The 230,686-nt window shown below is 47.2% G+C and carries 228 protein-coding genes, 3 tRNA genes, 2 other RNA genes and 1 other annotated feature (2 of these 234 only partly in view); of the genes, 52 read left to right on the top strand and 181 right to left on the bottom strand.

Annotated elements, in window-relative coordinates:
• The 5 genes from ACRYI5_RS04080 to ACRYI5_RS04100 form a co-directional block, all read left to right on the top strand.
• Positions 1 to 236 carry the end of a fructose permease gene (locus ACRYI5_RS04080; RefSeq protein WP_448224375.1) on the top strand. Its footprint begins 541 nt before the window's first position, so the window shows 236 of its 777 coding nt (coding positions 542–777); the start codon falls outside the window, past its left edge; the stop codon is at positions 234 to 236.
• A 30-nt stretch (positions 237 to 266) separates the two neighbouring features.
• Positions 267 to 659, top strand: coding sequence for a VOC family protein (locus ACRYI5_RS04085; protein ID WP_448224376.1), 393 nt, complete (start codon positions 267 to 269; stop codon positions 657 to 659).
• Positions 660 to 762: 103 nt separating this feature from the next.
• Positions 763 to 1,209, top strand: a complete 447-nt coding sequence (locus ACRYI5_RS04090) for a universal stress protein (RefSeq protein WP_407880607.1) — start codon at positions 763 to 765, stop codon at positions 1,207 to 1,209.
• Positions 1,210 to 1,382: 173 nt separating this feature from the next.
• A tRNA-Glu gene (locus ACRYI5_RS04095) sits at positions 1,383 to 1,455 on the top strand.
• Between the two features lie 53 nt (positions 1,456 to 1,508).
• Positions 1,509 to 1,581, top strand: a tRNA-Gln gene (locus ACRYI5_RS04100).
• Positions 1,582 to 2,222: 641 nt separating this feature from the next.
• On the opposite strand, the gene ACRYI5_RS04105 is transcribed toward ACRYI5_RS04100, so the two are convergent.
• The 7 genes from ACRYI5_RS04105 to ACRYI5_RS04135 form a co-directional block, all read right to left on the bottom strand.
• Positions 2,223 to 2,435: a DUF3781 domain-containing protein gene (locus tag ACRYI5_RS04105; RefSeq protein ID WP_448224377.1), complete on the bottom strand. Its 213-nt coding sequence runs from the start codon at positions 2,433 to 2,435 to the stop codon at positions 2,223 to 2,225.
• A 107-nt stretch (positions 2,436 to 2,542) separates the two neighbouring features.
• A complete protein-coding gene (locus tag ACRYI5_RS04110; protein WP_448224378.1) occupies positions 2,543 to 2,998 on the bottom strand; it encodes a hypothetical protein in 456 nt (151 codons plus the stop codon).
• Positions 2,999 to 3,593: 595 nt separating this feature from the next.
• A complete protein-coding gene (locus ACRYI5_RS04115; protein ID WP_448224379.1) occupies positions 3,594 to 3,869 on the bottom strand; it encodes a glycosyltransferase in 276 nt (91 codons plus the stop codon).
• Positions 3,820 to 4,230 (bottom strand): VOC family protein, encoded by a 411-nt coding sequence (locus ACRYI5_RS04120; protein WP_448224380.1) that lies wholly within the window; start codon positions 4,228 to 4,230, stop codon positions 3,820 to 3,822. The genes ACRYI5_RS04115 and ACRYI5_RS04120 overlap by 50 nt, the downstream gene beginning before the upstream one ends.
• Before the next feature lie 92 nt (positions 4,231 to 4,322).
• Positions 4,323 to 5,357 (bottom strand): hypothetical protein, encoded by a 1,035-nt coding sequence (locus ACRYI5_RS04125; RefSeq protein WP_448224381.1) that lies wholly within the window; start codon positions 5,355 to 5,357, stop codon positions 4,323 to 4,325.
• 131 nt (positions 5,358 to 5,488) lie between these two features.
• The gene (locus ACRYI5_RS04130) at positions 5,489 to 6,175 is read right to left on the bottom strand and encodes a type 1 glutamine amidotransferase domain-containing protein (protein ID WP_448224382.1); all 687 of its coding nucleotides are present in this window, start codon (positions 6,173 to 6,175) and stop codon (positions 5,489 to 5,491) included.
• On the bottom strand, positions 6,172 to 6,510 hold the full coding sequence (locus tag ACRYI5_RS04135; RefSeq protein WP_448224383.1) for an ArsR/SmtB family transcription factor: 339 nt from the start codon (positions 6,508 to 6,510) through the stop codon (positions 6,172 to 6,174). Before ACRYI5_RS04135 ends, ACRYI5_RS04130 begins: the two co-directional genes overlap by 4 nt.
• Positions 6,511 to 6,814: 304 nt before the next feature.
• Between ACRYI5_RS04135 and ACRYI5_RS04140 the strand changes: the two genes are divergently transcribed.
• Positions 6,815 to 7,384 (top strand): TMEM175 family protein, encoded by a 570-nt coding sequence (locus ACRYI5_RS04140; RefSeq protein ID WP_407880619.1) that lies wholly within the window; start codon positions 6,815 to 6,817, stop codon positions 7,382 to 7,384.
• Between the two features lie 50 nt (positions 7,385 to 7,434).
• Here the strand turns inward: ACRYI5_RS04140 and ACRYI5_RS04145 are convergent, their stop codons facing one another.
• The 4 genes from ACRYI5_RS04145 to ACRYI5_RS04160 form a co-directional block, all read right to left on the bottom strand.
• Positions 7,435 to 7,773: a hypothetical protein gene (locus tag ACRYI5_RS04145; protein WP_448224384.1), complete on the bottom strand. Its 339-nt coding sequence runs from the start codon at positions 7,771 to 7,773 to the stop codon at positions 7,435 to 7,437.
• Positions 7,774 to 7,891: 118 nt separating this feature from the next.
• Positions 7,892 to 8,551: a hypothetical protein gene (locus ACRYI5_RS04150; protein ID WP_448224385.1), complete on the bottom strand. Its 660-nt coding sequence runs from the start codon at positions 8,549 to 8,551 to the stop codon at positions 7,892 to 7,894.
• Positions 8,552 to 8,795: 244 nt separating this feature from the next.
• Entirely contained in the window at positions 8,796 to 10,133 is a 1,338-nt protein-coding gene (locus tag ACRYI5_RS04155) for a dihydrolipoyl dehydrogenase family protein (RefSeq protein WP_448224386.1), read from the bottom strand.
• 173 nt (positions 10,134 to 10,306) lie between these two features.
• Positions 10,307 to 11,893 (bottom strand): hypothetical protein, encoded by a 1,587-nt coding sequence (locus ACRYI5_RS04160; protein ID WP_448224387.1) that lies wholly within the window; start codon positions 11,891 to 11,893, stop codon positions 10,307 to 10,309.
• 232 nt (positions 11,894 to 12,125) lie between these two features.
• Here ACRYI5_RS04160 and ACRYI5_RS04165 point away from each other — a divergent pair, with 232 nt between their 5' ends.
• Both ACRYI5_RS04165 and ACRYI5_RS04170 read left to right on the top strand, forming a co-directional pair.
• Positions 12,126 to 13,481: a hypothetical protein gene (locus ACRYI5_RS04165; RefSeq protein ID WP_448224388.1), complete on the top strand. Its 1,356-nt coding sequence runs from the start codon at positions 12,126 to 12,128 to the stop codon at positions 13,479 to 13,481.
• Positions 13,482 to 13,502: 21 nt separating this feature from the next.
• A complete protein-coding gene (locus tag ACRYI5_RS04170) occupies positions 13,503 to 15,503 on the top strand; it encodes a cation:proton antiporter (RefSeq protein ID WP_448224389.1) in 2,001 nt (666 codons plus the stop codon).
• A 72-nt stretch (positions 15,504 to 15,575) separates the two neighbouring features.
• On the opposite strand, the gene ACRYI5_RS04175 is transcribed toward ACRYI5_RS04170, so the two are convergent.
• The 3 genes from ACRYI5_RS04175 to ACRYI5_RS04185 all read right to left on the bottom strand — a co-directional run bounded on the left by ACRYI5_RS04175 (position 15,576) and on the right by ACRYI5_RS04185 (position 16,712).
• Positions 15,576 to 15,806 (bottom strand): hypothetical protein, encoded by a 231-nt coding sequence (locus tag ACRYI5_RS04175; RefSeq protein ID WP_407880629.1) that lies wholly within the window; start codon positions 15,804 to 15,806, stop codon positions 15,576 to 15,578.
• Between the two features lie 143 nt (positions 15,807 to 15,949).
• A complete protein-coding gene (locus ACRYI5_RS04180; protein ID WP_407880630.1) occupies positions 15,950 to 16,168 on the bottom strand; it encodes a CsbD family protein in 219 nt (72 codons plus the stop codon).
• Between the two features lie 163 nt (positions 16,169 to 16,331).
• Positions 16,332 to 16,712: a winged helix-turn-helix transcriptional regulator gene (locus tag ACRYI5_RS04185; protein ID WP_407880632.1), complete on the bottom strand. Its 381-nt coding sequence runs from the start codon at positions 16,710 to 16,712 to the stop codon at positions 16,332 to 16,334.
• A gap of 203 nt (positions 16,713 to 16,915) precedes the next feature.
• Here ACRYI5_RS04185 and ACRYI5_RS04190 point away from each other — a divergent pair, with 203 nt between their 5' ends.
• The 3 genes from ACRYI5_RS04190 to ACRYI5_RS04200 are packed head-to-tail and all read left to right on the top strand — an operon-like array spanning position 16,916 to position 18,290.
• Positions 16,916 to 17,665 (top strand): SDR family oxidoreductase, encoded by a 750-nt coding sequence (locus tag ACRYI5_RS04190; RefSeq protein WP_448224390.1) that lies wholly within the window; start codon positions 16,916 to 16,918, stop codon positions 17,663 to 17,665.
• Between the two features lie 11 nt (positions 17,666 to 17,676).
• Positions 17,677 to 17,973 (top strand): putative quinol monooxygenase, encoded by a 297-nt coding sequence (locus ACRYI5_RS04195; RefSeq protein WP_448224391.1) that lies wholly within the window; start codon positions 17,677 to 17,679, stop codon positions 17,971 to 17,973.
• Positions 17,974 to 17,993: 20 nt separating this feature from the next.
• Positions 17,994 to 18,290, top strand: a complete 297-nt coding sequence (locus ACRYI5_RS04200; protein WP_448224392.1) for a putative quinol monooxygenase — start codon at positions 17,994 to 17,996, stop codon at positions 18,288 to 18,290.
• 269 nt (positions 18,291 to 18,559) lie between these two features.
• Here ACRYI5_RS04200 and ACRYI5_RS04205 read toward each other — a convergent pair whose 3' ends face one another.
• The 12 genes from ACRYI5_RS04205 to ACRYI5_RS04260 all read right to left on the bottom strand — a co-directional run bounded on the left by ACRYI5_RS04205 (position 18,560) and on the right by ACRYI5_RS04260 (position 32,980).
• Complete coding sequence (locus ACRYI5_RS04205) at positions 18,560 to 19,912, bottom strand: glucose-6-phosphate isomerase (protein WP_448224393.1); 1,353 nt, start codon at positions 19,910 to 19,912, stop codon at positions 18,560 to 18,562.
• A gap of 230 nt (positions 19,913 to 20,142) precedes the next feature.
• Entirely contained in the window at positions 20,143 to 21,033 is an 891-nt protein-coding gene (locus tag ACRYI5_RS04210; RefSeq protein ID WP_448224394.1) for a GRP family sugar transporter, read from the bottom strand.
• 57 nt (positions 21,034 to 21,090) lie between these two features.
• A complete protein-coding gene (locus ACRYI5_RS04215; RefSeq protein ID WP_407879644.1) occupies positions 21,091 to 22,116 on the bottom strand; it encodes an ROK family glucokinase in 1,026 nt (341 codons plus the stop codon).
• Positions 22,117 to 22,404: 288 nt separating this feature from the next.
• The gene (locus ACRYI5_RS04220; protein ID WP_407879642.1) at positions 22,405 to 22,728 is read right to left on the bottom strand and encodes a nuclear transport factor 2 family protein; all 324 of its coding nucleotides are present in this window, start codon (positions 22,726 to 22,728) and stop codon (positions 22,405 to 22,407) included.
• Positions 22,729 to 22,877: 149 nt separating this feature from the next.
• Positions 22,878 to 23,990 carry a CHAP and LysM peptidoglycan-binding domain-containing protein gene (locus ACRYI5_RS04225; protein ID WP_448224395.1) on the bottom strand — a complete coding sequence of 371 codons (1,113 nt, stop codon included), beginning with the start codon at positions 23,988 to 23,990 and terminating at the stop codon, positions 22,878 to 22,880.
• A gap of 378 nt (positions 23,991 to 24,368) precedes the next feature.
• Positions 24,369 to 24,986, bottom strand: coding sequence for a TMEM175 family protein (locus ACRYI5_RS04230; protein ID WP_448224396.1), 618 nt, complete (start codon positions 24,984 to 24,986; stop codon positions 24,369 to 24,371).
• A 105-nt stretch (positions 24,987 to 25,091) separates the two neighbouring features.
• Positions 25,092 to 25,458: a transfer-messenger RNA gene (gene ssrA, locus ACRYI5_RS04235) on the bottom strand.
• Between the two features lie 127 nt (positions 25,459 to 25,585).
• The gene (locus ACRYI5_RS04240) at positions 25,586 to 26,965 is read right to left on the bottom strand and encodes an Nramp family divalent metal transporter (RefSeq protein ID WP_448224397.1); all 1,380 of its coding nucleotides are present in this window, start codon (positions 26,963 to 26,965) and stop codon (positions 25,586 to 25,588) included.
• Positions 26,966 to 27,498: 533 nt separating this feature from the next.
• Entirely contained in the window at positions 27,499 to 28,008 is a 510-nt protein-coding gene (locus ACRYI5_RS04245; RefSeq protein ID WP_407879634.1) for a MarR family winged helix-turn-helix transcriptional regulator, read from the bottom strand.
• Positions 28,009 to 28,273: 265 nt separating this feature from the next.
• Entirely contained in the window at positions 28,274 to 28,447 is a 174-nt protein-coding gene (locus ACRYI5_RS04250; protein ID WP_407879632.1) for a hypothetical protein, read from the bottom strand.
• A 139-nt stretch (positions 28,448 to 28,586) separates the two neighbouring features.
• Positions 28,587 to 32,021: a mucin-binding protein gene (locus tag ACRYI5_RS04255; protein ID WP_448224398.1), complete on the bottom strand. Its 3,435-nt coding sequence runs from the start codon at positions 32,019 to 32,021 to the stop codon at positions 28,587 to 28,589.
• Positions 32,022 to 32,272: 251 nt separating this feature from the next.
• On the bottom strand, positions 32,273 to 32,980 hold the full coding sequence (locus tag ACRYI5_RS04260; RefSeq protein WP_448224399.1) for a nuclear transport factor 2 family protein: 708 nt from the start codon (positions 32,978 to 32,980) through the stop codon (positions 32,273 to 32,275).
• Positions 32,981 to 33,432: 452 nt separating this feature from the next.
• On the opposite strand from ACRYI5_RS04260, the gene ACRYI5_RS04265 reads away from it, so the two are divergent.
• A complete protein-coding gene (locus ACRYI5_RS04265) occupies positions 33,433 to 33,768 on the top strand; it encodes a hypothetical protein (RefSeq protein ID WP_407879626.1) in 336 nt (111 codons plus the stop codon).
• 40 nt (positions 33,769 to 33,808) lie between these two features.
• Here the strand turns inward: ACRYI5_RS04265 and ACRYI5_RS04270 are convergent, their stop codons facing one another.
• The 7 genes from ACRYI5_RS04270 to murB all read right to left on the bottom strand — a co-directional run bounded on the left by ACRYI5_RS04270 (position 33,809) and on the right by murB (position 43,327).
• Positions 33,809 to 34,516 (bottom strand): glucosamine-6-phosphate deaminase, encoded by a 708-nt coding sequence (locus ACRYI5_RS04270; RefSeq protein WP_448224400.1) that lies wholly within the window; start codon positions 34,514 to 34,516, stop codon positions 33,809 to 33,811.
• Positions 34,517 to 34,732: 216 nt separating this feature from the next.
• Complete coding sequence (gene glmS, locus ACRYI5_RS04275) at positions 34,733 to 36,550, bottom strand: glutamine--fructose-6-phosphate transaminase (isomerizing) (protein ID WP_448224401.1); 1,818 nt, start codon at positions 36,548 to 36,550, stop codon at positions 34,733 to 34,735.
• Between the two features lie 217 nt (positions 36,551 to 36,767).
• Positions 36,768 to 38,120, bottom strand: a complete 1,353-nt coding sequence (gene glmM / locus ACRYI5_RS04280) for a phosphoglucosamine mutase (protein ID WP_448224402.1) — start codon at positions 38,118 to 38,120, stop codon at positions 36,768 to 36,770.
• A gap of 27 nt (positions 38,121 to 38,147) precedes the next feature.
• Complete coding sequence (locus ACRYI5_RS04285; protein ID WP_448224403.1) at positions 38,148 to 39,269, bottom strand: CdaR family protein; 1,122 nt, start codon at positions 39,267 to 39,269, stop codon at positions 38,148 to 38,150.
• A gap of 1 nt (position 39,270) precedes the next feature.
• Positions 39,271 to 40,104 carry a diadenylate cyclase CdaA gene (gene cdaA / locus ACRYI5_RS04290; RefSeq protein WP_407879616.1) on the bottom strand — a complete coding sequence of 278 codons (834 nt, stop codon included), beginning with the start codon at positions 40,102 to 40,104 and terminating at the stop codon, positions 39,271 to 39,273.
• A gap of 53 nt (positions 40,105 to 40,157) precedes the next feature.
• Positions 40,158 to 42,320, bottom strand: a complete 2,163-nt coding sequence (locus ACRYI5_RS04295) for a cation:proton antiporter (protein ID WP_448224404.1) — start codon at positions 42,318 to 42,320, stop codon at positions 40,158 to 40,160.
• 98 nt (positions 42,321 to 42,418) lie between these two features.
• Positions 42,419 to 43,327 carry a UDP-N-acetylmuramate dehydrogenase gene (gene murB / locus ACRYI5_RS04300; protein ID WP_448224555.1) on the bottom strand — a complete coding sequence of 303 codons (909 nt, stop codon included), beginning with the start codon at positions 43,325 to 43,327 and terminating at the stop codon, positions 42,419 to 42,421.
• 163 nt (positions 43,328 to 43,490) lie between these two features.
• On the opposite strand from murB, the gene ACRYI5_RS04305 reads away from it, so the two are divergent.
• On the top strand, positions 43,491 to 44,252 hold the full coding sequence (locus ACRYI5_RS04305) for an exodeoxyribonuclease III (RefSeq protein WP_448224405.1): 762 nt from the start codon (positions 43,491 to 43,493) through the stop codon (positions 44,250 to 44,252).
• A gap of 77 nt (positions 44,253 to 44,329) precedes the next feature.
• On the top strand, positions 44,330 to 44,863 hold the full coding sequence (locus ACRYI5_RS04310; protein ID WP_407879608.1) for a 3'-5' exonuclease: 534 nt from the start codon (positions 44,330 to 44,332) through the stop codon (positions 44,861 to 44,863).
• Positions 44,864 to 44,976: 113 nt separating this feature from the next.
• Here ACRYI5_RS04310 and ACRYI5_RS04315 read toward each other — a convergent pair whose 3' ends face one another.
• The 4 genes from ACRYI5_RS04315 to ACRYI5_RS04330 form a co-directional block, all read right to left on the bottom strand.
• Positions 44,977 to 45,498 carry an N-acetyltransferase family protein gene (locus tag ACRYI5_RS04315; RefSeq protein ID WP_448224406.1) on the bottom strand — a complete coding sequence of 174 codons (522 nt, stop codon included), beginning with the start codon at positions 45,496 to 45,498 and terminating at the stop codon, positions 44,977 to 44,979.
• Positions 45,491 to 45,964, bottom strand: coding sequence for a tRNA (adenosine(37)-N6)-threonylcarbamoyltransferase complex ATPase subunit type 1 TsaE (gene tsaE, locus ACRYI5_RS04320; RefSeq protein WP_448224407.1), 474 nt, complete (start codon positions 45,962 to 45,964; stop codon positions 45,491 to 45,493). Before tsaE ends, ACRYI5_RS04315 begins: the two co-directional genes overlap by 8 nt.
• Positions 45,965 to 46,071: 107 nt before the next feature.
• Positions 46,072 to 47,055: a phosphate acetyltransferase gene (gene pta, locus ACRYI5_RS04325; RefSeq protein ID WP_448224408.1), complete on the bottom strand. Its 984-nt coding sequence runs from the start codon at positions 47,053 to 47,055 to the stop codon at positions 46,072 to 46,074.
• A gap of 34 nt (positions 47,056 to 47,089) precedes the next feature.
• Positions 47,090 to 47,794 carry a uracil-DNA glycosylase gene (locus ACRYI5_RS04330; RefSeq protein WP_448224409.1) on the bottom strand — a complete coding sequence of 235 codons (705 nt, stop codon included), beginning with the start codon at positions 47,792 to 47,794 and terminating at the stop codon, positions 47,090 to 47,092.
• 164 nt (positions 47,795 to 47,958) lie between these two features.
• Here ACRYI5_RS04330 and ACRYI5_RS04335 point away from each other — a divergent pair, with 164 nt between their 5' ends.
• Both ACRYI5_RS04335 and apf (ACRYI5_RS04340) read left to right on the top strand, forming a co-directional pair.
• Positions 47,959 to 48,507, top strand: a complete 549-nt coding sequence (locus ACRYI5_RS04335; protein WP_407879598.1) for an LURP-one-related/scramblase family protein — start codon at positions 47,959 to 47,961, stop codon at positions 48,505 to 48,507.
• Positions 48,508 to 48,875: 368 nt separating this feature from the next.
• On the top strand, positions 48,876 to 49,580 hold the full coding sequence (gene apf, locus ACRYI5_RS04340) for an aggregation-promoting factor (RefSeq protein ID WP_448224410.1): 705 nt from the start codon (positions 48,876 to 48,878) through the stop codon (positions 49,578 to 49,580).
• A gap of 141 nt (positions 49,581 to 49,721) precedes the next feature.
• Here apf (ACRYI5_RS04340) and smpB read toward each other — a convergent pair whose 3' ends face one another.
• The 17 genes from smpB to ACRYI5_RS04425 form a co-directional block, all read right to left on the bottom strand.
• Complete coding sequence (gene smpB / locus ACRYI5_RS04345; protein WP_448224411.1) at positions 49,722 to 50,189, bottom strand: SsrA-binding protein SmpB; 468 nt, start codon at positions 50,187 to 50,189, stop codon at positions 49,722 to 49,724.
• A 33-nt stretch (positions 50,190 to 50,222) separates the two neighbouring features.
• Positions 50,223 to 52,613: a ribonuclease R gene (gene rnr / locus ACRYI5_RS04350; RefSeq protein ID WP_448224412.1), complete on the bottom strand. Its 2,391-nt coding sequence runs from the start codon at positions 52,611 to 52,613 to the stop codon at positions 50,223 to 50,225.
• A 22-nt stretch (positions 52,614 to 52,635) separates the two neighbouring features.
• Positions 52,636 to 53,403 (bottom strand): alpha/beta hydrolase, encoded by a 768-nt coding sequence (locus ACRYI5_RS04355; RefSeq protein WP_448224413.1) that lies wholly within the window; start codon positions 53,401 to 53,403, stop codon positions 52,636 to 52,638.
• Positions 53,404 to 53,540: 137 nt separating this feature from the next.
• Complete coding sequence (secG, locus tag ACRYI5_RS04360; protein ID WP_407879588.1) at positions 53,541 to 53,783, bottom strand: preprotein translocase subunit SecG; 243 nt, start codon at positions 53,781 to 53,783, stop codon at positions 53,541 to 53,543.
• Positions 53,784 to 53,863: 80 nt separating this feature from the next.
• Complete coding sequence (locus ACRYI5_RS04365) at positions 53,864 to 55,420, bottom strand: ClC family H(+)/Cl(-) exchange transporter (protein ID WP_407879586.1); 1,557 nt, start codon at positions 55,418 to 55,420, stop codon at positions 53,864 to 53,866.
• A gap of 12 nt (positions 55,421 to 55,432) precedes the next feature.
• Positions 55,433 to 56,095: a TetR/AcrR family transcriptional regulator gene (locus ACRYI5_RS04370; RefSeq protein ID WP_448224414.1), complete on the bottom strand. Its 663-nt coding sequence runs from the start codon at positions 56,093 to 56,095 to the stop codon at positions 55,433 to 55,435.
• 163 nt (positions 56,096 to 56,258) lie between these two features.
• Positions 56,259 to 57,578: a phosphopyruvate hydratase gene (gene eno / locus ACRYI5_RS04375; protein ID WP_407879582.1), complete on the bottom strand. Its 1,320-nt coding sequence runs from the start codon at positions 57,576 to 57,578 to the stop codon at positions 56,259 to 56,261.
• An 89-nt stretch (positions 57,579 to 57,667) separates the two neighbouring features.
• Entirely contained in the window at positions 57,668 to 58,429 is a 762-nt protein-coding gene (gene tpiA / locus ACRYI5_RS04380; protein ID WP_407879580.1) for a triose-phosphate isomerase, read from the bottom strand.
• A 135-nt stretch (positions 58,430 to 58,564) separates the two neighbouring features.
• Positions 58,565 to 59,764: a phosphoglycerate kinase gene (locus tag ACRYI5_RS04385; RefSeq protein ID WP_407879579.1), complete on the bottom strand. Its 1,200-nt coding sequence runs from the start codon at positions 59,762 to 59,764 to the stop codon at positions 58,565 to 58,567.
• A 188-nt stretch (positions 59,765 to 59,952) separates the two neighbouring features.
• Positions 59,953 to 60,969, bottom strand: coding sequence for a type I glyceraldehyde-3-phosphate dehydrogenase (gap, locus tag ACRYI5_RS04390; protein WP_407879577.1), 1,017 nt, complete (start codon positions 60,967 to 60,969; stop codon positions 59,953 to 59,955).
• A gap of 193 nt (positions 60,970 to 61,162) precedes the next feature.
• Entirely contained in the window at positions 61,163 to 61,663 is a 501-nt protein-coding gene (locus ACRYI5_RS04395; protein ID WP_448224415.1) for a phosphatidylglycerophosphatase A family protein, read from the bottom strand.
• Between the two features lie 173 nt (positions 61,664 to 61,836).
• Positions 61,837 to 62,826, bottom strand: a complete 990-nt coding sequence (locus tag ACRYI5_RS04400; protein ID WP_448224416.1) for a LacI family DNA-binding transcriptional regulator — start codon at positions 62,824 to 62,826, stop codon at positions 61,837 to 61,839.
• A gap of 8 nt (positions 62,827 to 62,834) precedes the next feature.
• Positions 62,835 to 64,298, bottom strand: coding sequence for a UDP-glucose--hexose-1-phosphate uridylyltransferase (locus ACRYI5_RS04405; RefSeq protein ID WP_448224417.1), 1,464 nt, complete (start codon positions 64,296 to 64,298; stop codon positions 62,835 to 62,837).
• A 26-nt stretch (positions 64,299 to 64,324) separates the two neighbouring features.
• Positions 64,325 to 65,494 (bottom strand): galactokinase, encoded by a 1,170-nt coding sequence (locus ACRYI5_RS04410; protein ID WP_448224418.1) that lies wholly within the window; start codon positions 65,492 to 65,494, stop codon positions 64,325 to 64,327.
• Positions 65,495 to 65,514: 20 nt separating this feature from the next.
• Complete coding sequence (locus ACRYI5_RS04415; protein WP_448224419.1) at positions 65,515 to 66,948, bottom strand: glycoside-pentoside-hexuronide (GPH):cation symporter; 1,434 nt, start codon at positions 66,946 to 66,948, stop codon at positions 65,515 to 65,517.
• Between the two features lie 45 nt (positions 66,949 to 66,993).
• On the bottom strand, positions 66,994 to 67,239 hold the full coding sequence (locus ACRYI5_RS04420) for a hypothetical protein (RefSeq protein ID WP_407879566.1): 246 nt from the start codon (positions 67,237 to 67,239) through the stop codon (positions 66,994 to 66,996).
• Positions 67,240 to 67,470: 231 nt separating this feature from the next.
• Positions 67,471 to 68,502: an aldose epimerase family protein gene (locus ACRYI5_RS04425; RefSeq protein ID WP_448224420.1), complete on the bottom strand. Its 1,032-nt coding sequence runs from the start codon at positions 68,500 to 68,502 to the stop codon at positions 67,471 to 67,473.
• 202 nt (positions 68,503 to 68,704) lie between these two features.
• On the opposite strand from ACRYI5_RS04425, the gene ACRYI5_RS04430 reads away from it, so the two are divergent.
• The 3 genes from ACRYI5_RS04430 to ACRYI5_RS04440 all read left to right on the top strand — a co-directional run bounded on the left by ACRYI5_RS04430 (position 68,705) and on the right by ACRYI5_RS04440 (position 70,742).
• On the top strand, positions 68,705 to 69,046 hold the full coding sequence (locus ACRYI5_RS04430) for an ArsR/SmtB family transcription factor (protein WP_448224421.1): 342 nt from the start codon (positions 68,705 to 68,707) through the stop codon (positions 69,044 to 69,046).
• The gene (locus ACRYI5_RS04435) at positions 69,039 to 70,055 is read left to right on the top strand and encodes an NADP-dependent oxidoreductase (protein WP_448224422.1); all 1,017 of its coding nucleotides are present in this window, start codon (positions 69,039 to 69,041) and stop codon (positions 70,053 to 70,055) included. The genes ACRYI5_RS04430 and ACRYI5_RS04435 overlap by 8 nt, the downstream gene beginning before the upstream one ends.
• Before the next feature lie 96 nt (positions 70,056 to 70,151).
• Complete coding sequence (locus ACRYI5_RS04440; protein WP_448224423.1) at positions 70,152 to 70,742, top strand: pentapeptide repeat-containing protein; 591 nt, start codon at positions 70,152 to 70,154, stop codon at positions 70,740 to 70,742.
• A gap of 250 nt (positions 70,743 to 70,992) precedes the next feature.
• Here the strand turns inward: ACRYI5_RS04440 and ACRYI5_RS04445 are convergent, their stop codons facing one another.
• The 4 genes from ACRYI5_RS04445 to ACRYI5_RS04460 form a co-directional block, all read right to left on the bottom strand.
• Positions 70,993 to 71,688 (bottom strand): hypothetical protein, encoded by a 696-nt coding sequence (locus ACRYI5_RS04445; protein ID WP_448224424.1) that lies wholly within the window; start codon positions 71,686 to 71,688, stop codon positions 70,993 to 70,995.
• A gap of 337 nt (positions 71,689 to 72,025) precedes the next feature.
• Positions 72,026 to 72,322 (bottom strand): PTS sugar transporter subunit IIB, encoded by a 297-nt coding sequence (locus ACRYI5_RS04450; protein WP_407879554.1) that lies wholly within the window; start codon positions 72,320 to 72,322, stop codon positions 72,026 to 72,028.
• A gap of 23 nt (positions 72,323 to 72,345) precedes the next feature.
• Positions 72,346 to 73,677, bottom strand: a complete 1,332-nt coding sequence (locus tag ACRYI5_RS04455; protein ID WP_407879552.1) for a PTS galactitol transporter subunit IIC — start codon at positions 73,675 to 73,677, stop codon at positions 72,346 to 72,348.
• Between the two features lie 20 nt (positions 73,678 to 73,697).
• Complete coding sequence (locus ACRYI5_RS04460; RefSeq protein WP_448224425.1) at positions 73,698 to 74,153, bottom strand: PTS sugar transporter subunit IIA; 456 nt, start codon at positions 74,151 to 74,153, stop codon at positions 73,698 to 73,700.
• A 156-nt stretch (positions 74,154 to 74,309) separates the two neighbouring features.
• Here ACRYI5_RS04460 and ACRYI5_RS04465 point away from each other — a divergent pair, with 156 nt between their 5' ends.
• From ACRYI5_RS04465 to ACRYI5_RS04475, 3 genes are all read left to right on the top strand, one after another.
• On the top strand, positions 74,310 to 75,365 hold the full coding sequence (locus tag ACRYI5_RS04465; RefSeq protein WP_448224426.1) for a PucR family transcriptional regulator: 1,056 nt from the start codon (positions 74,310 to 74,312) through the stop codon (positions 75,363 to 75,365).
• Positions 75,366 to 75,428: 63 nt separating this feature from the next.
• A complete protein-coding gene (locus ACRYI5_RS04470; protein WP_407879546.1) occupies positions 75,429 to 75,887 on the top strand; it encodes a MarR family winged helix-turn-helix transcriptional regulator in 459 nt (152 codons plus the stop codon).
• 13 nt (positions 75,888 to 75,900) lie between these two features.
• On the top strand, positions 75,901 to 76,428 hold the full coding sequence (locus ACRYI5_RS04475) for a GNAT family N-acetyltransferase (protein WP_407879544.1): 528 nt from the start codon (positions 75,901 to 75,903) through the stop codon (positions 76,426 to 76,428).
• Positions 76,429 to 76,716: 288 nt separating this feature from the next.
• Here the strand turns inward: ACRYI5_RS04475 and ACRYI5_RS04480 are convergent, their stop codons facing one another.
• The 5 genes from ACRYI5_RS04480 to ACRYI5_RS04500 form a co-directional block, all read right to left on the bottom strand.
• Complete coding sequence (locus ACRYI5_RS04480) at positions 76,717 to 76,863, bottom strand: hypothetical protein (RefSeq protein WP_448224427.1); 147 nt, start codon at positions 76,861 to 76,863, stop codon at positions 76,717 to 76,719.
• A 404-nt stretch (positions 76,864 to 77,267) separates the two neighbouring features.
• Positions 77,268 to 77,924, bottom strand: coding sequence for an ABC transporter permease (locus ACRYI5_RS04485; protein WP_448224428.1), 657 nt, complete (start codon positions 77,922 to 77,924; stop codon positions 77,268 to 77,270).
• A 1-nt stretch (position 77,925) separates the two neighbouring features.
• On the bottom strand, positions 77,926 to 78,864 hold the full coding sequence (locus ACRYI5_RS04490) for an osmoprotectant ABC transporter substrate-binding protein (RefSeq protein WP_407879538.1): 939 nt from the start codon (positions 78,862 to 78,864) through the stop codon (positions 77,926 to 77,928).
• A complete protein-coding gene (locus ACRYI5_RS04495; protein WP_448224429.1) occupies positions 78,861 to 79,508 on the bottom strand; it encodes an ABC transporter permease in 648 nt (215 codons plus the stop codon). The genes ACRYI5_RS04490 and ACRYI5_RS04495 overlap by 4 nt, the downstream gene beginning before the upstream one ends.
• A 2-nt stretch (positions 79,509 to 79,510) precedes the next feature.
• Positions 79,511 to 80,692 (bottom strand): betaine/proline/choline family ABC transporter ATP-binding protein, encoded by a 1,182-nt coding sequence (locus tag ACRYI5_RS04500; protein ID WP_407879534.1) that lies wholly within the window; start codon positions 80,690 to 80,692, stop codon positions 79,511 to 79,513.
• A 452-nt stretch (positions 80,693 to 81,144) separates the two neighbouring features.
• Here ACRYI5_RS04500 and ACRYI5_RS04505 point away from each other — a divergent pair, with 452 nt between their 5' ends.
• From ACRYI5_RS04505 to ACRYI5_RS04530, 6 genes are all read left to right on the top strand, one after another.
• Positions 81,145 to 81,603 carry a hypothetical protein gene (locus ACRYI5_RS04505; RefSeq protein WP_448224430.1) on the top strand — a complete coding sequence of 153 codons (459 nt, stop codon included), beginning with the start codon at positions 81,145 to 81,147 and terminating at the stop codon, positions 81,601 to 81,603.
• A complete protein-coding gene (locus tag ACRYI5_RS04510) occupies positions 81,600 to 83,027 on the top strand; it encodes a MucBP domain-containing protein (RefSeq protein WP_448224431.1) in 1,428 nt (475 codons plus the stop codon). The genes ACRYI5_RS04505 and ACRYI5_RS04510 overlap by 4 nt, the downstream gene beginning before the upstream one ends.
• Before the next feature lie 288 nt (positions 83,028 to 83,315).
• Positions 83,316 to 84,137: an HAD family hydrolase gene (locus ACRYI5_RS04515; RefSeq protein ID WP_448224432.1), complete on the top strand. Its 822-nt coding sequence runs from the start codon at positions 83,316 to 83,318 to the stop codon at positions 84,135 to 84,137.
• 29 nt (positions 84,138 to 84,166) lie between these two features.
• A complete protein-coding gene (locus tag ACRYI5_RS04520; protein ID WP_448224433.1) occupies positions 84,167 to 85,114 on the top strand; it encodes a LacI family DNA-binding transcriptional regulator in 948 nt (315 codons plus the stop codon).
• A 107-nt stretch (positions 85,115 to 85,221) separates the two neighbouring features.
• Positions 85,222 to 86,499 carry an MFS transporter gene (locus ACRYI5_RS04525; protein WP_448224434.1) on the top strand — a complete coding sequence of 426 codons (1,278 nt, stop codon included), beginning with the start codon at positions 85,222 to 85,224 and terminating at the stop codon, positions 86,497 to 86,499.
• Between the two features lie 727 nt (positions 86,500 to 87,226).
• Positions 87,227 to 87,304, top strand: coding sequence for an IS3 family transposase (locus ACRYI5_RS04530; protein WP_407879687.1), 78 nt, complete (start codon positions 87,227 to 87,229; stop codon positions 87,302 to 87,304).
• A 139-nt stretch (positions 87,305 to 87,443) separates the two neighbouring features.
• On the opposite strand, the gene ACRYI5_RS04535 is transcribed toward ACRYI5_RS04530, so the two are convergent.
• The 3 genes from ACRYI5_RS04535 to ACRYI5_RS04545 all read right to left on the bottom strand — a co-directional run bounded on the left by ACRYI5_RS04535 (position 87,444) and on the right by ACRYI5_RS04545 (position 91,198).
• Positions 87,444 to 87,662, bottom strand: coding sequence for a hypothetical protein (locus ACRYI5_RS04535; protein WP_407879525.1), 219 nt, complete (start codon positions 87,660 to 87,662; stop codon positions 87,444 to 87,446).
• A 331-nt stretch (positions 87,663 to 87,993) separates the two neighbouring features.
• Positions 87,994 to 90,801, bottom strand: a complete 2,808-nt coding sequence (locus ACRYI5_RS04540; protein WP_448224435.1) for a BspA family leucine-rich repeat surface protein — start codon at positions 90,799 to 90,801, stop codon at positions 87,994 to 87,996.
• Between the two features lie 325 nt (positions 90,802 to 91,126).
• Positions 91,127 to 91,198 (bottom strand) — tRNA-Arg (locus tag ACRYI5_RS04545).
• A gap of 178 nt (positions 91,199 to 91,376) precedes the next feature.
• Here ACRYI5_RS04545 and ACRYI5_RS04550 point away from each other — a divergent pair.
• Together ACRYI5_RS04550 and pnuC are read left to right on the top strand one after the other, a co-directional pair.
• The gene (locus ACRYI5_RS04550; protein WP_407879521.1) at positions 91,377 to 91,598 is read left to right on the top strand and encodes a hypothetical protein; all 222 of its coding nucleotides are present in this window, start codon (positions 91,377 to 91,379) and stop codon (positions 91,596 to 91,598) included.
• Positions 91,599 to 91,956: 358 nt separating this feature from the next.
• Positions 91,957 to 92,724: a nicotinamide riboside transporter PnuC gene (pnuC, locus tag ACRYI5_RS04555; protein WP_448224436.1), complete on the top strand. Its 768-nt coding sequence runs from the start codon at positions 91,957 to 91,959 to the stop codon at positions 92,722 to 92,724.
• 93 nt (positions 92,725 to 92,817) lie between these two features.
• Here the strand turns inward: pnuC and ACRYI5_RS04560 are convergent, their stop codons facing one another.
• Complete coding sequence (locus ACRYI5_RS04560) at positions 92,818 to 93,390, bottom strand: TetR/AcrR family transcriptional regulator (protein ID WP_448224437.1); 573 nt, start codon at positions 93,388 to 93,390, stop codon at positions 92,818 to 92,820.
• A gap of 114 nt (positions 93,391 to 93,504) precedes the next feature.
• On the opposite strand from ACRYI5_RS04560, the gene ACRYI5_RS04565 reads away from it, so the two are divergent.
• Positions 93,505 to 94,551: an SDR family oxidoreductase gene (locus tag ACRYI5_RS04565; protein ID WP_448224438.1), complete on the top strand. Its 1,047-nt coding sequence runs from the start codon at positions 93,505 to 93,507 to the stop codon at positions 94,549 to 94,551.
• Positions 94,552 to 94,597: 46 nt separating this feature from the next.
• On the opposite strand, the gene ACRYI5_RS04570 is transcribed toward ACRYI5_RS04565, so the two are convergent.
• Entirely contained in the window at positions 94,598 to 96,919 is a 2,322-nt protein-coding gene (locus ACRYI5_RS04570) for a glycoside hydrolase family 65 protein (protein WP_448224439.1), read from the bottom strand.
• A gap of 175 nt (positions 96,920 to 97,094) precedes the next feature.
• Between ACRYI5_RS04570 and ACRYI5_RS04575 the strand changes: the two genes are divergently transcribed.
• Positions 97,095 to 97,544, top strand: a complete 450-nt coding sequence (locus ACRYI5_RS04575; RefSeq protein ID WP_407879511.1) for a Fur family transcriptional regulator — start codon at positions 97,095 to 97,097, stop codon at positions 97,542 to 97,544.
• Between the two features lie 78 nt (positions 97,545 to 97,622).
• Here the strand turns inward: ACRYI5_RS04575 and ACRYI5_RS04580 are convergent, their stop codons facing one another.
• The 5 genes from ACRYI5_RS04580 to ACRYI5_RS04600 form a co-directional block, all read right to left on the bottom strand.
• Positions 97,623 to 99,023 (bottom strand): MFS transporter, encoded by a 1,401-nt coding sequence (locus tag ACRYI5_RS04580; RefSeq protein ID WP_448224556.1) that lies wholly within the window; start codon positions 99,021 to 99,023, stop codon positions 97,623 to 97,625.
• A gap of 64 nt (positions 99,024 to 99,087) precedes the next feature.
• Positions 99,088 to 100,554, bottom strand: a complete 1,467-nt coding sequence (locus tag ACRYI5_RS04585) for a multicopper oxidase family protein (RefSeq protein WP_448224440.1) — start codon at positions 100,552 to 100,554, stop codon at positions 99,088 to 99,090.
• A gap of 29 nt (positions 100,555 to 100,583) precedes the next feature.
• The gene (locus ACRYI5_RS04590) at positions 100,584 to 100,766 is read right to left on the bottom strand and encodes a hypothetical protein (protein WP_407879508.1); all 183 of its coding nucleotides are present in this window, start codon (positions 100,764 to 100,766) and stop codon (positions 100,584 to 100,586) included.
• A 134-nt stretch (positions 100,767 to 100,900) separates the two neighbouring features.
• Positions 100,901 to 101,557, bottom strand: coding sequence for a nitroreductase family protein (locus ACRYI5_RS04595; RefSeq protein WP_448224441.1), 657 nt, complete (start codon positions 101,555 to 101,557; stop codon positions 100,901 to 100,903).
• 202 nt (positions 101,558 to 101,759) lie between these two features.
• Complete coding sequence (locus ACRYI5_RS04600) at positions 101,760 to 101,912, bottom strand: hypothetical protein (protein ID WP_407879506.1); 153 nt, start codon at positions 101,910 to 101,912, stop codon at positions 101,760 to 101,762.
• 127 nt (positions 101,913 to 102,039) lie between these two features.
• Between ACRYI5_RS04600 and ACRYI5_RS04605 the strand changes: the two genes are divergently transcribed.
• Positions 102,040 to 102,993 carry an aldo/keto reductase gene (locus ACRYI5_RS04605; RefSeq protein ID WP_448224442.1) on the top strand — a complete coding sequence of 318 codons (954 nt, stop codon included), beginning with the start codon at positions 102,040 to 102,042 and terminating at the stop codon, positions 102,991 to 102,993.
• Between the two features lie 93 nt (positions 102,994 to 103,086).
• Here the strand turns inward: ACRYI5_RS04605 and nhaC are convergent, their stop codons facing one another.
• Positions 103,087 to 104,481 (bottom strand): Na+/H+ antiporter NhaC, encoded by a 1,395-nt coding sequence (gene nhaC, locus ACRYI5_RS04610; RefSeq protein WP_448224443.1) that lies wholly within the window; start codon positions 104,479 to 104,481, stop codon positions 103,087 to 103,089.
• 401 nt (positions 104,482 to 104,882) lie between these two features.
• Positions 104,883 to 105,800 carry a prenyltransferase gene (locus ACRYI5_RS04615; protein ID WP_407879501.1) on the bottom strand — a complete coding sequence of 306 codons (918 nt, stop codon included), beginning with the start codon at positions 105,798 to 105,800 and terminating at the stop codon, positions 104,883 to 104,885.
• Between the two features lie 182 nt (positions 105,801 to 105,982).
• Here ACRYI5_RS04615 and clpP point away from each other — a divergent pair, with 182 nt between their 5' ends.
• Positions 105,983 to 106,576 carry an ATP-dependent Clp endopeptidase proteolytic subunit ClpP gene (clpP, locus tag ACRYI5_RS04620; protein WP_407879499.1) on the top strand — a complete coding sequence of 198 codons (594 nt, stop codon included), beginning with the start codon at positions 105,983 to 105,985 and terminating at the stop codon, positions 106,574 to 106,576.
• A 186-nt stretch (positions 106,577 to 106,762) separates the two neighbouring features.
• Here the strand turns inward: clpP and ACRYI5_RS04625 are convergent, their stop codons facing one another.
• Positions 106,763 to 107,344 carry a TetR/AcrR family transcriptional regulator gene (locus ACRYI5_RS04625; RefSeq protein ID WP_448224444.1) on the bottom strand — a complete coding sequence of 194 codons (582 nt, stop codon included), beginning with the start codon at positions 107,342 to 107,344 and terminating at the stop codon, positions 106,763 to 106,765.
• 136 nt (positions 107,345 to 107,480) lie between these two features.
• Here ACRYI5_RS04625 and ACRYI5_RS04630 point away from each other — a divergent pair, with 136 nt between their 5' ends.
• Positions 107,481 to 108,395: an SDR family oxidoreductase gene (locus ACRYI5_RS04630; protein WP_448224445.1), complete on the top strand. Its 915-nt coding sequence runs from the start codon at positions 107,481 to 107,483 to the stop codon at positions 108,393 to 108,395.
• 50 nt (positions 108,396 to 108,445) lie between these two features.
• Here ACRYI5_RS04630 and whiA read toward each other — a convergent pair whose 3' ends face one another.
• The 31 genes from whiA to ACRYI5_RS04785 all read right to left on the bottom strand — a co-directional run bounded on the left by whiA (position 108,446) and on the right by ACRYI5_RS04785 (position 143,005).
• Positions 108,446 to 109,396, bottom strand: a complete 951-nt coding sequence (gene whiA, locus ACRYI5_RS04635) for a DNA-binding protein WhiA (RefSeq protein WP_407878716.1) — start codon at positions 109,394 to 109,396, stop codon at positions 108,446 to 108,448.
• 13 nt (positions 109,397 to 109,409) lie between these two features.
• Entirely contained in the window at positions 109,410 to 110,411 is a 1,002-nt protein-coding gene (locus ACRYI5_RS04640; RefSeq protein ID WP_448224446.1) for a gluconeogenesis factor YvcK family protein, read from the bottom strand.
• A complete protein-coding gene (gene rapZ, locus ACRYI5_RS04645) occupies positions 110,408 to 111,298 on the bottom strand; it encodes an RNase adapter RapZ (RefSeq protein WP_407878712.1) in 891 nt (296 codons plus the stop codon). Before rapZ ends, ACRYI5_RS04640 begins: the two co-directional genes overlap by 4 nt.
• Positions 111,299 to 111,367: 69 nt before the next feature.
• A complete protein-coding gene (locus tag ACRYI5_RS04650; protein ID WP_407878711.1) occupies positions 111,368 to 112,147 on the bottom strand; it encodes a YibE/F family protein in 780 nt (259 codons plus the stop codon).
• Positions 112,134 to 113,252, bottom strand: coding sequence for a YibE/F family protein (locus ACRYI5_RS04655; protein WP_448224447.1), 1,119 nt, complete (start codon positions 113,250 to 113,252; stop codon positions 112,134 to 112,136). Before ACRYI5_RS04655 ends, ACRYI5_RS04650 begins: the two co-directional genes overlap by 14 nt.
• A gap of 164 nt (positions 113,253 to 113,416) precedes the next feature.
• Positions 113,417 to 114,751, bottom strand: coding sequence for an APC family permease (locus ACRYI5_RS04660; protein ID WP_448224448.1), 1,335 nt, complete (start codon positions 114,749 to 114,751; stop codon positions 113,417 to 113,419).
• A gap of 287 nt (positions 114,752 to 115,038) precedes the next feature.
• Positions 115,039 to 117,906, bottom strand: a complete 2,868-nt coding sequence (gene uvrA, locus ACRYI5_RS04665) for an excinuclease ABC subunit UvrA (protein WP_448224449.1) — start codon at positions 117,904 to 117,906, stop codon at positions 115,039 to 115,041.
• A gap of 21 nt (positions 117,907 to 117,927) precedes the next feature.
• Entirely contained in the window at positions 117,928 to 119,928 is a 2,001-nt protein-coding gene (uvrB, locus tag ACRYI5_RS04670) for an excinuclease ABC subunit UvrB (RefSeq protein ID WP_448224450.1), read from the bottom strand.
• A 307-nt stretch (positions 119,929 to 120,235) separates the two neighbouring features.
• On the bottom strand, positions 120,236 to 120,691 hold the full coding sequence (locus ACRYI5_RS04675; protein ID WP_448224451.1) for a DUF3021 domain-containing protein: 456 nt from the start codon (positions 120,689 to 120,691) through the stop codon (positions 120,236 to 120,238).
• The gene (locus ACRYI5_RS04680) at positions 120,688 to 121,134 is read right to left on the bottom strand and encodes a LytTR family DNA-binding domain-containing protein (RefSeq protein ID WP_448224452.1); all 447 of its coding nucleotides are present in this window, start codon (positions 121,132 to 121,134) and stop codon (positions 120,688 to 120,690) included. The genes ACRYI5_RS04675 and ACRYI5_RS04680 overlap by 4 nt, the downstream gene beginning before the upstream one ends.
• A gap of 31 nt (positions 121,135 to 121,165) precedes the next feature.
• Entirely contained in the window at positions 121,166 to 122,893 is a 1,728-nt protein-coding gene (locus tag ACRYI5_RS04685) for a phospho-sugar mutase (protein WP_448224453.1), read from the bottom strand.
• Positions 122,894 to 123,065: 172 nt separating this feature from the next.
• Positions 123,066 to 124,013: a thioredoxin-disulfide reductase gene (gene trxB / locus ACRYI5_RS04690; RefSeq protein WP_448224454.1), complete on the bottom strand. Its 948-nt coding sequence runs from the start codon at positions 124,011 to 124,013 to the stop codon at positions 123,066 to 123,068.
• 151 nt (positions 124,014 to 124,164) lie between these two features.
• Positions 124,165 to 125,052 carry a UTP--glucose-1-phosphate uridylyltransferase GalU gene (galU, locus tag ACRYI5_RS04695; protein WP_407878699.1) on the bottom strand — a complete coding sequence of 296 codons (888 nt, stop codon included), beginning with the start codon at positions 125,050 to 125,052 and terminating at the stop codon, positions 124,165 to 124,167.
• A 65-nt stretch (positions 125,053 to 125,117) separates the two neighbouring features.
• Entirely contained in the window at positions 125,118 to 126,134 is a 1,017-nt protein-coding gene (locus tag ACRYI5_RS04700; protein ID WP_448224455.1) for an NAD(P)H-dependent glycerol-3-phosphate dehydrogenase, read from the bottom strand.
• Positions 126,131 to 126,991: a prolipoprotein diacylglyceryl transferase gene (gene lgt / locus ACRYI5_RS04705; RefSeq protein WP_407878697.1), complete on the bottom strand. Its 861-nt coding sequence runs from the start codon at positions 126,989 to 126,991 to the stop codon at positions 126,131 to 126,133. Before lgt ends, ACRYI5_RS04700 begins: the two co-directional genes overlap by 4 nt.
• Before the next feature lie 5 nt (positions 126,992 to 126,996).
• Positions 126,997 to 127,971 (bottom strand): HPr(Ser) kinase/phosphatase, encoded by a 975-nt coding sequence (gene hprK / locus ACRYI5_RS04710; protein WP_407878696.1) that lies wholly within the window; start codon positions 127,969 to 127,971, stop codon positions 126,997 to 126,999.
• An 11-nt stretch (positions 127,972 to 127,982) separates the two neighbouring features.
• Positions 127,983 to 128,333: a phage holin family protein gene (locus ACRYI5_RS04715; protein WP_407878694.1), complete on the bottom strand. Its 351-nt coding sequence runs from the start codon at positions 128,331 to 128,333 to the stop codon at positions 127,983 to 127,985.
• A gap of 18 nt (positions 128,334 to 128,351) precedes the next feature.
• Complete coding sequence (locus tag ACRYI5_RS04720) at positions 128,352 to 128,687, bottom strand: PspC domain-containing protein (RefSeq protein WP_407878693.1); 336 nt, start codon at positions 128,685 to 128,687, stop codon at positions 128,352 to 128,354.
• A gap of 228 nt (positions 128,688 to 128,915) precedes the next feature.
• Positions 128,916 to 129,626: a phosphate signaling complex protein PhoU gene (gene phoU / locus ACRYI5_RS04725; protein WP_407878691.1), complete on the bottom strand. Its 711-nt coding sequence runs from the start codon at positions 129,624 to 129,626 to the stop codon at positions 128,916 to 128,918.
• Between the two features lie 32 nt (positions 129,627 to 129,658).
• Positions 129,659 to 130,414 (bottom strand): phosphate ABC transporter ATP-binding protein PstB, encoded by a 756-nt coding sequence (gene pstB, locus ACRYI5_RS04730; RefSeq protein ID WP_407878689.1) that lies wholly within the window; start codon positions 130,412 to 130,414, stop codon positions 129,659 to 129,661.
• 20 nt (positions 130,415 to 130,434) lie between these two features.
• A complete protein-coding gene (gene pstB / locus ACRYI5_RS04735; protein WP_448224456.1) occupies positions 130,435 to 131,256 on the bottom strand; it encodes a phosphate ABC transporter ATP-binding protein PstB in 822 nt (273 codons plus the stop codon).
• A gap of 20 nt (positions 131,257 to 131,276) precedes the next feature.
• Positions 131,277 to 132,164: a phosphate ABC transporter permease PstA gene (gene pstA, locus ACRYI5_RS04740; protein ID WP_407878687.1), complete on the bottom strand. Its 888-nt coding sequence runs from the start codon at positions 132,162 to 132,164 to the stop codon at positions 131,277 to 131,279.
• Positions 132,164 to 133,099 (bottom strand): phosphate ABC transporter permease subunit PstC, encoded by a 936-nt coding sequence (gene pstC / locus ACRYI5_RS04745; RefSeq protein WP_448224457.1) that lies wholly within the window; start codon positions 133,097 to 133,099, stop codon positions 132,164 to 132,166. The genes pstA and pstC overlap by 1 nt, the downstream gene beginning before the upstream one ends.
• 13 nt (positions 133,100 to 133,112) lie before the next feature.
• Complete coding sequence (locus tag ACRYI5_RS04750) at positions 133,113 to 133,991, bottom strand: phosphate ABC transporter substrate-binding protein PstS family protein (RefSeq protein ID WP_448224458.1); 879 nt, start codon at positions 133,989 to 133,991, stop codon at positions 133,113 to 133,115.
• A 165-nt stretch (positions 133,992 to 134,156) separates the two neighbouring features.
• Complete coding sequence (locus tag ACRYI5_RS04755) at positions 134,157 to 135,518, bottom strand: sensor histidine kinase (RefSeq protein WP_407878682.1); 1,362 nt, start codon at positions 135,516 to 135,518, stop codon at positions 134,157 to 134,159.
• Between the two features lie 6 nt (positions 135,519 to 135,524).
• Entirely contained in the window at positions 135,525 to 136,217 is a 693-nt protein-coding gene (locus tag ACRYI5_RS04760) for a response regulator transcription factor (RefSeq protein WP_448224459.1), read from the bottom strand.
• 112 nt (positions 136,218 to 136,329) lie between these two features.
• Positions 136,330 to 137,446, bottom strand: a protein-coding gene (gene prfB / locus ACRYI5_RS04765; protein ID WP_448224460.1) for a peptide chain release factor 2 whose coding sequence is annotated in 2 segments (ribosomal slippage) — positions 136,330 to 137,373 and positions 137,375 to 137,446 — 1,116 coding nt in all. Because the reading frame shifts where the segments join, the coding sequence is not laid out codon by codon here.
• Between the two features lie 140 nt (positions 137,447 to 137,586).
• Positions 137,587 to 139,950: a preprotein translocase subunit SecA gene (gene secA / locus ACRYI5_RS04770; protein ID WP_448224461.1), complete on the bottom strand. Its 2,364-nt coding sequence runs from the start codon at positions 139,948 to 139,950 to the stop codon at positions 137,587 to 137,589.
• Positions 139,951 to 140,240: 290 nt separating this feature from the next.
• The gene (hpf, locus tag ACRYI5_RS04775) at positions 140,241 to 140,801 is read right to left on the bottom strand and encodes a ribosome hibernation-promoting factor, HPF/YfiA family (RefSeq protein WP_407878675.1); all 561 of its coding nucleotides are present in this window, start codon (positions 140,799 to 140,801) and stop codon (positions 140,241 to 140,243) included.
• 189 nt (positions 140,802 to 140,990) lie between these two features.
• Positions 140,991 to 141,473: a ComF family protein gene (locus tag ACRYI5_RS04780; RefSeq protein WP_448224462.1), complete on the bottom strand. Its 483-nt coding sequence runs from the start codon at positions 141,471 to 141,473 to the stop codon at positions 140,991 to 140,993.
• A 191-nt stretch (positions 141,474 to 141,664) separates the two neighbouring features.
• The gene (locus ACRYI5_RS04785) at positions 141,665 to 143,005 is read right to left on the bottom strand and encodes a DEAD/DEAH box helicase (protein WP_448224463.1); all 1,341 of its coding nucleotides are present in this window, start codon (positions 143,003 to 143,005) and stop codon (positions 141,665 to 141,667) included.
• A 69-nt stretch (positions 143,006 to 143,074) separates the two neighbouring features.
• Here ACRYI5_RS04785 and ACRYI5_RS04790 point away from each other — a divergent pair, with 69 nt between their 5' ends.
• The gene (locus ACRYI5_RS04790; RefSeq protein WP_448224464.1) at positions 143,075 to 143,722 is read left to right on the top strand and encodes an IMPACT family protein; all 648 of its coding nucleotides are present in this window, start codon (positions 143,075 to 143,077) and stop codon (positions 143,720 to 143,722) included.
• 42 nt (positions 143,723 to 143,764) lie between these two features.
• Here the strand turns inward: ACRYI5_RS04790 and ACRYI5_RS04795 are convergent, their stop codons facing one another.
• The 4 genes from ACRYI5_RS04795 to ACRYI5_RS04810 all read right to left on the bottom strand — a co-directional run bounded on the left by ACRYI5_RS04795 (position 143,765) and on the right by ACRYI5_RS04810 (position 148,842).
• Positions 143,765 to 145,600 carry an APC family permease gene (locus ACRYI5_RS04795; protein ID WP_448224465.1) on the bottom strand — a complete coding sequence of 612 codons (1,836 nt, stop codon included), beginning with the start codon at positions 145,598 to 145,600 and terminating at the stop codon, positions 143,765 to 143,767.
• Positions 145,601 to 145,947: 347 nt separating this feature from the next.
• Positions 145,948 to 147,582, bottom strand: a complete 1,635-nt coding sequence (gene groL, locus ACRYI5_RS04800; RefSeq protein ID WP_448224466.1) for a chaperonin GroEL — start codon at positions 147,580 to 147,582, stop codon at positions 145,948 to 145,950.
• 69 nt (positions 147,583 to 147,651) lie between these two features.
• Entirely contained in the window at positions 147,652 to 147,936 is a 285-nt protein-coding gene (gene groES / locus ACRYI5_RS04805) for a co-chaperone GroES (RefSeq protein WP_407878669.1), read from the bottom strand.
• A 246-nt stretch (positions 147,937 to 148,182) separates the two neighbouring features.
• On the bottom strand, positions 148,183 to 148,842 hold the full coding sequence (locus tag ACRYI5_RS04810; protein WP_407878668.1) for a redox-sensing transcriptional repressor Rex: 660 nt from the start codon (positions 148,840 to 148,842) through the stop codon (positions 148,183 to 148,185).
• Between the two features lie 340 nt (positions 148,843 to 149,182).
• Between ACRYI5_RS04810 and ACRYI5_RS04815 the strand changes: the two genes are divergently transcribed.
• On the top strand, positions 149,183 to 151,129 hold the full coding sequence (locus ACRYI5_RS04815) for an ABC-F family ATP-binding cassette domain-containing protein (protein ID WP_448224467.1): 1,947 nt from the start codon (positions 149,183 to 149,185) through the stop codon (positions 151,127 to 151,129).
• A 76-nt stretch (positions 151,130 to 151,205) separates the two neighbouring features.
• On the opposite strand, the gene tsaD is transcribed toward ACRYI5_RS04815, so the two are convergent.
• From tsaD to ACRYI5_RS04920, 21 genes are all read right to left on the bottom strand, one after another.
• Positions 151,206 to 152,246: a tRNA (adenosine(37)-N6)-threonylcarbamoyltransferase complex transferase subunit TsaD gene (gene tsaD / locus ACRYI5_RS04820; RefSeq protein ID WP_448224468.1), complete on the bottom strand. Its 1,041-nt coding sequence runs from the start codon at positions 152,244 to 152,246 to the stop codon at positions 151,206 to 151,208.
• A complete protein-coding gene (gene rimI / locus ACRYI5_RS04825) occupies positions 152,230 to 152,712 on the bottom strand; it encodes a ribosomal protein S18-alanine N-acetyltransferase (RefSeq protein ID WP_448224469.1) in 483 nt (160 codons plus the stop codon). The genes tsaD and rimI (ACRYI5_RS04825) overlap by 17 nt, the downstream gene beginning before the upstream one ends.
• Entirely contained in the window at positions 152,705 to 153,304 is a 600-nt protein-coding gene (rimI, locus tag ACRYI5_RS04830; RefSeq protein ID WP_448224470.1) for a ribosomal protein S18-alanine N-acetyltransferase, read from the bottom strand. Before rimI (ACRYI5_RS04830) ends, rimI (ACRYI5_RS04825) begins: the two co-directional genes overlap by 8 nt.
• Positions 153,288 to 154,013 carry a tRNA (adenosine(37)-N6)-threonylcarbamoyltransferase complex dimerization subunit type 1 TsaB gene (tsaB, locus tag ACRYI5_RS04835; RefSeq protein WP_448224471.1) on the bottom strand — a complete coding sequence of 242 codons (726 nt, stop codon included), beginning with the start codon at positions 154,011 to 154,013 and terminating at the stop codon, positions 153,288 to 153,290. Before tsaB ends, rimI (ACRYI5_RS04830) begins: the two co-directional genes overlap by 17 nt.
• Before the next feature lie 189 nt (positions 154,014 to 154,202).
• The gene (gene galE / locus ACRYI5_RS04840; protein ID WP_448224472.1) at positions 154,203 to 155,195 is read right to left on the bottom strand and encodes a UDP-glucose 4-epimerase GalE; all 993 of its coding nucleotides are present in this window, start codon (positions 155,193 to 155,195) and stop codon (positions 154,203 to 154,205) included.
• 89 nt (positions 155,196 to 155,284) lie between these two features.
• Positions 155,285 to 156,052, bottom strand: a complete 768-nt coding sequence (locus ACRYI5_RS04845) for an acyl-[acyl-carrier-protein] thioesterase (protein WP_407878659.1) — start codon at positions 156,050 to 156,052, stop codon at positions 155,285 to 155,287.
• The gene (rsmI, locus tag ACRYI5_RS04850; protein ID WP_407878719.1) at positions 156,049 to 156,933 is read right to left on the bottom strand and encodes a 16S rRNA (cytidine(1402)-2'-O)-methyltransferase; all 885 of its coding nucleotides are present in this window, start codon (positions 156,931 to 156,933) and stop codon (positions 156,049 to 156,051) included. Before rsmI ends, ACRYI5_RS04845 begins: the two co-directional genes overlap by 4 nt.
• Before the next feature lie 26 nt (positions 156,934 to 156,959).
• On the bottom strand, positions 156,960 to 157,310 hold the full coding sequence (locus tag ACRYI5_RS04855) for a DNA replication initiation control protein YabA (protein ID WP_407878658.1): 351 nt from the start codon (positions 157,308 to 157,310) through the stop codon (positions 156,960 to 156,962).
• 36 nt (positions 157,311 to 157,346) lie between these two features.
• A complete protein-coding gene (holB, locus tag ACRYI5_RS04860) occupies positions 157,347 to 158,375 on the bottom strand; it encodes a DNA polymerase III subunit delta' (protein ID WP_448224473.1) in 1,029 nt (342 codons plus the stop codon).
• Between the two features lie 34 nt (positions 158,376 to 158,409).
• Positions 158,410 to 158,739, bottom strand: coding sequence for a cyclic-di-AMP receptor (locus ACRYI5_RS04865; protein WP_407878655.1), 330 nt, complete (start codon positions 158,737 to 158,739; stop codon positions 158,410 to 158,412).
• A gap of 17 nt (positions 158,740 to 158,756) precedes the next feature.
• The gene (tmk, locus tag ACRYI5_RS04870) at positions 158,757 to 159,413 is read right to left on the bottom strand and encodes a dTMP kinase (RefSeq protein WP_448224474.1); all 657 of its coding nucleotides are present in this window, start codon (positions 159,411 to 159,413) and stop codon (positions 158,757 to 158,759) included.
• A gap of 168 nt (positions 159,414 to 159,581) precedes the next feature.
• Positions 159,582 to 160,358: a tyrosine-protein phosphatase gene (locus tag ACRYI5_RS04875; RefSeq protein ID WP_407878651.1), complete on the bottom strand. Its 777-nt coding sequence runs from the start codon at positions 160,356 to 160,358 to the stop codon at positions 159,582 to 159,584.
• Positions 160,359 to 160,360: 2 nt separating this feature from the next.
• Positions 160,361 to 161,119 (bottom strand): CpsD/CapB family tyrosine-protein kinase, encoded by a 759-nt coding sequence (locus tag ACRYI5_RS04880; RefSeq protein ID WP_407878650.1) that lies wholly within the window; start codon positions 161,117 to 161,119, stop codon positions 160,361 to 160,363.
• Between the two features lie 16 nt (positions 161,120 to 161,135).
• A complete protein-coding gene (locus ACRYI5_RS04885; protein WP_448224475.1) occupies positions 161,136 to 162,029 on the bottom strand; it encodes a YveK family protein in 894 nt (297 codons plus the stop codon).
• A gap of 176 nt (positions 162,030 to 162,205) precedes the next feature.
• Complete coding sequence (locus ACRYI5_RS04890) at positions 162,206 to 162,451, bottom strand: YaaL family protein (protein WP_407878648.1); 246 nt, start codon at positions 162,449 to 162,451, stop codon at positions 162,206 to 162,208.
• Between the two features lie 9 nt (positions 162,452 to 162,460).
• Positions 162,461 to 163,060 carry a recombination mediator RecR gene (gene recR, locus ACRYI5_RS04895; RefSeq protein WP_407878646.1) on the bottom strand — a complete coding sequence of 200 codons (600 nt, stop codon included), beginning with the start codon at positions 163,058 to 163,060 and terminating at the stop codon, positions 162,461 to 162,463.
• A 21-nt stretch (positions 163,061 to 163,081) separates the two neighbouring features.
• Entirely contained in the window at positions 163,082 to 163,387 is a 306-nt protein-coding gene (locus ACRYI5_RS04900; RefSeq protein ID WP_407878644.1) for a YbaB/EbfC family nucleoid-associated protein, read from the bottom strand.
• Between the two features lie 51 nt (positions 163,388 to 163,438).
• Complete coding sequence (dnaX, locus tag ACRYI5_RS04905; protein WP_448224476.1) at positions 163,439 to 165,265, bottom strand: DNA polymerase III subunit gamma/tau; 1,827 nt, start codon at positions 165,263 to 165,265, stop codon at positions 163,439 to 163,441.
• Between the two features lie 111 nt (positions 165,266 to 165,376).
• An RNA gene (gene ffs / locus ACRYI5_RS04910) (signal recognition particle sRNA small type) lies at positions 165,377 to 165,465 on the bottom strand.
• Positions 165,466 to 165,555: 90 nt separating this feature from the next.
• A complete protein-coding gene (locus ACRYI5_RS04915; RefSeq protein WP_448224477.1) occupies positions 165,556 to 166,062 on the bottom strand; it encodes a nucleoside deaminase in 507 nt (168 codons plus the stop codon).
• Complete coding sequence (locus tag ACRYI5_RS04920; RefSeq protein WP_448224478.1) at positions 166,055 to 166,666, bottom strand: class I SAM-dependent methyltransferase; 612 nt, start codon at positions 166,664 to 166,666, stop codon at positions 166,055 to 166,057. The genes ACRYI5_RS04915 and ACRYI5_RS04920 overlap by 8 nt, the downstream gene beginning before the upstream one ends.
• 227 nt (positions 166,667 to 166,893) lie before the next feature.
• Between ACRYI5_RS04920 and nrdH the strand changes: the two genes are divergently transcribed.
• From nrdH to ACRYI5_RS04940, 4 genes are all read left to right on the top strand, one after another.
• Positions 166,894 to 167,118 (top strand): glutaredoxin-like protein NrdH, encoded by a 225-nt coding sequence (gene nrdH / locus ACRYI5_RS04925; protein WP_407878637.1) that lies wholly within the window; start codon positions 166,894 to 166,896, stop codon positions 167,116 to 167,118.
• A 90-nt stretch (positions 167,119 to 167,208) separates the two neighbouring features.
• Positions 167,209 to 169,374, top strand: coding sequence for a class 1b ribonucleoside-diphosphate reductase subunit alpha (nrdE, locus tag ACRYI5_RS04930; protein WP_448224479.1), 2,166 nt, complete (start codon positions 167,209 to 167,211; stop codon positions 169,372 to 169,374).
• Positions 169,375 to 169,391: 17 nt separating this feature from the next.
• Positions 169,392 to 170,369, top strand: coding sequence for a class 1b ribonucleoside-diphosphate reductase subunit beta (gene nrdF, locus ACRYI5_RS04935; protein WP_407878634.1), 978 nt, complete (start codon positions 169,392 to 169,394; stop codon positions 170,367 to 170,369).
• Positions 170,370 to 170,502: 133 nt separating this feature from the next.
• Positions 170,503 to 171,078 carry an LOG family protein gene (locus tag ACRYI5_RS04940; protein ID WP_407878633.1) on the top strand — a complete coding sequence of 192 codons (576 nt, stop codon included), beginning with the start codon at positions 170,503 to 170,505 and terminating at the stop codon, positions 171,076 to 171,078.
• 356 nt (positions 171,079 to 171,434) lie between these two features.
• Here ACRYI5_RS04940 and ACRYI5_RS04945 read toward each other — a convergent pair whose 3' ends face one another.
• The 26 genes from ACRYI5_RS04945 to ACRYI5_RS05070 all read right to left on the bottom strand — a co-directional run bounded on the left by ACRYI5_RS04945 (position 171,435) and on the right by ACRYI5_RS05070 (position 196,495).
• Positions 171,435 to 172,535 carry an EpsG family protein gene (locus ACRYI5_RS04945; RefSeq protein ID WP_448224480.1) on the bottom strand — a complete coding sequence of 367 codons (1,101 nt, stop codon included), beginning with the start codon at positions 172,533 to 172,535 and terminating at the stop codon, positions 171,435 to 171,437.
• Positions 172,536 to 172,573: 38 nt separating this feature from the next.
• Positions 172,574 to 174,115, bottom strand: a complete 1,542-nt coding sequence (locus ACRYI5_RS04950) for a lipopolysaccharide biosynthesis protein (RefSeq protein WP_448224481.1) — start codon at positions 174,113 to 174,115, stop codon at positions 172,574 to 172,576.
• A complete protein-coding gene (locus ACRYI5_RS04955) occupies positions 174,099 to 175,070 on the bottom strand; it encodes a glycosyltransferase family 2 protein (protein ID WP_448224482.1) in 972 nt (323 codons plus the stop codon). The genes ACRYI5_RS04950 and ACRYI5_RS04955 overlap by 17 nt, the downstream gene beginning before the upstream one ends.
• A complete protein-coding gene (locus tag ACRYI5_RS04960; RefSeq protein ID WP_448224483.1) occupies positions 175,070 to 176,068 on the bottom strand; it encodes a glycosyltransferase in 999 nt (332 codons plus the stop codon). The genes ACRYI5_RS04955 and ACRYI5_RS04960 overlap by 1 nt, the downstream gene beginning before the upstream one ends.
• Positions 176,069 to 176,104: 36 nt before the next feature.
• Entirely contained in the window at positions 176,105 to 176,899 is a 795-nt protein-coding gene (locus tag ACRYI5_RS04965; protein ID WP_448224484.1) for a glycosyltransferase family 2 protein, read from the bottom strand.
• Between the two features lie 26 nt (positions 176,900 to 176,925).
• On the bottom strand, positions 176,926 to 177,768 hold the full coding sequence (gene rfbD / locus ACRYI5_RS04970) for a dTDP-4-dehydrorhamnose reductase (protein WP_448224485.1): 843 nt from the start codon (positions 177,766 to 177,768) through the stop codon (positions 176,926 to 176,928).
• Between the two features lie 42 nt (positions 177,769 to 177,810).
• Complete coding sequence (gene rfbB, locus ACRYI5_RS04975; protein WP_448224486.1) at positions 177,811 to 178,836, bottom strand: dTDP-glucose 4,6-dehydratase; 1,026 nt, start codon at positions 178,834 to 178,836, stop codon at positions 177,811 to 177,813.
• Positions 178,837 to 178,849: 13 nt separating this feature from the next.
• Positions 178,850 to 179,416, bottom strand: a complete 567-nt coding sequence (rfbC, locus tag ACRYI5_RS04980; protein WP_448224487.1) for a dTDP-4-dehydrorhamnose 3,5-epimerase — start codon at positions 179,414 to 179,416, stop codon at positions 178,850 to 178,852.
• Positions 179,417 to 179,426: 10 nt separating this feature from the next.
• Complete coding sequence (rfbA, locus tag ACRYI5_RS04985) at positions 179,427 to 180,293, bottom strand: glucose-1-phosphate thymidylyltransferase RfbA (RefSeq protein WP_448224488.1); 867 nt, start codon at positions 180,291 to 180,293, stop codon at positions 179,427 to 179,429.
• A gap of 25 nt (positions 180,294 to 180,318) precedes the next feature.
• A complete protein-coding gene (locus ACRYI5_RS04990) occupies positions 180,319 to 181,008 on the bottom strand; it encodes a sugar transferase (protein WP_448224489.1) in 690 nt (229 codons plus the stop codon).
• A 323-nt stretch (positions 181,009 to 181,331) separates the two neighbouring features.
• Entirely contained in the window at positions 181,332 to 183,929 is a 2,598-nt protein-coding gene (mprF, locus tag ACRYI5_RS04995; protein ID WP_448224490.1) for a bifunctional lysylphosphatidylglycerol flippase/synthetase MprF, read from the bottom strand.
• Between the two features lie 183 nt (positions 183,930 to 184,112).
• Complete coding sequence (gene rplL / locus ACRYI5_RS05000) at positions 184,113 to 184,478, bottom strand: 50S ribosomal protein L7/L12 (protein ID WP_407878617.1); 366 nt, start codon at positions 184,476 to 184,478, stop codon at positions 184,113 to 184,115.
• 71 nt (positions 184,479 to 184,549) lie between these two features.
• Complete coding sequence (rplJ, locus tag ACRYI5_RS05005) at positions 184,550 to 185,059, bottom strand: 50S ribosomal protein L10 (RefSeq protein WP_407878615.1); 510 nt, start codon at positions 185,057 to 185,059, stop codon at positions 184,550 to 184,552.
• 23 nt (positions 185,060 to 185,082) lie between these two features.
• Positions 185,083 to 185,213 (bottom strand) — a sequence feature (ribosomal protein L10 leader region).
• A 37-nt stretch (positions 185,214 to 185,250) separates the two neighbouring features.
• A complete protein-coding gene (gene rplA, locus ACRYI5_RS05010) occupies positions 185,251 to 185,943 on the bottom strand; it encodes a 50S ribosomal protein L1 (protein WP_407878613.1) in 693 nt (230 codons plus the stop codon).
• A 116-nt stretch (positions 185,944 to 186,059) separates the two neighbouring features.
• Positions 186,060 to 186,485 (bottom strand): 50S ribosomal protein L11, encoded by a 426-nt coding sequence (gene rplK, locus ACRYI5_RS05015; protein ID WP_407878612.1) that lies wholly within the window; start codon positions 186,483 to 186,485, stop codon positions 186,060 to 186,062.
• A gap of 112 nt (positions 186,486 to 186,597) precedes the next feature.
• Positions 186,598 to 187,149 carry a transcription termination/antitermination protein NusG gene (gene nusG / locus ACRYI5_RS05020; protein WP_407878610.1) on the bottom strand — a complete coding sequence of 184 codons (552 nt, stop codon included), beginning with the start codon at positions 187,147 to 187,149 and terminating at the stop codon, positions 186,598 to 186,600.
• A gap of 119 nt (positions 187,150 to 187,268) precedes the next feature.
• Positions 187,269 to 187,445, bottom strand: coding sequence for a preprotein translocase subunit SecE (gene secE, locus ACRYI5_RS05025; protein ID WP_407878608.1), 177 nt, complete (start codon positions 187,443 to 187,445; stop codon positions 187,269 to 187,271).
• A gap of 11 nt (positions 187,446 to 187,456) precedes the next feature.
• Entirely contained in the window at positions 187,457 to 187,606 is a 150-nt protein-coding gene (rpmG, locus tag ACRYI5_RS05030) for a 50S ribosomal protein L33 (protein WP_407878606.1), read from the bottom strand.
• 104 nt (positions 187,607 to 187,710) lie between these two features.
• On the bottom strand, positions 187,711 to 188,304 hold the full coding sequence (locus ACRYI5_RS05035; RefSeq protein ID WP_448224491.1) for an RNA polymerase sigma factor: 594 nt from the start codon (positions 188,302 to 188,304) through the stop codon (positions 187,711 to 187,713).
• 298 nt (positions 188,305 to 188,602) lie between these two features.
• Positions 188,603 to 189,484 (bottom strand): 23S rRNA (guanosine(2251)-2'-O)-methyltransferase RlmB, encoded by an 882-nt coding sequence (rlmB, locus tag ACRYI5_RS05040; protein WP_448224492.1) that lies wholly within the window; start codon positions 189,482 to 189,484, stop codon positions 188,603 to 188,605.
• Positions 189,474 to 189,896, bottom strand: coding sequence for a Mini-ribonuclease 3 (locus tag ACRYI5_RS05045; RefSeq protein ID WP_407878601.1), 423 nt, complete (start codon positions 189,894 to 189,896; stop codon positions 189,474 to 189,476). Before ACRYI5_RS05045 ends, rlmB begins: the two co-directional genes overlap by 11 nt.
• Positions 189,889 to 191,304 carry a cysteine--tRNA ligase gene (gene cysS / locus ACRYI5_RS05050; protein ID WP_448224493.1) on the bottom strand — a complete coding sequence of 472 codons (1,416 nt, stop codon included), beginning with the start codon at positions 191,302 to 191,304 and terminating at the stop codon, positions 189,889 to 189,891. Before cysS ends, ACRYI5_RS05045 begins: the two co-directional genes overlap by 8 nt.
• A gap of 135 nt (positions 191,305 to 191,439) precedes the next feature.
• Positions 191,440 to 192,927: a glutamate--tRNA ligase gene (gene gltX / locus ACRYI5_RS05055; RefSeq protein ID WP_448224494.1), complete on the bottom strand. Its 1,488-nt coding sequence runs from the start codon at positions 192,925 to 192,927 to the stop codon at positions 191,440 to 191,442.
• 230 nt (positions 192,928 to 193,157) lie between these two features.
• Complete coding sequence (locus tag ACRYI5_RS05060; RefSeq protein ID WP_448224495.1) at positions 193,158 to 194,393, bottom strand: PIN domain-containing protein; 1,236 nt, start codon at positions 194,391 to 194,393, stop codon at positions 193,158 to 193,160.
• A 48-nt stretch (positions 194,394 to 194,441) separates the two neighbouring features.
• Entirely contained in the window at positions 194,442 to 195,812 is a 1,371-nt protein-coding gene (gene radA / locus ACRYI5_RS05065; protein WP_448224496.1) for a DNA repair protein RadA, read from the bottom strand.
• A gap of 137 nt (positions 195,813 to 195,949) precedes the next feature.
• A complete protein-coding gene (locus ACRYI5_RS05070; RefSeq protein WP_407878593.1) occupies positions 195,950 to 196,495 on the bottom strand; it encodes a dUTP diphosphatase in 546 nt (181 codons plus the stop codon).
• Between the two features lie 153 nt (positions 196,496 to 196,648).
• Here ACRYI5_RS05070 and ACRYI5_RS05075 point away from each other — a divergent pair, with 153 nt between their 5' ends.
• Both ACRYI5_RS05075 and rpiA read left to right on the top strand, forming a co-directional pair.
• Positions 196,649 to 196,918: an N-acetyltransferase gene (locus ACRYI5_RS05075; protein ID WP_407878591.1), complete on the top strand. Its 270-nt coding sequence runs from the start codon at positions 196,649 to 196,651 to the stop codon at positions 196,916 to 196,918.
• Between the two features lie 28 nt (positions 196,919 to 196,946).
• On the top strand, positions 196,947 to 197,627 hold the full coding sequence (gene rpiA, locus ACRYI5_RS05080; protein ID WP_448224557.1) for a ribose-5-phosphate isomerase RpiA: 681 nt from the start codon (positions 196,947 to 196,949) through the stop codon (positions 197,625 to 197,627).
• A gap of 78 nt (positions 197,628 to 197,705) precedes the next feature.
• Here rpiA and ACRYI5_RS05085 read toward each other — a convergent pair whose 3' ends face one another.
• Positions 197,706 to 198,368: a phosphatase PAP2 family protein gene (locus ACRYI5_RS05085; protein ID WP_448224497.1), complete on the bottom strand. Its 663-nt coding sequence runs from the start codon at positions 198,366 to 198,368 to the stop codon at positions 197,706 to 197,708.
• A gap of 252 nt (positions 198,369 to 198,620) precedes the next feature.
• On the opposite strand from ACRYI5_RS05085, the gene ACRYI5_RS05090 reads away from it, so the two are divergent.
• From ACRYI5_RS05090 to ACRYI5_RS05100, 3 genes are read left to right on the top strand one after another with little or no spacing between them, the layout of a single operon-like run.
• The gene (locus tag ACRYI5_RS05090; protein ID WP_448224498.1) at positions 198,621 to 199,463 is read left to right on the top strand and encodes a sulfite exporter TauE/SafE family protein; all 843 of its coding nucleotides are present in this window, start codon (positions 198,621 to 198,623) and stop codon (positions 199,461 to 199,463) included.
• Positions 199,463 to 199,846: a DUF1634 domain-containing protein gene (locus tag ACRYI5_RS05095; RefSeq protein ID WP_448224499.1), complete on the top strand. Its 384-nt coding sequence runs from the start codon at positions 199,463 to 199,465 to the stop codon at positions 199,844 to 199,846. The genes ACRYI5_RS05090 and ACRYI5_RS05095 overlap by 1 nt, the downstream gene beginning before the upstream one ends.
• A gap of 14 nt (positions 199,847 to 199,860) precedes the next feature.
• Positions 199,861 to 201,195, top strand: a complete 1,335-nt coding sequence (locus ACRYI5_RS05100; protein ID WP_407878585.1) for an LCP family glycopolymer transferase — start codon at positions 199,861 to 199,863, stop codon at positions 201,193 to 201,195.
• A 62-nt stretch (positions 201,196 to 201,257) separates the two neighbouring features.
• Here the strand turns inward: ACRYI5_RS05100 and ACRYI5_RS05105 are convergent, their stop codons facing one another.
• The 3 genes from ACRYI5_RS05105 to ACRYI5_RS05115 form a co-directional block, all read right to left on the bottom strand.
• Positions 201,258 to 201,749 (bottom strand): threonine/serine exporter family protein, encoded by a 492-nt coding sequence (locus ACRYI5_RS05105; protein WP_407878583.1) that lies wholly within the window; start codon positions 201,747 to 201,749, stop codon positions 201,258 to 201,260.
• A gap of 10 nt (positions 201,750 to 201,759) precedes the next feature.
• Positions 201,760 to 202,515 (bottom strand): threonine/serine exporter family protein, encoded by a 756-nt coding sequence (locus ACRYI5_RS05110; protein WP_407878581.1) that lies wholly within the window; start codon positions 202,513 to 202,515, stop codon positions 201,760 to 201,762.
• A gap of 126 nt (positions 202,516 to 202,641) precedes the next feature.
• Complete coding sequence (locus ACRYI5_RS05115) at positions 202,642 to 202,845, bottom strand: cold shock domain-containing protein (protein ID WP_407878580.1); 204 nt, start codon at positions 202,843 to 202,845, stop codon at positions 202,642 to 202,644.
• Between the two features lie 277 nt (positions 202,846 to 203,122).
• On the opposite strand from ACRYI5_RS05115, the gene ACRYI5_RS05120 reads away from it, so the two are divergent.
• Positions 203,123 to 203,467 carry a hypothetical protein gene (locus ACRYI5_RS05120; RefSeq protein ID WP_407878579.1) on the top strand — a complete coding sequence of 115 codons (345 nt, stop codon included), beginning with the start codon at positions 203,123 to 203,125 and terminating at the stop codon, positions 203,465 to 203,467.
• 65 nt (positions 203,468 to 203,532) lie between these two features.
• Here the strand turns inward: ACRYI5_RS05120 and ACRYI5_RS05125 are convergent, their stop codons facing one another.
• From ACRYI5_RS05125 to ACRYI5_RS05140, 4 genes are all read right to left on the bottom strand, one after another.
• Positions 203,533 to 204,429, bottom strand: coding sequence for a cation diffusion facilitator family transporter (locus ACRYI5_RS05125; RefSeq protein ID WP_407878578.1), 897 nt, complete (start codon positions 204,427 to 204,429; stop codon positions 203,533 to 203,535).
• A gap of 51 nt (positions 204,430 to 204,480) precedes the next feature.
• Positions 204,481 to 205,443 carry a beta-galactosidase small subunit gene (locus ACRYI5_RS05130; RefSeq protein ID WP_448224500.1) on the bottom strand — a complete coding sequence of 321 codons (963 nt, stop codon included), beginning with the start codon at positions 205,441 to 205,443 and terminating at the stop codon, positions 204,481 to 204,483.
• Positions 205,424 to 207,313, bottom strand: coding sequence for a glycoside hydrolase family 2 TIM barrel-domain containing protein (locus tag ACRYI5_RS05135; RefSeq protein WP_448224501.1), 1,890 nt, complete (start codon positions 207,311 to 207,313; stop codon positions 205,424 to 205,426). The genes ACRYI5_RS05130 and ACRYI5_RS05135 overlap by 20 nt, the downstream gene beginning before the upstream one ends.
• Before the next feature lie 444 nt (positions 207,314 to 207,757).
• The gene (locus ACRYI5_RS05140; protein ID WP_407878575.1) at positions 207,758 to 208,207 is read right to left on the bottom strand and encodes a MerR family transcriptional regulator; all 450 of its coding nucleotides are present in this window, start codon (positions 208,205 to 208,207) and stop codon (positions 207,758 to 207,760) included.
• A gap of 187 nt (positions 208,208 to 208,394) precedes the next feature.
• Here ACRYI5_RS05140 and ACRYI5_RS05145 point away from each other — a divergent pair, with 187 nt between their 5' ends.
• Positions 208,395 to 209,909 (top strand): MDR family MFS transporter, encoded by a 1,515-nt coding sequence (locus tag ACRYI5_RS05145; protein ID WP_448224502.1) that lies wholly within the window; start codon positions 208,395 to 208,397, stop codon positions 209,907 to 209,909.
• A complete protein-coding gene (locus tag ACRYI5_RS05150) occupies positions 209,909 to 210,646 on the top strand; it encodes a DUF4811 domain-containing protein (RefSeq protein ID WP_407878572.1) in 738 nt (245 codons plus the stop codon). The genes ACRYI5_RS05145 and ACRYI5_RS05150 overlap by 1 nt, the downstream gene beginning before the upstream one ends.
• 101 nt (positions 210,647 to 210,747) lie before the next feature.
• On the opposite strand, the gene tkt is transcribed toward ACRYI5_RS05150, so the two are convergent.
• The 5 genes from tkt to helD all read right to left on the bottom strand — a co-directional run bounded on the left by tkt (position 210,748) and on the right by helD (position 219,112).
• A complete protein-coding gene (gene tkt, locus ACRYI5_RS05155) occupies positions 210,748 to 212,787 on the bottom strand; it encodes a transketolase (protein WP_448224503.1) in 2,040 nt (679 codons plus the stop codon).
• A gap of 437 nt (positions 212,788 to 213,224) precedes the next feature.
• Positions 213,225 to 213,830 carry an aggregation-promoting factor gene (gene apf, locus ACRYI5_RS05160; protein ID WP_448224504.1) on the bottom strand — a complete coding sequence of 202 codons (606 nt, stop codon included), beginning with the start codon at positions 213,828 to 213,830 and terminating at the stop codon, positions 213,225 to 213,227.
• Between the two features lie 334 nt (positions 213,831 to 214,164).
• Positions 214,165 to 215,370: an MFS transporter gene (locus ACRYI5_RS05165; protein ID WP_448224505.1), complete on the bottom strand. Its 1,206-nt coding sequence runs from the start codon at positions 215,368 to 215,370 to the stop codon at positions 214,165 to 214,167.
• A 377-nt stretch (positions 215,371 to 215,747) separates the two neighbouring features.
• Positions 215,748 to 216,674 carry a type I pantothenate kinase gene (gene coaA / locus ACRYI5_RS05170; RefSeq protein WP_407878568.1) on the bottom strand — a complete coding sequence of 309 codons (927 nt, stop codon included), beginning with the start codon at positions 216,672 to 216,674 and terminating at the stop codon, positions 215,748 to 215,750.
• 140 nt (positions 216,675 to 216,814) lie between these two features.
• Entirely contained in the window at positions 216,815 to 219,112 is a 2,298-nt protein-coding gene (helD, locus tag ACRYI5_RS05175; protein WP_448224506.1) for an RNA polymerase recycling motor HelD, read from the bottom strand.
• A 246-nt stretch (positions 219,113 to 219,358) separates the two neighbouring features.
• On the opposite strand from helD, the gene ACRYI5_RS05180 reads away from it, so the two are divergent.
• Positions 219,359 to 220,006, top strand: coding sequence for a VTT domain-containing protein (locus tag ACRYI5_RS05180; RefSeq protein ID WP_407878566.1), 648 nt, complete (start codon positions 219,359 to 219,361; stop codon positions 220,004 to 220,006).
• Positions 220,007 to 220,082: 76 nt separating this feature from the next.
• Positions 220,083 to 220,739, top strand: a complete 657-nt coding sequence (locus ACRYI5_RS05185) for a histidine phosphatase family protein (protein WP_448224507.1) — start codon at positions 220,083 to 220,085, stop codon at positions 220,737 to 220,739.
• A gap of 62 nt (positions 220,740 to 220,801) precedes the next feature.
• On the opposite strand, the gene ACRYI5_RS05190 is transcribed toward ACRYI5_RS05185, so the two are convergent.
• The 8 genes from ACRYI5_RS05190 to ACRYI5_RS05225 form a co-directional block, all read right to left on the bottom strand.
• Positions 220,802 to 221,113, bottom strand: a complete 312-nt coding sequence (locus tag ACRYI5_RS05190) for a DUF2316 family protein (RefSeq protein ID WP_448224508.1) — start codon at positions 221,111 to 221,113, stop codon at positions 220,802 to 220,804.
• 2 nt (positions 221,114 to 221,115) lie between these two features.
• Positions 221,116 to 221,562 (bottom strand): MarR family winged helix-turn-helix transcriptional regulator, encoded by a 447-nt coding sequence (locus ACRYI5_RS05195; protein ID WP_448224509.1) that lies wholly within the window; start codon positions 221,560 to 221,562, stop codon positions 221,116 to 221,118.
• 122 nt (positions 221,563 to 221,684) lie between these two features.
• On the bottom strand, positions 221,685 to 221,996 hold the full coding sequence (locus ACRYI5_RS05200; RefSeq protein ID WP_407878558.1) for a hypothetical protein: 312 nt from the start codon (positions 221,994 to 221,996) through the stop codon (positions 221,685 to 221,687).
• 268 nt (positions 221,997 to 222,264) lie between these two features.
• Positions 222,265 to 223,224 carry an ABC transporter ATP-binding protein gene (locus tag ACRYI5_RS05205; RefSeq protein ID WP_407878556.1) on the bottom strand — a complete coding sequence of 320 codons (960 nt, stop codon included), beginning with the start codon at positions 223,222 to 223,224 and terminating at the stop codon, positions 222,265 to 222,267.
• Between the two features lie 16 nt (positions 223,225 to 223,240).
• Entirely contained in the window at positions 223,241 to 224,362 is a 1,122-nt protein-coding gene (locus tag ACRYI5_RS05210) for an ABC transporter ATP-binding protein (protein WP_448224510.1), read from the bottom strand.
• A gap of 12 nt (positions 224,363 to 224,374) precedes the next feature.
• The gene (locus ACRYI5_RS05215; protein WP_407878552.1) at positions 224,375 to 225,397 is read right to left on the bottom strand and encodes an ABC transporter permease; all 1,023 of its coding nucleotides are present in this window, start codon (positions 225,395 to 225,397) and stop codon (positions 224,375 to 224,377) included.
• Positions 225,397 to 226,326, bottom strand: a complete 930-nt coding sequence (gene opp3b, locus ACRYI5_RS05220; protein ID WP_407878550.1) for an oligopeptide ABC transporter permease — start codon at positions 226,324 to 226,326, stop codon at positions 225,397 to 225,399. Before opp3b ends, ACRYI5_RS05215 begins: the two co-directional genes overlap by 1 nt.
• Before the next feature lie 186 nt (positions 226,327 to 226,512).
• Positions 226,513 to 228,153 (bottom strand): peptide ABC transporter substrate-binding protein, encoded by a 1,641-nt coding sequence (locus tag ACRYI5_RS05225; protein ID WP_448224511.1) that lies wholly within the window; start codon positions 228,151 to 228,153, stop codon positions 226,513 to 226,515.
• 429 nt (positions 228,154 to 228,582) lie between these two features.
• On the opposite strand from ACRYI5_RS05225, the gene hflX reads away from it, so the two are divergent.
• Positions 228,583 to 229,860: a GTPase HflX gene (gene hflX, locus ACRYI5_RS05230; RefSeq protein ID WP_448224512.1), complete on the top strand. Its 1,278-nt coding sequence runs from the start codon at positions 228,583 to 228,585 to the stop codon at positions 229,858 to 229,860.
• A 110-nt stretch (positions 229,861 to 229,970) separates the two neighbouring features.
• Here hflX and ACRYI5_RS05235 read toward each other — a convergent pair whose 3' ends face one another.
• Together ACRYI5_RS05235 and ACRYI5_RS05240 are read right to left on the bottom strand one after the other, a co-directional pair.
• Complete coding sequence (locus tag ACRYI5_RS05235) at positions 229,971 to 230,624, bottom strand: amino acid ABC transporter permease (RefSeq protein ID WP_407878544.1); 654 nt, start codon at positions 230,622 to 230,624, stop codon at positions 229,971 to 229,973.
• Between the two features lie 14 nt (positions 230,625 to 230,638).
• Positions 230,639 to 230,686, bottom strand: the 3' end of a protein-coding gene (locus ACRYI5_RS05240; RefSeq protein ID WP_407878542.1) for an amino acid ABC transporter permease. It continues 591 nt past the right edge of the window; 48 of the gene's 639 nt are visible here — the last part of the coding sequence; its start codon lies off the right edge, out of view — the gene reads right to left on this strand; it ends in the stop codon at positions 230,639 to 230,641.

The following is a 230,686-nucleotide window of genomic DNA, read 5'->3' on the forward strand; positions in this document are numbered from 1 at the left end:
CCAACGTTGCGATGTGGGCCTCATACATTCCACCAACCCTAATGGCCATCATCGCCTTTGCCATCACCCGGCAGTTTACAAACTTTGGCCTTGGCACCCTCTTTGCCTTCCTGTTTCAGGGCGGCATTACTGGTTTGGCTGATCGCTATGTTTTCCCTCACCTTAAACATCAAGCCGTTGATGTTGGGACTGAAACAACGACAACGACGCCTGTCACCCCAGCTCACCAAGGCTAACACCACGCCATTAATGAAAGGATCTTTCTCATGAAAATTGCTGATTCGATTACCGATGTTCAACACATTGGGGTTCCCACCACTGACCTCCCCGGCACCATCGCTTTTTGGACCACCCTGGGCTTCACAAAAAGCGGCCAGTTCGCTAACGGTGACGGTCAGGTTGCATTCATGCAACTTAACCACCTTGTCATTGAAACATGGACCATGCCCACAACACCCATGGTGGCTGGCGCCATCAATCACATTTCGATAAACAGTACGGATATCGACGCCTCCTTTGCCGCAGTGAAGGAAGCCGGCTTAACCTTAACTGATCAAACGGTGCAAGCCCTCCCCTTCTGGGACCACGGCATCCGCTATTTCAACATTCAGGGCCCCAACGGCGAAATCGTTGAATTTTGCCAAATCTTGACAGCATAGATACCGTTTCGTTTGAGAAGCAGATAACCATCGCTTTAACATGCATTCGTGGTATAAATGATTTAGAGGTTTAATACATCATTTTGAAACGGAGGCTATTTCCATGTCATTCACACCTAAACGTATTTTAGTGCCAACCGACGAATCAGATAACGCCAAATTGGCACTCGCAGAAGCCGTGTCCATCGCAAAACTTACCGATGCAGAAGTCTACCTGCTTGAAGTCGTTGCGCCCTTGTACTCGGCCCCCCAATACCCCGTGGAAGATCTTGCCGGACAAGTCACAGAGCACGCAAAGGCCTATACCCAACGTTTGGCTGAAAAGACCATTGCCGAGACCGGATTCACTAAGATCAAGTCGCTCGTCAGTTCTGGGATTCCAAAGCCAACCATTGCAAAGACCATTCCGGAAAAGTATGAAATTGATTTAATTGTGATTGGTGCAACCGGAACAAACGCGTTTGAACGGGCCCTTCTTGGCTCAACAACGGGTTATGTAGTTCGAAACGCCACCGTTAACGTCATGGTGGTTAAAGATCCAGAAGCATAATTGCATAAGCGGCGACCTTGTCATTATGGGCAAGGTCGCCGTTTTTTAATGCCTCAGCAATGATTTAGTGCGGCAGTTCTTCCGGTAAAAGAATTATTTTCACTAAATGACGGTTTTATCCTGAAATAGCGTTGACAATTTTTGTCAGTACCGTATACTTAATTAAGTAAATTTGCCCCATGGTCAAATTGGTTAAGACGTCGCCCTCTCAAGGCGGAGTTCCGGGTTCGATCCCCGGTGGGGTGATTTGAAGTCACCCGGGCGTTTGCTTGGCAGATTTACGACTTTAAATGAATTATTGGGTATTAGCCAAATTGGTAAGGCAGCGGACTCTGAATCCGTAATGTACTGGTTCGAATCCAGTATACCCAATTGATAAGTTCTATGAGGTTGTCTCAGTGCTGTTATATCAGCATTGAGACGTTTTTTATTTAAGAATGAGTTGGTCCACAAAATTCGATAATAGACCGTTCCTATTATATTAACGTGCTTATTTAGCCAATTTTTCATCGTGTTTAATCAAAAAAGGATGTCCTCGAGTGACATCCCCAAATATAAGTTATTGCCTAACAGGCAAAACCTGATATAATATCGCCATAGAAAGGTAGCGAGTGTGTACGGCACTTACTACCCGCTGGGATAAGTGTTATTGGGTAAAGCTAATCGCTAAATGCGGTTAGCTTTTTTTATTATGTCGTACGTCTTGGCAAACAAAACCGTTGCCTTGGCGAGGACATAGACGGACACAGCAAGCTGTATCACATCCCCACAAACTCCTTAATCTGAGTGTCATCAGTCCTCACCCCTTTACTAGGAAGTGGATGAAGATGAGGACGAGTAACACTGGACCAGCTAGGACGCCAGCAAGTAATGAGCTGACTGAACGTCTGTAAAATTCATTTTACCCAAGTTGGTGGTTAGACGCTACACATTCATACAAGTTTCTCTCACTCGTGAAAAAGCATTAGCCTCTACAGCAGCCAGTACCACATAGCAAAAGACTAGTATTGCGTTTAGTTATTTTCAATATATTTATTCACTGTAATTACTCGATAGTTATTTGCATTGATCGTGATTTCGATTTTTGCAGATCCGTTATAAACATAATAGTTTTTCCCGTGTCGCTCGATCTTGTCAGAACTCAGTACACTTTTTCTAACAAGCTCCTCAATCTGTTTTCTATCCAATTCAGCATTTAACTTCTTAATTAACCCTTCCGTAAACAAGTTCTGTATAACAAATCTCTTTCACAATCTTATTTGCCAATTGAATATCGGAATCATCTTTCATAAATCTTTGGACCTCCGACTTATATTCCCCAACTAAGCTATCCCTATATACCGTAGTTGCGGGCGACTTTCGTTAGTAAATCTCGTTCGCTTAGTTTTTTAGTTAACTCGTCTAAATCTGGTGCGGCAATCCAATCACTAGTTTCCTTTAGAGCCGTGCCATATTTAACACACTGAATGATCATGTCAGCACTTACATACATATTGTGGGCATAACCTGGTGTCGTCGTGAAATAGTCACCAGCTGAATACCGTTTAAAAATCGGGACGTGATCGACCAACTCAACAAATACGATCCACCCCGTTTGAACAATAAACATCTCATGAACGGCTTGGTGCTTATGGCTATTCTGCCATGCCCCTGTGGCTGTTCCTTCCGTCCGGATATAACTCGTTCCATCCGCAAATTGTAGTCGAAAGCGCAACTCACCATTATCCATCTTTTGATGATGAGAGAAGACCCCGTACGAAGCGGCTTGATTGTCAGTAATGTCTTCCATGTTTTTCCTCCAGCTGATTGATTCAACACTTTAAAGAATCCGTTTAAACGATGGAACAAGTCCATTGCCTAACGCCACGGAAAGGTAGCAAGTGCCTCTGATCGCTTACTACCCGCTGGGATAGGGGTTAAATCGTTTGCTAATCACCTTTGCGGTTAACTTTTTTATTATCTGATCCCCTTGAGCAATGTTCTGGCCATTAGATAAACGGACATCCCATTCCAGCTAGGACGCCAGCAAGCAATGAGCTGTCCGAACGTCTGTAAGTTCATTTTAACGAATCTCGTGGGCACGCGACAGACATTCATAAAAATTTATCTTGATCATTAAAAAGGTTAGCCAAATTTGCTTTTGATTCTAGGCAATGGCCTGTTCTCAGTATTTAACTGAGCGCAGGTCTTTTTGGTTCACTAAAAAACGACCTGATTTCGGTTGAATACCGCATCAGGTCGTTATTTAAAGGTTATTTGGTCCCGTGTTTTACCAGTTGGTAAAACGGTTCAACCGACTATAATTCTAGCAAATCTTTCCACTTATCTAGAATTTTATCTGCACTGAACCGGCTTCACTCAGTATAGCTCGTTTCCGATAAGGTTTATAGTGATTCATCGTCCTCACTGCTTTGATGGCACAAATAGCCATTTTGGCCATCTCTGATCAGTTCCTCTGGGCCATAAGAATATCGATAACTGAGAGCTGGAACACCGTGCCCCATTGCCTCAATTATTGACAGGGGTTCAGTATCGACTTGACTTAAACTGATCAAAATTTGCGATTGATGTTTTTTAATTAGCACCTGGTTTTCAAACCATGGCAATCGCTTAATTGACCATGTCAACATCCATCCACGTTGGCTCCAATTGATTCCCATCAGGATCAACAACTTCTAAGCCAAACATTTGCTCTTCTGGCATCCCCGTATCAACGTGGAAGTAATGGCCACCGTTTGCCTGGGCCGCGTTCGCAAAGGCCCGGACTTCATCGGCACTATCCATGCTCAAGGAGATAAGCGCACCACTTGTCGTCTTACCGTCAATGATGTTCTTTTCACCAATGAATTTCTTGTAAAAGTCCGGTGTTAACAGCTCAAACATAATCGTTTCGTCCCAGACCATCGTGCTTGCAAACTCACTTGAAAACGTTGGATTGCGTTTAAATCCCAACGCTTCATAGAAACTAATGGACCGTGCTAAATCTGTAACTGGCAAATTAACAAAAATCATTTTTGGCATCATGGACACTTCCTTTCATTAATACCGTCAAACTATCATACATCAATCTCGCCATCAATTAATTTGTCCGATTCAAAGACAATTAATCGTCCCTAAACGTCAGCAGCCTCGCTCGTCTTCCGACGCTCACGCCTGAACTGCTTCCAAGCCCGGTAATAGAGCGTTGCCTGGCAACCGATGATCACCATAAAAATCACCGCCATTAGGACAGTAGAACCCATCCAAATCATCCCGATCATTAACACCATCAGCCAGTAGCCCATCATTAGCCCCCAATAAACTAACCGCTTCAACCGCGTTACCCATCCACGTTTGGTCGGCTTCAAAAGGAACCGTCCTAAATACGCTAAGATGATCAAGTTTATTTGAAGGAACAAACATAGACTTAGGGCTACGCCGATTTGGCTTAGCAAATTGAAAATCATCATTCCAATAATCATGCCAACCAGCATCAGCCATAGTCCTATGGTGAATTGTTTTCGCGGTGGTTGTGCACCATAACGCGTCATTGCCGGCTTCAACGTCAGCCGTTTAAAAAATTGATGTAAACGTGGGCCCCACTGATCCATCAGCACGTGGCGATCATTCGCAAGTTTAGAACTCAACAAATAGCCCGCCTGCAAAATAAAATTCACAATCATGCCTGCCAGCGCCAGATTTTTCCACACCAAGTTAACGCTTTTCCTCGCAACACCACCTTCATCAAGGTACACAAAGGGATCTGTTTGCATCGCCAACATAACCACCCAAAGCAAGGTGAAACCAATGATACAGTAATTTAGCCCGGCTTGTCGTTTTAACGTTGACGCCGTTTGAAACGGTAAACTCACCGCGCCTAACGGGACAATAAAAAGCAACAAGTACAGACCAAAGCTTAACAATACATACCAAAAGTAGGCCCCATTAAAAAGATAAAATCGGCCCATCTGATCCATTCCGAACACGCCAGTTGCAAGGAACAAGGCACCCATCCAGAACCGCTGTTTTTTCATCCATGAACCAAAGTCAACTCCGAAACGCGTCAGTTGTTCAGACCGACTTACCACGCCACTAATCACGTCGATGCACAGCCAGGCCACCAGTGCACATAAAAAGGGAAGGAGAATAAGGCTTAAAAATAGAAGCATGATTGACTACCTAATTTCCATTGAATTTACCATAACAATCCTTAACACTCACTAGTCTACCTGATTTTTCTTGGCCTAACAGGATCGAGTTAATAATCTTTTTAAATCTCGGTATAAAGTAATCATTAGCATTAATTTAACTGACCTACTGCATTCAGGAACAATTTGGCCACAGACCGAACAGAAAATGGGTTCTGGCCCGTAATGAGCCGGTCGTCTTGCACAGCATAATCAGCATAAAACCACTTTTGCTTAAAGGTTGCATTACGACTCACGGCCATGTCGCGATTCAAAAATGGCACAACTTTCCGTTTACCAGCAATCAATTCTTCCGTGGCGGTGAAGCCCGTAATCGTCTTACCTGAGATTACATTTTGTCCGTGCTCATCCTTAATGTTAAAAAGGCCTGCGATTCCATGACACACGGACATCACATAACCATTATTTTTATAAATAGCGGCGGCAAGTGCCTGTAACTCGGGATTGTCCGGAAAGTCCCACATCACCCCGTGACCACCGGTATAGTAGATTGCCACGTAGTCATCAGGATCAACGGCTGCCGGTGCTAGCGTATTTTTCAATCCCCGTTCAATAAAATCATCATCCTCATAAATGCCCATAATGCTCGTGTCAACGTACTTCATGCTCCGTGGATCCAACGGGACGAACCCGCCAAGCGGACTCACATAATCAACGGCCACACCGGCCTTTTGCATTTCATCAACGAACTCCGCACTTTCGCCTAGCCACAGACCGGTCGGTTCGTTCACCGCCCCGTACTGCTGCGTGTTTGTTTCCACAACCAAGACTTTTTTCATTTGTCTGCTTCTCCATTTGTTGTCATCGCCTGCACAACGTCATTGAGCAGGTGCTGTAATTTTTCAATTTCTGTCGTTTCATGCACAAAGTAATAGAAGTTTTTCGTTCCCTTAGTCCGATAGTCAATGATTTTAGCGGCCCGGAGGATCCTTAAGTGATACGAAACCGCTGGTCGCGATAATCCGGTAACCTTCGTTAAATCACTTACTTGCAGCCCTTCACACGTTGTTGCTTGCAACAGACTAATAATAATTTTCTGGCGTTTTTCATCCCCAAGTGCGGTTAGAAACGGCCCGGAAGCATCGAAGTCCGTACTTAAATGACCCTCAATCATGTTATTGCTCACCACCATCCGTTTGGATTTTTAAACCATTAAACATCACTTCTCCTTTTGTTTCAAGTGAAACCACCTCACTGAGCCATGATTTGGCGCATTAAATAAGTTATTGTGCCCTCTATCATGAATAGAGGTTATCAGTTTCACACGACCTGCTTATTAGTCTTACGCCATCTTGCCCCCCGTATTCCCCATCCATCACTCAACATTTCAGTGACAGAAACCACTAGCAGGCTTAAGATGACCATGACGTTTATATGACGCGTCGTGGTCTTTTTTATCTTAATAAGGGAGCCAGTTTATGTTTAAAAATTCGTTGGAGCGAACCCGTGCGCTTTCAGACGGGATTTTTGCCGTTGTCTTAACCATTATGGTGCTCAACATTCAGGTGCCACATGCCTTAACCAGCACCGCCTTGCAGGTGCTTGCCCGTCAAATTATTATTTACTTGGTGAGCTTTTCAGTCGTTTGTCAATACTGGCTCTTTCACCAAGAAATTTTCACGCAGCTAACAAAGCTTCCCAACCCACTCCTTGTCACGAACCTCTATTATTTAGCTGCCATCGCTCTCATTCCATTTACCACTGCCTGGTTCAACGGCTACCCGCTGTCACAATTAGTGGTCTTCTTTTTCTCGCTAGTCCTAGTGATCGTTAACTTCTTACAGTATCGGCTGTTCCGCTTGGTCATTCGTCATTATGATCAGCTATCGGCCCATGATCATGAGGAACTTTTATCGGCCAAAATTCAATTATGGGGCAGTGTTGGCTATTGGCTCATCGGTAGTTGCTGGCCGGTGACCCTCCTCCCCCTGATTATTTTAAGCATGGGGACCCGGGTGCTTGTAGCAAAAATCAAACGGTCCGTTTAACGGCAATGAAAAAGCAGTTTCTGAGTTTAAAAAATCTCAGAAACTGCTTTTTACTTTACTGGTGCGTACGTTGTCACGCCATACCGGTGACTCACTGTCAGCTTAACGCGGTCGCCAGCCTTAAACTTTAGTTGTTGATCTGGATTGGTTTTAAACCGAAGCGTGCGCTTTGCCCCGTGATGACTAGCATCTACTGCCCGATATTCATAACCCGTTCCCGTCACGCTCCCTGGTAATGAAACCGGAAAGGAACTTACCGGCTTTCCGACCACCCTTACGGTGTGCACCGTGCCGCCATACCGAAAGCTCATCAGCGCTTGATTAGCCCCGACAATCAGAAGTAGCAACAAAAGGCCAATTGCAAGCGTCCCCCGGTCAATCTGTTTCATCTTCAAATCCCCCCACTTTTTCTCTGAACCAATTATACCCGTTAACCACCGGTTCATTCATAAGTTTCAGTGAGCTTTAGCTTTTATTTAAGTGATGGCTTCCGATCATCCCCACCGTTTACTGATTCGTTTCATTCAACTTAGCCGCGTCCGTTGGGTCCCCAACTTCTTTGACTGCCCGTTTGATTAACGTTTGAACCGTCTTACTTGCCTCTTCGTCACTCATCCCGCCGGCCTTCAACAGTGCAATCTGGTCCGTCCCAAACGTAGTGGACAGCTTTCGATATTCATCCTGATGCGCATCGAGTGCCTGCCGCGTTTCAGTAATGTTATTTGCGTTAAAGTCCTTTAAATTCGTAATCCAGTGGTCTTGATCTGTTCGTAATTGTTGATAATCCGTCGTGTATTTTTCAACCGTTTTTGACGGTAACTTTAGCTCACCGATTACTTTCAAATCCGCCGCATCCGTCTTTTGAGCGGCCGCTTGTGGTTCAATCAGGACTTTTTGTGTATACTCCTGCACCTCGGCAACGGTATCTGCGTTCATCCCCTCCTGAACGTTATAACCAATGTTACCGATGTAATTATCATAAAATGCCAACGACAACTCCAACTGGTACATCCGCTCCTTCAAGTTGGTCATTTGTTTCGTGGACAGCTTCTTTGTTGCCGTGGTTGGGTTATGTTGTGCTGCTGCCTGATGCCCACTCACTTGCGCATGACACCCAGCTAAAAGCACCGTTGAAACAACCCCAATTACAATTAAGCCCCGCTTCATCTAATCATTCTCCCCCGTTAACCGTCAGCCTTCGATGACGATTGTTCTGTAAATTTACCATTTAAATAAATTAATTTATTAAGTATAAATTATTAAATATTTCCCGTCTATGGTTTCACCTAATTTGATCAAACTTTGTTGAATAATTCACTAGTTCAGGTTAACCATCACGATTTCATTTTCCACAAAAAAACTAGTTTTCCCAATCACTAAGGAAAACTAGTCTCAACACTCACTTTAAGCTTTAAATGGCCGCCCACGTATCAGATGCTAACGTTGGGAACAGGTAAACTAACCGTGCCAATTCCTCCGGACCAAAATGAAATTCAATGGCTGGTAATAACGTATTGATGGCTTCCGCCGCATGTGCACTCATTTCAGTAGCCCCAATGATGTGGTGCGTTTCGTCATACACCAACACGTTATCACCCATTGTTTCTGAATCCACCTGCCGGAACCATGACTTTGGTAAGTGGTTTTCGTGAACTTGCATGCCATCGTGATCAGCCGCCGTTTCCGGAGAAACGCCAGCCCGGGCAATTTGTGGTGATGTGAAAACGACAGATGGAATTACCGGATAGGTGATGGCAGCGTCACTGTCACCAGCAAATTGATGCATTAAGTACAGTGATTCGAACACCGCAGTCGGTGTCAGCTTGGGCTGTTGCTTATCAATCACATCCCCAGAAGCGTAGATGCTCGGAATATTTGTTTGCAGGTGATCGTTCACCACAATGCCGTTTGTATTCGTTACAACGCCAACAGCCTCTAGTCCTAAGCCCGCTACGTTTGGAATCCGCCCGGTTGCATCCAGCACCCAGTCAGTCGTGAGCGTATTTTCGTCACCGTAGTGGACAGCAATCTCCGTGCCTGCTTGTGTCAACGCACTGACCTTAGCGTCCGTTACAAAGGTAACCCCACGTTGCTTAAGGTCGGCGACAACCTGCTCAACAAACGGCTGGTGGAATGCGCGCAACGCCTGATGACCGTGAAGCAATACGGTCACATCGCTGCCCGCTGCATTCGCAATGGTCGCAAACTCCATCCCAATGTACCCGCCGCCGAGGATGACGATGTGTTTTGGTAGCTCCGTGAGCTCTAAAAAGTCGTCACTAGTGTGGGCTAGATTTGCCCCGGGAACAGCCACACGATGAGGGGTTAACCCCGTTGCCACAACAATTTTTTCTGCCGTATACGTTTGTTCATCAACGCGAACCTGATGGGCCCCGGTGACCACACCACGACCCGTGATGAGTGTCACACCAGCCTGATTAAGCAACCCGGTGATCATGTCTGGCAACCCGTCAATCACCGCGTGCTTATGGGCCATGTTAGCCGCCCAGTTGATTGTTAAGTCACCGTTCACGATGTCCCCCATTCGCTCACGATACCGGGTTAAGTCGACAGGTGCATCGAGGGTGATTTTTGCGTTACAACCGCGATTGGGACACGTTCCCCCAACTAGTCCGGCTTCGATGACCCCAACCCGTTTACCGCGGCTAGCTAACGGAATTGCGCCGTCAAACGTTCCGTGACCACTACCGACATACAAGACATCAAAATCAAACACTTCTTCTGTCATCATTTTCCCTCCATCGTCATCAACTAACCAGCTTGAAACTAACCTTTATGCTAGGCGCTTTTATGCCGATGAACAATTTATTAGCTTGATAATGGTCGCACAATTTAATAAAAAGTGGTCACCGATGAATATCTCGTTGGTGACCACTGACATCTTTTATCATGCATTTTCCGCTATCGTGCTTTTAATAAAACATACTGCTCATCATGCAGACCAACAATTGAGGCACCGGATACACCATCAAACAAGGGACTTCGTGACGAACCAACTTTTACGATTCGATAATTTTTAAGAATATCCTTGGGAATGAACTGTTTTAATGATTGACGATCGGCAAGATTGAACTGATTTTTATTTCCCCATGTTAAGGTCCACACAACATATTTAGCCCGCTTATGAGCTACCGTGTCCCGCTCACTTTGGCTCTGTGCTGGATACTTCGTGATTGATAAATTTGTATGCTCAAAATAATACTGATCGTGGACCACGTTTGTAAAACGAGAAATCCCCATATCAACGCCGTTATAATACAAAACACGAACTGGTTTTGTCTCATGTTTTGAAATATATGCACCAAAATCTGCCGCTGCAAAGGGTTGATTCGACCAAATATATGGACCACTTAACGCAATTCGATTACCAAATGCTGGCAGCATTAACACGGTGATTCCGACCGCGATTAACCACAATCGTTTATTTTGTAACTGATCACCGATAACCATTAATGCCGGGGCTACCAGTACCATTCCAAGCCCAACTGTAATTAAAAATACATAAGGGTCAGTGCGAAGTGACCAGTAGGAAAGAATTAAATTAACGCCAATAACTGCTACTGTAGTTCCTACTAATGGTCGATGTTCTTTTGAGAAAAACAGTAAAACAACGGCGGCCGCAACAAAAAGTGCAAATCCATACGGGTGCGCCATCACATTCCGATGAATAGCTGTAGCCATTTCCCACAAACGCTCCCGTTTACCACCTGCAGGCGAAGCATACGCCGTCATATTAACGGTAAAGTACACGTGAATTAACGCGTTCAATCCGTGAACAACTGCGAAATAACCTAAGATAATCCCTGAAACTAAGCTCGCGCCAACAGTAAAACTAATTGCAGTCTGCCACCAGATTCGCCATTGCTTACGTGCCCACGCAACTACAGTAAATAAAACAATTAGAGCAATCCACGTTCCAACTAAGGTATATTTTGTCCAAAAAACAACGGCAAAGCTAACCCCTAACATAACACCACTACGAACTTCTAGTTTTCCTAATTTAAAGTAGCGAAGGCCCAGATAAAGGGCCCATAAAATCCAAAAGAGCATTAATTCTTCCGGACTACCACCATCCTCAAAGCTAAAGGAACCAAGAAGAAGCAGCGGCAATGTCAAACTTATCCCACTAGCCGCTTCAGTTGAAACCGTTGGTGCAAACAATCGGAGAATTTTCCTTGACCAATACCAAATGCCATATAAATTGAGACATTCAATAACAAACAAGCCAAAATAACCACGAGATGAAATAACATTGGCAATTAAATAATATAAATATAGAATTGGTCCGCGCTGTTCAAAAATGTCACGCAACGGGACATGGCCCTGTAACCACGCTTGCCCCAGCGTTAACATTGCATTCGTATCAACCCACTGATTTCCTTTATAGAGTGGGCTACTGTGAACATACACTAAACTCGCCAAAATAATAACCAGCAATGGAATGACATAGTTAACCCACTGGCGTTGCCGACTAGTCATTTTACTCATAACATAAATTCTCCGCTTTCTTTTACTAAATGACACTATCCCATTACAAACTTGTTTGTTAGCAATCCTTTAAAGTATAGCATACGATTTTTAGCCAAAATGCCTTTATTAGCCATTCTTTGATCGCTACCGCGTGTGAATTGGTTCAAACTAACGCATATCCACTAATTACTGGTACACTAAGTGTGTTTATTTATTCGCATCGATCATTATCCATTAAAGGAGCACAGCCATGAAGCCCACCCCAAATACCCTTGGTTTCATCCTTTCATATGGTGCCCTAAACAGCATTGCAAACCTTGGCGTGTTATTGCCCTACCTGTTCATTCTCCTCGCCTATAATCAGCTTCATTCAACAGCATTGTTAATTGGTCTGCTCACCATCTACACAACCCGGGCCGTCTCTTTTTTTGGGGGTCTCCACCTTCGCCTAAAGTCGAGCCAGTACCTTCTCCTGAACCTTCTTTGTGGTCTTCTGGGGGCCCTTATTTATATGATTGCACCCAGCACCACGCTCTGGCTCATCATTGGTGGGTTGCCACTTGGTTACAGTGCCGCCACGTTATGGCCCTACTTTTTAACCATCAAGCTACACGCCACCACGTACGGCACGTTTGCACCGAAGCCCTATCACTGGTTCATTTTTCTACTTAGTCTTGGCGGCGTTATTGGCATTGACTTGCTTCATCCCATCCTTCACCTTGCATTTGGGGCGCTTGCAATTCTGTACGCAGCCGCCTTACCTAGTGCCATTCGCCTCGTCTATAACCTTGCTCCTGTGTATCAACAGGCTGACCTTCATGCAGATCAACGGCCGCGCATGTGGCGGTTGGTTCCCCTCCTCTTTTTTGCTGGGATCATTGCAAGTTTAGCGTTGGCCCGCAAACAGTCCGTTGGCGGCTACCTGTATCCATTACTAATTGCGCTCATTTTGATTGCGTTTGTGATGACGCTCCGCGAATTGCTGTTGGACACGAAACTTCTGGCTGACATTGACATTCGCCTTGTCTTCCGGGGCTTTCTCCTAAACTTTGTCCTCTTTTACGCCACCTTTTATGGCGGTTTATTCTGGGGAACCCATGCACCACTCGTCATCTTTAGTACTTATTTGATTGGTTTTCAGATTGGCCCCCGGTTACCAAAGTGGTTCCCCGTCCTGATCGATCATCGGCAATTGTTAGATCGGTGGTGGCCGTTATCAGCAACCCTCCTCATTATCCTGAATCAACCGTGGACGTTTGTTCTGGGGATTCTCTTACTCTCCCTGTACGTCGGCTTTCTCAATCCCTACTTTAATAATGACCTGTACTTCAAAAGTGGCCTCAGTAAGGACGTTGCCCTCTTTTATAAGTACCGGTTGTCCGCATATGGCAGTCAGTTATTTCAACTCTGTTTTTTCGCCCTCCTATTAACGTTTGGTGTTACCCAACACTTCTCAATCATTATGTTCTTCAAATTGACGCCCACGCTCGCCACTGCCCTTCATCACAGCACCATCGGCCCGCTAAACGATCTCATTGACGGGTTGTTACTCATTGGGTGGGGCGTGGCTAACTGGCGTCTTCGCCGCTCATCATCCACCAAGTAATTTTTGAAACGGAGTTCACTCATGACCAGTACCTTTTTTGTACTTTTGATCCTTATCGCCGTCGTCTTTTCGGTCCTCGTGCACCATCATGCTGGCTTCCTGCCACTACCACTGTGTTTTATCGCGGCGGGACTCGTTTTATCACTATTTCCGCTGTACCACAATTACATTTTTGATCCTGCGTTATTCTTATTCTTTATTGTGGCGCCGCTCCTTTATAACGAGGCCCAATCCGCCTCACGTTATTGGATCGGCCGTGGGGCCATCAACATTGTGTCATTATCCATTCTGTTAGTGATCACGACCGTTGTGGTGGTTGGCGCGGCGCTTCACAGCTTATTTGCCTTCCTACCACTCAGTTTAGCCTTTGCCCTTTGTGCCATCGTCACACCGACCGATGCCTCGGCTGTCAGTGCCTTTGCAAAACCCAATCCAGACCTAAGCATTCCGTTTACGATTCTTCAAAACGAGTCACTCTTTAATGATGCTTCCGGATTTGTGGCCTTTGACCTTGCCTTACTAGCCTTCACAACGGGAACCTTCTCGGCAACAAACGCGTTTAGTTCCTTTTTCGTTCAGTTTATTGGTGGCCTTCTCTGTGGTGCGATTATTGGCGCGCTCTTCTATGGCGTGCGGCAGTGCCTGATTATTTGGGGTGATGACAGTCCGTTTATCATGATTGCACTGGAGCTATTGGTGCCATTTTTGGTCTATTTTACGGCCGAACACTTTGACCTCTCCGGTATTCTGGCGGTGGTCGCTGCCGGCATCGTTCAGGGACTAGAAAACGATCATTTACAACTCATTTCCACCCGCATGCAACTGGTTCGGAGTAACATCTGGGACCTGGTCGAGGAAGGTCTAACCGGAATCGTGTTCATTTTTCTGGGGATTTCCCTGCCAGCAATCGTCGCCCAAATCATCCTTAAACGTCCTGGTTTTCTGTGGGTTCTCCTCCTCATCGGACTTTCGTTGTACGGGCTAAAGTTCCTCATTCGGTTACTGTGGGCCCGTTACCTTGTTTGGATGCACGTATCTCGTGACCACCGGTGGCAAGACAGTTTACTCATTGCCGTCAGCGGAGCCAGCGGAACCATCTCCTTATCACTGGCCTTTCTCCTGCCAACAATTAGTGGTGCTCACGTCCTCATTGACCGAAATGCGCTTATCTTTATTGTTGCCGTTGTTATTTTGCTCAGTTTAACCGTTGCCGCAATTACGGTGCCCCGGATGACCGCCCTTCCGCCTGAGGAAGTTGTTAAACCGATGTCGCAATGGACCCGCGAAATGGTGATGGTTGCCATGAATACCGTTCGTAGTGACACTGATCATCCAGCAGAAACGCAAATTGTCCTGGATGCATTGAGTCAACAACTTCACCAAAACGCACGTTTACACCGGCGACAGCGCCACATCCTGTACGAATACGCCGCGGCCGCTGAACACGACGCCATTGAGAAACTCTACAACGACGAAAAGATCAGTCATTCTGAACGCAAGTACTACCACCAGTTCATTGATCTGAACTTACTGTCAGCGGACACCCGCCCCTGGAAAAACATCTGGCTTCGGCTTCGCTTCAGCATTAACATGACCCGTTACCAAAATGTTACTGTCGGTCAAAACGTCTTTTTCACCACCCCGGTCATCACGGAACAGCGCTATTGGCAAAAACAATTTGATGTCCATGGCGAGGATATTCGGCCCATTGAGGAAGCCGGTTTTCAAGCCGTCATGAAGGCTCTTAAACGCTATCGCCGCGCTCATGGTGGCACAACTTCCGTTGAGCTTCACGCCGTTCAACGCTTTTACCGGGAACGCCACCGGCGGATGACCATGCCTGAACCCGATGCACGCATTGTTTATCAGCTGTTCTTGACCGCATTTCACGCTGAGTATGAGTATTTTCAAACTGCCATCACGCGTGACAACCTGAGTTTAGAAACCGCTCAACATTTGCAACAACACATCATCTTCGACGAAATGGCGTACATTCAAAATAACGACACGTTTATTCGGTAATGCACCCAAATCAAAATCGGCGTGCGTCCTTTTCATCGAGGGCGCACGCCGATTTTGATTTAAGCCGATTCATTATGCATGTAAGTAGGTATAACTACCATTTGAGTTTGCCCGGAAAGTGAACTCATGATCCTGTGCATCCACACTCCGCCAACGTGACAATCGGTAATGCAAGGAATGTCGTTCCTTTAGCTGATACGCCACTAACCGCAGTGTTCTGGTAACGTCATCATCCGCACGGGTCGCGGCGCCGCGAAGCACCCGGTGTAAATCAGCTAAAAATTCGTTGGCATTTGTAATCATGGCAATTCCTACTTTCTTGATGAACATCAATTATTTATAGTTCCCATTTAAAAGTAGTTAATCCCCTTTCGCAAAAAATCTGCTTTCACAACAATGGCCCTGCCTGATGGTTTAATCCACCTGGCAGGGCCACTTTAAGTTGGTTAGCGGTCTAACTTTTTCTTTGCTTTGTCCGCCAGTTTCCCAGCTTCCTCGCTAAGCTTTCCCGTTACCTTTTGGGTTTCTTCTTTGGCCTTCCCTAATAGTTCTTGGCCCTTACCCTTTGCTTCTGTTTGTTCATCACCCGTTACATGGCCAGCAGTTTCCTTGGCCTTCCCAACCAGTTGATCCTTTTTAGCATCCACTTTATCGTCTAGTGCCATACGCTTACCTCCTTGAACAATTCGGTGAGTTATCAAAAACTAAAGGCTCGCAGTCCTTCATACTTACAGTGTAAAGGCTGACTACTCATGACGCGAATAAACTGCTTCTGTCGACAAACTAAAATGGCCCCATTATTTGGGCGCCATTACCGCTGGTAACTGATTAATGCTCATACCCGTCGTGATCGGGAAACAATAAGTTTGCGTTCTTCCCCTGAGCCTGCAGGATTTTAATCCGGTCTTCGCCCCACTCGGACATCGCAATCAGCACACTGTTTAACGATTTTCCGTATTCGGTAACTGAATATTCCACGTGTGGGGGAACTTCATTGTAGACCTTCCGGGCGATGATGCCATCATTCTCCAGTTCACGCAGTTGATCCGTTAACACTTTTGGTGAGATTCCGGCAACGGCACGGCGCACGTCCGCCGTCCGCATCGGGCCGTGCCCCAGGTGACACAAAATCAACGGTTTCCATTTATTTCCCATAACTGCGAGTGTGGCTTGAACACCATTTTTATAAATCGTTTGTGGTTCGCTCATCCGTGGTCCTCCTCTGGTGATTATAGGAAAAGGCTACACCATTTGCAGGTAAAAATAAAACAATAAAATGGGCCGCCTAACTCGAGCTGGTGCACAAAACTTACCTTAAAGTGCCTTAGTAAGCTTAAAGTGCGTAATTGTTTCTGAGTCTCGGTGCAGTAAACTAATCAACATCAACACGGAAAGCGAAGGCTCAGTTTAAAATGGAAAACGTAAAAGATAAAGTCGTTATCATTACCGGTGCGTCAAGCGGGATCGGTGCTCAAACGGCAACACTACTCGCAGAGCGCGGCGCAAAGTTAGTTTTAGCAGCGCGTCGTGAAGAAGTGCTGGCAACGTTAGCAAACAAGTTAATCAGCACTTATCAAGCAAACGTTATTTACCAACCAACGGATGTGACTAAATTGGCCGAAGTTGAATCACTGATCACCTTGGCAAAACAGCATTTTGGTCGCATTGACGTCCTTTTCAACAACGCTGGGTTAATGCCCGTTTCAATGCTCCGTGATGGTAAGGTCGACGAATGGGAAGCGATGATCGACATTAACTTAAAGGGTGCCTTGTACGGCATTAAAGCGGCATTACCAATAATGGAAGCTCAGCAGAGCGGCCACATCATCACAACGGATTCTGTGGCCGGTCACTTTGTTGGCTTAGGATCAGCCGTTTACTCCGGCACAAAGTATGCAATGCGGGCTGTGATGGAAGGCTTGCGGTCCGAGGAAGTCGGTAAAGGAATCAAGTCAACGTTGATTTCACCAGGGCATGCCCAAACAGGATTAGCCTCAACCATTTCTGACCCTGAGTTACGCGCTGCCGTCCTGAAAAGCGAAGCGGAAACGGGGTTAACAGCAACGGACGTCGCTACAGCCGTCGTGTATGCCATTGATACGCCGGCTAACGTCGGTATTAACGAAGTGATTTTACGGTCCACAGCACAACGAGATTATTAAGGAGCACCATGATGAAAACAATTAACGCAACGGTTCACGTTCAACCCGGAAAAGAAGCAACCTTTATGAAACTAGCCCAGGCCTTAACGACCAGTTCGCGGGCTGAAGTGGGCAACACCCGCTTTGATCTCTATCATCGTCACGCTTGCAACAGTGACTTTGTCTTTGTTGAAGTTTATGCGGATCAAGCAGCCATCGTTGCCCACCGTGATTCGGCCCATTTCCAAGCATTCTTAACGGCATTAGCACCGATTACAAATGCATCAATGGACGTCATGATTTTTGATGGTCTTGGCGCAACGGAATAATCAATTAGAGGAGAAAAACAATGATTACAATTAATGCGACAGTTTATGTCAAACCAACGGACGTTGATGCTTACTTAATGTTCACAGACGCCCTTATCGCTGGCACCCAAAATGAACCTGGTAACTTACGCTACGACATGTATCAATCCGTTGAACACGCGGGTGAATTCGTGTTTATTGAACAGTATGCTGATCAAGCCGCACTGGATGCACATCACGCAGCCACGCACTTTACGGACTTTCTGGCTCAAGTTACGCCACTCCTGAGTCACGACATGGACGTAAAGGTCTTTCGGGAACTTCCAACAGCCGAATAAGTGACGTGCTGTCACCTATTTTAAACCCACCATCGGTATATTGATGGCGGGTTTTTGGTCGTTTACATTCTCGCTTTGTTTCAAATGCTGACTTGCCGCACTACCTGCAAACGGTGGACTCACGGCAAAGAAAAAAGTCATCCACGAACGGATGACTTTTCGATACAGGCTAATGCAATTTCTCCCGATGGCAACCAATATGGCAACCACAAGGACGAAGAAACTAAGTGAGTGCATACCTGTTTTGACACTTAATTGTGCGCTAGTCCCTAGTCCTGCACGCGGTTCTGGATTTCTTTCGTTTGTTCTTCGAAGCCAGGTTTTCCAAGCAAGGCAAACATGTTTGTCTTGTATGCTTCAACCCCTGGTTGGTTGAATGGGTTGATTCCGTTCAGGTAACCAGAGATCCCAACAGCAATTTCGAAGAAGTAGATCAGGTAACCCAATGAATATTCCGTTTGGTCAGGAATGTGAACGGCCATAACCGGAACATCACCATCAGTGTGAGCCAACGTAACGGCGCGGAAGGCTTGCGTGTTCACGTAATCCATTGTCTTTCCTTCAAGGTAACCAATTTGGTCCAAATCGCTGTCTTCTTCAGGAATATCAATGTCGTAATTTGGCTTGTCAACCTTCACAACCGTTTCCATCAGGTTCCGCCGACCCTCTTGGATGTATTGTCCCAGTGAGTGTAAGTCCGTTGAGAAGTTTGCACTTGATGGGTAAATGCCCTTTTGGTCCTTCCCTTCGGATTCACCCATTAGTTGCTTCCACCATTCGGAGAAGAAGGCCATGGTTGGTTCGTAGTTTTCAAGCAATTCCGTTGTCTTCCCCTTACGGTATAAAATGTTCCGTAAAGCGGCGTAACGGTAGGCGTCGTTTTCTGTTAATTTGTCTGAGGTATAGGCAACAGAAGCATCGGCGGCCCCCTTCATCAGTTGGTCAATGTCAGCGCCAGAAGCGGCAATTGGCAATAAACCAACGGCACTAAGAACTGAGAAACGACCACCAATGCCATCAGGAACAACAAATTCTTCGTAACCTTCGGCGTCTGATTCCGTCTTCAAAGCACCACGAACACGGTCCGTTGTGGCGTAAATCCGGTCTTTAGCACCGGCTGCGCCATACTTTTCAATTAACTTGTCCTTGAAAATCCGGAATGCAATGGATGGTTCCGTTGTTGTCCCAGACTTCGAAATCACGTTAACAGAAAAGTCACGGTCGCCAATAACGTGGATCAAATCATGCACATAGGAAGATGAGATGGAGTTCCCGGCAAAGAGAACTAACGCACCCTTCCGTTCACTGGCTGGTAATGCCGTGTAAAATGCTTCATTTAAAAAGTCAATGGCAGCACGAGCACCCAGGTAAGAACCACCGATTCCGATCACAACCAACACTTCTGAATCGCTTTGAATCTTCTTAGCAGCAGCCTTGATCCGGCTGAATTCTTCCTTATCATATTCAGTGGGAAGATCGATCCAGTCGCGGAAGTCAGCGCCTGCACCTGTACCATTCCGTAGTTCTGAGTCTGCGGCGGTAACCATTGCCTGCATTTCACCCAGTTCATTGTCTTGAACAAACTTCTTCAGATTGGAACTATCAAACGAAATATGTGCCATGCTTTTTCTACCTCTTTCTTTCTATGATTACGATTACAAGTATACACTAAAACGGCGACAGGTGGGCAATGAAAGCCAATCCATAAATTGGTATATACCAAAACCAAATGATGCTTACGGTGTAGAAGCCCACTGTTTAAACACCTAGACCAATTAAAAAAACTTTGGTCTAGGTTTAAAAAAAAGACCGCTGAACAATTTGTTCAGCGGTCTTTGCTTTTAATTCTAGTTTACATGGTTCCTAACATGATCCCACCGGCAATGATCAGTACCGATCCAATCACAATGTTAACCATTTCCCAGTGCGTCTTCCGTTCGCCCAAAAGCCAAATTGAACCAAAGGTGGAAATGATGATTCCCATTTGGGCCATTGAGTACGCAACGGCCAGCCCCACTTTAACGGTCGCTAAGAACATGAACAGGTTCCCAGTTCCCCAGAAGAGCCCGGTAATGATGTTCTTCCATGTTGGCAACTGCCACATCTCACGACGAGCACCAATCATAATCACAAACACCAACGCACCGATAAACATTCCGATTGATTGTGGTAACACAACAGCATGGGTGAACTTCGTTGGGTCACCAACGCCGCCCCACTTTTCAAACGACTTAATGATCCCGGTGTAAATGACGTAACCAACGGTTGAATATGTCAATGCTCGAGCACCGGCTGCCGTGTTGTCACTTTCTTCGGGATGAACATTCCGTTTATCCCGCCGTGACGTTAAGGTTGCACCAATGATCAACGCAATGACAGCAATCGTGCCAAGGGTGTACTGCTTACCAGTCACCCATTCATGGAAGATAAGTACCCCAACCAGCGCGTTCCCGGCCAGTTGCAGTCCTGTTGACAGCGGAATCGTTTTGGATACCCCAATGGCCTTCATTGCAGTAAACTGACCACTTTGACCAACGACCCACAACAATCCGGATAAGATTCCAGCGATCCACACCTTTGCGTCGAGTGCTGGCTGGTAAATGAACCAGGCGATGATTCCAAAAACCACGGCGCCCATCGTCATTCCTAACGTTTGTTGAGCAGCTGAGCCACCCAACCGTCCTGAAACAAGACCAATACTCCCCCAAGCAACAACGGGGATCAGTGCAATAAGAATACCCATGATTCAACGTTCTCCAATTCTAATTCTCTCAATGTCTTTTTATGCAGTACGATTCAATTAGTCGGTTACAATGGCCGCTGTGCTAGCAACCTTGGCGGAATCCGTCAGGTCGCTGTCATCGGCAAACCGTAATGCCAGTGAGGAAGCACCGATCACACCGGCGTCATTTCCAAGTTTAGCCAAGCGTAGTTTTGTTGAGGCGCGAACCGTTGCGAAAGCCTCTTTTTGGAAGTTTTCGTCAACAAGATCCAACAGGAATTGGCCCGCAGCAGAAACACCACCACCAATAACAATGTAGCTTGGGTTTAACACATTCCCAAGGTTGGCAACGGCCAATCCAAGGTATTGGCCGACTTTCTTCGCCACTTCGTTTGCCAAAAAGTCACCCTGCTTGGCTAAATCAAAGACAATCTTAGCGGTAATTTCATCACCGTTATCAACCATCTTCTTTAGCTTAGAATTACCAGCATATTCCTCAGCAAAATCATGTGCTAAATGAACGATCCCGGTTGCAGACGCGTACGTCTCTAAACAACCGTGTTTCCCACAGGTACATAAATAACCACCAGGTTGAACCGTCACGTGGCCAACTTCACCACCGGCACCGTTAACACCATGCTGCAAACGACCGCTGGCGATGATTCCACCACCAACCCCGGTTCCTAATGTAATGAAGTCCACGTCAGCTTCGTTATTACCTGCACCCTTCCAGCGTTCACCAAGTGCAGCAACGTTTGCATCGTTATCCAACGCAAACTTCATGTGTGTGCCAGCTTCGATCTGTTCCTTCGCATTCTGAGTGGTCTTCCAGTTCAGGTTGTAAGCCGCTGTTACTGTTCCGGCTTTAAGGTCAACCGTTCCCGGCGTTCCCATTCCGATCCCAACAAAATCGGCCGCAGCCATCTTGTACAAATCCAGGTGGTGATTAATAGATTGGATGATGTCAGGAATGATGTGTGATCCCTCGTCTAAGATGTTCGTTGGAACGCTCCATTTTTGTTGAACATCGCCATCCAGTGTTAAAATCGCAAATTTGATGGTTGTCCCGCCAAGGTCAACCCCAATCAATTTCTTCTTAGCCATAACTACATTCTCCTTAAGTCGCTCAATCTAATCGATCCTGTAAAAGGTTTACGGTTTATTCTCTTACAATGTAAGCGTTTTTACAAGCCTTTTTTACACATTTGTTCAAAAAATGTAACCGATAACATTATCGAAACACAATCATTTAAAGGATTCACGCCGCTGGCATAGACCACGTCATTTCAAAATCAAAAAGAAAAAAATTTTCATTGTCAACTGACCATTTTTGTGCATAAAAACAAACAACGCCCTGACTTTTTAAGTCAAAACGTTGCGTCATTGTTCACACTAATTTGGTTCAATAACCAGTGAAACAATTTTATCATCTTTTAATGTGAAGCGAAGCGGACCAGTTCCGTTAAAGCCTTCACCAGTTACCGTAATGTTTAAGATCCATTCAGTCGCCGATACCTGTTCACTCCCCACAACTTTGAACCGTGAGTGTTTACTGATATTATCGGACTGAATCCAGCCAGCCACTGCTTTTTGACCGTTATATTCGTTTCCCCAGTCGTTCACAGACCCATTTTCTGCAAACGTTGCCAACATTCCGGCCGCGTCCTCTGCATTATTTGTTTCCACAAACGTCGTTAATACTTCAGGAATTGCCATTTCGTTTCCTCCATGATGCATCATTATTAGGATCATTCACGGGTAGTATACAATATCCTTGTTCAAAACTGAATAATTAGCACCGTTTTAACAAAACAAAAAGGTCACCCATTTAATCATGGGTGACCTTAAGTTTAATAAGTTAATGCTTAGAAGTGGATGTAACCAGCAGCTTCGCTAGTTGAGATCGTCCGTGAATGTGAAGGTAGGCCTTCGAAGTTACCTTCGATGATGTTAACCGTACCGTTCCCGTTAACGCCAGTTACGTAAGCAACGTGCATGTAACCGAAGTAAGCAACTGAACCGGCTGTTGGTGTGTTGTTAACAGCAATTCCGCGAGCGGCAGCTGAAGCACCCCAGGCGTTACCATTACCTAAGTAAGAGTATTCACTGGCTGAAACACCTTCAGAGCCCAAAATTGCGGCAACAAATGAAGTACATTGGCCAGCTGGGTACCCGGCATAGCCATTGTAGAAACCGGCCTCACCGGCAGCCATTGCGCCAGTACCAGCAGCAACAGTTTGTGTTGACGTTGTTGTTGTGTTTGTGTTAGTTGTCGTTGTGACATTTACATTGGTTGGTGCTGCGGCAGCTTGTGAAGCTGGAGCTTGGCTAGCTGCTGGCGCTTGACTAGCAGCAGGTGCTTCACTGGCAGCTTGGCTAGCTGCTGGTGCCTGACTAGCAACACTTGCAACTGACGTAGCAGCTGATGGTTGTGCGTCAGAAGTTGCTGAAGCAGCGTCGCTTGTTGCAGCAGAAGTTGCTGAGGCAGCTGACGTTGCTTGACTAGCAGCTGAAGGTGCTTGGCTAGCAGCACTTGCTTGGCCAGTTGTGTGCAATACTTGACCAATGCTCAAAAGACCATCAGCACTTGATAAACCATTAGCGTTCATCAAGTCAGCAACAGAGACACCGAGCTTTTCACTGATTGTTGATAACGTGTCACCGGATTGAACCGTGTAGTCACCGTTAGCATCAGTCTTAGCGGCTTGTGAAGCAGCTTGGCTAGGAGCAGCTTGTGAAGTCGTTGATGTCTTGCCATCAGGAATGATCAGCGTTTGGTCGATTTGGATCAAAGCTGGGTTGTCCAAGTGGTTTGCCTTGGCAATGGCATCAATTGTTGTGTTGTTCTTTTGAGCGAAAGCCCAAACAGTATCACCCTTGATTGTCTTAACAGTTGATGCATTGGCAACGCCGGCAGTAGCTAATAAACTAACTGCAACCGTTGAAGTAAGTAACGTAGCTTTTAACGCTTTATTCATTCTTAAAATTCACTCCTAAAGTTTTCATTGTGACAATCTTAGTTACGATTTCTCTAAGATTTCTTAATTACCTAACAGGTTATATTTAACTACGAGATCACCTTAATTACCATTACAAGGAAATTACAATCATATGTCGCAAACTTTCAGGAATTAATAGTTAATATTTTATACTTTATCTTTGCTCACTTTGAACGTTATTGTCGAACCTAAACCTTTTCATTTCGATGCCCTCAATTCCCCGCCATGAGTGGCCTAGTTACAGTCAAGTTTGGGAACATAATCAGTCAATTTAATTGTGTTCCCACCTTATTTAATAAAAGCCTAAACGACAAATCATCCCGCACATTTATTTTCAAGTTTGCTTCGTTTGAGCAACTAATTCACGAAAAAGTTAATCAGCGGCAATGCTAAGTACAGGCCCATGGCAAGTCCAGGCAACCACCAAGCCAGTCCGATAAGGGCAACGTTAATGGCAAGTGTGATTGCGACAAGCGTGAGCACTTTTCGGTCTGAATAGTACGTTCCGGTTGTTTGCTTGTCCCATAGCTTCCGATGACTTTGTCGTGTAATCACCAGTTGGAACAAACTTGTGATCAAGTAGACGATACCAAGATTCAACACCGCAACTCTGGACGTATCGTTAATTACCCACTTGGTCATGACTGGCAGTAACGATAGTGACACAAGGTACAAAAAGTTGATCGTCAAATCTGTTTTATTGAAGGCTTTCACGATCGCGTATGCATTATGGAGTTGGTACCAAAAGCCCCCAACCATAAAAAAGCTGATGATAAAAATACCAATGGATTTTAGAAACATTAAGTAGTTTCCCTCCGTTGGTAGCGGAATCTCCAAAACCATAATCGTGATAATGATGGCAATAACGGCGTCGTTAAAGACTTCCGTATGTTCCCGCAGCTTCTGCCCATCATCTTTTCGCAGCATTGCGATTTGTTGGTGCAACTGCTCAATCTCCGTTTGACTCTTCGCCATAAGTTTTAACCCCGTCTTTGTTAATGTCATAAAAAAAGAGCCAGGAGATTAACCCTGGCCCTCATAACTTTGGTGATTGCTATGGATGTGACCACAAACAATCATGAATGGAGGTGGCGGGGATCGAACCCGCGTCCAAGCATATCGCCACCCGAACCTCTACGCTCATAGCTAAACCATTTAAAGTTCACTGACCAAAACGCCGTTTAGCAAGGCAACCGTGATCAGCTAAGTCTGATTAATCTCTTCTGCGCACTTCAGACGGGAGCTTGCAGCGTAACCCATATTTTTGAGACCCGCAACCCGCCACCTGGGCCGTAACGGACGGATCTACGTCAAGCTGCAATTAAGCAGCTAAAGCGTAAGAATTGTTATCTTTTGCAGATAAAAATTAGGTAGCGTTTTTACGTGGCCGCAACCCACGAAGCGCAGTTCAAGCTCGACCTATACCTGTCGAATCCAGAACACCCCCAAAAAGGTGCGTCATTATCATACCACGCACCGTGGTAAACGTCTACGTTAACGATTATCACCACAAAAAAACCGTTGGCGTGAATTTTTCATCACGACAACGGTTTATAACGCCTCATTTGCGTTCATCAGCCGGTAAAGACTCCGACGATCAACCAGAGGTTTAGGATAATTAAGATGGCAGTGACTAACCACGCGGTCCACTTGACCCACGCTTTGTTTTTAAACTCACCCATCAAGTTTTCGTTACTGGTATACATAACTAGTGGCACCATGGCAAACGGCAATGCGACACTCAAGAACACCTGTGAAAATGTCAGCAGGTTTTCAATTTTCGCTTCATCACCCTTGTAGATAACGGCAAAGATCAACACTGGCGTGATGGACATTAACCGGGTTAGTAACCGTTGCGCCCAGAGTGGCACCCGCAGGTGAATGAACCCTTCCATGATGATTTGACCAGCCAGGGTCCCGGTAATGGTTGAACTTTGACCAGAAGCCAGTAAGGCAATGGCAAACAACATACTTAGGATTGGACTCGCAATGGCACCAACGATCTTTGAGTTGCTCAATGCGTTGTAAAGGTCAACGAAGCGCCCAAGATCACTCTTTGTGCCAAAGAACAGTGCGGCCCCCAAGATCAACAGTAAACAGTTAACCACAAAGGCCAACGTCAATTGAATGTTTGAGTCAGCCACCGTAAACCGAATGGCCTTTTTCACGCTATCGCGGTCGTTTCGATCCAACGCGCGCGTTTGTGAAATGGATGAGCCAAGGTACAGGTCATGGGGCATAACCGTTGCCCCCACAATCCCCAAGGCCAAGTACAGCATTGGTTTATGCGTCAACATTTCACCAGGATGTGGGACGAAACCGGCCAAAATTTCTGGAACGTGTGGCTGGGCCAGGATAACTTCGTATAGGAAAACAAACAGAATGACGGCCACAAGGGTTGCAACCACCGCTTCAATTTTCCGGAAGCCCATTTTCATTAAGAATAATAATAGCAAGACGTCAAACGCTGTAATGATCAACCCAACAATTAGTGGGAACCCAAACAGTAATTCTAACGCGATCCCAGACCCAATAATTTCGGCCACATCGGTCGCCATAATGGCTAATTCAGTAATGATCCACAGGAAGATTCCCATCCCCTTGGAGGTTCGTTCGCGGGTAATCTGTGCAAGGTCTTTTCCGGTAACAATTCCCAGTCGAGCAGACATCGCTTGCAGCAACATTGCAATCAAACTCGACATCAGGATCACACTGATTAGTGCATATTTATACTGTGCCCCACCGGCAATTGATGTAATCCAGTTACCTGGATCCATGTAACCAACGGCGATCAAGGCTCCAGGCCCCGTATAAGCCATCAACGTCCGGAAATATCCGGCGTGTTGTGGCACGAGGATCGACCCGTTAACCTCATCTAAACTTTTGGCATGGTCCCCTGTGGTGTTCACAAAGCGATCTTTATCACCATGCTTCTTATCGTGCTTCTTGCTCATGTTCGTGCCCTCTTTTCCGTTTTGATCCCTGATAAATCAGGTCTAATCCTTTAAAGATGGTCGCTAGCGTTGCTTCATCAAAAAACAGATCAATCCACCAGTGGCGGCTTTGATTAGCTTTTTGCTAATTCAACGTAACATCGGACCGTTGGCCCCGTTAAACTTATTTATTTACCGATTCCAAACGTTCACTCCGTCTTTGAGAAATTTGTGACTCTTTCAAGCCCTGTAATACTATGTGCCGAAACCGCCGAAATTACAAGCCCCAACGTTCATTTGAAAGTGGTTACAATTGATTTTTCTAAAAAAAAGTTTCGCCATCGCTAACTTTTCACTTTTTTCAATTTGCCGACCAATAAAATAACACGACCCCTTCCCCATGATTTAGGAAAAGGCGTCGTGTTAATCGCTGCATTCAATTAATGACACGTCTCAATAAACGAACTCATCGTATCAATCCGGTCGAAAATGCCGTTGATCATCAACAAATCGTGACCATCAGCCCCGTTGACAATCGGGCCGACCATGACTGTTTAGCTATCCTGATGGTTCTCGTCGGCAAACCGATCACCAAAGGCCCGGATAAACTTCAGCACTTCCTTTGCCTGATCCTCACCAAACGCGTTGATCCAAGAAGTAAATCGCCGGGTAACACGCTCACTAATAACATGTTCAGCCTGTTCACCCTTCGCTGTTAAGCTGAGATTCATCCGCCGCCGGTCATTTACGTCTGCCACCTGCTTGATGAGTCCCTTCCCGAGTAGCGTCCGGATCTGTCTGGACACGGCACTCCGCGTCACCGCTCTGCGCGCCGCAATCTCCATCAAGGTTAAGTCCGTCTCACGCGAAACATCATGCAAAATCAAATACTGTTCAAATGAGATGTGATACTCCTCAGCGGGACGTGAGACAAATTCATCGAGGTACTTCAAAAAATGAATGTACACGTCAATCGATTCATTGAGTAAATCGTCGTTAATGGCCCCCGTCTTTTGCTGGGAGCCGTTTACACGACGTTCATCCGATCCTTGTTCATCGGCCATTCTTGTTCCTCCACTTCTTAGCGCGGTCGGACGTTAGCGTCTTGACCATCAACCGGTCGTTCTATTCCTATAATTATAGTCAAGATTGAGCAAACGCCCACTAAAAACACTTTTAAATCGCGTTTTCTGCCGTTCCACTGCAACATTAACCGCAAGTCTGCGCAGGAAAAGAGGTCGTGGCGACCGCTCGAAGCAGGATCAGAGTTCTCAATAACCTAAACATGACACCTTTATCAGTATGGCTAACCACACAGCTCGTTTTACCTTACTTTCGCCATTGCTTGGGGCTCCATAAGGTTCCCTCCATGGCGCCACGCAAACTATCAATTTCATCCTGCTGTGTCTTTAACCGCTCAATGGCTGCCTCGATCACCACTTCATTAGCTGGTGTTTTTAACGCCGTCAACTGATCAATGATCCAAGCACTCTGATCCTCCATGAACACACCTCCCAAATAAGCCTCGTTCTGGGCAAGTGTAACACAGTCCTTCACCTTTAGCTGTTCACAAGGCTTAACCAAGAAAACCACCTCACCAAAATTATGGTGAGGTGGTTTTCTAACTGCGATCAACACTTGCTTAGTTAGTGTGTTTCTTCCGTTTACCGGCAAATAATAAGGTTCCCGCGCCTAGTAGCAACAGCCCCCAAAGTGAGGTCGGTGCTACCGTTGCTTGTTCACCTGTCTTTGGTAAGTCAGCCTGGGCCACTGACTTCGTGGCCGCCGTGGTTGGCGTCGTTTTTACGTCCGGTTTAGATTCTGTGCCAGGCGTCAGTGCTTCACCAGGAAGACTTGGCTCGCCTGGTGTTGGTTCACCTGGTACCACGGACGTCCCTGGCTCATCAGGACCAGCTGGTTCAGTTGGTTCTGCCTTATAAACCACCGTTGCTTCATAGTCTGCGCTATCGGCCGTTAGTCCCGTGATTTCTGGAATCATGGCTTGATCTGGCACGTAGCCCACGATCTCTGGCGATTGCTTTTCATCAAACGTCGTGTCATCGTTTTCTGCGACCCACGGACTGTAGCTCAAGACTTCACCCGTGATTTTGTCATACGTTGCGGTCCGCGTAAACGTAACCAGATCGTCCTTATCATCGGCCGCTGTGGTCCCGTCTGCGTAAACGTAATGAATTGTTTCATGAATTTCATGGGTCAGGTCTAAGTTTTCAGGGTTCTCACCTGGCGTATACGTATCCGTCCCGTGCGTCAAGTGGACGACAAACTGTTGTGGTGTGGCGGTTCCCTGATTATAGAAGACCCCGGTCGCTGGATAATTATCGCTCACCAATTCATACCCGTGGTCCTTGTAATCATTAATTTGGGCAGTTGTTCGGTATTCATCCGTAGTGCCATATTTACCCTGAAGTGGCTTCGTCAACAACGTCTTTCCCGTTACATCATCAATATACGTCACGGTGGCGTTTTCAGTGTTTGCTGTGTAAACGACGGTGTGGACTTCATCGTTAGAATCAGCAGTCACGTTCAGCACTTCAGCGATTGCAGCCTGGTCCGGTGTATAGCCTGTAATGGCTGGGGACACCTTTGTTTCAAACGTTGTCTTCCCGTCATCGGCCACCCATGACCCAGGCGTTACTTCACCGGTCACTGTGTTGACGCTCATTGTCCGCGTGAAGTTAACGGTGTCCGTCACGGTTGGCGCCGCCGTCGTACCATCTTCATAAACATAGTGCACGGTTTGGGTCACCTGTTTGGTGTCATTTTCATCAAAAGCGACACCGTGAACAAAGTGCACCTCAAACCGCTGGGTCACACCCGGTTGGTCGTACACCACCCCGGCGGTTGGGTAGTTATCACTCACAAGGACATAGCCTTGGTTTTCGTACCCGGCGATGGTCGGAGCCGTTTTGTAGTCATCCGTTGTCTTATAAGCCCCAGTCAGTGCCTGTGAATGAAGTGTCTCCCCTTCGGTATCGTCGATGTACGTCACCGTTGCGTGCTCGACGTTGGCCTTATAGATTACCGTGTGAACCTGATCCGCAGAATCCGCTGTGATCCCGGTTACTTCAGCGATTGCAGCCTGATCCGGCGTGTAGCCCGGAATGTTTGGTGAGGTCTTTGTTACAAACGTCGTGTCCCCGTTATCGGGAACCCAGTCACCATGCGTAATATCACCCGTTACTGGGTTAGTCGTGGATGTTCGCGTGAAGTTCACCACATCCGTCACCGTCGAGGCAGCGGTTGTGCCGTCTTCATAAACGTAGTGAACGGTTTGGATAACCTGTTTTGTTTCCGGTTCATTAATCACCGTACCATGTTTAAAGTGAACTTCGTAGGCCTGGACCACATTCGGTTGGTTATACACCACCCCACCGGTCGGATAGCCATCACTCACCAATTCATATCCCTGATCTTCATAGTTCTTGATTGACGCCGCGGTGCGGTAATCACTGGTTGTGCCGAACTGACTAGTCAATGGATCAATGTGCAACGTTGTGTTTGTGTCGTCATCAATGTACGTGACGATGGCGTGTTCGTTATTGGCGACATAAACGTACGTGACACTGCTCCCTTGGTCTGGCAAGGTCCCAGTTGACGCAAGGCTGTTAGTGGCCATTTCTTTAAACGTGTAGCCAGGAAATGCTAATTGAGTCGTTGCGTACCGATCACCAACGTAATTTGTGCCGTCAGGATACGTTGGGTTAACCGTTTCTGCGGCCAGTGATGTGCCATTCTCATCAACGTAGTGAACAGTCACCGCACTGGTCTGGCGGCTGAAGTGCACAATGATCTCACCAGGAATCGTCGTAAACGTAACTTGCCCACTGGCACTGTCATACTCGGTGTCTGCATCCGCAATTGTGGTTACGTGTTGATAGCCCTTGCCTAACCCCTGCACCGTTTTGATGCCTTGGTTAATGGTGGACGCAGCATCCGCCGTGTCCGCAACGTCACCATCAAGCTCGTCTTCATCAATAATTTCACGGCCATTATCCGTGTCATCGACGTACTTCACGTGCACCGTTCCCTTAGCCACGTAGTTAAACTCAATTAGTCGGTACTGTTGGAGGTTCTTTGAACCACCCGTGGCCGCGCTGATAAGAAACGCGTACGCCTTGGTTGGATCGCCCCACCGGGTAATGTCCGTTGTCCAGCTTCGCCCGTCGTAGTCAACCGTCATGAGGTGCGTTGCCCCATCGTAGTTGACGTCAATATCACGGAACTGACCATTTGGGTAGTCGACTGCTTTGGCATCATCATTTGTGCTGCGATTATCCTGGTAGGTTTGGGTGACGTTTTTATCATCCGTGTACATAAAGCTCCCGAAAGAATCGTTACTAAACCGCGATGGATCAGTTGACCAGTAACCGGGTTCTGACCCGTACGCATTGTGGTACGTGTCCACCTTGTAACCAAAAGCGTTGCTTAAGCCACCGATCCCCATGGCGTTTCCGGCGGCACCAACGCTATCCGTATCCCCATCATGGAATCCGAACCCGATGCCGTCTGCACCCTTTGGATTAGAACCGGTGTTAATTTGCCCCTCTAAATTAAAGCTTTGGGATAAATCAATTTTATTTTCAAGCGTTGCGTTCCCCGTCCGGTTGTTTTCATCCGGTGTCAACGTCAAAATCCCGGTGTTTTTATCATATGAAGCGGACCCATTCAGGGCAAAGTAATCTTCAAAATTATCCTTTGTGACTTCCACGCTTCCAGGCAGTGTTGAGGCCCGTTGACTCGGCGTTACAGCGGCCGTTGTTGCTGCTTGTGAAGCTGATGACTGTGCGGCTTGCGAGGCAGGCGTGCCCGTTGCAGTTGACGTTGCGGTCGTTGTTGAAACCGCTGATGTTGGTGTTAACGTTGCCTGACTGCTGGTCTGATCCGTCGCGTTTGCCGGTGCACTCGCCGTCGTTTGTGCCGGTGCCACCGTTTCGTCCGCCTGCGCAGTTTGCGTGCCATAAACCATCAAGCTAATGGAAAATAGCGTTATGCCCGCCGTCACCCATTGCTTACCATGCTTATACATCTTAAAGTGTCGCGCCTGTTCAGAAGCCATTTTCATATTAACCCCTCACTCTTTCTAGCTTAATAAATTATATGATGAAATAATAATTCTTATAACAACTCCATTTTGTCGTTTCAGAGCGCGATTTCCTTTCAAAATTGTTCAATGCAAGCAACTTGATGATATGAAAATCCTTGAATAAATCGACCATTTAAATTCAAACCATTCAGTCGGGCATCAATTAATCCCGTCAAAAAAGGCAGTTTACTCGTTTGAGTAAACTGCCCTTTAATGTAGACCAATTAAAACATCGGGTGGTTATTCGCGCTATGATTGGGAAATGGTTGTTTAACGATCCAGTGCTCAACCAACCGTTCATCCCGGACCCGGAAGATGTCCACCTCTGCCACCTTGTCGCCCGCGGGGTCATCCTGCCGCATAACGTGGAGGTACACCAGGTCATCCCGGCTCCCAACACTAACCACGGTTCGTTGCGCGACCCGCAAGCTCCCGTTGGTTCCAAACAACGGCGCGTAGAACCGGAGCATGGCATCGGCCCCATCCGTGATGCTTGGGTTATGCTGAATCAAATCGGGCGCTAGATAACGCGCCACCGCTGTGACATCGTGGCGATTAAAGAAGTCATTCCAAAAGGCCACGACTAACTGGCTGTTTGTAAATGGCTCCAGATCCGGCCGCTCATCGTCATTCAGTAATTGTAAGCTCCCACTAATGGCTGTCGGTTCTTCAACCGTAAACTGAACTCCGGTCACCGTGTGGCGATTAAGGTCAAGGACAAGGCTCATCGGCCCTTGATCACCTGACCAGTTCAAACTGACTTGTCCTTCGTTTAGCACGGTCATTTGTAATGGCTGGTGCGTCTTTGTCAGTTCTGGTTCAACAAGTGACCGCCACGCAATGTGTGCTTCGTCTTCAATTGTAATGATCAACTGGCGGCCATCCATCAATCGTAACAACACCTTACGGCCGTTCAGTGATTTTCCCATCATAACACCCCCTTGCATCAGTTGCGTCGATTATGAATGTAAGTGCCGTCCGTCGTGGAGACCAACGATACCCAGCACAACCATGATCACAATCGTAATTCCGGCAATAATTGCTAATTCAACTTGGAAGCCCATATGCTCATCTCCCCTTTCGTTACCTTTATTTTAACCGATTTGCGCCGTTTTGTAATCGCTTACACCTCGAGCGAGCTAAACTATTTCCAGTTAAAAACAATTTACCTGAATTTATGATTTTATATTGACAGCGCTTACATCAACCGCTAAACTATTTCTTGTAAGGTATTTAGTAATTACCTTCTAATCAATTCTCTTTCTCTCTTATGCCGGCCACCATCGTCAGATGGTGGTTTTTTGTTTCCTCATAAAAAGACTGCCCACACATCAGAAAGCGTGCGATAATGGGTATACAGACTTTTTAAGCGGAGGACATTAAAATGGCAGAAGAACCTGCACAATTAGACCAACCTGGCCATGAATCCCTGGATATGATTGAAGAAATCACCCGTAACGACGGCACCCGGTACATGGAGATCGGCAATACGGTTCATAACGGCCGGGCTGAATATGCTGCGGAACACGGCTTCATCAAGGAAGTTCGGATTTTAAAGTTAAACATCCCTGAATCTGCCAACGTGATCAAGTATGAAGATTACATCAATCACCATTTTTTAATGCAAGGGTGGGACATGACAGAATGGCAGGAATGGCTTAAAACAGATGCCATTCAGGCAACTGTTGACGCCATCCTGGCGGAAAACCAAGTCAGTTAAACACAAAAGGAGCCGACCATGTCGACTCCTTTTTTTGATGCTATTTACTTAATTTTGATGCCGCTGCTTCATCAATGATCACGATTACATCATCATGGTTTTGCAATGCACTGGCTGGCAGGTCAGGCGTTACTGGTCCTTCGATCATGGCCTTAACGGCGTCAGCCTTTTCAGCACCGTAGGCTTCAAGAACAATCTGCTTGTCCTTCATGATGGAGCCAATTCCCATGGAATAAGCGCGCTTTGGCACTTCTTCTTCGTTATCGAAGAACCGGGCATTTGCTTCAATTGTTGATTCCGTCAAGATGACTTCGTGCGTCGTTGAATCCAGTGGCGTGCCGGGTTCGTTGAACCCGATGTGCCCATTACGACCCAATCCCAGAATTCCTAAATCAATTGGGTTATCTTCGATGATCTGGTCGTAGCGCGCTGTTTCAGCAGCTGCGTCACTGTTTAAGCCATCAGGAACGTATGAGTGCGCAAATGGCTTCTTGTTAAAGAAGTGTTCGTGCATGAAGTAGTTGTAACTTTGGGGATGGTCAGGGCCTAAGCCCACGTATTCATCCAAGTTAACGGATGTGCAGTTACTAAAGTCCAAATCTGAGCTCGTAATTTCGTCATACGTTGAAATTGGCGTGCTCCCTGTTGCCAAGCCAAACACCTTGGCCCCATTTTCTAACGCATTCTTGAATACTTGAAATCCTTGCTTCCCGCCCTCTGCAGGATCTTTTACAACAATAACCTTCATGACGTGTCTCCTTTTCGCTTATTGGTATAGTCCAATTATAACAAGCTTTTAAACTTTTTCAAGCCCCAAGTGCATTTTATTTCTAATTCCGATCACGTAACGGCAGTCCCCCCCGACCACGTAAAAAACCAACTGACCGCCCGCCTTGGGGATCAGTTGGTTTTTAGACAGCCCGGTCATAAGACCAGCCGTTAACACGCTAAACGTGGTTTCCCACTATTGAACCGTCACACTCTTCGCTAGGTTCCGTGGCTTATCCACATCCAAGCCCTTCGCCAAACTGGTGTAATAGGAAATCAATTGGGCTGGAATGATCGACAGCAAGGGACTCAGTAATTCATCAACGTCCGGCAAGATGATGTCATCATGACGATCGGCAAGTTCTTTGGTTACGATGGTCATGATGTGACTCCCACGGGCAGCTGTTTCAGCCAGGTTACTTCTGGTCAAGCCAGCAGTCTTCGCCTGCGTGATGATCCCAATAACCGGCGTTTCTGCTTCAATCAGGGCAATTGGCCCGTGTTTAAGCTCACCAGCGGCCACACCCTCTGAATGAATGTACGTAATCTCTTTTAGTTTCAGTGAGGCTTCAAGGGCCACCGCAAAATCAAGGCCCCGGCCAATGTAAAACGCATCGCGTTGGTGCACAAAGTTTGTTTTTGCGACCGCTTCAAACTGTTCCTTTTGATCAACCAATGACTGAATCCCGTTGGCAACCAACCCTAATTGACCGATCACATCAAAGTTAGCAGCCTCTGGGCGGGCTAACGCATCCCCCAGCCCCTTGGCAACCATGGCTTCCACTGCAATTTGTGCCGTGTACGCCTTGGTTGAGGCAACAGCAATTTCAGGTCCAGCCTGAAGCAACATCGTGTACGTTGCTTCCCGTGACAACGTTGAGTTTTGCACGTTCGTCAACGTTAAACTGTGGTACCCCAGTTCATTAATGTGCGTCAAAACTTCCCGTGAGTCCGCCGTTTCACCACTTTGACTAAGAAAAATAAAGAACGGGTGATCTGATAGTAGCGGCGTTTCGTACGCAAATTCAGAGGCCACGTACGCCTCCGTCGGAATCTTTGCCAGTCGTTCAAAAAGCCGTTCACCAACCAACCCGGCATGGTAACTGGTCCCGGCAGCAACGATGTATAACCGATCCGCAGCCTTTAAGTCAGCTAACAACTCAGGTTCTAACACAATGGCGCCATCAGGATCAGCATACGTTTGGACCAGTTTCCGCATCACGGCTGGCTGATCATCAATTTCCTTAAGCATGTAATGTGGATAAGTACCCTTATCGGCTTCACTGGCATCCATGTCAACGTGGAATGACGCCCGATCAATGTGGTGCCCTTCAGCGTCCTCAATGTCCACGTGGTTTGGCGTTAAGATCATGATTTCACCGTCCTGCATTTCGATAAAATCATGCGTGTAGTCCAGCATGGCGATGGCATCAGAACAAACAACGTTGAACCCGTCACCAACACCAACAAGCAACGGACTCTTATTCTTGGCGACAAACAGGGTGTCTGGTTGTTCACGGTCCATCAATAAAAAGCCGTATGCTGAATCGCCAACAAGATACAGGACCTTCCGGAAGGCCTCTAACGTCGTTAAGTGTTCTTCGCGAACAAAGCGGTCAATCAGTTGAACCACGACCTCTGTATCCGTACTACTCTTGAACGTTACGTCACTGAGGTATGTTTCCTTCAGTGTCACGTAGTTTTCGATCACGCCGTTATGAACGAGATAAAACCGTTCATCAGCGGAGACCTGTGGGTGCGCGTTTGCGATGCTTGGTTCACCATGGGTCGCCCACCGCGTATGTGCGATCCCAGTCGATCCGTGAACCGCTGGTGTTAAGGCATCAACAAGGTCTTGCACCCGGCCCTTTTCCTTCACCAAATAGTCCGCACCATTTTGATCATTAACGTAGATTCCAGCTGAATCGTACCCCCGATACTCTAACCGACGGAGTCCCGTCATCAGCATCGTCACAGCTTCTTCATTTCCCGTAACACCAACAATCCCACACATAAAAAAATCCTCGCTTATAAATTGGTATAGACTATTATAAAAGTCCTTTTCGTATGTAAAATATTATAATACTACCGTTTTGCCAAAGCAAATGAATCCACCGATTTAAAATTGGTCTATATTATTGTTTCGAAATCAAAACGCATCACCCACCAGCAAATAAAAAAGATGGCGCACCTTTTTCGGTGCACCATCGTCTTCGGTGATTCATTTAAATTTAGTTAGCACCCACTGTTTTTCGAACAACATCAGCAATTTCATCAACGTAACCGTCAACAATTTCCTGTGTTGGTGCTTCCGCCATCACCCGAAGCAGTGGTTCAGTCCCACTTGGCCGAACGAGAACGCGACCGTCACCGTGCATCTTTTCTTCAACGGTGGCAATGGCTGCTTTGATCTCTTCGTTTTCTAAGGCCGCCTTTTTATCAACGACCTTCACGTTAACCAACTTTTGAGGGTAGGTCGTCACATCGCTGGCCAGTTCGGACAGTTTTTGGCCCGTGACCATCACAATGTACATCAGCTGAAGGGCCGTCAGCATTCCGTCACCAGTCGTGTTGAAGTCAAGGAAGACCACGTGACCAGATTGCTCACCACCAACGTTGTACCCGTTCTTCACCATTTCTTCGACCACATAGCGGTCACCGACTTTGGTTTGAACACTGTGCATGTCATGGCTTTCCAAGGCTTTATACATGCCAAGGTTACTCATGACCGTGGTTACAACGGTGTCCTTTTTCAAGCGGCCGTGTTCGCTCATGTACTTCCCACAAATGTACATGATCTTGTCACCGTCAACGATGTTTCCCTTTTCGTCAACTGCAATACACCGGTCACCGTCGCCGTCAAACGCAACCCCCATGTCAGCACCCTTTTCCAACACAAGTGCTTGCAGTGCTTCAGGATGGGTCGATCCGACACCATCATTAATGTTCAATCCGTTTGGTGATGTGGCCACGGTTTCAAAATCAGTATCAACGTCTGCAAACAACCGGGACACTAACTTGCTCGTTGCACCGTTAGCAGCATCCACCGCAATGTGCAACCCCGTTAGCTTATCTGGAATCGTCTGAGTCAAGAATTGGGTGTACTTGCTGACCCCTTCCTGATAATCTTCAACGGTCCCTAAGCCGGCTGCTGATGGCCGTGGTAATGTATCTTCAGGGGCGTCCAATAGGGCTTCGATTTCTTCTTCCATGGCGTCTGACAGCTTAAATCCGTCGCCACCAAAGAACTTGATCCCGTTATCAGCCACCGGATTATGTGAGGCTGTAATCATCACCCCGGCGTCAGCCTGTTGGACACGAACAAGGTAGGCGACCCCAGGCGTTGTGATGATGCCAAGCTTCAACACTTCGATCCCCACGGACAGTAGTCCGGCAACCAGTGCTTCTTCCAACATTTGTCCGGAAATCCGTGTGTCGTGTGCCACCAACACTTGGGGTTGGTGATCCTTATCGGCGTGTTCAGTTAGCACAAACCCACCGGCCCGGCCAAGCCGAAAGGCAAGTTCAGGGCTTAAATCTTGGTTGGCAATTCCACGGACACCGTCTGTTCCAAAATACTTCATTTTTAATTTCCTCATTTCATGTCGGCTTTAAGAGCCGTTATCGCTACTACTTGATGCAGCACTTGATTCGCTGGCGCTACTTGAAGTTGACGAACTGGTGCCAGCACTATCGCTGCTACTTACTGACGCTGCGCTGCTGGCGCTACTTGCGTTCGTCGACTCGCCGTCCGTCGACTCCGTCACGCGAATGGTCACGTCTGCCGTTGACACTGAGTAGCTCCGAATGCCACTTATGGTTGGTGCAAGCGTCACCTGTTGCTTCGTCGTTCCTAATGGTAACCCCGAAACGTCAACGCTGGCAACCACGCTATTTTTAAGCTTGCTAATGGCTGACTTCGTTCCGTATGCAATAAGGCTGTTTACATCACTCGTAATCGTGTAAGACCGCCCATCCGCCGCATTCTTTGGCTGGAAGTCAATTGACACTTTCTTTGAGCTTTCATCAGAATTGATCGGAATTTTTACCGTTGCCATGGCTGGTGTCATCACAACGTTAACCGTTCGACCCAGTGCATCTTGGGCCTCTAATTGAACGTTTTCATTAACATCCGTCGTACTACTCTTCGTCAGGTTAATTGGCGCCACCACCTGGCTGACCTGGTTCACTTCATCCGTAGCCCCGGTCACCTTGACCTTCGTCACCGATGTCGTTGGTGTCCCCAATTGGTACCCGCTGGCAAGATTACTTGCATCATACTTAACGTGCACCGGCATCGTGATCGTCTTCCGGTGAGCGATGATCACGTTGATCGACTTTGGCTCAATTTGGTAACTCAGTTCCTTATTCAGCCCTGTGGCCGTTAGTTTCACATTATGCTTACCAACGCCTAAGCCACTTAAATCCGCACTGATCGTAAAGTTTTGCGTATTTGTCGTTGCCGTCACCAGCGCTGCTGGTCCGGTCACCTTGACCTTCACGTTTTCAGGATAGCCCGTCACAAAGTACTTGTTTGAGTTAACGTTCACCTGAAGTGGCACAGAAACGGTCTTGGTCTTCGTTGATGTCAACGAGGACACCCGGCTAGTGGCCGAATTTTTTGTGTCATTACCGGTAAAACTGGTAACGTACGCCACCAATAAAATCGCCAACACTAGCGCTGTCAACCGGTAAAACCACCGACTGTTGAGGAAGCGATTGAATTTACTCATTTCATTCGCCCCCCTTGAAAACGTGGTTAATGAGGTCGATCAGCCAGTTGCTTCGATCGGGCTCTGCCACAATCAGTTGTTTACGCATGTACTTTAGGTAATCTTCGCGTGAAAGGTCCCGCATCATCTCATTATGACGTGTAAACATGACCTCCCCCGTTTCCTCAGAGACCACAATGGTTAACGCATCCGTCACCTCGCTGATCCCCACGGCCGCGCGGTGTCTAGTTCCCAGTTCCTTAGGAATCAGGTTACTGTCAGATAGCGGCAGGTACGCCGTTGCTGAGGCAATTCGATTGTTCTTAATGATCACAGCGCCATCATGCAGCGGCGTGTTCGGAATAAAAATATTAATGAGTAATTCACCGGTCACATCTGCATCCAGGTCAATCCCCGTTTCGATGTACTCCTCAAGCCCTGTTTCCATCTGAATGGAAATCAGCGCCCCAATTCGGCGTTTGCTCATGTACTGGATCGCCGTATCCAGTGCATCAATTAACTTTTCTTCATCATCAAAAGCCGTATGACCCCGCTGAATAAACGAACCACGGCCCAAGCGTTCGAGCCCCTGCCGAATTTCTGGTTGGAAAATAATCACGAGGGCAATAACCCCCCAGTTAATGATTTGATCCATCACCCATGAAACGGTATCAAGGCCCAGATACCAACTGGCAATTTTAATGACAATAATAACGATAATACCGCGAAACAGCATCACTGCCCGCGTCCCGCGAAGTAACATGATCAGTTCGTAAATGACGAACCAGATTACCAGCACATCCAATAACCGTGCGACGTTACCCCACGTTAACCAACTACTGGGATCAAATGTCATTGTCCATCCTCCTAAAGATCAATCAGTAGTAAGTATAGCAGATTTAACGGCCCTTAGTGCGGTGCCTCCGTTGGTAAGTCCTCACCCAGCATTAAAACATTTTCTGAGTAATTGACATACTGCCGCAAGTTCGCTGCCATTGCAAGATTGATCCGGTCTGCGTCCACAAGTTCCGTAATCGCCAGCCGTTCAGCGGCCAGTGCCCGGATCCGTAAGACCCGCAGGTTATCATCATAGTGGGCCCGGTGCGCCGGATTCCCCTTCACTGCTGGTTGGCGCCGCTCGATCCGGTACCGATAGTGGACAATGAGGTGATAAACGCTCTGCCGCTGCTGAGCATTTTTCTTACCGTTATGGGCCTTAAAGAACCGGGATAACTTACCAATTGCGGCTTTCGCCAATTCCGTTTGGATCAATACCCGCTGCGCCTCAAAGCCTGCCATATCATTCCCTGTTAATAGAATCCGTAGCCGGCGAAGCGCATGGCGCATCAACCGCCGGGCGGTGTGCCACGATGGCAACGGTTCGAAATGGTGAGCACGGTCAAGCTCCGTCAGTCGTCGCTGAATCTGTCGGCGGTAGTACCGGTAATTCCAGCCGCTCGTTTGGTGTTGTTGATGCAGTTCATGCAACCGGGCGAGTTCACCCTGTAACCCCAGCTGCCGAATCTTAATTTCAAATGCCACCATTTGTTGCACTTCAGTGGAAGGCCGTGTTCGCAACTGCAATTGCCGCACGATGTACTGGTAATCAAGAATCAAATCGTAAGCCGCCCGCTGATTATCCGCCCGCCGCAATGATTCGACGGTCCGCACCGCTGTTTTAGCAAGGTACATTTTGGCTTCATCACTTGTCATTAGTGGCGGTCGGGCCGTCGTGGTTGCCGGATCATCCTGCTCACTGTCAGCTACGTGCTCCTCTAAAACATCCAATTGACTCCCCCGGGTCAGCAGCAACACGTTTCGGCGGCTGATGATTGGTAATGCAATCGCTGCAACCACAAGGCTGACGATGATGACGCCTGCCGCAACAAAGAGGATGAGTGACCGTTCAGGAAACTTTGCGCCCCCGTTAATGGTCACCGGTAACGTCAAAACACCGGCTAATGTGATCGCCCCACGAACACCCGTCAACCCAGACACAATGGCCGTTTTAATGGTGACCGGTTCCGTTTTGGCTGAATGGTGGTGCCAGCGATTGTTTAACTCATCAAGCCGGGCATAAACATAGATCCAGAGTGACCGTAAAAGAAATAAAATTGCCCACACGACGATAACATAGGCCAGTGCCCGCCACGTCCCTGTTTGTGGATCGGCAATGGTCGCCTTCATTGCGGTGGGCAGTTCATCACCCAAAATAATGAACACGATTCCGTTGAGCACGTAAACCACGATGTCCCAGGTCCGCTCAGTCAGTAACTGTTGCTCTGGAACGTCCTCTGCAACCCGGTTCTCAGACACATGGACCAACACACCGGCGGTCACCACAGCGATGACACCAGACGCATGAACGGCCTCCGCACCAAGATAAACAATGAACGGGCTCATAAGGCGAAGCACCGTGTTAAAGACCGGATCTTTGATCCCCGACCGACTCCAAACCTCACGCAACATTTGCAGTAAGGTCATGCCGGCAAATCCAACCACTAGTCCCATCAGACTGGTGTATAAAAAGTCGCCCGCTGCGGACCACACCGAAAAGGCACCGGTAACAACGGCGGCAACGGCATACTTAAATCCGATCAACCCACTCGCGTCGTTGATTAAACTTTCACCACTCACTAAATGAATGATTGAGGAGGGCAATTCCACCTGCTCCGCAATGGACGTCACCGCCACCGGGTCCGTTGGCGATAAAATGGCCGCCAGCGCAAATCCGGCCGCTAATGGCAGGCCTGGAATAATCAGGTGAAAGAGCCAGCCACCCACAAGCGTCGTTAAAAACACGAGAATAACAGCGTTCGCTAAGATGGGGCCGCGTAACGTCCATAACTCCCGTTTGGGAAAACGTCGCCCATCATTAAACAGTAAGGGGGCAATAAATAATAGTAGAAACCAGTCTGTCTCTAACGGAATGGTGATGTGAAAAATAACGGACCATAAAAGCCCCATGGTGACCTGGATCAAACTAACCGGGATTGCCTCCAGGTAATGATCCAGGACGTTAGATAAGAGCACCAACACCACCAGGACAATCACCGCTTCAATAATGTTCATGGCATTCACATTCTTTCTTCATCAATTCTCTTACATCAATGATACAAAAAAACTGGCCGATCACCAATGACAAGGTGTTCCGCCAGCTACTTTTTTAATCACAATGTGTCTTCATCACCAATGATCCGAACTTCGGTCTCCAGGTGAACGCCAAACTTTTCAAAAACGGTCTCCTGCACGTGCGCGATAACGGCTAAGTAATCCGTTGCCGTTGCACCGCCAACGTTCACAATGAAGCCCGCATGCTTCGTGGACACCTGGGCGCCCCCACTCGTGTAGCCCTGTAACTGACTGTCCATGATGAGTTTCCCAGCGAAGTAGCCCGTTGGCCGTTTAAACACAGACCCACACGAAGGATACTCCAACGGTTGTTTAGCAGCCCGCCGACCGTTCAGATCATCCATCTGTGCGCGAATGGCTGCCTTATTACCAGCGGTCAGTTCAAAACTGGCACCCAAAACGATGTCACCAGTCTCCTGAACGTAGCTATGACGGTAGCCAAATGCCATCTCTGCCGCTGGGTACGTCTTAAATTCCCCATCACGGGTCAACACATCCACCGTCACGGCAACATCCTTGATTTCGCCACCATACGCGCCTGCGTTCATGAAAATGGCCCCCCCAACACTCCCAGGGATTCCGGCGGCAAATTCAAACCCCGTCAGGCCATGTTGGTACGCAACTTCGGTCGTTTCGATCAGTGCCGCCCCGGCATCCGCCTGAACGGTGGTTCCAGTCACCTGGATCTGCTTCATTTCCGTCAAAATGAGCACTAACCCCCGAATCCCACCATCACGGACAATGAGGTTGCTTGCATTACCAATCACCGTTAACGGCATGTCATGGTCGCGGGCAAATTCTACGAGTGCAGCCACTTCCGCACGTGTCTTGGGAAAGGCTAACCAGTCAGCTGGTCCGCCCGTCTTCGTGTTGGTGTAATGGCCCAGTGGCTCATTTTGCTTAACATCACTTTGTTCAAACGCCATCTGTAAATCTACTTGTTGCATCATGTCACCTGTTAATTTCTTCCATTATTAAACTTTTAGCATTGCAAATACCTTGTCATTCTACCACGAATTTGCCATTTGCCCCACCATGACTCTCTGATCAGTTTTCCAGCAAAAGTGTGCTAAACTCAACTTATCTTATAATGAAAGCTAGGCGGCACTCATGAACTTCATTTCGTGGAACGTTAATGGTCTTCGCGCCATTCTAAAAAAGGGCTTTGAACAGACGGTTTTAGCGCTGGCCCCCGATACCATTTGTATTCAAGAAACAAAGTTGCAGGCTGATCAGGCAACCGTTGCCCTTCCTGGTTATTACCAGTATTGGCATTATGCAGAACGGCCGGGCTACTCTGGCACCGCCATCTTTACAAAACACGAGCCATTGGCTGTTCATAATGGCCTTACCGCTCCAGAAGATGACACTGAGGGCCGGGTGATCACGCTAACGTACCCAGATTATTACCTTGTCACCTGTTACACACCAAATGCGGGTCAGGGTTTAAAACGCCTTGACTTTCGTGATGACTGGGATCAAAAATTTCGGTTGTACCTTCAAACACTTGCGGCGGAAAAACCGGTCATCATTTGCGGTGATCTAAACGTTGCCCACCATGAAATCGACTTGAAAAATCCCGCCAGAAACCATGAAACGGCTGGCTTCACGGATACTGAACGAAAGAACTTCACGAACCTCCTCACCGCAGGCTTTACGGACAGTTTCCGGCACTTTTATCCAGACGCCACGGGACAGTACTCATGGTGGAGCTACCGGTTCCATGCACGGCAAACAAACGCCGGTTGGCGGATTGACTACTTTTTAGTCTCCACGTCATTTGTGGATCACCTCACTGACGCCACCATTTTAGACACCGTCATGGGTTCGGACCATTGCCCCGTGCAACTCACCACCACACCACTTCATTAGCACAGGCGCCACCACTTTACAGTGCCGCTTGAACCCGTTACACTAGCGACATCATTATTTATTGGAGGATCACCGTCATGAACTTTGTTGCAATGGACTTTGAAACGGCCAGCGCGCAACGCTACAGTGCGTGTTCGTTGGCTTTGACTGTTGTTCGCGACGATCAGGTCGTGGATGAATTTTACACGCTCATCAAACCAGATGTTCCGTTTTCTTGGCGGAACACCCAGATTCACGGCATTCACACCAGCGATGTGGCAAACGCACCAACGTTTCCCGAAATTTGGCCCCACATTAACCAGTTTTATACAAATGACCAACTGGTTGTTGCCCACAACGCACCGTTTGATAACGGTGTTCTGAAAAGCACGCTTAGCCACTATGAATTGGCCCCCGTGCACTACCTCACACTGGACACGGTCAAAACAAGCCGCCAGTTTTTCCCTGATTTTCCGAATCACAAACTAAACACGGTGAGTGACGCCCTCCACATTGACTTGGAACACCACCACAATGCGTTGGATGATAGTCTTGCCTGTGCGAACATTTTGATTTACCAAAATCAGCAATTTGGGGCCGCTGCCTTAAAACCATTTGTTAAACTAGCTTAATCCGTGATTTATTCTGCTCAGCACACCTAAAAACGACGCCGTTTCCCAAACTTTCTTGGACAACAGCGTCGTTTTTTTCGATTATTCTCTTATCACTGTGATATCGCAGTGATTTATTCGTGATCCAGATGGTGTACGATTAACGTCATCTCTTGAGCTGGCACCTCATCGCCAACGGCATTCTTCACCGTCATTGAGTTTGTGACCTTGAAGCCAAGGTTACGGTACAACCGTTTGGCATAGGTATTCTCAAGCTGGACCGTTAATACAATGTGGGTCAACTCACTGGCTGTTTTAGCCCAGTAGAGCATTTCTTCCATCAGCGCAGAGCCAAGACCCTCATTCCAGTAATCCTTTAACACCGCCACCCCAATTTCAGCGACAGCGTTATCCTTAGCAATGATGCTGCCAATCCCAATCAGCTGACCACCATAATCGGCAACCATTAAATGATTGATGGTGGAGTTTGAAATGGCCGTTAACTGGGCTGCTTCTTCTGTCTCCGTCAATTCGGCGAGGCGTTCATCCGCCGTAAACGTTGTCGATTCCTTTTGTAGTGCTGCTAATAATGACAATACGGTGGCGGCGTCTGCCACCGTCACCGGACGAATATCAACCGTTGCTTCATCACTCATGCGCTTCATCCCCCATTTGCTGTAGAACTTGATCGTAGTGAGCACCGTGCGCCTCAAGCTGAAGCGTCCGACGATCGATGTTTTCTTCATCCCTGGTCATGTGGATCATTAGGTAGGTTTCAGGTAGTTCACTGGCCACAAACTGTGACCACTCCACTACGCTAATCCCATCGCCATTAAAATATTCATCAAGGCCAAGCTCATCACCGCCGCCCTGTTCTAACCGGTAGACGTCCATGTGGTACAACGGGAGCCGACCGTCCTGGTATTCACGAATAATGGTAAACGTTGGGCTCTTAACGTGCCGCTTAATGCCTAATCCAGTAGCGAGCCCCTTCGTCAACGTCGTTTTCCCTGCGCCCAGGTCACCGTCCAAAAGAATGACATCGCCAGCGCTCAATAATGGGGCCAACTGGGCACCAACAGCCTGCGTCGCTTCATCCGTCGTTGTTGTAATGGTTAACATCCTGTCACCTCACATTCATTTTGGGTTTAAGACAAGAAATCGCCACCCCAGTCAGGCGTTTGCCCCGGCTATGGAATCGCGATTACGTGTGTCCTTTACATCATTAATTAATCAACCGTGAGCGACTGTGCGGCCGTGATGATGGCAACCTTGTACACATCCTCTTCGTCACACCCACGGGATAAGTCAGAAACTGGTTTATTTAACCCTTGCAAAATGGGGCCAATGGCTTCAAAGCCACCAAACCGTTGCGCAATCTTGTAGCCAATGTTTCCAGACTGTAATTCAGGGAAGACAAAGACCGTTGCATGGCCCGCCACGTTTGACCCCGGCGCTTTTGACGCACCAACACTTGGCACGAAGGCGGCGTCAAATTGTAACTCACCATCAAGGGCTAAATCAGGTGCCTGCTCGTTAGCTAACTTAGTGGCTTCCTGAACCTTTGTCACCATCTCGCCCTTGGCTGATCCCTTTGTGGAGAAGCTCAGCATGGCAACCTTTGGATCAATGTCAAAGACCTTAGCGGTGTGTGCAGATTCAATGGCAACCTCTGCCATGCCGGCTGCATCCAGTTCAATGTTGATGGCACAGTCAGCAAAGATGTAGCGTTCGTCACCCTTTTGCATCACAAACGCACCGGAAATCCGTTTAACACCTGGCTTTGTCTTGATGATCTGAAGGGCTGGGCGAACCGTGTCACCAGTTGGGTGCACGGCGCCTGACACCATGCCGTCAGCTTGATCCATGTACACCAGCATTGTCCCAAAGTAGTTCACGTCTTTAAGCCATTCGGCCAGTTGTTCACGGGTATTCTTCCCGCCCCGACGTTCTTCTAAGGCGTCCAACATGTCCTTTTGCTTATCTGCTGGGTATGTGGCTGGGTCCAATAACAGCAATGAACTGGCATCGAAGTGATTGTCTTCAACCGTCTGTTCAATGGCAGCTGTGTCCCCCAAAACGATTGGGTTCACTAGCCCTTCCTTAGCGAGGCGAATGGCCGCCCCAAGAATCCGTGGGTCTTCCCCTTCAGGAAAGACGATTGTTTTATTCTGACCACCAATTTTATCCTTTAAGCTATCAAACAAATCCATGTGTTGTTCCTCCAATTATCATCAATGTTGTCACTTACACGTTTTGAAGATCAGCCAACGAGGCCGTCGCTGGTAGTTGCCAGTTGATGGGCGTTTCACCCATCGCAATGAGGGCCTCGTTAGTTTTGGAAAATGGTTTAGAACCAAAGAAACCACGATACGCAGACAACGGACTGGGATGTGCTGACTGCAACACAATGTTCTTATGCGTATCAATTAACTTAATCTTATCACGAGCAGCCCGACCCCATAAAATAAAGACCACCGGCTCTTCACGTTCAGATAGTTTTCGAATTGCAGTATCCGTTAACTGCTCCCACCCGTGATGGGCGTGAGAAAACGCCTGCCCGTCGCGAACCGTCAGCACAGAATTCAGTAACAGAACGCCCTGATCAGCCCACGCCTTTAAGAAACCATGATTCACTGGAGCGATTCCCAAATCATCATTCAGTTCCTTATAGATGTTAACGAGTGACGGTGGCACCGGGACACCGGGCATCACGGCAAAACTTAACCCGCACGCCTGGTGAGGCCCGTGGTACGGATCTTGCCCCAAGATAACGACCTTGACGTCTTTAAACGGTGTCCAGTCAAACGCCGCAAAGATATGGTGCATTTCTGGATAGATGGTTTGCGTTTGGTACTCTTGCTTCAAAAAATTGTGTAACTCCTGATAGTACGCCTGTTCAAATTCAGGTTCCAAGACGGACCACCAGTCATTATGAATAAACGGTTTCATTCGCTCCACCTCAACGATTATTGTAGCAGACCTCCCCGATAAAATAAATTCACACTTCATTATATATAGAAAGAATCACTTTGACCGTGACCCATCCGCTCCCCGTGTTACAATGTGGCCAGAGTCATTTTGTTATAACCGTCATTTTGGGGGAGTTAACCATCATGCGACAACTATACATTCGTCAAACACCAGGTTTACTTAACGGCATTCGCCCCGTTCTTTCCGCTGATCATGAAACGCTCTACCTGCTTTCCGGTCAGTTTGGTTGGTCACGTGCGCAAATGTCAGCGTCAACACCAACCGGCGCGGTCCTTGCAGAAGCAAAGCAACTTTCTTTAGGCATCATGCCAAAGTTTGCACTTTACTATAATGGAAAAGAAGTTGGTGCCGTGGTTCGATCAATCGGCTTTTGGCGCGAGGTTGTGTACATTCGCGGCCTGAATTGGGTGGTCATGGGTAACCTGGCATCCGGTAAATATAAGATTTATCACGGCACTCACGTCGTTGCCAGCATGCGCCCGGTAACTGGTGACGACGGCGCCTACGATCAGCTAAGCGTGAACAACCACTCTGCTGAACCGGTTTGTCTGCTGATTGCTGCGATTATGAATCGCTGGGCAAACCAACACGCTCGCCGTCTGACCCATAATCGCAACCTTCGCTTAGCAAGGGAACCCAAAGCCCTTCGACCCGAATATCGAGAAAAATAACCCGCATTGCCACGTCACACATCACTGTGTGGCGTTTTTTTGCCCAAAAATCGGTATGCCAACCGACTTTTTCAGAAAAAACACCTGTTTTATAGGGCATCCTAAAATTCAATTATCGGCAATGATAGCCCTTTCAGAGCAATTATAACGGTTACATATTACAAAATATTTCAAAATCCGCGTTTTATGACAAACTTCCCCGTTTTTGTAATGTCGTCGGTATTTGTATGTTATTTGAACACTGTATAGTAAGCATCGTTGTTTGAGAGAACAACACCCCCAGCCACGAATCCTCGTGAGGGGGATGCCAAGCGCATCGCCACCTTTAGCTGCGATGCCACACAATATATAGGAGTGTAACTTTCTACATGAAAATCAAACAACTTTTATTATCAACTGTTAGTGCCGGTGCTTTACTTGCTGTCGGTACAATCGCTGCCAACGCTGACACAAATGTTACCGTTAAGAGCGGCGACACAGTTTCAGAATTGGCACAAGCAAACAACACAACAATCGATGCCATCGTGAGCGCTAACGCTTTGACTAATGGTGGTAACTTAATCTACGTCGGTCAAACATTAACGTTACCTGACGGAACTTCAACAGCAACTGCTTCACAGGCACCTGTCCAAGCATCTGTTGCTAGCCAAGCCCCTGCTTCACAAGCAACTTCTGTTGTTGCTTCTCAAGCTTCCGTTGCTTCACAGGCACCTGCTGCCTCACAAGCACCCGTTGTTGTTAGCCAGGCCGCTTCTCAAGCCCCTGTTGCTAGCCAAGCCCCTGCCCAAACTGTAACGACACAAGCCGTTACGACAACGAGCTCAGCTTCAACAACCACTGTTAGCTCATCTTCAGATGACGCTGCTAAGGCGTACATCGCTGCTGGTGAATCTGGTGGTTCATACACCGCAACTAACGGTCAGTACATTGGTAAATACCAATTAAGTGCTGACAAGTTAAACGGTGACTACTCTGCCGCTAACCAAGAAGCTGTTGCATCACAATACGCCATCGCCCGTTACGGTTCATGGTCAGCTGCTGCTTCATACTGGGCAGCACATCACGCATGGTAATCTAAACCATTAAATCAAAAAGCCGTCCTTCGAGTGGTGTCGTTGGATGGCTTTTTTTGTGGGTAAATTGATTGCAAGATGAATAAAAGGGCCATTGATGGATAATCCATCAATGGCCCTTTTATGATTTCATCGATTACGTTAACGTCGTGCCAACTCGCGATCAATTTCACGCTGTTGATCACGTTTCTTCAGGGCTTCACGTTTATCATACGCGTGTTTCCCCTGGGCAACACCAATCAAGACTTTAGCAAAGCCATGCTTGATATAAACCTTCAGTGGGACGATTGTCATCCCCTTTTGGGCCGTTGCCGCCAAAAGCTTGCCGATTTCCTTCTTGTGCAGTAATAACCGCCGTGTCCGTAACGGATCATGGTTAAACCGGTTCCCCTGCGTAAATTCGGCAATATTGACATTCATCAGGTACGCTTGACCATTTTTAATTGAAACAAAGCCGTCACCAATCGTGATGCGTGCCGCCCGTACGGACTTAATTTCCGTACCAGTCAGCTCGATTCCAGCTTCGTAGGTTTCAAGAATTGAATAGTCATGACGTGCCTTCCGGTTATTAGCTAACGCATCGTTTGTCGCTGGCTTCTTTTTGACCATCTTCACGCCTCCACGAATAACGTTATTAAACGGTTACTTGTGATTTTGATTTGAATGAACGGTTGGCTTACCACCACGGCCCGCACGGTTCCGGTTGCTTTGGTAGTGGTTCGTCTTCTTGTCGCCGTTTTTATCATCACGACGCGCGTTGTTATGGAAGTTCCGGTTCCCGTGTCCATTCCGGTTACCACCGCCATTACCATTCCGCCGGTTGCCACCGTTACCACGGTTCTCATGTGGGACCCGGATATCTGTCGTAGGTGCTGATTGTGGATCAACAATCGTAAAGTCCACCGCAGCAGCGTTTTTATCGACCTTTTCCAGGTGAACCTTAATTGGTTGCCCAATTTGGAAGATGTGGTGGTGCCGATCCCCAATCAATGCCAGATGACTTTCATCAAAGCTATAGTAGTCATCCTTCATGTTAGAAATATGAACCAGTCCTTCAACCGTGTTTGGCAGTTCCACGAACATCCCAAACTTCAGCACAGAACTGACCACGGCATCAAAGTCCTCACCGACACGATCGGCCATGTATTCAGCCTTCTTCATGTCATCAGTGGCCCGTTCCGTGTCAATTGAGCGCCGTTCACGTTCCGACGTATCCTTTGCAATCTGTGGTAATTCTGCGGCGTACTTCGCCTTCGCGTCATCACCCGTTCCCTGCGCACCGTACCACCGAATCATCCGGTGAACCATGTCATCTGGGTACCGCCGAATTGGTGACGTAAAGTGCGTGTAGTACTCTGCCCCCAACCCAAAGTGTCCCAACGGTTCGTCTGAATACTTCGCCTGTTTCATGGACCGGAGCATCATGGTTTGCACCATTTGTTCTTCCGGTGTCCCAGCGACTTCTTTCAAGACCGTCTGTAACATCTTTGGCTTCAAGTTGTTCGGGTCACCCTTAACGGTAATTCCGAAGACGCTCAAAAGGTCAAAGAACTTCTTAACGCGATCACCATCTGGTGTTTCGTGCACCCGGTAAAGGAATGGCACGTGCAAACGGTCAAAGTGTTCTGCCACAGTTTCGTTAGCAGCCAGCATGAACGATTCAATCATCCGTTCTGCCAGGCCCCGTTCGCGCAGTTCGATGTCCGTTGGGTGACCATTTTCATCCACAATGATCTTTGCTTCTGGTGCGTCAAAATCAATGGCCCCACGTTGGTGCCGCTTCTTGGTCAAGATCCGGTGAAGCGCACCCATGTCTTCAAACATCCCAACAAGGTCATCGTAACGTTCCATTGTCTTCGCATCATGGGCTTCCAAAATCTTGTTAACCGCCTTGTACGTCATCCGTGCGTGACTCCGCATCACACTTGGGTACAGTTCGTGGCTCACAATTTTACCCGTTTCATCAATTTCCATATCACAGGTCATTGATAAACGTTCGACCCCTTCATTCAGGGAACAAATCCCGTTTGAAAGGCGCTTTGGCAACATTGGAATGACCCGATCCGTCAGGTACACGGAGGTGCCCCGCTTGTAAGCCTCTTTATCTAAGGCTGAGCCTTCCTTCACGTAATAACTCACGTCCGCGATGGAAACGCCAAGGCGGTAATGCCCGTTAGGTAGTTTTTCAACGACAACGGCATCATCCAAGTCTTTACTTTCAATGCTATCAATGGTGACCAGTGGTTGGTCCGTAATGTCCACACGACCAGCACGGTCAGCGTCCTGCACCGTATCAGGAATCGCATTGGCTTCATCCATAACTTCCTGAGGAAATTCGGATGGGACATCATGTGCGTACACGATTTGAAGGATGTCGATCCCAGGTTCATCAGCATTCCCAATGACCTTCGTTGCCAGTCCGCTCAATAATTGCGGATTTTGATCCGTTGGGTAGGCCGTCACATCAGCGGTTACGACGTCGCCATCAACCGGCGTGATCCCACCGTCAAGCACATCAAACGTGTAACTCCCGAGCTTCTTATCCTTTAACAGGACTTCCCCAATGACGGTTGGTAACTTTGCGTCACGTTTTGACCGAAATTCACCCACAACTTGGGTATAGTGCCGGTCAACGATCTTCGTGACTTCACCTTCAGGGCCACGGTCTGAGCCCTTTGCTGCTGGCCGTAACACCTTGATTTCCACCGTGTCACCGGTCATGGCGTGCTTGGTGTGGTCTGAGTTGATGTAGGCGTCTGGTTGGTCATCAGCGTAGCCGACAAAACCAAAGCCCTTATCGTTCCCATGGAACATCCCAGAAAGTGGGCCATCCGTAGTCACGGCCGTCCACTTGCCGCCCTCTGTGACGCTGACTTTACCAGTGCGTTCTAGACCAGCGAGTGCCTGCACCGTCAGGGTGAATTCTGCTTCCGTTTGATTCAGGGCGGCGCCAATTTCAGCCGCCGTAAACGCGTCACCATGGTGGGCGTTTAATTGTGTCATGATTTGTTCTTGTAAATTACTATCTGCCATAATTACCTCAATTTAATTGTTATTAATGACTAAAAATATCCTGTAAGTAGGTTAAAACATCCGCTTGTAACGCCTTGTGGGCTGAATTAACGGTCAAAACGTGGCCCGCCTGTGCGTATTCATGGTAGTCAACGGTAACGTTCACCTCATGAAGCGCCTGTGCAAACGTGGGACCACAGGCTGGGTCAATCATTTCATCGCCCGTTCCCTGCGCCACAAACACAGGCTGTGTAATGGTTCCCAAGTTAGGAACGACCTCATTTTTAACAAACGTTTCAAGTGTCCGAAGCTGAGTCGGCTCATGTTCTGCCAACCATGCTAACCGGGTCTGTTGCTCCGATGAACTTAACGTTGTCCGTGCATACACCTGTTTGCTCAGGGTCAAAAAGCTGGCGGGCACGTTTGTCGGCCCAACCTGAACCACCGGTGAGGCAAACGTGCCGCCACCAACAAGGTCTGCGTCTAACTCCAATAACCGTGTGGCAAACAGCCCACCCATGGACAGGCCAAACACCGCGATCTGGTGGTAGCCCCGATCACGGAGATCCGCCACCGCCCGTTGTGCATCGGCTAACCACGCACTCGGAGTGCCTGCTGTAACAACGTCACGGGGATCCAGGGTGCCGTGACCAGTAAAGATGGGCGCGGCCACCGTGTAACCAGCCCGCGCCAACCCGCGACCAATCATGCCCATATCATTGCTGCTTCCTGAATAGGCGTGGAGTAACACTACCGCCTGTGGGCCAGCTTCAATGAACAGTGGTTCTGGCCGACGAAAATGAACCGTCATGTACGCATTCCTCCTTCAAGGCATCAAAAAAGGCTGGGTTAACCGCCCAGCCTACCGTCCATGAATGCACGCCACAAAAAGATCACGCACAAACAGGCCGTCATCACGAAATGGTGTTAGTGGTCACAAAAAGCAACCTACTTGTGTGCGTACAAGTAAACTAACGCCAAAGCAATTCCGAAAAACAGGATTCCCAAAACAACGGTGACCCGTTGCATGAACCCTTCGAAACCACGTGACTTCTGTTGAGCAAATAAGTCGTTTGCACCGCCCCCGGATAAAGCCCCCAGGGCATCATCCGTTTTTGTGGGTTGCATCATGACTGCAATAATAATAATGATTGCGATAACAACCAGTGCAGTTAACAAGAAATTGTACAAAACGGTTCCTCCCATTCAAAACGTGCGGTTTGTCTAAATAAACTTACCATAATTTACTTGAAATTACCAGTTTTTGACGGCTAATCCTCTGCTCGCGGACTAGTCTGTTCCGCTAGTTTTAAGATTGCATCATGGATAAACGCCCGGTTCTCATGTTGTGTTGTGATCACCAGTGTATCACCCGCACGAACAATGGTATCACCATGGGGAATCAACGTGCCTTCACCACGCCGAATCCCAATTAATAACGCGTTTGCCGGCCACGCGATCTCACGAACCTCATGATCAACCAGTGCTGTTCCAGCAAAAACAGGAACTTCCAGCCGGTCAGGTGCCCCGGTTGGTCTTTCAACACTTGGCGCCAATAAATTATGTAACAGTGATTCATAGATGGGCGCCCCACCACAAACATCGACCGTAATGTACGCCACCAAACAGACAACCGCTAATGGCATCAAATGTTTAAGGGAACCCACCATTTCCGTAATGAGCAGGATGGCCGTAAAGGGTGCCTTCCCGATTCCCGCAAAATACCCCGCCATGGCAACGATAATCAGGTTCACAAGGTAACCTTGTGGCAGGATTCCCCAGTTGATCAGGACCTGGCCGTACACCGCCCCAATAATGGCCCCCAACGTTAAAATTGGGAGAAAGATGCCCCCGGGCACACCGGACCCATACGCAACCATTGAAAAAATAAAACGAACGGTAAAGAGGGCCAACAGTAATGCCACACTCTGGCGCGACTGGGCAAGGTTAAGAATGACGGCGTTTCCGCCACCCAGGACACTAGCCCACCACCACCCAATCGGCACTGTTAGTAACAGGGCGATCACCCCGTCAAATGACCGTGGGGCGCGCAACATTGCGTACCATTTTGGCAGCCGCAACAGCACGGCTTGATACACCCGGCCAAGGAGGCCGAGCACAACACCCAAGCCCACCAACACCCAGTAGTCATGTAGTGGTAATGCTTGTGCGTAAGCCATGTGCAAGACCGGCACCTGACCAAAAACAAGCAATGAAACAAAGTTAGCCACAACCGCGCTAGTCAGTGACGTTAACCACACCAGCGGTGAAAAGTTATGATAAATTTCTTCCAAGACAAACAGCGTGCTCGCAATCGGCGCATTAAACGCGGCGGCTAAACCCGCGGCGGCACCGCTTGCCAATGCGACCCGTTGATCGGCTGCACTATTACCACGAAGCGTCGCGTAGCCCTGACCCACAGTAGCGCCAAGCTGAATGGACGGTCCCTCTCGTCCCAACATCATTCCGGAACCAATCGCCAAGAGACCCCCAACAAACTTTTTCCACAACGTCGGCCACCATGGTGCATGATACTCACCCGTTAGTTGCCCCTCAACCTGGGGAATCCCGGAGCCACTGATTTGCGGGCTCGTTTTTACCAGCCACGCAATTGCGCCACCCAAAAGGATCATCCCCACGATCCACGGAACTAATAACCATGGCTGCTGGTGCATCAGTCCGTAGCTTGCTTTGACCAAGCGGAGACTTTGTTCAATTCCAAACCGAAAGGCACTGACCACGACCCCCGTCAGCAACCCGACCATAATTCCCGTAATCACCGTTTTGACCCGTGTGGCATCCAGAACAGGCCCTTTTCGTTCACTCATCGCTATCGCCCCCTATAAAAACGTTCGCTGGTACTCATTAACAAAGTATTCAATGATCAACCGAACCGGCTGGTCATCAATAACTGCTAACTGTTCCGGCTGTAATAATTGTACTTTTTTCATTTCGTAGTACGTCATGAGCGCACCTGTTAACGTGATGTCATGACGCAGAAGAAATTGTTGATCGAGCAATGCACGGATCATCGTTTGGTCTTGCAGTAACAGTACGTCCCAATTGTAGTCACGGAACAGCCCCCGTGTCACCCCCGTTTGGTAATAAAACACGGCCTGTTGTTGCTGCGCTGCCAACACATCCTGTAAATTACGCGTTAATGCTTCATCTGCCTGGTGAAGATCCGCCAAAAACACCGGTGACACCGTCCGTGCAATCGTCAGCGACTGGTCAAATAAAAGCTGAAACTGACGGAAAAAATTGGCGTCATCGCCATCAAGTTTCGGCAAATCAAAGTCATTGATGTACGTTTGGTACACGTCAACGACCGCTTTGATCACCGCTTCCTTGGACGAAAAGTACTTATACGCTGTCCGTCGCGAAACCCCCATAATGGTGATCAGCTGGTTCATGGTCAATTGTTGAAAGCCATCCCTAGCAACAACGGTCATGACCCGTTCTAGCAAGGCTCGTTGTTTAGCCGCTTCTCGTTTTGTTAACATATTTACGCCCCCTCATCACGCTTATTCAGTATAGGTGTACAAAGTAAACGAAAGTAGCGAAAAACGTTTATTTTTATCATTTCTTTGCAAATAACCCGTCTGCCACAAAAAAATGGGTACGGAATAATTTCCGTACCCATTTTAACGTTCATCTCAGCAAGAATTACTTGCTAAGGATGGCGTTACGAGCTTGTTCGCTCAAGTTGTAGAATGAGTGAATGCCCTTGTATTCAGCAGTTGTGTTCAATTGGTCTTCAATCCGCATCAACTGGTTGTACTTAGCGATCCGTTCTGAACGGCTCAATGAACCTGTCTTGATTTGGCCGGCGTTAGTTGCAACAACTAAGTCAGCAATGGTTGTGTCTTCAGTTTCACCTGAACGGTGAGAAACAATGGCCGTGTAACCGGCTTCTTTGGCCATTTCAATGGCTGCAACTGTTTCAGTCAACGTTCCGATTTGGTTCAACTTGATCAAGATTGAGTTAGAAACGCCCATCTTGATCCCCTTAGCAAGGTAGTCAGTGTTTGTAACGAACAAGTCGTCACCAACCAATTGAACCTTCTTGCCAAGACGTTCTGTCAAGGTTGCCCAGTCTTCCCATTCGTTTTCATCCAGAGGATCTTCGATTGAAACAACTGGGTACTTGTCAACGATGCTTTCCAACAAGTCAGTGAATTCTGCGGCAGTGTAGCTCTTGCCGTCACCAACTAAGTCGTACTTCTTTGTTTCTGTGTTGTAGAATTCTGAAGCAGCACAGTCAAAGGCAATGGCGATGTCTTTACCAGGCACGTAACCAGCAGTCTTGATGGCTTCAACAAGAATTTCAAAAGGTTCTTCGTTGTTCTTCAAGTCAGGCGCAAAACCACCTTCGTCACCAACGGCAGTGGAGTAACCACGGTCGTTTAAGATGCTCTTCAAAGCATGGAATGTTTCTGAACCGTAACGAACGGCTTCCTTAATGGTTGGGGCACCAACAGGCATGATCATGAATTCTTGGAAATCAACCTTGTTGTTGGCGTGCTTCCCACCATTGATAACGTTCATCATTGGTGTTGGTAAGACGTGGCCATTGAACCCGCCTAAGTAGTTGTAAAGGGGAACTTCAAGTTCGTCAGCAGCAGCACGGGCTGCAGCCAATGAAACACCCAAAATGGCGTTTGCACCTAATTTACCCTTGTTTGGAGTACCATCTAATTTGATCATTGCTTGGTCGATGGCAATTTGGTCAGTAACGTCGTAACCAACGATTTCCTTAGCAATAAGGTTGTTGACATTGTCAACGGCCTTGGTAACACCCTTACCTTGGTACCGGCTCTTGTCACCGTCACGTAATTCAACGGCTTCATGTTCACCAGTTGAGGCACCTGAAGGAACGATTCCACGGCCCATTGCACCACTTTCCGTGTACAATTCAACTTCAACAGTTGGGTTACCGCGTGAATCTAAAACTTCGCGTGCATAAATATCTGTAATAATAGACATCTTATTCTCTCCTTATTGGGTAAATGTAGTCACAAAGACTTCCCCACTATTATATGTGTTAGACGTTTCACTATCAAGCTGATGCGCAATTATTTTCCTGGGTCGTTACTGATGAGCTCCAAAAATGATTCTGGTTCTAAACTTGCATTCCCGACCAACACACCATCAACGTCCTGCTTTTGCATAATCGCATTAATGTTGGCTGGTTTCACGGAACCACCGTACAAAACGCGAACATCATCCGCCACGTCATCATCATATACGTCGGCCACAGTTTGACGAATCAGGTAACACCCTTCCTCGATTTGGTCGGGTGTTGCCGGTGTCCCAACTCCAATGGCCCAGCTAGGTTCATAAGCAATGATGGCTGTGCGCGCCTGTTCTTCGGAAACACCCTTTAGTGCTTCGATCACCTGTGCCACGACCCAGTGAACCGCATCATTAGCCTCACGTTGGCCCATCGTCTCATCACAACAGATGATTGGGCGCATGTGGTTTCGGTACACCGCTTGCACCTTGAGGTTCACCATCTCATCCGTCTCACGAAATAACTTACGCCGTTCAGAGTGGCCCAAAATGACAAAGTCGACCCCCGCCTGACTTAACGCATACGGGCTGGTCTCACCTGTATAGGGACCGTTGTCCTCAAAGTAGCAGTTCTCTGCGCCAACCTCAATGGGCAAGTCACGTGTCTCACGAACCAGCTGATCCAAAAATAAACTTGGTGCACACACCGCTGTCTCAATTTCTGCGGCCGGGGGTAAATTACCACGAATCCCATCCACAAACGCAGCAACGGAATCGGCCGTCTTGTTCATCTTCCAGTTTCCTACAATCATCGGAATCCGCATCCACATTCCTCCTTTGCACAGTCAGTACATCGTTATTGTAGTGAACTTAGTCGCCAAATACTAGCGAGAACGCTTTCATCATTTGCTTCAAAAAAAGCTGACGCCGAAAATACATTCGACGTCAGCTCATTTAAATTACTTGTCGCTAATGGCAGCAATCCCTGGTAAAGTCTTTCCTTCCAGGTATTCAAGTGAAGCACCACCACCAGTAGAAATGTGGGTCAATTGATCAGCAACACCAAGTTGTTGAACGGCAGCCGTTGAGTCACCACCACCAACGATGGTCGTTGCGTCAAGGTCACCCAAGAACTTACCAATTGCCAACGTTCCCTTAGCAAAGTTAGGCATTTCAAACACACCCATTGGTCCGTTCCAAACAACTGTCTTCGCATCACGTAACGTGTTTTCAAACAGTTCGATTGACTTAGGACCGATGTCCAAGCCCATGTAACCGTCAGGAATGTCACCGTCAACGATTTCAGAAGCTGAATCGTTGTTGAATTCCTTGGCAATAACGGAATCAATTGGCAGAACCAGCTTGTCGCCAGCCTTTGCCATGATGTCCTTCGCCATGTCGATCTTGTCCTTTTCAAGTAAGGAGTTCCCAACCGTTAAGCCTTGTGCGGCAAAGAACGTGTAGGCCATCCCACCACCAACGATAACCTTGTCAGCTTTCGTCAACAAGTTGTCGATGACACCGATCTTATCAGAAACCTTTGCACCACCAAGAATGGCAACAAATGGGTGAACAGGGTTGTCCACAGCGTCACCCAAGAACTTGATTTCTTTTTCCATCAAGAAGCCGGCAGCAACAGGCTTGCCAGCAGCCTTCATGGCCGTTGCGATCCCAACGTTTGACGCGTGTGAACGGTGCGCAGTTCCGAAAGCATCGTTAACAAATTCGTCACCAAGAGAAGCCCAGTATTCGCCCAATTCAGGGTCGTTGCCAGATTCCTTCTTGCCATCTAAGTCTTCAAAACGGGTGTTTTCAAATAACAGGACTTCACCATCGTTCAAGTTACTGATGGCGTCTTCCAATTGTGCACCGCGTGTTGTTGGGACAAACGTTACGGGTTTGCCTAACAAGTTGCTCAACCGTTCAGCAACGGGACGCATGGATAATTCCTTCTTGTCATCTTCAGTCTTAATCCGACCTAAGTGACTGAACAAGATGGCACGGCCACCATGTTCGATAACATAGTTGATTGTTGGCAATGCAGCCACGATCCGGTTGTCGTTACCAATCACCCCATCTTTGATGGGCACATTGAAGTCAACACGCATTAAAACTTTTTTACCAGTTAATTCTAAATCAGAAACAGTTAATTTAGCCAAGGTAACATCCTCCTAACGGTTTGTTTGTACGGATTATAGTTTAACGATTTTTATCGTCAAAAACCACCGCTAACCGCAATTTATTATTAATGTTTGTGAAACGTTCCACGAAATTCGCCATAAAAAAGGCGGGCGGAGTTAACCCCGCCCGCCTTTGCCACGTTATCTCAAAAACGTAATGGTTTAAATTATGCTTCCAAAGTGGCGAACTTCAGCAACGTGCGGATCATGTTGCAAGTGAAGCCCCATTCGTTGTCATACCAAGCAACGGTCTTAACGATTTGGCTGTCACCGGCAGTGGTAACTTCCGTTTGAGTTGGGTCAAATACAGAACCATGAGCATCGTCAATGATGTCGCTTGAAACGATTTCGTCATCGTTGTAACCAAAGGCATCGTTACCTTCAGTGTGCTTCTTGATGGCTGCGTTAACTTCGTCAGCAGTAACCTTCTTGTCCAGAACAGTTACCAATTCAGTTAATGAACCGTCAACAACAGCAACACGTTGTGCATGTCCTTGTAACTTACCGTTCAATTCAGGAATAACTAACCCAAGGGCCTTAGCAGCACCAGTTGAGTGAGGAATCGTGTTTGTTGAAGCAGTCCGATTACTACGAGCCTTTGAACCACGAGGGCCGTCCAGGATTGATTGAGTTGAAGTGAAGGCGTGAACCGTCGTCATCGTCCCAACCTTGATCCCGAATTCTTCGTTCATGAAGTAAGCCAAAGGTGCAAGACAGTTAGTGGTACATGAACCAGCTGACACGATCTTGTCATCGTTGTTCAAAACGTCCAGGTTAACACCAGGAACAACAGTCTTGATCTTACCAGCAGGTGCTGAGATCAGGACACGCTTTGCGCCGGCGTCCAAGTGGGCTTGTGACTTTTCAGCTGAAGTGTAGAAACCAGTACATTCCAGAACGTAGTCAACACCGTCGTTCTTAACCCAAGGAATGTTCGCAGCGTCGCGTTCAGCGTAAACAGGGATTTCCTTACCGTCAACGACGATACCTGTGTCCGTTGAGCTAACTTCACCAGGGAACTTGCCATGAGTGGAGTCGTACTTCAGTAAGTAAGCCAACATTGAAGGTGTGGTCAAGTCGTTAATGGCAACAACTTCGATGTCGCTAGTGTTCAATTCGTGGATCCGCTTCAAAGCTAAACGGCCGATACGGCCAAATCCGTTGATACCAATTTTAACAGTCATTGGTGAACTTCCTCCCTTAAGGAAAAGATATGATTAATACATGAAGAATTATAAGCCAAACAACACAATCCTGCAAACATTCCACTCAATTTTCATAACGGCGCCCGTTCATTTTCATAAAACTATTTTCAAAACGCCATTTTCCCGTTTGCATGATCATTAATCAGATTTATTTTCTGATTTTCAAAAGTGATTACGCATATTTATGAGCGACTTTGGCCGCCACGGCAGCGGCTAATGCACCCACCATGTCATCAATAAACGTGTTGACCTGCCCATCTTTTTGCTCGTCTAACCGTCTAATGACGCCTTCTTTTACCTTATCAACGTACCCGTAGTTTGTGACCCCGATGGTCCCGTACATGTTCGCAATGTTCAGCGCGAGCCCTTCGTCGACCCCAAACACACCCGCATCATTGCGAATAATGCTTTGCAATGGTTCCTGTAAATCACCGGCCGTCGCAAGTCGATCCAGTTCTAACGCCACCATGACATTATTCATCACTTCACGTTTATGAAGCACGTCAATCGTTTCTGCCTCAAACTCACTTAACGGAACATCTGGCAAATATGGCTTTTGTAGATCCTTTGTGATTGCCGCAATGTCTTTATACGTCACGTTTTTTGCCGCTAGTTGGGCGGTCATCAGGTCAAACGCCGCCTGGTCTGGATATTTAAAGGATGCATTATTCATAATAAATGGATGTCCTCCTTAATTTCTCATCGTTTGCAATTGTTTAATCACAAACACATGTTTAGTTTACGCCCTTTGCACCTAAAATTCACGTTTGGCACTGCTACCACCGCACCAAATAAAATGGCCACTTTCCCACATCAGGAAAGCAGCCATTCATGTTTAAATCATTGTTATCGCGTACTTTCCCGGACCACTAGCCGGGTTCCCATAACCACCTGTTTTGCGATCTGGCGGTCATGGTCAAGGGCATCTCGAACTAACTCCACCGCCGCCATCCCCATGTGATTAGTGGCCACGTGAACGGCCGTTAACCCTGGAATTGCGTAACTTGCGATGGATGTATCGTCAAACGTAACCAGCTGAACCTGCGCCGGCACCGCAATCCCCGCCTCAGTAAGGGCCTTTAGCGCACCAACCGCCATCGCGTCATTACTGATCACAAACCCAGTCGGCAAGTTGTGCCCCTGTTCCCGAATCAGTCGCTGCATTTCACGGTAACCAGACTGACGAGAATAGTCACCTTGGGCCATAACCGGTGTCGTGTCAGACGATTGAACGGCGGCCTTAAACGGTTCGATCCGTGGGTCGATCACCGCCAGCCGGCCATCGACCGTCGTTTCTCTACCAGACAATAACCCAACCCGGTTGGCCCCGCCATTCAATAACGTCTTAACCGCCCCGGCTACCGCATGGTTAAAGTCGGTCACAACGGAATCATAGTTGAGGCCCAACGTATCAAAGTCAACAAAAACGAGGTGTCCGCCAAGTGAAGCCAACTGTTCCACTTCTGCTGGCGAATACTTACCCAATGCGATCACCGCATCCACTGGTTCACTCAGTTGACCCAACCGCCCCGCAAAAACGGTGACCACCTGAAATCCGGCGGCTGCCGCAGCTCGTTCAATGCTGACCCGAATCGACATGTAGTACAGGTCTTCCATTTCCTGTGTTTGTGAATACCACTCCACCACAGCAATACGTTTCACGGCCTTATTAACCGCTTGATGACGGTGTTTCGTGTAGTTCAACGCCTCAGCCGCTTCAAAGATCCGCCGTCGGGTCTCGTCACTGACCGCCATTGTGGCGTCATAATTTAGCACCCGTGAAACCGTCGCTAGCGACACCTGAGCCCGTGCTGCAATATCCTTCAAGGTCGCCATAGTGTCACCTACAACGCCGCAAGGAACCGTGCTTGAGCAGCACGCCCTGCGTCGTCCCATTTAAAGACCCCTGCATCAGCTAAGACCCGGGCAAAGACGGTTCCAATCGCGTCATGAACGACTGTTTCAACGTTTTCGGCCGTCACCGTGTTTGCGGACTTCAACATTTCTGCCCAGTCACGGTGGTAATCAACCATGTCGTTTGGTTCATCCAGCAGGAACCGTTCAACTTCTTGCATCTCTGCTTTCAATCGGGCTGGTAAAATGGCGCGGCCCATCACTTCAATGAGGCCAATGTTTTCCTTCTTGATGTGTTGCACATCCTGATGGGGATGGAAAATCCCGTCTGGGTAATCCACTGACGTTTGGTTGTCACGTAAAACCAGATCCAACACGTACTGGTCACCATCACGATAGGCAATCGGCGTAACCGTGTGATGGCGCACATCACCGGTCATGGCCTTAACGGACACGGTTGCATCATCATAGTGGTTCCACACGGTCCGAATGTGTTCCGCTGCACTGCTTAGGGACTGGGTGTCCGTGCCACGTAAACGTAACGTGGTCATTGGCCACTTGACCACCCCACCAGTAACATCGGGGTAATCAGCCAGTGTAAACGGCGTTTCAATCGGGGCCGTCATCATTGGGAAGGTGTGGCGCCCGCCCTGATAGTGTTCATGACTTAACATTGAGCCGCCCACAATCGGCAGATCCGCGTTACTTCCAACAAAGTACTGTGGCAACGTTGTGATGATCTCAAACAGGTTCGTAAACGTTTGCCGATCGATTTTCATGGGCACATGCTGTTCATCTAAGAAGATGGCGTGTTCGCTGAAGTACGCGTATGGCGAGTACTGGAAGCCCCACGGCCGGCCACCGACCATCATCCGAATCACCCGGTGGTTACTGCGGGCTGGATACCCAAGCCGCCCACGGTAACCCTCGTTTTCAAGACATAACTGGCACAATGGGTAGCCACTGGCCGTGGTCGTCGCTGCGGCCGCAATTGCCTTCGGGTCTTTTTCTGGCTTTGAGAGGTTGATGGTAATCTCTAAATCACCAAAATCAGTGCCAGTGTTAAACACAATGTTTTTTGCGATCGCCGCTGTCTTAATGTAGTTGTTGGTTTGACTCAACTGATAAAAATAACTGGTGGCTGCCTCCGTTCCCTGCTGATAGGCCTGCCAAAAACGGGCATTCACCTGACTGGGTGTAGGCGTCATCAGATCCATCAGTTGACCGTCAAGTAGTTCACGCGCCGTTGGTGAATCTTCAATCGTCTGCTGTTTGACCGCCGCATCAACCAGCGCATCGCTCATTGCGGCAACACCCGTTTCTGTCTGGGGCACCGCTTGTTGATCGCCAATCAACGCATAAATCCGGTTGCGTAAGTACACTTGGTCCAGTGGTTCGTATGCGCCCGTTTGTAAGGCTTGTTTAATCAAATTCTCAATCGCATCTTCTGCCATAACGCGTTTTACCATCCTTGAACAAATTATTCTGTTACTTCACGGGCACCATCCGCAATTTCGGCAACGTAAAAGTCTGCTGCGTAGCCAAATGCCTGCTTGTATGTGTCGCCGACAACCTGACGCACGTGGTCCACTTGGTCACGGTCAACAATGGCAATGGCACAGCCACCAAAACCGCCACCAATGATCCGGGCACCCAGAACACCATCTTGTGACCACGCGGTCTTTGCCAACGTGTCGAGTTCTGGCACGCTCACTTCATAATCATACTGTAAAGAAATGTGGGAAGCACTGATCAAGTGACCGAACTGGGTCAGATCATGATCATCTAAGGCCTGCTTAGCATCCAAAGTCCGTTGGTTTTCAAAGACCGCATGGCGAGCCCGCCGAATCAATGTATCGTCGTTGATCAGGTACGTTGCCTGGTCAAAGGCTTCCTTGGATAGATTGCCCAGTGTCTTAACGTCAATGCCCGTCTGAATCCGGGCCAGTGCTTCTTCACACTGTGCACGCCGTTCGTTGTACTTTGAGCTGGCCAGATCGTGTGACTTGTTACTGTTCATGATCAAGACAACGTTATTGCCGAGATCCACTGGGTAGTATTCATAATCCATGCTGTTCGTGTCGAGGAAGATGGCTTGATCCTTCTTCCCCATCCCAACAGCAAACTGATCCATGATCCCAGAATTCAAGCCGATGTAATCATTTTCGACCTGTTGGCCAGCGTACACAAGGTCCAACTGGGTGAAATCTAAGTTGAACAAGGACTTCAGCACGACCCCAACCAGTAATTCAATGGACGCTGAGGAGGATAATCCGGCCCCATCGGGTAAGTTCCCGTGAACGTACAGGTCAAAACCGTGGTCGTATTTGGCGCCCTTTTTATCTAATTCGAACATCATGCCCTTCGGGTAGTTTCCCCACCCAAAGTCTTTATGGAAGTCCAGGTCGTTAATGTCAAACGTCAACGTACCGGCATCCGCTACGTTAGCCGAGTACATCCGCACCGTGTTATCTTCACGTGGACTAACGGCCCCAAACGTTCCTAAGCTAATGGCACACGGAAAGACGTGACCACCGTTGTAGTCCGTGTGTTCACCGATTAAATTGATCCGGCCAGGTGAGAAAAACACTTGTTGTGGTGCTTGCCCAAAGGCATCCGTAAATTCTTGTTTAATCGTTGCTACGTCCATGATTGTTACCGTCCTTTTGATTACTTGATTTCGTTAATTTCTTCTTGGTTCGCGCCAAGTTTTTGTTCCAGTTCCTTAACCACTTCGTCATGCTTCGCTTCCGTCAACTTAACCTTCGTAAAGTAAACGATTCCGGCCAACACGATCATGATCATTGGAATGTAGAAAATGTACATTCTGAAGTTAAACATTTGCCCAGATGTAATGTCACTCGGCTTAGCGTTCCCACTCATTCCGGCAAAGATGGCGGTCAAAACGGCAACCCCGTTGGCAAACGCACCGGCTAATTTATCAATCAGTGGCCGAACGGCTAACGTAACGGATTCGTTCCGTGTGCCCATGTGCAACTGCCCGTATTCAACACAGTCTGTGATGGTCATCAAAGCGGCTAGGAAGATCATTGGGTATGGGAAGAAAATCAGAGAAATGGCAACTAAACTTGCAACAACACTGCTCCCAGCAAACATGAAGACCACGTAACCAACAAGCATGATCACAATTCCGCCCACGTAGATGGCCTTCCGTTTGATTAAGCTTTCCAAAACTGGGAATAAGATAACTGAAACAATTCCCAAAACGGCAGTTACAACGCCGACCAGACTAAACGCACCAGCGTTCCCAATCACGTACTTGAAGTAGTATAGGAACAGTTGACTGGTAATCACGTAACCAAAGGCAAACAAGAAGTATGACAGTGATAACCACATCAATTGGTCGTTTTTGAACAACACCCTGAAAATACCAACAATGCCGACCTTTTCGGTATTTTGACGAATGACGTTGTCTTCTTCCTTGGTTCCAACGGCGGTCGATAAAGCCCCTAAAAATGAAACAACCCCAATTAAAATGGCAAAACCGAGCCACCCTGCTTTGTTTTGTTGACCGTTAGTAGCGCCAAACCAGCCAGAAACCAAAACAACCGTTGGCATGATAATAATAGCAACCCCTTGGGCACCCAACGTTGAGCCAAACCGGGCAATCGTCCCGAACTTCGCCCGCTTTCCAGAATCAACGGTCAGGGCAGGTAACATTGACCAAAACGCAATATCTTTAAATGAATAAAAAATGTCCAAAACAACAAAGGCAATTCCAAACAAGATCAGGTACAACGTTGGCTGACTAACGGACAGACCACCAAACGTGGTAAAAATCAGGATCAGCATCAGTGAACTAATCGCTGCCCCACCAAGCAACCAGGGCTTAAACTTTCCCCAGCGGGTGCGCGTGTTGTCAACTGCCCCACCAATCAGCGGATCAAAGGCAATTTCAACGATCCGAATGATCATGATCATCATCGTCACGATACTGATCATCTTTGTATCATTTGCGTGACTACCAGATTGGAACAGCTGACTGGTCACAAAGAAAACAAAATAAGTGCTTAACGTTGCGTAGAACGCGTCATGCCCAAAGGCCCCAAACGCGTAAGATAAATATTGCTTCATTTGTTTCATGAGTCCGTTCTCCTTGTCTATCGTTCCAGTATTTTCGGTAGGACGTTAGCTGTAACGACGTTCAATGACTTTTTCCAAGATGTCATTTCGTTGCTTTGCCTTTGCGATGTCAAACGAGGTTTCTTCAAGATCGTTAAAATCTTGAACTAACAGCGTTGCTTCTAGATATAACGTTAACTGCCGTTTGATGTACCGCTTATTTTCCTCATCCGGACGTTGGGCGTTACCGCCTAACACTGCCCGAGCAAACTTATCTGGATCGATCGTGAGTTTTTGATTTTGACTTGCCATGTGATTGCCTCCCGTACAATTTTGTTTTTATAAGCGCTTTCGTCATTCACTATAACCAGTTTTAGTAAACTTTACAATAACGATGTTTATCATGCAAAAGTCATGCAACCGGTTGTCATTGCTGATTAGCGGGCTTAACTAACTCGATTAACAATTTTATAAAGTTTTAGTAAAAAAACGTTCTTGCGGATTTTCATCCCCCAAGAACGCTTCCTTTATGACAACCAGCAGTTAGTTCTGCCGGAATTGATAACTGATCTCGTACGTTTGTGGTGCATTCGCTGGTAACACAATGTCACCAAAGCCATCGTGATGGATCGCATCAGGCAACCACTGGGCTTCCATGGCTAACGCTGTAAACGGCGTCGGCTCTGGCTGATCATACGCGTATGGGTCCGCCGTAAAGATGACCAACCCGTTGCGGGCTGAGTATAGATCTAACGCCCGGCCACTCTCAGGGTCACTGACCGTTGCAATCGGTCGATCAGTGCTTCCGTTGACCCGATAGGCATCATCAAACTCCACGCCCCCCGTTGTCGCCGCAAGCTTAGCTAACTGCTCGGTGATGGTGATGGGCTTCGTAAAGTCATACGCCGTGTCCGTTACATCTGCAAACGCCCCGGTTGGCACCTTTTCATCGTTCAATAAGATGCGATGACGGCCATTAATAAACAGTTGTTGGCTGCTTAGCTCATGGTGACCTGTCACGTTAAAGTACGTATGAACGGTTGGGTTAAACAACGTTACGGCGTCACTCGTCCCGGTGATCGTCCATGTTGCCCGGTCGGCATTCGTCAGTGTGTAAGTCACCGCCACCGTCATGTCGCCTGGGAAGTGGTCGACCGTCCCGTCAACGGCTAGCGTTAACGTCACAGCGACTGATTCTGCATCCTGATGCTGATCCGAAACCGTCCACACCACGTCAGAAAAACCGTGTTTTCCACCATGAAGTGTATTCTTATTTTCGTTTTGATCACTGGTGTGTGTCGTGCCATCAATGGCGTACGTGGCACCACCAATGCGGCCCGCCACCCGGCCAACCGTCTTACAAACGTAAAACGGCGTTGCTTCATAATCGTGTAAATTATCATAACTGATCAACAAATTCTTTTGACCACCATGACCATCAGCCACGTCAAACCCTTGCCACGTTGCGCCAAGCGTCAGGACCCGTAATGTCGTGCCGTGGTCATTTGTTAACGTGATCTGGGTAACATCCTGCCCGTCTGTCAACGTTCCGAATGGTTGTTGTTCAATATTCATTTCCCTACCTCCGTGTTTACTAAACTTTACCACATAAGGTTAGCACTTTCTTGAAAGCGTTTTCAATAGAACAACACGATTCTTTATCATTTTTACGCTGTCATTCATTCGTCTCGACTTTCTTTCTCAAAGTTGCGCCTTATGCCAACACGTCGTATCATCAGTTCAAATGTTTAAACCGTTCAACGAAAGGAGTCTTTTTATGGTTACGCAACAACAGCTCGACCAAGCCCGGACAAACTTTTCAGCATGTCAGCCCATGCTTGTTGCACTGGGCGATGAAGCCCGCCAAGCCATCTTATTAACTTTGATTGGCACGACCTGTGCAGAAGGCCTTCGGGTTGGCGACATCACCGCCGCCGTGAATTTGTCCCGTCCAGCCGTTTCACACCACCTCAAACTGCTCAAAGATAGTGGCCTCGTTAACGTCCGCAAGCAAGGAACGATGAACTTTTATTCAGTCGACATCCGCACAAACTTCGCGAAATTAAAGGGCCTTGTCGAGATTATTGAAACCCTAAAGGAGGATCCGATCCATGACTAATACCATGACCGCCCTGGTCGTCGATCGACCAAAACAACCTGCTAAATTGACCACCGTTTCTGTTCCAACGGTTGGCCCACACGATGTTCTTGTTGCCATTCGCGCAGCAAGCGTCAACCCGGTGGACACCCGTTTACAAAACAATCAAATTCAAATTGCGTTACCCCACACACCCACATTTCCAATGATCATGGGCAACGACTTTGCTGGCACCATTATGGCAGTTGGCGACCAAGTTACCGCGTTCAACATTGGCGATGACGTGTACAGTCGGCCCCGCGATGATCGTTCTGGTACGTTTGCCCAGTACATTGCGGCCCGCGACACGGATCTCGCCCTTAAACCATCGTCTTTGACCTACGAAGAAGCTGCGGCGGTCCCCCTTGTCAGTCTCACCGCCTACCAGGCACTTCACGACTTGATGGCCCTAAAGCCCGGCCAAAAGGTCCTCATTCAAGCCGGTGCTGGTGGCGTTGGAACCAGCGCAATTCAGATTGCAAAACAGCTCGGTGCCTACGTGGCCACAACCACCAGTGCGGCGAACCAGCAATTGGTTAAAAATTTGGGCGCAGATGAAGTCATTGACTACCACACCACTAATTTCGATGATGTCATCCACGATTACGACGCGGTCTTTGATACCCTCGGTGGCGACGCCCTCATGGCTGCCTTCAAGGTTGTCAAACCGGGCGGCATCGTCGTGTCGATTGCGGGTATGCCAGACGCTGATTACGCTCGGCGTGAACAGCTCGGGGCCATTAAAACCACGCTGTTTGGCCTGGTCAGTCGGAAGATCACCCGGGCTGCGCGGCGGGCGCAGGTTCGCTACGCCTTTCTGATTATGCACGAAAGCGGTGACCAATTAGCCTTGCTGACAGATCTGATTGATCGCGGTCAGTTTCACCCCGTCATGGACCGTGACTTTCCGCTAGCTGAGGCAACGGAAGCGCTCGCCTACTCTGCAAGCGGTCACGCCACCGGGAAAATCACCATCAGCATGCCGGATTAATCTCGCCCTATGAAAAATTTCGTTTGTCGGCGCCCGTTATTTTCGTTTATAGTGAACGTAACGCTAACCCCCTGAAAACGAAATAAAGGACCCCACATGATAACCCAGCAAACCCTTCCCTTCGACGCCATTGAAGACAGCGAACACTACGACCAGTGCACTTTCTTACCAGCTAATGACCAGATGCGTGCCGCAGATAATGTCTTTACTGCCTGTACCTTTCAACAGACAGACTTTCGCCACAGTGAGTGGCTCGACTGCACGTTTGACCATTGCGACTTTGGCAACACGCACTTTGACGACAGCGTCTTGTACCGTGATGTGTTTACCCACTGCAACCTGCTTGGAACCGACTTTCTAAACAATACCTGGAAGGACAGCCACATTAACGGGTGCCGGGCGGATTACAGCAACTTCAGCGGTAGCAAACTGACCGCGTGTGCGACAGCTGATACATCGTTTAACGGGGCGTCATTTATTGAAGTCACGTTTAAGGATGGCTTTTCGACCACCAGCTGCGCGTTCAACGACTGTAGTTTCATCGGCACGTGGATGAACAAGGTGGATCTGTCCGCCAGTGAATTTAGTAACCTTGAATTCAACCCCGTCGACATCCGCGGCCTCATCATCAACCAATTCCAGGCCAGCTTACTGATCGGCCAGTTTGGCGTTGTATTAAAGGCATAAATTCAGTGAAAATTAAAATGGCTCCCTTCCAACTGATTTGGAAAGGAGCCATTTTTCTATTGTTGCGCGAGCTATCAGTGTTATTCACGAATTAGGGCACTTGAAACGACGACAATGACCAGTCCTGCCAAATAAATCATGATGGTTACCCATAAATTTGCGAGACTAAAAAACTCATGATAAACGCTAGGATAGCCATCCTGCAAACGCTTTGCGTCAGTGTTTATCCCCCATGAAACTTCTTACTTAATTACCCAAAGACATCCCAGTGTTCAACAATTTTCTCATTTTCCAACCGAAATAGGTCAAAAAGAGTCAGCGTTTTGTTTGCGGATTCACTGTGAGTGACCGCTAAAACAAAGTTGCCGGCCCCTAACAACTGGCTAAGGTCCGTATAGGTTGGCAGCGTTCCCCCGCTCTGCTCAATGCGCCGGCGCATTTCAATGACCGCAGCAATCCCGTCACCCAGATTGTGATTGTGTTGGATGTACTGCCCCGCGTTGAAAAACGTTTGAATCAAACCTGGCCGTTCCTGCATCATTTCATCATGGACAAAGTTGCTAACCACCGCTTTATTGGCGGCAGTCAACGGGAAGTCACGAAGCTCGGTCTCCCCGTCAAGTTGCGTGCGACCCGCCGGATTGGCACCAAGGAGTGGGTTCATTACGCCCCAGTGCTCAGTGATCGTTTGATTCGTAACGTGAAATATATCGAGAGCGACAAACGCTTTCTGATCAACCAGCACCTGCGAATGGGCGACCACGAAGTCACCATCAGAAAAGCACCGTACCACTTCGATGTGGCGGTTTTTTGTAGTCGCAGATTTCCCCTGCCAGATGACGTTTGGCCCGTAATCACGGACGCCCGTTCCGGCCAGCAGTTCACTTGGCTGGTGATTGTGATTCATTTGGTCAATGACCGTTTGCACAATTTCAATCGGTGTCATTTATTTGCCTCCGATAATAATTCTGTTGGGAACAGAACAGCTTTTCATAACTTCATTTCAATGACTAAGTTTATCTCATTACGCCGAGCGCCCCAAGAGAAGGCACTTTTCGTTAACTCACCAGGAAATAACAACCGATCTGCGACATTTTTTTCAAATTGACTAACATTTGCTAACGCTTTGTTGATCGACTTGTTTAATAATGGATGCCGCTGCGCACAAAAGGCGAAATCAAGTATTATCTTTGTGTTTACACTTTTAAAGAGAGCTAAAAATGCCCACCGATAAGAATCAGTGGGCATTTTTAACCATCTCGTCATATCCTTCTAGACTTTGTTTAGGCTTGAACTTCCTTCTTAATTTCTTCAAACACAGAATCAACGCCAATTCCGGTTAACAATGGGACTCCGGAAATTACCTTGTCCTTAATGCTGCTTGGCACCATTGTCGTCGAAACCACGATGTCGTAATCCCCATTTTCAATGTTTGCCACTTCATCAGCAATTTTCGATTGGTGGAAGGTCACTTGATCAACCAACCCTTGTTCTTCCAGGTAATCCTTGATTTTCCCCGTTGCAACCGTTGACGTTGCAATCCCGGTGCCACACACAACCATTAAATTTTTCTTTGTCATTATCCTATTGCTCCTTTTTGAAGTTATTCCGCGTCGGTATGTTTATGAAATCTATTCAACCAAATCATTAACGCAAGGGCAACCAATCCTAATCCGATGATCCCAATCCAAAGCAAGTTTCGGCCGATGCCAACAATCATCAGGGTCGTCCAAGCACCACCATCGGATAAGATGGAAATGCTTGAGTTCCCCTTCATGTTGAAGTGGGCAGTCTTTGCAACGGCCGTTAATAACGGGGCAGCCCATGAAGCAATCAGTAGTGAAATGGTCACATCCACAATTCCACCAATAACGATTCGGAACACGTTTCCGTTAAAGACTGCGGCCATAACGGCAATCATAAACGGAATGGTTGCCAGATCACCAAATGGTAACACTGTGTTTCCTGGCAAAATGACGGCAATCAGTAACGTCAATGGCACTAAGATCAAGGAAGCTGATAACACGGCTTCCTGACCAACAGCCAAGGCTGAGTCCATCCCGATGTACAGACTCCGACCTGGGAAACGTTTTTGAACCATTGTGTTAGCGGCCTCAGAGATGGGTGTTAGTCCTTCCATCAACAGCGAAACCATCCGTGGCATTAAGATTAACACAGCCGCGGTTGCCACACCCAAGTTTAAGATTTTGGCCACTGGGTACTTAGCTAAGGCACCAATAACGATCCCAATAATCAGTCCCATCACGGCTGAATCACCAAAAATTCCCAACCGCTTTTGAATCCGTTCTGGCGTCCATTCAATGTTTTTGACCCCAGGAATTCGATCTAACAACCAGTTAATCGGTAAAGCAAGGACGAACCCAGGTGCTGAGGCACCTTGTGGAAATGAAATCCCGGCTAATCCGTAGTGGCGTTGAATGGTTGGTGCTGCCAAGTCAGCCAAGAAGTAAATCCACATTAAGTGAACGACCATGGTGACCAATCCCAAGGCAAAGTTCTGAGTGGCCGCATAGACGAGTGACCCCGTGAACGCAATGTGCCAGTAGTTCCATAAATCGACGTCCAGCGTTTTCGTTAGCCCAACGACCAGTAAAATGACGTTTGCCGCAACCCCAATCGGAATTGCCAAACTTCCAAGAACCGTTCCGTATGAAATGGCTGATGCAGCAGGCCACCCAACATCAATGGTCGATAAGTGAAGCCCGAAGTTTTTAACCATTGCTTGCGCAGCGGGCCCCAGGTTAGAGGTCAACAAGCCAATCACTAAGTTTAAGCCGGTGAACCCAATTCCCACCGTCAATCCTGATTTGAACGCCTTACCAGGTTTTAACCCCAGCAATAACCCAAAAATTAGTAATAAGATTGGGAGCATAACCGTTGGACCGGCGCTCAGTAACCATTTAATAATCCCCATTATGATAAACTCCTCTGTTGTTAAATAATGTTATGTTGCTGTAAAAGTGCTAACACTGACTCTTGATCCTTTGCGTGCAGGAGGCTGTCCATAACGGTTGCCTCCTGAAACATTGTCATCAAATTTTGAAGCATCGTTAATTGTGCATGCGGCTCCGTGAGGGCCAACATGAAAATTAACTGAACGGGCACATCACTGCCATCCCCCATTTGTTTAAACGTCACGGGATGGGTCAACCGGGCAAAGGCAATCTTGGCGGTGTTCACGTGTTCCGCATCCGTGTGCGGAATTGCGACCCCCACCGTGGCCGTTTGAAGCCCTGTGGAAAAGTCCTGTTCACGTTTGATAATTGCATCACGATACGTCTCTTTGACGACACCTTGCTTGTGCAATTGTTCAGCGATCTGTGTTAGTGCATTAACGTCATCAGTTGCATCGACGTCTAAAAGAATCAACTCTTTCTCTAGCAGTACCATGCGGAACCTTCCTATTCACTTGTTTATTAACCGTTAAAATAAGCGCTTTCATTTAACTGTGATTTTATTATCAGGCCTATGATAGAATTATGCTATACACAAATAGACGGACTTTATTGTGCATTTGCACATATTGGCTAAAAATGGAGAATCCACATGCTTAAATTAGAAGGTGACATCCTCACCCGGTTGATTAAAACGATCCAAATTGACCTGCCGTATGAATTACAACTGTTTGATCATCGGGGGCGAAATTTGCAGACCGGAGAAGTCAATTCGGCTGCTCAGGAAACCATGCGGTTAAAGGAAACGACCGTCGATGATTGGGACGCACACCGCACCGGTGTCATTGCGCCAGTCCGGGTCAACATTAACGTTGGTGCCGTTGAGGTTATGGGTGCTCCGACCGTCGTTGCCCCGTTTGTTCGGATCATCGTGGATAGTTTTGAATTTTTGGTGCAGTCTGAGATCGAACATAAGCAGGAGCAGATCGACTCCGAAGAGCGCTCAATTTTCTTCCACCAGTGGTTGCTTTTATCATCGCTGGACGACGCCGATCAACATTTCTTGGAGACCGCCCGCAAACTCAAAATTGATTTATCACGAAAATACCAGATTGCTTTGATTCGCATCCCCAGTGATGAAACGCAGCGAAAACAGCTCGTGACGATCTTAGAAGACTCCCCGTTGGCTTACTTGACCTTCACCCACCTGGAGTACATTATCTTCACTGAAAATGTGCGTGAATTAGACGACATTTTGCAACAGGTTCGGCACCACCGTGATTGGCAAATGGGGGTGGGCAGCGTTCGGGCCTCTCTCCATGACTCATTACATGAAGCCATGCGGACCATTTTGATTAGTAAGTATTTAGAATACACCGACGTTTATTTTTATAATTCGTTAGTTGAAGTGGATGAACTCATGCAAAGTAATGTGGATGTCCGTGACCTCACCGACACCATGATGGGCTTATCGGCCGCCCCAACCGGTGAAGAACTATTACGGACATTCTGGACATATGCGCAGTTAAACGGTGACAATTCGTTAACCGCAAAGACATTAAACATCCACCGCAACACGTTACGTTACCGGCTAGACAAGCTCAGTGACGCGTTAAACGTTGACCCGCGAAATTTATCGGACTACCCCAGAGTGTACATTGCCTACCTGAAATACATTCGTAAACGCTTTATTGGGAATTTAATTTAATTTTAGTTGAACTTACAACCAAAATAAGTTACACTCATTTTATCTTCAGAAAGGGAAGTCGTTATGATTGAAAACACGATTTTACGCAACGTCGGTAGCATTTCACGGGCACTAGATTCGATTAGCAACATAGAATTCAAATCACTCTCGCTGGAAAAAGGCCAATACCTATATCTAAGCCGTGTTGTTGAGCATCCTGGCATCACCCAAATGCAGCTTTCCACCCTCCTCAGTGTGGATAAAACGACAACAAATCGAGCCATTAGCAAATTGATCGAAAAGAACATCATTGTTAAATCTGATGATGAATTCAATCAAAAAAACAAATTGCTATACGCCACCCCTCACGGTGAGAAACTGTATCAGACCTTGAAAGCTGAAAATCAGTACTCCGATGCAGTCGCTTTAACCGCCCTTTCAGATGAAGAAATCGCGCTACTGGATAAATTGTTAGAAAAGGTCAGTCTCAACGTTGTTGCTGATTGGGCAAAAGTAAAAAAAGGGTATCACAGACCCTATTGAGGAGAAACTGTTCATGGCAATCAAGATTAAACGAGTCACGGTTAACGATGTGCATGCATTACAAGAAATCAGTATTAACACCTTTAAGGCGACGTTTGCGGCAGATAACGCTCAGGAAAATCTTCAACACTATCTGGCAACCGCCTACAATCAAACTAAGTTGATCGATGAAATAAATAATGACCAGTCCGAATTTGACTTTATCTTCTATAACGAACGTTTGGCAGGCTACCTTAAGTTAAATTGGCTAGCTGCTCAAACCGAGCCCCAAGGTGAAGACCATCTGGAAGTTGAACGCATCTACATTAAGCAAGAATTTCATCGCTTGGGCCTCGGCAAACACCTCATTAACCATGCCGTTTCAAAGGCTCACTCTTTGGGGATGACCTCGCTTTGGCTAGGTGTTTGGGAGCATAACCAAAATGCCCTCGCCTTTTACAAAACGTTAGGATTCGTGCCATTCAGTGACCACACATTTGATTTCGGTGGTGACTTACAGCGGGATATTTTGATGGAAAAGGCCTTACCAGCTTTATCATAAATGTGCTTCGGTAGCACTTGGTTTTATGAAGAATTCATTTCCGTCTAAACACTTAACTAAAATGACCGCCAGTCTATGATTAAGGCTGACGGTCATTTTTTCAATCGTTGTTATTGATGTTACTGTTCGCCTCTTCGCTTATGAAAGCCTTTTCTTTAAGGCCACACACCTTCTCACCATCTGCCAATTACTAATTGTATTTTCAGCTCAAAACTGCATTATTATGCGCCCTAAATTCATCACCTGAATTGTTTTTTAACTTTAACGGCAAACATCTCTTGCCAAAGTTTACCGGGCTTTTAAAAGAATGTGGAGTAATTGTGAAACAACAATAATGATTGCCACACCAATAAGAGCAAGCCAGAGTGTGTGGGCTCCAAAAATTAACCAAAGCAAAATTGCTAACAGCTCAAGACCAAAAATCACATAATTCATGTTTGTTTTCCTCACTACCAAAAAAATTACGTTAGCCGTTTACATAAATGATTACGATAATTTTACCATCCGAAAAACAAATTGTAGCCCTCAGTGTTTTAGATTACTCAATCTTACGTCAAAAATGCGTATTAAGAACGCATCGCCATCCTCAATGTCATCTTAAGGTTCACCCTTGCTCTTTGACTTTCAGATTCCAGTACGTATCAATCATAATCTCGACAGAAAAGGAGCGGCCATATAGCCGCTCCCTTTCCATCTTTTCACAATTCGAATCATTCTTTCAAGCTGACATAGGCCAACCTTACATTAGGTGACTACGCAACCCCGGTCTAGTCTCTAATCAGCGGTTACCTTAACGCAATGGCACGTCACTCTTTAGTTAAAGACAGCTCATCAAATTGTTACTTCATCTGAGCTGGACTAAACCGTCGCTCTAACCAGCCTAATATGGCATCTGACACAATCGCCATTAAGGCCGTTGGTAAAGCACCGGCTAAGATAATTGCTCCACCATTTGTGGCGTTAGTTCCACGAATAATGATATCGCCTAACCCACCGGCCCCGACAAATGAACCAATTGCTGTGATCCCAATCGCAAGAACCAATGCGTTCCGAATTCCCGCCATAATGACGGATAAGGCCAGTGGTAGCTCCACGTACCGTAACAATTCCAACCGCGTCATTCCAATACCCTTTCCTGCGTCTAAGACATCAGGATTAACATTTAACATTCCGGTATATGTGTTCTTAACGATCGGTAATAATGCGTACAAGAAGACAGTCACAATGACCGTATTAACACCTAGCCCTAAGCCAAGCATCAATACAGATAGCATTGCTAATGACGGAATCGTTTGAATTACATTTGCCACACCGATTACCCAGCCACTCATTTTTTTGTATCGCGCAATCACAATTCCAATGGGAATCCCGACAATTGCAGCAAACAGCACGCCATAAATTGAAATCAAAAAATGCCGATTAAACTGCGCCAGTACATACATGCCATTTTGTTGAAAGTAAGCAACTAGTTGTTGCCAAATATTTAGGTTTGCCACGTTACTTACCCTCCTCAAAGTAATGGTGTGTTCGTAAAAATCGTTGTGCAACCGTCGCCGGTTCCTCTAAATTATTGTCCACTTGGTAATTCAGCTTTTGCATTGTCCGCTCATCAATTTTGCCATTTAACAATGCTAGCGTTGCTTTGAGCTTAGGGAATTCTTTTAAAGCGGCGTCATTAGCAACAACACTGCAACTATACGGCGGGAAGAAATTACGATCATCCTTTAAAACCTTTAGGTTATAACTAGCAATTCGTCCGTCCGTAGAGTAGCCAAGCACTGCGTCCATGCGACCGTTATCCAACGCATCATAAACTAACCCAATTTGCATCGGATAAACGTCATCAAAAGCGTATCCATAAACCCGTTTAAAGTCAGCATAACCGTCACCATGACGGTTTTCCCAGATTGGGTCAATACCAACCTTCATTGTCTTAGCAACTGGCTTTAAATCGCTCACTGAGTTCACATGATTTTGCTTCGCAAACTTCTGAGTGACCATCCAAGCATACGTATCTGCAAAACCATAGCTCGGAAAGTAAGTCATGTGATAGTGTTGCTTAAAATATTTTGTGACATAGGCATCCGTTTGCGCTGGGGTCCGCGAGCGGTCAATTTGTTTGCCCATGATCGACTCTAAATCAGTCCCAGTGTACCGAGTTGCCGTAATATCAGCATCACCGCGCTTTTGTGCATTAAAGGTCACATTACCTGAACCAAGATTTGCAATGATCGTTCCCTTATAAGGGGTGTCGTGCTGGATTAGATCCTTCAACATCTCTGCCATAATCTGTGATTCTGTTGTAGACTGCGCTGCAATTCGCACGGTCCCTGTACTAGAGTTGTTTAACCCAGGAAAGCCACAGCCACTAAGGATTAACACCATGCTCAGGCTAACCAGTAAGATACCAATTAATTTTCGTCCCGTTTTTTTCATGACGTCGCACCTCTACTTTCAGAGTCTGTTTGCGCCGTTAACAGATGTTCGAGTCTCCCCAACAAAAAATCGACCACTAACGCCATCAATATTACAGGGATCGAACCACCTAAAATCAAATCACCGCGATAAAGATTTAGGCCGTTGAAAATGAAGTCTCCTAGTCCACCAGCACCAATGTATGAGGCCAGGGTCGCCCACGCAATGACATACGTTCCAGATAACCGAACTCCCGCCATAATAACCGGTGCGGCGAGTGGTAGTTCCACCATCCGAATTGATTCTAATTGACTCATTCCCATTCCCTTTGCCGCATCCAGCACGCTTGGATCAACGTCTTCAAGGCCTAAATACGTATTACGTAAAATTGGCAACAATGAATAGATAAATAATGCAACAATCGCCGGCTTAGCTCCAATTCCAAAAATTGGAATCATTAAGGCTAACAATGCCATTGCCGGTACTGTTTGTAGCACACTGGCCAACCCAATAATGATTCCGGCTGCTCTTTTAAACCGCGTTAATACAATGCCCAGTGGAATCGCGAACAACACACCTAGGAAAAGGGCAATCCCTGAAATGTACAGATGTTGCCATGTCTTGAATACAAGTTGGCCGCCGTAGTTTTGTAAAAAGGTCACCATGCTTATGCACCCGCCTTTTCATCCGTTTCGCTTGTTGAAACGCTTTCCTGCTCATTATCACCGTCTTCGCCAAACAATGCATCGTAGACGATATCCACTAAAGTTGCTCGGGTGACAATACCAACCAAGTGTTGCTGATCATCCACAACTGGAACGTTTTTATATCCATGTTTCAAGATTCGATCAACAGTATCACGAATCACCGCATTTTCATTCACATAAAAAATTTTTGAATTGACGATGTTGCTAAGCGGATTTTGCGGTGCATAATGATCGTTTAACGTCTCAATATCCACAAATCCCGTTAATTGCTGGTGCTCGTTGGTTACCAATAAGGTATCAACACGTCGATCATGCATCAGCTTTAACGCTCTGGCCATACTTTGATTGGCTTGCATGGCAACGGGGGTCTTTAACATAACCTGCCCAACAGTGGTGATGCTTGGCTTTGCTTGGATCAAACGTTCGCGTCCGATCAATTCTTCAACGAAATCATTAGCTGGATGACGAAGAATTTCTTCCGGTGTAGCGATCTGGACAGTCTTTCCATGTGACATCACCACAATTCGCGTAGCTAGCTTCATTGCCTCATCCATGTCATGAGTCACAAAGATAAACGTCTTCCCAGATTTTTGTTGTAAGCTTTTAACCAAATCCTGTAACAATTCACGTGTTACAGGGTCTAACGCGCTGAAAGCTTCGTCCATCAGGATAATATCCTGATCAGCCGCTAGCGCCCGTGCAACGCCAATCCGTTGCTGTTGCCCACCTGACAGTTCACCTGGATAACGATCCAAAAAATTCTCTGGCAACTCTACCATGTTAATCATTTCTTTAGCACGAGCTTGCCGCTTCTCTTCTGGCCATTTTAACAATTTAGGCACTAGCGTGATGTTTTCGCCAATGGTCATGTGTGGTAACAGGCCAATATTTTGAATAACATAACCAATCCGACGTCGTAATTGCACCGGATTCATGTCTGCAATGTCCTTGCCATCAATTTTAATGGTTCCAGATGTTTGCCGTAACATCCGGTTAATCATCCGCATTGTCGTCGTCTTTCCGGACCCTGAAGTCCCAATAAAACAGATAAACTCACCCCGGTTGACTTCTAAATTAAAGTCATCAACGGCAACCTTATTGCCAGCGTAGATTTTATTTAAATGGTCCATCGATAAAAACATTTGTATTTATAACCTCCAATTTGGTAGATGCTAACGTTCTCCGTACTTAATCACTTGAAGTGATCTGATTTTGATCATAGCGACTAACTCCCTAGCGCGGCTATTAACCACAAATTAACAAAAATCTTGCGCGACCCATCTAACCAGTCTAAAACTTTAACCGATCAATAGTAAAGGATAGCGACCTAATTATTATAAGCGTGGCTTGTTGTTTTGCATTACATTCATGTGCTCTGCCACACCTAATCAAGTAAAGAGTAGCACCGTTATGACCAATGATGGCTAACCCTTATTCCGTTGATTCGGCACTCATGAATAATTCCTGTAAGGATGCAAGACCGTTTCTCCCAATACGGAAACTTGACTAAAAACATAAATTTTGCAAAACTATATAATATAAAATATTTATTTTACTTAAGTAATTAAATTCATTTATTGGAGATGGCGTAATCATGTTAAAGGGACAATTTAGTAAACCACTTAGCGCACTCGTGGTTATTGCGTTAATGTGCGGAAACGCTTTTGGTTCTACAGCTCACGCAGCTGATCAATCAAATTCGTCTAGCTCAAGCGAATTAACCAGCGATGGAACACCACTTAAACCTACGAGCTCGACCAGTACGACAGCAGAAGATTCTTCATCAAAGGCCACGTCTTCCGTGGGAATCCCTGTTTCTATTGATACCAACTTTACTGAGACAAAAACTGCTCTCGATGCATTGTTGATCAACATCAACGTCCATACAGATTCAAAAAACACCCTTCAAAAGGGCGATAAAATCGTTGTTAATTTAGACAGTAATGTCGTTGATTACAGCTCGCTGACTTTAAATTCAAACATTGATAAGTACTTCTCATCTTCTTTGACCCAAATAGCAACACAGTCACTTTTACGAGCAAAGTTGACATGAATACCGAGGGAACGGTTACCATTGCACTTAGTTGTCATGCAAAAGACGCGGACGCTACGACAACAATAGCCGCAAACCTTATTGACACTACCGGTAATTCGCACAATATCAACGTGGCTAACCCCACGTTGACTGTCAAGAAAGATAACCCTGGTCAGGTGGTAATCCCCGGAGCCACGATTTATGGCGGGGTTCCGTCATGGTATACGGTCAATTATCCAAGTAATGGGTACCGAAATAATTCCATCGGCTTATTGTCTAAAGACCTCTGGGGATTTTCGTACAGTGCCCCATATCATTTTTACACGGTAACTTTTGCAACTAGGGAATCAACCGAGTTAGGAAAGTACATCGGGACAGTCACCGCAGATCATGACATTAAGCCAAATTCTCTCTACATTCAAAAAACTGACGCTGATAATCAAGTTACTGATATTACCAATAGTGCCCTCACATCTTTAAGCAATGGAACACTAAAGGTCCACTTTGATGATCTTAAACAATGGCAAATTTATTCCATCACTTTCGCCGTTGCTGCTCCTAATTTCACGGACAAGACAACGGTAGCTTCTTCATTTTCTCAAGGCTCAGCTAACGTTACTGCAAACATCACTGGTCAATATACAGGCACAAGCCAAGCCGGATTTGTGCCCTACATTGATGGCAAGGATATCACCTTTTATCAGAATGGGAAGTTCAACTTATTAGACCAGCTGACGGCCGGTGACGTAGAGGATGGCACGTTAACAAATGCCATTAAAGTGGTGGATGAAGGTGGCTTTGACATTTCAAAACCAGGAACCTATCTTGTTAAATATTCCGTCACCGATAGCGATGGGAATATTGTGACTTACTCGAGAAACGTGAGTGTGATTGCCTCAACTAAGGCCGGTGATGTAACTGCCACGTATGTTGACACAGATGGTCACAAAATCGCTGATGATCGTGTGCTTCATGGCAACATTGGCGACAAGTACACCACTACCCAAAAGCAGGTCAACGGCTACACCTTTAAAGAACTCCACGGTAGCGCAACAGGCGCCTTCACGGATACAGCACAGACTGTAATTTACGTTTACGCTAAAGACCACGCCGATAGTTCAAGTTCTGACAGTTCAAATCCTAGTTCAAGTTCTAATAACTTAAGTTCCGAACACAACAGTTCATCTTCAAGCAACGCTAACAATCAAGATAGTTCAAGTGCCTCAAGTACAAACAGTAATCAGATAACCGCGTCCACCTCTAGCAACCGGCCCAGTGATTCTAGTCAATCGATGCAATCATCATCGAAAGCTGACCAATCTTCGCAGAAGAGTCTCTTACCCAAAACAGCAGCAGAGGCCGCTTCATGGTTGGGGATCGCTGGTGTGTTAATTAGTGGCCTTGCTGGCCTTCTTGTTTTCCTAAAACGCCACGCACGCTAATTAACCCTTCGTAGTCATACCGAACAATTGACTTGAAAACCAGGATTTCTGACCCCATAAATAGATACACCATCTCGTTTTATATAATGAAAAAGCGTCATGTACAAGCCCCTTTCAGGCCGTGCATGGCGCTTTTCGAATGGTGCTGATAAAATTTTTAAGGCTCCTGAAAAAACGCGTTATTACCATCACAATTAATCTCATTCATCAATAAAATGTCCTTGACCTGAAACGCGTTTCAGAGATTATCCTTGGGTTAATTCAAGAACCACAATAGGAGATTTCATTATGATCAAACACATCTTTTCAGACATGGACAATACTTTGCTAGATTCACAGGGACACTTAAGTGAACACAACGCGACTGTTATCAAAAGTACTCACATTCCATTCACTCTGGTATCCGCACGTGCCCCCATGGAAATGATGTTTGCCATTAATCAATTACATCTGGCAACACCCCAAATTGCGTTTAACGGCGGGCTTATTTTTTCAATGGAAAACAGACGTCTTGTTCCCCTTGTTGCCAACAGCATTGAAACAACCGTTGTTCAGCAAATCCTCGGCAAACTTGGGCAACGCTTTCCCACTGTCAGCGTCAGTTGTTATGGTCAAAATTGCTGGTATGCCGAGAAGATCGATCAAGGAATTACGACAGAAAGTCGCCTCACTGGCCAATCACCGACACTAACTTCATTCAGCCAGTTATTAAACCAGCCCCAGCTTCACATATTCAAAATCATGATGATGTTTGATGAGGAACAAACACTGCACCATGTTCAGGATTACTTTTTAAAAATGGATCTCCCCGGAATCATTTTTCAACAATCTGGTCCGGTCTACCTGGAAGTCACGAGTGCGCTTGCCCAAAAGTCAGTTGGAATTCATTTTATTCAAGAACGTGAACATTTACAGACAGAAGAACTGTCTGCATTTGGCGACGGTCATAATGATCTCCCAATGCTCAATTCAGTCGGCCACCCCATCGTGATGGCAAACGCCAACCCTGAAATCAAGCAAATCGCTGAATTTATCACAACTGATAATGATTCAAACGGTGTTGCTTACGGCATTCAGCACCTATTAGCTGCCGAGAAGCGTAAACTGTAAGTAAACATTTGAAAAAGAAGGTTCGACTTGTGACAAACATCCACGACATTGCCAAGAAAAGCGGCTATTCACCCGCGACAATTTCACGCGTCATTAATCACAAAAAATATGTCAGTACGGCTGCTCAGAAAAAAATTGAACAAGTTATGCTGGCACTAGACTACACACCCAACGCTGTCGCCCGTGATTTGAGTCGCGGCAATACGCATAACATTGGCGTCGTTTTGCCACACAGTCATCACCCCTACTTTAGTAAAATCGTTGCCGGCCTTATGGATGCGGCACTTTCAGCAGATTATCAGCTCGTCCTGCTCCCCTCAAAGTATGATCAAGCCATTGAGCTGACCTACTTAGAACAGCTTCATCAACACGCATTCGACGCACTCATTTTCGTTTCCCATGGTTTACCAACCAGCAAGTTGGCGTCTTATCAAAAATATGGGCGAATCGTTTGTTGTTTTAATCCCGAGGGAAACGCCATCCCAGCGTCCTACGTTGATCGCGATGCCGCCTACATTGAAGCTTTCACTTGGATCAAACAGCACCATTTCAATAAGGTCGGCATTCTTCTCAGTCGCAATTCCCGCTTAAGTGCGACCAGTCAATCAATGCACCGGGCTTATCAACAAGTCTTTAACCAGCCGATACCAGCAGCATTGATTTACACCCCGGTTGTGACGGATCAAGATGGCTATAAAGCGGGTGCCTATTACACGACACATCGGTTAGCCCCCAATTTTATTTTTGGCAATGGTGACGACATCATCGCCAGCACGCGCCAATACTATCTCGACCATCACTTACCCATGCCTGGACTAATGGGTCAAGAGCATCAATTATCTAGTCAACTACTCGAAATTCCAACGATCGATCACCACTTCGAGGAAGTTGGACGTGCCGCGTTTGAATTAGCCCTAAGCGGTAAACAAGAACATCATAAAATTGATTCAACGTTCATTGATTACACAAGTATTTGAAGCTTACTTCTATATGTATTTGCCAACAAAAAGGCCAGTACACTGATTGTTAAATCAGTAAAGTCAAACCCCCAGAGTTGGACAAAATCCAATTCTGGGGGTTTAATATGACCAAATATAACGATGCATTTAAAGCAAACATTAGTCCAAGACTGGGCAGAGGTGATTTCGTCTTAAAACAATTAGCAACAGCCTTTAGACCGATAGTTAAACACAAGCAATTAATAACCATGGTCACCATTTTTTACCTTGTAATGGGGATTTCCCAATACTCGCAAATTTTATTTGCTCAACAAACCCATAATCTTTTACATTACTCAATCGCCTATTCTGCCATGGCAATTGCGGGCGCGCTCTCATTTTTGTTAAGCCCATTAGTGGCCCGACTTTCTCCTCGTCAAACCGCGTTAATATTTTTACCACTATATGGTATCGGTATGCTGTTTAGAACCCTTCCTGGTAGCCTCCTTTTTTCCGCACTTTCAGGTTTACTTTCAGGTTTGGGAGCGAGTATCACCCTTCTTCTGATCAGAACTTGGATATACAGTGAAGCCGACCAAGATTCAGATGCAAAAGGGCCTTTAGTAGCAGCTCGTTATTCTGTAATGCAGTTAAGCACTTTGTTTGCTACCATCATTGCTGGGGCAATAGCTTCGTTATTTAAATCTTCAAATATTGTCTATATTGTTCTCTTATTGTCAGCGGCATTGATAATGGCCTCGTTGGGTCTTACAGTTCATATGCCAGCGAACCGAATGCAACAAAAAGAGAATCGCCTTTCTTTAATGGTTCCCAAGCACCGCCTTTTTGGGGTTAGTCTCATGTTAGTAACTGGTCTAATGGGGATAACGACGGCATTAATTGATCCAATTTTACCGGCAATTTTTCGACAAGCCGGTCTTTCCGTTGGTTTAACCACATTTTGGGTAACAACATTTGGCATTATTACCGTATTAGCTTCCTTCATTTTTCAGCGGTCTTCGCAAACGAAATCTCCGGTTCGAATGTTCTTAGTTGGTCAACTATGTGCCGGCATTTGCATGATTATCACGGGCCTGCTACCGGATAAAATGTTTTTTGCTAAAATTTTGGGCTTTGGCATTATGTCATTTTTCATCGCTAGTTTATTTATTTTCAAAGAGCTAATGGAATACGATATGTTCCCCAAAAGCGAAACAGTCATTTTATTAGGTGTCGCTCAATCTGGCTTTTTAGTGGGCGATGCCCTTGGCTCCCCTTTGGGCACGTTCACTTTTCAGCACTTTGGAAACTCGTTACTGATGATTTTATACGGTGCCCTATCGATCACAATTGGCGTTTTGTATTGGCTTCTTTATTTTCGGATGAAGGCAAATGTGAATTTGCCGGAACGGGACGATGATTGAATGGGTTATTTCATGAAGTAAGCCCTATTTAATTGGACAATTAAGCTAGATACTTGAAAGGCAGATTACCGGTATTCAACTGGCAATCTGCCTTTTAATTTGGTTTCGATTCTACTTTGGCTGTAATAGTCCAACCCAACCGTAAACCAAAGCCACTATAGTTGGATAGAGCTTGATTAAGCAGCTCATCTTTCATGATGTAAAAAATGATCCAGTACTTCTCAATCGTTTCATTGATTGCAAAATATAATAACCGCCATTCCTGAACATTAGCGAACATCCACGAACATTTAGATAGCAAAAGAGCCTTAACGATGATGAGTAAGTCAACGTTAAGGCTCTTTTATTAACTTCCGTAAAAATCACTTATGCGCCTGGAGGGATCGCATCATTTCAAACCGTAAACATTGATATACAGGGAAATACATTTAAAAATATCTTTCTGACTACCATTTTAACTACCACCATACGCTTACAGAAACTTTCATCAAAAGCTTTAGTATATTCATCTGATGCTATGCTTGCCTGAGCTCTTTAAAGTTTTTTTGAATGTCAATAAATATTACTTCTTACTTTCATTGCCACTTAAGACAGTCTGCTTACATTATTATTTACACAACCACTGCAGCAATTAAGAACCATATTGAGTGTACGATGATGGTAGTTATTAATCGAGCTTTCCTAGTTGGTGACCATAATGGAAGCAATGCACAATGAATAATTATGGATTCATTATTATAATAAGCGAATCCAGATGAAACTAGGCGATAAATCGCCGATTCAATATCGACAACTTAACGCCTAGAGAATATTGCTATTTAGCTTTTAGGGTGCACCTCAGCAGATCATGACTGCTATGGCCCCTTTTATATTATCGATATGGTGTGATGTTTTCCTCATTATATGATTTATCATATCATGAGTTGTCATTGAACATTCGGTTGTTACTTAATTTGAATACCATTTGCATTTAAGTCATGTAATTCGACAGATTGCGAATCACTAACATCATTAATATTGCTATCGTCTTTAGTAGAAATATCGTCAACATTAAGCTGACCACCTGATAACTTTAAATCTGATAAAACAACTTCATGCAATTCAGAGTTATCTTCGTCTGAACTATTATCATAAGATTTTGTGACCCGATATAAGGCAATCACTTTGTACCCGCCATTATCGCTGGAAGATTTAGCATTAAGGGTCACGTCTGAATCATTTTGATTTGATGTTGAAGAACCCCATGATCCATATCCACTACTTTTATCTGAATTTTGTTTCTTTTGAAATCTTAGTCATCAAAAATACCCCTAAAGTTGGAGTTTTTACTTTAACTTTAGGGGTATAGTTCACGTTGATAATTAAATCAACGTTGCGGTTTTAAAATTAGTTTATAGCAATTTACAAACCAAAAATTTCCTCTTACTATTCACAGATAGACTAATGCGGAAGTATCTATTATGAACACTACGACGTTATTTCTAAGTGGTTTAATCACTGTCTTTTAAATCTTGTAAACAAACTCAGTACAAGCAAATTTGTAAGAACAGAAAGCCAAATAAATGTCATTAAAAATCTATTTCTAGATTGCCCAGTATATGGTAATGCCTCCTGTGCAGTATCATAATGCTCTGATTTTTCTTCTACCCGTTTATCAGACACTGTTGGTGGAGTCGATAGAGGTGTCGTTGGTGGCGTCGTTGGTGGCGTCGTTGGTGGTGTCGTTGGTGGCGCCGTTGGTGGTGTCGTTGGTGGTGTCGTTGGTGGTGTCGTTGGTGGTGTCGTTGGTGGTGTCGTTGGTGGCGTCGTTGGTGGCGTCGTTGGTGGCGTCGTTGGTGGCGTCGTTGGTGGCGTCGTTGGTGGCGTCGGTACTGGAATCCACAAAATCAATGGTAACAAATCACTTAGTAGTGGGTATTCGAGCTCACCTAAAATCGTGTGATTCGTTTCTTCACCTGCACTTGTATTATTAAAAATATTGTTTACAAACATATTCCAATATTTATTAATATTAGCAGTGTGCCAATCTGGAAAAATCTGCTCCATTTCTCGACCAGGAATGGCAACAGGAACTAACGTAAAGTCTCCCGATATGCTCGGCTTTTCAATTGCGCTATTTATATCACCATTGCTATACCATTCTATCAATTGACTATAAAAGCTGTTTGCCATTCCAGAAATTTCTTCCAAGGATAAATCTGGGTATTGTTTAGCAAAAGATTGTTGTAACGCCATTAATATGTTTTCACTACCGCCATCAAAGCCTGCACGAATAATTTGTAATAGAGCTTCATTTACCGCAGTAGAAGCTGGTGTCTGAGCATATTGATCAAGTACTTTCCCAGTTTCTAGCGTAGCCTTTATATAATCTTGAATTTTGTTTTCACTGGATTGACTAATTTGTCCAACATTTTTAACATATTGTCCGATAATATCGTTGGGAAACTCAATAGCTGTCGTTTGTGATTGATTGATCAGATCTGCTAATTCATTTAAGAGTTTTGTTAGGCGATCAATATTTGACATCTTTTGTGACTTATTATTTTGTTCTCCAAGAAAATTATGGAGCTCGTCGATTTTATCTTTAACTGCTTCAGCCTTAATTTCAGCAATTTTATTTTCCAATTCTTCATTAGCATATATCTCTGAAATGTTAGACAACGAATTATAAAAATCATTAGTATGCAGCACATGATTCTCATTACTAATTTCATCGATTATCATGTCATTAAGATTTTGATTCAAAATAGAGGACTGATTTTTAAGAACCTCTTGTGTTGCCTTAACTAAGTTCTGCTCCGCTTTTTTTAAATCATCAAAGTTTACCGGCGCTTCGATTGTCAAATTCACCGATACTACTTGATCGCCACTTCTAAGCTTTACAGAATAAATTCCTGGTTTAGAGAAGTCAACGCCACTAAAATCAATCTCAATCGGCCCTGCTTCCGTTCCCAAACCAAAATCACTAGTTTTAGGAGTGGCATCACCTAGATTCATAACAAAATCTTTACCAGTCAATTTCTGAGGACTAAACGAACGAACAAAGGTCGCCGTGGGGCCTAATCCTGACTGATATAAGTTTAAAAAATTATCTAAGCTATAGGTTGGACCTGCTGGATTAGCAAGCGTTCCTGTACCAACCATTTTCCATGTTAGAAATTCATTACTAGATGGATCATTCCACCCTGCTGGCCATTCATAAAAATAATCGTCGAATGATAAATCAGTATTCACTCTAAAGCCGGAACCAATGGAAATTTGACTCAAATTTGGTGTATAGCCAAACATAGCATACATGTTTGTCTTGGGTTGAATTACCCAACTCGAAATGTTCAAGGTCTTTAAACTAGCCGTTCCATAAAACATATGCTTCATATCAACTACTTTTGAGGTGTTCCACCCGCGAGTGTCAATCTGATTGACCTGTTTATCAAACGCAAACATTCCAGACATATTGGTTACCCTTGATACATCTACATTTTGTAATCCATCGATGCTTTCAAACCAAGGAGCATCAGTATTTCCATCATATGAGCTAAATAAATAACTTGCGTCGTTATTTGCAATAACTCCTGATTCAATAACGACTTTTTTAATTGTCTCGGAACTCAGAAACGAAGCATCCCATGTAGCAATACCATACCCATACGTATTAGCTAAAGTTCCTGCATGCAAAGTTAATGTCCCTTGATCATCAAAATCCCATTTTACGGATCCATTTATCCCCGACTTTATTATGGCCGCTTTAGACAACGCTTGTACCGTATATGGGGCTAGTTTTTCCGTACTTGAAGTGCTTGGAGTACTTACCGTACTGCTACTTGTTGCACTTGCACTGACTGCTGCACTTGTAGCACTCGCTGTACTTGTAGCACCTGCTGTGCTCGCCGTATTTGTGCCACTCGATACGCTTGTAGCACTTGCTGCGCTTGTGATGCCTGTTGCGCTTGTAGTATCATTTCCACTTTCCTGAACAGCGGCAGAGCTATCTGTTAAAACACTGTTTGAAATATCCGTGCTAGTTTTATCTTCAGAAGCTGCTTGCTTGGATACTTGATCATTTGTTCCTTCATCGGATTCAACCAAAGATGTTTTATGCGCATCGCTACCCAAGACTAACTTATTTGGTTGGGAAATTGGCGCTGTTATTTCATTAGCGTCTAATACTGGTAATGTATCAGCATGAACATTTTGATTAGAGTAAACGGAGGCAACGGTAAAAGCAACCATGGTTATTCCACTAACAACCCAAAATTTTCCGGATTTATATAGTTTATATCGCGTTTTTAAATAGGGTTCCATACTTAGACACCATCCCGTAATCTATTACGTTTTGCACAATTACATCCTACGCAACTATAACACTTTTTTATTTTTATTAAAATATATTTAATCAAATGAACTATATAATCATTTAATTTGCCATTTTAAATTAGTGAAGCTCTAAAGACTATATATGCATCCTAAGTCAACACACCAATATAAATAGTCCAATATTTCCACTAATCTCAAATATTAACTACCATTTTCCTGAACATCCACGAATATTTAGACAGCAAAAGAGCCTTAACGATGATGAGTAAATCAACGTTAAGGCTCTTTTATTAACTTCCGTAAAAATCATTTATGCGCCTGGAGGGAATCGAACCCCCATCTCAAGAACCGGAATCTTACGTGCGATCCATTACACTACAGGCGCAACTCGTTTATACCTAACTGGTACCTTACTATATTAGCGAATATTAGCCAGAAACACAACCCGAAAACCAACATTTTTGTCATTTTTCCCAAAAACGCTGAGAGGCAGTTAATTGTCATGTTAATAATTAACCTGCTATGATGATTTACATAAATAAAATTTATGGAGGAGATCAACGATGATTACAATTTTTCATAACGAAATCGGTCACCACAGCATTCACTTCCCCAAAGGTAAATACTTAACGTTTAATCTTGTTCACCCAACCCCCAACTCACCGTACCGCATCGAAATTATCGACACCAATCTAAATGGTGTCAAAAAACTTCAAGTTCGGTTTAGTCACCTGGGCCAAATTATGCGGCTCAATGAACCAGAACTTAGCTTTCAACTAATTTAATCAACCCATCATGGCCATCAATCCTTGCTGATAAAGGATTGACGGCCTTTTTTCTATCCCCAAACGCCCTTTAAAAAGTACTCGTTTTCATTTTGTTTCAAATTTCGAACACACAATATATAGATTTTTCAAAACTTTTTTCACATCATCTTGTGTCCGAGGTAAATTTCCGTCTAAGACCGGTAGACCAGTCGTCAGCCGGTGCTTAACCACGTTAACTGCTATATACAGAAAGCGTTTTGAGGACATTTTGTTTTCGCGGTTGATGATGCTAGTATAGCTATCAGTGCGTTACAGGCCTGAATCTTTAAACTCTACCGGGCCACAAATATAAATCATAGAATGGAGCGTTTATTTCATGCATCACATCACTAATTATTTCAAGTTTCTGGCTCACCAACTTACGGGGTGGCACACGGCCTCATACTGGCTCTTCGGGTTTTCACTCGGGGCCCAGGTCATGACACTTGTCTCCAACCCGTTCGGCTTGGTCAACCTGATCACCTTTATTGGGACGACCCTTGGGGTGCTCTGCATCCTCGCCATTAACCAGGCCAAAAGTGTTAATGGTTTTCTTGGGGTTCTGTCCGCGCTCTGTTTTGTGTATGTCGGTTTTGCCGCTAAGAACTACCTGTCCATCGCTGAACAGCTGGTTTACATGGCCACGTTGGACCTTCCCGTCCTGCTGAGCCCAAGCTGGAACAAAAACATGGTCAGCAAGATTCGCTCCTTTACGTGGCGGAGTACTTCCGTTGCCATTATTGCCACGATCATCACATACGGTTTGTCTGGCTTCCTGATTGGGGCCCTGACAAACGACCCGCGGCCATGGATCGATGCCATTTCATTTAGTATCTCTGCCTGTGCCGGCGTGATCTGTTTCCTTCGTTTCAAACAACAATACATCTGGTGGGTTGCTTCTGGTCTTGCCCAGATGGTCCTCTGGGCCGTCTCATTCCGTCAAGGTGATGCAACGCTTGCCATGTTCGTCAACAGTTCCGTTTACTTGTTGAACGACTTCTTGGCATTCACGATTTCACCTTGGTACAACAAGCAAAACCAGGCTTCCCAAGCAGCAAAAGAAACGGCATACTTTGCCAACCTTGATGCTGCCAACAATAACTAACGTCAGCGGCTTATCCTGCCCAGAGTAACGCACTCAAACATTCATTTAAAAATGAGTCTCCCTTTGGAGGCTCATTTTTCTTTGCGATCGTCGCTACTGATCGCCCGTTCGTTGTTCCAGCAACCCTGCGAGTGTTGCCCGTTGAAACCCACCAATGAGGTCATGGATCGTTGTCAGTGACTCTTGTTGCCCACCTAACAACCATTCACGCCACATTCTGTACACACCGGCGCTCATAAACTGGGGCCAGTACGTTTGCTGGGCAGACGTTAATTGTGACCACACATCAATCTGTTCATAAAACCGCAACATGTTGTCATTAAAAATTTCCTTAATGACGTGTTCAAACCCCCGGTCAACGGCCAGTTGAAGAACATCAATATTCGTCACCAAAAAATCACTGAGCGCCGCCATCTTTTCTGATGGTTGTTTGTACATCACGGCGTCAAACTGAGCATCGATCAACGGCCTAAAGTGTGCCACCAGAATGTCATCTAATGTCGCAAAATTCCGATAAAACGCCATTCGACTGACCCCGGCTCGCTTCACCACTTGGGTCACGGTAATATCCGTCAAATCCGTCGTCACCAACAATTGCAACAACGCGTTTGCGAGGTACGTTTGTGAATCCTGTTTGATTGATTGTGCATGTTGTGTCGCTGCCATTACACTTTCTCCATTCTGTCATAGATGCGCCGTTTTCACTTGAACAACTGAACCCGTGACTGTATGCTACTGTCATTAACGTTACAAGTGTAACGGAAGCGAAAGGATTTCTCAATGACTTCACAACAAAAACAACTGGTCGTCGTAACCGGCGGCAGCGGCTTTATTGCCATCCACATAATTCTTCAATTACTTCAACAAGGTTACGCCGTTCGGACCACCGTTCGTGACTTAAAGAAGACAGCCCTCATTCACGATATGCTCACCACTGGTGGGTGGACCGATTTCAGCGACCTCAGTGTCATGGCTGCTGACCTGACGCACGATGACAATTGGGCCACCATTATGACTGGCGCCGACTACGTCATTCACCCAGCCTCCCCAACCCCCACGCTGAACTTTAAAAATGAGGATGAAATGATTCGGCCTGCCATTGACGGCGTGCTCCGCGTCCTCACTGCGGCCCGTGATGCCCACGTTAAACGGGTCGTTTTGACCTCCGCTTACGGTGCCGTTTTTGCCGGACATAAGAACCGCAAAACACCATACACTGAGGAAGACTGGTCTGACCTCTCATCCGGCAAGGTGCACCCGTACCAAAAATCAAAGACGCTATCCGAGCAGGCCGCTTGGCGCTTTATTCGTGAAGAAGGTAACGGCCTGGAACTTGCGACGGTCAATCCGGTGGCCGTTATGGGCCCCGTTTTAGCTGGTGATTACTCTCACTCCAACATTCAAATTCAGGATCTGTTAACAGGGAAAACGAAGGCTGTCCCACATGTTGATTCTGGTTACGTGGACGTCCGTGATGTCGCCAGTTTACACATTCTGGCAATGACCAAGGCCAACGCGAGCGGCGAACGGTTCCTTGCTACCACTGGCGAGACATTATCCATGCTTGAGGTGGCTGACATTCTTCGAACGGCCTTTCCAGACTACGCGGCCAACATCCCCACCAAGATCATCCCCAACGCAGTGCTAAAGGCCGCCGCCTTAACCAACCCAATGTTGCGCATGGTGGCGGGATTGGTCGGTGTCTACGCAGAAACAAGTAACGCTAAAGCTGTGACGATGCTCGACTGGCACCCTCGTTCTGCCAAAACCGCCATTATCGCCACCGCTCAGTCCATGATCGATCTTGGGATCGTTCACCCCAAATAACAGCAACGGGTCCAGATGACTAATTCATCTGGACCCGGCTTTTTTTCTATTCAGTTAATGATACCGTCACGGTCCGTTTGGCCTTTGAACCGGCTTCCAAAACGACCGGTTGGTCCGCACAGCAAAGGGTCAGTTTACTCCCGCTCAACAGCTCAAACCGGGCCTGATTCCGGGTGATGTGAATGCCGATCTGGGTCCCTTGGTACTTGATTTTAAACGTCAGCGCTGTCCACTGAACCGGCAAGTGTGGTGCAAACACCAACCCCTGCTTGGTCTGGGCCATTCCAGCGACGCCATATACCATTTCCATCCAACTAGCACCCATACTGCCAAGGTGAACCCCATCCTGCGAGTTGCCCTGCCCGTTATTTAAATCTGTGAGTAAGGATTCCGCAATGTAGCGGTATGCCTTATGGTGCGCTTCGATGCGGTTAGCCAAAATGCTGAAGATCGGCCGCGATAACGACGAATCGTGGGTCGTCAGTGGCTCATAGTAATCAAAGTCCCGTTTTAACTGCGCCATGTCCTGATCTTCTGGGAATAAGAAATCACTAAGCAACGTATCTGGCTGCTTGTTCACCTGATGCTTGTACAACCGCAGTGGGTGGTAGTGCAACAGGAGCGGATAATTATCGCGCGGCGTCTGATCAAATGGCCAGATTGGCATGTTAAACGCCCCGTCGTCCTGCATCTTGACCCCGAGTTCATCATCAAACGGCAGGTACATGTTATTGGCCGCATGATCAAAACTCGCAATTTCTTTGTCCGTTACCCCCAGTTCTTCTAAACGCCCCGGGTGCGTTTGCTTGAGTTCTTGTGCATACTGAACAGCCAACGCGAGGTTATGTTTTGCCATCCGGTTTGTATAATAATTATTATTAACCAACGCGGTGTACTCATCGGGCCCAGTGACCTTATTGATAACAAAGCGACCACCCTGAGGCCCATCCACACCAAAGCTCCCCACTCGTTGCCAGAACCGCGCCGTTTCAAGGATCAGCTCGAACCCAGCAGTCAGCAAAAAGTCCTGGTCACCGGTCACCTCGATGTATTTAGCAACCGCATAGGCAATGTCCGCGTTAATGTGCATCTGGGCGAGCCCCGCCGGAAAGTATGGCGAGGCCTCCGTTCCGTTGATCGTTCGCCAAGCAAACATCGCCCCACCGTCAAGCCCAAACTCCCTGGCCTGACGTCGGGCGGCATCCAAGGTATTGTAGCGATACATGAGCACCGATTTTGCCAGTGCTGGTTCCGTGTAAATAAACGCGGGCAACATAAACATTTCGGTGTCCCAGAAGTAATGGCCCTCATACCCGGCACCTGTGAGCCCCTTCGCCGGAATGCTGGTGTTTCCATCGTGCCCGGCAGACTGGTGGAGGTGAAACAGATTGAACCGCAAGCCACGCTGCGTCTCTGGATCACCCTCTAGCTGAATATCTGTGTCCTGCCAAAACGCCCGCATTTGCTGAGCCGATTCTGTAAATAGCGATGAAAACGAATGGTGTTCTAAATGGTGATTAGCGTGTTTCAGGTAGGTATCATGGTTCATAGCCACATCCATCAAACTATGGATCTGGCCAATGGAATAGCCAAAGTCAAACGATTCGGCCAGCCCCTGTTGGAGCTCAAGATCCATCACATACTTCGGCATCCCGTCTGTTTGATCAAACTGAACCAGTGAATCCTCCCCTAGATATCGCCACATTAAGATCAACCCCAGCTGACTTTTTTGTGTGGTGATCTGCATGGCGGGAAAATCAGCGTCAATAAACTGACGGTCAAGGACGTTTTTTCTGGTCACTGCCCGGATGTCGGTGCTCTTATCAAACACTTGATCAATGTACGGGTGTTCTTTATACAGCTTTACCGGACCACTAAAGTTCAGTGGACGCACCGAATAGCTCTCACAAAAAATGGCTGAATCCGCCTGTGACGCAAACGTTGACATCGACAGCTGAAGCAGTTTGCCACTCGGGGCCGTGATTTCAAACAGTTCGTTCAGTAACCCCGTTTCCAGGTCGAGGTTCTTATCGATCACCCGCGTCGTAAACGCGACTTGGTCTGAACGTTGGCCATCCACCTCGATGACCAAGTACCGTGGGTCCGGCAGCTGCGCGATGGTTTGATTGTTTTCTGGATAACCGGCATAGGTTTCCCCATATGTAATTTGACTAAGATCATAAAAACCGTTCACAAAGAGGCCTGGGGTCCCTGACGTTTGGCGGCCGTTACCTTGCAATGGGTTACTGGCCCGCACCCCCAAATGGCCGTTTGCCACCGCATAGATCGTCTCTAAAAAAGCTGGCGTTTGATCCGTCAACTCCTGTAAATGTAATTGAAATGATTGTTTTTGCTCGCTGATTGCCATCGCGCGCCGTCCTCACTTTCATCAATTTAACGCCTTAATCATAGTTCATTGCCGCTTAAAGCACCACGCTAAGGTTCTGTTGCCGGTTCTTGATCGACAATTATGGACAAAATAGTCGCGTCGCCGGCTTAAATGAGCTAAGATGAAGTTAGAATAACTCTAAGGAGGAACTGTTATGGCTCAGGTCATTGATGAAGACGCCATCCGCGTTTTAAAAGAAAACCAGCTGCGGGTCACACCACAACGACAAATTGTGCTACACTACTTGATGACCCACCATAATCATCCTGACGTTGGCACCATGTTTGATGAACTAAAGCCAGATCACCAAGGGCTGAGTTTAGCAACCATTTACAACACGTTGAACACCCTGGTCGAGACGGGCATTGTCATTGAACTCGATAATGGTGACGCCGGAACCCACTACGATTATTATGGACGCCCCCACTTTCATGCCGTTTGTCAAAACTGTGGTAAAATCACGGACATCTTTTATGATGATTTTAGTAACCTGGAAACGGCCGCCGTTGAACAATCTGGCTACATGATTACCGAAGATCACATTGAGCTTTTCGGGTACTGCCCCGACTGTCAAAAAAAGCTTGGCTTAACACCAAATAAATAACTTGTTCGGTTTAACGATTCCAACAAAAGGGACTCGCCACACTGTGTCATGTGGCGGGTCCCTTTTTGGTTGTCGTAACTAATCATTTTGGCTGCGTGTCCGTGGTAACGTTAACGCCAGCAACGCCCCCAAAATTCCCAGTGTCATGAAGACCCCGAACGTCCACCGGTAGCCCAAAATGGTCGCATTATGCACGCCCAGGCTGACTTTGTAACTCGCCGCTACCCGGCTCAACACGATCGTTGCCCCAGCAACACCGGCTGACCCCAATAACTGCCGAACGGTCGTTGTAACAGCCGTCCCGTGGGCAATGAGTTTATCAGGCAGTGCATTGGCACCCAGCGTGACCGCAGGCATCATCACAAAGGCGTTGCCACCTTCCGTAACGATCGAGGCCAGGATCAACGTGGTGACCGTTAAATGCGCTGTGGCACTGGTTAAGCACCCAAAGCCAAGCACAATTAAGCCCATCCCCACTAACACAACGTTCCGTGCACCGATGCGATCCATCAGCCGACCACTTAACGGATTCAACAGACTGAGGCCAACAGCTGCCGGAACCAGTGACAATCCAGAGGCTAACGCCGACAGACCCAGCACGTTTTGATAATACAGTGGCAACACAATCGTCGTCACAATTAAGGCCACGTAGGAAATCCCCGTCAGCAGAACCCCCGTCGTGTACACCCGGCTCTGGAAAACACGGAGAACCAGCAATGGTTGCTCCCGGCGCAACTGCCGCCAGCAGAACCAGCACGACGCAACCAGGCTCACAACCAGCAGGCCAAGGAGACCCATTGAAAATTGACCAATCCCCCAGCGGTTCAACACGTACAGCAAGCCGATGAAGCCGGTTGACGCCAAAACTGACCACCCATCAATCGTTGTTGGCGTCAGCGGCATCACGTCACGAATGGTCCACCATGAGGCAATAAACGCACCTGTGACCAATACCAGAAAGAGGCCAAAGAGCCCCCGCCAGCTCGCCCATTGAAGAACGATCCCGGAAATAATTGGACCAACGGCTAACGCCGCTCCCATAATCAACCCAGCCGTGCCCATTGTTTGCCCACGGTGCTCCTTTGACGTAATCGTCAACAGCACCGTTTGAAACGACGGAAAGATGATCCCGACCCCAACGGCTTCGATCAACCGGCCAATCAAAAGAATGGGGTACGTTGGTGCCACGAGACAAATTAGCGTCCCGACGGCAAAGGTGGCAATCACTGACCGAAATAACGTACCAAATGGCACGTTATTTAGTAACCACGGGCTCACCGGAATCATCACGCACATGATCAACATAAACCCCGTCGTTAACCACTGAACCGCGGGTGTTCCAATGTTAAACGTTCGCATCAGCGTTGGGTAAGCCGTTGACAGTGCTGACTGACTGATTGACATACTAAACGTCCCCGTTAATAACGTCGCAATGAACCATAATCGGCGGTACGGAACCCCCGCCCGATCGACCCCCATTGTTGCTTCACTCACACTTGTTTGACTCAATCTCGTCACTTTCTCTCTTCGCTCTCTGCTGCCGTTAATCCTGGTTTGTGCGGTTTTCAACGTCCGCCATGCTTAGCAAATGATACGTTTTTGGGTGTTCTGGATCGAACGCCTCAATTTGCGCCATCATCCCCGTGTCCTCGTGTTCCAAAATGTGACAGTGGTACATGAAGACGCCAAGAACATCAAACTTAACGCGGATGCGCACCGTCTCACCGGCATTGACCCCGACAACATCCTTGTACCCGTGTTCGTTTGGATACGGTGCGTGCCCATTCCGTGACAAAATGAGGAAATGACAGCCATGCATGTGGAATGGATGAATCATCCCCGTGTCCATTTCATTTGTATTGGTCACGTCCCAATCCACAACGTCACCGATCTGTTGCCGCCGATCAATGCGTTGCATGTCAAACAGTTGCCCGTCCAAGCGAACCTCATCATCCATTCCGGACATGACCGTTGTTTCGACGCCGCGGCCAGGAGTTGGTTGCCAGTCTTCGATCGCCACCAGGTGGTCAGGTAACGTTGTGTCATCTGCCACATAATGACCAACTTCAAACGTCATCAAAACAACGTCATCACTCATCAATTGAACCCGTTGGCCCGGTTTGTAATCACCAAAGTCCACAATGACTTCGGCCCGTTCCGCGGCGGTTAACATTAGTTTCGTCATTGGCACAGGTTCTGGCAGTAACCCACCATCTGAACCGATCTGGGTAAACGCATGGTTGTCACTGAAATGAAGCCGGTATTCACGCCGGTTCGCACCATTCAAAATTCGGAGCCGGAGTCGTTGGGTGGTCACGTTAAACACCCCATTGACCGTCCCATTAACTAGCGGCGTTTCACCGAGGGTTCCATCTTCATCGTAATCAGCCTCATAGTCCAGCTGATTTTCATGATACGTCCGGTCCTGCAAAATAACCGGGATGTCATCAACACCATAGTTGCGTGGCAATGGTAAGGCTGCTTCCACATCATCCGTGATAACAACCGCGGCTGCCAGACCATTCCAGACCTGACGTGCTGTGTTCGGACATGGGTGTGGATGAATCCAGTCCGTTTGTGCAGGTTGGTTCAGGGTAAAGTCAATGTCGCGTGCTTCCCCAGGATAAATTGGTGCGTGGGGTCCACCATCTGTGATTGGCCCAGGAATGTTTAATCCATGCCAGTGAAGGGTCGTGACTTCAGGCAGATGGTTAACGATATGTACATGGTAGTGCACGCCATCCCTTAACACGACGGTTTGCCCAAGCAATGAGGCATTGTAGCCCCAAGTGGTGGTCGTTGGCCCTGGTAAAATTGCCGTTTGGCCAACCTGGGCGGTAATCGTATACCACACGTCGTTCCCATCGACTTTGTCCGGTTGCAAGACGGCCGGCACGTTCAGTGGTCGCTCTGGTGTCGTTGGGGTCATTAGTGGCACGTAACCACCATCATGAAGGTCATAGACTGGTTCATCATAAAAATAATCATTAGCGATTGGTTTGTTATTCATCTTAGAATCTCCCCGTTTGCTTGTCTTAGTTAGTCCTCATTTGTTTTAGTGTGGTGTGTAAACGCGTGCCAGCAATCAATGGCAGCCTGTGCAAACATGCCAAGTGCCATCACTTCCATTGCCAACATGTTTTGGTCCGCAAAGACCAGGTAAAGTAAGCCGGCATACACAAGTACAAAGATAACCGTCACAATTCGTGATGTGCTCCCCATCTTCTCGCCTCCTTTTCTTTATTGTATTCATTCTAAGTTAGAATGTCACTTAGAAGCCTCTCCCGTAAATTCAGTCATCAAAAAACGGTCGCTACAATGATTGCAGTGACCGCACTTTCCAACGTTAATGAAGTTTATAGAAATTCCGTCTGGCTTGTTGCGTCATACCGGTCTGTTTTAATCGGTTCCTCAGCAGCCTTCCCAAGTGAAATCGCCATCACCGGAATAAACCGCTCAGGGTCCATCCCCAAAGCAGGAATGATCTTCTTAAAGTCGTAGCCTGACCACGCGTTGGCTTCGTACCCGTGGGCCCGAGCAATGAGCAGCAATTGCATGGCAACCATCGCCCCATCGATCGTTGCGTCGGCCCGTAAAAAGTCTGGCGTCGCATTTTCATACATCGGTAAAAACGTGCCAAAAATCTGGTCAAGTTTGGCCTTATCGATCTTGCCATCCTCGTAGACCTTTGTCCACACCTTCCGGTACACCTCATGTGAGCGGGTGTCGCCAGCCACAAAAATAACGGCGGATGATGTATCCACCTGTGGATAATTAAAGGCTAACGTGGCTTCCCGAAGCTTTGCCTTTGCCTCTGGTGTATCAATCACCACAAAGTGCCATGATTGTAAATCACACGCTGACGGTGCCGTCGTTGCTTCTTCAATCATCGTTTGCAATTCGGTCCGGTCAATTTTAACGGCTGGATCAAAGACCCGAACAGAATGACGGTTAAACATCACATCTGCAAGATCGTTATTCACTAATGACGCTGGCTTAATGGTTTCTGACATGTTTTCAACCTCTTCACTAAGATTTCAGTCTATTGGTAGCGCTTACCTAAAGTATAACGATTTCTTTGTGATATTCCAAACATAATTCGTTTTCTATAAAAATACAAAAAACCGCACAATCATCATAAAGATGATTGTGCGGGACTAAATGCTTTTTGATGTACTGAATTAGAGACAATCAGAAAAGCGTACTCAACCGAAATTACTTAGCCTTAGGAGCTGCTTCGATCGTATCAGTCTTACCAGCAGCCCAACGTTGGATTGCGGCAATTTCTTTTTCACGGCGAAGACGACGTTGCCGTTTAGCAACCGGACGCTTGCCGGCAAATGAGTTCAATGGTTTCTTTTCTGCCATGATGCTTCTCCTCTCAATACGTTGTCAATAACAAATAACACTATACCAGCTTTTTGCCTTCAACACAACCCGCCGACGACAAACAGTGCTACACTTAGGGCAATTAACGATAAGGAAGTGACTGATTGTGGAGTACATCAACCTTGGTAACAGTGATTTACACGCATCAAACATTGGTTTAGGCATTATGCGCATGAACCTGCTTTCCGTTGCTGAGGCAACCACCGTTTTAGAAACAGCGGTTGACCTTGGCATTAACTTCTTCGATGGCGCCGACATTTACGGTGAAGGTAAATCGGACACCATTTTTGGCCAGGCATTAGCTGCGTCTGGAATCAACCGGTCTGACATTTACGTTCAGGGTAAGGTCGGAATCGTGCTCAACAAGGACCGGTCTCATGATGGCTTGGTCTTTGGGGCCCGTTACGACTTCAGTGAAGATCATCTTGTGACCGCCGCTCATGACGAATTGAACCGCATGGGGCTGGATTACTTTGACAGTTTATTGTTGCACCGGCCCGACCCGTTGATGGAACCTGACCAGGTCGCCAGTGCGCTAACCACCCTTCAAACGGATGGTACCGCCCGTCACTTTGGTGTTTCTAATCAAAACCCTTATCAGATTGAACTGTTACAACATAGTTTGCACCAGCGCTTATTGATTAACCAACTGCAATTTTCAATCATGCACACCGGGATGATCGATGCAGAGATGCACGTCAACATGGCCGATGACCGGAGCATTGATCACGATAACGGGATTCTTGCGTACACCCGCCTTCACAACATGACCATTCAGGCCTGGTCTCCCTACCAGTACGGTATGTTTGAAGGGGTCTTCATTGATAATCCTAAATTTCCTGAGTTGAATCAAGAACTTCAACGTGTCGCAGACCGCTATGCCGTCACAAAGACCACCATTGCAACCGCATGGATTCTTCGTCACCCAGCAAAAATTCAAACCATTGTTGGGAGCATGAATCCAGCCCGACTAAAGGAAATCGCGTTAGCCAACCAGGTGCACCTAACCGCTCAAGAATGGTACGACATTTACCTGTCAGCTGGCAACGATTTACCGTAAACAGACATTATATATAGTAGAACTCACTAAAAGTGGCGGTTCATGGATGCTCATCATCCGGCGAACCGCCACTTTTTGTCTGCCATGAGTAACCTAATTTTGGTCAGTGACACTCTTTTGGTGTTTGATTCCCCAGCCGGTCACTCCGCTAATAATGGAGAAGACTGGTGATAAGAGGCTAAACAGCGTGAACGGTAAAAACGCTAGCGTGCTCACACCCAGTGTGTTCGCCGCAAAGACGCCTGCGACGCCCCAAGGCACCAGGTAGTTGATGACCGTTCCACCATCCTCTAACGCCCGGCCTAATGCGACAGGCGCTAAACCAGCCTCGTCAAACGCCTTCTTGAACGCCCGGCCAGGTAAAATAACGGACAGGAATTGTTCCCCAATAAAGAGGTTCACACCGATCCCCGATAAAATCACGGCCGTAATCCGAGCGCCGTCTGACTTCAAGTGCTTCGCAAACGGCGTCATGATGGCGTCGATCAGGCCGAATTCCATCAACAATCCACCGAGTGATAGCGTCAAAACGATCAACGAAACGGTCCCCATCATGCTGGCAATACCGCCTCGTGATAAAAGAACGTCCACTTCCTTATTGCCGGTATGAGAAACAAAGCCGGTTTCAATGATGCTGGCAATTTTCGTTAACTGGGTTCCCGGATGTTCAATGAGCAACATCACCAACGAAATTCCAATGTTTAAAAACAATGTCGGAATGGCTGGCACCCGCCGCCAAGCGCAGAGGAACATGCAGGCGATGGGCACGATGGCCCATGCCGAGATCGTGAAATGTGCCGATAACACCGCAATCACTTTATTGATACTGGCCAAACTGGTTCCCTTTTCACCACTTCCCAAAACGGCGAAGACAATTAGTGAAACGACAAAGGCGGGAATGGTTGTCCACATGAGGTTCACAATGTGCTTAAACAAATCTGCGTCCACGACAGCCGCCGTTAAGTTTGTCGATTCAGACAGCGGTGATGATTTATCACCAAACACCGCCCCGGAGATGATTGCCCCAGCGACCAGCGCGGGATTCACGTGCATCGTGACCCCCATCCCGAAGAACGCGATCCCCACGGTTGAGATGACGGTAAACGCACTCCCTACGGCACTACCAACCAATGCACAAACCACAAAGACGGACGGGACAAACCACTGAACGCTGATTAAATGAAACCCAAAAACCATCAGGGTCGGAATGATGCCGGCCGCGATCCACGTGCTGATCAGCGCCCCAACGAGAATAAAAATAAAAATTGGCACGATCCCGGTTTCGATTCCGTCCTTAATTCCGGCATTGATCTTTGACCACGGCAACCGGTGGGCCACCGCCCACGCCATGAGAAGGCCCATGACTAACATAACTGGTACTTGAGGTGACAATCCAAACTTAATGACCCCCAGCCCCATAATGACTAACATCCCAATTAAAACAACCAGTGCTTCATTGCGCCCCACTTTAAACGTTTTCTTTTCCATAATTGCTACCTCTTTCATCAATGCTCAGTCAACACCACACACGTTGCGCATCAATATCGGGGCGTGCCCCCACTTGTCTCTGTCATCTGCTTTCCTCCCCTAAACAAAAAAATCGTCCCTGCTATGCCAATGCATAACAGGGACGATTTTCACCGTGGTACCACCCAGCTTAGTGTCCGGCTTAGAAAATTCCCGCACCAAAAACACTCACTCTCACCGGGATAACGGTCCGGTGGTGCCCGTTCATTAACGTCTTCAAGTAGTTCGCAAAAATGGCCCTGATCGGTTCGCAGCACCCACCGACTTCCTGACACCCAGACCATCCGCTACTCGGGATGAAAACACCTGATTAAATATTAATTAGAAAAATACCAGTTTTTGTCATTGATGTCAAACATTTTTTACAACCAGACGCCAAGGGCAAATAATACGGTGTACCCCACAAAGAACAACGCGGTGCTCTTCAGCACTGCCCCGTACGTTTTTTGTTTATCCTGAACAGCAAAGAACGGCTGAATGCCCCGCCACATTACTGGCAGCAACAGGACACTCAGTAACGTGGGCCACGGCGCGATTCCGGCAAAGAAGTTGACCAGTGGCCACAATGACCCAACAACCAGTAGCACTTTCATCAGGGCAACCGCCCGTTTTCGCCCAATAAAGTAGGCCAGTGTGTGCCGATGGTTCTTAATGTCTTCTTCCAGATCCGCTGTATTGTTAGACAGTTGGACCATGAAGAAGATCAGGGTCAACGGTAAGCATAATGTAAACGTGGTTCCAACCATCCCGATGGTAAACGGTTGATGACCATAAATACTAACGTAGACACAGACTAATTGAATCAAATACGAAATGGATAACGCCACAACTGCCTCACAAATTGGCATGGCGTTTAACGGTTTCGGTCCGGCCGTGTAAAAAATTCCGATGGCATAACCAATTAGTCCAAAGACGAGAATCGGCCACCCCGTCCGCATAATTAAGAACAAGCCAGGAACCGCTGACAAGGCGTACAAACTGGCAGCTAACCACCAGACACCTCGTAACGGCAATTGCAACCGCCCAAGTGGGTTGGTGTGCGCCGCATACCCTTCTCGATCGGCCGCATGAACGTAATCATAATAGTTATCCGACACGTTGACAGCTAAGTCAAAAATGAAAACATCCACTAAACACAATAAGACGTTCACCCAATTGACAATACCATACCGCGATTGCGCAATTGCCGCCCCCAAAATAAACCACACAATGTTTAATGGTGCGGTGTAAATTTCCGTTAATTCCACGAATATCGGCCACGTTAGCCACTTTTTCTTCATTCCGTTTTCCCCCTCAACTCTTGTACCTCTAAGGCTACCACATGTTCACGAAAAAATTGCGCACAAAAGCCGGGATTTTGTTTGACCTTTTTTGACCTTTGGGTTAAACTACAATTACGTTGATTAGCAGAGGACCATTATAAGTGCTAATCCACAACGCAAAATACAAGGAGGCCTCTCTCATGGCTTTAATTCCAACTGTTATCGAACAGTCCAGCCGCGGTGAACGCGCCTATGACATTTACTCACGACTGTTAAAAGACCGGATCATTATGGTATCTGGACCAATTGAAGACGACATGGCAAACGCCATCATCGCCCAACTTTTGTTCTTAGACGCCCAGGATTCTGACAAAGATATCTACATGTACATCAACTCCCCAGGTGGTGTGATCACTTCTGGGATGGCAATCTACGACACGATGAACTTTGTGAAGTCCGACGTGCAAACGATCGTCATGGGGATGGCTGCTTCCATGGCTTCCATCCTTGCCACTTCTGGTGCGAAGGGCAAACGTTTTGCCTTACCTCACTCAGAAATCTTGATTCACCAACCTTCTGGTGGTGCTCAAGGGCAACAAACTGAAATCGAAATTGTCGCAGAAGAAATTCTGAAGACACGGAAGATGATCAATGAATTGCTGGCTGAAAAGACTGGCCAAGACATTGAAACCATTAACCGGGACACTGAACGGGATAACTACATGACCGCTCAACAGGCCCTCGATTACGGTTTGATCGACCACATTATGCAAAACTCCAGCGAAATGAAGTAATGCGAAAAACACTGCCCGGTTAAATCCGGGCAGTGTTTTTTTTCGTTCATCAAAATCGCTTTAGATAGGCCTCAACTAGGTCGTTGGTCTGCCCCGCTTGATTGAGGGTCTTTAATTTCATCACCAAAATAAGCGATCCGTTACCGACATCATGCCAGTAACGGATCGCTTATTTTGGTTCGTTCGTTATTTCGCTAACACCGCCGCCATGATCATGTCACACACAGTGCTAAACGGCATGCTTGCCCGCGAATAAACACCCTGATTGAGGTTATCCACATGAAGTTTTACCGTTGAAAAAATGATGTTACGGTGCAAGGACAGATCCACTTGCCGAAGATCGTGGTTAGCGATTCCGGCTGCCAATAATTGTTGAACCCGGCTCGTTGCCACGATTGCCCGAACTTTCGGGGCGTCCACCGTTTCCTGACGCATCGTTTCCTTTAGCTTTTGGATCACGGTTATGCTTCCGGGATGAGCCACCGCATAGTCGAACAACTGTTGCAGATACAGCCGCAGGGTTGCTGCAAACGTTAGGTCGCTTACATCTAACGCCAAGTCGCCCTGATATAAATTGGTTAATTCGCGAATGTATAACGCCGTCAATAACTGTTCCCGGCTCGTAAAATAAACGTACAAACTGGACTGAGAAATCCCCGCTGCACGGGCAATCTTTGTTGTTGAGACGTCGCCAACACTCCCATCAATGATGAGTGTCGCTGCCGCATTTAAAATTGCTTGATATTTTTGTTCATCTTTCTTCTTCATAGGTTCTCATGTTACCGAGACCGGTTTAAAATGTCAATTGTTGACACCGATAGAGTTATCGGTTATGATAGCTAACAGATTTTATAAGCGATAATATTATCGCTAATTACATTTTGAACTCAAAAGAGGCATTCTCATGAAAATTTTTATTACTGGTGGTTCCGGCTTTATTGGCCAAACTGTTGTTAAAGATTTAGTTGAAAAAAATTATGACGTTGTTGGTCTTGCTCGCTCAGACCGTTCGGCGGCCATTCTCACCAGTCTTGGTGCAACCCCGGTCTCCGGGACATTGACCGACCATGACGTGCTTGCGCAACAAGCTTCGGCTAGCGATGGTGTCATTCATCTTGGGTTTACCAACGACTTCAATCATTATGACGAAGCTGTTAAACAGGACCAGGCAGCCATTAAGGCGATTGGGGACGCCCTCATCGGTTCCAATAAACCGTTTGTTAACACTTCTGGGACCCTGATGATCACAGATCTGGGCCGCCCTGCTCTGGAAACGGACTTCACGGCCCACCCAACGGATCGGGCCCTTTCGGAAGCTAACTCATTGGCTTACGCTGATCAAGGCGTCCGCGCCATGGTCGTCCGCCTGTCACCAACCGTTCATAGTGCCGCCCGTCAAGGGTTTGGTTCATTACTCGCCCAAATCGCTGTCGCTCAGCACCGGGCCGCCTTCGTAGATGAGACCACCGTTTGGCCATCCGTTCACAGAGACGACGCTGCTGCCCTGTTTGCTGCTGCGTTAGAACGTGGGACAGCTGGTCACGTCTACCACGCTGTCGCTGAAGAAGGCATCAGCGTAAAGGCCATTGAGGAGACGATCGCAACCAGTCTTCATTTGCCAATCAGCCAGTTAACGCCACAAGACGCCGCCACCTACTTTGGCTGGTTTGTGGGCAGTATCAGTGCAAACAACCCAACCAGTAGCGCCCAAACCCAGGCAGAGCTGGACTGGCACCCAACGCATGAAGGTCTATTAACAGACCTTGCTGATTTCTTGGCCATTCCTGCCAACGTTGAGCAACTCAACCAAGCCCAATAAAAAAAGAAGCATCCACAGATAAGATGGTGGATGCTTCTTTTTTTAATGTATTAAGCGGACACGCTGGCGTCGCCGCCTTCGCGCAACTTATCAGCAAATTCATTAATTTTCCGTAAACGGTGGTTAACCCCGGACTTAGAAATCGGGCCACCGGGCACCAGATCGCCCAGTTCCTTCAAACTAATTTCCCGGTTAGCTAACCGGGTTTCAGCCATGGCCTGAAGTTTTTCAGGTAGTTGACTCAGGCCAACCCGTGACTGAATGTACTCAATGTTCTCAATTTGATGGGAACTGGCGGAGGCCACCTTTTCCATGTTCGCCGTTTCGCAGTTCACCAACCGGTTGACTGAATTTCGCATATCGCGCATGATCCGCACATCTTCAAACTTCAGCATGGCGTTTGTGGCACCAATCAACGTCAAAAAGTCGGCAATTTTTTCGCCTTCTTTGAGGTACGTGATGTATCCGCTCCGTCGGTTGGTCATCCGGGCATTGAGGCCGTAGCGATTCATAAATTCACAAATCTGTTGGTTCTGTTCTTCATACAGTGAATAAACTTCAAGGTGATACCGGCTTGTATCCGGATTATTAACGGAACCACCAGCCAAAAAGGCCCCCCGAATGTACGACCGGACTTCACTGTCATCCGTCAAGATGCCATCAGGAACAACTGCTTCAATCCCAAGGTCGCCCATGATATGAAGATCCTTCAGCACCTGCTGTGTCCCAGTCTTTAACCGAACGACATACATATTATTTTTCTTTAACTTAACGTTTTTACGGACAATTAATTCTGCTTCCAACCGGTAAAATTGCTTGAGCAAGGTGTAGATCCGCCGCGCAATCGCAGGATTTTCCGTTTGAACGTTCAAAATGAACGCGTGGTTAACGATGCTAACCGCGCCGTTCATCCGGATCAAGGCCATCAGTTCGGCCTTTCCGTTTGCCTCGTGGACGCGAAGTCCCGTCAATTCTTTTTTGACGTCACTTGCATATGACATGTGTGCGCCCCCTTTAATCTAATTGTTTATCAGCCAACATTTTCATTAGCTCGGCCACCACTTTGTGACCATCGTGAAACGCACCGGCATCCCGCAATTCCAGCAGGTTAGCCCGAATGGCGTGGGCTTCTAACGCCGTCAAACCGGCTGGGTTTGCCGTTACTTGCGTCGAAACCTCGTTCCAGCGTTTCCAATCCATGTAATCTTCCGGCACCGTTGCAGTGTTAACCAACACGGTATCAACGACGTGCGAGTCCAAATGATCATCGATCACCTGCACGTGATCAGCATCCGTAAACCCGTCCGTTTCACCCTTTTGCGTCATGATGTTACAAATGTACACAACTTCCGCTTTGGTCTGCCGCATCGCCTCACCGACGTTACTGACCATGAGGTTCGGCAGAATGCTAGTGAACAGGCTTCCAGGGCCCAAGACAATCATGTCCGCGCCCATGATGGCGTCAACAACTGCTGGCATGGCCGTCGCCACTGCTTCAGCTGCATCCGGCTGTGGCGTGACCCACACCCGTTTGATCTGTTTATGAGCAGCGGTAATCTCTGCTTCACCAGCCAACGATGTCCCGTCTGTAAACGTTGCGTGTAATACCAGTGGTTCGTTTGCCACCGGATAAACGTGTCCGTCCACCCGCATCATTTTGGACAATTCCTGAACCGCGTCAAACACCCCGTGGTCCATTTCCGTCAATGCCGCGATGATCAAGTTTCCAATCGCGTGACCAGAAAAGAAGTTATCGCTTGCCCCAAACCGGTATTGAAAGACTGCCAGTTCAACGGGTGACAGCTGTGATAACGAAACCATGACATTTCGAATATCTCCAGGCGGCACCACGTTAATGTAATTGCGAATGATACCAGACGAGCCGCCATCATCAGCGACCGTCACCACGGCGGTAACATCGACGTCTTGGTTGTGGAGTGAGTTCAGCACAACGGGTAAGCCAGTTCCACCACCGATCACGACGACCCGGGGCCGTCTTTTTTCAGCAGATTTCATGACCGATTCACCGTTTCCTTTCGCTTATCAATGTCACGATGGCTAATGTTGACCCGGTAATCCGCCGCTAAGTCATGGCTCAAACGTTCAGCAATCGCAACTGACCGGTGTTGACCACCCGTACATCCAATTGCAACCGTCAAGCTACTCTTCCCTTCACGTTCATAACCGGGCATGATCAATTGAAGCAGCTCCAAAAAATGGGTGTAGAAGGATTCTGTTGCCGGTTGTTTCATAACGTAATCAGCAACGGCCTGATCTTTTCCGGTCAGGTTCTTCAAGGTGTCAATGTAATACGGGTTCGGTAAGAACCGCACATCCATCACTACATCAGCGTCAATTGGCAAGCCATATTTATACCCAAAGGACAGCACTTCAATGTGAAACTCTGTGGCCTGATCGTCCTTTTCAGCATACTGAGAAAAGATCTCCTCACGAAGTTGCCGCGGGGTGAGGTCATCCGTGTTAATGACATATTCTGCCCGCGCCTTCATTTCAGAAAGCAACGCGCGTTCTTGGTGGATGCCGTCCAAAACCCGGCCGTCCATTGCTAACGGATGAGCACGCCGCGTTTCTTTATACCGCGCCACCAGTTCGCCATCAGACGCATCAAGAAAGAGCACCGAGGTCTTTACCGAGCCTGTGCTGCTGGAGATCGCCAGCATTTCCTGTAGGTCATCAAAAAATTCACGAGAGCGCAGGTCCACGACCAGTGCGACCTTATGAACCTTTCCGGACTGACGCACAAGTTCCCAAAACTTGGGTAATAATTTGGGGGGCATGTTGTCCATCACAAAATAGCCGAGGTCTTCAAAACTCTGCATTGCCACAGTTTTCCCCGCGCCACTCATTCCAGTAATAATTACCAAGTCCAGTTGTTGTGTCATCGTCCACTTCTCCTTTGTTTCGTCACGAATCAGTATAACATACCGGGTGTGTCATTTTATGACTTTTACTTACTTATTTTCCAGATCTTGCATTTTTACGGCATGCTGGTGCCACCGCCAGCTCGCAACACCGGCCGTTACGGGGACCGTTACCAGGACGCCCATGAATGACAGTAAAACCATAATGAGTTCCGCCGCGAACACCTTATCGTTAAAGACCTGGCCAATTGAATAATGGAGGCCGACAAACCAAATGAACAGCGCCAAAAAGCCCCCGAAGAAACCAAAGAACAGTGTATTCAACGTTGTCCCGATGATTTGTTTACCGACGTTCAGACCGTCACCAAACAGGCGCCGCCCGGTAATGGTGGGTTGTTGTTCCTCAATCTCACTTAAACCTGCGGAAATCGCCATGGCTGCTTCAGCAATTGCGCCCAGCGTGCTGAGCACCACGGTACAGATTTCAACCTTTAGAAACGAAATCCCAATGTAGAGCGACATTCCCTCTAAATCTTCACTATCTTCATCCCCGAAGCCGGCCACCTGAGCCCAGTGTTCGACAGGAATGATCAGTAATAGTAGCACTAGCATCACCACAACGGCCGCGTAAAATGCCGTTGTGGTGCTATTGTCGTCATCGTTTCCAAAAAAGATTGTGACAGCAAGGATCACCGTCCCGGCCACCAACGTAACGGGGAGTGGCGGTAAGTGAAATTGCACCAGAACAATGGTTAAAAAGAGCAAACCAAAATTAATCCCTAGGCTTAAAAAGGCAATCGCCCCCTGCTTACCACCGACAGCCCACATCGCTAAAAAAAGTAAAATTGCTAACACACTAAACGTTGTCATTTGTTGTCTGTTCCTTCTTCATGAGGCGGCTTGCCACAAAGCTAGCGACCGGAATCGCTAACACGATCCCCAGTCCACTAATCAAACTTTGAAAGACCCCCATCGACATGTTCATTCGGTATGTATAGCCCCAGTTATTTCCGTTTTTGAGGTAAAGCAGCGTCAGTGGAAACGTATCGGCCACAAAAATTAAAAACAGAACGTTAATCAGTGGGCCCATGATCGAGCGGCCAACGTTACGGCCGGAGACAAAGAGTTGTTGGCGCGAAAGATCTGGTCGTTCATTATGCAGCTCAAATAAAGTCGCCACAATATCAGTCGACTCGTCCATCACCGCTCCTAGTGAGCCGATTAAGGTCTCCGCTAAAAATAGTGGCCGCGGCAAGGTCGTGACGTATTGCAACCCCTCGTAATGCATTCCCCGTTGATGGGTCACTGCAAACACGATTAAACTAATGATGATGGATAAGGCCGTTCCGCTCAGTGTCGCAATGAGCGTAATCAAAGTCTGTTTTCGCCAGCCCAAAACCAACCACAGCGTGAGCGCGGCAAAGAGAACTGCCACAAAACTAAAGATAACAAAGACATTCCCGTTTTTAAGGGACAGCTGTAAATTAATGGCCGCAAAAAAGAGCACTGCATTAACGCTCACAGAGACAATGGCCATTAGTCCTGAAAATTGCATTCCCAGGAGGAGCAAACTGACAACTAGCCACGCAAGTAATGCGATGACGACATCCCGTTTCATGCCCGAAATGGTCGGTTGTTGTCCACGGTGAGGGGTGGAGATAAACACCTGACTCCCAACGTGGTAGCGTTGATCCTCCGCCCCAGATAGGCTGGTCACGTTTGTCATGGTCACATGCTGACCACGATGGGTGGTGTTAAGCACCACACCACTCAGCTTTTGTGTAACTGTTCGATCATCGTTTTGAAATTCATCGCGTTGGGTGATTGCGCGTTCGTTATTGACCTTCGTAATTCGAACGATCGGTTGATGATAAAGTCGGGCATTATGTGCCACACCGATCACCATCAATCCCCCCAGTAAAACTACCGCGATGGTTAGCCACCAACTTGGCCGCCGAAGCCGTCTTGCCGCCATTTTCTTTACCTCCTGCGTCAATGCTGGTCCCATTTTACCACCGTTCAACAATGGCACTTAAAAACGTTACGAAAACTAAAGTTCCACCCCGTTTCTTCCGGCCACAAAAAAAGGCATGAGTAATAAATAAATTCATTACCCACACCGTCTTAAAATAATTTTGATTAAATGACATCAATTTCATCATTACCATAGTGATGTTTGAGCCAATAATACAGGGGAATCCCCAACGCAATAAAAATAATCGAAATCAACGTTCCGGTGACATCAAAGCACAGTTCACTGATCACCACAAATCCCGTCCCAAGAATGGCGACTACCGGGACAACCGGGTACAGCGGGATCTTAAAGCCTTGTGGCGCACCACCATTACGGTGCCGCAGGATGAACACCCCGGCAAACGCGGCAATGTAAAAACTGTACATCACGAAGATACACAGTTCCGAAAGCCGGTCAGTATCCACCGTTAAAATCATGGCACTTGTTAACACCAAAAGGATGCAGGTCGCCACCACCGGCGTTTGTGTCCGGCGGTTCAGATGCGCAATTTGTTTGGCAAACGGAAGCTGTTTTTTCGCTGCCATGGCGTAATAGATCCGTGGGAACGTCATCATTTTTCCATTCAAGGCACCAATAATTGAAACCATGATCCCGATGTTGACCAGGCGTCCACCAAAGCTGCCAAACGCATTCAGCGCAAAGTAGGCGGTGGCGTTTTGCCCCAACTCGTTAATTTTATTGGCACTAAGCGACCGGAAGATTCCAAACGTCACGCCAAGGTACAGCACGATAATGATCATAATCCCGATGATGATGGCCAGTGGTAGCAACCGTTCAGGCCGTTTGAGCTCGCCACCAAGGTTCGTAATCAAAATCCATCCATCGTACGCAAAAATGGTCCCCAGTACCGCCACACCAAAGTTCCCCACACTCTGATGAATCCCGGCTACCGTCTCACCAATTGCTTGTTCATGACCAAAAAATAATCCAAAAACAATAATGGCAACGATCGGCAGCAACTTACAAATGGTTGTTAGGATGGCAAAGGCTGCACCATAACGATTTTCAAGCATGTTTAACAGTGCGATCACCACGATGGTTCCAATGGCAATTGGCGCTTTCCACGCGGCTCCCAGGCCAAAGAAGTTGACCACAAGAAGACCTAAGTACCCGGCAATTGATCCAACGATGGCCGGTGCATACACGATAATCTGCATCCACCCGGATAAAAAGCCCCAGAACTCACCGTAAATGTGCGCCATGTACTGATATAACCCACCTGTATGCGGAAATTGTGATCCAATTTCCGAAAGCGTTAGCCCGTCGGCAAGTGTAATGACCCCACCAAGAAACCACGCCAGCAAGGCCAAATTTGTTGACCCCGTCATCTGAAGCACTGACGCTTGTTTAAAAAAGATCCCCGAACCAATTACGGTTCCAATCACTAATGCTAACGCCGACCATAGGCCTAATGAGCGTTTTAACTGTGTTTCTGCCATTCACGGTCCCCTTTTCACGCGAATGTTCGTAATCAGCACATCATTCACTGAGCACGCCCCGCGTCTTTCAATATAGCTAAGTGTAGCAGAGGCATCACACCGGCGCAATCATTGATAATTAAAAAACAATGATAACTTTTTTGTATTCACATTACTTATAAAAATCAATATTTTTATCGAGAATCGTTCGGCTTTAAATGTAAAAAGCGCACCTGACGAATCACGATTGATTCATCAGGTGCGCTTTTGGAGCTGGTAAACCACCAGCTGAATTCATTTAAAATGAGTTACTTTGTTGCTTCAGCAGAGGCGACAGTCCGCGCCTTATCGCGTTCCAACACTGGCTTCAAATACCGCCCAGTGTAACTTGTTGGTACCTCAGCAATTTCTTCAGGTGTTCCGGTGGCCAGAATGGTTCCACCGCCGGCACCTCCCTCGGGGCCAAGGTCGATCAAATGATCGGCCGTCTTGATAACATCAAGGTTGTGTTCAATGATCAAGACGGTATTGCCATTGTCCACCAACCGATGAAGCACACCCAATAACCGTTTAATGTCATCCGTGTGCAACCCCGTCGTTGGTTCATCTAAAATGTAGAAGTTTCGCCCATTTGCCTTCTTGTGTAATTCAGAAGCCAACTTCATCCGTTGCGCTTCCCCACCAGACAACGTGGTTGCGGACTGGCCAAGGTGAACATAGCCTAAACCAACATCAACGATGGTTTGCAACTTCCGGGTAATCTTTGGAATTGCGGCAAAGAAGGCCAGTCCTTCAGAAACCGTCATGTTCAAAACGTCAGCGATGTTCTTTCCCTTGTACGTCACTTCCATGGTTTCGGAGTTATACCGTGATCCATGACAAACTTCACAAGGAACATAAACATCCGGCAAGAAGTTCATTTCAATCTTTAAGATCCCGTCACCATGGCACGCTTCACAACGGCCACCCTTAGTGTTAAACGAGAACCGGCCCTTTTGATACCCACGAAGCTTAGCTTCGTTCGTTTGCGCGAACAAGTCACGAATATCATCAAAGACCCCGGTATACGTTGCCGGGTTCGACCGTGGCGTCCGGCCGATTGGTGATTGGTCGATGTCCACGATCTTTTCAATGTTCTTAATGCCGGCCACACTCCTGTACTTTCCTGGCTTAGCCGAGTTATTGTTCAACTTCTGTGCTAAAACTTTTTCCAGGATCGAGTTCACTAACGTCGACTTCCCGGAACCAGACACACCGGTCACGACGGTCATTTCGCCCAGCGGGAAGCGGACATCCACGTCCTTCAAGTTATTTTCTGAAGCACCCTTCAACTCGATTGCCTTCCCGTTACCGGTGCGCCGCGTTAACGGAACCGGAATGAAATCTTTCCCGGACAAATACTTCCCGGTCAATGATTTCGTGCTGCGGGCAACCTGCTTTGGTGTACCGGCGGCCATCACACGGCCCCCGTTTTCACCAGCACCAGGGCCGATATCAATCAAGTAATCAGCGGCCAACATGGTATCTTCATCATGTTCAACAACAATCAGTGTGTTCCCAAGGTCACGCATCCGCTTCAATGAACTGATCAACCGGTCATTATCACGTTGATGAAGTCCGATGGATGGTTCATCCAGGATGTACAGGACCCCGGAAAGGTTCGAGCCGATTTGCGTGGCTAATCGAATCCGTTGGGCTTCCCCACCAGACAAGGTCCGGGCAGACCGACTCAACGTCAGGTAATCCAGGCCAACGTTTTCAAGGAACGTTAACCGATCACGAATTTCCTTAACGATGGGTTCCGCGATCACACGATTTTGTTCACCGAGGGTCAGTTCATTAAAGAACGGCACTTCGTCACTAATGGCCATTTCGGACACTTCACCAATGTGCCGGCCGTTGATCTTAACGGCTAGCGCCTGCCGATTCAACCGGTAACCGTGACACGTTTGACACGTCAATTCAGTCATGTACTGCCGCATTTGGTCACGAGTAAAGTCAGAGTTCGTCTCTTTGTAACGCCGTGAGATGTTGTTCATTACGCCCTCAAACTCAGCGTCAACGTCACGAACCCCGCCAAAATCGTTTTCGTAATGGAAGTGGAAGGTCTTCGTCGTTCCATATAACACCATGTCACGCTGCTTCTTCGGTAATTTGCCAAATGGCGTGTCCATGTCAATCTTGTTTTGTTCCGCAAACTGTTCAAGCATGCTTGGATAGTACATTGAACTAATCGGATTCCATGGTTCCAAGGCCCCATCACGTAAAGTCTTGGTCCGGTCTGGCACCACGAGATCTTCATCCACTTCTAGTTTGACACCGAGTCCTTCACAATCTGGGCAGGCACCAACTGGTGCGTTAAAGGAGAACAACCGTGGTTCTAATTCACCAACGGTAAAGCCACAAATTGGACATGAGTAGTGTTCGGAAAACTGTAATGGATCACCATCGATCACATCAACCGTGGCGTACCCATCACTCAACCGTAACGCTGCTTCAAATGAATCAAACAGCCGGCTACGACTGTCGCTGTCGGGCCGCACTACGATCCGGTCAATCACAATGTTGATGCTGTGGTACTTGTTCTTATCCAATTCAGGTACTTCATCGACGTCCATTGTTTCACCATCGACTTGGACCCGAACGAACCCTTCGCGCTTGATCTTTTCAAACACCTTCGTGTGCTGGCCCTTCTTGCGCCGCACGATTGGGGACAGAATCTGAAGCCGCGTCCGCTCTGGTAAGGCCAGGACCTGATCCACCATTTGTTCAACGGACTGACTGGTAATTTCCGTCCCGTCGTTTGGACAAATGGGGGTGCCGACCCGCGCCCAGAGAAGCCGCAGGTAGTCGTTGATTTCTGTTACGGTTCCCACCGTTGACCGGGGGTTCTTACTGGTTGTCTTCTGGTCAATCGAAATTGCTGGACTAAGCCCGTCGATCGAATCAACGTCTGGCTTGTCCATCTGGCCCAAGAATTGCCGGGCGTACGCTGACAAACTCTCAACGTAACGGCGCTGGCCTTCAGCGTACAACGTATCAAACGCTAACGAACTCTTTCCGGAGCCCGAGAGCCCCGTGATGACCACAAGCTTATCCCGTGGAATCGTTACGTCGATGTTCTTTAAATTATGGGCACGTGCCCCATGGATCACAATTTTATCGTTATTTGCCATGCTTCCCCTACCTTGTTGCCGTTATTGTTTGGCCGTCAATTCCATGATTGTGTCACGGAGGTTCGCCGCTTCTTCGAAGTCTAACTTCTTGGCGGCTTCTTGCATTTGCTTGTTCAAACCAGCCAACATTGCATCCTGATCAGCCTTACTCAAATTATCAAAATCATCCTCGCTAAACGTCGATTCGTGCTGCCCTTCACCCGTTGGTGCGGTGATCGTGATGTTATCACGAATTGGCTTAACGATCGTTGTTGGTGTGATGTGATGTTCCTCGTTATAGGCTTCTTGCAGTGACCGCCGCCGTTTTGTCTCGTCAATGGCTGCTTGCATCGAGCCGGTAATTGAATCTGCATACATAATGACGGAGCCGTTCGCATTTCTGGCCGCCCGCCCGATTGTTTGAATCAATGACCGTTCGTTCCGCAAGAACCCTTCCTTATCTGCATCCAGGATGGCGACCAGTGAAACTTCCGGCACGTCAATTCCTTCCCGCAAAAGGTTGATCCCAACCAGAACGTCAAACTTACCAAGTCGGAGATCCCGAATGATTTGCGTACGCTCCAGCGTTTTGATGTCACTATGAAGATAACGAACCCGAATCCCGAGATCCTTCAAGTAGTCCGTCAAATCTTCCGCCATCTTTTTAGTCATGGTGGTTACAAACGTTCGTTCATGCTTTTCGATCCGTTTGTTGATTTCACCAACCAGGTCATCAATTTGACCCATAATCGGCCGCACCTCAATGGTGGGGTCCAGTAAACCGGTTGGCCGAATAATTTGCTGCACAACCGTATCCGTTTGTTCGTGTTCATAATCTCCTGGTGTGGCGGACATGTACACAACCTGGTTCACGTGTTGCTCAAATTCATCGATCTTCAATGGCCGGTTGTCCAACGCGCTTGGCAACCGGAAACCATAGTCCACCAGCATTTGTTTCCGTGACCGGTCACCCTTGTACATTCCCCGAACCTGTGGCATCGTCACGTGACTTTCATCCACAACGATCAGAAAATCCTTCGGGAAGAAATCAAGGAGCGTAAACGGCGGCTCTCCGGGAGCACGGCCGTCCATATGCCGCGAGTAGTTTTCGATTCCACTCGTATACCCCATTTCCTTCATCATTTCCAGGTCATACGTCGTCCGTTGCTGAAGTCGTTGCGCTTCAAGCAGCTTGCCCTGATCATTTAAAACGGCCAATCGGTCCGTTAATTCGTCGCCAATCGTTGTGATGGCGTGATCCATAATCGCATCGTTTGTCATAAAGTGGGTCGCCGGAAAAATGGTGATGTGGTCACGATCACCGATCACTTCACCAGTAAGGGCGTCAACTTCACGCATCCGGTCGATCTCGTCACCAAAGAATTCAATCCGCAAGGCCCGTTGGTCTTCAGAGGCTGGGAACACTTCCACAATGTCGCCGTGGACCCGGAACCGGCCCCGCTGGAAATCAATGTCGTTACGTTCAAACTGAATGTCGACCAGCTTGCGCATAAAGTCATTCCGTTCGATCGTCTGCCCGATCCGCAATGAAATAACGTGATCCTTATACTGGTGTGGATCCCCTAAACCAAAGATGGAAGAAACGGACGCCACAACGATCGTATCATTACGTTCAAGTAACGAACTGGTCGCTGAGTTCCGCAGCTTATCGATCTCGTCGTTAATTGCCGAATCCTTTTCAATGTAGGTATCAGAAGAAGGCACGTAGGCTTCTGGCTGGTAGTAATCATAGTATGAAACAAAGTATTCCACCGCGTTATTGGGGAAGAACTCCTTGAATTCACCGTACAACTGTCCGGCCAGTGTCTTATTGTGTGAGAGCACCAACGTCGGTTTGTTGACGTTGGCAATGACGTTACTAATCGTGAACGTCTTCCCGGTTCCAGTTGCCCCCATCAAAATCTGGGCCTTTTTGCCACTCTCGATTCCCGTGGTCAACTGATTAATTGCTGCCGGCTGATCACCAGTCGGTTTGTACTTTGAAACAAGGTCAAATTTACGATCAGCTTGACGTTCAATCATCCTAACGTCTCCCCCTTTATGTGCGTTGTCGAGTTCATCATTATTGTCGTCCCATTAGTGTAACAGGTCTGTCAAGCCGGACCAACGAAAACGATCGGCTATGGCAAACACGTCACACGAATGCGTTTAGATAGCGTATTTATGATAGCACAGCGAACATACTTTCGCACGAAATAAGCCCAAAAAGATCCGAATGTTTGGCAGCATCAAATGTGCTGACCGAACCGTTCGGATCATCATGCGTTCACACTAAAATTGACTTGTTTCACCGGTCCTTAGGGCGCCCGCGACATTCCCGTTTAGTCACTCATTGCCGCACATCAGGGAGTGACTTGTTTAACCGCTTGACGATTTGTTTGGCTCTCATCATGCTACTCAACCAAATGGTAATGTAAACGACCACGTAGATCACTGTATAACCGATCAACCACCCCACGTTAAGTGGAAACCAGCCACAGATAATGGCTAACGGTGTGAATAAAACAAACGTCACACTAAAGTGGACGACCGTTTGCATCGTGATGCTCCACCATTCTTGATCAAAGACCATTCCCGCCAAACTAAACATGACACCAATCATGATCCATAGCCCCGTTGATACCAGTGTTGCCGTTGTTAACGACGTGAAGTGCTGCGTGAACCAAGGGGATGAGGGATAAAACGATTTTGTTTGTTCAATAACCGAGAAGAATAAGGCGATCAGGTAACCAACTGTGATGCCAACGATAACGCCAAAACCAATTCTTGCGCCCATTTTTTTCATTTTAGTAACCTCCGTTTAAGCGTTTGTGCATATCGCCGTGAGGTATAAGTCACCTCATCAGAGGTTAACCGCACCAAAAAGATGCCACCACGGCCCAGGTAAAACTGTTTGATGCATGAAATTCGAACAATTTCTGAACTTGAGATCTGAATAAACAAGCGCTTTGATAACCGCTCCGCCAGTTCATAAATGCGCTGACGAATTTGGTAAGTCCCCGTAGCTGTTTCACACACAACGCTTTTCCCAGCGGTATAAAAACGAATCACGTCAGCAATGGCAATGCTAACGGTTCGGTCATCGTGGTGCCCTTCGATCATTAATAACGTTGAAAAATCTTCAATCGTTTGCCCCAATTCAATTAAATCTGGTGTTTTTTGCATCGCCGTAATGGTGACAAACGGTTCGGCAAATAAAAAAACGTTAGCTGAAAAAAAAGATTTCATTCTCTCAACTAACGTTTTATTTTAATGTCATTTAGCCTTCAACAAAGGCGTTAATGGCGTCGGCAAACTGTTGTAACTTTGTGTTGGCTTCTGCCAACGTTGCCCCATTTGTTCCAATGTAGAACTTGATTTTTGGTTCCGTCCCGGATGGCCGCACAGCAATCCACGTGCCATCAGCTAACCAGTACTTCAAGACCTCTGCATGCGGCAGGTCGAGTGCTTCAACACTACCATCAGCAAACGTCTTGGTTCCCTTAGCGATGTCGTCCGTTGCCACAACCTCAACGCCAGCATAGGCGGTTGGGGCGTTGTTTCTGAACTTATCTAAAATGGCCTCGATCTTCTTAGGCCCTTCGATCCCCTCGTACGTTTGTTGCAACGTTTGTTCACGGAAGTAACCGTACTCTTTGTACAGCCCTTCCAGACCATCATACAGGGTTTTTCCTTGCTTCCGGTAGTACGCCGCGATTTCAGCCAACAGGGTCAACGCCTGGATGGCATCCTTATCTCGAACGAATGGCTTGATCAAATACCCGTAACTTTCTTCAAACCCAAACATGAACGTGTGACTACCCGTATCCTGGAAGCTTTGGATCTGTTCCGCAATAAACTTAAACCCAGTCAACACGTTGATCATGCCCACATGGTAGCTTTCAGCAATCTTTGTCGCAAACTCTGTGGAAACGATCGACTTAACGGCAACCGCATTTTCTGGTAGCGTCCCTGCCGTTTTGTTTGCTTCAAGAATATAGTGCAACATTAGGGCGGCAATCTGGTTCCCCGTCAGGAGTTGGTACTCACCGTTAGGCAACCGTACAGCAGTTCCTAACCGGTCAGCGTCGGGGTCCGTGGCAATCAATACGTCCGCGTTCTTTTCCTTTCCCAAGGCAATGGCCATGTCAAACGCCTCTGAAAATTCAGGGTTCGGAAAGGCAACGGTTGGAAAATCACCATCTGGTTCGGCTTGTTCAGGAACCGTAATGAAGTTTTTAAACCCAGCGTTTTTAAGGGCCCGTTCACCAGGCATCCGCCCAGTTCCGTGAAGTGGTGTAAAGACAAACGTCATGTCTTTGCCTTCTTCTGCGGCTAGCGCTTTATCAACCGTGACCGTTGCAATGTTTTCCAAGTAAGCTTGGTCGACGTCTTCACCGATGATGGTTTCTAACCCATTTTCCATGAGCACTGCCTCATCCGCCGTTTCAATGGCAAAGAGGTCCGTTACCCGCCGAATGTAGCTCGTGATCAGGTCAGAATCCTTTGGTGGCATCTGCGCGCCATCTTCACCATAGATCTTGTAACCATTGAACTGCTTGGGGTTATGACTAGCAGTGATCATGATTCCAGCAAACGTCTTTAAGTGACGCACCGTGAAGGATAGTTCTGGTGTTGGCCGTAACCCTTCAAAGACAAAGCTCTTGATGCCGTGTTGACCCAAAACCTTGGCTGCTTCATGCGCGAATTCAGTTGAGTGGTGCCGTGAGTCAAAACTAATTGCGACCCCACGTGCTTTCACTTCATCGCCAAGCTGGTCCATGTACATGGCGAGCCCTTCAGTTGCCTGCCGCACCGTGTAAAGGTTCATCCGGTTGATCCCAGGTCCCATAACACCACGCATCCCGGCAGTTCCGAAACTCATTGGTTGATAAAAGGCATCCTCCAAGGCGTCATCGTCATTTGCCATGGCGGTTAATTCTGACTTAAGTCCTGCTTCTAAACCTGCGTAATCATTCCAGGTTTGGTACATTTCTTTCCAGTCCACAATTGCATCTCCATTCGTATAATCAAAGTCACCAATCTGACGTTAATTATACCCTATTCGGAAACGCCGCGCAGAGTCAGTTCGTCACTAGTAGTCTCGCCACCGTTTTAAATCAAAAAAGGTGCTTACGAACGATTACGCGTCCATAAGCACCTTTTGATTATAAAATTTGTTAGGCTTCGGCCGCAACGGCTGCCTTCAAATCTTCCAAATATTGAAAAACTTGTTGGCCGGCAATGCCGCCATCACCCACAGCCGTAGTAATCTGGCGAAGATCCTTTTCACGAACATCCCCAATGGCGAAGATTCCAGGAACCTTTGTTGCCATGTGGTCATCCGTTGGGATCCATCCATTTTCGTCGGTAACACCAAGACCCATGAATGGTTCGGTCATTGGCAGGTTTCCAACGTAAATGAACACGCCGTCAGCGGCCATTGTGCTGTCTTCACCAGTCTCCCGGTTGTGAAGCTTAACACCAGTCACCTTCATGTCGTCACCAACAATTTCGGTCACTTCGGTGTTCCACACAAAGTCCATCTTGTCATTTGCAAACGCCCGGTCTTGTGACACCTTCTGGGCCCGCAACTGATCACGCCGATGAACGACCGTGACTTTTTCTGCTAATTGTGTCAGGTAAATGCCTTCTTCGATGGCGCTATCGCCACCGCCGACAACAACGACGTGCTTATTCTTAAAGAACGCACCATCACAAACGGCACAGTAGGAAACACCCCGGCCAGAAAATTCTGTCTCGCCTGGGACGCCAAGCTTACGGTATTGGGATCCCGTCCCAATGACCACGGCCTTCGCCACATACTCGTCTGTATCCGTCTTCACGGTCTTCGTGTTGTCGTCATTTTCTGTAATCTTTTCAACGGCACCGTAACCATACTCTGCGCCAAACTGGGTGGCCCCTTCGTACATGGCACTCGCAAGGTCTGGCCCCAGAACGGACTTAAATCCAGGGTAGTTTTCAATGGCAGCCGTGTTGTTCATCTGGCCACCATAAATGCCCCGGTCTAACAAAAGGACAGACAGGTTAGCCCGTGAAGCGTAAAGTGCGGCCGTCATCCCACCAGGGCCGGCACCAATCACAATGACATCATAACTCTTTGTCATATTAAACTTCCTTCCCGCAGTCACGCTGCTTTTAACGATAGCCACATATTACTATCTTTTTGTAAGTAAGGCAACTGTTTTGTTTGATACCCGATACGGTAAAACGCGCTGACCTGATTAATTCAATGCCAGCGCGTTTTCCAAGGGGTGCTTATTTTTTATTGGCCTTGATTTCGTCTGCTAATTGCAAGACGTAATCACGTAGATCATCCTTTACGTCTGGATGGCGTAAACCAAATTCAATGTTTGTCTTGATCAGACCAAGTTTGTAACCCACGTCGTAACGGTCACCATTAAACTCATGTGCGTAAACGTGTTGTTTCTTGTTCAGCAAATCAATGGCGTCTGTCAACTGAAGTTCGTCACCTTTACCCGTTGGGGTTTGTTCCAAGGCTTCAAAGATTTCAGGTGTCAACAGGTACCGTCCGATGATGGCTAAGTCTGATGGTGCATCTTCTGGCTTTGGCTTTTCAACGAAGTTCTTCACTTCATACAAACCTTCAGAAACTTCCTTAACAGGGTTGATCACACCATACTTGTTCGTTTCTTCATGAGGAACGCGCATAACGGCCAACGTTGATTCACCAGTTTCGTTATAACGGTTGATTAATTGCTTTGTCAACGGAACCTTGTCTTCCATCAAGTCATCACCAAGCAACACAACAAATGGTTCGTCACCGATAAAGTCCTTTGCTGTTAACACGGCATCCCCTAAACCACGCATGTGGCTCTGCCGGATAAAGTACAAGTTACTATCGTTGCTTGACTGAATGGCGTGCAACATTGAATCCTTGCCCTTGTTAGCCAAGTCCGTTTCTAGTTCAGGTGCTGAATCGAAGTGGTCTTCAATAGACCGCTTGCCCCGCCCAGTCACAACACAGATTTGTTCGATCCCTGCTTTGTGGGCTTCTTCAACGATGAACTGGATCGTTGGTTTATCAACGATTGGTAACATTTCTTTGGCGATTGCCTTTGTTTCCGGTAAAAAACGAGTTCCGTAACCCGCAGCGGGAATAATGGCTTTTCTAACTTTTTGCATAACAACAAATTCCTTTCGTGTTGCGACCATTTTCTTCATGGCCTGGTTTTGCACTATCTAACACCCTAACCGAGTTCGGCACGACCCTCACGTTGCATTAGGCCTGTAATAACGGCACGGACATCCGCCCCGTTGTATAAGACATCGTAAATTGCATCTGTAATTGGCATCTCAACATGACGGGCCCGGCCAAGCTCATGGGCTGCTTTTGTTGTTGCAACCCCTTCGATAACCATTCCCATTGTATCAATCACCTCTTGTAATGACTTACCCTGTCCTAACTCATTACCAGCCCGCCAGTTTCGCGAGTTAACGCTTGTCGCCGTCACAATCAAATCACCGACACCCGATAACCCGATGAAGGTTAGTGGGTTCGCTCCAAATGACTGTCCCAAACGACTGATCTCAGCCAGCCCCCGTGTCAATAGCGCTGCCTTTGCATTGTCACCGTAGCCGAGGCCGTGAAGGGCACCGGCACCGATGGCAATGATATTTTTCAGTGCGGCCCCAAATTCGGCGCCAATCACATCCGTATTAGTATAAACCCTGAAATACGGGTTCATAAAGAGTTTTTGCACTTTTTTTGCAGCATCCACGTTTTGTGAGGCTGCTGTAATCAATGTAATATCTTTTTTGGCGACATCCTCTGCATGGCTGGGGCCGGATAAAACAACGATTGCGTCGCGATTTGCTGCCGAAATTTCTTCCGTCAACATTTCAGAGACACGTTTATACGTTTGCTGCTCCAAACCTTTAATGGCGTGCACAACGGTCACCGTTTGGTGATTTGCCACAAGAATCTTTGCCGCTGCCGCACTCACTTCGCGAATGGCCTTCGTTGGAACAACGAATAAAACAACCTCGGCATCCGCTAACGCAGTCGCCATATCGGCCGTAACCATTAATGCCGGTTCATAATTGAAATTTGGCATGTACGCGTGGTTTGTATGGTGGTCATTCATTTCTGCGACTTGTGCTTCGTTATGCGACCACAGGCTCACCTGATGGCCATTTTCTGTTAATAAGTTTGCGAGGACACTCCCCCACGAACCCGCACCAAGGACCGCAATTTTTGTTGTCATGAGTTCTCCTTACCGGGTTTATCACCCTGGGTCGTCAATTCACTGTCTGTTACGTACATTGGCACGCCCTGACGGCGACGAATGATCAGCCACGTCAGTGCACCAATAAATAGAATCACAGATAACCACTGGGACACACGTGCTGGACCGAGCATGAGACTGTCAGTCCGCATGCCTTCAACAAAGAACCGTCCGAACGCATACCAGCACACATAGAGAAAGAACACTTCACCACGGCGGTAAAGGCCCTTAATGTGCCGCGTGCTCATCAATAAGACAAACCCAGCAAGATCCCATACAGATTCATAAAGGAACGTCGGGGTTCGGTAGGCCCCGTCAATGTTCATTTGGTTCACAATAAACGCTGGCAGATGAAGCGCCTCTAAATGTGCGTGGGTTGTGATTTTACCGTAGGCCTCTTGGTTCATAAAGTTGCCCCAGCGCCCAATTCCCTGCGCCATAATCACCGTTGGTGCGAGGACGTCAAGAAACAAGAATGTCGGGATCTGCCGCGCCCGCGTAAACCAAACCACAACGATCATGGCCCCAATCAACGCCCCGTAGATGGCAATTCCACCGTCCCAAATGGCGATAATTTGGTCCAGGTGGTGCTGGTAGTAATCCCACTGAAAGACCACATAATACAGCCGGGCCGTTATTAGTGCTACTGGCAATGCCCACAAGAGAAAATCGTACAGGTCATCCGGATCTAACCCCTGGTGCCGTGCTTCTCGTAAAGACAACCATAACGCCAGGAAAACGCCACTTGTAATGATGACGCCGTACCAGTGCACCTGAAGTGGGCCAAGGTGAAGCGCAATGGGGTTTAGCGCCCCGAGCAATGTTTCGTTATTCATGCCGCCTAGTCCTTCTTCGCTTCCGTCGCCGCTTCGTTTGCTTCATCACGTTTAGAATTTTCTTGAATCAAACTGTTCAAGTTTTGATCAAACGTCTTGGTCGCATCGTAACCCATTGAACGGGCCCGGAAGTTCATCGCAGCAGATTCAATAATGATGGCTAAGTTTCGCCCAGTTTTAACCGGAATGGAAATCATTGGCACCTGAACGTCGAAAATCTGGCGTTCATCATCCGCATTCCCCAACCGGTCAAACTGCGTATCTGGTGTCCAGTTTTGGAGGTGAACGATCAACTGAATTTTAGCTTGGCTCCGAACCGCTCCGGCCCCAAACAGGTTCATCACGTCAATGATCCCGATTCCCCGAATTTCCATCAAGTGATTCAAAATCTTCGGTGCTTCACCCACCAGCGTTTGTTCGTCCTGTTGGTAAACGTCCACCCGGTCATCGGCAATCAACCGGTGGCCCCGACGAATCAGTTCCAGCGCTGTTTCAGATTTACCAACCCCGGAATCCCCAGTAATAAGGACCCCAAGTCCGTAAATATCAACCAACACACCATGAATGGATTGACGTTTTGCCAACACGCCACTGAGGTACATCGACATGTTTGACAGAATCCGTGATGAAGTCTGCTTTGAACCCAATACTGGAATGTGCGCTTCACCGGCTGCCTGAAGCAGTTCATCTGGTGGTGTAATCCCTGTTGAGACCACAAAACAAGGCGTTTGGGCGCCCATCATCTTCCGCATGATCATGAGGAGCTCTTCATGACTCATTTTCTTTGAAAACGAGGTCTCCGTGATTCCTAACAACTGAATCCGTTCCGGCGGATAGTAATTAAAGTATCCCGTCATTTCCAAGCCAGGCCGCGAAATGTCTGGGGTTGTTACACGTCGTTCATCTAAATATTCTTCACCGTAGTATACGGAGAGCCGGGCATTCTCCACCAGCTCGCGAATCGTCACACTATCTGCCACAAGTCATCCTCCTATTCAGCGTTGAAATAACCCGAAATAATTGCATTACAAATCGACATAATCAATGCCGCGACCATCGCCATTCCGAAGTTAGAAATCTGAAAGTTCTGTGCTCCCACAAAGAAGCTGGTTAATTCCAACATGGCCGCGTTGATCACGATGGAAAACAACCCTAACGTTAAAAATGTGATCGGTAACGATAAAATCACCAAGAACGGTTTAATGCCGGCGTTTAGAATCGCCAACACTAAGCTCGCAACCAGTGCATACCACACGCTTGAAACGTGGAAACTGTTTCGGAAAAAGCCCGCAATTGCCATGAAGAGCAATGCGTCAATGATAATACGTTGCCAAAATTTCATTTTCTCACCTATTTCTCTCTATTTATCGTGCTTATCATGGACATCACGTTCCTCGGCATGGATTTCTTTGCGGCCCCGACGCTCCGACCGCGACTGACCACTAAATAAGTCACCAAAGACATTGAACGTGGCCGCGTCGTTGTCCCCATCCGCTGACGGAATTGTCCACAGTAACACGCCGTACAGCACAATTGCTAACAACGGCATGATGAAGTGCGGTGGCAAAAAAATGGCCAACAATAAATAGCCAATTCGGAGCACCGTCGCGTTGATGTGTAAATACGCACCAAGGCCCCCGAAAACGCCGCCAATCCACCGATCTGTGCGTGACTTTGTTAATTTAGCTCGCTTCATCCAATCCAGACCTCACAATCCCATGAATTATCACTTTGAATGTCCTAATTTTAGCGCATTCACGCGCCTCTCGCCAACTTTTCACCATGACTTATGATAAACCACAAAAATATTTCCTGCGACCAGTCGGCCTCATGACAATAAAACGCAAAAAAACACCTCAGGCGATTCTAGCCCAGGTGTCATTGTTAACTGTTGCTAGCGTGATGAGCCTACGCTGCAATGTACTTATTCATTATTTGTTGGCTTATTTGTTTCCGCTTCTGCTTGCTGGTGATCATTTCTCGGGTTCAATTCCACGATTTTCCCCGTTTGTAAGTAAACGATCCATTCACAGATATTCGTTACGTAATCACCAATTCGCTTCAAGTATTGCGCAACGGCCAAGTAATCGGTTGTACCGATGACAACCTCTGGGTCCTGCCGCATTTGGTCAATGCTTTCCATGTAAATAAGTTGGTAGTAATCGGCTGCCCGGGCGTCGGTCTTGGCAATTTCTTTTGCCCGAACCCCTTCTTCTTTAACGTAGGCCGCCAAAACATCGGCGACCATTTGTTGAACAATCGTCCCCATTTCTGAGACGTGCTGTTCGATGCTGGCGACCCGCTTGTTGCCCTTCACCCGAATGGTGGAGTGGGCCACACTTCGCGCATAGTCCCCCATGCGCTCAAGGTCAGAAACAGCTTTCAAAATGGTCACAATTTCACGTAAATCAGTCGTCACTGGTTGGTACAACGCAATCATCTCAAAAGATTTCTTTTCAAGCTGAACCTCCCGATCATTAATGAGGTGGTCATGATCAATCACTTCCTGGGCGAGTGCCCGATCATGATTCACAAACGAGGTCACCGCCTTGCCAATCGCTTCTGAAACGAGCATCCCCATTTCCGTGAAACTGGTGTCTAAATCATTTAATTCATCGTCAAACAATCGCCGCATGATGTGTTCTCCCCTTACTTTAAATTGACTGGTTACCCAAATCGACCAGAAATGTAGTCTTGTGTCTGCTGCTTTTCTGGATTCATAAACATTTGCTTCGTGTCACTGGCTTCAACAAGCTCGCCTTGCAAAAAGAAGGCGGTGCGATCCGCAATTCGTGACGCTTGTTGAAGGTTGTGGGTCACGGTAATGATCGTGTAATCATAGCGCAGTTTTAACAGTGTTTCTTCCACAACATGGCTGGACACTGGATCAAGGGCACTAGTCGGCTCATCCAATAATAGCACGGTTGGTGAGACAGCTAGAACCCGGGCGATACAAACCCGTTGCTGTTGACCACCAGACAGTGCCAACGCATTTTTTTGTAAATCATCCTTCACTTCATCCCAAACAGCGGCCTGCTTCAAACTATGTTCCACCGCTTCATCCAAGACCTGTTTATCATGAATCCCGGCCAAGCGAAGTCCGTAAATGACGTTTTCATAGATGGAAAAAGGGAAGGGATTGGGTTGTTGAAAGACCATCCCGACCTCTTTTCTCAGGGCCACAACATCTGTATCTGGTGCATACACATTCTGCCCATTGAACATCACGTTCCCGGTGATCGTCACACCATCAATCAAATCATTCATTCGGTTCAAACACCGCAAAAACGTCGACTTCCCACAACCAGACGGACCAATGAGCGCGGTGATGCCTTTTTCAGGGAACGTTAAATCGATGCCCTTTAGTGCTTCCTTTTTACCATAAAATAGGTGTAAATTGTCAACCGCCATAATTGCTGTCATTGACTGTCCTCCCGCCGATCTTAGCCAAAATTCCCAGAAATATAATCATTTGTAATCGTTACTTTTGGTCGGGTAAAGATTTTTCTCGCCTCGTCATACTCTAACACCTTGCCCATGTGGAAGAAGGCGGTGTAGTCACTGATGCGGGCTGCTTGTTGCATATTATGGGTCACGATCACAATCGTGTAGTGTTCCTTTAGTTGTAACAGTGTATCTTCAATTTGCGATGTTGCCACTGGATCCAACGCACTTGCCGGTTCGTCCATTAACAAAATGTCTGGCTTCATGGCAATCGCCCGGGCAATGCACAACCGCTGCTGTTGCCCACCGGACAACGATAAGGCACTTTGATGCAACTCATCTTTAACCTGGTCCCACATGGCCGCTTGGCGTAAGGAGGTCTCCACAATTTCATCCAACTGTTGCTTATCGCGTAAGCCCCGTTGTTTAAGGGCAAACGTAATGTTGTCGTAGATTGACTTTGCAAAGGGGTTGGGGCGTTGGAACACCATGCCGATGTGCCGCCGCATCTCGTACACGTCAATTTGGTCGCTATTAATGTCCAGGCCGCGGTACATAATCTGGCCGTCCACCCGAGCAATGCCATCATTCATGCGGTTAAGTGACCGCAAAAAGGTCGATTTCCCGGAGCCTGACGCGCCGATTAACGCGGTAATCTTATACCGTTCAAACTGAAGATCCCCTTCACTTAACGCTTCGTTGTCCCCATAGTAGACGTGGAGATTTTTCGTGGTTAACGCAATTTCATGAGTTTCCTCGTCCAATTGCTTAATGAACCGCTCTGGCGGCGTTGATGTCAATGTGTCTGTTAACGTTGTCATCAGATATCACTCCTTTAAAGTTAATTACCCGCCGTTAGCCGCCGATATAACCGCCGGCCTAACCACCGTGCTAAGACATTAAATAAGAGGACGGCCAAAACAAGAACCGCTGAGGCACCAGCTGAAACGGCACTGGCATCAGGCATAATCCCTTCTGAATTGATCTTCCAAATGTGAACTGCCAACGTTTCCGCTGGTCGCATTGGATTTAACGGGCTGGAAATGTTAAACGGATTCCAATCCGCAAAGTTCAGGGCCGGTGCTGATTGCCCCGACGTGTAGATCAGTGCGGCGGCTTCACCAAAGACCCGCCCGGCGCTTAAAATCACCCCGGTTAAAATACTTGGGACCGCCGCTGGCAGAATAACGTGTGTGACCGTTTCCCACCGGGACAGGCCCAATGCGAGTCCTGCTTCACGCTGGAGGTTCGGAATGGCGGCCAGCGCCGTCTCAATGCTCCGGGTCAACAACGGAAGGTTGAAAAACGTTAACGCCAACGCCCCTGACAGGATGGAAAAACCCATCTTGAAGCGAACAACGAACAGGAGAAAACCAAACAACCCCACAACAACCGATGGTAATGAACTTAAAATTTCAATGGCCGTCCGAACCAAACTCGTCAGCCAATTTTTCTTAGCGTATTCATTCAAATAAATCCCAGCACCTAACGCAATTGGGAATGAAATCAACATGGTTAGGATCAACAAGTAAAACGAGTTAAACAATTGAAGCCCAATTCCGCCGCCAGCAGTGAAGGCCTTTGCCGGTGTCACCAAGAAGTGCCACGTCAGCTTTGGCAGCCCAGCCACTAAAATATAGCCGAGTAAGAAAACCAAAATCAGAATGACAATCCCGGCGATGGCGTAGAAGACACCCGTTGCAATTTTATCCGCTGTTTTTGGATTCATTAGCGTAGCGCCCCCTTCCGACCGATCAACCGGATGACCAGGTTAAAGAATAGTGACATTAACAGCAGAACCAACGCAAGTGACCACAAGGCGTTGTTTTGCAAACTCCCCATGACCGTGTTTCCGATCCCCTGCGTCAGCACGGACGTTAACGTTGACGATGGTGACACCAAGTTGTTTGGAAGCAACGTTGCGTTCCCCACCACCATTTGAACGGCCAGCGCCTCACCAAAAGCCCGTGCCATCCCAAAAACGATGGCGGTTAAGATGCCTGGTGTTGCGGCCCGAAGCACCACTTTACGTGTCGTTTGCCACCGTGTTGCACCAAGTGCTAAGGAAGCTTCCCGATAGTAACGGGGAACAGACTTCAATGTATCCGCCGTCATTGAGGTGATCGTTGGTAAAATCATGACGAATAAGACGATTGTTCCTGAGAGAATCCCAAACCCACTCCCACCAAAAATGTGCCGAATAAACGGAACCACCACGGACAGTCCGATAAAGCCATACACAACGGACGGAATTCCAACCAGCAGTTCTGTAACGGGCTGTAAAATCTTGGCCCCGTGTTTTGGCGCAATCTCATTCATAAAGACTGCTGTCCCGATGGCAAATGGCGTTGCTAGAATCGCCGATAATAACGTGATCAAAAAGGACCCGACAATCATTGGCAGTGCACCGAGTTGTGGTTGGCCGTTAGCCCCCTTCACCGAAGGATCCCACGTCTTGCCACTTAAAAATGACCAAACATTGATGTGATTATCAAAGAACGTTGCCAACCCTTTTGCAGCGACAAACCAGAAAATCGCAATGACCACCGCCAAAATTAGCATTAGTGCCAAGAAGCTCACCGTGCGCCCGCGCCGCTCAATTCGTGTCGCCCGGGATATTTTTTGAAGCTGAGCCTTAATTGAATCTGTTGATGTTTCTTTCATCTTTACGCTCCCTTTAACGAATCGTCGTCACAACACCGGTGACGCTCCGGTCAACCTTCATTTGTGCCATGCTGATATAGCCTAATTGTTTCACCAGGGTGGACTGGATTTTATCCGACTGAATGTATGTCAAGAATCCCTTTGTCACACCAGTTGGTTGGCCGTTAGTATACATATGTTCATAGGACCAAACCTTCCACGCATTGGTCTTAACGTTTGCATCCGTTGGCTTCACCCCGTTGAGTGAAACTGGTTGAACCGTCTTATTAACGTAAGAAAAGGCCACGTAACTAATGGCACCCGGTGTCGTGCCGACAATGGAGCGCACCATCCCGGATGAATCTTGCTCCTGGGCCGTTGCCACTTTATGCTTCTTCAACGCCCACCGCTCAAAGGTTGACCGAGTTCCTGACCCTTGGGCGCGGTTAACGATCGTAATTGGAACGTCATGGCCACCAACCTGGCGCCAGTTTGTGTACGTCCCGTCAAATACTTTTTGTAATTGTGCCGTTGTTAAGTTAGTGACACCCGCATCCTTACTGACAATGGGCGTAATTCCCACAACAGCAACCCGGTGATCCACAAGGTGGTTCGCCTTGATCCCCGCCTGTTCACTCGCAAAGACATCCGAGTTCCCAATGGCAACGGCACCCTCTTGAATCTGGCTCAATCCGGTCCCTGAGCCACCACCCTGGACATTAATAAACACGCCAAAGTGTTCGCTACTATATTGTTCACCGGCGGCTTCAACTAAGGGTTGAAGCGCTGTGGACCCTACTGCCGTAATCGAGCCACCCGTGTTTGTCTGTTCACGCTGTCGATATCCTAAACCCAATAACCCACCAATTACGACGATGATGATTACCGTAATTGTTAGTTGTCGTTTGTTCATTTAGACCCCTCCTCGACCATCTCTAACTCACCTCCTAGTGTATAAAATGGATGTAAAGGCCCGTTGGTCAATGTGTAAAGGTTATGTAAAGGTCGCAAAAAAGGTCGTGTCGCACCGCATACACCGTTTAAAAAACGATTCATGCGCCGCTAACACGGCCCGTTATTATTTGGGAAAACTAACCGTCATCGTTGTGCCGACATCCGGTTGACTCTGAACACCCACGGTTCCGCCGAGCAACTCAACGAGTTCCTTAACAATCGCTAAACCAAGACCGGTTCCTGGTACCCGTTGTTTGGTATGCGACAACTCTGCACGATAAAACCGCTCAAAAATTCGTGCTTGTTGTGCCGGCGTCATGCCGTAACCAGTGTCCTTGACCTGCAACTGCCAGTTCCCCGTTGATGTGGTCGTCAGGCCAAACCTAATTGTCCCTTGCTGGTGATTATACTTTATCGCGTTCGACAACAGATTTTTAACAATCTGTGTCAGCATCCCCGCATCGCTCATTACAATGGTTCCCGCCGGAATGTCGTTTATCACCATCAACTCACGACGGTCAATGGACTGCCCCTGAAGCTTCAATTGTGCTGCCACCAACTCTGAAAGATTAACGGCGACCGGCGTTGTGGTTCGCCGTTGCGGATTTTGAAGCCGCGACACGGACAAAACATCTTCAATCAAATCCATCAGTTGGTGCGATTGTTCATCAATGATTTTTAAAAATTCCTGCCGGGTTTCTGGATCATTCTGCGCCCCGTTTAACAGCGTTTCCGTGAAGCCTGCAATGGCTGTCAACGGTGTCTTCAACTCATGTGACGCATTGGAAACAAAATCAAGTTGCATTTGTTCAATTTGCGTCACTTCGGTTAGATCGTACAGGAGCACCAGCACCTGTTCGTGGTGCGGACGGGGCTGATTATACAAGGTTGAGACTTCCAGCGTCCGCGTCGCTGCTGGCAACGTCAGGGTTAACGTTTGCCGCCGATTTGTGTGCTCACGGAGCGTCGTTTCGATCTGTTCGGTTAACGCATACTGCTGAACATCAACCGTGTATGGGTGTGGAATCGGGGTACTCGCAATTTCCAGTAGCTGCGCTGCCATCGGATTAAGCAACTGGGTCTGCCGGCGCCAGTCAATGGCAATTACACCAACAGGCAAATACTCCAGAAGACTATCCAGTTCACTTTCTTGGCGCTGAAAAACGTGGTTTTGGTGCCGTAATTCATCAGCCGCCATGTTGATTGCCTGCGTTAAATCTGCGTAAGCATGGTTTGGCGGTAGCAGTAATCGGTGTGTTTTTGCCGGATCATTAAGGTGCAAGACTTGCCCCGTTATATCACGAAGGACCCGTTCTTGACGCGCCATTAGCCACCACAACCCAATAAATTCACCTATTGCCGTTATTAGCACCGCAATGACGACTGCCACGTGATGTTGTGGGCTTGTCAGCGCCCATAAAGCAATCAAAAGGAACCCATTAAACAGGGTGGTGCCCCAAAGTAAGCGTCGTTTCAGCGTTTGCATTCGTTGTTACTCCCCGAATTGATACCCAAACCCCCGCACCGTTTTTAGCAGTTGCGGATGTTTGGGGTCACCTTCAATTTTTTCACGTAGATGGCTAATGTGCATATCGACCATCCGGCTGTCACCAGCATAATTGTAGCCCCACACGCCGTTAAGAAGCGCCTCGCGACTCAACACCCGTCCCTGACGCTGCACAAGGTAATCCAGTAGTTCAAACTCCTTTGGCGTCAATGCAATCGGCTGGCCCGCCCGCATGACCCGCAAGCGGTCTTCATCAACTGATAACTCGCCCACCGTAATGACGGGGTGGGTTGGTTCAGCGCTGGCACTTGGCGCATTACGCCGCGTAACGGCTTTAATTCGTGCAATAATTTCGCGTGGGGAAAACGGCTTAACGACGTAATCATCCGCACCAATTTCTAGCCCAAAGACCCGGTCAAATTCATCGCCCTTTGCAGTCACGATGATGATGGGCGTTTGAATTCCGGCACGACGCGCTTGCTTTGTGACTTCAAGCCCGTCTAACTCTGGCAACATTAAATCTAGTAGGACACAAAAATAGTCTTCCGTCTGAATCTTAGCCAATGCACTCGGGCCATCCGTTGCGATCTCAACGGCATACCCAGCCTGTTCAAGGTTATAGCGAAGCAATGTTACAATGCTCGGTTCATCATCTACCACTAAAATGCGTTTTGTCATGAGCCCTTCTCCAGCCACCTTTTTCCACAGATCACCATTTGTCACGTGCAGTATAGCATATTTTAGGTACAAAAAGGACCCGCCACACAGTGTGTTAGCGGGTCCTTTCACCTTAATCAGGATTTTTTTGTTTCAGGTTCCACTGCAAGTACGCATCAATAAACGGATCTAAATCACCGTCCAAGACCGCCTGTCCGTTCCCCGTTTCGTACCCCGTTCGGTGATCCTTCACCAATGTGTACGGTTGGAAAACGTAGGAGCGAATCTGTGAGCCCCAGCCAATTTCCATCTGGGTTCCCTCTAACTTCGCCTTTTCTTCGGCCTTCTTTTGTTCTTCACGTTCGTACAACTTCGCCTTTAACATGGCCATTGCCGTGTCTTTATTTTGGAACTGTGACCGTTGGGCCTGTGATGACACAACAATCCCAGTTGGTTCATGAATCAACCGAACCGCGGATGAGGTTTTATTGATGTGCTGACCACCGGCACCACTAGAACGGAAAACTTCCATCCGAATGTCATCCGGATTCAGATCCACCTCAACGGAATCATCCAATTCTGGCATAACATCCACACTCACAAAGGACGTGTGGCGCCGTCCAGCTGAATCAAACGGGGAAATCCGAACAAACCGGTGAACCCCTTTTTCACTTCGCAAATAACCGTAAGCGTTGGTTCCTGAAATGAGGATGGTCGCGCTATTTAACCCCGCAACGTCCCCCGCTTGGTAATCCACAATGTCGACCTTGAACTGGTGTTGTTCTGCCCACCGCGTGTACATCCGCAGAAGGTTTTGACCCCAGTCCTGTGATTCGGTCCCACCAGCACCGGGATGAATTTCCAGAATGGCATTGTTTCCATCGTACGGTTCATCCAACAGTTGGGTTAGGCGGTACGCCTGTAACCGTTTCTCAGTTGCAGCCACATCATCGTCCAATTGTGCCATCATTTCGTCATCTGGTTCATCGTCCAGCAATTCAATGGTGAGGGCCAGATTTTCCACGGCCTCATCCAGCTCCATAAACGTGTCGTGTTTTGCCTTCAACGCATTGTTGGCATCAATTACCGTTTGGGCCGCCACGTTGTCGTTCCAAAAATCTGGTTCGGCCATTCGGGCTTCATTTTCAGCAATGCTCTGATCTAGGGCATCAAGGTCAAAGTGACCCCCTAAAGTTCGTGATCTGTTGCTGCATGTCGGCTAACCGTTGTTTTGCTTCAGCTAGTTCCATAACATTCACTCCTTATTTTGTTAATTTAACGTTCTAAACAACTTGTCCTTCATAAACCAAAACGACTGACTTCCCGCATTGGAAAATCAATCGTTTTGATGTGCATTCACTCCACGGAATTAAATCACGATTGCCGCGAATTAACGTTCCATGTTTTGCCGAATTTCACTCTTCATGAAGAGACGGGTTGCGTCATATTCAATGTCGAAGACCATTTCTTCAAACATCGTAAAGGCGTTACTTTGGTATTCAATCAGTGGGTTCAGCTGACCATAACCACGTAATTGAATGGATTGGCGAAGCTGGTCCAGTGTGTCAATGTGATCAGTCCAGTGAGAATCCACACAACGGAGGATAACCACCTTTTCGAATTCAAGCATTTGGTTAGGATCGTACAGCTGCTTTTGTTTAGCTTGGTAAACGTCTTCGGCCCGGTCCATCAAGTAAGCCTTAATGTCCGCTGCTGATTTGCCAGACAACGTTTCAACGGAAATGGTGTCTTCATCAACCATTGCAGCCGTTGCGAAGTCGGCAATGCTTTCAAGTTCCCAGTTAGCCTGGTCACCATTTGTATGCATATCAACGATGCGGTTAACGGTCCGTTCGATCATCGGCATGATGACCCACTTCAAGTCATCTGGTTCGGTGATCACAGTTTGCCGTTGCTTATAGATAACTTCACGTTGTTCACGCATAACGTCATCGTATTGCAGCACGTTCTTCCGGGAATCATAGTTATTCCCTTCAACCCGCTTTTGAGCAGATTCAACTTGCCGCGTGATTAACCGGCTCTTAATGACCGCGTCATCTTCCTCAACGTTCATCCGTTGAAGCAGTGACTTGACCCGTTCAGAACCAAACCGGAGCATCAGATCATCTTCTAATGACAAGTAGAACTGTGAAAAACCAGGATCCCCTTGCCGTCCAGAACGGCCCCGAAGTTGGTTATCGATCCGCCGTGATTCATGACGTTCCGTCCCAATCACAGCAAGACCACCAAGTTCACGAACCCCAGGTCCAAGCTTGATATCCGTTCCACGACCAGCCATGTTGGTGGCAATGGTTACGGCACCCTTTTGGCCCGCATTCATGATGATTTCAGCTTCGCGGGCGTGGTTCTTCGCGTTCAGCACACTGTGGGGAATGTTCATTTCATCCAACTGGTGTGACAAGTATTCAGACGTTTCCACGGCCACGGTCCCAATTAACATTGGCTGACCCTTTTCGTGAAGTCGGTTAATTTCGTCCACAACCGCGTTAAACTTACTCTTCAAACTTGGGTACAGTAAGTCTGGTTCATCCTGTCTCAAAACCGGTTTGTTCGTTGGAATTGTGATAACTTCCATGTTGTAAATTTCACGGAATTCTTCTTGTTCCGTCTTCGCCGTCCCGGTCATCCCGGAAAGCTTGTCGTACATCCGGAACAAGTTTTGGTACGTGATGTTGGCCATCGTCTTGGTTTCTTCTTGGATGTCCACATGTTCTTTAGCTTCCAACGCTTGGTGCAAGCCGTCAGAGAACCGCCGGCCTTCCATGATCCGTCCGGTAAAGGAGTCAACGATTTGAACTTCCCCTTCTTGAACCACGTAGTCCTTATTGTTGAACATGATGAAGTTGGCCCGCAACGCTTGGTCAATATGGTGTGTTAGCGCCGTATTTTCAGTATCGTACAGGTTTTTTAGATCGAAGTATTTTTCAGCCTTCCGGTTTCCTTCATCCGTCAGTGAAACGGTCTTTGATTCAAGGTCAACCTTGTAATCCGTCTTTTCACGTAACGTCTTTGCAAACAGGTCAACCCGTTCGTACAGGTTTGTATTTCCGGCTGAACCACCTGAAATAATCAACGGTGTCCGTGATTCATCGATCAAAATGGAGTCAACTTCATCAATGATCGCAAAGTTTAGCCCACGTTGAACTTGGTCATCCTTGTAAACGACCATGTTATCACGAAGGTAATCAAACCCAATTTCACCGTTTGTTGAGTAGGTAATGTCAGAATCGTATGCTTCCCGCTTTTCAGCAGCAGACTTTTCAGCTCCGTTAATCCCAACGCTTAATCCTAGCCAGTTGTACAGTTCACCCATTTCCGTCGCGTCACGAGCAGACAGGTATTCGTTAACCGTAACAACGTGAACCCCTTTACCTGATAATGCATTGAGGTACACGGGCATGGTTGCCGTCAGGGTCTTCCCTTCACCAGTCTTCATTTCCGCAATATCACCATGATGGAGGACAATCCCCCCCATGATTTGAACCCGGAATGGAAAGAGGCCTAAAACCCGTTTGGCTGCTTCACGCGCAACACCAAAGGCTTCTGGCAGCAAATTATCCAAGGTTTCGCCATTTTGATAGCGTTCTTGGAATTCAGGCGTTTTTGCCTGTAATTCTTCATCACTTAATTTTGCATATTCATCTTCATAAGCCATGACTTCATCAGCCGTTTGGCCTAACCGACGAACTTTACGGGCATCTGATTCAACCCAATTTTTTAAGAGGTTTGGCATACAGTAACTTTTTCCTTCCCTTAGGCGCGTTAATGTTACAAACCGCGCAGTATATCAACTATATATTTTAGCATTAGATGGCCGTATTTAAAACTGGTTCGCCCGATTTAGCCACAGATTCTTCTTAATCCTAACGTTCCACTAACATTTACACAACGATGACCCACTCGAATTCCCCGCTTCTCAGTCAAAAATCCGGTGTTCATAGCCAACCACTTCAACAGTTGTCTAGTAAGGCAATAAAAAAAGCACCGCAATTGCGGTGCTTACAATGAACTCCATTTGGTTATTTAATCAATACTACCGGCTTGCAATAAACCGTAACGCCCATCATTACGACGGTACACAACATTAACTTCATCAGTCTCTGCATCTTGGTAAATGAAGAAATCATGGCCCAATAAATCCATTTGTAAAATGGCTTCTTCATTATCCATCGGCTTCAGCTGCAGGTTCTTGGTCCGAACCACGTCAAAGCGTGCTTCTGGTTGTTCTTCTTCAACAACCACTTCGTCTGGACGGAAGTCTAAGCCCTTGTAACCCTTTTCCCGAGACTTCCGGTTAACCTTGGTCTTGTATTTACGAACCTGACGTTCCAACCGATCCGACATTGTGTCGATACTCTTGTACAGGTCATCAGATGTTTCTTCTGCCCGTAACGTCAAGTATGGCAACGGAATGGTCACTTCTGCCTTTGCTGTTTTATCTGGATAGACCCGCAAATTAGCATGGGCAACAGCGCTGACATTCGGTTCCAAGTACCGTTCGATCTTGGTTACTTTCTTATCAACATAGTCTCTGAGTGCATCGGTTACTGAGATGTTTTCTCCACGAGTTTGTACATCTAACATAAAACTTCGCTCCCTTCCGAACTAAGTTCCCGCTATGCGGGGGCTTAAGCGCGTTTAGCGCTGTCTTCATGGTGCCACGTTGGGCGTTTACCATGAAGTGGTTTTGATAGGACCACTCTATCGCTACCTGTAACTTTATTATAGCGAACCTGTCGTTAACACTCAATAATAACCCCTCAATAAGGCGCATTAACGCGCTAATGTAAGCCCTGTCAGGGACTTTGGCCCCGCGTCTTGTAAGACTTGCATGGCAAATCGCATTGTTCGCCCGGTTGTGTACACATCATCAAAGATAAGCACCTGCTGACCGGTCAGTTTTCGACCAGCTTGTCCATCCAGTTCAAACGGTTGTGTTCGGGCTAACCGCGCCGTTCGGCCCAGTCGTGATTGCTGGACCTTCGTCACCGTTTGAACCCGTAGCGCCGAAACGACCGGGACACTGGATGGCAAAAGTAGCGTTGCCTGGTTAAATCCCCGTTTAACTAATGTTGATTGGGCCACCGGCATGGGCACCACGACATCCGGGTGAAGCGTCATAATAGCCGCCGTAACGCTTGGCTGAAAGACCGCCGCCATCCGACAATCACCAATAAACTTATACGCATGCATAAATGCTTTCATCGCCTCATTGTACTCAAACAGCGCTGCATTTGTGGCCGAAACGTCCGCCATTTGATTCCAACGCTCACAATCATGACATTGGCCAGGTTGTTGTTGAGCACGCCCGCACTGTGGACAGGCAGTCGCCCGGTCAATTCGGGTAAACGTCGCCAAACAACGGTCACACACTGCGCGTTGTGTCAGCGGCCGCAAGCAAAAGAGGCGCCCAATTGGCGGCCGCCAGGAAAGCGGCCGCTGACACATTACACAGGTTGCCATTCAGGCAACCGGCGGCCCTTTCGGTTAACCAGACGAATCTGGCGTTGGGCTTCCTTGATCGTTCGCGTTTGTGTACTGACCCATGCGCAAACAAGGCCAGTCGGGCGGTCAGCACTTCGGCCCGCACGGCCTGCCATTTGGACTAACGCCGCACTTGAAAAGACCGGGTCATCCGCACCTAAAATCAACACATCAATGCCCGGTAACGTGACCCCCCGCTCTAAGATCGTAGTCGTGATCAACCCCTGAACTTGCCGTTCACGCATTGCTGTCACTTTTTCCAGTCGCTCAGGATCCGTTGCGTGGACCGTCGCAAACGTTAACTTTGGAAAGACACGGGTCAAGATTTTTGCCACGACCGCTAGTTGGGCCACATGTGGGACAAACAGTAAGAAACGTTGCTCACGCTTGATGAATTGGCTTAACACCCGTAACAGCCCGGCTGGCAAGTGGTGCCGTGCTAGCTGGCGGCGCCAATTAATCGCCAACCGAACGGTCAATTCTGGCAGAACATGTCCGTGAAAACGTAAGGGTAAGTAACTCAACGTGAGCCGTCCGTGGTGAACATCACGCAATAGTGCCCGGCTTGGTGTTGCTGTCAGATACAACGTCGCGCCCGTTAGTTTTCTAGCGGTTGCGACTGCCACCGCCAAGCGCGGGTTGTGTGCAAATGGAAACGCATCGACTTCATCCACGACGATAACATCAAAGGCGTGGTAAAATCGATAGAGTTGATGCGTCGTGCACACCGTCAGCTGGCGATACGCATACGGCCGTGTTTGCCGTCCATGCAACACTGCAATTGGGACGCCTGCAAACGCCCGTTTTAACCGTGGCGCAAGCTCCAAGCACACATCGACGCGGGGTGAGGCGACCGCAATTCGGTCACCACGCGCCAGGGCATCCGCCAACCCAGGAAACAACATCTCCGTTTTTCCAGCCCCTGTCACCGCCCACAACAAGTGCTGGCGGCGTTGCTGAAAGACGGTCACGATCACTTGAGCACACGCCGTTTGCAACCGGGTCAGTTCGCCCTGCCATGTTAACGGATGGACTGGCGGATTAAACGCATTTTGTTCCGGTAACCCCACCAGTTGTTGCCGACTGGTGACGCGGCCAAGTGTTAAGCACGCGGGGCAAAAATAGGTTCCAGTCGCCAGGCGGACCTGGTCGCTTGCATGCCACGTCTGGCACCGCTCACAACGAATCCGCCGGCCGTGCTGACTCATGGCCGGCCGTCGCTGCAAGGATGCCACTTGGCGCAGATCAACGTCACTCAATTCATCGGATAGTAACTGCCGTCCATATAATTGTTCTGGATTCATGGTTGCCCCCTTTTACATCTATCAGTACATACGTTAAGTCCCCTAAAAATATTTTCACGAGGTTATTTTATGTCAGTCCCCCCATTTTTATCCCTTGCTGAACCACACGAAGCAGAGCAAACCATTAAAAAATCACGGTTTATCGGTAACGCGGCACCAATCACCTCAGAAGAAGACGCGCAGGCCTTTCTGACCAGTGTTAGCGACGCCCTTCCAAAGGCCAACCACCATACGTTTGCTTACGTTATCGGCGACCACGATGAAATCACCCGCCAAAGTGACGGCGGTGAGCCCAGTGGCACGGCAGGATCACCGCTCCTAAACGTCATTACCCGACTTGGCTTGCACAACGTGATCATTGTGGTCACCCGCTTCTTTGGTGGCATCAAGCTCGGTGCCGGCGGACTCATTCGGGCTTACGGCAGCACGGCCAGCCTGGCCGCAGCCGGTTCCGTGGTTGCCCGGCAACGGCTAGCACGTTACCAAATTACGCTCAGTTATCAACAGGCCGAACCACTCACACCGTGGCTCACCGACCGTGTCGTCACCGTCGTGGATACGGCTTACGCGGTCGCCGTGACGTTTACCGTGCTGGTTAACGCGGCAGACGCCACGTTTGTCGCCGATCTCACCAGTAAAACCAACGGTCAAGCGCAAATCGTTGATACCGGGGAGACGTTTGCGTTTGTTCCTTATGATCCAGAAACGACCAAATAAAAGCAGCCCCCATCAATGATGAAGGGCTGCTTTTATTAGACACTATTGTTTTAAGTGGTAATTGTACGTGGACACAATGATGTTTTCACGTGAATTCAACACCGTCCGTAACCGCAAACTGGTTTGGTTATGCAGGATGTTTTGCCATGGTCGCCGTGGAACGAACTGTGGAACCAGCACCGTGGTACTGTAATTTCGTTCCGCCGCCCGTTTCGCAATGACATCACAGAACCGCAGCACAGGTCCAGAAACTGACCGGTACGAGGAGTGGATGTCCACAAACCGAACGTTTGGGAAGTCCCGTTTGAACTCAGCAACGGTCTCCCGTTCCTTATTTGGGTTTTGGTCAAACGACACGTGCATCGCAATGACGTAATCCCCAATGGATTCCGCGTAGTCGATGGCACTTTTGGTCACCCGCGTCACGTTCGAAACCAACACGATTACCGTTGCCCCATCATAGCGATGTGGCTTGGCCTCCGCATTTTCAGCAACCCGCAATTGGGCAGCCACCGTTTTATAATGGGAGTGAATTTTATGGAACATCCACAGTAAGCCCACCATGACGATTGGGTAAGGCCACACGTTACTAAACCGGGTCATGAACAAGAAGATGGCAATGGCGGCGGAGATAAACGCCCCGATAAAGTTAATGAACGCTTTGCCTTGCCAGAACCCTTCCCGTTCACGCCGCCAGTGAATGATCATTCCTGATTGTGATAACGCAAACGGAACGAACACCCCGACAGCATACAGTGGGATCAGTAACGTTGTTTGGGCGTCAAAGATCACGATCAACGCAATCGCCCCTAATGCCAACGTGATGATCCCATTGGAATAACCCAACCGGTCCCCACGGTCCATGTAAGCATGGGGCAGATTTTTATCCTTAGCCAGGTTGTACGCCAAGATTGGGAACGCTGAGAACCCGGTGTTGGCGGCAACAGCTAAGATCATGGCCGTCGATGTTTGTAACAGGTAGTACAGTAAGCCGTGTCCAAACACGCCGGCCCCAATTTGAGAAAGGACCGTTTGTGTTGCCATTGGCTTGATACCCAACCAGTAGTTGATAAACGTAATGCCAGCAAAGAACAGGGCCAAAATTGTGGCCATGATGGCCAACGTTGCGGCGGCATTGTTTGTCTTTGGTTTTTTAAAGTTCGGCACCGCATTACTGATGGCTTCAACCCCGGTCAGTGAAGATGATCCAGAACTGAACGCCTTGATGAACAGTAACGCTGTCATGCCCTTAACGGGCGCTCCAACGGCGGCAGTGGCGTGGTAGGCAACCTGTCCCGTAACGATGTTGTAAATCCCGACAATGATCATCAGTAAAATCATGCCGACGAAGAAGTACACCGGAATGGTCAGGAAGTTGGCTGACTCACTCATCCCCCGAAGGTTCAGGGTCATAACGAACAGCACGATGACAATGGAAATCAAGACCTGATGGTGATACAACGACGGAATCGCCGACGTGATTGCCTCGGTTCCTGACGTCACGGAAACCGCCACGGTCAACATGTAGTCAACTAACAGTGACCCCCCAGCAACAAGTCCCGCGGGCCGCCCCCAGTTAGTTGAAGCCACCACATAGGCGCCACCACCAGATGGATACGCATGAATAATTTGTTGATAGGACAGCGTGATCGCCAATAACAGAATCAAAACGATTCCGGCAATCGGCAGTGAGAACCAAATGGCGGCTGCGGATAAGGTTACCAACACCGTCGTAATTTGTTCTGTCCCATACGCCACAGATGACAATGCATCTGAGGACAAGAGCGCCAAGGCTTTAAACTTCGTTAGGGCCTGGCCACCCTCATCCAATGTTTTTAGCGGCTTACCAATTAACAGTCGCTTTAAATAGCGCCACATAAAGAAACTCCTTTAATATCGCCCATTTCACTTAAAAATAGACGCTTTAATTATTTGAATTATCAGCCTGCTTAAGGATCAAAGCTGGCTAAAAACGGCAAAAAAGCCACAACATGGCCGCGGCTTTCTAGCTCACTCATTCTACACTACATTTTGAACAAACACCAAACAAACCTGTGTCTTTTCTCAATGAATTAGCTGATAAATAATTAATAAAAAGCTGTCACTTTTCACATTACTATCCATCATTACGGGCACTAAAAGTGGCGTAAAGCGCGATAAATAAGGGGCTAACACCCATTGGTGTCGGCCCCTTATTTATTAAACAATTTATTATGGTACTAAAACTACATCATTCCGCCCATTTGAGCAGCTTGTGCCGCAGCAGCGGCGTCAGCAGCACCGTTGTCTTGCTTTGGTTCTTCAGCAACAACTGCTTCTGTTGTCAGTAACAATGATGAAACTGAGGCAGCATTTTGCAGTGCTGACCGGGTAACCTTGGTTGGATCCACGATTCCGGCTTCAACCATGTCAACCCATTCATCAGTTGCAGCGTTGTAACCAACGCCTGGCTTTTGTGACTTCAGCTTTTCAACGATTACTGAGCCTTCCTTACCGGCATTAGCAGCAATCTGACGAACTGGTTCTTCCAGGGCACGCAACACAATGTTGATCCCTGTTTGAACATCGCCTTCTTCTGTCAATGCAGCAACGGCGTCAATCACGTTGACCAAGGCAGTCCCACCACCAGATACGAAACCTTCTTCAACAGCGGCCCGCGTTGCATTCAACGCGTCTTCGATCCGGTAACGGCGTTCCTTTAATTCCGTTTCCGTAGCGGCACCAACGTTGATCCGCGCAACACCACCGGATAATTTAGCCAACCGTTCTTGCAACTTTTCTTTATCAAAGTCAGACGTTGTGGCTTCCAGTTCGCTCTTGATGTTAGCAACCCGTTCTTCAACGGCCGCCTTGTTACCTGCACCTTCAACGATGGTAGTGTTGTCCTTAGTAACCGTAACCTTACCTGCTTGACCCAACTGTTCAACGGTTGTGTCCTTCAAGTTCAGGCCAAGGTCATCAGTCACAACGGTTCCGCCAGTCAAGGCAGCGATGTCTTCCAGTTGTGCCTTCCGCCGGTCACCAAAACCAGGCGCCTTAACGGCAACCACGTTGAATGTTCCCCGCATCTTGTTCAATACCAACGTTGGGAGTGCTTCACCGGTAATGTCATCGGCGATGATCAACAATGCACGGCCCTGTTCAACAACTGATTGCAATAATGGCAAGATGTCTTGGATGTTCGCAATCTTCTTGTCGGTAATCAGGATGTATGGGTTGTCTAAGTCAGCTTCCATCTTGTCGTTGTCGGTAACCATGTATTGACTCATGTACCCACGGTCAAACTGCATTCCTTCAACAACATCGGACGTTGTTTCGATTCCCTTAGATTCTTCAATGGTGATCACACCATCGTTACCAACCTTTTCCATTGCGTCGGCAATCAACGTCCCGACTTCTGGATCAGCGGCTGAAATGGACGCAATCTGAGCAATGTCAGACTTAGTCTTCACATCGTGGCTCATCTTGTGCAAGGCATCAACGGCGGCGTTGGTTGCCTTTTCGATCCCGGTGCGAATCCCAACAGGGTTTGCACCCGCCGTAACGTTCTTCATCCCTTCGTTAACGATGGATTGCGTCAACACCGTGGCGGTCGTTGTTCCGTCACCGGCGATGTCGTTTGTCTTGGAAGCAACTTCTGCCACCAACTTAGCACCCATGTTTTCGAAATGATCCTTTAATTCAACGGCCTTGGCAATCGTTACCCCATCATTTGTGATGGTTGGTGAACCGTATGTTTGTTCCAAAACGACGTTCCGTCCCTTTGGTCCAAGCGTTGTCTTTACTGTGTTTGCTAATTTATCGACCCCAGCGAGCATTGCGCTCCGGGCGTCTTCTGAAAACTTCAAATCTTTAGCCATTTTTCTGCCACCTCAACTGTATTTTAGTGTGCTGACACATGCTTATTTCGGTTTGTTAACGCTGCGTTGTTATTCAACAACCGCAACGATGTCTTTTTCATGGAGAACCAGGTAGTCATTACCGTTATCTGAAACTTGGGTTCCCGCATATTTGTCAAACATCACAACGTCGCCCGCTTTAACAAGTGGGGCAACCGTCGTTCCGTTGTCCAAAATCCGGCCAGTTCCAACTGAGATAACCTTCCCAGTTGTTGGCTTTTCCTGTGCATTACTTGCAAGGACAATGCCACCAATGGTCTGTTCTTCTTCTTCTGAAGCTTGTAAAATAACGCGATCTCCTAATGGTTTTAACACGTTGATTCCCTCCAATATCATTATTATAATCAGAGCTTTTAGCACTCTTATACGTTAAGTGCTAACAACATGCTCTATGATAACCATGCCGCTTTCTGAATGCAAGTGTTTTGGTCAAACTTAGTCAAAAAGTTTTTTCCCAAGCCACTGACGCCCCATTCACCAAGACATACGGCAACGTGAGCCAAATGTTTTTTGACAATAAAAAAACATCTGGCTCATTGTCCAAATGTTGTTAAACCGTGCTTATTCGTCGTCCTCTTCCCCATCGTCGCCACCTTCGTAATGGTCGATGAAGTAAATCAAGGTTTGTAATTCGTTTGTTAAATCGACGTTTTGAACCCGAATGTTGTCAGGAACCGTTAACCGCCGTGGCGTAAAGTTCAAAATTCCCTGAACACCAGCTTCAACCACTTGATTCGTCACGTCTTGCGCTGTGTCTTCTGGCACACTCACAATTGCAATTTCAATTTGTTGATCCCGCAACTGTTGTACCATCTCATCCAGTGGATAAATTGGCACACCACTTTGAACTGTATTAATGATGGCTTCGTTCACATCAAAAGCGGCACTGATCCGAACGTTACTGTTTTGGTGGAAGTTAAAGTTGAGCAATGCATGCCCAAGGTTCCCAACCCCGATCAATGCAACGTTAGTCAGTTGATCCTGATTTAAGATTCGTTTGAAGAATTCAAGTAATTTAGGCACGTCATAGCCGTAGCCCCGTTTTCCTAGTGCACCAAAATAGGAAAAGTCCCGCCGAATCGTGGCGGAATCCACCTTCACTGCTTCTGACAATTCTGTTGATGAGACGCGCATCTTATCTGCGTTGAGGAGAATGTTCAAGTATCGATAATAAATTGGCAACCGTTTTGCCGTTGCCCGTGGAATTCGTTGTTCAGCCACAGCAGTCACTCCTTTTCTTTCCGCACTTTGCGGGTTATCCTTGTGAAACTCGTTGTAAGGTAAATTATAGCATAGGGCCCCTTATTGTGAAGCATATTTCATATCAGCATTCGGGTATTTCGCAAAATTACAAGGGCATTTCACCATTTTTCAATGCGCAAAAGTGGCTTAAACCGGCGTTTCTTTTACTGATTAATTTTTAGACCACTTCTCGAGTGGTTACACGCGTTTATCCACCAATCATTAGTTCATTTCACGAACTTTTTGTCCCTTTCGCAATCCCACCCCACAACATGCTAAAATAGAACAAAGACTTTTATGATGTAGGAGACCTCAATTTATGCAAGTGCTTCAGGTGCAACAAGTTGCGCGACGTTTCGGCGCTGATACTTTATTTCAACACGTTTCAATGACCATTAACGACCGCGACCGTGTCGGTTTGGTGGGCCGGAATGGTGCCGGAAAATCCACCCTGCTGAAAATGATTGCTGGCATTACGGAGCCTGATGAGGGGACCATTTCCTCTTCAAAGGGCGCCACCATCGGCTACCTTCCCCAGGACGCCGGCTTAACCTCGAGCAACACCGTCTGGGACGAAATGCTCACCGTTTTTGCTCAGCAGCAGCGTCAGGAAGCCCAGTTGCATCAACTCGAAGCCCAAATTGCCGACCCCGCGGCTGATCATACCAGTACAGATTACACCCACTTACTAACCGACTACGACCAGTTGCAGCACGACTTCACAGAAAATAACGGTTATGGCTATCAGGCCACGATTCGTGGTGTTCTCCATGCCTTTCATTTCGATGAAGACACGTACGACCGTAACGTCACCAGTTTTTCTGGTGGGCAAAAGACCCAGCTTGCACTTGCCAAACACCTTCTTCAACGCCCAGACCTGCTGATTTTGGATGAACCAACAAACCATTTGGACATCCAAACGCTAAGTTGGCTAGAGGATTACCTGAAAACGTACCCGGGAGCCGTCCTCGTCGTTTCACATGACCGGTACTTTCTTGACCATGTCGTGACCACCGTCTACGACATGAACCAACACACGTTGACCCATTACACAGGAAACTACTCAGCTTATTTAAGCCAGAAGGCAACACGGCTCACCACTGAACAACGGGCGTACGATAAGCAGCAGACCCAAATCAACGCCCTTGAAGATTTCGTTAACCGTAACATCGTCCGTGCCTCAACCACCAAGCGGGCCCAAGCCCGGAGAAAACAGCTCGCAAGTATGGATCGGTTGGAGGCACCCAAAGATGACGATCGCTCCATTCGCATTCGGTTTGAACCATCTGGTGAAAGTGGGAAAGAGGTGCTCAAGGTCCAGGATGTCAGCATTGGCTACATGAGCGACCATCCGCTGGCCGAACACATTAATTTAGACGTCGTTAAACAACATGCGGTCGGCATCGTTGGTCCCAACGGGGTTGGTAAATCAACCCTCTTGAAATCCATTTTGGGCCAACTGCCACTGCTTGCTGGAACTGTCAAACTTGGTGCCAGCTTGAGCATTGGTTATTATGATCAAGAACAAGCAATCCTGCACGATGACAAGACGGTCCTTAGTGAAGTGTGGGATGAACACCCCACCATCCCTGAACGTGATGTGCGGACACTGCTTGGTAGTTTCCTCTTTACCGGAACCGACGTCGAAAAGCGTGTCAGCGCGCTGAGTGGTGGTGAACGCGCCCGGCTCTCGCTCACAAAACTATCCTTAGATCACGATAACTTTTTAATCTTGGACGAACCCACGAACCATTTAGACATTGATGCTCGTGAAGTTTTGGAAGAAGCCCTGAACGCTTTTACCGGAACCATTCTCTTTGTCTCACATGACCGGTACTTCATCAACCAGGTGGCCACTGAAGTCGTCGAATTATCTGCGGCTAAGACACGCTGGTTTGACGGTGATTACGATGACTATCAGACCGCCATCGCAGCTGACCAAGCAACCCTGCCAACGACGGAAGCCACTCCGACCACAACGGCCGCGGCCTCTGCCTATCAAGCCAGTAAGGCAGACCTTCGTGAGCAACGGAAATTCCAGCGGCAGGTAACTGCGCTCGAAGAACAAATTGACGCGTTGGACGAACAGATCACCACCGTGACGGCGACCATGCAGCAACCAGAAAACGTTCGTGACATCGGTAAACTCACGGATCTTCAGCACGAGCTGGATGCACTAAACGAACAAAACGACACCCTGTCACTTGAATGGGCAACCGCAAGTGAGGCGCTTGAAACGTTTAACGCAGAACATAACTTAGCTTGATCCTGATTAAGCTAAAATTAAAATGACCACCTTCTCAAGAATTGGGAAGGTGGTCATTTTAATTTGTCATCATTAGTTAGGCGTCCATTCCTGGCAACCAGGGAAACTCAAGACTTGGATCGGCGTTTAAATCTAACCCCGCAAAGTGTTGCTCAGCCAGCTCAATGTGGGCGGCTGCCCCGATCATGGCTGCATTGTCACCACAAAGTGCCAGTGGTGCTGCCACAAGCTTTGTCTCGGGAAAACGTGTCGTGAGCAGCTCTGCCAACCCATCACGCAAGCCACGGTTAGCGGCAACCCCACCGGCTAGAACTAACTGGTGAACGGGGAAATCTTTCAGAGCCGCACTCACCTTCGCCACGAGAACATCAACCACGCTTGCCTGAAAACTTGCGGCTAAGTTCGCGCGGTTAAGTGTTTCACCCCGCTGATCAGCATTATGAACGGTGTTAATAAAGGCACTTTTCAATCCACTAAAGCTAAAGTCATAATTGGCTTCATGAATCATTGCCCGTGGAAAGTTAAACGTATCTGCGCCCTCATGAGCCAGGCGATCGAGTTCTTTTCCTGCCGGATACGGAATGCCAAGGACACGGCCGACCTTATCGTAAGCCTCACCCGCTGCGTCATCGCGTGTATCACCGATGATTTCAAACGAGTTGGCCGCCTTCATGAGAACAATCTGGGTATGCCCACCGGAGACTAACATCGCTAACAACGGAAACGTCAACGGTTCAACGTAACGGGCCGCGTAAATATGGCCCGCCATGTGATTCACCGGAACCAATGGTAACCCATGTGCAAACGCAAACGTTTTGGCCGCGGTTACACCAATAAGTAACGAACCAACCAGCCCTGGCCCATACGTGACCGCAACCGCCGTCAACTCAGCGGGCGTCACCTGTGCTTCTGTCAGCGCCTTTTTGATCCCAATGGTAATTTCTTCAATGTGATGACGGCTGGCCACTTCTGGCACCACGCCACCAAACCGTTGATGACTCTTAATTTGTGTTGCAACAAAGTTACTGAGAATGCGGTCACCATTTTCAACAACGGCAACACTCGTTTCATCACAACTGGTTTCAAAAGCTAAAATCAACTCACGTTCCTGCGTCACAATGTTCTCCTTTTACCTTTCGTTGCATGATTACGGCATTCTCACTGGGTGCGCTGTAATAGTTCGGACGTACCGCAATGGCGTGAAACCCCAGGCGCTGGTACAACGCCCTGGCAGCGTCATTATGTTCGCGCACCTCAAGTGTGATTACCTGCGCCGATTCATGAGCGTGTAGCCACACGGTCAACAGCTGACGCCCCAGCCCGCGGCCTTGCGCCTGAGCACTAATGCCAATGTTGGTGATTTCTGCCTCATCAAGCACCTGGCTCCCACTGATAAAGCCCAGTGGTTCTCCGTCCTGCTCGATCAGCCAGTAATCACTCGTCGCTAACCCAAGGTCGCGTTCAATAACGGTCTGTGACCATGGTGCCCCTGTCGCGTACGCACTCGCAGCGAGCTGCTCAATCAGCTGGGCACCTTTGTGTTTGTCAACCGGTTCAAACGGCCGACACACAACGTTACTCATCTGCTGGGTGGCTATTGATTAGCGGAAGTAACATGTCAACGGCATCCTCATGGTCACCAAAGTAGTACCCACGTTTAATTCCCGTCTGCTTAAAGCCAAGCTTTTTATATAAACGTTGCGCGCCGGTATTGCTCAAACGCACCTCCAACGTCACCTGGTGCATCCCCATGTGTCGTGCTTTACGAACCAACGTCCGCAATAAAAATTCACCTAAGCCGGAATTCTGCCATTGTGGCAACACCGCAATGTTCGTCACGTGGGCATCCTTCCGCCGCCGGTCAAGGGAGCACCCCGCAAAAGCAATCAACTGGTCATCCTTACGAATAACGAGGTACAACCGATCTTGTTTCCGCTTTAATTCATTGGCAAATGCTTGGTCATCCCACGGTGTTTTGCCATCATAGACAGCCCGCTCCACGGCCACGATTTCTGGAATGTCTGGGAACTGTGCACGTCCTAAAAAGTACTGCACATCACGAATCATCAACCGATGATTTTTAATGTCCAGATCTTCCACTTGCTGTTGGCGGACGTCACTTGCAAAGTGCCGTTGATACCATTTTTGGACTGTTGCCTTACACTTCTTCAACATAGTTCGTGTTCGTCTCTCCTGGATGTGCAGCCGCCCACTGTGCTTCAGCTGGGGATAACCGCAAATATTTCGGTACAAAATTATCAATATTCTCAACTGGTGCGATTGCTTGACCAAGCTGCCCTAAGACACCCGCATCGGGTAAATTATCAGCTGTTGGCGCAAACAACGCGTTGTCACCTAACTGGTTCACAATTTCATCATGGTAACGGGTTGTTTCCCCCACCAGTAAAACAGGTTCGTTCAGGTCAGCCAACAACGTTAACCATGAGGTCAGGTTCGTATGCTGGTCAGCAATGACATTCGTTAATTCGCCCTCTTTGACACGGTAGCCACCAGCATAAAGTTGGGTGTTCCGACCATCAAACACGGGAACAATCAACTGGTTGGACGCTTGCGCTACACCACCAGCGAGCACGGCAAGACTTGAAACACCAACCAATTCTAGGTTCAGCGTTGCCGCTAATGTTTTGGCCGTGGTGACGGCAATGCGGACCCCGGTGTAAGAACCAGGTCCTTGTGCCACAACAACACGATCAAGGTCCGTCGGTTGCCAGCCCTCGTCGGCCATTAAGGAAGCAATGGCTGGCATCAGTTGAACGCTATGATCAAGCTGTGTCGCCGTCGTTACTTTACCGACAACGGTCTCATCTTCTAATAATGCCACGCTTAGCGGCCGGTTTGATGTATCTAATGCAAGTACCTTCATGTCATGCCTGGCTTTCATTTTTTTCGTTCGTTTAGACGTCCATTATCTTAACACATCTTCACAAAAACCCCTAGGGCCATCCCCAATCCTAACGAGTTGTGTCACCGCTTTACGTTCAGTACATCGGCAATAAAAAAAGTTCACTGATCATCATAAATGATCAGTGAACTTGATTAATTGAATATTGGATTAACGATCTTCATAACCATGTGGATGGCTTTGGGTCCAAGCCCATGCTGTCTTGATGATGTCGTGCACATCATCGTATTGTGGTTGCCAGCCCAAAATTTCACGGGCATCCGTTGAATCAGCGACCAGTGAATCTGGGTCACCGGCACGCCGTGGTCCAATTTTAGCAGGAATTGGTTTGCCAGTTACTTCACGGGCAGCTTCCACCATTTGTTTCACTGAGAAACCAGTCGATGAACCAAGGTTAAATGCCCGGCTGGTGTTGCCGTCAGCCAAGTAGTCCAGCGCCAAGATGTGCGCATCCGCTAAGTCTAAAATATGGACATAGTCACGAACGTTTGTCCCATCTGGTGTGTCGTAATCATCACCAAACATATCAATGTGGTCACGTTCGCCAAGTGCCGTTTGCAAAATGATGGGTAACAAGTGGGTTTCTGGGTGGTGATCTTCCCCAATTGAACCATCGGCCTTTGCACCAGCTGCGTTAAAGTAACGCAGTGCAACCCACTTAATACCGTAAGCTTCATCACACCAACGAATCATGTGTTCCATGATCAACTTACTTTCACCATATGGGTTGATTGGTTCCTTGTGGTCATCTTCATGAATTGGAATCCGCTCTGGCACACCATAGGTTGCCGCTGTGGATGAGAAGACCATTCGGGTACAGCCTTGTTCATGCATCACTTCAAGTAATGTGATCATGCCACTAACGTTGTTATCGAAGTACTTTAACGGATCCTTCATGGATTCTGGCACGATGGAAAATGCGTCCATGTGAATCACGCCATCAATTTGTTCTGTTTCAAAAACATGCGTTAAAAAGTCATGATCACGCGTGTCCCCTTCGTAAAAATGGGCCGCGTCATTTACGGCAGCACGGTGGCCTGTGGATAAGTTATCCACAACAACCACGTCATGGCCCTTTTCGATCAACCGATCAACCATGTGTGAGCCGACATACCCGGCCCCACCAGCAACTAAAATTGACATTTTATTTCCTCCACAATTATGTTATCGCTTTCAAGCATAGCACAGCGACGCTTTCTCGCAACATTTTCGTTAATAATTGATACCGTTACTTAATCTTTGTTTACACCACGCCACGTAAACTCTGCCTCGGCGTAGCGCTCACCGTCACCTTCAATACGGTGAAGCGTCGTGATTGTGCCATCATCATGAACGACGGGCACTGTGACAACACTCTTAATTTCATGACCGTAGCGAACCTCATTTTCAAACCGAATCGCAACATGCGCTAACGCATGGGTGGTCAAAAAGTCCTCACCGAGGGGGTCCATCATCCAGTCAAAGTAATGGGCGTTGTTCACATGATGGTTCGTGTCTAAATCAAAGTAGCGCACTTGGTAAGGCTGACTTATCACGGCCATCTGCTCATCGATGCTTGTGGGCCGCGCCAATCGCGGAATCCGTTTCACCTCATCAGACTCGTACGGCGCGATCGCTGCTGCCGGAATGGCAACCATCTTACGAGCCGCTTGATCCATAACAACACAGATCGACTTTACGTGAACCAGCAGTTCGCCGGCCTCGTCGCGCATAAAGAACTGCCGGTAAGCAAAGTACCGGTTATTAGACGTCGCTTCAGTCGCTAGTGTCACCCGTTCATGATCGCGCGGTAGTCGGGTGACGTCGATTTCGTACTGGGCAATGACCCAACCCTGGCCGTTTTCCAACATGTAGTCCGTCCCAACGCCGAAATGATCGGCTTGATCATACGACGTGAGTACCAACATGTTGATCAACATGGCCAGCGTTGTCTGCCCCGTCAGGTCTGTTTCATAGTATTCAATTTTATGTGGTGCTTCGTACCACCGTGGTTCAGTCATTCATCCACCTCATTTAAATGATGATACGTTGCGTAGACGGCCTGCTTCTTTAACCCCCGTGTTTTTGCAACAGCTTTAATGGCATCATTTGGTTTTGCACCTTGATTGATCAACGCCGTGACGTGCGCATCAACGGTCAATGCCAGCAATGGATCAACTTCAACGGCTTCAACATGCTCCGCCCCGCCGATCAAAACGACAAATTCGCCACGAATCTGGTTGTCGCGGGCCCATGCCACCACTTCAGCAGCGGTGCCCCGAATAAATTCTTCAAACTTTTTCGTCAATTCCCGGCATAACACCAGTTGACGGTCAGGGCCCACCGCGGCTTCAATCGCAACGAGGGTTTTAAGGAGACGGTGCGGTGCTTCGTACAAGATCACCGTTTCTTCATGCTTCGCTAACGCGCTGAGCTCCTCACGCTGTTCCTTTAGTTTACGGTTCAAAAAGCCGTAAAAATAAAAGGGTTGGGGCACTAGGCCACTAGCAATCAACGCGGTCACACCGGCATTAGCGCCTGGTAGTGGCACGACCGGAATGCTTGCTTGAACAGCAGCGGCAACCAGCTCAGACCCGGGGTCACTAATGGATGGCATCCCGGCGTCACTGACCTGCGCGATGGTCGTACCTGCCTGCAATCGCGCCACTAATTCAGGAATGCGTTCCTGCGTGTTGTGCTCGTGAAAACTGATTTGCTTGGTGGTGATGTCAAAATTATTCAGTAATTTTTGTGTGTTGCGCGTGTCCTCCGCCGCAATTAAATCAACATCTTGTAGCGTTTGGACGGCGCGGTAGGTCATGTCCTGCAAGTTGCCAATCGGCGTGGGCACTAGGTACAGTGTCCCCACAGTGTGGTTTGCAAAACTTTGTTGGCTGGTAATCGTCATGATGTCTTCTTCACTCACCCTTAACTAGCTTTGTTAGTGCGCTCACGCTCACCGTAGATCAACTCTAAACAAAAGGCACACGAGTCATCCGCTTCACGGCGTTGGCCGTAAAATTCACGACACACGTGAAAGCCAGCGGCATACAAGCGTTCAAGGTTTTGAAGTGACTTTGATAACCGTTGTTCATCGTCGCCATCGATCCCATTTTCACTCAGTAATTCTCGTAGGTGTTGGTTTTCCACAGTTAGTTCAGCGTTTTCCTCAGACAACGCCGTCACCTGTGCCTTCAATGCCGTTAATTGTGCCAAAATGGCGTCTGTTTGTTCTTCTAAGTGATCGAAATCACTCAGCAGTGCTTGTCGTTTATCCACCACTACACCTCCACCAATTTTCAAACCATTGTTCATCTATTGCGCCACGGTCAAGCCATCAATAATTTGTAACGTTAGCGCCTCAACCGTGTTTTCAAAGCTAACGTTTCGTTCTAATTGCTGCTTTGATTGTAACCCCAAATCAGTCATTTCGACGAGTTGATTTTGCGTATAATTCGCCGTCAATGTCGCTAACTCCGCGCGGTGGCTGGGGAAACTCATCGTGACAGATTCCGTCACCTCTGGTTGGCTGATCAGCAGTGCGTCACGCAATGCCGCAATGATCATGTCCAATAATAACCGCTGGTGGCCCCGATCCTTTGCCAGTGGCATAATGTCGGTCGCCACCAGTGGAAACGCATGGAGATCTGGTTTTAAGACATGAGCCAGCCACTGCCAGGTCGCATTAGCCGCCTGACCAAGCCAATCATCCGTTAGCCATTCCTGGGCCTGTTCGGCGCTGTTGGTTAACCGCATCGTCAACGGTAACAAACTGGGATTCACCCCGACCGCCGCTAACTGGGTCTGTAATTCCATCGGTGCGAGCGGTCGCATTTCCAACTCTTGGGTCCGAGAAACGACTGTCGGTAAAATGAGGTTCAAGTTGGTCGTCAGTAAAATTGCCGTAACGGTCCCACTTGGTTCCTCTAAAAATTTCAGTAAACTATTGGCTGCACTCGCCGTCATTGTTTCTGCGCCGGCAACGATGAACACCTTCTGATTACCTTCCACACCACTCTTTGTGAACTCCGTTTTGAGCAACCGGACCTGGTCAACCTTGATGGACTGACCGTCTGGTTCCACGACCAAAACGTCTGGGTGCTCATGTTGACTGATCCGCAGGCACTCTTCACACTCACCGCAAGGTTGTCCGTCCGTCACGCGGTTACAAAAAAGGCGCATCGCAATCCACATTGCGAGCTCCTCCTTACCACTTCCAGCTGGGCCAGCGAACAGATAAGCATGTGCAAGTTCGCCCTGTTCAATTACATGTTGAAAATGCTGAACAAACACCGGTTGTCGGTGCTCAGCATTTAATAAAAGTTCGTTTGTTGTTGCCATCATGCCTCACTGTCACCTTATTACTTCTGCGTTAACGTTAAAACTGGTGAAATGCGTCCACGGGGAGAACAAAACAGGTTGCGCCACCCACCGTGACTTCAACGGGATACGACGCCGTTTGGTCCATCGATACATCCATATTCACGGGCGGTGTCATGAACTGCTCGCGCGTGTGTGACGTTTCTTTAATTAAAGCCAGCACTTCATCCACCCGGTCATCATCGATCCCAATTAAAAAGGTGCTGTTACCAGAGCGTAAGAATCCCCCAGTTGATGATAACTTTGTTGCCCGAATGTTTTGTTCAATAAACTGATTACTCAGCCGGTTACTGTCCTTATCCTGAACAATCGCAACGATCATTTTCATGTGAACCACTCCCTTTTCTAGTCTTCAGATAAACCAAACTGTTGTGGCAAGCGTTGCGCCAACGTCTGCTTAACATCTTCAACAACTGCTTCTAATGGTTGATTTGCGTCAATCGTGACAATCCGCTCTGGTTCCTGCTGGGCAAGTTGCAAATATGCGGCTCGCACCCGGCGATGGAAGGATAGTGCTTCATTATCTAACCGGTTGACCTGGTCTGCACGATAATCGTGAATCCGGGCCAGCCCCACCTCTGACGGAATGTCGAAGTAAATGGTTAGGTCTGGCGTAAATCCCGCCGTGGCAAACAAGTTCATCTCGGCAACAGCCGTCGCTCCAATTTCACGGCCCGCCCCTTGATACGCAATGGAGCTATCAACATACCGATCTGAAAAAACAATCTTGCCTGACGCGAGCGCCGGTTGCACCGTCTGAACGAGGTGCTGGCGCCGTGCCGCTGCAAATAACAACGCTTCTGTCCGGGCGTCCATGTCCACATTTGTGGTATCCATGATGATTGCCCGAATGGCTTCAGAAATTCGGTTGCCCCCAGGTTCACGCGTTGAGACCAACCGTGACCCCAATTGACTCGTGTATTCTTCAATCAGCGCACTCAAAACACTGGTTTTTCCAGCCCCATCGGGCCCCTCAAAAGTAATAAATGCGCCTGTCTCCACAATTCTTAACTCCCTTAGTTTCAATGAGTTAATTGTACTTTAGAACGCGAACCATGTCTAACGCAAAGCGAGCGCTTCATTAAAATAATTCACCGTGATTGCCTGTCACCACGCCCAAAATAAAAAGCTTGCGGAAATTTTCCGTAAGCTTTTTATGGTGCGATCAATCTAAAACAAACCAAACAACCGCCGCTTTGTTTGAAGCGGTTTAATCCCCACCGTTTCAACGGGCGCACCGTTTAAAATGTTTTCGGCACTCTTTTCAAAGAGTTGGGCCCGATTTTTGCCAAAGTCTTTTTCCAGTTGCTGAAAGGCTTGGCGCATTTCATACTTTCGCCCAGGCAAATGGTGGGCATCCGAAGCTAGAACATTCACCTGACCCGCCTCGATCAGTTGGCGACTGAACGTTGCAACCTTTTTGCCAAACGTCCCCACGTAGCTGCTAGCCGTTAATTGGGCCAAACATCCCTGATTCACAAGGTCAAACAGTAACGTTGGGTTGGCCAAAATGGCTGCGTTGCGTTCCGGGTGCACGATGACCGGCGTGATTCCCTGTTGTTGCACGTTATACAACAGTTCGCGAGTGTAGTGTGGCACATCATTGTCGGGAAATTCCAACATTAAATAGTGATTGCCCTCATCCGCATACAAGATGTCGTCGTTCTTAATCGCCGTTAGCAGGTCGCCGTTAATCCGCACTTCCTGACCAGCAAAAACTTTTAGGTCAATACCGTTAAGCGCTAATTGATCTGCAAAAGCGCGCGTTGCTTGCTGCACGGCTGCTTTATGGTTTGTGTAAACGCCATTCATATGATGGGGCGTTAATAACGCATGCGTTACCCCGTTTTCCACAGCCGCCATAGCCAATTCCAATGAAATGGCCATGCTCTTAGAACCGTCATCTAACTGCGGTAATAAATGACAATGCAAGTCAACAACTGGCATCCTTAGCCCTCTTTCTCGTCCGTCTTACCATAACCGTAGCCATAGCCGTAACCATACCCATAACCGCTTCCTTCGGCGTCCCCATTGGCGTCGTTCATCACGTAGCCCAAAATGTTTGCGTGGGCGAGGTCGAGCAGTTCCTTTGTTCGGGCTAACGCAATCTTGTTCGTTACCCCAAACCGGACAACCAGCACGACACCATCTAACTTGGCAGCTAAAAGCTGAGCGTCCGTTACGGTTACCATTGGTGGCACGTCGAAGACGACCATGTCGTAGTCACGTTTTGCCACCTCAATGAAATGATTCATTCGTTGTGAATTCAATAGTTCTGCGGGATTCGGTGGAATTGGCCCACTCGTGATCAAAAAGAGGTTCTGAATTGGGCTGGGTTGAACAAAGTCTGCAAATGTTTCAACCGAATTTTGCGTTAACAACGTCGTTAACCCCCGGTTATTTTGCAACCCAAACGTTGAGTGAACTGTTGGTCGGCGTAGATCAGCGTCTACAAAGAGAACCTTCCGCCCTTGTTGCGCCCACGTAACGGCCACGTTCACAGAAACGGTCGACTTTCCCTCACTGGCATCGGGTGATGTAAACATCAACGTCTTAATTGGCTGGTCAATCGAGGCAAACTCAATGTTCGTGCGAATGGTCCGAAACTGTTCTGAAACGACCGCCTTCGGATGAATGGCAGTGATCATTTTGGCCCCGTTGATCATGGTGTCTTCTGATAATTTTTTCCGTCGATGGAATAATGGCATTTTCAGTCCTCCTTATCTAAACCCGGCTCGAAAGGTGCTTCGGTTCAGCACTCTTGCCACCTGCTTCGCCGTCATTCCGGCTGCGAAATGCCCGTGCGCTCGCTAACTGGCCGACATTTGAAATTTTTGAAACATGACCCAGATTGGTTAGGCCCAACGTTTCCGTCAATAAAGCATCGTCTTTAACCGTCCGGTCAGTCAGTTCACGAATGAACGCATAGATCAGACCAACCAATAGGCCGCAAATAACGCCTAGCACCGTTAAATAGCCAGTGCGTGGTGAGACTTTATGTGAATTAGTCGTTGCTTTAGAAACAATCGTCACGTTATTAACTGCCATGATCTTTTTAATGTGGGCCTTAAACACTTCCGCCGTTAAATTCGCAATCCGAGCTGCTTCGTGCGGATCCGTCGTCTTAACATTAATGGCGAAGACTTGCGAATTCTGTTGGTTAGAAATACTGATCATTTTTTGCAACTGGGTAGCGCTGGCAGAATAAGTTTTTTCCGAACTTGGCTTCGTTTGTGCCGGTTGGCCAGCCTTTAAAACGATCCGCTTTCCGTCTAAATCACGCCCATACTTTGTGGCCGTTGCTTCCTTAGTAACGACTGGCGCTGGGTGCGCAAGCTCATCACTAACCTTATTTAAAATTACTTGATTGGTAATTAAGTCCTTATAGGTCGTGATCATTTGAACGTCCGCTTGTTGATCAGAATACTGGGCGCCCGTGTTGTTATTGTCGGCTTTTCGACTAACCAATAACTGGGTCTGGGCTTGGTATTTTGGCGTCATGACAAACGTCGCTAGTGCCCACGCCGCAACGCCTAAGAGTGCACCCCAAATGACAATCACTAACAAATGTTTGCGGATAATTGTAACAGCACGACCAAGGCTAATACTTTGTTCCATTTATTCAAATCCTTCCGTCTAGGTCCTTTTTAAACTGAGTTAAATATGTAGTGAATAAATAGTTTAATAATTATCCACAAAAAAGCTGTGGATTATATAAAATCCACAGCTTACATCATATTTTTTATTGAGACCCTTTGTCAAGACTTATTCTTGTCGTGAGTTAAGTTTCCTCATCATGAATCCACTACGGATTGTTGTAACCGGCCGTGAACTTGACGATGCCGTGCCTCCCGAAAGAGTAAGAGGTACTTTTGCCGTGCTAATGCCGTTTGTGTTGAGAGCTCACGGCCATTCCCCTCGTCAACGACCGCGGTTTGCGTCTCCGCGGCCCGATCCCAAACGTGCTTCGCATGGTCGATGTCATCAAGCAACACGTTATCATAGTCTTCTTTAACTGACGCCCGTCGTCTAAAAAACATCTGGCCCTCCTACATTTCCGTTCGTCCTTCAACCGCCTTTAGCAGTGTGACTTCATCCGCATAGTCAATGTCTGAACCAACGGACAGCCCGTGTGCTAAGCGGGTCACTTTGATCCCAGCGGGTTTGATCAACCGAGAGAGGTACATCGCGGTTGCTTCACCTTCCGGCGTTGCATTTGTAGCAACGATCACTTCCTTGATCTCGGCGTGTTCCTGAAGCCGCTTCACCAAGCTGGTGATGTTAATGTCTTCTGGGCCCTTCCCCTCAATTGGGGACAACACCCCGTGGAGAACGTGGTACAAGCCGTGGTATTCACGCATACCTTCCATCGACATGATGTCCTTGGGTTCTTCAACAACCAGGATCGTGCTCTGATCACGACTTTTATCGGAACAGATTGCACACGGGTCCGTTTCGGTAATGTTTCCACAAATTGAACAAAAATGAAGGTCCCGCTTTGCCGAAATGAGTGACTTAGCAAATCCAGTCACATCATCACTTTCCATATCAATTGTATAAAACGCCAGTCTTGTCGCTGTTTTTGCGCCGATGCCTGGTAACTTCATGTAGCTATCAATCAACTGTGCAATTGGTTCTGGATAATCCATCTTGACCTCGTCTATTTAACCTTACATGCCCATGCCACGGCTGTATTTACCCATGGTATCGTTCGTTGCTTCATCAACCTTTGTCATAACGTCGTTAACGGCTGCCAAAACCATGTCAGATAACATGTCTGGGTCGTCTGGGTCGATGGCTTCTGGCTTGATGACAATGTCTGTCACCTTGTGTTCACCCGTTGCCGTTACCGTCACCATGTCATCAGGCGCAGCTCCCGTAAACGTTTGTGCGTTCAGTGCTTCCTGATCCGCCTTCATCTGCTTTTGCAATTTTTGCGCCTGACGCATCAAGCTTTGCATGTTACCACCCATCATAAGTTCGTACCTCCAAGTTTTTTTCTATATTATGTGTTAATTATACGCTAACTAGTCCTCTTTGACCGTTACATTGTCTGCACCAAAGATTGCCTGGGCTTTTGTCACCACAGCCGGTGCTTCTTCCAACGATTCTGCTGCCTCAGGTGCTTCTTGGTCACCGATCGTAGCTGCCGGTGCTGATTCTTGATTACCGGTCGCCGAACTCCCCAGTTCATCCTTGTGGTCCTTTAAAAAGTCTTTTCTGATCTGCGGCCACTGTTCTTCCGGTACAAACAGCACATCCGTCAGCTCACCGGTTAACCGGTTCAAATTATCCTGCAGGGTTTGCCGCAACTGATCGTCACTCATTGCCTTATCAAAGAAGAACGCGTAACTAAACGACACGATCACGCCGTCGTGACTGGCTGCCACCGGTTTAGAAACGTTCATCATTGCTTTTTGGGTAATTGGCAGTGTGTCCAACAGATCCGTCCACACTTCCCGCATGCCATCCAAGTCACGCTTTGTGGCCGCCCGTAACACCGGATAAACTTTGGCTAAGCTAACGTTGGCACCACTAGTCGGTGTTGCTTTAGGCGCTGCCTTCTTGGGCGCAGTCGGCGTGGTCGATGCCGCCGAAGTTGCTGATGCTTGTGCTGACTGACTTGTCACCGTAGCGGCGGAGGCAACCGGTGTTGGCGCTTTTGGTGCACTTGTTAGTTGCGCCAGTTGTTGCTTCAATTGACCAACCTGGGCTTGAAGTGCCGTTACGTCAGGCCCACCAGTTGCCGGCGCGTTAGTCCCCCCACGCGGTGTCGGATAGATCTGACCGAGTTTGACCGTCAGCACTTCCAAATAAACATCTGGATGAGTCGTAAACCGCAGTTGGGCCGCAACGTCGTTTAGCGCATTGATCATCTGGTAGAACACATCAGGATCCGTCGACTGACTCAGCGTTTGGAACACGTCGTTTGTACTGTCACTTCCCGTCACCATTTCTGGTGCTTCCTTAAAGAGCAACAGGTCACGAACATAGCTGATGAGGTCTTCCACAAAGCGACCCGCATCCTTCCCGTCATCCAAAACCTTTTGTAGCGCTGCAAGCCCGGCCGTCGTTTCGTGGTTCACAACCTGGTTGACATAGTCTGTCAGCAGGCTTTCCGTCACGCTTCCGGTCACTAACAGGGCGTTTGCTAACGTCACGTCGTTATCCCCAAAGGAGATCGTCTGATCGAGAATACTCAGTGCATCACGCATCCCCCCCTCGGCAGCATTGGCAATGACGCGCAGTGCTGCTTCTTCAAACGGAACCGACTTTTGGTCTAGAATGTACACCATCCGTTCAAAACTTTCTTGGGCGGTAATTCGCTTAAAGTCAAAGCGTTGGGTCCGCGAAATGATCGTTGCCGGAATCTTTTGGGGTTCCGTGGTGGCTAAAATGAAGATAACGTTTGCTGGTGGTTCTTCCAACGTTTTCAATAACGCGTTGAACGCCCCCGTCGATAACATGTGCACTTCATCAATGATGTAAATTTTATAGGTTGCTTGTGTCGGCGCGTACTTTGCCTTATCACGAATGTCCCGAATTTCTTCAACCCCGTTATTCGAGGCCGCATCGATTTCAATGACATCATTTAATTGCCCCGCCGTAATGGCCTGACAAATGTCGCAGTGATTGCACGGTTCGCCATCCACCTGGTTGGGACAGTTAATCGCCTTAGCAAAAATCTTCGCCGCCGATGTCTTCCCGGTTCCCCGTGGACCACAGAAAAGGTAAGCATGACTGGTCTGATTTGTAATGATCGCATTTTTTAACGTTTGCGTAATGACGGATTGACCCACAAGGTCGTCGAATCGTTGGGGCCGCCACACCCGGTATAGCGCTTGATAGCTCATGCTTAACTCCTTTGATCTGCTTTACTGAACGATTAAAAACCTGGTAATAGTATACTGGTTTTAAAAACAAATAAAAAGCGCCTGGTCGGTTGACCAAGCGCACTAATTATCATTAAACATGAAGCACAAACCACCACGGACTTAGTGCTGCTACCTTCCGGTCCTGACACGATTCGTGAGGGTGACCTTGCCTCATGGCCTTTCGGCAATTAATTATAATACGCTTGTTGCACCATAATTGCCACCCTTTTGCTCAAAAAATGGTGGCTTTTTCATTGCACATTGTCCGTTCATCGTTGCCCTGGTTTCGGCTTGCCCCGGCCGTTTCGAATCGCCCGGAAAAACTGTTTCATCTCGTTAGCCGCTTCATCGGCAAGAAGGCCCTCATGAACCCGAACGCGATGATTGAACCGGTCGTCCTCCAACAGTTCATACAATGACCGAACGGTTCCAGCCTTGGGGTCCCGGGCACCAAAGTACACGTCAGGAATCCGTGAATTGATAATGGCACCACTACACATGGGACACGGTTCGATCGTCACAAACAATTGACAGTCCTCAAGCCGCCATGTGTTCAGCGTGTGGTTAGCTTCACTGATGGCCATCATTTCTGCATGTAAGGTGGCGTCCTGGGCGTGTTCACGTAAATTATAGCCCCGGCCAACGATTTCACCGTCATGAACCACAACGGCACCAATTGGCACCTCACCAACACTACCTGCAATCCTAGCTTGTTGGAGTGCCGCCTGCATCGCCCATTGTTGTTCCGCAGTCAAAACTTCTCCGGCACTACTCATGTGGCATCGTTGCTACCAAAATGTAGTAGCCCTTATCTTTTTTAACAATTTCACAGTTTCCAAAGGTCGCCGTCATTAACTTCTTTGCCGACGGGGCCCCCTGCTTTTTTTGTAAAACCACCGTTAGTGTTCCCCCAGGAAGCAGATGGTCCTTGGCACCACTCAACATGTCATCAACGATGGCTTTTCCTGCGCGCACTGGTGGGTTAGTCACGATTGCCGCGTACCGATCCGTCACGGCCGCATACCGATCAGACGCAAAGATCGTGACATTATCAATGCGGTTTTGCTGTGCGTTTTTTTGGGCTAACGCTAACGCACGTTCGTTGACATCAACCATTGTTACCGTTCGCTCTGGGTAAGTTGAAGCAAGGGCCAACCCAATTGGTCCGTAGCCACACCCCAAATCCAGCACACTGCCTGACGGAACGTGGTCTAGTGAAAACGCATCAAGTAAAACACGTGATCCATAATCGACAGTTCGTTTAGAAAAGACACCGTTATCGGTGGTAAAGGTTAATTCTCGCCCTAATAATCGGAAAGACCACGTCGTTTCGTCGTGGACAGCTTCCGGATTTGGCGTATAATAATGATCGTTACTCATGGTTTTAATCCTCATTTCTAGTTTTATGATAATGGAATCTCATGAAAAAGTAACGAAAAAAATTAAAAAAATAAATCGTTGATAGAACACCACATCTTGTAGCCCTTTTCCAATTTTGGCACAAAATGTGGTGTTTTTAAGTTGCATTTCAATTTTCAGCCACTATACTAAAGTCATTAGCAATTGCTCAAATCAATCGATTTGCGAGCGGAGAGGAAGTGGCCATTATGGCTAAAATTACTGTTTTTACGAAGGATAACTGTATTCAATGCAAGATGACGAAGCGTTTTTTAACCGCACACAACGTGGACTTTGAAGAACAAAATATCAATCAGCACCCCGAACTCATCGATTATTTAAAGGGCCGTGGTTTTCAAGCCATGCCCGTCGTCGATGCTGGAGAAGCTGTTGTCTCTGGTTTCCGTCCTGATGTATTAGCGACGTTAGCCTAAGTATTAACGCTTCATTCATTGGCATTCATGACGCACGTAACGGCCTTGCGCGCGTCTTTTCTTTTATCAAAAATTCAGGGAGTGGAATTCATGGCACTAAACGAGTTAACCGACGTTTCTTATTACGATCTCAACAATCAAATCAACATTCCGGTCAACGGACAAATTCCGCTAAATAAAGACCAGGAAGCACTGGCTGCTTTTTTAACCGAAAATGTGGAACCCAACACCATGCGCTTTGACAGTCTCCGTGACCGGTTTGACTACTTACTGAATAATAATTACATCGAACGCGCTTTTTTTGAACAGTACGAGTTTGCCTTCGTGGAACGGCTCTACACCTACTTAGCAGAACAAGATTTTCACTTTAAAACGTTTATGGCTGCGTACAAATTCTACGCACAGTACGCATTGCGCACAAATGATAACCAGCTTTACCTTGAACGCTTTGCCGATCGTGTTGCCATGAACGCCCTGTTTTTTGCCGATGGTGACGAAGATCTCGCCATGGCCTTAGCCGATGAAATCATTCACCAACGTTACCAACCTGCTACTCCCAGTTTTCTTAACGCTGGCCGGGCCCGCCGTGGCGAATTGGTGTCCTGTTTTGTGCTTCAAATGACAGACGACATGAATGCCATTGGCCGTGGCATCAACTCTGCGCTTCAATTATCACGGATTGGTGGTGGGGTCGGGATTAACCTCTCCAACCTGCGTGAGGCCGGTGCACCAATTAAAGGCATTGCAAACGCCGCTTCCGGTGTCGTTCCCGTAATGAAGTTACTGGAGGACTCCTTCTCTTACTCAAACCAACTTGGCCAACGTCAAGGAGCCGGTGTCGTGTACTTATCCGTTTTCCATCCTGATATTGTCGCCTTTTTGAGTGCCAAAAAGGAAAATGCGGATGAAAAGATCCGGGTCAAGACCCTTTCACTTGGGATCACGATTCCCGACAAGTTTTATGAACTAGTCGCAGCAGATGCCGACATGTACCTCTTTTCACCACAAAGCGTGGAAAAAGTTTACGGCACCCCATTCTCCTACGTGGACATTACAAAAGAATATGACAACCTGGTGGCCAACCCTGCGATCGCCAAAACAAAGATCCGGGCCCGCACATTAGAAACTGAAATCAGCAAGCTCCAACAAGAATCTGGTTATCCTTATGTTGTGAACATTGATACCGCCAACCTCAACAACCCAATTGCCGGTAAAATCATCATGAGTAATTTATGTTCAGAAATCCTCCAGGTGATGACACCCTCAAAGATCAACAATCGCCAAGAATATGATGTGTTGGGTAAAGATGTTAGTTGTAACCTTGGGTCGACAAACATCGTTAACCTGATGGCATCCCCTAACTTTGGACATTCCGTTGACGCCATGGTTCGTGCATTGACCTACGTAACCGACCACAGTAACATTGATGTTGTGCCAAGTGTGCAACATGGTAACGAAGAAAGCCACGCCATCGGTCTTGGTGCCATGGGATTGCACGCTTACTTTGCCAAGAATCACATGCATTATGGGGACGCTGATTCCTTAGACTTCACTAAAGTGTACTTCATGTTGCTGAATTACTGGTCATTAAAAGCCTCTAACGACATTGCTCGTGAACGCCACCAAACGTTTGTCGGGTTTGAAAACTCAACTTACGCGAGTGGCGCCTACTTTGACAAGTACACCACTAAGAATTGGGCCCCAACTAGTGCCAAAGTCGCTGAACAATTCGCCGGCATCTTCATTCCGACTAAGGAAGATTGGGCTGCGTTGAAGGCTGCTGTTATGGCCGATGGGTTGTATCACCAAAACCGGATGGCCATTGCGCCTAACGGATCAATCTCCTACATTAATGACACAACGGCAAGTTTGAACCCCATCGTTAACCGGATCGAAGAACGGCAAGAAAAGAAGATCGGAAAGATTTATTATCCAGCACCATACCTTTCAAACGACACCCTGCCTTATTATCAATCGGCCTACGACATTGATATGCGGAAAGTGGTTGATGTGTACGCAACGGCTCAAGAACACATTGATCAAGGGATGGCACTCACCTTCTTCATGCGGTCAACACTTCCTGAAGGACTGTACGAATGGAAAGATGGCCGTACGAACAAGATGACGACCCGTGATCTCAACATCCTGCGTTACTATGCATGGAAAAAGGGCTGTAAGTCTGTGTATTACGTCCGCACGTTTACAGATAATGATGGCGAAGTGGGCGCGAACGAATGTGAAAGCTGCAGTATTTAGGCCAGGAGGACAACATAATGGACAATGGCAACTACAAAGCCATCAATTGGAACCAGGTTTCCGATGAAATCGATAAAGCAACATGGGAAAAATTAACGGAGCAATTCTGGCTTGATACCCGGATCCCCGTTTCAAACGACCTCGATGACTGGCGCACTTTGGATGACGACCACAAATGGGTCGTTGGTCACGTCTTTGGTGGGTTGACCCTTTTAGACACCTTACAGTCACAGGACGGGATGGCGGCGCTTCGGCAGGATGTTCGGACAACCCACGAAACTGCTGTGTTGAATAACATTCAGTTCATGGAATCTGTGCACGCCAAAAGTTACTCCACCATCTTCGAGACCCTGAACACACCGGATGAAATTGACGAAATTTTTGACTGGAGTGATTCTGAGGACCTCCTGCAAAACAAGGCGAAGCGGATCTACACGCTGTACCATGACGATAGTAGCCCGCTAAAAAAGAAGATCTCAAGCGTCTTCCTAGAGACCTTCTTGTTCTACTCCGGTTTCTACACGCCCCTGTACTACCTTGGTCACAACAAGCTGAACAACGTTGCCGAAATTATTAAACTGATTTTGCGGGATGAATCTGTCCACGGCACGTACATCGGTTACAAGTTCCAGCTGGCCATGAAGCAGCTTACTGAAAATGAACAACAAGGTTTAAAGGACTGGATGTACGACTTTCTTTATTACCTGTACGAAAACGAGGAGAAATACACCCACCTCGTTTACGACCGGGTTGGCTGGTCTGATGACGTTCTGAAGTTCATCCGCTATAACGCAAACAAAGCGCTGATGAATCTGGGCCAAGATCCCCTCTTCCCAGATACAGCCGACGATGTGAACCCTGTCGTTATGAACGGGATTTCCACCTCAACCTCAAACCATGACTTCTTCAGTCAGGTTGGTAACGGCTACCGCCTCGGAAACGTTGAAGCCATGAGTAACGACGATTACCAAATTGGTGGCCCAAAGAAGGCTTAATCAGTTAACAACTAACCAATCAAAAAGCGACTGCTCCCCCTTTATCAGGGTGGGCAGTCGCTTTCGTTTACGCAGAATCAGCTGATAGCGGCCGTGGTATACTTAAGTCGATAACTCACAGGAGGCACCATTCATGACAGAAATCAATTCACTATGTGTTTTTTGCGGGTCCATGCCCGGTGACAACCCAGAGTACGCCGTTCAGGCCGCCTTGCTTGGTGGTTACCTGGCCGACCATAACATCCAACTCGTTTACGGTGGGTCCTCTGACGGTCTCATGGGGACCGTTGCGAATGCCACCATTGATGCTGGTGGTCAAGTGACCGGGATCATGCCCCGCTTTCTTAAGGAAATCAGTACCGAAAGCCACCACCTCACCCATTTAGTTGAGGTCCACACCATGGATGAACGTAAGGAACAAATGTTGGCTCGTTCCGATGCTTTCATTGTTTTGCCTGGTGGTTTTGGCACGTTTGAAGAACTGGGCACCATGCTTTCATGGAGTAAGATCGACATCCACACAAAGCCCATTGCCCTCTTCAACATTGATCATTTCTATGATTCACTGTGGCAGTGGTTCGTGGATGCTGCAGAGGTTGACTTTCTCCCCGTCAGTGACCTTGATTTAATGGTCAACGCAACGTCCATTGATCAGATTTTCGACTACTTTAAGACGTTTAAACACGTGACGACGATGCCACATGCGTAAATCCAATATCTGATAAAGGAGCTCTTTATAACCTTTTAATTAACCCTTATCTCGAAAATTGAAACAGCTTTCGAGATTTTTTTAACTAATGAATTGAATAAAAAAATGATGGTTGAGGTAATGAAATACAAAATTGCGGAACACTTATACTCTTTTACTTCGAATTATTAATAATGTCATCGTCCCAAATCATTAGATTCATCATAAACACGGCTTCCTCAATAATGAAGGCTATAAGTACATTTAAATAAAATTGAGTAGAGGGGTCATTGTTTAAATTTAAACAATGACCCCTCTACTCAATTAAACAATCACTATTTAGTTGTAACTTATAATACCGGCACCAAACAGACATGTTATTTCTGCGGAACTATTTTGAGCATACTTAATGCGTAGTTTCCGATATGTCCATAACTGTGATTAAAATATCCCGTACCAAACATCGATACAACAACTAATATTGGAACCACAACTTTTAAGTATTGCTTTCTTTCTACCATAATTTTATTCTTGATAGCAATCATTCCTGGTATAAATAACGGCATTAGCATCATCGAGTTACGGATGATTCTATTAAAACTTTCCGAAATAATACTTAGAGGCACCCCGATACTACCAATTAAGAACAATACTAGTAAATTAGATTGGTTTGCTTCGTCTAAGTAAAGCTTTTTCTGATTCAGCTGGATTAACAGAATCACCGATAACAGCACATAGGCAATCAGAAATAACCATGTCCCATGCGAACTTCCTTGCGTTGCATAAAACGATAGTGAATCTTGAAAATTACTTCTTCCAGATATAGAAGCCAACTTGGGAATAAGTGCTTTAAATAAAACTGGCCAAAAAGCGCCAGCAACCAAAATAACAGCCGCAAAAATTCCAATCGAAAAGTTCACTGCCTTCTTCAAGTACTTCTGAGGGACAAACAAATACACCATCCCGATTAAATACAAATAACCAGTTGTTTGAAATTGTGCAGCTATAACAATTAGTAATGCCGAACAGCACCAATTAAACAATTTTCGATTTGTAACTAGTGAATAAGCGAAAACAACAATAGAAAACATTAAAAAATTACGTACTTGTGTTGCATCATCTAAAAAAGGAAAAAAAGCATAAAAGGCAAAAAAAACCGCTGGCCTTTGTGTTAAACGGATAATCCCCAAATAGAAAATCAAATATGCAATAATATAACTTACCAACCTAAACGTTTCATATGAATAACCTAACTGAGCCGACCAATACGTAATTAGCATATAACCACGCTCAAAAATACGTGTTCCCACCGGAAAACCATAAAATTGTGCATATGCAGCCGCATCAAAAGAATTTACTATCGACACTGTTCCTGCCAACCAAGCTAACACTAACGAAAATAATAGTGAAGCTGTTCGTTCAAAAAGATGTAAAGTTGCCGATAGGATTAAAATTATAAGAGATACAATAAATACCATGCTTCGCCTCCCGTTTACTAAAGTCACTATGGACTAAATTAATGAGCATCATTTTGAAACCCTTTGATTACTGATTGTAGTTTCCCATTCCGATTAAATACTACAAAATAAATAAGTACCAAAAGGCAATCAAACACAATCGCAAATAGCAATGCTTTCCATAAAATAATCACGGGGAAAAATCTTAACATACCATCTGCCAGAAAAAGCTCGCATGTAAACAACAAGATAAACGGCAATGCCATCCCAATAAACTTCCTATATTGCTTATCACAAACATTTCGTAAAACAATATATGGCTCATACCATGAAACAACTGTTAATGTTGAAATTAAGGTTCCTAAAAGAACACCGTTTAGCCCTGCGTGAAAACTCATTAATAAGAATAATGACACGCCAATATTGATCAGTGACTCAATAACTGACTTCCATTTTTGAATCCACTGCAATCCAAATGCATCAATAAAAGTTAATGAAGGGTATCTTTGAATTTGCAAAACAAAGTTAATTACGATGATGTTAACTGACATAAACGGTAAAACACTATGTGCACCTAGCCAAAGCCGAACAAATGCCGAAAAGCAAAGTATCAACGGAACAATCATCAATGAAATGATCACGTTCAAAATTACATTTACTCTAATAAATAACTTTAAATTTTTAGACGGATCAGCTGCCACGCCAAAGTTGCCGATTGTCGCTGTTGTTGATGCAATAATCTTTGAAAAAAAAGCGGCCGCTCCTTGAACAATCAACATATAGTTTGAATACATTCCTACTAATGCTAGTGTCTCAAAGTGTGCCAATAAAATATTATCACTACTGAAAACAATTACGGAACCAATTTTATTGGAAACCCCGCCAACTGTATTTTTAATCAACGTTGAAATAACATTGTGATCTGGACGATGCCAGGGCTTCTTCGATGAAGCTGTTAAGAATAAGTATTTTCGTTTAGCAGTTGCTTCAATAACCAGATTTAAAATCAAAGTTCCAATCAATTGAATAACCGCGTACGTTACGAAATTTTTAGTTACAAGTAGACCAGCAACCTGGGCCACACCAGTGATAATATTAACAATCAATGTTATCCGTGCAATAACATACGATTGCTGATCAGCATTTAATAATGTTCGATAATAAACAAAGAAGTAGCTAACACCAGCGTTAATTAAAAACAGTAGGTAGATCCAAACAAAACTCTTAATTTGGACTGTTTGTAAACCAAAAATTTGTTTTGTAAAAGGCAATGCAATTAAGCCGATTGTAAAAAAAACAATCCCTATACAAAAATAAATTTTTTGAAAGAGTTTTGTTAATTGATAAACTTGCTCATACGCTTTTTTCTCTAACGGTTCAAATAAAAGAAATAATAAAACGGAATCAATTCCTAAATCCGCTAACGAAAAAGAAGACAATACACTAGCCATAACACCATTTAAGCCAACATACTTTTGTCCCAGTGTATAAACCATTATTCCACGAACAATCACGGTTAAAAAGAGCGTAAAAACATATGAATAAGAAGCCGTTAAAATATTAACCAGTGAATTTTTTACATGTTCATTTGTCGTTTTCATTCAAATACCCTTTGATGCCTTGTTCCTTTAATTGTTCCGCATATTTCAACATTGATTGATCACGAACCACATTTTGATCATGTTCATCAAAATCCTGTTGGTTACGCGGTTCCCGGTTTGAAACGCTCGCGTCACCTCGTTGTGATTTTTGCCAAAATTCAGCTTCTGATTTCGAATAATAATGGTTAACTCGAAAGATCTTTCTTGAGGCCGGTCGTGATCCACGTACTTTTACTGGTGGATAGGCCCATAATCGATGACCACAATCATTGATTGTCTTTCCAACAACATCATACTCATGTGGAAAATGCATGTCTAAAACTCGTTCAGGCCTTACCACAGGTTTATAATCTGCAATGAATTCATCACTTGCATGAGCAGTATAGTTTTCAATGACTAGACCTGAAGGACGTGTTTTAATTCCGTTAGACCCAAAAATCATCCAACCAAATTCAACCTGCGAAACGCTATTTGGTAGCTGCGCCAACCACTCGTTAAGTTGAATATTAGCTACTGGTTGAAGAAATTCATCAATGTCTAACGTCAATACCCATCGAACTCGGCCGCACATTTCATCAATTCCAATCTTGTAGGCCCGTTCTTGCATATTTTCACCTGGATAATTTCGATAAATAACCAATCCGCTTTTGATGTATTGAGTCAGTGCCTGCTCCAAACCATCCGTAGAACCATTATCAAAAATATAAAATTTTGAGACACCAATTAAACGATGATACTCAATCCACTCTTCAATATACGTAGCCTCATCCTTAACGATGGCAATCATTCCTAACTCATCTTGATAAAAACTCGCAAGTTGGTATGCATTGAGCACCCGGCTAATGCCGTATTTTGTAATTAGACGAAATCGTTGGCCAATCCCATGATAAACAAGCTTCAGCAAATACCATAAACGAAATAATCTTGAACCATCTGAATAACGCTCATTATTCACTAATGTGTCCCTCCATCATGGAAATTAATCCAACTCAGCAAACCGCCAAACATTATTCGACGGCTACGATATGCTAACGTAGAGGCAATTCTTCTTGCCGCTTTAATTCTTGTTAATGACAGGCGCCGACTATTTTTTAAAACAAAATAGTTAGTAAAGTACTTCTTTAAGACGATCATTTGCTGATCATCACAATATTCGGCCCCGTAAGTTGTCAAATAATCATACAACGAACAGCCATCACTCATAGTATAGTTCGCCTTTTTAATGGCAGCTTGCCAACGCTTTTTAAACGTCTTTGCTCCATTTGAAGCACCAACTAAGTTGTTGCCATGTTGACGATAATAGAGTAATGGCATGTCTATCCTTGCAAGTGTTCCTAAAGAAGCAATTAGCACTGCAATAAACGCATCATGCATATACACATCGCGAATTTGTTTTGCTTCCAATTGATTAACCATTTGAACAGCACGATGATTAATTGCAAACGCTGCTCCGGTTACACGAAAAGTTAACATTAAAAATCCATAACTTTCTTCAACACTCTCTTTTTTCCAATGCCCAACATCGGACATTTTAAGGTCAGTAGGCTTTCCCTCTTTATCCGCCACCCATGCATCTGAATAAAGGCCAATCACTTCATTACTCTTATTTAACTGGTTATACTTTGTGACAAACTCTGTCACCTTGTTTTCTGGCCAAATATCATCCTGATCGCTAAAAAAAACTAATTCATAATCTGACACCATTGTTAATAGTTGAAAGAAGTTCCGTTTGACTCCTAAATTTCCTTTATCATCCTTAATGATTTTAAGTTGTGAATATTTATTTTGCAATTTGGCCAAAATTTCCAACGTCCGGTCACTAGAACCATCGTCCCGCACGTAAACGTCCATATAATCCAATGAGTCACTAAAATCTTGATTATAAATACTATCAATTTGTTCTTGAATGTATTTTTCTCCATTATACGTAGACATTATTGTTGCAATTTTCATTTGATTCTCCTAAAGAAAACTGTTACTAAAAACAATTTACATCAGTTGCCAACCCCATTTGTTAAAATACTTAATCATGCTAACAACTTGAGTAATAAACATTTTTAAATTGTGATGACTCGCACGTTGCCATCTATGAGCCACCACTGCCCCAGGGTAATAAACTGCTTCATATTTTTGCCGAATCTTTCTAGTGATATCAGCATCTTCGAAATACATAAAGTACCTTGAATCAAAACCACCAATCTTTTTTAATGCTGTTGTTCTAAAGGCCATAAACGCGCCACTAGCAAATTCGATAGGCTGTGTGTTCTTGTATCCGATATCAGCTTTAACAAACTTTTGCTTACGTTTTTTAAATAACCACGATGGTAAAAACCTAATTATCATATCCAACACAGTCGGATCATACTTATTTAACAACTGTACATTGCCCGCCAAATCTTGAATCTGTGGTGAAATTAATCCTACTTCCAGATGGCTTTTAAAATAAGCAACTATTTTTGAAACTTCGCCATTGTTAGGCATGACAATATCAGGATTAACAATAAAGTGAACATCAGAAGTAACCATTTTGATAATTTCATTATGTCCGCCGCCAAAGCCAAGATTTTTTTTGTTGTCAACTAATTCAATTGATACATCACTTTGATTTTGAAACATTTTAATGACACTTAATGTACTATCTGTTGATCCATTATCAACGATGTAAATACGCTTCTCTCCTGACCATGCCATTAGTTCATCATTTAATGAAACCAATAGTTTAGCGAGGTCCTCAGCAGAATTGTATGTCACTACACCAAAGCTAAGTTTAGCTTCGTTACTCATTGTTTTTTCACCCTATCCAGCCTAATTTATTTACTGACAGTCACTTTGAATTGACGTAATGCCTCTTGCCAAGTTGGAATTTCAAAACCGGTTCCTTTGGCCTTATTTAAAGATAATACTGACTCTTCTGGCCGAAGCGCTTTTTGTGGAAAAGAGCTAGAATCTACTGGCAAAACTTGGACCTCATCTTCCTTTAAGATTTCCTTTGCGAAATCAAACCAGGTTGTTCGTCCTTCGTTACTTAAATTATAAATGCCAAAAAGGACATCGTTATCCAAAAGATATAGGATAAAATCGGCTAATGTTTTTGTCCACGTCGGTTGTCCAAATTGATCGTTAACAACCGATATTTCTTTACGTTGTTGGGCTAATCGCTTCATTGTAAAATAGAAATTTTTACCAAATTCACCATAAACCCAAGATGTTCTTACAATATAATAGTCAACTAAATTTTCCTGAATGTATTGTTCTCCAGCCAATTTAGCTTCCCCATACTGATTTTTTGGTGATCTTACATCGTTTTCAGAATATTCACCGTGTTTTGTACCATCAAAAACATAATCTGTTGATACATAAACAAGCTTCACTCGTTCCTTTTTTGCAGCATCGGCAAGGTTCTTTGTTCCAGTAAAATTAACCGCCCAGTTTATTTTTTTCCCTTCATCTTCGGCTAAATCAACTTTTGTGTACGCTGCAGCATCAATAATAACATCAGGCTTAACCGTCATTACTCGCTTTAAAACTTCATTACGATCTGTAATGTCCAATTGAGTTGAATTATATGCTACCCAAGTATCATTACCACTATCTAAATTCTTTTGTAATTCCGTTCCTAACTGACCGTTAGCACCTACTAGCATTATTTTCATTGTCACTTTCTCCCAAATCAAAATAAAAATGGTCGATAAAAATCATTGACCATTTTTAGCATAATTGCTTTCTACTTTATTTTTATCAGTTTGCCACCAAGACTCATGTTCTTGATACCACTCAATGGTTTCTTCAAGTCCTTGTTCAAAATCAGTATACTTAGGCCGCCAACCTAATTCATTTATAAGCTTGCTGGAATCAATTGCGTATCGCAAATCATGACCCGGACGATCCTTAACATGATCATATGCATCACTAGGCTGACCCATTATCTTTAGAATCGCTTCCAGAACTTCAACATTACTCTTTTCGCCGTTTGCACCAATAAGATAGGTTTCACCAATTTTACCTTTCGTCAAAATTGCCCAAACTGCTGATGAGTGATCCTCTGTATAAATCCAGTCACGAACATTTTCTCCAGAACCGTATAACTTTGGCTTAATCCCGCTAATAATATTGGTGATTTGTCGAGGAATAAATTTTTCAATGTATTGATATGGACCATAATTATTAGAGCAGTTAGAAATTGTTGCCTTTAGCCCAAACGAGCGAACCCATGCTCTTACAAGTAAATCGCTACCAGCTTTAGTTGACGAATACGGACTGGACGGTTTGTAACGTGATTCAGGTGTGAATTTTTCACCGATTCCTTCACCATGCCCAGGCAAATCTTTTCGTAAGGGAAGATCACCGTAGACTTCGTCAGTAGAAACATGATGGAAGCGTTTATCAAATTTTCGAGCCGCCTCAATTAACGTATACGTTCCAATCAAGTTAGTCTGAATAAATGGTTCTGGATCTTTTAGAGAATTGTCATTATGACTTTCTGCCGCATAATGCACAACTGCATCCGTCTTTTTAACCAGTGATTCAACAAGATTTCGATCACAGATATCCCCAACGACTAATTCGACACGTTCGCCCAAAAGATCTGCAATATTTCCCTTATTACCTGCATACGTTAATTTATCAAGTACAGTAATCGATACATCAGAAAAATTATTATATACATAACGAACAAAATTTGAGCCGATAAATCCCGCGCCACCCGTAACCAGTAAATTCATATTATTTTTCCTTTTATATCTTTCCGTACACAAAGTTATTTTCAGCATCCGCAAGCACTGGATGGTGTTGATCCTTCTCCGACATAATTGCATGTTGAATATCAATCGGCCAATCAATTCCGATTGCTGGATCATTAAACGCAATTCCACGATCAGCTTCTGGAGCATAATAACCATCAACCTTGTAGACAAAATTAACGTTGGGCGTCAGCGTGACAAAGCCATGCGCAAACCCTTTGGGAACGAGCAATTGCCGATGATTAAATTCACTCAAAACGTATCCTTCCCATTGTCCATAGGTAGGTGAGCCTTTTCGCATATCAACAAGAATATCTTCGACAACACCTGTAACAACACGCACAATTTTAGTCTGCGCATGTGGTGCTAACTGATAATGCATTCCTCTCAAAACGCCCGCCTCGGCACTCAAGGACTGATTATCTTGAGTGAATTCAAAATCAATTCCTGCATTAACGAACTTTTCTTTTGTCCATGTTTCGGTAAAAAAGCCACGATTGTCGCCAAATAAATCGACGTCAATCAGCTTAACATCGGCCAAACTTGTTTTGGTTACTTTCACTATTCTTCTCCTAGTCTTCAAGCATCCTTAGTAGGTACTGGCCGTAATCATTCTTCTTCAATGATTCAGCTAGCTTTTTAATCTGAGATGCATCAATATATTGCATCCGATAAGCAATCTCTTCTAAAGAAGCCAATTTTAAATTTTGTTGTTTTTCAATGGTTGCAACAAAATTAGCCGCTTCTAACATTGCGTCATGAGTCCCTGTATCTAACCACGCAAACCCACGACCCAAAACTTGCACAGTTAATGCGTGACGGGCTAAGTAAATTGAATTGATGTCCGAAATTTCTAACTCACCACGGTCTGACGGTTCAATTGTTTTAGCAATGTTGACCACGTCATTATCGTAAAAATACAGTCCTGTAACGGCATAGTTGCTCTTAGGTTCGCTTGGCTTTTCCATAATTGAAATTGCTTGATTGTTTTCATCAAACTCAACGACGCCGAATCGTTCTGGGTCGCTGACTTGATAGCCAAACACCATTGCGCCTTTTTTTAATTGCGCAGCACTCTGCAACATCTTAGATAGGCCAGCGCCATAGAAAATATTATCGCCAAGGACAAGTGCAACCGGGGCATTTCCAATAAAGGTTTCTCCAATAATGAACGCTTCTGCCAGTCCACGTGGATGCTCTTGGACCGCATATTCAAGATGAATTCCTAACTGCGAACCATCGCCAAGTAATTCAATAAATTGATTTTTAAATTCAGGTGTCGTAATTAGCAAGATATCTTTAATCCCAGCCAACATCAAAACTGACAACGGGTAATAAATCATCGGCTTATCATAAACCGGTACCAACTGCTTACTGGTGGCTTTTGTAATTGGGTAAAGTCGGGTTCCTGACCCCCCTGCTAGAATAATCCCTTTCATAATAGCGAAATCCATTCCTATTCATTTATTTTTCTGTCTTTCCTTCGCGAATACCAATTCGTAAAAAAACGATGACAATCGTCCTGACCATAATCTTTAAATCGTTTGTAAAGCCGATATTTTCAGAATATTGACGATCAAGCATTGCCTTTTCTTCCAGTTCAACTAAGTCACGACCACTAATCTGTGCAAGTCCTGTAATGCCTGGTTTTGTTTGTTCCAACCCGTACGTTGTTCGTAATTTTAATAACTGCTTTTCAGTGACTGCTACCGGCCGTGGTCCAATTAGACTCATTTGTCCTTTGAGAACATTGAACAACTGTGGCAGTTCATCTAAACTCGTTTGACGCATGAACCTTCCCCATTTTGTAATATAATTATCCGGATTTTCTAAATCTTGTGTTGCAACATTATGAGGAGCTTCAACACTCATCGTTCTAAACTTATATATTTTAAAAGTTTTATCCGCAGTAATGGCTCGTTCTTGTCGAAAGAAAACTGGTCCTTTCGAAGTTACTTTAGTGAGTACAGCGCAAATTAGTAGCACTGGTAAAAGAACAATTACACCGACAAGTGCCAAGAAAAAATCAATCATCACTTTAAAAGAAGTTTGATAGACCAACTGGATACGCACCTTTTCTTTATAGGAAGCGCCCATCTCAGCAGCTTCAATGACATCATCTTTTTTGCGTAATTCTACCAATGTTTTTTGCACACATCTTCCCCCAACTAAGCATTGCTCATTGCTTGCAATCATTTTAAAAAGCTTTTTATATGATATACCTTAAAAATAACTTAACAACACTTATACTACTCGAAATTAATTACCACAGCAACACAGTAAACAAACTGTAATAAAAGCATTTCTAAACCGTTAACATTTACTTATACAAACTTCATCTTTCTTTTTATGCACCTTATTATTTCTTAACGTTATCATCAAAATGTTGGTTATTATTAAGGCTTTTTCACTAAAATTCAAGCGCACAAAAAAACAACACGCAAATAATTGGTGTTGTTTTTTCTACGCGGTTACGCTTACCTGACCGAGCCAGGCTTTTCGACATTCCGCTTTAAGAGTAAAATTCCTTTGGCTTTTTTCGAACGTTTTTCATTCACTACAAACGTTATTTGCATCATGGTAAAGACAAGTGAGCTCCGGCGCCGGTACGCGATGTACTTGGGGTGCCAACTGGTTACGTATTTGTCTTTATAGTTACGGAGCCCCTGGAAACCATAAAAGCGGTAACCGTACTCATAAATTAGGTGGGCAATCCGTTCCTCAATAAAGCTAAACCGGGAGACACCGACGTTAGATAACGGCGCCATCCCCATGTTGAATTCTTGGAACCCGTCGGCAGCATTCTGTTGCAAAAGGTGAATGAACATTACGTCCATGGTCCCTGATGGTGCCGTCTTGGCGTAACGCATCAGGTCAATGGACGCGACCGCCGTCTGCGTTGGCATATCGGTGGTAAACGCCACGATGTGTTGCTCCGCGTCCTTTAACACATAAATGGCCGCTTGGTTTAAGTAGTACTCATCAAAAAAGCCAAGGGAGAAGCCGCTTTCGTTTTGTCCATCCAACCAATCATCCGAAATGGCCCGTAACTCCGCAATCGTTGCCGCAGAAAACGGTGGCTTCAGTGTTTCAAAGGTAAAGCCATCGCGATCAAACTTACTCATCAAGTTTCGATCTGACTTTCGTTTCTTCCCTTCCATACTAAACGACGGCAGGTTGACGTAACCTTCTTCACCAAACTTAAAGAAATCGTACCCCATTTCGTGTAAGCACATGGTTAGGTCTTCATCGATCTCGTAGAAGACAATCGAGTAGCCCTCCTTGTCAGCGACGTTCATAAACGCATCGATTGCTGCATCCCGATACTGTTGATCCCCAACCGGTTCGCCCATCACGATCAGGCGATCGGCCTTTTTCCGGTACATAAAGAAGATTTTGTCTTCCCCATCAACTTGATAAAAGTACAGGAGCTTATCCTTCAGGTATGCGAGGTGGCTCACCTCATTTCCACCATACTGGTTCATCACGTTGGCAACCCGCTTTTCATCAAACGGCATCTGGAAGATGGATGACTTTCCGTTGTGTAAATACCAGTAAACGGCGATCAAAATCAGCATCGCAATCGCAATGGCAATCAGACCACTTAGCCACATTCGTTCGGTAGGAAACAGTGCGGCCCGTGGTACATGGTGCAAGCGTTGATAATTCGGTGTGTTATACACTCCAACAATTATATAGGTCACAAAGATTCCCACAAAGCTGATGCCATCAACAAGCATGGCCCCCCAGGAATACTCAAAGTGCTCCCGGTAGAATTCCTTGTGCGATAACCACAAGGCAAGCAACACCAGCACGAGGAACACACTCATCTTAATTGAGGGGTCTTTCCACAGCGTATTGAGCGCTGCCATGATCAATACCACAGTCGTCGGCCAAAACGCTCGTTTAACCCGGGAATTAACCCCGCGCGCCAGCCCAATCAACAGAAAGCCCATAATGATGTTTGTTGCCTGGTTTGCAAAGTAAACGACGTACCCATAGAACGCCCCATAAATCTTGTTATACTCCTGCAAATGTGGGAACGTGGAAATCAAAATGATCATGACTCCAGAAAACCACAGGAAGACCGTCAAGAAAATGTGGGCCACCCGCCGAAATAGTTGCATCGGGAGGCCTTCAAACGCGTTGTTGATCTTTACGCCAGTGTCCTGAATGAAGAAAAAGACGCCGACCAAAAATGGCAAGATGTAATAGAAAATTCGGTACAACAGTAACCAAACCAGCGCGTCTGCCTTCCCCACACCAATGAAGCCAAGGCCCGTTATCATAAACGTATCAAATGAACCGAGGCCACCAGGAATCATCGAAACGACCCCTGCGACGGACGCCACGGCAAACATTGGCAAGACAGCAGCCAGGTCAACATGAATGCCCATTAACGCACCGATAAGGATGAAGAACAGCGCACAGCCGATCCATTCGAAGCTTGAGCCAGCCATCAGTGATAGCTGCCGCCGGATGGTCAAATCGTTAAAAAACTCAGCGTCAGTAAAGTGGGTTACCAGCATGATGACGGGGAAATAAAGGGCCCCGCCAGCAAGCCAGATCCAGTACCGGGCAAAGACCAGCCCAACATGGAACACGAAGATTTGAATGAGTGAAATCCAACAGACGAGTGACAAGCCCGTTACTAAAAAGAGGGCAATCTTGGAGATGGCAAACAGAATTTCCTTCCGTGTTGCCCCCTTACTGTAAAAGTTCGCCCGTAAGCTCGCGCCAAGGAGGCCCCCGAACCCGGCAATGTTAGTGAATGTGTTAACGGTCCACCCCGACCGAATCACATACCCCCGTTTAAACGTACCTGGTAAAAACTTAACGATATTAAAATCGTAATTTAGCATTGGTATCACCGCAATGAACCCCACCACTAACATGATGAGTAACGTTGTCGGTGTCTGTTGCGTAAACGTCTCAGCGACCTGATCGCCACTAATCTGTTGAAGATCCCGTCCCACTTCATGGATAACATAGAGCAGCACGGAAAAGACAAACAGTAATCGTAATAGCGTCATGTGGCGATTAATTGCCGCCCACATGTTGCGTAAAATGTGCATAATTGTTCCCCCTGTTAAAATCTTCTCTAGTTTACCATGTTCCACTAATTCAGGTGGCCGATTGCGTTCTTTTTAAACAATCCCTTGCATGCACGCCCGCTTTGCCATTTTTACACGTTGCTCATTGAAACCACAAAAAAAGCAGTCCCACGATGGGGACTGCTTTTTAAAACGGTCGCTAAATTACTTCAAAGTAACTGAAGCGCCGGCTTCTTCCAACTTAGCCTTCAAGTCGTTGGCTTCGTCTTCTGACAAGCCTTCCTTAACGTTCTTAGGAGCGCCATCAACTAAGTCCTTGGCATCCTTCAAACCTAAACCAGTTGCTTCACGAACAGCCTTGATAACCTTGATCTTAGCTGAACCAGCACTAGTCAATTCAACGTCAAATTCAGTCTTGGCAGCGGCGTCTCCACCAGCAGCACCAGCAGCGGCAACAGGAGCAGCTGCGCTAACACCAAATTCTTCTTCGATTGCTTTAACCAAGTCGTTTAATTCAACGATGGTTGCTTCTTTTAATTGATCAACAATGCTTTGAGTATCTAAAGCCATGATTGTATTCCTCCAATATTGGGTTTTACCGGTCACGCCGGTTAATGTTAGTAGTTACGATTTAAGCTACATTAAGCAGCAGGTTCGTCGTCCTTGTTGTCGGCAACTTGCTTAACAGCAAATGCGAAGCTGCGAATTGGTGATTGCAATTCGGAAGCAAGCATTGAAAGCAGGTCTTCACGACTTGGTAACGTTGCGTAAGTGTTGATTTCATCAACAGAGACAACCTTACCTTCCATCATTCCACCCTTGATTTCAAGGACATCGTGATCCTTAGCAAACTTGGCTAAGATCCGCGCTGCCGCAATGGCGTCTTCACCGTTACCAAAGGCAACAGCGGTTGGGCCAGCGAATGTTGGGTTTAAGTCAGCAACACCAGCTTTATCAGCGGCACGAGTTAAGATCTTGTTCTTGATAACTTCCATAGCAACGTCTGCGTCACGTAATTGCTTACGCAAATCCGTAACTTCTTCAACCGTTAAACCACGGTAGTCAACAACAACGACAGAGTTGGCGTCAGTCAACTTTTTAGCGACTTCGTCAACGATGGCAGCTTTAACTGCAATTGTTTCTTTACTCACGTTTTACACCTCCATGATTGATTTTTTACCTAAAAAAATCCCGTTGTCCTAAGTCTAAGACAACGGGCTCAAAGTCATTCACACGAATTGCTTTGCCTCGGCAGGATATTAAGGTCGAAACCACCTGAGTCTTAGGTAAATTAAATTACTTGACTATCTTAGCAAAGCAACGTCAATCCGTCAACGGCTAATTAGAAACTAGCAACGTCAACTGTTACGGCTGGGCCGAACGTTGAAGCGATTGACAAGTGTTGAACGTACGTGCCACGAACTGCGGCTGGACGTGCGCGAACAACGACTTCTTCGATAGCCTTAAAGTTACCGACCAATTGGTCTTCACTAAATGAAACCTTACCAATTTGAACGTGAACGTTTCCGTCACGGTCAGTCCGGTAAGTCACTTGGCCACCCTTTGCATCCTTAACGGCTTGGGTAACGTTCATCGTTACAGTCCCCGTCTTAGGGTTAGGCATCAAGCCCTTAGGTCCTAATTGGCGACCCAAACGACCAACCTTGGCCATCATGTCAGGCGTTGCAATGGCAACGTCAAAGTCTAACCAACCATCGGAAATGCGTTGAACCAAATCGTCGTCACCGACTTCATCAGCACCGGCATCCTTAGCGGCTTGTGCTTGTTCACCACGTGCAAAAACGATTACACGTTGTGTCTTACCAGTTCCGTTAGGCAAAACCATTGCCCCACGTAACTGTTGGTCTGCTTGCTTGGTGTCCAAGTTGAGGTTGAAAGCAACTTCAACCGTAGCATCGAACTTCGCGAAGTCGATCTTCTTCACCAAGGCAACAGCGTCTTCTACACCGTAAGCTTTTGTCTTGTCGACTTGCTTAGCGGCGTCTTGGTACTTCTTGCCCTTTTTTGTGGCCATTGTGTTTTCCTCCTTGCAAATGTGGTATGACGATAGCACCAACCATTACTGGCCGTCCTACCTTCCACCTGATACATTCAGCTTTTGCTGAGTATCCGTACTCAAACAGATGTGGCTTAGCCTTCTACAGTAAAGCCCATGCTCCGTGCGGTACCTTCGACCATGCGCATTGCGGCTTCGACGTCGGCAGCGTTTAGATCTTGCATCTTAGTCTTGGCGATTTCTTCAACTTGCGCCTTGGTTACAGTAGCAACCTTCTTCGTGTTGGGTTCGCCAGAACCGTGTTCAACACCAGCAGCCTTCTTCAATAAAACAGAAGCTGGCGGTGTCTTTGTAATGAAGTCGAATGAACGATCCTCATAAACAGTGATCACAACTGGAATCAACAAGCCTGCTTGGTCAGCAGTCCGTGCATTGAATTCCTTTGTGAATCCCATGATGTTAATCCCTGCTTGACCTAAAGCAGGACCAACCGGCGGAGCAGGTGTTGCTTTACCGGCAGGAATTTGTAACTTAACAACATTAGCTACTTTTTTAGCCATGTTCAATTCCTCCTTGATGTGGTAGTTGATGGCGCGCTAAGATTACGCCTCCCACGGTACACTAAATTGCATACCGTAGTAGTTTACCATGTTCAGCTAGGGCTGACAAGGTTTATTGGATTTTATCAATTTGGTTGAAGTCTAATTCAGCTGATGTTTCACGACCAAACATGTCAACGTTAACCTTCAGCTTTTCGTGTTCAGCGTCAACTTCGGTAACTTTCCCTTCCATGTCAGAAAAGGCCCCGTCAACGATCCGGACAGATTCGCCCACTTCAACTTCAAAGTCACTTTGATGACGTGCATCGACACCCATTCGGTTCAAAATCAGGGCAACTTCATCAGGCAATAGTGGCGTTGGCTTTGAACCACCACCATGAGAACCAACGAAACCAGTGACACCAGGCGTGTTCCGAACAATGTACCAGCCTTGATCCGTCATGATCATTTCAACCAAAACGTATCCCGGAAAGTCGTTTTCAACAACAGTCTTGGCCTTACCATCCTTGACTTGTTCACTTTCCTCTTCAGGCACGACAACCCGAAAAATGTAATCTGACATGCCCATGGATTGAACACGTGATTCCAAGTTTGCCTTCACTTTATTTTCATAACCTGAGTACGTGTGCAAAACGTACCATAATTTTTCAGCGGTTTCCGCCATGATGATTTCCTCCAAAACAAAATGAGTTGCAAAATAAAAAAACTCCGTCGCAATAACGAAGTTTTTCTGTTGAGTCAAAGTATAGCAAATTTTCAGTTATATTGCCACTGGTGACGCGATTACGCCAACCAGGTAATGAGGGATTGAACACCCCAGTCGATCAAAGCAAAGAACATTGCAAACGCAACTGAAACTAAGATAACAATGGATGAGTCACGCCGATTTTCCTTTGCTGTTGGCCAGCGCACAACTTTAAGCTCCGCGCCAACACTCTTTAAAAACCGCCATAAATGCATGATCAGACCTCCTACTTAGTCTCTTGGTGCAATGTGTATTGCCCACAGTGCTTACAGAATTTTTTAACCTCTAACCGTTGGGTCCGGTTAGGGTTTGAAGTGATCGTGTAATTCCGCGATCCGCAAACTGAACATGCCAGTGCGACTTTACGATTGGCCATTACTGGCACCTCCTGTGATTGTCGATCGGTGTGATATGACTCTAGTATAGCCAATTTTATCGACAATAATCAAGTATCAGAGTAGCACTCGCACGCAACAACTGTCAACGATTCTCACTAACAAAGACCTGTTGGAGCTTTCCGTGGCACCGATTCACTGCGTTGCGAATTTGGTTATCCGAACAGGCCCACCGTGACGCCATCCACTCTGGCGACTGCCCGTGAATCAACGTCACCCAGACCTGGTGTTCAAACGGTGACAACGCTTGGCTCATCTGTGCGAGGCACTCATGCAATTGCGTTAACCCCAGACCATCTGGTTGTTGGGCAGGGACGTCAAACGCCCCCATCTCGCCGGGTCCATCATCCAACGATTCTGCCAATCGCTCTAAACGTCGTTTTAACGCATTTTGCTGGCGTTTCAAATCAAAACCACGGTTGCACACATTTCGTTTAAAGTAGGTCCCAAACTCGCCGGCACTTCGCCCCCGGTAGCGTGTTAGGGTGGTCACCAACACCAGCCGGCATTCTTGTTGCCAATCATCATAATCCAGCGCTGGGGCCGAAAAGTTCAACCGGTGATACCAGCGCCCAACTAGCGGCATGTACTGTTGAAACAGCTGTTCAAACGCGCGTTCATCGCCACTTGTTGCTGCGGCGATCACCTTATCTTCTTGCTCACGAGTCCAACAGTTCACACGGCGCTCCTCTCTGTCCAATTGCAGCATGACATCCCCTTAGTTCCAGCAAGCTTAATCAACTGCTTATTGGCTCGCAAGCAAACGTCCGTTCCGCCATTTTCTCGCATTAGCATCTTTATGCGTCACCACGTTCGGAACTTTCAGCGATTCCGGTCATTTTGCCATACTAATATGTTAACAACGCACTGCCTGGTTCAATCACCCTGTGAAACGTTCGGGCTTTTCGCCCCAATTAAAAAGTGTTCCCCCGCGGCAATCACCACCAGGAGAACACTAAATTACTAAATAAATTTTTCTATAACGGGTGCCGCGAATTAAACCCGGCGTAAATCAGGAGTGACGCCGCAACCGAGGCGTTAAGACTCTGCACGTGGCCAACCATGGGAATGGTCAGCATTTCATCAACGTTCTTCTTGAGTAACGGCGCAATGCCCTTACCCTCGTTTCCAATGATCAATGCAGTTGGTCCCTTAGCGTCCCACTGCCGGTAATCGGTGCCGTTCATGTCCGTTCCAAAAACCCACAGGCCACGGTCCTTCAATTCCTTCACCGTGGCCACCAAGTTCGTGACCCGGGCAACCGGAACGTGTTCAATGGCCCCGGTTGACGTTTTTGCAACCGTCGCGGTCAACCCAACGGCCCGGCGTTTAGGAATGATCAGGCCGTGAACGCCAGCCGCATCCGCCGTCCGTAAAATTGACCCCAGATTATGTGGATCCTCGATGGAATCCAGGATCAAAAAGAACGGTGGCTCGCCAGCCGCATCCGCACGGGCAAACAAATCATCGAGCTCCGCGTATTCAAACGGTGGAATCGCCAAGACGACCCCCTGGTGATTTTGACCATCCGTCATGAGGTCCAGTTTTTGCTTTGGCGCTGTCGTCACAATGAGGTGTTGCTCTTTTGCCAGCGCCTCGATGTTTTTAATGGCATCCGCACGCAAGCCTTCTTGAATAAAGACCTTATTGACCTGTTGCTGTGATTGTAAGGCCATTTCAACCGGGTGCCGGCCGATAATAAAGTCGGTCTGTGCTGTCGCTTCTGTTGAAACATCGGCTACAGCCCGTGACTGATCATTTCGCTTGTCTGGTCGCGTCTGCTGTGGTTTACGCCGGCGTGGGCCGTTGTTACCACCATCACGCCGATCAAACGGCTTTTGGTTTCGCTTATTTGGCATGTGCTTGTTCCTCCGTTCGTCCTGCTTCCACCTGTTCAATGCACCAGTTTGCTAACCAATCCGTCCGGTCCTTTTGACCAGTTAGCTGCAAATAGCCAAAGATGGCCTCGAACCCTGTCGAAATTCGGTACGTGACGATGTTTGTATTTTTGGCACTGTGATGGGTCGTGGCATTTCGCCCATGCTTAAACATGGTCGTTTCTTCATCCGTCAAAATGTCATCTGCCTGCATCAACCCAATGAGGGCCGCCTGCGCCTTGGCCGAGACAAAGTGGGTCGCATGGTGGTGCAACTTTGTTGGGACCGTGTAGCCTTGCATCAGCAGGTGTTGCCGAACGTACACTTCATACACAGCGTCGCCCATGTAAGCCAGCGCCATCCCGTTTAATTGTCGATAGTTAAACTCAGTCATTTGCGTCCTTCCGCCACCGCGTACCGTGTGGTGTGTCCTCTAAAATAATGCCCCGTGACCGTAATTCATCACGAATTTCATCGCTTCGTGCAAAGTCTTTGTTAGCGCGTGCTGCCAACCGTTCGTCCACTAACACCTGAATGTCAGCGTCAGCTTCCTGCGTCACCGTCAGTTCAACCCCAAAGACTGCTAACAGTTGCGTTAATTCGTCACGTAACAGGAGCAGCGTGTCTTTTGCGACCACGGTCTGTTCCAGGTAAACGTTGATTGTCTTGGCCAATTCGTAAACGGCCGCGATCCCATTTTGTGCGTTAAAGTCATCATCCATCGCCGCTTCAAACGCCGCCTTCTGTGCGGCCGCCGTTGTTTCAACCGCTTCGTCACGCCCAATTCCAGCATCCTTCAACCGGTAATCGAGGTTTGTTAACGTTGTTTGTAACCGATCAAGATTATTTTGCGCGTCAGCTAGATTAGCCGGCGTGTACTGAATCGGCCGCCGGTACTGCGTTGTTGCCATGAAGAACCGGAGGGCCTGGGGATTTTCGTGCTGGTTTAAATCATGCAACGTCACGAAGTTTCCGAGTGATTTACTCATCTTTTCGTTATCGTCCCCAACCGTGACAAACCCATTATGCATCCAGTAACGGGCAAACTGCTTCCCGGTGTGCGCTTCACTTTGGGCAATTTCATTGGTGTGGTGTGGGAAAATCAGGTCCTGACCACCACCATGAATATCAAACGTATCACCCAAGTATTTCGTCGACATCACGGAACATTCAATGTGCCATCCTGGCCGACCGGCGCCCCATGGAGATGGCCAGGAAATTTCCCCCGGCTTAGCTGCCTTCCACAACGCAAAGTCGATGGGGTCCTCTTTTTTAGCGTTGTCCCCGTCATCAACCCGCTCACTGGCGCCGTTTTCTAAGTCAGCCAGTGATTCATGAACCAGCTGCGTGTAGTGGTCAAAGTGCCGTGCCCGGTAATAAACATCACCGGCAGATTCGTAGGCGTACCCCTTGGCAATTAAATCAGTCACAAAGGCCACGATATCGTCAATGTTTTCCGTAGCCCGAGGGTTGATGGTGGCCCGTTCAACGTTCAATGGCTTGGTGTCTTCAAAGTACGCATTGATGAACTTATCACCCAGTTCAGGAACAGTGATTCCCTCTTTGGCCGCTTCCTTGATCATCTTATCGTCAACATCAGTAAAGTTTGAAACGTACGTCACCTTATACCCACGGTATTCAAAGTACCGCCGGATCGTATCAAAGGCGATGACTGACCGTGCATTCCCAATGTGAATGTAGTTATAGACGGTTGGTCCACACACGTACATGGAGACTTCACCCTCATGTAACGGTTTAAATGCTTCTTTGCTGCGCGTCAACGTGTTAAAGATTTCAATCATGACGACGCTCCCTTCAAAAAGATTAAGTTACAGTGATTTTACCATACTTTCTAACGGCGCCCGCATTCCCACAACGCAAAACATCGTGCTCAAACTGACAATGTCAATTCGAGCACGATGCAGATTTAGCCTAATTTACAGTGTTTCAATGGTCGCTTGAATGTTCCGAAGGGTTGCTTTTCTGCCCAATAGTTCCATTGATTCTGGTAATTGTGGTCCGTGCATTTCGTGCGTTGCAGCGATCCGCAGTGGCATGTACAGTGCCCGTCCACGAATCTTCGTGTCCTTTTGGATTGCCTTGATGGTTGCCTGAATTTGATAAGCATCAAAAATCGGCAGCTTTTCGGCACGGCTAACGAATTCTTCCAACACTGTCTTCGCTGTTTCAGCAGCCAGCTCGGCCTTTGCCTCATCATTGATTTCAGCAGGTTCTTGGAAGAAGACATCCTTACTCATGTCAACGATCTGTGCCGTGTAAGACATTTGTTGCTTGTACAAGCTGACCAACTTCCGGGCCCATTCCAAGTGTAACTGGTTAGGATCGTTTTCGATCAACCCGGCATTGATCAACTCACGCAGGCTACTATCGAAGATTTCATCTTCAGGCGCTGCCTTCACATACTGGTTGTTGATCCATTCCAACTTCTTACCATCAAACTTAGCGGGTGACTTCGATAACCGTTTTTCATCAAACATCTTGATCAATTCTTGACGGCTAAAGATTTCGTCTTCACCAACTGGTGACCACCCCAACAGGGTGATGAAGTTTAACATGGCGTCTGGCAAGTAGCCCAGTTCACGGTACTGTTCAATAAACTGAAGCACCGTTTCGTCACGCTTGGACAACTTCTTACCAGTTTCTGTGTTGATGATCAACGTCATGTGGCCAAAGATTGGGGCGTCCCAACCAAAGGCTTCGTAGATCATTAATTGCTTTGGCGTGTTGGCAATGTGGTCATCCCCACGTAAAACGTGGCTGATTTCCATCATGTGATCGTCCACAACAACGGCAAAGTTGTACGTTGGCATACCGTCACGTTTTTGGATGACCCAGTCACCACCAACCGTGCTGGAGTTGATTGAGATCTTGCCCTTAACGATGTCATCCCATTCGTACTCACGGTTCTTAGGAACCCGGAACCGAACAACGGGATCGATCCCAGCAGCCACAGCCTTTTCCTGGGCAGCCTTGATCTCATCGTCATTCATGCCTTCATATTCGTAAACGTAATGAGGCGCTTCCTTGTTGGCCTTTTGGCGCTCACGATCAGCAGCCAGTTCCTCTTCGGTCCGGTATGACTTGTATGCCAAACCACGGTCCAATAGGTCCTGAATCAACTTCAGGTAAATGTCTTTCCGTTCTGACTGACGGTAAGGCCCCACTTCGCCAGGCTTGTCGGGACCTTCATCCCAGTCAATGCCAAGCCACTTCAGGTTGTCTAACTGACTTTTTTCGCCATCAGCCACGTTCCGTTTCGTATCGGTATCTTCAATCCGAATCACAAACGTTCCCTTGTTGTGACGCGCAAACAGGTAGTTAAATAACGCAGTCCGGGCATTTCCAATGTGTAAATGTCCAGTTGGTGATGGTGCGTACCGCACCCGAATTTTGTTCTTGGCCAAAATCAGCGCCTCTTTCTTTATCTAAATTGTGTCTGCTCTTATGTTACAGTTTTGCCGGCGGTTTTTCAATCATGGACCCCGACCAACCTGGGTGTCATTTCTAAAATCACTAACTCCACCTGCCGTTTCAACAAAAATAAAGCGCCCCACCTTCCAAATAATTGGAAAATGAGGCGTTCGAGTTAAGGTTCATTCAGAAACTAGCCCGTTATGACCAAGCTAGTGCACAACTACTTGTTCTTACCATCGGCATTGTTACTACCGGCAGCCCGGGATTTTGCCTTCCCGTCGGCCTTTCGCTGACCATTCTTACTTGCAACGCTGTTGGCGCCAGAACCAGCCTTGTCGCCGATTCCCCGCGTTGAATGCGTTGGTTTCGCAAAAATCATTCGCCCAGCATCTGTTTGTAAGGCACTCGTAACCGTGACATCAATGTGATCATTGATGAAGTAACGCCCCTCTTCAACCACGACCATCGTTCCGTCGTCAAGGTAAGCAACCCCCTGCTGACGTTCCGTCCCGTTTTTCACAACCATGACGTTCAGTTGTTCACCGGGGATGACCCGTGGCTTCAGCGACTTCGCCAACGCGTTGATGTTCATGATTTGAACATTTTGGAATTGGCTCACCTTGTTCAGGTTAAAGTCGTTCGTTACGACAACCGCTTGTAACTGTTTTGCCAGTTCAATCAGTTTGTCATCCACTTCAGGAATGCTTTCAAAATCGCCCTCGTACATTTCGATCGGCATGATGTTTTCACTTTGAAGTTTGTTCAAAATGTCCAATCCACGGCGACCACGGACACGTTTGATGCTGTCACTTGAATCCGCAATGTACTGCAATTCGTGCAACACAAAGTTTGGCACTAGTAACGTTCCTTCAAGAAAGCCCGTCTTGATGATGTCGTAAATCCGCCCATCGATCAAAATGTTGGTGTCCAAAATCTTATAGTGATGGTAATTCGGTTCACCATTGTCTAAGATTTCACCGTTATCGTCTTCCGTCTGCTTGTTATTTCGACGGAAATTAACCGAAAACAAGCGGCGCCACTCATCCGTCCGCGTTGTCCCCAACCGGAAACCAAGATACCCCAATAAGAGCATCAAGACGACCGGAACCAGGGTATTCGTTAGAAACATGTGTGTCCGAAAAAAGACTGTCGAAATCAGGATCGCAAACACAAGCCCGACAATCGTTCCCAAACTACCAAACAACAAATACAGTGGACTTTGCTTTGCCAAATACTTTTCCAAACGGTTAACCATTTTTTCAAGTGAACCGACAAAGAGGAACGACAACCCATACAGAATAATTGCACCAAGTACGATGTTCGTTAAAAAATTATTAATGAGGTGGTTAGACGTCACGCCAAGCCCCAACCACAGTGACGGCAAAAACCGAAACCCTAGTCCAACACCCGCGATGACGAAGAGCAATTGAATCACAAATCGTTTTGTCATTTTCATTTAAATTCACCTCCTTTCAATATTTATCGTACCACTAGCGTAGCAGACCTACCCTAATGCTAGCTTAAGCGCTTCGCTTAATGTTGTAACCCCAACAACCTCGATCCCAGTCGGCGGATTCCACCCCTGAAGGTTGTTTTTAGGGACATAAATACGTTTGAAGCCCAGTTTTTGCGCTTCGGCAACCCGTTGTTCAATGCGGTTTACCCGCCTGATTTCACCGGTCAAGCCCACTTCACCCACAAACGTCACGCCGGGGTCTGTCTCCTTATCCCGGTAGCTAGACGCAATGGCGACAGCAATGGCTAAATCAATGGCTGGTTCGTCCAACTTAACGCCACCGGCCGCCTTCAGGTAGGCGTCTTGGTTTTGAAGCATTAGGTTAGCGCGTTTTTCCAACACAGCCATAATCAATGATACCCGATTACGATCCAGCCCCTGCGACGTCCGTTGCGCGTTACCAAACACTGACGGTGTCACTAACGCTTGAACTTCAACCAAAATCGGTCGTGTCCCTTCCATGGAGACAACAATTGCCGATCCCGTTGCACCAGCTAAGCGTTCCTCTAAGAAAATCTCTGATGGATTAGCGACTTCTTGTAAGCCATCCTCCCGCATTTCAAAGATGCCAAGCTCATTGGTGGACCCAAACCGGTTCTTCACGGCCCGCAAAATCCGGTAGGTGTGGTGAAGATCCCCTTCAAAATAGAGCACCGTATCCACCATGTGTTCCAAGATTTTTGGCCCCGCGATGGCACCACCCTTGGTCACATGACCAACGATGAAGATGGTAATTTGGTTCGTCTTCGCAATTTGCATCAGTTCCGCGGTAATTTCACGAATCTGTGAAACAGAGCCAACTGCGGACGTAATGTCTGGTTCTTGCATCGTTTGAACCGAATCGATGATCACAAATGCTGGATCAAGCTCCGTAATTTGCTCCCGGATGCTACTCATGTCTGTCTCTGGGTAAAGGTAGAGGTTATCTCCACCAACCCCCAACCGGTCGGCACGCATTTTGATCTGGGTTGCGCTTTCTTCACCAGACACATACAGCACACGGCCACCAGTTGCATTGAGTTGGCCAGACACCTGCGTGAGTAACGTGGATTTCCCAATTCCGGGGTCCCCACCGATCAACACGAGTGAGCCTGGGACAACCCCGCCACCAAGCACCCGGTTAAACTCCGTCAGGCCCGTCTCGACCCGGGGAACTTCTGCTAAACTGACGTCTTTAATTAACTCGGCTTTTGCCGTCTTCCCGGTAAAGCTAACCCTGGCTTTACGGTTCGGCACGTCATCGGCCATTTTTTCTTCAACCAGGGTATTCCATTCCCCACAGTTTGGGCAGCGGCCCAGATAGCGGGGGGAATTATACCCACAGTTTTGACACACAAACTGTGTTTTTGTCTTGGCCACAGTGGCCTCCTTTTCTTCATTCAAAACAACATCTTTTCATGTTTGACCAATGTTAACCAAACGTTAGTTACAGTCTAACACATGATCATCAAACCACAATTGTTTAGGCACTGCTTTTAACATTCTTAAGGGTTCGATCAATGCTGACCAGAAGAACCAAACCCACCGTCACGTTCTTTTGTCGGAACCACTTCGTCATCGGCCTTCAAGTACGGCACAAACACGGCCTGGGCGATGCGATCCCCCTTTTTAATGTGCACGTCCGTTAAACCGTAATTGATCAATTGCGCAAACAACTCGCCGTCGTTAGCGGCATTGCCGTAGTAATCAGCGTCAATAATGCCGACCCCGTTTGGTAAAATCAGGCGGCGTTTTAGCGGTCCAGATGACCGGTTGACTAGAATCAACACTTCATCCGGTTGCATGTACGCCTTCACACCTGTCGGCACCAAAAATGGTTTTAGGTCAGCATCCCCGGCCGTTAGCATGTCTGCCGTCAGTTGCTTTTGATGCCGCAAACGCCACAACGCCTTTAAAAAATGGCGGCGCCAAATGGATGGAACCGTAAAATCCTCGGCCGCTGCTAGATCATACCCAGCGGCCGCTTTCGTTTGTCGTTTTGGTAAAGCGACTGGTGTCTCCGCCAAACGTGCTACCACTTCAAACCCACGCGTTTTTGTCATCGTTTTTCCTCCTAAATTCTGCGCACTTGCTTATTAATGATTATAGATGAAGTGTCTAGACTTTAGTAGTCGCTAAAAGTCTGCTCGGTCCCGGAGGAAAAACTATGATAGGATATGAAGGTAATCCAATTCATTTTTGTTAGGAGGGCGCTCATGACGTTCACCCGTGATCAGCAACGGCTGTTTTTAATGGAAAACGATCAGCTACAGGCTGAGATAACGTTCCCGGTCATTGACGACACAACGTGGTTGATCGAACACATCTGGGTTCGCAATCAACCGACCAAACGGCAGTTAGCAGCCAGCATTCTTGACGCGGCCATGACCATCGTGCAGACTGAGCACAAACGCGTCGTGGTGCTTGATCCGTTTGCACGACAAGTTTTTGCGACGACCCCCGCCTATCAGACACTGATGCGATAATCTTTTTAAGGAGCTTTAAAAAATGGCAATGACACAAGATGAACTAAAACAACAGGTTGGGCAACGTGCCGTCGACTTTATCGAAGACGGGATGGTTGTTGGCCTTGGAACTGGCTCAACGGTTAAATACATGGTTGATGCACTGGGCAAACGCGTTAGCGAAGATGGCTTAAACGTTATCGGTGTCCCAACCTCCGACCGGACTCGCGATCAAGCCCGTGCGTTAGGCATCACCGTTAAGGGTGTGGACGATGTCGACCACATCGACTTGACCATTGACGGAGCAGACGAAATCAGTGACGACTTCCAAGGAATCAAGGGCGGCGGTGCCGCTCACTTATGGGAAAAGATCGTTGCCGTTAACTCCACTAAGAACATGTGGATCGTTGACGAAAGCAAACTTTCCCACGATTTAGGTAGTTTCCCATTGCCTGTTGAAGTGATTCCATACGGTTCTTCACAGGTCTTCAAAAAGCTTCAGGCGAAGGGCTACAATCCAGAAATGCGGATGCGCGATGGCAAGCACGTCATGACGGATTCAAAAAACTACGTTATCGACCTTCACTTAGGCCACATCGAACACCCCCACGAATTAGCCAATGAACTTATTCAGATGGTTGGCGTCGTGGAACAGGGCCTGTTCCTCGACACGGTGAACACCGTGATCGTTGGGCGCCCCGATGGTCCAGAAGTATTATCCGCCCGTTAGTTTACCGCAGTCACCACGTTAAAAAGGCACGTCGCAGAAACGCTTGCGACGTGCCTTTTCTATATGAATGACTATTTTTTAAACCTTAGAATTGCTAAGGAACCGCACCTTTTGTAACTTCGGTGCTAACCAGACGTACAAGTATTCCGCACATTGTAGCCAACCGTAAGCCAGTAAGACCGCTCCAATCGTATCCGTTGGGAAATGAGCTTGGAGGTAAACCCGGCTAAACATCACCAGAACCATCCAGATACACAGCAACGTTTGAACCAACAAGCGTTGCAAATTGTTTGCCATTAATGGTAAGACGACCACGAACAAAATCGCGGCCACCATGAACATTCCTAAAACGTGTCCTGATGGAAAACTGTAACCATCATCGCTGGCCATGTGACCAACTGGTCGTTGCCGAGCAACGATCTTCTTAATGATGGTTCCCAAGACATCACCACCCAGACCGTAACCAAGCGCCCATAATGCTGGGATCTTATATTTAAAGCCCCATAGCGCCCCGGCAATGATAAACATATAAATCAGGTCTAAGCTCGGACTTGCTAACTTTGTAATCAAAGAAAACAGACCCGTTAGCACGCCACTATTATGGGGAATATGATTCACAATTTCAGAATCAATCAGGGATAAAATCTGTGACTGCCGCAATGCTGCAATCGCCAAAAAGAGGAATAAAATGGTGGTAATGGTCAAAATTAGTCCACGACCACGTTCCTTTTCAATTAGCATATCTGTGCCTCCACCGCTCACTGCGGTATGTATTCGGCCATCCGTGTGACCATTGCCAAAGTATAGCACACTCATTTATTCACACTCATCAGTTTTGTGTTGGTTTTAGCGTCTCTTAACCCCTTAATGTTTTCTTAACATTTATGACGGAATTTAAACAAGCCATAATGAGCACGTTTACAAATGGTGCAATCCCCATTCCGTTCCTGATCCATGCTATTCTTAATGACATCAATTAAAGGAGCCCTTATTATGACACAAGTAATTATTATGTTGGCCGTTGGCCTCATCGCCGGAATTGCCGGCGCCATCCTCGGTCTGGGTGGTGGGATCATCGTTACACCCATCCTCACGTTAGGAATGGGTATCTCCATCAAATACGCCATTGGTGCAAGCATCATTGCCGTGATTGCAACGAGTTCCGGCTCAACCATTGCGTACCTTCGGGATAACGTCCTTAATTTACGGGTCGCAATGTTTCTTGAAATCTTCACCACGGTTGGTGCCATCTTAGGTGCCGTCCTAAACGGCATTCTCAGTCCCATCGTTTTGTACGTCACGTTTGGTTTGCTACTCCTGTATTCCGGGTATAACATGGTGCGCAAACTCCGTGCTGGAACAGAAGTGCTGCAACGTGCCGAACCAGACGCCCTTGCTAAGAAGCTAAAGTTAAACGGGAGCTACTACGACAAGGCTGCTGATAAGACCATCGACTACCAAGTCGAACACGTCCCTGCTGGTGCTGCCGTCATGTTTGGTGCTGGGATCGCCAGTGGGTTACTTGGTATTGGTTCCGGTGCTTTTAAAGTCATGGCTCTAGACACGTTCATGAAGATGCCGTTGAAGCCCTCCACATCAACCAGTAATTTAATGATGGGGGTCACCGCTGCTGCTTCAGCCACTGTCTACTTTTTCAACGGGTCCATTCGGCCACTGATTGCCGTTCCCCTTGCGCTCGGAATCCTCGTGGGTGCTACTGCTGGGGCGCGCATCATGCAACGCCTTCCTTCACGTTGGATTCGGATTATTTTTGTCCCAATCATTCTCTACATCGGATTACAAATGTTGCTTAAAGGATTCGGGGTGAACATCTAATGGACAACAAAACGGCCGAACAGGAAAAAATTTCTAAAGAAATGACTCAAGTTGAGATAATGATTGGTGAAATCCTCCGTATTGGGGTTATAATTTCTGCAGTTATTATGCTTGTAGGTTTCATCACCTATGGCATTCAGGGATCAACTGGGTTTACCAATAACGGTTTCCCAACCACAATGACCGCCATCTTTACTGGCTTGCTATCATTTAAATCCGGCTCCATCATGATGCTTGGCCTCTTTTGCCTCATCTTGACGCCCGTTTTGCGTGTGATTGTTTCAATCTACGCTTTTTACGTTGAAAAAGATCATCTATATGTTTGGATTACAACTGCTGTGCTGATCATTTTGCTCATTGCACTGTTTATTGGCCACAGTTAACCTCGGAGGATTCCATGAACAATCACAACAATGACAACGACACTGATATTCCATCACGGGTCGACCGTTTTGATCGCCGCGCTTCTGGGAACTACTTGAAGTCAGGTGCTCACGAAAAGGCGGCTGCACCGCAACCACCGCGTAAGCATAAGCACCCCATTCGGAACACCTTTTTTGCGATCCTCGGTGTCATTCTCATCGTTGGTGGTGGCCTTGGGTATAAACTCTATAGTAACGTCAGAAACTCTAGTAACGAGATGTTTAGCGCTGCAAACGGTGCGAAGGCACGCAACGTTAGTAAGCTGATCAAGGAAGGGAAGCCAATTTCCATCCTGCTCATGGGGACTGACGTTGGGGCCCTCGGTCGTGATTCCAAAGCGTGGTCTGGTGGCCGGACTGATTCCATGATGTTAGTCACCGTTAATCCTAAGAAGAAGACCACAACAATGGTCAGTATCCCACGTGACTCACTGGTTTCGATTACTGGTCACGAAGATGAATTCCCAACAAAGATCAACGCGGCGTACTACTTTGGTCAAACAAAGGCCGCCATTTCGACAACAGAACGGATGTTTAACGTCCCCATCGATTATTACGCACTCCTCAACATGGGTGGGTTAGAAAAGGTGATCGACAAGGTTGGTGGGATCGACATCGTGCCACCATTGACGTTCACTTATGAAAACCAACACTTCACCAAGGGCAAGAAGATCCACGTTAACGGTTCTCAGGCCCTGAAGTTCACCCGGATGCGTTACCAAGATCCCGAAAGTGATTATGGTCGGACGTTACGGCAACGGATCGTCATTACCGCCCTTTTGAAGAAGAGTAGCAACTTGACCACCCTTTTGAACGGCGACTTCCTCGATTCAATTGCCAGTCAATCAAAGACTGACCTGACCTTCGGCGACATGCTCACCCTTGCAAACAACTATCAGGACGCAACAAAACACGTCGTTTCTGATCACGTTCAGGGGGTTAGTGATGAAATTGCGGGTCAGAGTTTCGAAGTGCTTCCCCAAACGGAAAAGCAACGGGTCACAAACAAATTACGTAAACAGCTTGAACTCAAGCAGGCCAAGACCGGGAAACGGTTTGCAAACACCGTCCCAGCTTCATTAGCCAGCTACGAACCAGCCGCTAGCTACGGTGAAACGGCGGCAACGAAATCAACCTGGGGTGCTGATACCAACACAACCTCCCAGTACGATAAGGCTTATAACGGCGGCAAGAGTAATAACCTTGATGCCAACTATGGTGCAAATAATACCGATACGACTGGTAACACAGCTAACGCAACGGGCTCCAATGCATCACAAACTGGTGGTTACACCGGTTACGGCTATTAAACAATAATAAGGACGGCATAACTGCGATAATCCCAGTTATGCCGTCCTTATTTTTTCTCACCTTATTTTTCATCAAGGTGCTGCCGACGCTCCTGCTGAATTTGGCGACCACGTTGTTCCAATCGAACGACCAGTTCTGCCAACAAAAAGCCCAGCGCGATCATTCCGGCAATAATAATGACCTGTCCCAGATAACTCAATGCCTGTGGAACATGGTTTGTCACCAGGTTGCGAATGACCTGATAGGCTTGCCCACCCGGCACCAGGGGCACCAGACTTGGAATGTTAAATAAAATCATCGGCATGTGCTTCAACCGGGCCGCCCAATTACTGAGGATGCCAATCAAAAACCCTGCCGTTAACATCGCGCCAGACATCAGTGACCAGTTGGTGCCGTTGTTGTGATCCATCATCATGATCAACTCATAGGTCACCCATCCGGCAGTTCCGATCCACCCGGCAACATTTAGTGCCCGCCGGGGAATGTTTAAAATAATTCCAAAGCCAACCGTGGCAACATACGCCAGGATTGCTTCTACCAATAAATGCTGCATCAAAATCCCCCTAGCGTAGGCTGACCATGATGGCGATCCCAATGCCAATCGCACAAACGGATAAAATGGCTTCCATTGCCCGTGCCGGACCACTTAAATAATTTCCAGCGAGCACGTCTCGAAACGAATTCATCAACGGCACCCCGGGCACAAGTGGCATGAGTGCCCCGATAATAACGGCGTCACCGGACTGATTCGTAAAGCCCAGCCAGTTCGTTCCGATGTAGGCGATTCCGCCGATAACCAGGGCCGCTAAAAACTCACTCAAAAACCGAATTTGAAGTTCATGATTAACGTAATAAAAGACGGCGTACCCGCTCCCACCAGCCACTGCGGCCAGAACCATTTTTAGCCACCCGTCAATGCCTGTAAAGGCCATCATCAGGGTCAGCGTAACCACAATGGCCGCCACCAACTGGAGCCAAAACGGAAACGCAGGTACCGCCTCGTTAACCTGTCGCAACCGGTTATAAAACGTTTGAAGGTCGATATCCCCCGCTGCAAATTGCCGCGATAGCGTATTGACCTGATCGACTTTTTCAAGGTCAATGGTTCGTGAACGGATGGGGCGAACCTGCGTTAGCCCATCATCCGGCAGCGACATGGTGATCCCCGTTAACAGAACAAAGATACTTGCTTCCGGTGCGCCAGCATTGGCTGCAATTCGGTCCATCGTGTCCTCAACACGGGCAATTTCGGAGCCGTTTGCTAACAGGACTTCCCCCGCCAGTAGTGCTGTTTTCATCGTTAACTGTGCGTGATCCATGATGGACCTCCCCTCATGTGTGTCATCATCAAAAAACGGCCATCACACCCCCAAAAAGGAAGCATAACGACCGTCTCATAATGCGTTTAACAAATTGCCGTTACCGGCAATTTGGTTAATTGCTAATTAGTCTTTAACAACGTTAGCAGCTTGTGGGCCACGGTCGCTGTCTTCAACATCAAATGATACGCCTTGGCCTTCTTCAAGAGTCTTGAAGCCGTCGCCTTGGATAGCTGAGAAGTGAACGAATACGTCGTCGCCGCTTTCGCGAGTGATGAAACCGAAACCTTTATCGGCGTTAAACCATTTAACACTACCGTGTTCTGACATGTGTGATGTCCTCCTGTTGCGTATGTACGCAGTTTAAAATGTTTTGTAAATTGGAACTGGTGTAAATGGGGACTGTCACAAAACTATGAACCGATCTAACCATCATTCCCGAACCAAACTACATGAGTTATTGTATCATATAGAACGCTTTCTTTTCCATAATCTTATCCGTTCAAAGATAAAATTATTTCCGTTTTAGCGCTGCGGCCTTGTGCCGTCCCGTTTCTCATTGAAAGTGCTAAAATGAAAAGAAACGATAATAATGGAGGCATCAGTCATGGCAGATCAGTTAAGCACCATCGATCAACTTGATGAGCCCGCTCAATCAACGGCCCTCACCAGTTTTGCGACATTTTACATCACTTTGTGGCGTCAAAACAACCTCGAACTTGTGAGTCAATTCGACCACCAGCATGGGGCCATCGAGGACATTAATCACGCCCTCACCCTTAATCAGTTTTTTACGCCGGATCAAGCACGGCAAGCAAGCATTACCTTTAGCAAAGCAGACTATATTCACCTTATTGACGAAATTGGCATGCGTTTTCACGCCACCGGTAACCCTGAAATACCTTGGTTTGCTTGGTATGACCATCAGTTTTCAACGATGGCCGTCTCATAATCACATCATAAAACTGGCGCCATTAGACAAGCAATGTCTAATGGCGCCAGTTTTCAGTTTATTGATTACAATGCGTCCTTATCGACAAACAGGGCGTCTTTTTCACCGTGGTGCACTTCTGGTTGGATCGTCACGTGGCAAATACCGTGCTTCTTAGTCAGCATGTCACGAATTTGAGCAACCGTTTCTTCGGCAACACTCAGCTTAACGTCCTCCATGTTCACGTGCGCTGAAAACACAATTTTGTTTTCATCAATAAGCCACGCATGAATGTGGTGCACCCGGAGCACACCAGGGACCGCCACAATGTCCGCCGCCAACTGGTCATAATCCAGTTCAGGCGCTGTTTGCATCAAAATGCTGACCGTTTCGTGAATCACCGGCCACGTTTCATAAATGATGTACAGCGACACAAGTAACGTTAATAACGGGTCCACCCAGCTGATGTGAAACAACACGATGAGGATCCCGCCGATAATGACAGCAACGGATGATAATGCATCTGCCAACACATGCAGGTAGGTCGCCTTAATGTTCAGACTGTCCTTTGAACCATGGTGCATAAGCACCGCCGATAATAAGTTGGCAATCAGTCCAATGACTGCAACCGTCAGCATGATTCCCCCGTTGATTGGTTCGGGATTCATAAATCGCCGCGCGGCCTCAACCATCAATACCGCTGAAACACCCATTAAAAATAACCCATTAACAAAGGCTGCTAAAATCTCAGCCCGGCGGTAACCAAACGTTCGCTGCTTGTTTTGCGGTTTGCCACTAATCTTCTGAGCAGCATACCCCAAGACAATGGAAAACGAATCACCTAAATTATGAAATGCATCTGACAACAGGGCCAGTGAGCCGGAGAATAAGCCCCCAACGATTTCTGCAATCGTAATCAGCACGTTTAGAACGGTGACAAATAAAAACCGGGTCCCGGTCATTTGTTCATTTTCATGTTCCATTAATCTCTCCCCCTCTCTGCGCCCCATTATCGCACATTGATGGGGAAGCGACTAGCGCCCTGGGTGAATCCGAATGCTAACCTCATGATCAACCCGACTAGAGATTCGGTAATCTGGCTGAACGTCTGCGCCCCAACTATCGATGCCACCAACACCACGAACAGCTCCAAAGACAGTCAACACAGTGCGCCGGGCAACCGGTAATTCTTCAATGTGGGTCGCATTTTCTAATTCGGCCGGTGTATATGGCAAACAACTGAATGCAAACGGCGCTGTCACTTGCTCAACGGCCAATCGTCCTGGTTTAGTCAGGGAACCCGCATTGTTTAGCTGATCCGTCCGGGTCACCGTTACCTTGGTTGTTTTCATATGCATCCCCATTTCCTGAGGCACTAGGTAAGGAGTCACCGGTAACCCAACAACGCGGTGTTCACCACCCTGACCGCCAGCCATGCGATCCGGATACGTTTCACCTGAGAGGCCACGGTACGTGAAACTTTCGGCCGCCGTTGGCATCACAAAGCGCAAACCAAATGCTGGTAGCTCCGGCAAATTCTGGTGGCCCGTGTAGTGCGCCGTTACCGTCAGCCCGTCACTAGCCGTTACCACGTACGTCACCGTTATTGTTGTGGCCGGAACGGTTGCCGTCCTAAATGTACAGGTCACAGCAACCTGGTCGGCCCATTCATGATCACTGTACCGGTTATTCTGCGGTGCAATCGGTGTCCCAAGATCGACACCATCCACAGCAACGTTCATCTGTTGACACCGACTGAACAAGTCAGCGCCCAACCACATCGCGGCTTTCGTTGAAAACTGGTTGCCACGATCGTTATCCGTGGTTGCCCGCCATAAAGCCGGTCGGGGGACTTGGTAAAGCCACTCCTGCCCGTTAGTCACTAATGATTCTAGGCCACCACGTTCATAACTAAAGATGTACTGAACGTCTGTGCCGATAACGCCCAACGTTCCGTCACCATAAACCACCCGGAGCTTAGTTGTCGTATTTGCCATAGTAATAGCGCACCTCCTGCATTGCTGGCTTTGGCGTCCGGTCTGCAAACATTAACCCATCACCTGAAAATTCATTATCTGCATGCCGATCATCAAAATCGCCCCCGTACCGGAGCTGATCACGACCGGTCACTGGGTCTTTTCGCCACAGGGCTTGGTCAACAAAGTCCCAGATAAATCCGCCGGAATACGTTTCAAATTCATCCGCCAGGCCCATGTATTCACCCAAACCGCCCAGTGAGTTCCCCATGTCATGCATGTATTCACAACTAATAAACGGCTTTTTCGGTGTCGTTTTTAAATACGTTCGAATCTCATCAGGTGTCGCGTACATCCGGCTTTCAAAATCAGAAATCGTTGCCTCATAGGCCCGGTTACGCACGACCCCCTCATAGTGGGTCAAGCGATGACTATCCACCGTTTTAAAGTAGGTGTTCATCGCCTCAATGTCATCACCGGCGTACGCTTCATTGCCAAGGGACCAGAATAAAACGGACGGGTGATTTTTAAATGTTTCATAATTGCTCTTCGCACGATCAAGCACTGCGGCCCGCCACTGTGGAAGGGACCCTGGCACATTGACGGATGGCTCAACGGCCCCCATTTTCTGCCACGTTCCGTGACTTTCTAAGTTTGTCTCCGCCATGACGTAAATTCCGGCTGCATCACACAATGCGTACCACACGTGCTGGTCTGGATAATGACACGTCCGCACCGCATTGATGTGGTTCGCTTTAAACGTCGCTAAGTCAGCCTGCATATCTGCAACCGTGATTGCTCGCCCTGTAGTCGCGTTCCACTCGTGACGATTAACACCGTTGATCAGCAACCGGTGGCCGTTTAAGCGCAACACGTTGTCCACGATTTCGACCCGCCGAAAGCCAAACGGATACGGAATCGTTTCAATGATGGCGTCTGTTTCATCGCGCACGGTCACCCTCAGCTGGTAGCAATACGGATCATGATGGGACCACAGGTGGACTTGCGGCAACGCCGTACTTAATTGCATGGTTGGTGTCGCCGGCTCCGTGTGCTCGTAAACACTGGTGCCATCGGCTGTCGATGCGGTCACGGTCACCGTTGTCGTCGGTAAGTCAGTTCCCGTTAACGCTAACGTGACCGCTAATGCACCGCTCTTAAAGTCATCCGCCACCGTTGGCACAATGCTGAGATCCTCCACGTGAACGTGTGGGCGTGCAACGAGCCGTACGCTCCGGAAGATCCCGGAAAAACGGAACATGTCCTGATCCTCAAGGTATGCCGCGGTACTCCGCTTAAACACAGCAACCGCAAGATGGTTTTCACCAGCCACTAACAGGGGCGTTAAATCAAATTCAGACTGTGAAAAGCTGTCCTCCGCGTACCCCACAAACGTGCCGTTTAACCAAACGTACAGGGCTTCCTCCACCCCATCAAACTGAATCGCAACCTGCTGGCCCACTAATCCGGGTGCGAGGATGAAGTCCTTGCGATACATCCCAACGGAATTATCATCTGCTTGGCTAAACGCACCCTCTTCACGTGCTTCTGGTCCCAACGCATACCCTGGCCGCCGGAAGTGTTTCCCCTCCCATGGATAAAGGGTGTTAATGTACTGAATTGACGCATAATCTGCCAGTTCAATGTGGCCCGGCACCGCTAACGGTTTGAAGGCCGTTAGTGGATAACTTGGCTCATAAAAGTTTGTTAACCGTTCGCTTGGCTGACTGGCAAACGCAAACTGCCACTGCCCATCCAATGATTGTTCAAAACTACTTTGTTGGTGCGTACTTTCGGTTTCATCACGGTACCACCTGTGATCACTGTGGGCCGGCATTTGATTAACCCGAAACGTTTCCGGGTCATCAAGCCAGGTAATGTCTGCTTCCATTTTGAACCTCCCTCTAATTAAAGCGCTTACATTAATGCATTAAGTGTACCGCATTTCCTGCTGAAACAGAACACACCGTCCCCGCACTCTGTGACACACGCGCCGCTACGACTGCACAAAAAAAGACACCTCAGATTCCCTAAACTGAGGCGCCGGTGGCGGGGAAGTTTATTGACACCATGAAAACTTTGGGTTGATTTTCATGAAACACATTGTTTTAAATACGATCATTAACCATCCCGGAAGGATGATCCTCGAGCGCATACTGCGCAAATTGTCGAACTTTTCTTCAAAAGTTGTCAAAAAAACACTCACAACATGAAGCAATGGCCCAGCCGTGAAGATCGGCCATCTCTTGGGAATTTTTGGGTCACAAACCATGCTCCCCGCTACGCGTTAAGCTTAGCACGACGACATCATTGTCACAAGCAAAGTGGATCACGCTTATGCGTCACTTAACTCAAAGTGGGTGCCATCATCTTCGATCCGTGCCAATAAATGTTTTGTTGGATCTGGATCAAACTGACCAAAATCAACAACTGCATGTCCATTTTCATCACGGACATCCTCGATTCGATCCATCACGACGCTCTTCAAGATTTTAATGACCGCCCGGTGCTTTTGCATCCGTTTAGCGGCTGCCGCCAGCGTAAAGCCCTCATCCATGTAGGCCTTAATGGCGCGAACCTTGAAGACTGTATCATAGGTAAACTTCCGGTTCCCCTCATCTTGACTAACACTGTCGACATACCCTTTGTCCGTCCAGTAGCGAAGCTGGGTTACAGAGACCCCCGATGCGCGGGCTAAATCACTGATTCCAAGCAACACGCCGTCACTCCGTAAAATTTCGCGTAACCATTCCGGCGTCTCTGCCGGACCAAGCATTCTATCCATAAATAACCTCGATTAATTAATGAAACCGTTATCACATTTTTAGGTGTTCTTGTCACGTTTACTTGAACTATTATATATTTTGAAATAAGTTTGTCAACTTGCTTGACATGGATTACCGAAAGAATTATATTAGTCACCGTACTTTTTTACACAAGCAAATTTCACAAACGAAAGAAGGAGCACTTTTATGTCAGAAGTTGTCGACACAAACGGCAAACCCTATAACCGGACACTGATGGTTATCGTGTTGCTGATCGGTACATTTTGTACCGTGTTGAACCAAACGATTTTGACGACCGCTTTCCCTACATTAATGAAAGCCTTCGATATTTCAACATCAACGGTTCAATGGTTGACCACCGGATTCTTAATGGTCAACGGGATCATGATCCCAATTTCGGCTTACTTATCCAGCCGTTTCAATTCTAAGTGGCTATACATTTCAGCCATGACGATTTTTGAAATCGGAACGATTATTGCCTTTATCGCCCCAAACTACGGAACGTTACTTAGTGGTCGGTTAATCCAAGCCGTTGGGGTTGGGATCGCCATGCCATTGTTGCAAACGTTAATGCTAACGATCTTCCCAGCCAGCTCACGTGGTGCTGCCATGGGTCTTGCCGGAATCGTTATCGGGGTTGCCCCCGCAATTGGACCAACCTTATCTGGGTGGGTCATTGATAACTACACATGGCGTGATCTGTTCGGAATGATCATCCCCATTGTTGCCTTAGTTATTATTCTTGCGTTTTTCTTCATGAAATCCGTTATTGAAACATCAAAGCCAAAACTTGATTGGTTATCTGTCGGCTTGTCCACCCTTGGATTTGGGTCCTTACTTTATGGGTTCTCATCCGTTGGGAACGATGGCTGGACATCTGTCAAGGTTATCAGCATGCTCGTCATCGGGGTCATCATCATTGGCCTGTTCGTTTGGCGTCAATTAACGATGGAAAAGCCATTCCTTCAACTGCGTGTGTTCAAATCTAAAGAATTCACCATTGCTGCCATTCTAAGTTCCGTTATTATGATGGCCATGACTGGTGTTGAACTGGTTCTGCCACTTTATCTGCAAATCGTTCGTGGGATGAGCGCCTTCCATTCAGGATTGACCTTACTGGCAGGTGCCATGATGATGGCACTTATGAGTCCCATTACGGGTCAAACATTTGACCGGTTGGGTGCCCGTCGGTTAGCCATCGCCGGCATGTTCTTATTAACAGCTGGAACCATTCCGTTTGCCATGATCACAAAGTCCACACCAACCATCTACATCACGTTCTTGTACGCGGTTCGGATGTTTGGGATTTCAATGGTCATGATGCCTGTTACGACTGCCGGAATGAACGCGTTGTCCTTTGACTTGATTTCTCACGGGACTGCCGTTAACAACACCACCCGGCAAGTGGCAACGTCCATTGGCTCTGCCATCTTGGTTTCCGTTTTAACAAACGTCACCAAGGGTGCCATGCCTGCGCACCATATCCTCAAAGAAACACCTTTGGAATATAAAGTTAAGGCCATCAATGCAACGTTAAGTGGTTATCACGCAACGTTCTGGGTTGCCATTGCCTTTTGTTTGATCGGGTTTGTGCTCGCCTTCTTCTTGAAGGGAGCTAACCGTGCATCAATCTCAGTTGATAACAACTCAACTAAAGAATTAAAATCTGATGTCGCTGAAAATAACGGAGGTGAAGCATAATGATTTTAGCAACCTTAGTTATTGGTGCCATCGCACTATTCGTCTGCTTCGTGTACATCAAACCAATGACATGGCGTTTAATTGGCACGTTTATTGCCATGATCATCCTGGTCTTCTCTTTAACCATGATTACCCAAAATGACCGTGATCATTACGGGATGCACAAGGTCACAACGTCGACGACAAAGACCATCTACTCTGCTGATCCAAGCGGTAAGATGAACATGGTTCTGTACCAAAAGATCGGAACCAAGGGTAAGGAAGATACCCAGATTTACTCAACCAAAAAGGGCCAAAAGAAGCCTGGCCACACCCAGGTCAACGAATACACGACCAATAAGGTGAAAACAACCACCAGCACAACGGCAACCATGAAGACCACGGTAACAAAGTGGCGCTACAAGGATGACCGTGCTAAGTTATGGTTCGGGATCTCAGGAAACGACGGTAAGCTCGTTAAACGGGTAAACACCTTCTACCTCCCACAATCATGGCTCCACTTGTCAACAGCACAGGTTAAGCAACTGAAGGCTGAAATGGCCAAAATGCAAACACCTGCTGCTAAGGCACAAATGAAGGAACAAGGCGCTGCCTACGTTAAGGCGCAAATGCAAGCCGCCATTGCAAAGGATCCTAGCATTGCAACGGACCAGGCCAAACAAGCTGCTTTAAGCAAGCAATACGCTGCGGACTTCCAAAACAATTTGATCAAACAGGCCGTTGCGCAATTAAAGTAACCCGTCAGTTTCACCAATGAGTAATCAAAAAACGTCACCCTCCCCCAGAGTGACGTTTTTTTGGTCTTCACAGACCGGTTTCATTCAATTCGTAACGGCGGCTAACGCCCCTGACGGATACTAACGGACCGAACTGGACGTAACTGGTTCGCCGTCAGCGTTTCATAAGTGGCAACGACAGTCTCTGCGGTAAAGTGGAAATGCTTCACGACCGCAGCCCCGTTACCACTCGCCCCAAAGCCAGTCATCCCGATCACTTGACCATCAAGGCCGACATACTGCGCCCAATCGGTTGGCGTTCCCATTTCGATGGCTACCCGCTGACGAACTGCGGATGGTAAGACGCGTTCTCTGTACGCTGCTGGTTGGGCGTTAAACAGTTCCATACATGGCATGGAAATTACCGCCACGTCATGGCCCCGTTGCCGCAACGTCTTTTGAGCTGCAAGCGCCAGCTGAACCTCAGACCCGCTCGCAAGCAATAGCCCACTTGGTTGCACACCTTGTTGTGGTGAAATGACGTACCCACCACGACTAACCCCTTCTGGATGGGCCCGGGCCCCAGCTAATACAGGAACCGCCTGCCGTGTCAGAATCAACGCAGTGGGCTGGTGCCGACTACTCAGGGCCTGTTGCCATGCCGCGATGGTTTCGTTTGCGTCGGCCGGACGAATGACGTTTAATCCGGGCAGTGCCCGTAATCCTGCCAATTGTTCAACCGGTTCATGCGTTGGGCCATCCTCGCCGACCGCAATGGAATCATGGGTCAACACGTACGTGACGGGCAGCTTTTGCAACGCAGCCAAGCGAATGGCACCGCGCATGTAGTCTGAGAAGACAAAGAATGTACTTCCGAAGATTCGTGAACCCCCATGCAACGCGATCCCGTTAAGAGCACATCCTTCGGCAAATTCACGAACACCAAACCAAACGTTTCGCTGGTCACTATGCGCTGCGTCAAACCGTCCGCTAGCAGCAACCGCCGTTTTATTTGATGAGAACAAGTCGGCGGCGCCACCCCATAAACTTGAGTTCCGCTCACTCGCCGCCTGGAGGATTTTTTCACTGGTCAGGCGAGTCGCCTCTTGATCCCCATCATGGTAGTTGGTCACTAAATCACTCAAATCAACGTGATCAAGCTGACGGACATCATCAGCAAACGCGCTTGCCAACGCCGGGCATTGTTCTTCGTAGGTAACCATGAGCTTATTCCAGGCCCGTTCTGCATCACTGCCACGTTGACCGATCGTCTTGGCAAACCGTTCATACACAGTCCCTGGTACTTTAAATGGTTCGTATGACCACTGATAAGCTGCCTTGGTTGCTGCCAGCGCTTCCTCGCTAAGGGGGGCGCCGTGCACTTTATTGGTACCTGCTTGCGGTGATCCGGCCCCAATGACCGTTTTGACTTCAATTAACGTTGGCCGTTGTTCCTCTTCCTTGGCCTGGTCAATGGCCGCGTCAATGGCCTCAAGGTCTGTGCCATCTTCAACCCGTTGATAGGCCCAGCCATAGCTTTCAAACCGTTTCTGAACGTTATCCTGACACGCGTTGCTTAGCGGCCCATCCAACGACACATCGTTTGAATCATACAAAACAATCAACTTATTGAGCTGAAGCTGACCGGCCAAACTAGCGGCTTCGTGGGAGATTCCTTCCATCAGATCCCCATCACCAACGACAACGTAGGTCCGGTGGTCAACCACCTTAAACCCTGGTCGGTTATACCGCGCGGCAACATGTCGTTCTGCCATGGCCATCCCAACGGCCATTCCGAGGCCCTGGCCTAATGGACCCGTTGTTGCCTCAACGCCATCAGTCCACCCATACTCTGGATGACCCGGCGTCCGGCTTCCTAACTGGCGGAAATGCTGTAGGTCTTCAACCGTTAACTGGTAGCCACTAAGGTGAAGTAAGCTGTAAAGCATGGCTGACCCATGACCCGCGGACAGGACAAACCGATCGCGATTAAACCAGTGTGAATCTCGCGGATTAACCGTCATGTGGCGTGACCACAAAACATACGCAAGTGGCGCCACCCCTAAGGGCAATCCCGGGTGCCCTGACTTTGCTGCATTAATAGCATCGAGGCTTAACATTCGAACGCCGTTTACGGCTAATTCATCAATTTGATCAAACATTTTCTTCATCGTCCTTTTTGCTCACAACGAATTGTTTCGTCGGTTTTTAACTTTGGTCTATGTCAGCAACAATAGCGATTGTTCATGCTTTCGGCAACAACAATTTGGTAATAAACGTGGTGATTAGATGAGAAAGCAATGAAGATTGGTTTGAGTAATGATTTGTTAAAACGCTGATTTGACAGCGATTCATTTCAATTGGTATAGTCAATGACAGCCGGTTGCACTTTCTCATTATTTTATCCTTAAAAATTGTTTAATCGGCAATTAAAAAGCGTTAAATTCAACATTGGTATAGGCATCATTTCAATCATTATCTCACTCAAATCTATTTATCTCCCGCACAAATTGGTCCATTTACGCAAAAAAACACCGTCACAACGAATTGTGACGGTGTTTGGATTAATCAAATTAATGTGTGGCCGAAGCCAGGTTGTCTACCACCAACCGTTAGATTGCCAGAAGCTTTGAGCTGCTGACCATGAACCGTAACGTGAAGTAGCGTACTGTGTAGCCACTGCTTCTTGGTGAGCGGCTGAAAGGTCGCCACCCAACTTGTCCATGCTCAATTGGTACTTACCGTAGTATTGACCATTTTGGGCCGTGTATGAACCACCTGATTCACGGGCAGCGATGTAAGCTTGGGCAGCTGAATCAGATGATGAAGCTGCAGCAGGTGCTGTAGTTGTGTCTGTCGTTGCAGCTGCAGGCGTTGATGTTGCGGCCTGAGTAGTAGTTGTCGTAGTCGTTGTTGCAGCAGCGACAGGAGCAGTTTGCGTTGCAGCTGCAGGTGTTGTCGTTGTAGCTGAACCGTTTGCATCTGGCATTACTAATGATTGGTCAACAAAGATTAAGCTACCACCGTTTTGCAAGTGGTTTGCGTTGACAACAGCATCGATCGTCGTGTTGTGGTCAGCAGCCAATTGTGACACTGTGTCGCCGCTCTTAACGGTAACAGTTGTATCGGCATTTGCAATTGTAGTCCCAACTGATAATAATGCACCAGCACTAATGGTAGATAAAACGGCTTTTTTGATCTTCATAAAGTAAATTACACTCCTAATTTTTTAGTGAACGATATCGTTCACAGGGCTATTTGCTCACCTAATAATTCAGGTGAATGTGTTTCTTTGTAACTCAACGATGTTCACTATACAGCGTGTAAATAACAGAAAAATACCGTCAGCATTACATTTTTTTGGATTTTTGTTACATAAGCATTTTTTTGCAACATTCTGTAATATTTGGCTGCGCTGGCCTAGCGACTGAAACTGGTGATCCACTCCCGTTTTCAGGGCGTTTTCAATTCAATTGGTAACAATTTAAAAAGCTTAGCAACCGCCAATCTGCGCGGTTGCTAAGCTTTTAAATCAATAACTAATTTGTCCATTTTCTAAACAAACGATCAACCAATAAAAGGCTGACTAGCAATAGAATCCCCATTAAAAGAAATGTCCCATCTTTTAGCCAATCAATGATAAATCCGAAAATAAAGTTCCCAACCGGGTGCATAAAGTCGACGGAAATGAACCAAATCCCAAAAACACGTCCTAAAAACGCCACATCTGTTTCATTTTGAACGAGGGTAAACAGCCCCACCCCGATCCGTGAAATCAAAAATCCATAGATTGCGGTGACCGTTAACAAAACTGGGTAGGGCCGCCACACCCCAGCAACGAGCATAACAGCGCTCAGAATGTAAATGTCCCGTTCGATCCGTGGGAGTGTCCGAGCCCGTTTAGCACGAACCAAACTAAGGCCACCAATCATCCCCCCAATCGCCATTACGGCCATTAAGTAGCTGTATAGATGCTCATCACCACCAAAATAATGTTTGACATCATATGGTAGCAGGAGGTTAAAAGCGGCAAAAAAGATGTTGATGACACTATCGATCACGACCATTTTGACCAAAACTGGCTTAGCCATCACGTACTTAAACCCGCTTTGTAGGCTGGTCCAGATCGACAGTCGCGTTGTGGTCGTCGGTGTGTACTGATAACGAATCCCAAATAATAGTAGTAATGATAGCAAAAACGAACCTGCGTTGATCAATAAAAATTCACGAAAGTCGATCCACGAAACGGCCAGTAATGCGCCCCCTAACAACGGCGCAGCAATATCTGCTAGGTTCAATGACGTGTTCGAAATGGCGTTAAACCGTTGTAGGGCTGGTTCCTCAATCATTTCCGGCACCATCGCCTTAGCCGCCGGAAAGTTAAAGCCTAAGCCAATGTCCAAGATGGCGGTCAGTAACACCAATTGATAAAAGATGGGGTGATTAACATCCACAATTAGCGCCATCAGCAGACACGCCACAAAACTGATGATGTCCGACCACAGCATGACCATCTTCCGGTTGGTACTGTCGACTAACGGACCCGCCAGTAAATCAGCGAGAACCAAGACCAGGCCCCCAATCCCTTGAACAACCCCCAGCATTGACGCCGTTCCGGTCGCTTTCACAATGAACCAGTTTAACCCGAAGATGTACAATGCATCCCCCAGCCGTGAAATAAACGGACTTAGAAATAACGGCCAACTGAACCGTCGCTTCGTCATCACCCGTGTTTGTGCTGTCATCCTAACCGCCCCCTTTTCCTAAAATATCCATCAATCATACCAAATCTAATCGCTAAACGTAACCAATTCGCGGGATGTTCCGGTTTGTAAACCTGTAATTAAGGAAAAAAAGTGCTTCCCGTTATGCTAGTCACATTTTCGAGGCTACCACAAACGCGTGAACGGGCCCAGGCCCTCTTTCTGTAACACAAAATCCCCTCAATCCCTTCATTGATAAAAGGCACGTCACGCTGGTTACATTTTCTGACCTGTCCTAAACACGTGAACGGGCCCAGGCCCCCTTCATTTAACCCCAAAGCACCCCTCATGGATAAAGTTCATCCATAAGGGGTGCTTTGGGGTTAAATGACTGAGCCTAATCGGACCCGTTCACGCTCTTAATATTGTCTCAAGTACACCTTATCAATCACATGGTGGTTCGTTTTATGCAAGATCACGTTTGCACGGCTTCTTGTTGGTAAGATGTATTCGTTTAGGTTTCTCAAGTTCACACTATCCCACACCTGGCGGGCGTACAAGAAGGCCTCTTCACGTGGCTCCGTTGCCAATTCGTGGTAATAGTTTGTTTCATCATTAAACGCTGAATTTAACAACAGGTTAAAGCGTTCCAAGTACCAGTGCTCAATGAGCTGTGGCGCAGCGTCAACATACAGCGAGAAATCAAAGAAATCACTCACGAAAATTTCCGCCGTTGAGGGTAGCTGGAGTACGTTGATCCCTTCAACGATCAGGATGTCTGGTTGGTCCACCACATCATATTCACCCGGGATGACGTCATACACCTGATGAGAATACTTTGGCGCCTTGACCCGCGGTTGTGCCCGTTTAACATCGTTTAAAAACCGGATCAGTTTTTGCATGTCATAGCTTTCAGGAAAGCCTTTGTCTTCAGTAAGCCCCTTTTCAGCCAAAACGTCATTTGGATACAGGAACCCATCCGTCGTGATTTGCTGAACCTTTAGTTCCGGATACAAATGATTCAACATGAGGGCTAAGAGCCGGGCTGTTGTGGATTTCCCCACCGCGACAGACCCAGCGATCCCCATGATAAACGGCGGCTTCGAACTTGGAATCTGAAGAAAGTGACTCCGATTTTCGTTGGCCTGTTGGAACTCATGGTATTTCATTAAAATGTAGTGAACTAGCGGCATGTAGATTTCCTCCACGTCCGCTAACGAAATTCGGTCGTTCAGTGATTGAATTCGTTTTAAATCAGCGGGTTCAAGCCCAACCGTTGTTGTGTCGGATAGATCACGCCACCGATTCCGTTCAAACCCATCGTAGTTACCCAATTTTTCTTCCATTATGTTCTCACCACGTTTTCTTCAAAAATCCTCTAAAGTATAGCATACCGTCGTGAATTGTGGTCGTATTCACAACAGTAAAAAACGCCCGGACCACCACGTGATGATCACGGGTGGTCTGGACGTTTTCAGATTAAAATCTATTCATGTTCCATGACATAAAGTGCTGGATCAACACGATCCATCAGCGGCGTTAATTGCCCGCTTGCTAAGATCGTTAACTGGTGCATCGCCCGTGAACAAATTGTGTACAGCAACTGCCGTTCACTTTCATCATGGTACACCGCTGCCGACGCGTTCCAAACGATGATCGCGTCAAATTCCAACCCCTTAGCTAAGTATGCTGGAATGATCAGCGTGCCCGGCACAAGCCGTTGGTTTTCCGTCCGGATCAGGGTCGCGTGAACACCGTCGGCCTTTAGCCGGTCAGCCACCGCTTCACACTCCGCAAACGTCTTGCCGATGATCGCGGTTGTTTCGCCCTGTTGCTCATTGATTGCTAATTGCTGTTCTAACCGCGCGTACAACGCGTTGTCATCTTCCGTAACCAACGCCGTTGGCCGGTCACCGTCACGATTAAACGCGGTAATTTGCTCACCGTCCACCAGAAGGTCCTTGGTAAAGTCCGTAATTTCTTGCGTTGACCGGTACGACTTGGTCAGTTGAACGACGTTTGTTTTCTCTGGATCAAACATCGTGGACAGCTCACTTAATAATGTCCGGCTGTTCTCCTGGGTAAAGATGGCCTGGTTCAAGTCGCCAAGCAGCGTGAACTTTGCCCGTGGGAAACTAAACTTCAAAAAGGCAAGTTGGAACGCGGAGTAGTCCTGAACTTCATCAATAAAGACAAAGCGAATCTCCTTTTCACCCTTTTTCCCGGTCATCATGTCATACAAATAGAGGTACGCCGACGTATCTGCAAGTGACAACTGATGGTTACGGTAACCACTCAACGTTGCATCAACGCTCGCCTGCCACTGTTCTGGTGTCACATGAGCGTCAGCCAGGCTTAAGTAATTTGGCACGTTCCGCATGAAGTGGGCGTACTGCGCGTTGATGTTTAGGTACCGGCTACGCGTAATGGCCAGTTGGACCGGTTTAAACGCCTTCATCACAATTTGCCGGGCAAGGAAACGGTATTCCTTTTCCTGACTATCAAACTCCCGCGGCTGGTCACCAAACATGGTATCCATTTCTTCACGCGTTAAATTTTGAACGGCGTCTTCCACCCACTTATCCCGCATCTCCGTGCTAATTCGCCGGTTCAACAAGCGAATCAACTCTTCACGCGTAGCAGATAACCGGTTTCCTAAATGATAGTTTTCATTAAATGAATAGTAAATTTCCGCAATTTGTTCCTTACTAATGAAGACTTGGTCACGGAACTTAATGTCTCGGAAGCGCATATCGGCTTGTTCAAGGTGGTTCGCGTATTTCGTGACCACATCAAAGTACGCCAGACTCCCTTTCAGGGCATTGACCGCCTTAAACTGATCATTTGTCGTGGCGTCAAACCGCTGTTGCAACGTTTCGACCTGAATCTTTGGAAGCCGCCGATTTGTGTACTGTAGATACGTCATTTGAACCATGTTTTGCTCGCCAAGTTCTGGCAGCACCTGGTTAATGTAATCATTGAACAACTGGTTCGGCGAAAACAGGACAACCTGACCGGACGTTAAATTGCCCCGGTACCGGTACAGTAACCACGCAACCCGTTGTAAGACAGCTGCCGTTTTCCCGGAACCAGCGGCCCCCTGAACAAACAGTAAATCAGAGGCCGTGTCCCGAATGATCTGGTTTTGCTCCTTTTGAATGGTCGTTACGATGCTCTTCATCTTGGTGTCGGACGAATTGCCCAACGCCTCCATCAACATTTGATCACCAACAACTTCATCCGTGTCAAACAGCGTAACGATCACGCCGTCTTTAATTTGAAACTGCCGTTTGAGCTGCACATCCACCGTTTGGGGACCATCCGGCGTTTGGTAGGTGATGTCCCCTAATCCACCATCATAGTAAATTGAAGAAATTGGCGCCCGCCAGTCATAAATCAAAAAGTGATCCGGTGAGTCCGCAAACGAGCCTAACCCGATGTAGATTGTTTCTGGCGCATGATCCAAGTCTTCCTGGAAGTCGATCCGGGCAAAATATGGTGTCTTTTCGAGCTTTTGCAACACGTCTAACCGTTCCGTCGCGTGTTGCCAGCTATTTTGCCGTTCATCCAGCATTTGTTGCTGAGCCCGCAATGACATGGCCGTATCGGTCATCCCTTCATAGCTCCCCGTGTTCAGATGGACTTCACCAAAGGCCCGTTCAATATCCTTGGTGTCACGTGCTGCCGTTGCAATGTCTTCACTTGCAACCTGCTCTGCCGTTTTGACCTTCTCGACGACAGCATCTAAATGTGTTTGTTCTTGCTGCTGAATTGAGTCTGCCATTTGTTTGCCCCCGTTTTTTCGTCGTCATTTTGTTTTTTATCCCATGATCGCCATGGTTTTATTAACTATAATTGTAAAAAATCGCACAAAATATTATAGCCCATTTAAGTCTGAGAGTAAAACAACAGTGCTTCATGTCGCAAAACCATTTGGAAGTCATAAATTTTAACAAAGGCCGAGCCTAGCAGTCGCTATTCTGCCCTTAGATGCTTAAACTAGGAGTCAGAAAGTGCGGGAGGTCATGCTATGGATCAACTCATCCACATCATCAGTCATCTCCAGGATTACGTTGTGCCACTTTTTTCCTGGCTAGGAAACTGGAGTTACGTCACACTATTTTTACTCATCTTCGCTGAAACCGGGCTGGTTGTTTTCCCGTGGCTTCCTGGTGAATCACTTATCTTTGTCACCAGTGCCATTGCCGCGGCTACTCAAACCAGCCTCGACATCAAGGTCCTCATTCCAATCTTCTTTTTTGCGGCCGTTTTGGGCGACACGCTGAACTTCCGCATTGGGATGTGGCTTCTTCACTTTAAATTCATCGAACGCCACCTTCATGGTGGTCTTGTGCGTGGACAAGCCTTCTTTAAACGTTATGGTGGCCGCGCCGTTATTTTTGGCCGGTTTGTTCCATTAATAAGAACATTTGTCCCACTCTTAGCCGGCTCCACCAAAATGAATGAACGCCGCTTTGCCGTCCTGAACGTTATTGGTGTGGCTTTGTGGGTAACCGTCGGCAGCGTGCTGGGGTATTACTTTGGTCGTTTACCATTTGTGCAGGCGCACTTTGCGTGGATTTTCCTCGCTGTCGCCCTCATTGGGATCGTTCCTGGTTTTATCATGGGCGCGGTTCGCTATGTGCAACGGCACAGCAACCATTTCTACGAACCGTAACTCACAACTAAACTCAATTGGTTGATTGCTGGTGAGTTTGCTATGATAGGGGTAACAACTTTACACGGAGGGTTTCATGTCATTTAACGTTTACATGGTTCGCCACGGGCAAACCTACCTTAACTTATACCACCGGATGCAGGGCTGGTCAGACGCGCCGCTAACAGCGAAGGGTGTTAATGATGGGCACCATGCCGGTGAATTATTGGCCCACGTGCCTTTTGATGCTGCTTACTCCAGTGACTTAGCCCGCACCCAAGCTACTGGACGCCTCATTTTGGCTGAAAACCCCGTTGCCCTCACCGACCCAACGCCACGGTTTGAATTTCGTGAACAATTCTTTGGCTTTTGGGAAGGCTACGACGACATGCTGATGTGGCACCAGATCGGTTCGCCACTGGGCGGCGACTCCTACAACGCGTTAATTGCCAAGTACGGCCTGGAAAAAGCCACTAATATCGTGGCCGAAGCTGACCAGTACCATCATGCCGAAACTTACGCTGACGTCTGGACCCGCATCCAAGACGGAATCACCTTTTTGCGTGACCAGCATCACGATGGCGATAACGTGCTTGTGGTCACTCACGGCACGTACATCCGCCATGTCCTCGATCACTTCTCAACCACGTTACCGGCCCAACCAGGCCCACGAAATGGGAGTGTCACCAAGCTCGTCATTAGCGATGAGCACGTTGACGTTGTTTACACCGATAAATTAACTGACATTGACTAATTAAAAGACATCATGCCATCCTGGATCAACTCCAGGACGGCATGATGTCTTTTTGCACCGCGTTAAAAATCACCAGCAGTCATTTTGCCCGCGTCAATTAGCGCGCTGTTTAAGAACCAGTGCCGGTGCCAATCACCGTTTAACGCCGTGAAGGGCACAGGTGTTGCGCCATTCTCAGCAACCTTTTTCAACAAGTAGTTACGCATGATCCAAATATCTTCGTAAGACCGCTGGGTCAGGTGCATGATGTGCCCCAGCTTAACGGCACTGATTCCCAGTTCTTCGGTGACCTGGGCCACGGTCAACCCAGCCCGCTGAAAGTTTTCCTGAAGTTCATTTTCTGTTGCTGTCATTTGTTGTGCGGTTAACGTCATGATTAAAGGTCTCCTTTATCCGATGGTAATAGTGTGGTGACAAGCTGGTCCAGTGCGTTTAAGGCGGCTTCTCGTTGGGCATCCGTTAGTGCGCCGTCTACCCGCTGATTAAGCGTTCCAAACCCCCGGGTGATTTCTTGATCAACCGTTTGGCCGTGTGGCGTTAGGTACAGGTGTTTGGTCCGTTCATCTGTCCCCTCAAATCGCCGTTCTAACAGGTTCCTGCCTTCCAGTGATTTCAATAAATTTGTCATACTGGCAACGTTACGGCTTAATAGGTCAGCAACCGTCCGCTGGTTGACCCCCGGATGAGCACCAACGTAATGAATCACGTTTGCCTGATCATTATTGAGCGCCAACGTCCGCAAATACCTGTTCATCGTTGCTGTCTGCCAGGCCGCCAACCGGTGAATGGTTGCAGCTAGTGTCCGTTCATTCGTTGTTTCCATTTTGTCACCTCCACATGAAGTACCCTTAGTATAAAACTTTATGTTTTAATTACAACTGTTTTTAAAACAACTAAGAAACTAAAAAAAGTGCAACCATGATTTTTGTTGCACTTCTAACGGGCTTAATTTTGTTCAGTTGTGTAGCGTGGTGCCCCAAGCAACGGCTGGCCGTTAGTGACCTGCACCGGTTCACGTTGTGTGGTCAATAGCTGACTCAACGCCGCTAACTTTGGGTCACGGTGAACGTGGGTCAAATCTTGCTCTTGTTCACTGCCAGCGACAAACCGCCGGGCCACTTGATTAATGTTGTTTGTCAGTTGCTTCACGTCTGGTTGCTGGTTGCGCGCTTCAAACGTCACGATATCACGAACCAATTGGCCCAGGAGTTCGTCGTTATCCACATGTTGCGCTAAATAAGTAATGACATCTTTCATCTCATGCACCTCACCTATCAACTTGAATGTGAGCCATATCATAGTGCTTCTCTTCCTCGCTGTCAACACAATAACGATCCTAAATATCGGCCTTAATAATTCATTATTTTATTTTGAGGTTCGGTTAAGCTTTCCCCTGTATTCTAATAACCATAGATAACAGCAACTTATCTATCGTTCACATTAACAAACTCCTAAAGAATTCACCCCGTAAAAACCGCCTTCTGTTATGGCTAGCAGAAGGCGGTTTTTGTAGCGCTGATTTAATTTATAACAGGGTCAACCCCGCCTGACGAGCGCGTTCTTGGTACATAGGAATTTCGTCATCAGCAGCCCGCACAAAGTGGTGCGGTGTGATTTCAACCATGCGCCGTGGTTTATCATCACCCTCAAGCGTCGGTTCGTACGTGAGCTCAGTCCGGGCCCGTTCAATCTCTGGATCAGGAACGGGAACCGCTGACAAGAGACTCGTCGTGTAATCGTGTAATGGCTTTGTGTACACTTCATCGGCTGGCCCAATTTCAAGCATCCGACCGTAGTGCATGACCCCGATCCGGTCAGAAATGTACTTCACCATCGACAAATCATGGGCGATAAACAGATACGTCAAGTTCTGTTTAATTTGTAATTCTTTCATCAGATTGACCACCTGGGCCTGGATGGAAACATCCAACGCGGAAATCGGTTCATCAGCAATGATAAACTCAGGTTTCACGGCCAAGGCCCGGGCAATCCCGATCCGTTGCCGTTGCCCACCTGAAAACTCGTGGGGGTAGCGACTTGAGTGGTCCTTATTCAAACCCACCGTTTCCAGCAGATCTTCAACCATTTGTGACCGCTCCGCATCATTTTTCGCTAAATGATGGATGTCGATCCCCTCAGCGACAATGTCCTTGACCTTCATCCGCGGGTTCAATGAGGCATACGGATCTTGAAAGATCATCTGCATTTCCTTACGAAATTCCAGTTGCGCCTTTCGATCCTTAATTTTCGCCACGTCTTGGTCATTGAACAACACCTCACCTGACGTTGGGTCGTACAGGTGAATGATGGCACGACCTGTCGTGGTCTTCCCTGACCCAGATTCCCCGACAAGTCCAAACGTTTCACCCTCATAAACATCAAAGGAAACGTCATCGACAGCGTGAACTTCATCACGCCGGCCGACATTGAAATACTGTTTTAAGTGCTTCACTTGAAGAATCTTTTTTCGATTCGTGTAATCCATGCTGACGTCCCCCTTTCTATTCGCGATCGTCGTCATCAACGTTTGGTGCGGTTGTCACAGGTGTTTGTGGCCGAACCAATTCACCGGCGTCGTTGTGCATGTTAACCCACTGCGCTTGGCGTTTGGCAATGGCTGCCGGCGGTGTCACCTTTGGCGCCCGTGGATCTAACAGCCACGTTGCCGCAAAGTGCGTTGGTGAGACCTCGAAGAATGGTGGTTCCTGTTCAGCATCAATTTTCAATGCGTATGGGTTTCTGGCCGCAAACGCATCACCAGTTGGTGGATCCAGCAAGTCTGGTGGGGTCCCAGGAATGGCAGACAGCTCCCCACTTTGCGTGTCCAACGTCGGCATGGAGTTTAATAGTCCCCAAGTATACGGGTGTTGGGGGTTGTAGAAGATCTCGTCAACCGTCCCATACTCCACAATTTTACCAGCATACATAACGGCGATCCGGTCAGCCATCCCGGCCACAACACCAAGGTCATGGGTAATGAAGATGATCGACGTGCTGATTTTTTCCTGGAGTTCCTTCATTAATTTCAGAATTTGTGCCTGAATCGTCACGTCCAACGCGGTGGTTGGTTCATCCGCAATCAGCACCTCTGGGTAACAAATCAGGGCGATTGCAATCACGATCCGCTGACGCATCCCCCCAGAAAACTGGTGCGGATAATCGTTGATCCGGTGCTCAGCATCCGTGATCCCGACCAGTTTCAGCATTTCTAATGCTTGTTCCATGGCCTTTTCACGGGAAACGTGGTTATGGATCCGCAGTGGTTCCGCAATTTGCCGACCAATCTTCATGGTTGGGTCAAGCGATGTCATTGGATCTTGAAAGATCATCGCGATGTCCTTACCACGAATCTCCTGCATTTCCTTTTCGGACTTCTTCAGAACGTCTTCACCATGAAACAGGATCTCGCCGCCAGCGACTTCTGCGTTTTCCGCGTTTAAGCCCATGAGTGAACGGGTCGTAACGGACTTCCCGGATCCAGATTCACCAACAATGGCCAGTGTCTCCCCCTTTTTCAGGTTAAAGGAGACGTCCCGGATGGCTTTAACCGTTCCAGCATAAGTGTTGAAGTTAATGCGGAGGTTCTTTACTTCAATTAAATTATCATTTTCAAGCTTTTCCACGATGAACTTCACCTACTTTCTTGAACGTGGGTCAAAGGCGTCCCGCAGGCCGTCAGCAAACAAGTTGAAACAAATCATGATGATCATCAGCACAACGGCTGGGTACCACATCTGGTACGGCAAGAACTGGAAGTTCTTTTGACCATCAGAGATCAACGTCCCCAGTGAGGCCGTTGGTGGTTGAATCCCGATCCCAATGTAGGAAAGGAATGCTTCGAAGAAGATGGCACTTGGAATCGTAAACATCGTTTGAATGATGATGACAGAGCTCATGTTTGGAATCAGGTGTTTCCACGCAATCTTCCATGAACTCTCACCCAGTGTCCGAGCGGATAAGATGTACTCTTGGCTCTTTAACGTCAAGGTTTCCGCCCGAATCAACCGTGCCATGGTGGTCCAACTTGAGATGGCAATGGCTAGTGAGATCGACAGGAGCGACCCCTTCATCACCACCAACAGTAAGATCATGTAGACCAAGTTAGGAACGGATGACAAGATTTCAATGATCCGTTGCATGATCATGTCCGTCCGGCCACCGCGCCACCCGGAGAGCAGCCCGTACCCGATCCCAACCGTCAGGTCCACCAGCGTCGCGATGAGGGCAACTGCTAGTGACACGCGGGTCCCAGAAATGATCCGGGATAACAAGTCACGCCCAAGGTAGTCGGTTCCTAAGATCCAGTACTTCCCGGATGGCACGTGCTGGGTCGCATAAGCGTCCACACGGCCACCATCCACGCTTTTAGTCCCGTCCAATCCGGGAATGTGCACGCCAGGAATCTTCGGTGGCAAATTCGTGTAAGCGGGTTGCGCGTTGTTTGGGTTGTGTGGTGAAACAAGTGGTCCGATCAATGCTAACGCAAACACCGCAACCAGAATCCACATCGCAACAAATGCAATCTTATTTTTCTTTAACCGGCGCCAAGCATCCTGTGTAAACGTTAAGGACGGTGCAGCGATTTTTTCATTATCCAGGTGCTCTTCGTTACCCAGTGGTTCGAAGGCATCGTTTGGAACGTTTATGTTATCAGCCATTAACTTTGCCCTCCTTGCAACCGGATCCGTGGATCAACAATACCGTACACAATGTCAGTAATCAGTAAGACAACGACCAGTAAGACGGAGTACATCATCGTAATTCCCATGATGGTTGGGTAGTCGTTAGTCGTAATTGACTTAACGAATTGTTCCCCGATCCCAGGAATCGCAAAGATGTTTTCAACAACCAGTGAGCCGGTCATCAAGTTAACGGTCAGTGGTCCAATCAATGTAATCAGCGGAATCAGTGAATTCCGCAACGCATGGTGATAAACCACGCCGGTCTTCGTTAACCCCTTGGCCTTTGCGAGTTCAATGTAATCCGAACTCATAACATCGACCATTTCAGTTCGGATAAACCGGGCTGTCGTTGCAAACGGCGACCCTGCCAGTGCAATCGTTGGTAAGATCGTGTAGGCAAAATTACCCCAGCCAGCCACCGGAAAGGCACCAGCCTTTAATCCTAAGTAGTACTGTAACAAGATTGCTAACACGAAACTGGGAATGGAAATCATCAAAATTGAGATGATGGTCATCGTCCCATCAACCCATGTGTTCCGCCGAATTGCGGCGATCCCACCGACAATGATTCCTAGAAGAACCCCAAGAATCATGGCTTGAAGACCCAATTGGAAGGAAGCTGGCATCCGTGTTGCCAATAGGTACGAAACGGGTTGGTTATCAAACTGGAAGGACAACCCGAAGTTTCCGTGAAGCATCCCACCTAGATAGATCAGGTATTGTTGCCACACTGGTTTATCCAACCCGTACGTGTGATAAATCATTTGAATCTGTGCATGCGAGAGTTTCGACTCATTACTTAACGGTGTCCCCGGCAGCAGCTTCATCATGAAGAACGTGATGGTTGCGATCAGAAATAGCGTTAGGAGGAGGTAAAACAGACGCTTGAGTAGGTATTTTGCCATAAACTTACTTCCTCACATTCACAATCTAAAGTAACGACCAATAAATAATTGCTGGCTTACCAACAAATGAGAATTTGCTGGCAAGTTATTTAATGTTTATCTTAAAACAAAACGTGGGGAGAAACCAGAATGAAGTGGTTTTCCTCACGTTTTTTAACTCATCATGGCCCTTGATAACTGAATTATTTACTTCACATCAACGTACTTGTAGTCGAAGTTGACACCAGCTGAGTTGTAGATCAGTCCCTTGACGTAGCTCTTTTGAAGCATTGGACCAGAGCCACTTGCAGTCCCCCAGTAGAGTGGGATCACACCAGCGCTTTGTGTTAACGTCTTTTCAGCGTTAACCAAATCATTGTAACGGGCTTGCTTGTTGCCGGCGTCTTGGTCAGCAGACTTCTTAACGTTTTCGTCGTAAGAAGCATTGGACCACTTCCCGTTGTTTTGGGAATTATCTGACATGTACAGTGATGAGTACGTGTATGGGTCGTTGTAGTCAGCGCCCCACAGTGTGATAACGGCATCGAAATCACCACTTGAGGACTTCGCCAACCGGTTCTTAAATGGCACGTTTTGGAGTGAAACCTTCACACCTGGTAACTTTTCAAATTGTGACTGTAAGAATTCGGAACTTTGCTTTGCAGTACTTGTATCATCCGCTAACAACGTAAAGCTCAGGCTGCTGATCCCAGCTTCCTTTTCCCCTTCCTTCAGTAACTGTTTAGCCTTTGTCATGTCGTAGTCTGTTGTGACAGGAACTTCTGCATCCTTAGCGAAGTCAGCACCCGTCTTCGGGTTCTTGGCAAGCTTTGATGGAATCAAGCCGGTTGCGGGTTGTGAACCATCCTGGAGAACGTTATCAACCATTTGTTTCCGGTCAACTGCTAATGACAATGCTTGACGAATCTTTTCGTTCTTGAAGGCAGGAACCTTTGCTTCATTTAGTTCCATGTAAGTCGAGGTGGAACCTTGGTAGTACTTGTAACTCTTGTCGTTCTTGTAGTTTGCAACCTGTGAACCCGTTAACCCGGTCATATCGATCTTACCAGAGTTGTAAAGGTTCAACGCAGTGTTACTTTCCTTAACGACTTGCCAGTTGATTGTGTTTGTCTTCACAGCTGACTTGTCCCAGTAATCGTCGTTCTTAACCCACTTCCACTTTGTGTTTGTCCCGGTCCAATCTTCAACCTTGAAGGGGCCGTTGTACACTTGGTTAGTGGCTTTCATTCCATATTCAGAACCGTACTTTTCAACCACTTTTTGATCTTGTGGGAAGAAAATCGGGAACCCGAGTAACAACTTAAAGTAAGGAATTGGCTTTTCCAGTGTCACTTCAAGTTTGTTGTCACCCACGGCTTTGATCCCCAGTGACTTCACATCTGCTTTACCGTTTTGAATGGCTGTCGCATTCTTCACACCTTCAAAAAGGTAAGCATATTGTGACCCTGTCTTCGGATTATTTGTCCGTTGCCAGGAATAAACGAAGTCTTTTGCCGTAACTGGATCACCATTGGACCATTTAGTCCCTTTTCGCAACGTAAACGTCCAGTGTAACCCGTCCTTTGATTCCGTCGTCTTTGTGGCTAAGGCTGGCACCGGCTTTGAATCTTTTTCTGTCCGGTACAACCCTTCCTGCGTGTTCGCTAATGCCGTTAATGACGTGTTGTCCGTCACCTTTGATGTGTCCAGTCCTGGCATTTCAGCGCTAACGCCTAAATTCAGGACCCCTTTGTGTGATGAAGCACTGTTTTTATTCCCACACGCGGCTAACGTGATGACTGACAGGGCCGCAACAGCACCAAGCACCATTATCTTTCGTAATTTCATTCCGCCAACTCCTTTTTATGTCACCCCAGCAACATTTGTCGCCCTCCATCGATCACTTGAAAAGCATAAACGTATCTTAGATGAGAATTTGATGAATGTCAACGAAACTTCTCCCATTTTTTATTAATAATTGTGAACCTTCTTAAATGTGTGCGTTTTCTTCACTAGTCTAATCGCGTTTTTGTCGATAACGTTTTTTGTGAACATCACTCAATTTTCAATGTAAACCGTTCTCATTTTTCTTAATTGATGTTCATCTTGGCCAATTTTTCTTTTGTTTTCTCATTTTTAATTTTAACTAATCAGGGAGGCGACTCATTAATGACGGTGACCTTAACCCACGTTCAAAAGGCCGGCGTCCACCAATTACCGGGTTTCATGCTATACTTACACTATTAATAAGCCTTGGCTTAGAAACGAGGTCTTACTGTGGACGAAACAAAACAAATCCCACAATCAGTCATTATTGCCGGCCTAAACACCGGTGATCCTAACTTTGAATACGCCATGGAAGAATTAGCCAACCTGGTTGCCGCTAATAACATGGTCGTCGGCGAAGAAGTTCGCCAAAACTTAGAACGGCCCCATCCCGGAACTTACTTTGGTAAAGGGAAAGTGGCCGAACTTGCAGAAATTGTGGCGAGTGAAGACTTCACCACAATCGTGACAAACGATGAATTAACCGCCTCCCAAATTCGTAACATTGAAACGACCACCCATGCAACGGTGCTCGACCGGACGGCCCTCATTTTAGACATTTTCGCCAACCGGGCCCAAACCCGCGAGGCCAAGTTGCAGGTTCAAATTGCTCAGTTACAGTATCAATTGCCACGGTTGCACACGAGTGTTAACCAACGCCTTGACCAACAAACTGGTGCAGGTGGCGGTAGTTTCACCAACCGTGGTTCTGGTGAAACCCAGCTAGAAATGGACCGCCGGACGATCAAGAACCAGATCAAGCACTTACAAGAAGAACTCGCCGACATCACTAAGGCTGCGGATACGCAACGCACCCAACGTGAAAAAAACGGGCTCCCAACGGTTGCCCTTGTGGGGTACACCAACGCTGGTAAGTCCACAACGATGAACGGCTTGGTTCGTAAGTACGGCTCAAGCGACGAAAAGCAGGTTTTTGAAAAGAACATGTTGTTTGCAACATTGGACACCAGTGTTCGTCAAATAACGCTCCCTGACCAAAAGCAATTCCTGCTGTCTGACACGGTTGGATTCGTTAGCAAGTTGCCCCACAATCTGGTTGAGGCTTTCCGTTCAACCCTGGCCGAAGCGGCAAACGCTGACCTGCTGGTGCAAGTGGTCGATTACGCAGATGCGAACAGTGAAGCCATGATGGCCACCACCAATGCCACATTGGAGGCCATCGGCGTCAAGGAAGTCCCAATGGTCATTGCCTTTAATAAGGCTGATCTGACGGACGCTAAGTACCCCGTTCGGGAAGGCAACCAGCTGATCTATTCAGCTCGCGATGACGCGTCGTTAGAAGCACTGCTCACCATGATTCGCGAACAGATCTTCCAAAACTATCAAACGGTGACGTTACTGATTCCGTTTGATCAGGGTCAGATCCTGAACTTCCTGAATGAAAAGGCCAACGTGTTGAAAACGGACTACGTTGCTGAAGGAACCAAGATCACGGTGGAATTAACGGATGAATCTGCACAACGGTTTGAACAATACCGCGTGGACTAAGCCATTGTTTTCACCCAAATAAATAAAAACCAGCGGTCGTCTTTCCCTTATTGGGGGATAAACGACCGCTGGTTTTTGTTTTATTGTCAGAATGACCGTGATTAACCCGGTTAGGCTAATCGTCTGTCGATGTAGTTTCCTAACAATGACAATCCGTAACAAACGATGAAGTACATAACTGCTAACGCTAAGAACATCGGAATGATGTAATTGGCATTTTGCCCGTAGATAATCTGCGCGTGGAACGTCAAGTCAGGCAACACAATGATCGTGGCCAATGACGTATCCTTGATCAACGAAATAAATTGACTGATCAACGCCGGAATCATCTTCTTATAGGCTTGTGGCAAGATGATTTTTGACATGGCCTGCCAGTAGGTTAACCCGTTTGCACGGGCCCCTTCCATTTGGCCAACCGGAACCGCCATGATTCCTGAACGAATAATTTCAGCCAACATGGTCGACTCGAAAATCGTCATTGCTAAGATCGTTGCCGGGATGATTTCTGGCTTGAACCCAAAGTTGGGAAGGCCAAAATATGTGAAGAAAATGATCAACAGTAACGGTAAGTTCCGAATCAAATCAATCACAAACCCGACAATGGCAGAAAAGTACTTGATCTTCGTGTACCGGATAATTCCTAGGATCGAGCCCAAGATAAAACTAAAAATAACGGATAAAACAGAAACTTCAATGGTCACCCATAACCCCTCAAGGAGGTAACGCAGGTTGACCAATGAATAGGCATCAATAAAAGATTTCATCAGCTAACTCCCTCCTATGCAAGTCGTTTCTCTAGGTAACGCATGTAGTAACTAATTGGCAT

The sequence above is a fragment of the Furfurilactobacillus sp. WILCCON 0119 genome (genome assembly GCF_053471565.1).

What these genes read in the sequence shown, in the direction of transcription:
- nhaC (WP_448224443.1), bottom strand. Translation starts at nt 104,481, where the DNA reads ATGGAAAAGAAAACGTTTAAAGTGGGGCGCAATGAAGCACTGGTTGTT.
- ACRYI5_RS04305 (WP_448224405.1), top strand. Translation starts at nt 43,491, where the DNA reads ATGAACTTCATTTCGTGGAACGTTAATGGTCTTCGCGCCATTCTAAAA.
- ACRYI5_RS04890 (WP_407878648.1), bottom strand. Translation starts at nt 162,451, where the DNA reads ATGTTTTTTAGACGACGGGCGTCAGTTAAAGAAGACTATGATAACGTG.
- ACRYI5_RS05165 (WP_448224505.1), bottom strand. Translation starts at nt 215,370, where the DNA reads ATGACAGCACAAACACGGGTGATGACGAAGCGACGGTTCAGTTGGCCG.
- ACRYI5_RS05140 (WP_407878575.1), bottom strand. Translation starts at nt 208,207, where the DNA reads ATGGATAGAATGCTTGGTCCGGCAGAGACGCCGGAATGGTTACGCGAA.
- ACRYI5_RS04845 (WP_407878659.1), bottom strand. Translation starts at nt 156,052, where the DNA reads ATGACTGAACCACGGTGGTACGAAGCACCACATAAAATTGAATACTAT.
- ACRYI5_RS05235 (WP_407878544.1), bottom strand. Translation starts at nt 230,624, where the DNA reads ATGAAATCTTTTATTGATGCCTATTCATTGGTCAACCTGCGTTACCTC.
- rpmG (WP_407878606.1), bottom strand. Translation starts at nt 187,606, where the DNA reads ATGGCCAATCGTAAAGTCGCACTGGCATGTTCAGTTTGCGGATCGCGG.
- ACRYI5_RS04215 (WP_407879644.1), bottom strand. Translation starts at nt 22,116, where the DNA reads ATGGCTAAGAAGAAATTGATTGGGGTTGACCTTGGCGGGACAACCATC.
- ACRYI5_RS04425 (WP_448224420.1), bottom strand. Translation starts at nt 68,502, where the DNA reads ATGAATATTGAACAACAACCATTCGGAACGTTGACAGACGGGCAGGAT.
- ACRYI5_RS04650 (WP_407878711.1), bottom strand. Translation starts at nt 112,147, where the DNA reads ATGACAACGTTTAGTGTGTTAGCAATTTTACTTTTTTTAGCGATGTGG.
- gap (WP_407879577.1), bottom strand. Translation starts at nt 60,969, where the DNA reads ATGACTGTTAAAATTGGTATCAACGGATTTGGCCGTATCGGCCGTTTA.
- ACRYI5_RS04445 (WP_448224424.1), bottom strand. Translation starts at nt 71,688, where the DNA reads ATGACACCGATTGAAATTGTGCAAACGGTCATTGACCAAATGAATCAC.
- recR (WP_407878646.1), bottom strand. Translation starts at nt 163,060, where the DNA reads ATGGATTATCCAGAACCAATTGCACAGTTGATTGATAGCTACATGAAG.
- ACRYI5_RS04110 (WP_448224378.1), bottom strand. Translation starts at nt 2,998, where the DNA reads ATGGAAGACATTACTGACAATCAAGCCGCTTCGTACGGGGTCTTCTCT.
- ACRYI5_RS04120 (WP_448224380.1), bottom strand. Translation starts at nt 4,230, where the DNA reads ATGCCAAAAATGATTTTTGTTAATTTGCCAGTTACAGATTTAGCACGG.
- rimI (WP_448224469.1), bottom strand. Translation starts at nt 152,712, where the DNA reads ATGAGTAACGTTGTGTGTCGGCCGTTTGAACCGGTTGACAAACACAAA.
- ACRYI5_RS04700 (WP_448224455.1), bottom strand. Translation starts at nt 126,134, where the DNA reads ATGACAACAAAAATTGCGGTCCTTGGTGCGGGTTCGTGGGGGAGTGTC.
- ACRYI5_RS04415 (WP_448224419.1), bottom strand. Translation starts at nt 66,948, where the DNA reads ATGAAACAAATGAAGCAATATTTATCTTACGCGTTTGGGGCCTTTGGG.
- helD (WP_448224506.1), bottom strand. Translation starts at nt 219,112, where the DNA reads ATGGCAGACTCAATTCAGCAGCAAGAACAAACACATTTAGATGCTGTC.
- ACRYI5_RS05145 (WP_448224502.1), top strand. Translation starts at nt 208,395, where the DNA reads ATGTCAGAAGTTGTCGACACAAACGGCAAACCCTATAACCGGACACTG.
- ACRYI5_RS04265 (WP_407879626.1), top strand. Translation starts at nt 33,433, where the DNA reads ATGGCAGAAGAACCTGCACAATTAGACCAACCTGGCCATGAATCCCTG.
- ACRYI5_RS05085 (WP_448224497.1), bottom strand. Translation starts at nt 198,368, where the DNA reads ATGCTAATTGAAAAGGAACGTGGTCGTGGACTAATTTTGACCATTACC.
- ACRYI5_RS04945 (WP_448224480.1), bottom strand. Translation starts at nt 172,535, where the DNA reads ATGGTATTTATTGTATCTCTTATAATTTTAATCCTATCGGCAACTTTA.
- ACRYI5_RS04165 (WP_448224388.1), top strand. Translation starts at nt 12,126, where the DNA reads ATGAAGCCCACCCCAAATACCCTTGGTTTCATCCTTTCATATGGTGCC.
- ACRYI5_RS04495 (WP_448224429.1), bottom strand. Translation starts at nt 79,508, where the DNA reads ATGGTGACCTTTTTACAAAACTACGGCGGCCAACTTGTATTCAAGACA.
- ACRYI5_RS04400 (WP_448224416.1), bottom strand. Translation starts at nt 62,826, where the DNA reads ATGGCGACCTTGAAGGATATTGCAGCACGGGCTCAGGTGTCGCTAGCG.
- mprF (WP_448224490.1), bottom strand. Translation starts at nt 183,929, where the DNA reads ATGCACATTTTACGCAACATGTGGGCGGCAATTAATCGCCACATGACG.
- ACRYI5_RS04920 (WP_448224478.1), bottom strand. Translation starts at nt 166,666, where the DNA reads ATGAGTAACGATCATTATTATACGCCAAATCCGGAAGCTGTCCACGAC.
- ACRYI5_RS04680 (WP_448224452.1), bottom strand. Translation starts at nt 121,134, where the DNA reads ATGAAATCTTTTTTTTCAGCTAACGTTTTTTTATTTGCCGAACCGTTT.
- ACRYI5_RS04185 (WP_407880632.1), bottom strand. Translation starts at nt 16,712, where the DNA reads ATGAGCGAACCACAAACGATTTATAAAAATGGTGTTCAAGCCACACTC.
- galU (WP_407878699.1), bottom strand. Translation starts at nt 125,052, where the DNA reads ATGCAAAAAGTTAGAAAAGCCATTATTCCCGCTGCGGGTTACGGAACT.
- ACRYI5_RS04190 (WP_448224390.1), top strand. Translation starts at nt 16,916, where the DNA reads ATGGAAAACGTAAAAGATAAAGTCGTTATCATTACCGGTGCGTCAAGC.
- apf (WP_448224410.1), top strand. Translation starts at nt 48,876, where the DNA reads ATGAAAATCAAACAACTTTTATTATCAACTGTTAGTGCCGGTGCTTTA.
- ACRYI5_RS05205 (WP_407878556.1), bottom strand. Translation starts at nt 223,224, where the DNA reads ATGGATTACACGAATCGAAAAAAGATTCTTCAAGTGAAGCACTTAAAA.
- nusG (WP_407878610.1), bottom strand. Translation starts at nt 187,149, where the DNA reads ATGGCGGAAACCGCTGAAAAATTATGGTACGTTTTGCACACGTACTCA.
- ACRYI5_RS05110 (WP_407878581.1), bottom strand. Translation starts at nt 202,515, where the DNA reads ATGGATCACGCACAGTTAACGATGAAAACAGCACTACTGGCGGGGGAA.
- ACRYI5_RS05200 (WP_407878558.1), bottom strand. Translation starts at nt 221,996, where the DNA reads ATGAAAGATGTCATTACTTATTTAGCGCAACATGTGGATAACGACGAA.
- ACRYI5_RS04470 (WP_407879546.1), top strand. Translation starts at nt 75,429, where the DNA reads ATGATTGAAAACACGATTTTACGCAACGTCGGTAGCATTTCACGGGCA.
- ACRYI5_RS04615 (WP_407879501.1), bottom strand. Translation starts at nt 105,800, where the DNA reads ATGAAGAAAAAGTGGCTAACGTGGCCGATATTCGTGGAATTAACGGAA.
- opp3b (WP_407878550.1), bottom strand. Translation starts at nt 226,326, where the DNA reads ATGGCAAAATACCTACTCAAGCGTCTGTTTTACCTCCTCCTAACGCTA.
- ACRYI5_RS04140 (WP_407880619.1), top strand. Translation starts at nt 6,815, where the DNA reads ATGTTTAAAAATTCGTTGGAGCGAACCCGTGCGCTTTCAGACGGGATT.
- ACRYI5_RS05070 (WP_407878593.1), bottom strand. Translation starts at nt 196,495, where the DNA reads ATGACAAAAACGCGTGGGTTTGAAGTGGTAGCACGTTTGGCGGAGACA.
- ACRYI5_RS04180 (WP_407880630.1), bottom strand. Translation starts at nt 16,168, where the DNA reads ATGGCACTAGACGATAAAGTGGATGCTAAAAAGGATCAACTGGTTGGG.
- ACRYI5_RS05100 (WP_407878585.1), top strand. Translation starts at nt 199,861, where the DNA reads ATGAACAATCACAACAATGACAACGACACTGATATTCCATCACGGGTC.
- rpiA (WP_448224557.1), top strand. Translation starts at nt 196,947, where the DNA reads ATGACACAAGATGAACTAAAACAACAGGTTGGGCAACGTGCCGTCGAC.
- ACRYI5_RS04150 (WP_448224385.1), bottom strand. Translation starts at nt 8,551, where the DNA reads ATGAAGCGGGGCTTAATTGTAATTGGGGTTGTTTCAACGGTGCTTTTA.
- ACRYI5_RS05075 (WP_407878591.1), top strand. Translation starts at nt 196,649, where the DNA reads ATGACGTTCACCCGTGATCAGCAACGGCTGTTTTTAATGGAAAACGAT.
- ACRYI5_RS04630 (WP_448224445.1), top strand. Translation starts at nt 107,481, where the DNA reads ATGAAAATTTTTATTACTGGTGGTTCCGGCTTTATTGGCCAAACTGTT.
- ACRYI5_RS05090 (WP_448224498.1), top strand. Translation starts at nt 198,621, where the DNA reads ATGACACAAGTAATTATTATGTTGGCCGTTGGCCTCATCGCCGGAATT.
- rfbD (WP_448224485.1), bottom strand. Translation starts at nt 177,768, where the DNA reads ATGAAAATAATGCTAGTAGGTGCTAACGGTCAGTTAGGAACGGAATTA.
- pstB (WP_448224456.1), bottom strand. Translation starts at nt 131,256, where the DNA reads ATGACAACGTTAACAGACACATTGACATCAACGCCGCCAGAGCGGTTC.
- ACRYI5_RS04505 (WP_448224430.1), top strand. Translation starts at nt 81,145, where the DNA reads ATGTTAAAGGGACAATTTAGTAAACCACTTAGCGCACTCGTGGTTATT.
- rimI (WP_448224470.1), bottom strand. Translation starts at nt 153,304, where the DNA reads ATGTTGAAGAAGTGTAAGGCAACAGTCCAAAAATGGTATCAACGGCAC.
- cysS (WP_448224493.1), bottom strand. Translation starts at nt 191,304, where the DNA reads ATGATTGAAATCTTTAACACGTTGACGCGCAGCAAAGAAGCATTTAAA.
- ACRYI5_RS04270 (WP_448224400.1), bottom strand. Translation starts at nt 34,516, where the DNA reads ATGAAGGTTATTGTTGTAAAAGATCCTGCAGAGGGCGGGAAGCAAGGA.
- ACRYI5_RS04540 (WP_448224435.1), bottom strand. Translation starts at nt 90,801, where the DNA reads ATGGAACCCTATTTAAAAACGCGATATAAACTATATAAATCCGGAAAA.
- pta (WP_448224408.1), bottom strand. Translation starts at nt 47,055, where the DNA reads ATGGATTTGTTTGATAGCTTAAAGGATAAAATTGGTGGTCAGAATAAA.
- clpP (WP_407879499.1), top strand. Translation starts at nt 105,983, where the DNA reads ATGGCTTTAATTCCAACTGTTATCGAACAGTCCAGCCGCGGTGAACGC.
- rplA (WP_407878613.1), bottom strand. Translation starts at nt 185,943, where the DNA reads ATGGCCACAAAAAAGGGCAAGAAGTACCAAGACGCCGCTAAGCAAGTC.
- smpB (WP_448224411.1), bottom strand. Translation starts at nt 50,189, where the DNA reads ATGGTCAAAAAGAAGCCAGCGACAAACGATGCGTTAGCTAATAACCGG.
- tpiA (WP_407879580.1), bottom strand. Translation starts at nt 58,429, where the DNA reads ATGCGGATTCCGATGATTGTAGGAAACTGGAAGATGAACAAGACGGCC.
- ACRYI5_RS05060 (WP_448224495.1), bottom strand. Translation starts at nt 194,393, where the DNA reads ATGAAAATGACAAAACGATTTGTGATTCAATTGCTCTTCGTCATCGCG.
- nrdH (WP_407878637.1), top strand. Translation starts at nt 166,894, where the DNA reads ATGGCTAAAATTACTGTTTTTACGAAGGATAACTGTATTCAATGCAAG.
- ACRYI5_RS04205 (WP_448224393.1), bottom strand. Translation starts at nt 19,912, where the DNA reads ATGGCACATATTTCGTTTGATAGTTCCAATCTGAAGAAGTTTGTTCAA.
- ACRYI5_RS04435 (WP_448224422.1), top strand. Translation starts at nt 69,039, where the DNA reads ATGACTAATACCATGACCGCCCTGGTCGTCGATCGACCAAAACAACCT.
- ACRYI5_RS05135 (WP_448224501.1), bottom strand. Translation starts at nt 207,313, where the DNA reads ATGGAAGCAGACATTACCTGGCTTGATGACCCGGAAACGTTTCGGGTT.
- rnr (WP_448224412.1), bottom strand. Translation starts at nt 52,613, where the DNA reads ATGGCAGATAGTAATTTACAAGAACAAATCATGACACAATTAAACGCC.
- rfbB (WP_448224486.1), bottom strand. Translation starts at nt 178,836, where the DNA reads ATGAATTTACTGGTTACGGGTGGCGCGGGATTTATCGGCTCAAATTTT.
- ACRYI5_RS04885 (WP_448224475.1), bottom strand. Translation starts at nt 162,029, where the DNA reads ATGGAACAAAGTATTAGCCTTGGTCGTGCTGTTACAATTATCCGCAAA.
- pstA (WP_407878687.1), bottom strand. Translation starts at nt 132,164, where the DNA reads ATGAATCCAAAAACAGCGGATAAAATTGCAACGGGTGTCTTCTACGCC.
- coaA (WP_407878568.1), bottom strand. Translation starts at nt 216,674, where the DNA reads ATGGAAGAAAAATTGGGTAACTACGATGGGTTTGAACGGAATCGGTGG.
- uvrA (WP_448224449.1), bottom strand. Translation starts at nt 117,906, where the DNA reads ATGGCAAATAACGATAAAATTGTGATCCATGGGGCACGTGCCCATAAT.
- ACRYI5_RS04595 (WP_448224441.1), bottom strand. Translation starts at nt 101,557, where the DNA reads ATGTCAGAAACCATTAAGCCAGCGTCATTAGTGAATAACGATCTTGCA.
- glmS (WP_448224401.1), bottom strand. Translation starts at nt 36,550, where the DNA reads ATGTGTGGGATTGTTGGTGTTACGGGAAATGAAGAAGCTGTGACGATG.
- ACRYI5_RS05215 (WP_407878552.1), bottom strand. Translation starts at nt 225,397, where the DNA reads ATGGCTGATAACATAAACGTTCCAAACGATGCCTTCGAACCACTGGGT.
- ACRYI5_RS04175 (WP_407880629.1), bottom strand. Translation starts at nt 15,806, where the DNA reads ATGATTACAAATGCCAACGAATTTTTAGCTGATTTACACCGGGTGCTT.
- ACRYI5_RS04395 (WP_448224415.1), bottom strand. Translation starts at nt 61,663, where the DNA reads ATGAATAATGCATCCTTTAAATATCCAGACCAGGCGGCGTTTGACCTG.
- ACRYI5_RS04865 (WP_407878655.1), bottom strand. Translation starts at nt 158,739, where the DNA reads ATGAAAATGATCGTTGCGATTGTTCAGGATAAGGACAGTAACCGGCTG.
- ACRYI5_RS04580 (WP_448224556.1), bottom strand. Translation starts at nt 99,023, where the DNA reads ATGGGGGTCGATCGGGCGGGGGTTCCGTACCGCCGATTATGGTTCATT.
- ACRYI5_RS04660 (WP_448224448.1), bottom strand. Translation starts at nt 114,751, where the DNA reads ATGGCAGAAACACAGTTAAAACGCTCATTAGGCCTATGGTCGGCGTTA.
- cdaA (WP_407879616.1), bottom strand. Translation starts at nt 40,104, where the DNA reads ATGACATTTGATCCCAGTAGTTGGTTAACGTGGGGTAACGTCGCACGG.
- ACRYI5_RS04115 (WP_448224379.1), bottom strand. Translation starts at nt 3,869, where the DNA reads ATGGGAATCAATTGGAGCCAACGTGGATGGATGTTGACATGGTCAATT.
- ACRYI5_RS04815 (WP_448224467.1), top strand. Translation starts at nt 149,183, where the DNA reads ATGCAAGTGCTTCAGGTGCAACAAGTTGCGCGACGTTTCGGCGCTGAT.
- ACRYI5_RS04260 (WP_448224399.1), bottom strand. Translation starts at nt 32,980, where the DNA reads ATGATGGGAAAATCACTGAACGGCCGTAAGGTGTTGTTACGATTGATG.
- rplK (WP_407878612.1), bottom strand. Translation starts at nt 186,485, where the DNA reads ATGGCTAAAAAAGTAGCTAATGTTGTTAAGTTACAAATTCCTGCCGGT.
- ACRYI5_RS04405 (WP_448224417.1), bottom strand. Translation starts at nt 64,298, where the DNA reads ATGGCAGAAGATGCGATTGAGAATTTGATTAAACAAGCCTTACAAACG.
- galE (WP_448224472.1), bottom strand. Translation starts at nt 155,195, where the DNA reads ATGTCAATTTTAGTTGCTGGTGGGGCCGGGTATGTCGGCTCACACATG.
- ACRYI5_RS04565 (WP_448224438.1), top strand. Translation starts at nt 93,505, where the DNA reads ATGACTTCACAACAAAAACAACTGGTCGTCGTAACCGGCGGCAGCGGC.
- ACRYI5_RS04135 (WP_448224383.1), bottom strand. Translation starts at nt 6,510, where the DNA reads ATGATTGAGGGTCATTTAAGTACGGACTTCGATGCTTCCGGGCCGTTT.
- ACRYI5_RS04790 (WP_448224464.1), top strand. Translation starts at nt 143,075, where the DNA reads ATGTCAGTCCCCCCATTTTTATCCCTTGCTGAACCACACGAAGCAGAG.
- ACRYI5_RS04785 (WP_448224463.1), bottom strand. Translation starts at nt 143,005, where the DNA reads ATGAATCCAGAACAATTATATGGACGGCAGTTACTATCCGATGAATTG.
- ACRYI5_RS04915 (WP_448224477.1), bottom strand. Translation starts at nt 166,062, where the DNA reads ATGAGTAGTGCCGGAGAAGTTTTGACTGCGGAACAACAATGGGCGATG.
- ACRYI5_RS04410 (WP_448224418.1), bottom strand. Translation starts at nt 65,494, where the DNA reads ATGGACGTAGCAACGATTAAACAAGAATTTACGGATGCCTTTGGGCAA.
- ACRYI5_RS04295 (WP_448224404.1), bottom strand. Translation starts at nt 42,320, where the DNA reads ATGAACATTATTGAAGCGGTGATTGTCCTGGTGGTGTTGGTGCTCTTA.
- ACRYI5_RS04510 (WP_448224431.1), top strand. Translation starts at nt 81,600, where the DNA reads ATGAATACCGAGGGAACGGTTACCATTGCACTTAGTTGTCATGCAAAA.
- ACRYI5_RS05195 (WP_448224509.1), bottom strand. Translation starts at nt 221,562, where the DNA reads ATGGAAACAACGAATGAACGGACACTAGCTGCAACCATTCACCGGTTG.
- ACRYI5_RS04460 (WP_448224425.1), bottom strand. Translation starts at nt 74,153, where the DNA reads ATGGTACTGCTAGAGAAAGAGTTGATTCTTTTAGACGTCGATGCAACT.
- ACRYI5_RS04475 (WP_407879544.1), top strand. Translation starts at nt 75,901, where the DNA reads ATGGCAATCAAGATTAAACGAGTCACGGTTAACGATGTGCATGCATTA.
- ACRYI5_RS04940 (WP_407878633.1), top strand. Translation starts at nt 170,503, where the DNA reads ATGACAGAAATCAATTCACTATGTGTTTTTTGCGGGTCCATGCCCGGT.
- secA (WP_448224461.1), bottom strand. Translation starts at nt 139,950, where the DNA reads ATGCCAAACCTCTTAAAAAATTGGGTTGAATCAGATGCCCGTAAAGTT.
- ACRYI5_RS04210 (WP_448224394.1), bottom strand. Translation starts at nt 21,033, where the DNA reads ATGGGTATTCTTATTGCACTGATCCCCGTTGTTGCTTGGGGGAGTATT.
- ACRYI5_RS04590 (WP_407879508.1), bottom strand. Translation starts at nt 100,766, where the DNA reads ATGGGGAGCACATCACGAATTGTGACGGTTATCTTTGTACTTGTGTAT.
- ACRYI5_RS04200 (WP_448224392.1), top strand. Translation starts at nt 17,994, where the DNA reads ATGATTACAATTAATGCGACAGTTTATGTCAAACCAACGGACGTTGAT.
- ACRYI5_RS04250 (WP_407879632.1), bottom strand. Translation starts at nt 28,447, where the DNA reads ATGGAGGATCAGAGTGCTTGGATCATTGATCAGTTGACGGCGTTAAAA.
- ACRYI5_RS05125 (WP_407878578.1), bottom strand. Translation starts at nt 204,429, where the DNA reads ATGGAACATGAAAATGAACAAATGACCGGGACCCGGTTTTTATTTGTC.
- ACRYI5_RS04500 (WP_407879534.1), bottom strand. Translation starts at nt 80,692, where the DNA reads ATGTTTTTATCGATGGACCATTTAAATAAAATCTACGCTGGCAATAAG.
- trxB (WP_448224454.1), bottom strand. Translation starts at nt 124,013, where the DNA reads ATGACAAAGAGTTATGATGTCATTGTGATTGGTGCCGGCCCTGGTGGG.
- ACRYI5_RS04240 (WP_448224397.1), bottom strand. Translation starts at nt 26,965, where the DNA reads ATGAGCAAGAAGCACGATAAGAAGCATGGTGATAAAGATCGCTTTGTG.
- glmM (WP_448224402.1), bottom strand. Translation starts at nt 38,120, where the DNA reads ATGAAGTATTTTGGAACAGACGGTGTCCGTGGAATTGCCAACCAAGAT.
- ACRYI5_RS04245 (WP_407879634.1), bottom strand. Translation starts at nt 28,008, where the DNA reads ATGGCCGATGAACAAGGATCGGATGAACGTCGTGTAAACGGCTCCCAG.
- ACRYI5_RS04655 (WP_448224447.1), bottom strand. Translation starts at nt 113,252, where the DNA reads ATGGCGGCAAGACGGCTTCGGCGGCCAAGTTGGTGGCTAACCATCGCG.
- ACRYI5_RS04335 (WP_407879598.1), top strand. Translation starts at nt 47,959, where the DNA reads ATGCGACAACTATACATTCGTCAAACACCAGGTTTACTTAACGGCATT.
- ACRYI5_RS05045 (WP_407878601.1), bottom strand. Translation starts at nt 189,896, where the DNA reads ATGACTGAGTTTAACTATCGACAATTAAACGGGATGGCGCTGGCTTAC.
- ACRYI5_RS04450 (WP_407879554.1), bottom strand. Translation starts at nt 72,322, where the DNA reads ATGACAAAGAAAAATTTAATGGTTGTGTGTGGCACCGGGATTGCAACG.
- ACRYI5_RS04525 (WP_448224434.1), top strand. Translation starts at nt 85,222, where the DNA reads ATGACCAAATATAACGATGCATTTAAAGCAAACATTAGTCCAAGACTG.
- rfbA (WP_448224488.1), bottom strand. Translation starts at nt 180,293, where the DNA reads ATGAAAGGGATTATTCTAGCAGGGGGGTCAGGAACCCGACTTTACCCA.
- ACRYI5_RS04570 (WP_448224439.1), bottom strand. Translation starts at nt 96,919, where the DNA reads ATGGCAATCAGCGAGCAAAAACAATCATTTCAATTACATTTACAGGAG.
- ACRYI5_RS04310 (WP_407879608.1), top strand. Translation starts at nt 44,330, where the DNA reads ATGAACTTTGTTGCAATGGACTTTGAAACGGCCAGCGCGCAACGCTAC.
- secE (WP_407878608.1), bottom strand. Translation starts at nt 187,445, where the DNA reads ATGCATTTATGGCGGTTTTTAAAGAGTGTTGGCGCGGAGCTTAAAGTT.
- rapZ (WP_407878712.1), bottom strand. Translation starts at nt 111,298, where the DNA reads ATGACACAACAACTGGACTTGGTAATTATTACTGGAATGAGTGGCGCG.
- ACRYI5_RS04490 (WP_407879538.1), bottom strand. Translation starts at nt 78,864, where the DNA reads ATGAAAAAAACGGGACGAAAATTAATTGGTATCTTACTGGTTAGCCTG.
- murB (WP_448224555.1), bottom strand. Translation starts at nt 43,327, where the DNA reads ATGCAACAAGTAGATTTACAGATGGCGTTTGAACAAAGTGATGTTAAG.
- ACRYI5_RS05190 (WP_448224508.1), bottom strand. Translation starts at nt 221,113, where the DNA reads ATGACGTTAACCGCACAACAAATGACAGCAACAGAAAATGAACTTCAG.
- ACRYI5_RS04455 (WP_407879552.1), bottom strand. Translation starts at nt 73,677, where the DNA reads ATGGGGATTATTAAATGGTTACTGAGCGCCGGTCCAACGGTTATGCTC.
- whiA (WP_407878716.1), bottom strand. Translation starts at nt 109,396, where the DNA reads ATGTCATATGCAAGTGACGTCAAAAAAGAATTGACGGGACTTCGCGTC.
- ACRYI5_RS05130 (WP_448224500.1), bottom strand. Translation starts at nt 205,443, where the DNA reads ATGGCAAATACGACAACTAAGCTCCGGGTGGTTTATGGTGACGGAACG.
- ACRYI5_RS04220 (WP_407879642.1), bottom strand. Translation starts at nt 22,728, where the DNA reads ATGGCAATTCCTGAAGTATTAACGACGTTTGTGGAAACAAATAATGCA.
- ACRYI5_RS04125 (WP_448224381.1), bottom strand. Translation starts at nt 5,357, where the DNA reads ATGCTTCTATTTTTAAGCCTTATTCTCCTTCCCTTTTTATGTGCACTG.
- ACRYI5_RS04355 (WP_448224413.1), bottom strand. Translation starts at nt 53,403, where the DNA reads ATGACGGTTCATTTTCGTCGGCCAGAACCACTGTTCATTGAAGCTGGC.
- ACRYI5_RS05180 (WP_407878566.1), top strand. Translation starts at nt 219,359, where the DNA reads ATGGATCAACTCATCCACATCATCAGTCATCTCCAGGATTACGTTGTG.
- ACRYI5_RS04480 (WP_448224427.1), bottom strand. Translation starts at nt 76,863, where the DNA reads ATGAATTATGTGATTTTTGGTCTTGAGCTGTTAGCAATTTTGCTTTGG.
- ACRYI5_RS04875 (WP_407878651.1), bottom strand. Translation starts at nt 160,358, where the DNA reads ATGCCAGTTGTTGACTTGCATTGTCATTTATTACCGCAGTTAGATGAC.
- phoU (WP_407878691.1), bottom strand. Translation starts at nt 129,626, where the DNA reads ATGCGGCGATTGTTTGACGATGAATTAAATGATTTAGACACCAGTTTC.
- ACRYI5_RS04720 (WP_407878693.1), bottom strand. Translation starts at nt 128,687, where the DNA reads ATGAAGCGAGCTAAATTAACAAAGTCACGCACAGATCGGTGGATTGGC.
- ACRYI5_RS05105 (WP_407878583.1), bottom strand. Translation starts at nt 201,749, where the DNA reads ATGCAGCATTTATTGGTAGAAGCAATCCTGGCGTATGTTGCCACGGTT.
- ACRYI5_RS04550 (WP_407879521.1), top strand. Translation starts at nt 91,377, where the DNA reads ATGATTACAATTTTTCATAACGAAATCGGTCACCACAGCATTCACTTC.
- ACRYI5_RS04465 (WP_448224426.1), top strand. Translation starts at nt 74,310, where the DNA reads ATGCTTAAATTAGAAGGTGACATCCTCACCCGGTTGATTAAAACGATC.
- ACRYI5_RS05185 (WP_448224507.1), top strand. Translation starts at nt 220,083, where the DNA reads ATGTCATTTAACGTTTACATGGTTCGCCACGGGCAAACCTACCTTAAC.
- ACRYI5_RS04285 (WP_448224403.1), bottom strand. Translation starts at nt 39,269, where the DNA reads ATGAGTAAATTCAATCGCTTCCTCAACAGTCGGTGGTTTTACCGGTTG.
- ACRYI5_RS05150 (WP_407878572.1), top strand. Translation starts at nt 209,909, where the DNA reads ATGATTTTAGCAACCTTAGTTATTGGTGCCATCGCACTATTCGTCTGC.
- ACRYI5_RS04430 (WP_448224421.1), top strand. Translation starts at nt 68,705, where the DNA reads ATGGTTACGCAACAACAGCTCGACCAAGCCCGGACAAACTTTTCAGCA.
- ACRYI5_RS04795 (WP_448224465.1), bottom strand. Translation starts at nt 145,600, where the DNA reads ATGTGGCGCTATTTAAAGCGACTGTTAATTGGTAAGCCGCTAAAAACA.
- ACRYI5_RS04755 (WP_407878682.1), bottom strand. Translation starts at nt 135,518, where the DNA reads ATGCAAACGCTGAAACGACGCTTACTTTGGGGCACCACCCTGTTTAAT.
- ACRYI5_RS04900 (WP_407878644.1), bottom strand. Translation starts at nt 163,387, where the DNA reads ATGATGGGTGGTAACATGCAAAGCTTGATGCGTCAGGCGCAAAAATTG.
- ACRYI5_RS05095 (WP_448224499.1), top strand. Translation starts at nt 199,463, where the DNA reads ATGGACAACAAAACGGCCGAACAGGAAAAAATTTCTAAAGAAATGACT.
- ACRYI5_RS05120 (WP_407878579.1), top strand. Translation starts at nt 203,123, where the DNA reads ATGGCAGATCAGTTAAGCACCATCGATCAACTTGATGAGCCCGCTCAA.
- ACRYI5_RS04950 (WP_448224481.1), bottom strand. Translation starts at nt 174,115, where the DNA reads ATGAAAACGACAAATGAACATGTAAAAAATTCACTGGTTAATATTTTA.
- ACRYI5_RS04625 (WP_448224444.1), bottom strand. Translation starts at nt 107,344, where the DNA reads ATGAAGAAGAAAGATGAACAAAAATATCAAGCAATTTTAAATGCGGCA.
- ACRYI5_RS04370 (WP_448224414.1), bottom strand. Translation starts at nt 56,095, where the DNA reads ATGTTAACAAAACGAGAAGCGGCTAAACAACGAGCCTTGCTAGAACGG.
- ACRYI5_RS04600 (WP_407879506.1), bottom strand. Translation starts at nt 101,912, where the DNA reads ATGGCAGAAAAGAAACCATTGAACTCATTTGCCGGCAAGCGTCCGGTT.
- ACRYI5_RS04420 (WP_407879566.1), bottom strand. Translation starts at nt 67,239, where the DNA reads ATGGCAAGTCAAAATCAAAAACTCACGATCGATCCAGATAAGTTTGCT.
- pstC (WP_448224457.1), bottom strand. Translation starts at nt 133,099, where the DNA reads ATGAAAGAAACATCAACAGATTCAATTAAGGCTCAGCTTCAAAAAATA.
- ACRYI5_RS04315 (WP_448224406.1), bottom strand. Translation starts at nt 45,498, where the DNA reads ATGAGTGATGAAGCAACGGTTGATATTCGTCCGGTGACGGTGGCAGAC.
- ACRYI5_RS04440 (WP_448224423.1), top strand. Translation starts at nt 70,152, where the DNA reads ATGATAACCCAGCAAACCCTTCCCTTCGACGCCATTGAAGACAGCGAA.
- rplL (WP_407878617.1), bottom strand. Translation starts at nt 184,478, where the DNA reads ATGGCTTTAGATACTCAAAGCATTGTTGATCAATTAAAAGAAGCAACC.
- ACRYI5_RS04880 (WP_407878650.1), bottom strand. Translation starts at nt 161,119, where the DNA reads ATGCCATTATTCCATCGACGGAAAAAATTATCAGAAGACACCATGATC.
- tsaE (WP_448224407.1), bottom strand. Translation starts at nt 45,964, where the DNA reads ATGTTAACCATTACAACAACGACGGATGAAGCGACGCAGGCTGTTGGT.
- nrdF (WP_407878634.1), top strand. Translation starts at nt 169,392, where the DNA reads ATGGACAATGGCAACTACAAAGCCATCAATTGGAACCAGGTTTCCGAT.
- ACRYI5_RS04560 (WP_448224437.1), bottom strand. Translation starts at nt 93,390, where the DNA reads ATGGCAGCGACACAACATGCACAATCAATCAAACAGGATTCACAAACG.
- ACRYI5_RS04160 (WP_448224387.1), bottom strand. Translation starts at nt 11,893, where the DNA reads ATGAGTAAAATGACTAGTCGGCAACGCCAGTGGGTTAACTATGTCATT.
- ACRYI5_RS04960 (WP_448224483.1), bottom strand. Translation starts at nt 176,068, where the DNA reads ATGAAAATTGCAACAATAATGTCTACGTATAATGGAGAAAAATACATT.
- ACRYI5_RS04575 (WP_407879511.1), top strand. Translation starts at nt 97,095, where the DNA reads ATGGCTCAGGTCATTGATGAAGACGCCATCCGCGTTTTAAAAGAAAAC.
- ACRYI5_RS04130 (WP_448224382.1), bottom strand. Translation starts at nt 6,175, where the DNA reads ATGAAAAAAGTCTTGGTTGTGGAAACAAACACGCAGCAGTACGGGGCG.
- ACRYI5_RS04195 (WP_448224391.1), top strand. Translation starts at nt 17,677, where the DNA reads ATGAAAACAATTAACGCAACGGTTCACGTTCAACCCGGAAAAGAAGCA.
- ACRYI5_RS04965 (WP_448224484.1), bottom strand. Translation starts at nt 176,899, where the DNA reads ATGAGTAACGAAGCTAAACTTAGCTTTGGTGTAGTGACATACAATTCT.
- ACRYI5_RS04255 (WP_448224398.1), bottom strand. Translation starts at nt 32,021, where the DNA reads ATGGCTTCTGAACAGGCGCGACACTTTAAGATGTATAAGCATGGTAAG.
- ACRYI5_RS04145 (WP_448224384.1), bottom strand. Translation starts at nt 7,773, where the DNA reads ATGAAACAGATTGACCGGGGGACGCTTGCAATTGGCCTTTTGTTGCTA.
- ACRYI5_RS04515 (WP_448224432.1), top strand. Translation starts at nt 83,316, where the DNA reads ATGATCAAACACATCTTTTCAGACATGGACAATACTTTGCTAGATTCA.
- eno (WP_407879582.1), bottom strand. Translation starts at nt 57,578, where the DNA reads ATGTCTATTATTACAGATATTTATGCACGCGAAGTTTTAGATTCACGC.
- ACRYI5_RS04760 (WP_448224459.1), bottom strand. Translation starts at nt 136,217, where the DNA reads ATGACAAAACGCATTTTAGTGGTAGATGATGAACCGAGCATTGTAACA.
- groL (WP_448224466.1), bottom strand. Translation starts at nt 147,582, where the DNA reads ATGGCTAAAGATTTGAAGTTTTCAGAAGACGCCCGGAGCGCAATGCTC.
- holB (WP_448224473.1), bottom strand. Translation starts at nt 158,375, where the DNA reads ATGATGGCAACAACAAACGAACTTTTATTAAATGCTGAGCACCGACAA.
- ACRYI5_RS04780 (WP_448224462.1), bottom strand. Translation starts at nt 141,473, where the DNA reads ATGGCGGACGTTTCGGCCACAAATGCAGCGCTGTTTGAGTACAATGAG.
- uvrB (WP_448224450.1), bottom strand. Translation starts at nt 119,928, where the DNA reads ATGATTGAACGTCAAGCTGATCGTAAATTTGACCTTGTTTCAAAGTAC.
- ACRYI5_RS04330 (WP_448224409.1), bottom strand. Translation starts at nt 47,794, where the DNA reads ATGAAACCGTTTATTCATAATGACTGGTGGTCCGTCTTGGAACCTGAA.
- ACRYI5_RS04230 (WP_448224396.1), bottom strand. Translation starts at nt 24,986, where the DNA reads ATGGCGAAGAGTCAAACGGAGATTGAGCAGTTGCACCAACAAATCGCA.
- apf (WP_448224504.1), bottom strand. Translation starts at nt 213,830, where the DNA reads ATGAAGATCAAAAAAGCCGTTTTATCTACCATTAGTGCTGGTGCATTA.
- ACRYI5_RS04675 (WP_448224451.1), bottom strand. Translation starts at nt 120,691, where the DNA reads ATGAAAAAAATGGGCGCAAGAATTGGTTTTGGCGTTATCGTTGGCATC.
- ACRYI5_RS04365 (WP_407879586.1), bottom strand. Translation starts at nt 55,420, where the DNA reads ATGAGTGAACGAAAAGGGCCTGTTCTGGATGCCACACGGGTCAAAACG.
- ACRYI5_RS04225 (WP_448224395.1), bottom strand. Translation starts at nt 23,990, where the DNA reads ATGAATAAAGCGTTAAAAGCTACGTTACTTACTTCAACGGTTGCAGTT.
- ACRYI5_RS04750 (WP_448224458.1), bottom strand. Translation starts at nt 133,991, where the DNA reads ATGAACAAACGACAACTAACAATTACGGTAATCATCATCGTCGTAATT.
- ACRYI5_RS04170 (WP_448224389.1), top strand. Translation starts at nt 13,503, where the DNA reads ATGACCAGTACCTTTTTTGTACTTTTGATCCTTATCGCCGTCGTCTTT.
- pstB (WP_407878689.1), bottom strand. Translation starts at nt 130,414, where the DNA reads ATGACAGCAATTATGGCGGTTGACAATTTACACCTATTTTATGGTAAA.
- hpf (WP_407878675.1), bottom strand. Translation starts at nt 140,801, where the DNA reads ATGTTAGATGTACAAACTCGTGGAGAAAACATCTCAGTAACCGATGCA.
- ACRYI5_RS04640 (WP_448224446.1), bottom strand. Translation starts at nt 110,411, where the DNA reads ATGAAATCTGCTGAAAAAAGACGGCCCCGGGTCGTCGTGATCGGTGGT.
- ACRYI5_RS04085 (WP_448224376.1), top strand. Translation starts at nt 267, where the DNA reads ATGAAAATTGCTGATTCGATTACCGATGTTCAACACATTGGGGTTCCC.
- dnaX (WP_448224476.1), bottom strand. Translation starts at nt 165,265, where the DNA reads ATGAGCTATCAAGCGCTATACCGGGTGTGGCGGCCCCAACGATTCGAC.
- lgt (WP_407878697.1), bottom strand. Translation starts at nt 126,991, where the DNA reads ATGAATAACGAAACATTGCTCGGGGCGCTAAACCCCATTGCGCTTCAC.
- nrdE (WP_448224479.1), top strand. Translation starts at nt 167,209, where the DNA reads ATGGCACTAAACGAGTTAACCGACGTTTCTTATTACGATCTCAACAAT.
- tsaB (WP_448224471.1), bottom strand. Translation starts at nt 154,013, where the DNA reads ATGAAGGTACTTGCATTAGATACATCAAACCGGCCGCTAAGCGTGGCA.
- pnuC (WP_448224436.1), top strand. Translation starts at nt 91,957, where the DNA reads ATGCATCACATCACTAATTATTTCAAGTTTCTGGCTCACCAACTTACG.
- ACRYI5_RS04155 (WP_448224386.1), bottom strand. Translation starts at nt 10,133, where the DNA reads ATGACAGAAGAAGTGTTTGATTTTGATGTCTTGTATGTCGGTAGTGGT.
- rlmB (WP_448224492.1), bottom strand. Translation starts at nt 189,484, where the DNA reads ATGCCAAATAAGCGAAACCAAAAGCCGTTTGATCGGCGTGATGGTGGT.
- tkt (WP_448224503.1), bottom strand. Translation starts at nt 212,787, where the DNA reads ATGTTTGATCAAATTGATGAATTAGCCGTAAACGGCGTTCGAATGTTA.
- ACRYI5_RS05115 (WP_407878580.1), bottom strand. Translation starts at nt 202,845, where the DNA reads ATGTCAGAACACGGTAGTGTTAAATGGTTTAACGCCGATAAAGGTTTC.
- ACRYI5_RS04715 (WP_407878694.1), bottom strand. Translation starts at nt 128,333, where the DNA reads ATGAAATTTTGGCAACGTATTATCATTGACGCATTGCTCTTCATGGCA.
- ACRYI5_RS04090 (WP_407880607.1), top strand. Translation starts at nt 763, where the DNA reads ATGTCATTCACACCTAAACGTATTTTAGTGCCAACCGACGAATCAGAT.
- ACRYI5_RS04585 (WP_448224440.1), bottom strand. Translation starts at nt 100,554, where the DNA reads ATGAATAACAAACCAATCGCTAATGATTATTTTTATGATGAACCAGTC.
- ACRYI5_RS05225 (WP_448224511.1), bottom strand. Translation starts at nt 228,153, where the DNA reads ATGAAATTACGAAAGATAATGGTGCTTGGTGCTGTTGCGGCCCTGTCA.